The sequence below is a fragment of the Micromonospora sp. NPDC047762 genome (assembly GCF_043204655.1).
GTDB lineage: Bacteria > Actinomycetota > Actinomycetes > Mycobacteriales > Micromonosporaceae > Micromonospora.
Genome location: NZ_JBIDCQ010000004.1, coordinates 57,672 through 286,516, shown reverse-complemented (window position 1 = coordinate 286,516; position 228,845 = coordinate 57,672). Strand labels below are relative to the sequence as shown.

Below are 228,845 nucleotides of genomic sequence, written 5' to 3'. Positions count from 1 at the left end.
GCGCCGGCTTGATCGAGATGCCGCCGGTGTCGAAGGTGATGCCCTTACCGACCAGCGCGACCCGCTTGCCGTTGCCGCCGCCCTGCGGGGTGTAGGTCAGCTTCACCAGCCGCGGCGGGGCCTCCGAGCCCTGCCCGACCGCGACGATGCCGCCGTACCCGCCAGCGGCCAGCGCCGCCTCGTCGAGCACCTCGACGCCGAGGCCCGCCTCGCGCGCCGCGCTGGCGACCGCGTCGGCGAACGACGGCGGACGCAGCTCGTTCGGCGCGGTGTTCACCCAGTCCCGGCTGAGCCGGACCGCGCCCGCCACCGCCTGCGCCCGGACGACCTCCGCCTGGGCGCCCGCGTCGCCGGCGTCCGGCACCGCGATGAGCACCTCGGCCACCGGCTCACGCCGGGTCGGCTGGGGCCGGGTCTTGTAACCGGGGAACCGGTACCCACCCAGCAGCGCGCCCTCGGCGACCGCGCGCAGCTCGGCCGACGCGTCCGCGTCGTCCGGCAGCGGCAGCGCCAGCGCGACAGTGGGCGCGCCCGCCAGAGCCCGGATCGCCGCACCCGCGGCCCGGCGCAGCGTCTCCGGGGCCGGGGCGGCACCCGACGGCTCCGGGCCGAGCCCGACCGCGGTGACCAGCGGGGCGGTCACGGTGCCCAGCGTGGCCAGCTTGATCACCTCACCCGGCCCGCCGGTCGCGCCGAGCAGCGCGAGGGTCTCGGTCAGCTTGCCGTCGAACGCGGCAGCGATGCTCTCGGCGCCGCTGGCGAGCAGCAGGGTGCCGGCGAGGCCGCTGGTGGCGCCCTGCTCTCCGGTCTGGCTGTGCACGCCGATCACGATCGCGTCGACGGCGAGCTCCGCCGGGTCGGTGTCGACCAGGCTCAGGTTGGTGGTGCGGGGTGAAGTCACTGAAGCTACTCCGGGCGGGCCGGGCCGGTCGCGGCGTCGCGTACCAGCGGTGAAGGTCTCCGGCGGAACCTACCCGCCGGACGTCATGGCTGTCCCGCCGACAGCGCCAGCGGGCTCCCGCCGATGCTAACCAGCGACGTTGCCCCCGGTAAGTTGCCACCCATGACCGACGTGACCTCCGACGCTGCCGCGACCCGGCTGCGCCGTTCCCCGCTGCACGAGCGGCACACCGCCGCCGGAGCCAAGTTCGCCCCCTTCGGGGGCTGGGAAATGCCCCTGGAGTACGCCGGCGGCGGGGTGCTCAAGGAGCACACCGCGGTGCGTACGGCGGTCGGGGTCTTCGACGTGTCACACCTGGGCAAGGCCCGGGTGAGCGGCCCCGGCGCGGCCGACTTCGTCAACTCCTGCCTCAGCAACGACCTGGGCCGGATCGGCCCGGGCCGGGCGCAGTACACGCTCTGCTGTGACGACGCCACCGGCGGTGTGGTGGACGACATCATCGCCTACCTCTACGCCGACGACCACGTCTTCCTCATTCCGAACGCGGCGAACACCGCCGAGGTGGTGCGCCGGTTGCGTGCCGCCGCTCCCGCGCAGGTGACAGTCACCGACGAGCACGAGGCGTACGCGGTGCTGGCCGTGCAGGGTCCCCGCTCGGCCGAGTTGCTGGCCGCCCTGGACCTGCCCACCGAACACGGCTACATGAGCTTCTCCGCCGCGAGCCTCGCCGGGGTGGAGCTGACCGTCTGCCGCACCGGCTACACGGGTGAGCTGGGCTACGAGCTGGTGGTGCCGGCGGAGCACGCGGTCACCGTCTGGGATGCGCTCTTTACCGCCGGCGCGGCGTTCGAGCTGCGCGCCTGTGGGCTCGCCGCCCGGGACACGCTGCGGACCGAGATGGGTTACCCGCTGCACGGGCAGGACCTCTCCCTGGACATCAGCCCGGTGCAGGCCCGCTCCGGCTGGGCGGTCGGCTGGGACAAGCCGGCCTTCTGGGGCCGCGACGCGCTGCTCGCCGAGAAGGCCGCCGGCCCCCGGCGTACGCTGCGCGGCCTGGTGGCCGTCGACCGGGCGATCCCACGGCCCGGCATGACCCTGCACGTGGGCGACACCCAGGTGGGTGAGGTGACCAGCGGCACCTTCAGCCCGACGAGGAAGCAGGGCATCGCGCTGGCCCTGCTGGACACCGACGCCAACCTGACCGACGGCGACGAGGTCGAGATCGACATCCGAGGCCGCCGAGCCCCCCTGAAGCTGACCAAACCCCCCTTCGTAACCCCCTCAGTGAAGTAACCCCACCCCTAACCCCACCCCCAGACCTGGTTGATCATGAAGTTATTGCCACGACACGCCGACGGCGGTGGCAACAACTTCATGATCAACGCGGAGAGAGGGCCGGGCGGACCGGGAGTGGGCGGGGGAGCGGGGGGTTAGCGCGAGGGGGTTGGGGGTTCGCCGGAGTCCAGGACTGCCTGGGTCCAGCCGCCTTCGATGACGCCTGTGGCGTCCAGGACGGCCCAGTCGACCACGTCGGTCGTCTCTACGACCACGGGGGCGCCGATGCGGACGCTCTGGTCGGTGTTGGCGTCGCTGGCGCTCACGCCGACGATGCGTTCCGGGGTCTCCCACGACGTGACGCCTGCCCAGACGTACTCCGGGCCGTCGTCTCCGGGCAGGCCGTACTTCACCACCAGTTGTGACTCGGTGGGGAGAAGGCCTGCGACGAACCGGGCCCGAGCGTCGTCCAGCGCGGCCCGGGCGGTGGCGACGGCACGGCTCATCGCGTCGCCGGAGCGGGCGTAACGCACGTCCGGCTGGATGCCGGAGAACAGGGTCGCGCAGGCGGCGGCGTAGTAGCGCCCGTCCGGGCCGGGGTGCCCGGCCGGCGGGCGCAGGCTGAGGAACGAGTCGGCCTCCGGGTCGGTCGCCGGGTCCAGTTCGAGGCGCAGCAGCACCGGGGCGGTGGCGCCGTGCTGCTCCGGGTTGCCGTACGCCACAGCGATGTCGTGCCCGGTGACAGTGGCCAGCACCGGGAGCTGCACGAACGCCGGCACCTCCTCGCCGGTGAGCCCGTCGGTCCAGTCCCGCAGCAGTCGGCGGGCCGCCCCGGTCATCACCGCACCCCAGGCCCGGGTGAGGTGGTCGGGCACCCCCTGGGTCTGCAACTCCAGCAGACCGAAGCGGCGCAGCCCCTTGGTGGTGAACCACAGGCCCTCGGTGTCCGACGAGTACGGCACCAGCACCCAGTCGACAAGTCGGATGCGGCCCTGCTCGTCGGGGAGGGAGCGCAGCGCGGTCGCCGGGTCGAGGAACTGGAGGCCGAAGACGTCCACCACGTCGCTGTCGACGGATTCCGCCACGGCTGCCGCGACCGCCCGCGCGGCCCACTCGTGCGCGGGTGGCCAACCGGGCCGATACTCGGCCTGTACGACCACCAGGTGCGTCGCCGCCGCCAGCCGGTCCAGTTGCTCCTTGGTGGCACCGAACGCGGTGAGCAGGTCCGGTGGCAGCTCGGGGAACTCGGCGATCGGCCGGGTCTCGACGCTCATCAGCGGGCTGTCGAGCATCTGCCGGGCCAGCCCGTGCACCGGCTCGGCCAGTCGGCCGGTCAGGGCCGCCACCGCGGTCTTCGCACTGACCTTCGGTAGCCCCGCCATCGGCACCAGGTAGGTCGCGCTGAGCGACTCCGGCACCGGGACGGGCAGGAAGTCGTCCGTGATGAGCATTGTGGGTTCCCCCGGTGGCCGCGCCGGTGTTGTCGAGCCGAACGCTACCCGGCCCGCCGGGCCCGGTTCAGCCGGACAGCACCAGACCCAGGTAGACCAGCGTGGTGACCACCTCGACGGTCGCGCCGAGGACGTCACCGGTGATCCCGCCGAGGCGGCGTACCACGTGGTTGAGCAGCGGTAGCGCGACGGCGGTCGCGGCGACGACGGCCAGCGGCCCCTGCCATGGACGGCCCGGCACCGCGGGCACCGCCAGCAGCACGACGGCGACCGCGCCGGCGGCCACCGCCACCGGGCCGACAGTGCCGGCGACCAGCGCGCCCAGCCCGTCGGGCCGGGCCGCCGGCACGCCCCGCCGGCAGGCCACCGTGACACCGAGCCGCCCGGCCGCGGTCGCCGCGACCACCGCCGCGAGGCACGCCGGCCAGGACCGACCGGCGAGGTCGGCGAGCGCCGCCGCCTGCACCAGGAGTACGACCACCAGGGCGACCACCCCGAACGGGCCGACGTCCGGCTTCTTCATGATCTCCAGGGCCGCCGCGCCCCGGCGGTAGGAGCCGAGCGCGTCAACTGTGTCGGCCAGCCCGTCCAGGTGCAGCCCTCGGGTGAGCAGCGCGGCGACGCCGACGGTGACGCCGGCCGCCACCAGCGGCGGTGCGAGCGCCCCGGCCAGCAGCAGCACACCGGCCAGCAGGGCGCCGAGTAGCGCGCCGACCACCGGGGCGAGAGCCATCGCCGTGCCCGCGACGGGTCGGTCGATGCGCCCGGCCCGCACCGGCAGCGTGGTGAACGTGGTGACCGCCAGCCGGGCTCCCGCGAGCAGCCGTGGCTCAGCCGGCACGCCAGCCCGACGCCGGCTGCTCGTCCACCCCGGTGCTGGCCGGGCCCGGCCCGGCCGGCACCGGCTCGGCGAAGTCGGGCTCGGTCGAGTCGGGCTCGGTGAGATCCGGGTCCGCGTAGCTCGGGTCGGTGGACTCCGGCTCGTCGGCGGGCGGGTCGGTGTCGTCGGTGCCGCCCAGCGACGGGTGCACCGGCAGCGCGGCGGACAACGCCAGCACCGAGCGCAGCAGCGGCAGCGCGACCAGCGCGTTGGCGCCCTCGCCGAGATCCATCCGCAGGTCGAGCAGCGGGGTGAGGCCCAGCACGTCGGCGGCGAGCCGCACGGCCGGGTGCCCGCCGTGGTCGGCCAGCAGGCACCAGTGCCGGGCCTGCCCGGCCAGGTCACGGCTCACCATGGCGGCGGCCAACCCGACCGGACCGTCGAGCAGCACCGGCACCCGGCGGGCGGTGGCGCCGAGCAGCACGCCGGTGGCCACCGCCACGTCGCCGCCGCCCAGCTCGGCCAGGATGTCCTTCGCGCCGCGAGACGAGCGTCGGGTGCGGTGCAGCGCGTCGCGCACCGCCGCGCAGCGGATCATCCACGCCGCGTCGTCGATCTCGCCGGAGTCGGTGATCACCCGACCCAGCACGGCGGGCGGCTCCGCGCCCGCGGTCGCCGCGAGCACCGCCGCGGCCGCCGCCTCGGTGCCGGCGCCGCACGCGGCGAGCACCAGCAGGTGTACGCCGGCGTCGGCGGCCTGCTCGGCCAACCGCCAGCCGTAACGCAGCGCGGACTCCACCTGCTCCGGCGCGAGGGCCTGCTGGTCTTCGATCGGCGCGGAGGCCGGGGTGTCCACCACCTGGAGACTCGCGCCGCTCTCGGCGGCCAGCCGTGCCAACGCGCCCTGACCGGCGCGAGCCTGTGCGGCGCGGCGTGCCGACTCACCGGCGACGGTGCCGGCCGCCGCCCCGCCGGCGTGGTCGCCGTGCAGCAGCAGAACCCGCGCCGAGCTCCAGGCGGCGGGGGTCGAGGTGCCCTGGGTGGCGGCGGCGAAGCCCACCACCCGGTCCAACACGCCCAGCCCGGCACCCGGTACGTCCAGCGTGGCCAGTCGGTCGACCGCCTGCGGGCCGGCGTACTCGTCGGGCATCGGCAGCTCCATGCCGGGCTGGATGACCAGCCCGGTGGACACCATCGGCAGCGCCATTGTCGGCGCGGCCCACGGGTTGCCCGGTTCCGCGGTCGGGGCGGCCGGCGGCGTGGGGGTCAGCACGTCGGGGAGCTGCACCTCGGGGGTGGGCTCGGTGTCGGCCAGGCTCGCCACGGCCGGCGAGGTGGCGGCGGCCGGCGACGCGGTCACGGTGGCGGGAGCGGACGGTTCGGTGGCGGTGGCGGTGGCGGGCGACTTGAGCCAGACCGGCTGACCGGCGACGACCAGTACGACCGCGTCGCAGGCGTCGGCGACCGCACGGTTGGCCGCGCCCAACGCGTCGGTGAACGCCCGGCCCAGCGGGGTGGTCGGCACCAGCGACAGCCCCACCTCGGGGCTCACCAGCACCACCCGGGCGGCACTTTCGCGGATCGCCTCGGCCAGCTCGGCGATGGTCGCCACGTCGTCGGCGGGCTGGTGGTCCGGGTCGAGCAGCACCGTCACCCAGCCGCCCAGGTCGTCGACCAGCAACAACTCGTTGGGCTCGGCGGACCCGAGCACGTCGGCCAGCCGGCGTGGGTCCTCGGTGGTCTCCTCGGTGGTCCAGCTGCCCGGCCGTCGGGCGCGGTGCGCCGCCAGCCGGGTCGCCCACTCGGTGTCCTCCGGGTCGCCCTCGGGCGCGGTGGCGACGTACCGGACCACCGGCGCGTCGCTGACCAGGGACTCGGCGAACTCGGACTTGCCGGACCGGATACCGCCGAGCACCAGGACCGTGTTCCACCCGTCTACGGACATGCCCGTACCTTAGTTCTCATCCTTCGGGCCCGGGCACGTCGCCCCGACCCTGCCGAAGATCGAAAGTCCGTTCCGCCTCCATTGCGGGGAAGCGCCCAGTTCCCCCACCCGAATGCGGCGCGACCCCGGCCCGCTGCACTGCCGGCGCGGCGGTCAGTCGCAGTGTTCGAACCCGCTGCCGTAACTGACGCCGCCGGTGGTGCCGCCCCACTTGACGCACGTCCCGGCGGCGGTGGCCCGCACCGGCCCGGCGTAGTAGTCGAAGGACCCGCTGTCAGTGCTGCGGGCCCGACCCTGCACCTCCAGGTACGCCGACACGGCGGACTTCGCGCCGACCGCGGTGTCCTTGAGGGTGACCACGCAGTTGGTTCCGGTGCCCGCGTGGTACAGCAGGAAGACCCGGCCCTTGCGCTGCCCGTCCCCGCCGGTCAGCGTCGCCGAGTCGATCACCTGGTAGCCGCTGCCGCACGCCTGGGCGGCCGTGTACGGGTTGGGCCGGCTGGACGGGGTGCGGCTGGGTGTCGGTCGGCTGCTGGTCGTACCGGTCGGCGTACCCGGCGCCGCGGCGCCGGTGGGGTCGCCGCTGGTCGTCGCGTCGGCGGGAGACCCGGTCGGGTCGGCCGTCGCGGTGCGACCGACCCGTGGCGTTGCGCTGGGCCCGGGCCCGGTGGTGGTCGCGTCCCCGGGCGGCAGCGGTGCGTCGGTGACCGCCGCCGACTCGCCGGCCAGCGCGGGTGGCTGGTCCGCCGAACCCGACTTCGCTTCGGGTCGAAGCGCCACCACGGCCACCGCGACGACGAGCGCGACGAGGACGGCCGCACCTGCCCCGACCAGCAGCGGACGGCGTCGGCCCGGCGGCCCGCTCCCGAGCGCGTCCTCCCGGGTCGGCTTCGGCTCGGTCGTCGCTTCGACCGCGACGCCCGCCGGTGGGCGTAGAGCGGCGGGCCCTGCCGACACCGACCCGGCGGGCGGCGTCGCCGCGACCGACGGTGCGGAAGCCGGGCCGGCTGGCGGAACGGGAGTCGGGCCGGCCGGCGGTACGGAAGTCGGGACGGCGGGGGCCGCGACGCCCGGGGTGGGAGCGGCCAGCGCCCACGGTGGGCGGGCGGAGACCGGAATGCTCGCCACTGTCGCGTCGCGGGCATCGGCGGCGGCAGCGGCCAACTCAGCGGCGCTGCCGAACCGGTCCTCCGGACGCTTGGCCAGCGCGCGGGCCACCACTGCGGCAACCGCCGGTGGGGTGTCCGCCGGCAGCGCCGCCGGGTCCTCCTGGGCGTGCCGCAGCGCCACCGCGAGCGGGTTGTCACCGTGGAAGGGCGGCTGCCCGGAAAGGCAGAAGTAGGCCACCGCGCCGAGCGCGTAGATGTCGGTGGCGGCTGAGACCGGCTGCCCGGTGGCCTGCTCGGGGGACATGTACGAGGCGGTGCCGAGCACCATGTTCGCGGCGGTGAGCCCGGCCATGTCGCGGGACCGGGCGATGCCGAAGTCGACGAGCACCACGGTGCCGTCGCCCTTGACCAGCAGGTTGCCCGGCTTCACGTCCCGGTGCACGATGCCGGCAAGGTGTGCGGTGTGCAGCGCGTCGGCGGCCTGGGCCAGCACCGACATGGTGGTGGCCGGGTCCAGCCGCCCCACCGCGCGCACGCGGGCGGACAACGGCTCGCCCTCGACGTACTCCATCACCAGGTAGTCGACCTGGCTGCCGTCGTCGAGCACTGCCTGCCCGACGTCGTGCACCGGCACCACGCCGGGGTGCCGCAGCGCGGCCAGCATCCGCGCCTCGGCCCGGAACCGGGCGGTGAACTCCGGATCGGCGACCAGCGACGGCAGCAGCACCTTCACGGCGACCTCGCGTTCCAGCAGAACGTCGGTGCCGCGCCAGACCGCTCCCATCCCACCCGTCGCCACCCGCTCGCCCAGCCGGTACCGGCCGCCGAGCAGCACTCCCCGTGTCAGCACCGAGCCACCGTACCGGCCGGCTTCGATCGGATTGATCCACCCCGTCGGCCCCGCGGGGGCGAGCGAGCGGCCGTTGCGCGCCGGGCCGACTACGCTGGCGAGGGTTCGTCCCACGGGGACTTCAGCGGCGAGGGGAGACGCGGCATGGCGTGGAGCTGGCGGTACGAGGGCACGGACGGCCAGACGGTCGAGGGACCGGCGGAGTCGTTCGGCAGCCAGGCCGACGCCGAATCCTGGATCGGTCAGACCTGGCGGGAGCTCGCGGCGTCCGGCGTCACCTCGGTCGCGCTCGTGGAGGACGACCGGGTGGACTACCGGATGAGCCTGCTGCCCACGGCCGAGTGATGGCCTACGACCGCCCGGGCGGCGACGGGCTGGTCCTCGGCGTGCCCAAGGCGGCGTTCCGGCCCAGCCCGGTCTTCCTCGGTCTGGTCGCGCTGTTCGCGGTCAGCGGGGTGCTGACCTGGAACGGGTACGGCAACGTCCGGCTCAACGTGTTCCTCTTCGTGGTGTCCGGCTGGCTGGTGTCGCTCTGCCTGCACGAGTACGCCCACGCGGTGGTGGCCTACCGGGCCGGCGACCGGGACATCGCCCATCGCGGCTACCTGACGCTCAACCCGTTCAAGTACACCCACCCGTTGCTGTCGATCGTGCTGCCGGTGGTGGTGGTGCTGCTCGGCGGCATCGGCCTGCCGGGTGGCGCGGTCTGGGTGGACCGGCACGCCATCCCGGGTCGACTGCGGCACACCCTGGTCAGCCTCGCCGGCCCGGCGACGAACGTGCTGTTCACGCTGCTGTTGGTGGCGGCGGTGCAGGTCGGCACCCGGTCGGATGGTCCGGTGGAGTTCTGGGCCGGGGTGGCGCTGCTCGCCTTCCTCCAGCTCACCGCCAGTGTGCTGAACCTGCTGCCGGTGCCCGGGTTGGACGGCGGCAACATGATCCAGCCGTGGCTCACCCCGCAGTGGCGCAAGATGTACGACCTGTTCGCGCCGTACGGCTTCATCCTGCTCTTCGCGCTGCTGTGGAACCCGCGCATCGGCGGCTGGTTCTTCGACGCGGTTTTCGCTGTCGGTGACCTGCTCGGTCTGCCGTCGTGGCTCTACGCCACCGGCCTGGAGCTGATCCGCTTCTGGCAGAGCTGACCGGGCCCGGCGACCGGGCGAAGCTGACCGGGCCCGGCGACCGGGCGAAGCTGACCGGGCCCGGCGACCGGGCGAAGCTGACCGGACTGAGCTGACCCGGCCCGGTCGGCGCGAGGGATTCGCGCCGGCCGGGCCGGAACAACGTCAGGGACGCTGCGCGGGGGACTCGGTCTTCGCCGCGTCCCGCTCGACGATCGGCTCGACGATGTCGTCGATCGCCGTGAGCAGGTCGGCGTCGAGCTTCACCCCGGCGGCCTTCACGTTGTCGTGCACCTGCTCGGGGCGGGACGCGCCGATGATCGCCGACGAGACGTTCGGGTTCTGCAACACCCACGCCACGGCGAGCTGGGCCATGCTGAGCCCGGCCTGCTCGGCGAGGGGCTTGAGCTGCTGGACCCGGGTCAGCACGTCGTCGTTCATGAACCGGGAGATGAAGCCCGCGCCCGACTTCTCGTCGGTGGCCCGGGAACCGGCCGGCGGCGGCTGGCCCGGCAGGTACTTGCCGGAGAGCACTCCCTGCGCCATCGGCGACCAGACGATCTGCCCGATACCCAGCTCCTCGCTGGCCGGCACGACCTCGGTCTCGATGACCCGCCAGAGCAGCGAGTACTGCGGCTGGTTGGACACCAGCGGGACGTGCAGCTCCCGGGCGAGCGGGTGGGCGGCGCGCAGCTGGGCGGCGGTCCACTCGGAGACGCCGATGTAGTGCGCCTTGCCGGAGTGGACGACGTCGGCGAACGCCTCCATCGTCTCCTCCAGCGGGGTGCTGTAGTCGTACCGGTGGGCCTGGTAGAGGTCCACGTAGTCGGTGCGCAGTCGGCGCAGCGAGCCGTTGATCGACTCCATGATGTGCTTGCGGGACAGGCCACGGTCGTTGCGGCCGGGCCCGGTCGGCCAGTAGACCTTGGTGAAGATCTCCAGGCCCTCACGGCGCTCGTTCTGCAACGCCCGGCCGAGCACGTCCTCGGCCCGGGTGCCGGCGTACACGTCGGCGGTGTCGAAGGTGGTGATCCCCGCGTCGAGAGCGGCCCGGACGCAGGCGAACGCCGCGTCCTCCTCGACCTGCGAACCGTGGGTGATCCAGTTGCCGTACGAGATCTCGCTGACCATCAGGCCGGAACGGCCCAGGTGTCGGAATTCCATGTACCGACCCTAGCCCCAGTGGATCAACACCGGCGACCGGCGACTCAGAGCACCGGGTTGGCGTCGGTGAGGAGCCGGTCGATCTCCTCCAGCACCTCGGCGCGATCGCGGTGCACCGGATCGATGAGCGGCACGCCGCGCCGGTCCAGCGCGCCCCACCGCCCGTTGTCGCTCTCGACCAGGAACGCCACCGGGTGGATGACCAGCATCGGGTGCGCCGGCGGGACCAGCACCGTGCCGGTGCGGTCCACCACGCCCCGCCGACCCGCCACGTCGACCACGGCGAGCCCCTCGTCGGTGAAACCGTCGATCTTCTGGCCGTCGGCCAACTCGGTGACGAAGCCGTGGTAGCGGGTGGGCACGATGACCCGACCGGTCCGGTCGACCGCCCCCCAACCCTCGCGCCGCACCGCGGCCAGCCCACGCCGGAACGGTCGTACCTCGGCGAAGTTCGGCGCGACCTGCACCGCCCCGGTCGCGTCGATCGCCGTCCAACCACCCTCGCCGACCACCCACGCCAGGCCGTCGCTGAACGGCTGCGCGGCCCGGAAGGACGGCGGGATCACCGTCGTACCGAGCAGGTTGATCAGCGACCAGCGGTCGGTGTCCGGCCGGCGGACCCAGGCCAACCCGTCGTGGAAGGGCTGTGCTTCGGCGTACCGGGCGGGGACGACCACGTCGCCGTCCTGGCTGGTGTAACCCCACAGCGACCCGTCCCGGTCCGGCAACGGGGGCCGGTCCCGGTCGAGCACCTCGTCCCGACCCCGGGGGTACGCCCCGAAGCCATCCGCCTCGGCCCGCACGGTGACCGCGTCGAGGGCGACCCGGACCCGGTCCAGCAGTTCGGCGTCGCCCGCGCCGCGCAGGTCGAGCGCCTTCTCGAAGTGCTCGCACGCCTCCATGAGCCGCCCCTGGTCGTAACACGACCGCCCGGCGTGCTCGTGCAGCGCGGCCCGTAGCCGGTCGGGCAACTCGACCGAGTTGGCCTGGGCGAAGAGCTGGTCGGCCTCGGCGAAGTTGCCACGCCAGCGCAGCACGTGGGCCAGCCGGGCCTGGGCCAGCGCGGTCCGGCGCAACTCGCCGGTGGCCTCGGCGTAGGTGAGGGCGAGCCGACCGTCGGCCAGCGCGTCGTCCAGGTCGCCGAGGATCCGCGAGGCCACCGCCCGCAGGCTGAGCAGCCGGGCCCGGGCACGGTTGTCGACCGCCGAGCCCAACTTCTCGGTCAGCCGCCGACGGATGGCCCGCAGGTCGTCCGGCTCCGTCAGCTCCTCGCGCAGGGTGACCGGGTCCAACCGCCACCGGTACGCGGCCAGCACCTGCTCCGGGTCGCCCGGGTCGGCCAGCGACGGGCGGGTCACCACCGGCGGTGCTTCGTCGGGTGGCGCGGACGCCTGCTCGTGCTCTCCGTCCGAGCCGCTCCTCGGGCCGGGTACGGCCGGCGCTGGCGGTCCGGACGTCGGCGCCACCGACGCTGGCGGCGCGGACGTCGGCGCTATCGACGCCGGCGGTCCGGAGACGGGCGCTGCGGCGGGCGGTGGTGTCGAGGCCGGTGGCGCGGAGGCGGGCTCTGCGGCGGGTGCCGGCGGTGCGGAGACCGGTGCTCCGGAGTACGGCTGTGCCGGCGCGGGTGGCGCGGATACGGGCGCTACGGAGTACTGCTGCGTTGAGGCGGGTGGTGCGGACACCGGAGCTGCGGTCGGTGCCGGCGGTGCGGAGACGGGCGCGGAGGAGAGGGGCGGCACGGAGACGGGCGCCGCGGGTGGCGCCGATACGGGCGCTGCCGGAGGAACGGAGACCGGCGTGACCGAGGCGGGCGGTGCGGAGAACGGCGGTGCCGAGACGGGAGGTGCCGAGACGGGGGGGCTCGTGTCGTCCGCAGCCGTGACATGCGTCGCCGCGTCGCCCCGCCACTCGTCGACTCGCGAGCCGTCGGCCGGGCTCGCGCTCGGGTCGTCGATCGCGTCCGTCAGCTCGCCGGGTGGCGCGGGTTCGTCCGTCGGGTCGTGCTCGACCGGATCGGTGTCCGCGCTGGGTGATGCGGCGAAGGGGTGCTGGTCGGCGTCGAGGTCGGCTTCGGTCCGCTGGTGAGGCATCGCGACGACAGGTACGCCGGAGACGGGCTGGTCGCCATCCACAGTTTCCGTGTCGAAGCCGGGCTGCGGGTCGTCGTCCAGGTCGTCCGCCCAGAGCCGCGGGGCACCGGAGACCGGGTGGGCGGGCGGCGCGGAGACCGGGTCGAACGCGTCGTCTGGTGCCGACCCGCTGGCATGCTCGTCGGCCACACCGTGATGAGTGTCGGCTGCCGGCGTGGACATCTGCGCGTCCGGTGTCGCGGAGCGGTCGGGGTCGCCGGTCTCGTCGTCGACCGGGTCGACCGGCCGCTGGTCCGTCGCAGGCTCGGCCTGGTCGGATTCGGCGGGCTGAGCGGGGCTGAACCACGCCTCCGGTCCGCGGGCACCCGGGACGTCGTCCGGCTCGTGAACGGGCGCCACCGGCTCTTCCGCGGGCGGCGGGGGTACGTAGCGGCGCGGCGTACCGGGGGCCGGCGGGAGCACCGGCTCGACCTCCGCCGCCGGTGGCTGCGGGGCCGCCGGAGGCGGAGCCACCGGGCTCGTGTCGGCCGGGGTCGGGTCGGACCGGGTCGCCGGAGGCGGCTGCGCCTGCCAGGTGGGTGGCGGGGCCACCGACGGGCGGGCGTCCGCCGTCGGTGCCGGTCGCTCCGGTGGGTACGGGCGCTGCTGCGCGGCCGGTCGATCCGGCGCGGCCGGTCGATCGGCGGGGTGCGGCGGCTCCGCCGGGGGCGAGCGGTCCGGGGAGGTCGGGCGGCGGTCGGTCGGTGGGGCGCCGGCCAACGGGTCGTCGACCCGACGGCGGTCCGGGCCGGGCTCCTCGCCGCGCCGCTCGTCCGCCGGACGGTCCCGGCTGTCCGGGCCGGGGTAACGCGGCGGCGGAGCGGGATGCGGTCCGGATGCCGGTGGCGGTTCGGCCAGCGGCCGGCGTCCCGATGCCGGCGGGGCGTCCGAGCGCTCGTCGGCACCGGGCAGGTCCACCGGCGCGGGCAGGTACTCCAACCGCAGGCGCGCGGCGGGTGGCCCCGAGACTGGCCGGTCGGAGGCGGGTGAGACCGGGACGGCTGACACCGGTCGGTCCCAGCCGCGGCTGGTGGGGGAGTCGGGTGCTGGCGACACCGGCCGTTGCGGGGGAGCTGGGGCGGCTGACACCGGTCGGTCCCAGGCGGGGGAGACGGGTGCTGGCGACACGGGCCGCTCCGGGGAGACCGGCATGGCGCGGTCGGAGGCGGGCGGCGCCGTGGCGGCCGGGCGTACCTGTCGCTCGTCGTACCGCGCCGGAGTGGCCGCCGGGCGCTCGTCAGGCCGGGACGGCGTGGCCGCCGGCCGGTCGGGCCGGGCGGCCGGGCGCGGCGACATGCCCGGCTCGGTGCCGCGGTACGGGTCGGCGCCACGGTACGGGTCCGTGGTGCGGTACGGGTCCGTGGTGCGGTACGGGTCGGGGCTGCCGTGTGGGTCGGTGCGGTGCGGGTCCGTGGTGCGGTGGCCGGGCTCCCGGGTGCGGTCCTGGCGCACCGGACCCGGTGCTGGCCAGGGCAGACTGCCGTCCGACCGTTGGCCCGGCTGCGGCCGGGGCTCGCGGTACGCGTCCTCACGGGGTGCGTCCTCGCGGTACCCGTTGTCGCGGTACCCGTCCGGGCGGGCCTGCTCGCGGGGTCGCCGGTCCGGGTACGCCTCGGCGCGGGCCGCCGCCTCACGGGGCTGCCGCCGGTGCGGGTCGGTGTCGGGCCGCCGCCGGTCGTCGTCGAGGCGCGGTTGGTCGGGCAGGTCCGGCTCGGGGCGACGCCGTCGCCCACCGTTGGGTGAGGGCGCTGCGCCGATCCCCTCGTCCGCGCGGTAGCGCGGCTCCGGGCGGCGCAGGTCGTCTGCGGCCCGGTCCGGGTACCCGTCGGCGCGGTATCGCGTGCGGCCGTCCACTGATGCCCACGGGTCGACCCCGTCGGCGACGCGGCCGTCGTGGTCGCGGGTGGGTCGGACGCCGTACCCGTCGGCGGTGTGCCGTTCGTGACCAGCGGCGGGCCGTTCCGGCGTGCCGCGCCGACGTGGTGTGTCGTCCGGCTCCGGCACCCAGCCAGGTTCCGGTCGGGGCGCGGGGGAGACCGGCGGGGATCCCCGGTAACTCCGATCCCGCTCGGCGGGCTCCTGCCGGGGGCCGCGGCTGTCGTACCGCTCGGGGTTGGGCTGGTCCCGATGCCAGGCGGCTTCCCGAGCGGGACCTCGCTCGTCGGCGGGGCGTCGGTCGGACCAGGCGGTACGTCGGTCCGACTCGGGCGAGCGGCGGTCGTCGCGGCGGGGTGGCTCGGGCAGCGGACGACGGTACGGCTCGTGGTCGTAGTGGCGGGAGTCAGCGCTGTCGGGCCGGCCGTAGGCGGACGCGTCAGCCGCGAGCTCGTCGCTGCGGAGTCGGCTGTAGGCCGACGCCTCGCCCTGCTCGTCGTCGGCCCAGGAACGGCCGTGAGGTGCCTGTTCCGCCGGTGATTCGTCAGACCAGGACCGGCCGAGGTAGGTGCCGTCCGGGCGGGTAGGCGCCAGCGGCGGCACCTCGGCGCGACCGGACACCGTCGCGCGTCCGCGCGGTGGTGGCTGGTGCGGCATGCCGATGTCGCCGGCGTAACGCTGGCCGGGGAACTGGGGGTGCCACTCGGTGGTCGGCTCGACCACCCAGGACGGTTCGTTCGGGTCTGACCACCGGTCGGAGTAGCGGCCGTTCATCCGTCGAGCCCGTCGCCACACCCGGCCGCTCGGTCGATTCTCGCCGGGGGTGAGGTGTCCGCAGCCGCCGTCGGGTGACCGCTGGGCGTCCGGTCGCCGCCTGCCACGCCCCGGTGGCCGGCTCGCGTCCGCTCGCTCACGCGTTGTCACCTCGTTGCAAATTGTCGCGCTGGGGCCGCACGCGCCGGTCAGATCGCCGCTCCGGCAGGCCGTGGCTGCGGATGGAGGGTAACGGCGTGGGCTCGCTCACCGCCACTGTGCTGCCGCCCACCGGCGCAAACGTTATCCCATTGGTTTCGGACATTTGGTCCTATAAGCGAATCTGGACTCCGACCTTACCGCACTCAAGGATCACCTGGCTGCGGCGGGAACGCCCACGTCCCTCAGGGGTGCTCCATGACGAGGACGGCGAACGTACCGGGAGCGAGCGCCTCGTAACGGTGCGGGGCGTCGCCGGGGAACGTGGCGTAGTCGCCGGGTTCGAGTTCGACAGGTGCCGCCTCGGGCCCCACCCGCAGCCGGCCGGCGGCGACCACCACGTGCTCGATACTGCGCGGGGTGTGTCCGGGCCCGGCCCGCACCGCGCCGGGCTCAAGCCTGATCAGGTAGACGTCCCGGCGCAGGTGCGCCGCACCGGCGCTGAGCAGCGTTCCGCTGAAGTCGGCCTGCTCCGAGCGGACGTGCGGCCCGTCCCCGGCCCGGATGACCCGTACGCCGTCGTCGACGGGCTCCACCAGCCGGCTGAACGGCACACCGAGGGCGACGCCCAGCGCCCAGAGTGTCTCCACACTCGGGTTTCCGGTGCCCGACTCCAGTTGGGAGAGGGTGGACTTGGCCACCCCCGCTCGGCGGGCCAGCTCGGTCAGCGAGATGCCGACCCGTTCCCGCTCCCGGCGCAGGGCGGCGGCGATGGTGGCCAGGGGGGCAGCCGGTTCCGAAGGCATGCCTTCGCTCCATTGGTCACATGTTCGGTCTGTCGAACAACGACCCGTTCAGCATGAAGAACGCGCGACAAGATCCGCGCAGTTACGGCGAAACTGCTGCCTCGCAGATGTCTGAGGCAGCAGTTTCGCTGATGGTGCGCGGATCGTGGAGCTGTGGGACGGCCCGCCCGCGGGTCAGACCTTGTCGCCCAGCTTGACCTGGGGCGCCGGAGCGCGCATCCGGCGGAAGGTGATCGACCGCATGACCGCGTAGAGGAAGAGCGAGCCCATCCGCTGGTCGGTCTTCGGGAAGCGTTCCCGGACCAACTTGCTGATCTTGCGGCAGATCAGCACCGAGTCGACGACCACACCCAGCGCCAGCGCTCCCCAGAGCACGTTGGAGATCAGCCGGACCACCGGCGGCATGGCGGCGTTCGAGCCGACCAGCACGATCAGCGCGCCGCCGAAGAACCAGGTGCCGACGGTACGCCGGGAGTCGACCACGTTGCGGGCCAGCAGCCGTTCCGGGCCACGGTCGCGGGGGCCACCCTCGCGGCGGAACTCCGACGCCGCCTCGGCGCGCAGTTGCCGGCGGCGCTCCCGCTCCTCCTCCTTGGTGAGGGGACGGGTGGGGCCGGCCGGCCGACGGCCGACGGTCGGCCGCTTGGGCGTCTCCCGACCCTTGGCCGGGGTGTAACCCCGGGAACGCTCAGCGGTCTCCTCGGGGGTCACCGAGGTGACGGCCTCGTCGACGAGGTCGGTGGACTTGCGGCGAAAGAGCGACGGCACGCGGCAAGGGTAGCCAACGGTCCGCGCCCGGTGCACATCGCGGTACAGCGACCGACGGCTCCAGGTCGCAGCGCGACCTGGAGCCGTCGTGGCCGAACGATGGGTGAGCGACGTTACGGACGCTCGGCGTGCGCGCCCAGGTCGGCGAGCTTCGCCTCGAAGTCCTCGTAGCCCCGGTTGATCAGGTCCACCCCGTACACCCGGGAGGTGCCCTCGGCCGCGAGCGCCGCGATCAGGTGGCTGAACCCGGCCCGCAGGTCCGGGATGACCAGGTCGGCGGCGTGCAGCTTGCTCGGCCCGGCGATCACGGCGGAGTGCTTGAAGTTGCGCCGGCCGAAGCGGCACGGGGTGCCGCCGAGGCAGTCCCGGTAGACCTGGATGTTGGCGCCCATCGAGTTGAGCGCCTCGGTGTAGCCCAACCGCTGCTCGTAGACCGTCTCGTGGACGATCGACAGGCCACGGGCCTGGGTCAGCGCCACGACCAGCGGCTGCTGCCAGTCGGTCATGAAGCCGGGGTGCACGTCGGTCTCCAGCGCCACCGCGTTCAGCTCGCCACCCGGGTGCCAGAAGCGGATGCCGCCCTCCTGACCCGGGTCGCCCAGCTTCGGCGCGCGGGCGTCGGTGACCTCGTACTCGCCGCCGACCGAGCGGAAGATGTTCAGGAAGGTCATCATGTCGGCCTGCTGAGCGCCCAGCACCTCGACGTGACCACGGGTGGCCAGGGCGGCGGCCGCCCAGCTCGCCGCCTCGATCCGGTCCGGGATCGGCCGGTGGGTGTAGCCGTGCAGCTTGGGCACGCCCTGAATCTCGATCACCCGGTCGGTGTGGACCTTGATGATCGCGCCCATCTTCTGCAGGATGCAGATCAGGTCGATGATCTCCGGCTCCACCGCGGCGTTGCGCAGCTCGGTGACGCCCTCGGCCATCACGGCGGTCAGCAGCACCTGCTCGGTGGCACCGACGCTCGGGTACGGCAGGGCGAACTTGGTGCCGTGCAGCCCGTTCGGCGCGGACAGGTGCAACCCCTCGGGCCGCTTCTCGACAGTCGCGCCGAACTCGCGCAGCGCCTGGAGGTGGAAGTCGATCGGACGCGGGCCGATGTGGCAGCCGCCCAGATCCGGGATGAACGCGTGCCCGAGGCGGTGCAGCAGCGGGCCGCAGAACAGGATCGGGATCCGGCTGGAACCGGCGTGCACGTTGATCTGGTCGGTGCTGGCGCTCTCCACGTTCGCCGGGTCGAAGACGAGCTCGCCGTCCTCGGCGCCGTCGGTGACCTTGACGCCGTGCAGGCCGAGCAGACCCCGCACCACCTCGACGTCGCGGATCTTCGGCACGTCGAACAGTCGGCTCGGGCTGTCGCCGAGCAGTGCGGCGACCATCGCCTTCGAAACGAGGTTCTTCGCGCCGCGCACGCGGATCCGCCCTTCGAGCGGAGTACCTCCGTGCACAACCAGGACGTCGTCGGTCAACGCAACCTCCAGCGCGTCGGTGCTGCTGTGTTGATGGTGGGGTGCCTGAACGTCGTCGCTACCCCGGATGCGGCCACATCGAAACGGCTCGCGTGTGTCGTCGCTTGGGCAGCATAGCCCTCGGTGACGAAAAAGGACTCGGTCACATCGGCGTGTGTGGCATTAATCGGTGATCCGGCACTTTTGCGTACCAAGAGCGCTACGGATCGTGATCAGGACACCGTCGGCGGCGGGGTGTCCGCGCCGGGCAGTGCGAGCATCTGATCAAGCGCCACCCGGGCGTGGTGCGCGGTGTCGGCGTCCACCGTGATCTGGTTGACCACCCGGCCCGCGACCAGCTCCTCCAAGGCCCAGACCAGATGCGGCAGATCGATCCGGTTCATCGTCGAGCAGTAGCAGACGGCCTTGTCCAGGAACATGATCTGCTTGTCCGGGTGCGCCAGGGCGAGCCGGCGGACCAGGTTCAGCTCGGTGCCGAGCGCCCACGCCGAGCCGGCCGGAGCCGCCTCGATGGTCTTGATGATGTATTCGGTGGACCCGACGTAGTCGGAGGCCGTGACCACTTCGTGCCGGCACTCCGGGTGGACCAGGACGTTGACCCCGGGCACCCGCTCCCGTACGTCGTTGACGCTCTCCAGGGTGAACCGGCCGTGCACCGAGCAGTGCCCCCGCCACAGGATCATCTTGGCGTCGCGCAGCTGCTCCGGGGTGAGCCCACCACCGGGCTTGTGCGGGTCGTAGAGCACGCAGTCGTCCAGCGACAGGCCCATCTCCAGCACAGCGGTGTTACGGCCCAGGTGCTGATCCGGCAGGAAGAGCACCTTCGACCCCTGCTCGAAGGCCCAGTCCAGGGCGCGCTTGGCGTTGGACGAGGTGCAGACCACGCCGCCGTTGCGGCCCACGAAACCCTTGATGTCGGCCGAGGAGTTCATGTACGTCACCGGGACCGTGTCGCCAGCGATGCCCAGCTCGCTCAGCGTGTCCCACGCGGCCTCGACCTGGCCCAGCACGGCCATGTCGGCCATCGAGCAACCCGCCGCGAGGTCCGGCAGGATCACCCGCTGGGTGCTGGTGGTGAGGATGTCCGCGCTCTCGGCCATGAAGTGCACGCCGCAGAAGACGATGTACTCCGCGTCCGGGCGGGCCGCGGCCTCCCGGGCCAGCTTGAACGAGTCGCCCGTCACATCGGCGAACTGGATCACCTCGTCGCGCTGGTAGTGGTGCCCCAGCACGAAGACCTTGCTGCCCAGCTTCGCCTTCGCGGCGGTGGCACGGGCCACCAGATCCGGATCGCTGGGCGCCGGCAGGTCGCCCGGACACTCGACGCCGCGCTCGGTGTCGGGGTCACTGCCCCGGCCGAGCAGCAGCAGAGCCGTCGCCGTGTTGGAGGGTTCCACCCAGGTCGAAGTCACGTAGCCCATGGTCCCACAGCGCGAGCGCGACGCAGCCTCGCTCGGTGTGGGCTGCCACACTGCTCGGCATGCGCGTGCTGCTCTGCCCGGACAAGTTCGCCGGCACCCTGTCCGCACCGGAGGTGGCCGCCGCCGTCGCCGCCGGTTGGCGCACCGTCACCGACGGAGACGATCTGCTGATCCGACCGCTCGCCGACGGCGGACCGGGCTTCGTGGAGGTGCTCGCCGAGGCCCTCGGTGGCCGGCGGGTGCCGGTGTCGACGGTCGACCCGCTGGGCCGGCCGGCGGCCGGTGAGATCCTGCTCACCGCCGACGGCTCGACCGCCTACCTGGAGAGCGCGCAGGCGTGCGGCCTGCACCTGCTCTCCCCGGCCGAGCGCGACCCGAAGACCACCACCTCGTACGGGCTGGGTCTGTTGGTGGCCGCCGCGGTGGAGAGCGGTGCCCGCACCGTGGTGATCGGACTGGGTGGCTCCGGCACCAACGACGCCGGCGCCGGAATGCTCGCCGCGCTGGGCGTGACCCCCCTCGACCAGGGCGGTGCCGCTCTGCCGTACGGCGGGGCGGCGCTCGCCGCCGTCAACGCGCTGGACGGCGCGCCCCGGCTGCGTGGCGTCCGGCTGGTCGCGGCCACCGACGTGGACAACCCCCTGCTCGGCCTGCATGGCGCCAGCAACGTGTTCGGCCCGCAGAAGGGCGCCGACCGCGCCGACGTGTTACTGCTCGACGCGGCCCTGGAACGTTTCGCGGCGGTGCTGGAAGAGGACCTGGCCGGCTGCCCGGCGGGGCTCGGCGCGCTGCCCGGGGGCGGGGCCGCCGGCGGCATCGGCGCGGCGCTCCTCGCCCTGGGCGGCGACTGCGAGTCGGGGATCGGCCTGGTCACCCGGGCCACCCGTCTCGACGCCGCGCTGGACACCGCCGACCTGGTGATCACCGGCGAGGGGTCGTTCGACCACCAGTCGCTGCGTGGCAAGGTCGTCGCCGGGGTGGCCGGCGCCGCCCGCGACCGGGGAGTGCCCTGCGTGGTGGTGGCCGGGCAGGTGAGCACCGGCCGGCGGGAGGCCGCCTCCGCCGGGGTTACCGACGCGTACAGCCTGGTGGAGCACTTCGGCGGCGAGGAGACCGGCGGGCTCGACGCGGCGCTCAGCCGGCCTGCGGAGGGGCTGCGCGAGCTGGGGGCCCGGCTGGCCCGGCAGTGGAGCCGCTGAGCGTCCCGGCCGCCCGTGCGCCCGCCCCGACCGGGGTCGACCTGCGGCGGGGGTCACGCCACGCGGGTGGACCCGGCCAAGGCGGCGTACGATCGGTTGAGGACCACAACCGGGAATCACTGGACGACGCGCGACGTTGGCCAGTGCGTCCGGACCCAAACCGCGCAGGGAGACTTCCACGTGACCACGCCAGCGCAGACCGAGTCGACCGAGGCCAAGGCCCCTACTTCCGTCGTCCTCACCGACGTCGCAGCGCAGAAGGTCAAGGCCCTGATCGAGCAGGAGGGCCGCGACGACCTGCGGCTCCGCGTCGCCGTGCAGCCGGGCGGCTGCTCCGGCCTGCGGTACCAGCTCTTCTTCGACGAGCGTTCGCTCGACGGTGACGTCGTGACCGACTTCGGTGGTGTCGAGGTCGTCGTCGACCGGATGAGCGCCCCGTACCTTTCCGGCGCGACGATCGACTTCGCCGACCGGATCGACGCCCAGGGCTTCACCATCGACAACCCCAACGCGGGCAGCTCCTGCGCCTGCGGTGACTCGTTCAACTGAGTCACACCACACATCAGCGACGATGGGGCCGTTCTTCGGGACGGCCCCATCGCCGTACCGGTCGGCTGTCGCACCGGTCCCGGAGGGGCCGTGGCGGGCCGGTTGCCGGTGTCCGACCGAGCGGTGACCATCGCGTTGCCGTCCCGGTAGGCTGACCGCGCCCTGCTCCCGACCCTGAGGGTTGACATGAAGATCGCCGTCACCGGCTCGATCGCCACCGATCACCTGATGAGCTTCCCCGGTCGCTTCGCCGACCAGCTCATCGCCGATCAACTGCACAAGGTGTCCCTCTCCTTCCTGGTGGACGACCTGGTGCTCCGCCGCGGCGGCGTGGCGGCGAACATCTCCTTCGGGATGGGTCAGCTCGGGCTGCGCCCGGTGCTGCTCGGCGCGGTCGGCGCCGACTTCGCCGACTACCGCTCCTGGCTGGAGCGCCACGGTGTGGACTGCGACTCGGTGCACATCAGCGAGGTGGCGCACACCGCCCGCTTCGTCTGCACCACCGACACCGACATGTGCCAGATCGCGTCGTTCTACGCCGGTGCGATGAGCGAGGCCCGCAACATCGAGCTGGCCCCGGTCGCCGACCGGCTCGGCGGTCTGGACCTGGTGCTGGTCGGCGCGAACGACCCCGAGGCGATGCTGCGCCACTCGGCCGAGTGCCGCACCCGCGGGTACGCCTTCGCCGCCGACCCGTCCCAGCAGCTCGCCCGGATGCCCGGCGAGGACGTGGTGGCGCTGATCGAAGGCGCCGAGTACCTGATGACCAACGACTACGAGAAGTCGCTGCTGCAGAGCAAGGCGCAGCTCAGCGACGACCAACTGCTGGACCTGGTCAAGGTGCGGGTCACCACGCTGGGCAAGCACGGTGTGGAGATCGCCGGGCGCGGCATCGACCCGATCCACGTACCGATCGCGCGGGAGATCCGGGCGGTCGACCCGACCGGCGTCGGCGACGGCTTCCGGGCCGGCTTCTTCACGGCGCTCTCCTGGGGCCTGGGCCTGGAACGCGCCGCCCAGGTCGGCTCGCTGCTGGCCACGCTGGTCCTGGAGACCGTCGGCACCCAGGAGTACGACGTCCGCCGCGACCTGTTCGTCAAGCGCCTCGCCGAGTCCTACGGCGACGCCGCGGCAGAAGAGGTCCGCCCCCACCTCCTCCCGGCCTAGCCAAACCCCGCCCCCGCCCCTCGGCCCCCGCCCCCGGCTCTCGCCCCCGCGATCTTGCACTTTCTGTCGTCGTTTCGCGGCTTCTGCGCATGTTTGTCCCCGCAGAAACTGCAAGATCGCGCGGTGAGGTAGGGCGGGGGGTGGGGACGGCGCTCAGCCCACGCCGCCCCGCCTCTGCCCGCGTCGATCATGGAGTTGTGGTGGCTGGATAGGCGCCTTATGTGGCTTTTGTCCACCACCACAACTCCATGATCGGTGCGGTGGTGCGGTGGTGCGGTGGTGCGGTGGTGCGGTGGTGCGGTGGTGCGGTGGTGCGGTGGTGCGGTGGTGCGGTGGTGCGGTGGTGCGGGGGGAGCGGGGTAGGGGCGCGGGGGAGCGTGGGTTAGTGGGTTCGGCGGATGTCGTAGGCGGGGCCGTCCGGGCCCGTGACCGAGCCGAGGAACTCCTGTCCGCGCATCCGGCACCAGGCGGGGATGTCGACCGCCGCTGCCGGGTCGTCGGCCAGTACCCGGACCACAGTGCCGACCGGCACCTCGGGCATCCGTCGCGCCGCAGCGATCACCGGCAGCGGGCAGCGTTGCCCCCGGCAGTCGATCACCTCGTCGGGCGTCGTCACAGCCCCACCACCCCGGCCTCGGCGCGCAGCCCGGCGACGATCCCCGGCAGCTCGGTCAGGAACCGCTCCACGTCCGCCTCGGTCGTCTCCCGGTGCAGGCTGACCCGCACGTTGCCGTGCGAGAGCACCCCCATCGCCTCCAATACGTGCGACGGACGCAACGTGGACGAGGTGCAGGACGAACCGGACGACACGGCGAAGCCCCGCCGGTCCAGGGCGTGCAGCAACGCCTCCCCGTCCACGTACAGGCAGGAGAAGGTGACCAGGTGCGGGAGCCGGAGCACCGGGTCGCCGACCACCTCCACGTCGGGCACCTCCGTCGCGACCCGCTCCCGGACCCGTTCCACCAGGGCGGTCAACCGGGTCGCCTCGGCCGCCGCGTCGGCCGCCGCCGCCCGCAGGCTCGCCGCCGCCGCCACGACCGCCGGCAGATTCACCACCCCGGGGGTACGTCCGCTCTCCCGCTCGTCGGACGGCCAGGGTGACTCCCAGCGAGTGCCCTTCCGGACCGCCAGCACCCCCACGCCGGGTGGCCCACCCCACTTGTGGGCGCTCGCCGTGAGCACCGACCAGCCGGCCGGCAGGGGTACCCGGCCCACCGACTGTGCCGCGTCCACGTACAGCGGCACACCCACGTCGGCGCAGGCCGCCGCCGCCTCGGCGACCGGCTGCACCGTCCCCACCTCGTGACTGGCACTGATCAACGCGGCCAGCGCGACCCTCGGGGCCCGAACGGCGGTCGACCACGCGGTCAGGTCCAGCCGGCCCAACCGGTCGACCGGCACCGCGGCGGCCGTCCCGCCAGCGCCGACGTGCCGTTCCGCAGCGTGCAGCACCGCCGAGTGCTCGATCGCCGAGTGCACCAGCGTCGACCCGACCCGGCGTCGACCCGCCAGGCCGCCGAGGACGGCGCCGTGGGCCGCGGTCGTACCACTGGGGGTGAAGGAGACCTCATCGGCGCGGACGCCGAGCGTCACCGCGGTGGCCTCGCGGGCGGCGTCGAGCAGTTGCCGGGCCCGGCGGGCCTGCGTGTACAGCTTGCCCGGATCGGCCCAGCCGTCGTCGAGCGCGGCCAGCAGAGCCTGCCGCGCGACCGGATGCATCGGCGCGGCGGTCGCCGCGTCCAGGTAGACCGGGGATGCGCTCACCGACCCGCCTTCGTTCGCGACTGCGGGGCTCGCAACCCCGGCTCACTCCTCGCGCTCACCGACCCGCCTTCGTTCGCGACTGCGGGGCTCGCAACCCCGGCTCACTCCTCGCGCTCACCGACCCGCCTTCGTTCGCGACTGCGGGGCTCGCAACCCCGGCTCACTCCTCGCGCTCACAGACCAAGACGCTATCGCGGCGGTATGCCTAGGATCCCCCCGATGGGGGTCGGACAGTGACCCCACCACGGCCGAGTCCGTCATGGTCGAGTAATCTGCGACCGTCGGTGACGCCTTTGCCGCGGGTGCTGAGGAAAGACGCACCGCGGCGCGCTAGGGAGGCAGGACCAGGTGGTCGCAAGGAGTTCGGAGGTACGGCCGTCGGCCGTACGGCACAGCGCTTCCCCAGGGGTTGGTGGACGCCGGGGGCGTGGTGCTGGTCGCCTGGCCGGGCTCGGTCTCGGTGGCGTGGCGTTGCTGGTTCTGCTCACGGGCTGTGACGTCGGTCAGACGTTCCACGGCTTCGGCTGGCCGCAGGGCGGCATCTCGCCGGAGTCCAAGCGGATGTACGACCTGTGGATCGCCTCCTGCATCGCCGCGCTCGCGGTCGGCGTCTTCGTGTGGGGCCTGATCTTCTGGTGCGTCGTGCGCTACCGCAAGCGTGGCAACGCGCTGCCGGTGCAGACCCGCTACAACATGCCGATGGAGTTCCTCTACACCATCGCGCCGATCCTGATCGTCTCCGTGCTCTTCTACTACACGGCGATCGTGCAGACCGACGTCGACAAGTTGTCGAAGAACCCGGACGTCACGGTCGAGGTCGTCGCGTTCAAGTGGAACTGGCAGTTCAACTACCGGGACGGCCAGGGCACGGAAGCCCGCACCACCGCGTCGACGCTCGGCACCAGCGAGGTCATCCCGGTGCTGGTGCTGCCGACCAACCGGTCCATCCGGTTCGAGGAGACCAGCCGCGACGTCATCCACTCGTTCTGGGTGCCGGAGCTGCTCTTCAAGCGGGACGTCATGCCGGGCAAGATCCGCAACGTGTTCGAGGTCTCGAGCCTGGACGCCGAGGGCGCCTACGTCGGGCGCTGCGCCGAACTCTGCGGCAGCTACCACGCGTTCATGAACTTCGAGCTGCGGGTTGTCTCGCCCGAGAAGTACGACCAGTTCCTCGCGGCCAAGCAGAGCGGCAAGTCCACCCAGGATGCGCTGTCCGCGATCGGTGAGCAGCCGTACGCGACGACCACGCAGCCGTTCGACACGCGGCGGACGCAGGACAACTTCAACCCGGACGACGTTCCGGCCCGCACGGGAAGCTGAGGCAGCCGCATGAAGACCGAGTGGCGTATCTTCCTGATCATCGCCGGGTTCCTCTTCGGCGCCACCATCCTCTACGGTGCCTGGACGAACGGTGCGTCGGGCGGCATCGAGTGGGTCGGCACCGTCGCCCTGCTGCTGTCGTTCCTGCTCTGCTCGATGTGCGGTGGCTTCTTCTGGTTCGTCTCCCGCCGCATCGACCTGCGCCCGGAGGACCGCCCGGACGCCGAGATCGCCGACGGCGCCGGTGAGGTGGGCTTCTTCAGCCCGGGCAGCTACTGGCCGTTCGGTCTGGCGCTGGCCGCCGCGATCGCCGCGCTCGGCCTGGTGTTCTGGCAGTACTGGCTGATCGGTGCCGGCCTGCTGGCCGTCGTCTTCTCCGCCTGTGGGCTCCTGTTCGAGTACTACAGCGGCACCCGGCGTACCGCCGAGCACTGACCCACCCGGTCGCCGTCGCGACCGACCCGGCACGACGAAGGCCCGTTCCCCGAGTGGGGGAGCGGGCCTTCGGTCATGCGCCACCCCGCCCGGGGTGGGCCTGCGGTGCTGCGGTCGGGCGGTGCCTGTGGTCAGGCGGCGCGGCGGTGGGCGGGCTGGCGGCTGGCGGCCAACCGGGTGACCGGGACGGCGAACGCGCTGAGCACCACGGCGGCGCCGCAGCCGGTGCAGATCAGCTCGGGACAGTCGGTGCCGTGGCCGTCGACGCAGGGCGGCGGCTCGAACGGCGCCACGCCCTCACAGACGTCGCAGTAGAGATCGCGGTGCGACACGGGCGTCTCCTCTCACGTCAGGCGAACCGCCCCCGGATGCGACAGTGACACACCGACGGCAGCAGAAAACTACTCAGCTGTAGTTTCCCAGACGGGTCCGACAAATCTCCGCGCACCGTCGTCCGCTCGCCGGCATCCGCGCGTGATCCACACGACTTCGTTGAAGTCGGGGCATTGGAGCGGCCCTGACACCACGGATTCGAGGATCCCGAGTTGATCATGCCTAGGACTCCGCCTGCGGACGGCGCCGCCGGGTCCGATGGTGCTGAGGTCAGGCGGCGGCGTTGGCGGTGGCGATCCAGCGGTCCAGGGTGGCGGCGGCCGCGCCGGAGTCGATCGACTCGGCGGCACGGGCCAGGCCGGCGCGCAGCGCCTCGGTCAGGTCGCCGTCCAGCGGGCCCTGGGTGGCCAGCGCCGCCGCCGCGTTGACCAGCACCGCGTCCCGGACCGGGCCCTTCTCGCCGGCCAGCAGGCGACGGGCCACGCCCGCGTTGTACGCGGCGTCACCGCCGCGCAGGTCCGCCAGGGTGGACCGGGGTACCCCCAGGTCCGTCGCGTCCAGCACGACCTCGCGTACGGTGCCGCCCTGGGCCGCCCAGATCCGGGTGGGCGCGGCGGTGGTGAACTCGTCCAGCCCGTCCTCGCCGCGCATCACGATCGCCGAGTCGCCACGGGCCGCGAACACGCTGGCCATGACCGGGGCCATCCGCAGGTCGAAGCAGCCGACCGCGCCGGCCCGGGGGCGGGCCGGGTTGGTCAGCGGGCCGAGGAAGTTGAAGAAGGTGGGCACGCCCACCTCGCGGCGGACCGGGCCGGCGTGCCGCATCCCGGGGTGGAAGCGGGCCGCGAAGCAGAACCCGATGCCGGCCTCCTCGACACAGCGCGCAACCTGCTCCGGGCCGAGATCCAGCGGGATGCCGAGGAACTCCAGCAGGTCGGCGGTGCCGCACAGGGAGGAGGCAGCCCGGTTGCCGTGCTTCACGACACGGACGCCCGTGCCGGCGACCACCAGCGCCGTCATCGTGGAGATGTTCACCGTGTGGGCGAGGTCACCGCCGGTGCCGACCACGTCGAGCGCGGTGCGGCGCAGCTCCTCGGGGAGCGCCACCGGGACCGCGCGACCGAGCATGGCCTCCACCAGGCCGGCCAGCTCGGCGGGCGTCTCACCCTTGGCCCGCAGCGCCACGGCGAAGGCGGCGATCTGCGCCGCGCTCGCCGAGCCGGTCATGATCTCGTCCATCGCCCAGGCGGTGTCGGCGGTGGAGAGTTCGTCACCGCGCAGCAGCGCGTTGAGCAGGTGCGGCCAGGTCCGATCGCCCATGGCGGGCCTCCCGAGCATGCGAAGTGCGGGTGGGCTGGAACCGGCGCCGACGAGATCCGGCGCCGTGGGGGTGCCGGAGGAGCGGGGGACGTCAGGCGGGTGCGTGCGTCCGCAGCAGCTCGGCCACCGTGCCGCCGGTGGTCACCGGGTCGAGCGGGTGCACCAGCGTCGCGTCGACCTCGGCGTACGCGGCGAGCCATCGGTCCGCGGCGCGGGCGATCACGAGGCAGGTCGGGGGAGCGTCGTCCCGGTCGTCCTTGACCTGCCGGGCGATGCCGATGCCGCCGCCCGGGCTCGCCTCACCGTCGAGCAGCAGCAGGTCGATCTCGTAGTCGTCGACCAGCCGGATGGTCTCCGCGTAGGTCGACGCCTCGACGAACTCGATCTGCAGACCGGGAGCGGGCCGGGTGCCGACGGCCATCCGCATCCGATCACGGACCTGCGGGTCGTCGCTGTAGAGCAACACGGTGCAAAGACGATCGGTCATGCCAGGACTCCGCTTCCACCTCGTAGCTGCCCGCAGATCGTACCGGTCGGCGTGACGTAGCCGACATCCCGCCCGACGTCGCGCGCCGGGCGTGCCGTCCGGGCAGCTCAGGCGGGCGCGGCGTCGGCGGCGCGTTCGCGGGCCTCCTGGCGGTCCAGCTCGCGGTCCACCCGCCGGGCCTCCCGCTCGGACTGCTTGACCCACTGCACCACCAGCACCGCGAGCATGGTCACACTGACGAATTCGCCACCGGCCCAGAGGATGCCGCCGGCGACCACCTGGTCCTGCCACGGGTCGGACCAACCGAGGTTGAGCGACGGGTACCAGTCGCCGCCGAAGAGCGTGCTGCTCTGCATGATGGTGAGGCCGAGCACTGTGTGGAACGGCACGGAGAGCAGCATGAGCAGCGCACGCGCCGGGTACGGCCAGCGGCCGGGCAGCGGGTCGAGGCCGAGCAGCGGCCAGAAGAACACGCAGCCGGTCATGATGAAGTGCGCGTGCACCAGCTCGTGCGCCCAGGCGTGTTCGAGGGTGTAGCGGTACAGGTCACTGAAGTACAGCACGAACGGGTTGACCACGAAGATGGCGAACGCCACCAGCGGGAAGCTGTAGACCCGGGCGACACGGCTGTGCACGATCGCGAGCAGGCGCTTGCGCGGCCCGACCGGCAGGGTGCGCAGGGCCAGGGTCATCGGCGCGCCCAGGGCCAGGAAGATCGGCGCCACCATGGACAGCACCATGTGCTGGATCATGTGCACGGACAGCAGCGCGGTGTCGTACGCGTGCAGTCCGCTGACCGTGACGAGCGCGATGCCGCCCAGGCCGGGGCCGAGGAAGAACACGGTACGGGTGATCGGCCAGCGGTCGCCGCGTAGGCGCAGCCGGTACACCCCGTAGAGGTACAGGCCGGCGGCGAGCACCAGGCCGAGGGCCAGCCAGCTGTCCAGCCGGGTCTCGGTCAGCACCGCGCCGACGGTGAACGGCGGCGGGGCCGAGGTGGCGGCGAAGATCGGATCGACGTGCAGCACGCTTTTCAGGCTAGGCCAGGCGAACCGGACCCTGACGCTCGGGCCACGGAAGGCGCAGGTTTGCCACCCCGCTGATCGGCGGCCCCGGTCAGGGGCAATAATGACGGCGTGACTGCGGCCCCAGCCATTGACAAGAGCCGGATCCACTCTCTGACCCGACCAAACATGGTCAGCGTCGGGACGATCGTGTGGCTCTCCAGTGAACTCATGTTCTTCGCGGCGCTGTTCGCGATGTACTTCTCCATCCGCGCGGCTGCGCCGGAGCAGTGGGAGAAGCACACCGAGGCGCTGAACATCCCGTACGCGACCACCTTCACGGTGATCCTGGTGCTGTCCTCGGTGACGTGCCAGCTCGGCGTCTTCGCGGCGGAAAAGGGTGACGTGCACGCGCTGCGGCGCTGGTTCACCGTCACCTTCGTGATGGGCCTGATCTTCGTCCTCGGCCAGCTGAACGAGTACCGGCACCTGGTCGCCGACGGCATCAAGATCAACGGAGACGGGTACGGGTCGGTGTTCTACCTGACCACCGGCTTCCACGGCCTGCACGTGACCGGTGGTCTGATCGCCTTCATCATCTTCATGGTCCGTACGACCATGGGCCGGTTCACTCCGGCGCAGGCGACCTCGGCGATCGTCGTGTCGTACTACTGGCACTTCGTCGACGTCGTGTGGATCGGGCTGTACGCCATGATCTACTGGCTCCAGTGATCTTGCGCGTCACATTCCGCGCTGCTGCTCCGTCCCCTGAGACAGGTCCAACCGGTTAAGGACACCGCTCATGACTTCTGACAACGACCGCCGACGCGGTCTGCTCGCGCGGTTGCGTGAGCGGCCCGCCGCGCGCAGCAGGGGCCGCCGCCGGCTGGGCGCCGCGGTCCGGCTGATCGCCGCGTTGATGCTCGCCGGTGGCGCGTACACCGTCTTCGCCCCGGGCGCCCAGGCGCAGGACAACCCGCAGCTGACCGGCGCCGCCGCCGAGGGCAAGGCGCTGTTCGACGTGAGCTGCGTGACCTGCCACGGCCGCAACGCCCAGGGCGTCGAGGGCCGCGGGCCGAGCCTGATCGGCGTCGGCGCGGCATCGGTCGAGTTCCAGGTCAGCTCCGGGCGGATGCCGCTGGCCCGCCAGGAGGCCCAGGCGCACCGCAAGCCCCCGGTCTTCACCGACGAGCAGACCCGTCAGCTGGCCCAGTACATCCAGGAGCTTGGCGGCGGCCCGGTCGTGCCCGAGGGCGACGACCTCCGCGAGGACGGCAACATCGCCGCCGGCGGTGAGCTGTTCCGGATCAACTGCTCGCAGTGCCACGCCTTCGGTGGCGGCGGCGGTGCGCTCTCGTCGGGCAAGTTCGCCCCGAGCCTGCACCCCGCGACCGACCGCCAGATCTACGCGGCGATGTTGAGCGGCCCGCAGAACATGCCGGTGTTCGGCGACAACCAGCTCCGGCCGGAGCAGAAGGCCGACATCATCGCCTACATCCAGGAGACGCTGAAGCACGACCAGGACCCGGGTGGGTTCAACCTCGGACGGTACGGCCCGTCCACCGAGGGTTTGGCGATCTTCCTGGTCGGCATCGTCGCGCTCGTCTTCGCCAGCCTGTGGATCGCGGGTAAGTCGTGATCGAGCAGGCCATCCGATTCAGTGCTGTGGTGCCGCTCGGCGCCACCCGTAGCGAGGTGACGGCATGAGCACCCACCCCGAGCACCAGGCCTCACACGGCCCGGAGCCGCTCGACGTGAACGACCCCAGGCTCACCCGGTTCGACATCGTTCGTGAGGGCGCTCGTCGGGACGACATCGAGATCGTCCACTACGAGCCGCAGGTGCTGCCGGGCACCAAGGCGGAACGACGGCTGACCCGGGTGGTCGCCGGCTTCTTCCTGATCACCGGCCTGGCCGCGACCGCCTTCCTGGCCATCTACATCTGGTGGCCGTGGCAGTACGAGGCCGGCCGGGGCGGCGACAAGTTCTACACCCCGCTGCTCGGCTTCACCCTCGGCGTAGCCCTGCTCGCCGTCGGCTTCGGCATCCTGACCTGGGGCAAGAAGTTGCTGCCCAAGGAGGTCTCGATCCAGGACCGGCACGAGGGCCAGGTGGACTCCGAAGGCCGCACCATCACCGGCCAGACCATGCTCTACATGGCGGACGAGCTGGGCGTGAAGCGTCGCCCCCTGCTCGGCATCTCGCTGCTGGCCGGCCTCGCGCCGGTCGCCGCGGTCGCCGCGGCGCCGCTGGTCGGCGGCCTGATCTCGCAGCCGCACAAGAACAACCAGATGTTCACCACCGGGTTCGCCACGCCCGAGGGCGGCCAGCGGATCCGCCTGGTCCGCGAGGACGGCCGGCCGATCCGCCCGGCGGACATCAGCACCGGTGGGCAGCTGACCGTCTTCCCCGGCATCGACCACGGCGTGAGCAACAAGCACGCCGACTCGCCGACGCTGCTGATCCACCTCCGCGACTCGGACGCGCAGGAGTCGCGCCGGGCCAACGAGAAGGTTGGTCACGGTGACTACATGTGGGGCAACTACGCGGCGTTCTCCAAGATCTGCACGCACGCGGGATGCCCGGCCAGCCTGTACGAGCAGCAGACCAACCGGCTGCTCTGCCCGTGCCACCAGTCCCAGTTCCTGATCACCGACAACGCCCGGCCAGTCTTCGGCCCCGCCAGCCGGCGGCTGCCGCAGCTGCCGATCGAGGTGGACTCCGAGGGCTTCTTCGTGGCGAAGTCCGACTTCACCGAGACCGTCGGGCCTGATTTCTGGGAGCGGCCATGAAGCGTCGAAAGTTTGACCTTGCGGCGACGCCGGGCAAGGCAGCGGTGGGAGTGGACGACCGCTTCGCGGTGGCCACCCCGCTGCGCAAGCTGCTGAACAAGGTCTTCCCGGACCACTGGTCCTTCCTGCTCGGCGAGATCGCGCTGTTCTCGTTCGTCGTGCTGCTGCTGACCGGTGTGTTCCTCACCTTCTTCTTCGAGCCGGCGATGACCGAGGTGGTCTACGACGGCAGCTACGCGCCGTTGCAGGGCACCCCGATGTCCGCCGCGTACGCCTCCAGCCTGGACATCTCGTTCGATGTCCGGGGCGGTCTGGTGATGCGGCAGATGCACCACTGGTCGGCGCTGCTGTTCATGGCCGCGATCGTCGTGCACATGCTGCGGGTCTTCTTCACCGGCGCCTTCCGCAAGCCGCGTGAGACCAACTGGATCATCGGTTCGCTGCTGTTCTGGGTGGGCTTCCTGGCCGGCTTCAGCGGCTACTCGCTGCCGGACGACGGCCTGTCCGGCACCGGCCTGCGGATCGCCTCGGCGATCATGCTGTCCATCCCGGTCGTCGGCTCCTGGGTCACCTCGTCGATCTTCGGCGGCGAGTTCCCCGGCACGATCATCATCAGCCGGTTCTTCATCGCCCACGTGCTGCTCATCCCGGGTCTGCTGGTCGCGCTGATCAGCGTCCACCTGGGTCTGGTCTTCAAGCAGAAGCACACCCAGTGGCCCGGCCCCGGCCGGACCAACAACAACGTGGTCGGCGAGCGGATGTTCCCGCGGTACGCGCTGAAGCAGGGCGGCTTCTTCATGGTCGTCTTCGGCGTCATCGCGCTGATGGGCGGTCTGTTCCAGATCAACCCGATCTGGTTGTTCGGCCCGTACGAGGCGTGGGTGGTCTCGGCCGCCAGCCAGCCCGACTGGTACGTCATGTTCCTCGACGGGTCGACCCGACTCATGCCGGCCTGGGAAATCAACATCCCGCTTGGCGACGGGTACGTCATCCCGCCGCTGTTCTGGCCGACTGTCGTGCTGCCCGGCATCCTGGTGGGCCTGTCGACGATGTACCCGTTCCTGGAAGCCCGGCACCTCAAGGACCGCAAGAGCCACAACCTGCTCCAGCGGCCTCGGGACGCTCCGGCCCGGACCGCCGTCGGCGCCATGGCCGTCTCGTTCTACATCGTGCTGACGCTCTCCGGCGCCAACGACGTGATCGCTGACAAGTTCCAGATCAGCTTGAACGCGATGACCTGGGCGGGCCGCATCGGCCTGCTGGTGGTCCCGCCGTTGGCGTACTACGTCACCTACCGGCTCTGCCTGGGTCTGCAGCAGCACGACCGGGAGGTGCTCGCGCACGGCGTGGAGACCGGCATCATCCGGCGCCTGCCGGACGGCCGGTTCGTCGAGGTGCACCAGCCGCTCAGCGCGTCCAACGGGCACGCGGACGGTCACGGCCAGCTGGACTACGTCGGCTGGGTCGTACCGAAGAAGATGAACCGGCTGGGGGCCCTCGGCCCGGCCATCCGGGGCTTCTTCTACCCGATCGAGAAGCCGGTCGAGGCACCGGTCTCGCCGGGGCACCCGCCGGTCGAGGCCCGACCCGAGCGCGAGGAGATCGGCAGCGGCGAGAGCCGCCGCTGACCGCCCAGTCACATTGAGGGGCGCCCGCCGGATTCCGGCGGGCGCCCCTTCGTATCCACCCCTGGAGACCCATTCGGCCAGGAGTCGGACGCCTCTGACGGGACCGGTCGACGCCGCGCGACGGGCGATCGCAGGAATAACCCCGGTGAGCCGGGTATGCGTGCGGTCCAACGTCTCAAGGGGGGGAAGCATGTTGGGTATCAAACGCCTCGGCCTGTTGGCCGCGCTGGTACTTGTCGGTGTCGCGCCGGCTGCGGCCGCGCAGGCCGCGGCACAGCCGTCAACGCAGGACACCCAGTACCTGCAGGCGGTACACCAGGTCAACCTGTTCGAGATCACCGCTGGTGACCTGGCTCAGCAGAAGGGTCACGACCAGGGGGTCAAGGACCTGGGCGCGATGCTGAAGACCGACCACACCCAGCTCGACCAGACGGTGCAGCAGACCGCGTCGCAGCTCGGGGTGGAACTGCCGAACGAGCCCACCGCCGATCAGCAGGCGGTCATCGACAAGCTGAACAACGCCAGCGGCGCGGAGTTCGACCGGCTCTGGGTGACCAGTGAGCTGGCCGGTCACGTCCAGGCCATCCAGGCCACCCAGACGGAGATCTCGCAGGGCTCCGAGCAGTCGGTGGTCCAGTTGGCGCAGACGGCGCTTCCGACGCTGCAGACGCACTACGACGAGTTGGTGGCGCTCGCCAACAAGCTGGGCATCCCGGTTCCGCAGACCAGCGCCAGCGGCACGCCCAGCCCGGGCGGCACCGGCACCGAGTCGCCGGCTCCGGGTGGCACTGTCACCGAGTCGCCGGCTCCGGGCGGCACCGGCACCGAGTCGCCGGCTCCGGGCGGTGGCAGCACCGAGGTACCGGCTCCCAGCGAGAGCTGACGTAGCCACAAGCAGACGGCCGGCCCACCCTCGCGGTGGGCCGGCCGCCCCTGTGCGCGCCATGCGCCGCCCCGCGGGCGGCACCGGCCCCGAAACGGCGAGCGGGTCAGTCGGCGCTGGCCAGACCGATCGCGAACGTCTCCTCCAGGTCGTGCTGGGAGTACGCCCGGAAGGCGATGTGGGACTCGGTGTTGAGCACCCCCGGGACCTTGGAGATGCTGCCCGCGATGACCTGGGCGATCTGGTCGAACTCGCGGACCCGGACGATGGCGATGAGGTCGACGTGCCCGGCCACCGAGTAGACCTCGCTGACACCGGGAAGGTTGGCCAGGTTCTCCGCCACCTCAGGGATCGCGTCGGTGGCGCAGTCGATCAGCACGATCGCGGTGATCACGGGGTATTTCTCCGTTCGTCGGCGTCGTCGCCCATGCTAGATGTTCCGGTCCGGGACCGGAGGCGGGAGCATGTTCCGGTCCGGGACCGGAGGCGGGAGCAGTCGGTGCTCAGCCCTGGGCGGGGCAGGGCACGGTCAGGTCGCTGCCGGCCCGGATCACGTTTCGCAGCCGCTCGCCGGCCCGCACGGTCGCGCCCGGCCACACCACGGTGCGGGACACGTCACCGTCCACCCGCGCTCCCGCGCCGACGACCGACTCCACGCAGTGGCCGGTCACCGTCGCGGACTCCTCGACGAGAACGCCGCCGGCCGCGGCGTGCAGGTTGGCCGCCAGGTAGTCGGCCGGAGTGCCGGTGTCGAAGAAGGTGCCCGGGTAGGGCACCACGGTCAGGGAGCCCGCGGCCTCGGCCGGACGCCACACGGCGCGAACCAGGTCCGAGAAGACGACCGGCAGGTCCCGGACCAGCCGCCAGGGCAGCAGCGAGAAGCCGGTGAAGCAGTTCCCGGCGAAGGTGCCCGGCGCCGCCGGGTCCGCGGCGGGCTGGCCGAGCAGGCGTACGGAGTGCCCGTCCCAGCCGTCGAGCAGGGCGGCCACGTCCGGGCCCGGGGGAGCAGCCGGGTCGGCGAGGTACGCGTCGGCGTTGCCGACAAGCACCGGCCGCCCGTCGATCCAGTCCCGCAGGTTGGCCACCCCGCCGGCGGTGCCCAGCGGGTCGCCCGGCTCCACCGACAGGTGTGCGCGGTCGCCGACGTGTGCCACCACCTGGTCGCCGAGGTAGCAGGCATTCACAGCGACCCGGTCGGGACCGGTCAGGCCCAGACCGGCCAGCCGCGCCAACGCCCGATCCAGCAGGGGCACGTTGCCCACCGGGCAGAGCGCCTTGGGCAGCCGGTCGGTGAGCGGGCGCAGCCGCGTGCCCTCGCCGGCGGCCAGCACCACCGCGCACAGCTCGGCCGGCACACCGACCGCGCCGGTCACGGGGTCTCGTCGGGCACCGGCGGCGGGAACTGCCCGGCGAGTGGCCCGATGTCGTAGTAGGCGAGCAGCCGGGCCGTCGGCCAGGTCAGCTTGGGCAGGTCGTCCAGGGGGTGCCAGGCGGCCTCGAAGACCTCCCCGCCGTCGACGGTCAGCTGGGTGCTGGACGCCGGCACCTCGGCCTCGAAGACCATGTCCACCCAGCCCTTGGCGTGCACTATCGCGTTCGGCACCGCCGGGCGAAGCCGGGACGGTGGAAGCCGGACGCCGGACTCCTCGAACAGCTCACGGGCCGCGCCCACCACCGGGGCCTCACCCCGGTTGAGCAGGCCGGCGGGGAGTGACCAACCCTTGCCGGGAGGCTGGCGGAGCATGAGCAACCGACCCGCGCCCGTCGCCTCGGTGTCCCGGACCAGGGTCACCGCGCCGACGATGTACTTGGGCACCGCCAACCGGACCAGGCGCCGACGAACCGGCAGCGGCAGCCGGTAGAAGGCCTGGTAGAAGAGGGCCCGAGCGGTCGCGCGGGAGCGGGGGATCATGACTCCAGGCTAGTGGTCACGAATGTCCTTCGTACGCACTGGGGCCGGCCGGGTCACTGTCGATGATCGACCAGGTCGATGAGCTGGCGGACCACGGTGTCCGGTTCGATCACCCGGTCGAAGACCGCGACCAACAGGGTTTCCAGGTCGGGGTAGCCCAACTCCTCGGAGAGGCGCAGTAACGGCAGGTCACTGGCGAGGCCCCGGTTGTGCTGGCGCAGGGCGAGCCCGATGGTGGCCCGACCGAGGCGCACCTTGTCGCTGATCGTGATGCCCGGCTCGGTGTGCTCGGCGAACCATCTGTTGATCTGCATCTGCGCGTGCGGCGACTTGACGAAGGTCAGCCACTCCCGCCGGGGACCGCGCGGCGCCACACCGGCCTCGAAGCCGTTGTCGCCGTCGTTCTCGGTGAAGATCTCCACGACGTCGCCCTCGTCCAGCTCCGAACTGAGCGGGGCCAGCCGACCGTTGATGCGTGCGGCCAGGCAGTGGTCGCCCCGGTTGTTGCCCAGCTCGTAGGCGAGGTCGACAGGCGTGGCACCGGCCGGCAGCACGACCTGCCGCCCGTCGGCGAAGACCTGGATCTGCCCCTCGGCCAGGTCGCAGCGCAGCGACTCGTAGAACTGTGCCGGGTCGGCGGCGTCCGGCTCCCAGTCGAGCACCCGGCGCAGCCAGTCCAGCTGCTCGGCACGGGCCGCTGTGGTGCTGCTGCCGGAGCTGGGGAAACGGAAGTCGGCGGCGATGCCGTACTCGGCCGAGCGGTGCATCTCCTCGGTGCGGATCAGCACCTCCACGGTGCGGTCCTGGGGGCCGCAGACGCTGGTGTGCAGCGAACGGTAGAGGTTGTTCTTCGGCGAGGCGATGAAGTCCTTGAAGCGGCCGGGCACCGGTCGCCAGGTGCCGTGGATCGCGCCCAGCGCGGCGTAACAGTCGGTGGCCGGGCCGTCGACCACCACCACGATGCGGGGCAGGTCGTACGGGGCGGTGTGGCCGCCGGCGATGGTGTCCTTCCAGATCGAGTAGAGGTGCCGGGGACGGGGGCTCACCTCGGCGTCGACCCGGCTGCGGCGCAGCGCCACCCGGGTCCGGGTGACCACCGAGTCGAGGTACGAATCCCAACCCGGCCGATCGTGCACGTGCCGGGCCAGCCGGGCGTGCTCGTCGGGCTCGAGGTGCAGCAGCACCACGTCGTCCAGCTCGCGTTTGAGGGTCTGGATGCCCAGCCGGTCACAGAGCGGGACCAGCACCTCCTGGGTCTTGCGGGCGATCCGTTCCCGCGACGACGCGGAGCGCACCCCGAGCGTCCGCATGTTGTGCAGCCGGTCGGCCAGTTTGATGATCAGCACCCGGACGTCCTTGGCGGCCGCGACGATCATCTTGCGGACCGTCTCCGCCTCGGCGGCCTTGCCGTAGAACGCCTTGTCGAACTTGGTCACCCCGTCGACCAGGTGGGCCACCTCGCCGCCGAAGTCCTCGGAGAGCGCCTGGAGGGTGTAGCGGGTGTCCTCCACGGTGTCGTGCAGCAGCGCCGCGACCAGGGTGGTGGTGTCCATCCCCAGCTCGGCGCAGATCTGCGCCACCGCGAGGGGGTGGGTGATGTACGGTTCCCCGCTCTTGCGGAACTGCCCGCGGTGCATGTTTTCCGCGATCGTGTAGGCGCGGCGCAGCACCGCGGGGTCGGTGCCGGCGTGGATGCCCCGGTGGGTGCGGACCAGTTGGGTGACCGGGTCCGAGTCGGTGGTCGGCCAGCTGAGCAGCGACCGCAGCCGGCGGGCGAGCGGCAGCTCACCCGGCTGTGTCGGCAGGGCGCCCCCCAGGGCGGCGCCGTGTCCGGCGTCGACGTCCACGAGGGACACCTCCTCACCCCGGCTCCACACCGCCGGATCCCGGCGGGGGAGCAGGCCCACGAATCGGGCAGGACTGCACTTCTCTAACAGCCTAAGCGAGTCGACGTAGTCCGATCGGTCAGTTGGTCATGAGCGTTCGGTCGAGAGTTGGTGGGACGCGCCGCCCTCGGCCTTCGCCAGCAGGTCACGGAACCGGGCCGCGCCACTCGCCGGAGAGGACCAACCGGAGGACATCTCGACGAGTCGGGTCTCCGGTCGCTCCAACCAGGACAGGATGCGCTCGGACTCCTCGGCGGTCGCCGCCGGCACCGGACCATGCCCGCCGGACACCGTCTCGGCGGTGGCCCGGATCGTGGTCAACGTGGGACGCGGGTGCACGCCCGGCGGGGACACCCCCGCACCGGCCAGTCGGCCGTGCCGGACCAACGCCAACTCCCAGCCGCCCCGGGCGGCCGGTCGGGCCGCGGCCAACTCGACGATCCCGGTCAGCGCGGCCAGCCGCTGCATCCGCACCGTGGCGCGCAGCACCGCGGCCAGCCGGGACCGCACCACGGCGGCCTCCTCGTAGCGCTGGTCGGCCGAGAGCACGTCGATCCGCGCGAGCAGCGCGTCCACCACCGGCTGAGGGTCGCTGGCCGTCGCGGTGCGGAAGGGCGCGGCGGCGCTGTCGTCGTACTCCTCGGGGGTGATCTTGTGTTCGCAGGGCGCCGGGCACCGACCCAGCTCGGCCAGCACGCAGGCCGGCGTGACGGTGCGCAGCGAGAGCCGGTGCGTGCACTGGCGCAGTGGCACCGCGTCGTGGAAACCGGCGGCGGCCAGCTCGGCGGCCCGTCGGGAGGTGAACGGCCCGAGGTACGCGGTGTCGGTGGGGGAGAGGTCGCGGACGATCGACAACCGGGGGTACGGACCGTCGGTCAGCTTGAGCCAGACCATGCGTTCCGGGTATTTGGACCGGCGGTTGTACGGCGGGGCGTGCGCGGCGATCAACCGCAGCTCACGGACCTCCGCCTCCAACGAGTGGGCGCACTCCACCGCCTCGACCCGTTCGGCCGCGCCCAGCATCTCCGAGATCCGGGCGCGCTTCTCGCCGGCGGTGAAGTAGCTGCGCACCCGGGTGGCGATGTCGACAGAGGTGCCCACGTAGAGCGGTCGGTCGTCGGCGGCCCGGAAGATGTAGACGCCGGGGACCTTGGGCAACCCCTCGGCCAGGTGCCGCTTGCGGCGCTGGGTCGGGGTGACCGCGCGGGCGAACTCGATGGCGTCGCCGACCGTGTCCACCCGGTGCCCGCCGAGCCGACCGATCAGCCCGTGCAGCACGTCGACGGTGGCCTTCGCGTCGTCCAACGCCCGGTGGGTGGGCTGGGTGGCGGTGCGGAAGTAGGCGGCCAGGGTGCCCAGCTTGCGGTTGGGCACCTCGTCGCGGGTCAGCACCCGGCGGGCGAGCGCCGCCGTGTCCAGGACCCGGGGGTTGGGCCAGCGGTAGCCGTGCCTGGCGCAGGCGGCCTTGAGGAAGCCCACGTCGTACGGGGCGTTGTGGGCCACCAGCACCGCGTCGTCGATGAACTCCAGGAAGCTCGGCAGCACCTGCTCGATCGGTGGCGCCGGCACCAGCATGGCCTGGGTGATGCCGGTCAGCACCGTGATGAACGGCGGAATCGGCTGGCCCGGGTTGACCAGGGTCGCCAGCACCCCCAACTGTTCGCCACCGCGCACCTTGACCGCGCCGATCTCGGTGATGCCGCCGCCGTCCGGCGCGCCGCCGGTGGTCTCCAGGTCGACCACCACGAAGGTCGTCGCGTAGAGCGGCAGCGCCGGGTCCACCCCGCCCACCGCCGGGTCGAGACCGGCCAGTGACTCCTGGACGTACTCCGCCTGTGCCATCGGCGGCACGCTAGCGCCCCGGTCCGACACTCCCGTCGCAGCCGTCCCATCCGTCACCATGGGGCTAGGATGAGAGATCGGCTCACTCACCGGGCGGTGGGCCCGGTCGCGGTGGGAGACTTGCCACATGCCCCTCACCGAGCCGTATGACGACCACCTCCCGCAGGAGGATCCGGTCGCGCTCGACGGTGCCGTGGGCAACCCGGACGACAACGTAGTCAACGACGCATCAGGCGCATCTGACCCGACAACGGTTGACGGCCTCGCCGCCGAGCCGGAGCCGACCCTGCCCGAGCCGGTCCGGCAGCGGATCGTGACGCTGACTGCCGCGGTGCTGCCCACCCTCCCCACCGACGAGGTCCCGGTGCCGCTGCGCCGGGTGGCCAAGTTCGCCCCCAACCGACGCGCCCGGCTCGGCGCGCCGGTCATCGCCGCCCAGCTCACCGCCGACCCGCTGTTCCGGCAGCGGGTCACCGCGCGGGTCCTGGCCGACGCCGGTGACCTCGGTGCGGCGGTGGTCGAGGGCACCGCGCCGGCCGCCGCCGACCCGGTCGAGGTGGCCGCGCTGGCCTACCTGGCCCGGCCCCGTGGCTGGCGGGAGCTGATCGACGCCAGCGGCGCGGCAGTGCGCGCCGAGGCGGACAGCGCCGTCGTCGCCGAGTTGGTCCGCGAGGCCGAGCAGCGGGCAACCCGGGCCGAGCACGACCGTGCGGTGGCCCGGGTCGAGGCCGAGAAGCTGCGCGACGAGTTGGCCCGCGTCCGGGAGGAGCTGGGTCAGCTCCGCGAGGAGTCCCGACAGGTGGCCCGCACCCTGCGCGAGACCCAGGCCCGCGAGCGCAAGGCCACCGAGCTGTTGGCCACCGAGCGCGGCCGGGCGGCCCGCGCCAGCGCCGACGTGGACGCCGAACTCCGTCGCGCCCGGGCCCGGCTGGCCGAGGCCGAGGCCTCCGCCGGGGTGGCCCGCGCCAGCGCCAAGGAGGCGCGCTCGGTCGACGACGCCCGGCTCTGGCTGCTCCTGGAGACCATCGGCCAGGCCGCCGTCGGGCTGCGCCGGGAGCTGGCGCTCGACCCGGTGGACAAACTCCCGGCCGACTTCGTCGCCGACGCGTTCGCCGAGCAGCCGGGCACCGCCCCGGCCGGTCCCGCCGCCCGCGCCCGCGACACCGACGACCCGGCCCGGCTCGACCAGTTGCTCGCCCTGCCGCGGGCGCACCTCGTGGTGGACGGCTACAACGTCACCAAGCGTGGCTTCGGCGAGATGTCCCTGGAGCAGCAGCGCAAACGCCTGATCACCGGGCTGGGCGGGATCGCCGCGCAGACCGGCGACGAGGTCACGGTGGTCTTCGACGGCGCCGAGCGGATGCACGGGCTGCCGCCCGCGCCGCGCGGCGTACGGGTGCTCTTCTCTCGCAAGGGTGAGACCGCCGACGAGCTGATCCGGCGACTGGTCCGTGCCGAGCCGGCGGGCCGGCCGGTGGTCGTGGTCTCGTCGGACCGCGAGGTCGCCGACGGGGTACGCCGCCACGGCGCGTACCCGCTGGGCGCGGACTCGCTGCTGCGGCGGCTCGCCCGCTCCTGAGAGGACGCGTCCTGCTGATCCTGAACGAGGAGTGGCAGCACCTGCGCTTCGCCCTGCGTGACCTCGACGCGCAGAGCTGACACCCTGGCCCTCACTGCCGCTCGGGCCGCTGTCCGGTGGCCGGTAGTCGCCGGGTCAGCTCGCGACGCAGCGCGTCGGTGCCCGGCTCCATCCAGGTGAGCCGGACGACCAGCTCGTAGGGGCCGCGTCCGGGAGTCGACCACTGTCCGGCTCGCATGGGCGGACGAGTCTGCTGCGGGTCGCGGGTCACGACCACCAGCCGCGGATCCAGGCGTCCCCGCACCTGGGCGCTGGCCACGTTGACCCAGTCGATGCTGAGTGTGGTCCCCTTCGGTCCGCTCAGGTGCAGCGTTTCATCGGTCAACCGCAGCGGCAGGCGAGGCTGATGGCGCAGCTGCCAGTTGGTCGTCAGCCCGACGACGGCGCCGATCATGCCGAAGCGCAGCAGCACCTTCCACCACGCCTCGTCGAACACCACCGTGTAGAAGGTGAGGAGAGCCGCGCCGACCAGCACGGCGAGAGCCATGGCGAGGCGATGTCGGCGCGGGGAGTACCGGAATTCCACGACTGACGACGCATCGAGATCGGCCACGGTCGCCCAGTGCCCGGGTGGTCGGTCGGCCAAACGATGCCTCTCCTTCGCTCGGTCGGGCATGGGTTCGTCGGGTTCGTTGGTCGGGGGCTCCCGGTCGGGTGGGATACCCCGATATCGCTGATCTGGAGTGGATCTAGCCCTGAAACAGGCGGTCGGATCGGGTTGCTGTCGTACCCGGTGGTTAGTGTCGATGTCACCGACGGTGTCCGGTCGGCGACAACAGGAGTCGCCCGTGCGCCGCGAGCCGATCAGGAGGCGTGATGCTCATCGACTGCGACGGGTGCGCGAAGCGGGCCGACGGCTGTTCCGGCTGCCCGCTGACCGCCCTGTTCGACGAGACGTCCCCGGCGGCCGGGTTGGTCGCCGCCGAGGTCGAGGCCATCGAGGTGCTCGCCCGGGCCGGCTTCGACGTGGAGGTGCTGGCCGCGCCCGCGCGCCCGGAGGTCGCTCCTCGCCGCCCCGCCCGCCGGGTCGCCTGAGCCTTACACCGCGCCCGGAAGCAGGCTTCTCGCGGGCCATAGGATGAGCGGTCACGGCGGGAGGAGCGGCGCGATGAGCGAGGTACGGCGGGACGACGGCGGGCTCGTCGGCGGCGCTGCGTCCGGTGGCGTTGCGTCCGGTGGCGGCGATCCGGCCCACCGGGCGGTGACGCGGTGACCCCGCGGGGTTGGGCGCTGCTGACCCTGGCCGGGCTGGCCCTCGTGCTGGTCGTGCTGGCCGCGCTGCTCATCCCGTGGCACCGCCCGCCGGCACCCCGTGCCGACCAGCTCGCCGCGCTGGGCGACCTGCCGGCCGAGCAGGTGGCCAAGGGGCGGGAGTTCCGAGCCGCGCTGCGTCCCGGTGGCTACGCCGCGCTCGCCGTCGGGCTGCTGATCGCCCTCGCGCTCGGGTTGACCCCGCTGGGCAGTCGCCTGGTCGAGCTGGTCGGCCGGCCCTTCGGTGGGCACTGGGCAGCGCAGGCTGTGCTCGGCGGGCTGGCGGTGGTGCTCGTCGCCGACCTGGTGACGCTCCCGTTCGCCGCCTGGCGGCAGAGCGTGCTCACCCGCTACGGGTTGAGCACCAACGGCTGGAGCGGCTGGGCTGTCGACCTGCTCAAGTCGTACGCCGTCAGCGCGGTGATCGGCGCGGTGGCGCTGTTCGGCTTCTACGCGGTCATCCGGCTCGCGCCCCGCTGGTGGTGGGCGTTCGGTGCGGCCGGCGCCGCCGTGCTCGTGGTGCTGCTGTCGTTCGTGCTGCCGGTGCTGGTGGAGCCGGTGTTCAACCGGTTCACCCCGATGGAGCAGGGTCCGTTGCGCACCGAGCTGATGAGCATGGCCGCCCGCGACGGGGTGCCGGTGCGTGACGTGCTGGTCGCCGATGCCTCCCGGCGCACCAGGGCGGTCAACGCGTACGTCTCCGGTCTCGGGCCGACCCGACGGGTGGTCGTCTACGACACGCTGCTGCGCGAGGCGACCCCGGCCGAGGTGACCGCCGTCGTGGCGCATGAGTTGGGGCACGCGAAGGACTCCGACGTGGCGGCCGGCACGCTGACCGGGGCGCTGGGTGCCGCGGCCGCTGTGGTGGCGCTCTACCTGCTCGGCTCGTGGGGGCCACTGCTACGGCTGGCCGGTGTCGACTCGGTGGCCCAACCGCGCGCGTTCCCGCTGCTGGTCGCCCTGGTCACGGTGGCCGGGCTGGTTGCCGCCCCGGTGCAGGCGCTGATGTCCCGACGGGTGGAGGCGCGGGCCGACGCGCACGCGCTCGCGCTCACCGGCGACCCGGAGTCCTTCGAGTCGATGCAGCGCCGGCTGGGCTCGGTCAACCTCGGTGACCCCGACCCGCCCCGCTGGGAATACCTCTACTCGGCCTCACACCCGTCCACAGTGGAGCGGATGGCCGCCGCCCGCGCGTACGCCCGGGAGGCCGGCCGATGAACCGCACCCTGCTGATCACCAATGACTTTCCGCCCCGCCCGGGTGGGATCCAGTCGTTCGTGCACCACCTCGCGGTCCGTCAACCGGCCGGCTCGGTGGTCGTCTACGCGTCGAACTGGCGCGGGGCGGCGAAGTTCGACGCCGACCAGCCGTACGAGGTGATCCGGGAGCGCACCCGGGTGTTGCTGCCCACCCCGTTGATCGCCCGCAGGGCGGCCCGGCTGGCTCGCGCGTACGACTGCGACACCGTGTGGTTCGGCGCGGCGGCCCCGTTGGGCCTGCTCGCGGCCGGCCTGCGGCGGCGGGCCGGCATCCGTCGGGTGGTGGCGCAGACCCATGGCCACGAGGTCGGTTGGGCGGCCGTGCCGGCCGCCCGGCCGGCGCTGCGGCGCATCGGTCGGGGTGTGGACGTGACCACCTATCTGGGCGAGTACACCCGCAGCCGGTTGGCCCGGGTGCTGGACGGGGTGACCGAGCTGCGCCGCCTCGCGCCCGGGGTCGATGTGGACACCTACCACCCGAGCGTGGACGGTGAACAGGTCCGGGCCCGGCTCGGTTTGACCGACCGGCCGGTCGTCGTCTGTGTGTCCCGGCTGGTGCCGCGCAAGGGTCAGGACACCCTGATCCGGGCCCTGCCGGAGATCCGCCGCCGGGTGCCCGACGCGGCGCTGCTGATCGTCGGTGGTGGGCCGTACCGGGCGACCCTGGAGAAGCTGGCCCGCCAGGCCGGTGTGGAACGGGATGTGGTGTTCACCGGCACTGTGCCGTCGGTCGAGTTGCCGGCGCACTACGCGGCCGGTGACGTCTACGCGATGCCGTGCCGTACCCGCAACCGTGGCCTCGACGTCGAAGGGCTGGGCATCGTCTACCTGGAGGCATCGGCGACCGGCCTGCCAGTGGTGGCCGGTGACTCCGGGGGAGCGCCGGACGCTGTCCGGGAGGGGGAGACCGGCTACGTCGTGGGCGGCCGGGACATCGCCCAGCTCGCCGACCGGGTCGCCCGGCTGCTCGCCGACCGGGACCTGGCCCGTCAGCTGGGCGCGGCCGGCCGGGCCTGGGTGGAACGGGAGTGGCGCTGGGAGGCGCAGGCGGACCGCATGGCGGCACTGCTCGCCGGCTGATCGCCGCCCGCGTTCAGCTCTCCCGGGCGGGCGCGTAGTGCGGCACGTACTCCTGGCCGGTGAGCTGCTGGATCGCCGCCATCACCTCGTCGGTGACCGTCCGGATGTCTCGCGGCCCGTTGATCCGCTCGGCGACCGGGATCGGCGGGCCGAACCGCAGGGTGATCGGGTGGCGACGGGGCAGCCGCGCGTCGACCGGCAGCACCTCGGCGGTGCCGAGCACACCGACCGGGATGATCGGCACCCCGGCGTCGCGAGCCAGCCGGGTCATCCCGACCCGGCCCCGGTAGAGCCGCCCGTCCGGGGAGCGGGTGCCCTCCGGGTAGACGGCGACCAGGCCGCCGGAGCGGAGTACCGGGACGGCGGCGTCGAGGGCGCGCAGGGCGGCCCGGCCGTCGGAGCGGTCCACCGGGATGGCGCCCATGCCGGCGACGATCCGCCGGTTGAGCCAGCCGCCCGGACCCCGGCCGTTGAAGTACTCGACCTTCGCCCAGAAGGTGACGTGTCGGGGCGTCGAGGTGACGAGAAACAACTCGTCGGCGACGGACAGGTGGTTGCCGGCGAGGATCGCGCCGCCGTGTCGGGGCAGGTGCTCCAGCCCTTCCACACGGGGCTGCCAGCCAAACCGCAGCACGGTGCCGACGGTCAGCTTGGTGACGTCGTACAGCAGGGGCACGTGTCCTCCGGGTCGGTTTTCAGGCGGGCGTCGGGCCGAGGTGCGCGTCCAACGCGGCGTGCAGCAGGGCATCGTCGTCGGTGGTGCCGGTGGCCAGCGGCAGGCTGCCCCAGGCCCAGAGTTGGGCGATGCCGTGCAGGTTCGCCCAGAGCGCGCCGGCCAGCACCGCTGCGGGCGCGTCGGTGGGCCGGCGTGCCTGCGCCACCAGGTCGGCCAGCATGGCGAACAACGGCAGGCTCGTCTCGCGCAGCCGAAGTCGGCCGCTGTCCAGCAGGTCGTGGCGGAACATCAGCTCGAACATGCCGCGGTGGGCCGCCGCGAAGTCCAGGTACGTCCGGGCCAGCGCGGTCAATCGGGTACGGGGGTCCGGATCGACGTCGCGCAACGTTCGCTCGACCTGGGCGGTGAGGTCGGCGAAGCCCTCCCGGGCGATGGCGGAGAGCAGGTCGACGTGGGTGGGGAAGTAGCGGCGCGGTGCGCCGTGCGAGACCCCGGCGCGCCGGGCGATCTCCCGCAGCGACACCGCCGACTGGCCCTCGCGCAGCACAAGGTCCACCCCGACGGCCACCAACCGAGCCCGCAGCCCTGTCTCGTCCGCGTCCATAGACACTGTCTACCAGCCGCCGTAGACGGTGTCTACCTCTTGCCCTGCGGCGCGTGGTGCGGTGCCCAACCGCGACGTCGTCCACTTTGGCGGTGGGTTGGCTCACGCAGGCGAGTCTCGGCGGCCTGCCGTGCCTTGCCGGAATCAGCATGATGTCTGTGAGTCATCAAGATGACTCACAGACATCACACTCAACGCAGTGTCCGGGCCGTTCTGTCCGCTCGCGTCGTTCGCTCGACCCCTGGCCACGGCTGCTCCCCTGCGAGTTTCGTGAAGCGCCCACTGGTGAGCCCGGCGAGCTGCGGGTGATGGGTGCAGGGTGAGCCGCAGTGTGCGAAGTGGGCGGGAACGGGTGGAGCGTGGGCGGGCCCGAGGGTCAGCGGATGCGGGCCAGGATGCGATCGGCGGGGGCCGGGCGGCCGAAGTGCCAGCCCTGGGCCGCGTCGCAGCCGATCGCGCGTAGCCGTTCGGCCTGCCCGGCGGTCTCCACCCCCTCGGCGGTGACGGTCAGGTCCAGCGCGTGCGCCAGCGAGACCAGGGAGGCGAGGATCCGCTCGTCGGTGCGGCCGACGGAGGGTGACCGCAGGCCGGCCACGAACTCCCCGGCCACCTTCAGTTCGGTCACCGGCAGGTCCCGCAGGTAGGCCAGGTTGCTGTAGCCGGTGCCGAAGTCGTCGATGGCGATGCGTACCCCGAGGTCGGCAAGGACCCGCAGGGCGCGGACGGGCTCCTCGGCGGTGCTCATCATCGTGCTCTCGGTGATCTCCAGTTGGAGCCGCTCCGGTGGCAGGCCGGTCTGCCGCAGCAGCGCCCGGACCTCCTGCACCAACCCGGGCCGGTGCACCTGCCGTACCGCCAGGTTGACGCTGACGAAGGGCGCGGCGGCACCCCCGGCCGACCACGCCTCGGCCTCGCGGCACGCCTCGGCCAACACCCAACCACCCAGCTGGACGATCAGGCCGGTCTCCTCGGCCAACCCGATGAAGCTGTCCGGGCGCAGCACCCCCAACTCGGGGTGTCGCCAGCGGACCAGCGCCTCCACGCCGACCAGGCTGCCGTCGCGCAGTGAGGTCAGCGGCTGGTAGTCGAGGTAGAACTCGCCCCGCTCCAACGCCGCCGGGATCGCCGCGGAGAGCGCGTAGCGGGCCAGTTCACGTTGGTTGCGCTCGGCGTCGTAGAGCGCCCAGCGTGCCCCACCGGCGGACTTCGCCCAGTGCAGGGTGCTGCCGGCGGCCCGCATCAGGTCCGTGGGGTTGGCCCCGGCGACCTGGCGCTCGACGATGCCGATGCTCGCGGAGATCTGCAACTCGTGCCCGTCGACCAGGGCCGGTGTGCCTACCGCGGCGAGCGCGGTCTCGGCCACCGTCACCATGTTGTCGGTGCCTGCGGTGCCTTCCACCAGGATGACGAACTCGTCGCCGCCGAGCCGGGCCACCAGATGCTCACCCATGGCCTTGCGCAGCCGCTCGGCCACCGTGGCCAGCAGCAGGTCACCGATCTGGTGCCCCAGCGTGTCGTTGACCACCTTGAAGCGGTCCAGATCCAGGAAGCACACCCCGACCCGCTGCGCGCCCCGGCCCGGTTCGTTGAGCGCGGCGGCGAGCCGTTCGGTGAACAGCGTCCGGTTGGGCAGGGCGGTCAACGGGTCGTGGGTGGCCTGATGCCGGAAACGGGCCTCGCTGGCCCGCAGCGCCCGCTCGGCCTGGGTACGGGCACGCATGGCGGCGCGGCGGATCGACTCCTGCTCGTCGAGCGTCCGGTCGCGCAGCGCGCGGGCGTAGCCGGTTGCCACGGCCGCCAACAGCCGGGCCATCCGGTCCTCGACGTCCTCGGCCACCAGGCCCAGGTCGCGCACCAGGCGGAGCTGGATGACCTCGACGGTACGACCCAGCCCTTCGGCGGAAGCGATGTGCGCGGCGACCAACTCGGCGCCGACCCGGTGCCCGGCACGCAGGTCGAACGGCTCGGTGAGCAACGCCCCGGCCAGTTGCCCGGTGAGCCGGTCCAGCAGGGACTCCAACTGGGCCTGGGTCATCGGTAGGTAGCTGGTGCCGGAGACCGCCTTCGCCCAGGCCCGGGCGAAGGTCCCCGGGTGGGAGGCCGCCCCGGGCGACTCAGTCACCGAGGCGCCCGACGCCGCCCATGAAGACCGCGCGCTCGGCGTCCTCCGCGCTCTCCGGGGTGTCCGGTCGCCACTGGGGCACCCAGACCACGCCGGGGTCGAGCAGCTCGAAGCCGTCGAAGAGCGCGGTCAGCTCGGCGCGGCTGCGCACCGACAGCGGATTGTCGGTGCGCCGGTAGACCCGCTCCGCCTCGGCGCGTTCGTCCTCGCTGCGCCCGTCGTCGCTGGCCTGCGACAGCACCAGGTAGCTGCCGGGCGCCAACGCGTCGCGCAGCGTCCGCAGCAGCTCCGCCGGCCGGTCGTCGTCGGGGACGAAGTGCAGGACGGCCACGATCATCACGGCCACCGGTTGGCTCAGGTCGAGCAGCTTGTGGACGTCCGGATGGGCCAGGATCGCCTCCGGGTTGCGCAGGTCCTCCTGCACGACTGCGGCCTGCTCGTTGCCGGCGAGGATCTCGCGGCTGTGCGCCACCGCCACCGGGTCGACGTCCACATAGACCACTCGCGACCGCGGGTCGAGCTGCTGGGCGATCTCGTGCACGTTGCCGACCGTCGGGATGCCCGAACCGATGTCCAGGAACTGTCGGATGCCGGCGTCGGCGAGGTGGTGCACGGCGCGGCGCAGGAACGCCCGGTTGGCCTGGGCCATCAACGGTGCCTCGGGCACCGCGGCGACCATGGCCTGCGCCGCGGCCCGGTCGGCGGCGAAGTTGTGCGAGCCGCCGAGGTAGTAGTCGTACATCCGCGCGACGCTCGGGCGCTCGATGTCGATGGTGTCGGGTGCCCAGTCCGGCCGCTGCATGCGTTTCACCCCTCGAATCCGCGACGCGAGCATCATCGCCCGCGCGGGTATTGTGCACCCGCCACGCACGCCAGACCATAGCGCGCCGAAGGTTGCCCGCCGACGTCGGTCGATGCGCGACGGTCCGCGCCGGCAGAAGCTGGCGCGGACCGTCGGTCGCGTCGTCCCGCTCGACGAGCGGGAGGCAGGTCAGAACTTCGGCGCGTCCGGTGCCTCGAGCAGGCCCAGCCGCAGCGCGGTCATCAGGGCCTGCGCCCGGTTGGCCGCGCCGAGCTTCTCGTAGAGCTTCGAGATGTGCGTCTTCGCCGTGGACTCGCTGACGAACAGCTGCTTGGCGATGCCCGCCACGCTCATGCCGTCCGCGAGCAGCCGCAGCACCTGCCCCTCCCGGGGAGACAACTGCGGGCCGGACGGGGCGAGCCGGCGCTTCATCGCCTCGGCCAGGTCGGCCGCGGTGAACGCGCTGGGGGAGGAGGCGGCGTGCCGTGCGGCAGCCACCACCTCGTCGGCCGGGGCGGTCTTCGGCACGAAGGCGCTCGCGCCGGCCTCCAGGGCACCGAAGAGCTGGTCGTCGCCGGCGTACATGGTCAGGACCACGATGCCCATCGACGCGCTGGACTTACGCAGTGCGCGGGTGGCCTCCAGGCCGCTGCCGTCGGGCAGCCGCAGATCCATGATCACCACGTCCGGCTGCAAGGCGCCGGCCTGGCGTACTCCCTCCGCCGCCGTGGCCGCCTCACCGACGACCTCGAACTGGCGGTCGCGCTCGAAGGCGTGCCGCAAACCCTTGCGAATCAGGTCATGATCGTCGACAAGGAGGACCTTGGTACGGGTGGCCGGTATCGGACTTGTGGTCATCCTCGGGTTACTCCCCTTCTGGTGCTGCGCTGCCGCGCACGTTATCGCGCCGGGCCGAGGTGCCGAGAACCACCGCCACGGTCGTGCCGCTGGGTTGCCGCGGCCTGATCTCCAACCGGCCCCGGATACGTTCCGCCCTCTCGGCCATGATCGCAAGACCGTACCGTCCGTCCGGGCGCTGGTCAGCCATCCCCTGACCGTCATCCGACACTTCTATTTGCGCGTACGGGGGGTCGATCTCGCACGTGACCCACAAATTCGACGCCCCGGCGTGCTTGCGCGCGTTGGTCACCGCCTCCTGCGCGATGCGCAGCAACTCGGCTTCGGTGGCGGCCGGCAGCCGGGCGGTGGACTCGTCCAGCGAGAGGTGCACCCGCAGCCCGCCGGACGCGCCCACGGTGCGCGCGTACTCGGCGATCGCCGCGGCCAACCCACCCTGCCGGTCCACCTCGCTGCGCAGCTCGAAGAGGCTCAGCCGCAGCTCCTGGATCACCCGGGTGACCTCGCCGCGCAGCGTACGCAGGGCTTCGGCGGTCTCGTCGGCGTCGTCGAAGACGGTGGCCAGGGCGTTGTCGATGCCGTAGCCGACCATCACCAGTTCCTGGGCCACCCCGTCGTGGATCTCCCGGGCCAGCCGCTGCCGCTCCTCGTTGGTGGCCAGCGAGCGCACCTCGTCGAAGAGCAGCGCCGCCTCCAGCCGCAGCGCGGCCGGGCGGGTCAGCGCGGTCACCCGGGACACCACCGGCGGTGGGTACGCGTGCGTGGCGTCGGCCTCCAGCACCACGAGCCCCACCGTGCGCACCCCGGCGACCAGCGGAATGATCAGCGCGGACACGTCGCCGCCGCGGTGCGAGCGGGACTGCGACCGGGCGGCCGTGGTGGCCTGCTGGGTGGCCCAGGCGTCGGCGATCGCCGAGTCCGCGTCCAGCGTCGTCTCCCAGTCCACCCGGTCGACGCCGGCCTGGGCGAGCACCACGAGGCGACCGCCGCCGCTGGCCGACAACACCGCGCCCCGGTCCGCGCGGGCCACCGTCCGCAGCTCCTCCAGCAGGTGCTCGGAGATGCCGCCGGGGTCCAGGGTCGCTCCGGGCAGTTGCCGGGCTACCGTCCGCAGTTGGGTCAGCAGCCGGGTCGCCTCGGCGTACGGCTGGGGTTTGCCCTCACCGCGGACCGCCATCACCCGGTGCAGCGTGCCGGCGGCGTAGAGCCCCAACGCCGCCAGGATCAGCCACTGCGCGCAGACCGCGAGGTAACCCGGCTGGCCGAGCTGAAGACCACCGTCGACCCGGGTCAGCGCGCCGCTGAGCAGCAGGGTGGCGGCGGTGACCACGAGCAGCGCGGCACCCTCCGGGAAGCGGCGGCGCAGCGCGGTGACGGTCACCGGGACCGCCAGGTACGGCAGCACCGCCGAGGCGCCCAGGCCGTCGACGGTGCCACCGATGGACGCCACCGCGGCGACGTGGCTCGCGGCCAGCCCCAGCACCACCACCTCGGCCACCCGGCTCAGCGGGCCGACCAGCCGGTGCTGCGGTGCCAGCAGCGACGGCAGCCCGGCCACCGCCAGCAGCGCGATCCACCACAGCTGGGTGACGTCGCGGGTGGCGAACAGGGTCAGGATGGCGACCAGCGCCAGCATCACCACGCGGGCGGCCGCGGCGAGGGGATGCGGGTGCGGGGCGGTGGCTGTGGATGCGGGCACGTGACGGATGGTAGTCAGCCTCGGTAGATATCGGCGATCTCCGCCGCGTACGTCTTGTGGACAACCTGGCGCTTGACCTTGAGCGACGGGGTCAGCTCGCCGGTCGCCTCGGTGAAGTCGTGGGGCAGGACCCGGAACACCTTGATCGCCTCGGCCTTCGACACGGCCTGGTTCGCGGCGTCGACCGCGGTCTGGATCTCCTTGCGGAGGCCCTCGTGCTCGCGCAGTTGCTCGACGGTGGTGTCGAGGGGCAACCCGGCGTTCTCCAACCAGGCCGGCAGCGCCTCCTCGTCGACGGTGACCAGCGCCGCGATGAACGGCTTGGCGTCACCGACCACGACGCACTGGCTGATCAACGGGTGCGCGCGGACCAGGTCCTCGAGCACCGCCGGGGCGACGTTCTTGCCGCCGGCGGTGACGATCAGCTCCTTCTTGCGGCCGGTGATGCTCAGGTAGCCGTCGGAGTCGAGCTGGCCCAGGTCGCCGGTACGGAACCAGCCGTCGGTGCTGATCGTCTCGGTCGTCGCGGCCTCGTTGCGCCAGTAACCCTGGAAGATCAGCTCGCCGGAGATCAGGATTTCGCCGTCGTCCTCGATCCGCACCGTCACGCCGGGCAGCGGACGGCCGACGCTGCCCATCCGGGTGCCGCTGGGCAGGTTCGCGGCGGCGGCGGGCGACGTCTCGGTGAGGCCGTAGCCCTCCAGCACCGTCACGCCGATGCCCCGGAAGAAGTGGCCGAGCCGGGCGCCGAGTGGCGCGCCGCCGGAGATCGCGTCCCGGCACCGTCCGCCGAGCGCGGCGCGCAGCTTGCGGTAGACCAGCCGGTCGAAGACCACGTGCTGGGCGCGCAGCGCCAGGCCGGGCCCGCCCGGGGTCTCCAGCGCCTCGCTGTACGCGATGGCGACCTGCTCGGCGCGGGCGAAGATGCCGCCCTTGCCGTCCGCCTCGGCCTTCTGCTTGGCGGCGTTGTAGACCTTCTCGAAGACCCGGGGTACGGAGAGCACGAAGGTCGGCCGGAACGCCTGCAGCTCGGCGACCAGGTTCTTGGTGTCGGCGCAGTGCGCCATGGTGGCTCGCGCCTGCACGACGCCGATCTGGATGAGCCGGGCGAAGGCGTGCGCCAGCGGGAGGAAGAGCAGGGTGCTCGCGCCGGCGTTGAACAGGTTCGGCAGCACCGGCACGGCGTTGGCGATGTCGGCGTACATGTTGCGGTGGGTGAGCACGCAGCCCTTGGGCCGGCCGGTGGTGCCGCTGGTGTAGATGATCGTGGCCAGGTCGCCGGCTCGGACGGCCTTGCGCCGCCGTTCGACCTCGGCCAGCTCGACGGTGGCACCGGTGGTGACCAGCTCGTCGACCCCGCCGCTGTCGATCTGCCAGACCTGGCCCAGCTCGGGCAGCCGGTGCCGGACACCGGCGATCAGGGCGGCGTGCGCCCCGCTCTCCACCACGACGGCCACCGCGTTGGAGTCCTCGAGGATCCAGGCGGCCTGCTCGGCGCTGGACGTCTCGTAGATCGGCACTGTCGCCGCGCCGACGGCCCAGATGGCGTAGTCCAGCAGCGTCCACTCGTAGCGGGTGCGGCTCATCAGCCCGACCCGGGCACCGGGCTCGATGCCGGCGGCGATCAGCCCGCGGGCCACGGCGGCCACCTCATCGCGGAACTGGAGGCAGGTCACCTCGGTCCATTCGGTGACGGTGCCGTCGGCGCGCGGAGTGGGGCGGGCGAACTGGACGGTGTCAGGCGCGACTTCGGCGTTGTCCCAGACCGGATCGGTGAGGTTGGCCGCGTCGCCAACGGTGACGATCGGCGGGACGGAGAACTCGCGCACCTGCACTCCTTCGTGCTTGTACTGGTTGGGCCGGCCGCCGCCGTGGCGTCGGCATGTGTCGAAACCTACCCGGCGGGCGGTCGGGGTGAGACATCCAGGAGGCGGGTAGCCTCCCCCCATGGCGGACTCCTCCACCCAGTCGATCATCATCGGCGCCGCACCGGATCGGGTGACGGCGGTCATCTGCGACTTCGCGCGCTACCCGGAGTGGACCGACGCGGTGCGTCTCGCCGAGGTGATCGAGGAGTACGAGGACGGTTACCCCAGTCAGGTGCGTTTCACCATCGACGCCGGGGTGATGGCCGACGAGTACGTGCTCGCCTACGAGTACGCCGAGGACCTGTCCCGGATCGAGTGGCACCTGGTCGCCCCCTCAAAGATGCAGAAGGCCCAGCGTGGTTCGTACGACCTGGTGGGTAACCCGGACGGCGGCACGACGGTGACCTACACGCTGGAGGTCGACCTGTCGGTCGGCATGCTCGGGATGTTTCGGCGCAAGGCCGAGAAGATGATCATGGACACCGCGTTGAAGCAGCTCAAGCGCCGGGTAGAAGCAACCGGTGCGGCGCAGTGACGTGTCCGGTGGCACGGTAGAGGAGCCGACGGTGGGCGGAACGGATCCGGGTTCGGCCCGGGAAGAGGCGGAGCGGCTGGTCGCCACCCTGCTGGCAGGGGCGCGACTGGCCTCCGCCGGCTCGGCGGGCGGCGCGTTCGGCTCGTTGGGCGGGATGCTGTCCGGTGTCCTCGGTCACAGCGCGGGTCCGGACGCCCGCTCCGGCACCGGTGGTGCTTTCGCCACCGGTTCGGCCGAATGCTGCGTCTGCCCGGTCTGTCGGGGCATCGCCGCGTTGCGGGACCCGAGTCCGGAATTCGCCGAACGGCTCGCGACCGGTGCCGGTGACCTCGCCGCGGGTGTCGCCAGCCTGCTCCGCGCGTTTTCCCCGGCGGAACCGTCCGCGCCGGGGACCGCCGATCCGGCCGCCGATCCGGCCACCCCGTCTCCAAGGGCACCCGCCGCGAGCACCGACGACGTGCTCCCCGAGCCACCCCCGAGCGGCCCGCCCACCGCGACCGTCGACGAGCACGTGTGGCGCGATGCCACCCGTACCGGGCATGATTCTCAGCCGGCGCCGGAGCGGGATGTCTGGTCGGTCGCCACCCGGACGGCGGACCCACTCGCCCCGGCCGCCGTACCACCCGTCGACGAGGCCGGGACGGCGACCGTACCGGCGCCGACCACCCGTCCCGTGGTGCCCGCATCGCGGGTGCCCGACGACGCCGACGCGGAAGCATCGGGCGACGGCGCCTGAGCGCGGGACCTTCCGATCCGGACCGGCACTGGGCCGGGACCCGGGCCGGACAGCACAGCAGAGGGGGGCGGTAGCGGTGACGCTGACCATCGGAGTCGACGTCGGTGGCACGAAGGTGGCCGGCGGTGTCGTGGACGACACCGGCACGGTCCTCGTGCAGACCCGACGGGACACTCCCGCCGATGACGTGGCCAAGACCCGCGACGTCATCATCGAGTTGGTCGGCGAACTGGCTGCCGGGCGGACCATCGAGGCCGTCGGCATCGGCGCGGCCGGTTGGATCGACGCCAGTCGTTCGACTGTGCTCTTCGCGCCCAACCTGGCCTGGCGTGACGAACCGCTGCGCGAGTACGTCAGCGAGGCCATCGGGCTGCCCGTGATCGTGGAGAACGACGGGAATGTCGCCGCGTGGGCCGAGTTCCGCTACGGCGCGGCCCGCGACGCCGACGACTCGATGATCATGTTCACCATCGGCACCGGTGTGGGCGGCGGCGTCGTCCTCGGTGGCGACCTGATGCGCGGCGCGCACGGCATCGCCGCGGAACTGGGCCACATGCTGGCCGTGCCGGACGGGCACCAGTGTGGCTGCGGCCGGCTGGGCTGCATCGAGCAGTACGCCAGCGGCAGCGCCCTGGTCCGCTTCGCCCGGGCCGGCGCCCGGCAGGAGCCCAACCGGGCCACCGCACTGCTGAAGCTGGCCGGCGGTGAGGCCGAGGCGATCACCGGCCCGATGGTGACCGCCGCGGCGCAGGGCGGCGACCCGGTCTCCGCCGAGGCGTTCGCCCAGATCGGCCGGTGGCTGGGCACCAGCCTCGCCGACATGGCGCAGATCCTCGACCCGCAGACCCTGGTGGTCGGCGGCGGCGTGATCGACGCCGGTGACCTACTGCTCGGCCCCACCCGCCGCTCGTACCTCGACGCGCTCGCCCAGCGCGGTCGCCTGCCGGTGGCCGAGGTGCTCCCGGCGGAGCTGGGCAACAGCGCCGGGGTGATCGGCGCCGCCGACCTGGCCCGCCGGATCTGAGGCGGTCCACCGATGGGCGTGCCGCTACGCGTGGTGTCGTACAACGTCCACAGCCAGCGCGACGACACCGCCGCGCTGGCGGCCGTGGTCCGGGCCGTGACGCCGGACGTGGTGATCGTGCAGGAGGGGCCGCGCCGGTTCCGGTGGCGGCAGAAGTCCGCCACGTTGGCCGAGTCGTTCGGTCTGGTGGTGGCCGCCGGCGGGCTGCCCGCGCTGGGCAACCTGCTCCTGACCAGCCTGCGGGTCCAGGTGCTGGGCACCCGCTGCCAGCGCTTTCCGCTGACCCCGGGCCGGCACCTGCGTGGCGCCGCGTACGCCGACTGCCGCGTCGGTGACGCCCGGTTCACCGTCGCCGGCTCGCACCTGTCCACCGACCCGGCCGAACGGCCCTCGCAGGCTGCCGAGTTCAAGCGCGGTCTGGACGCGGCGACCAGCCCGGTGCTGGCCGGGGCGGACCTCAACGAGGGTCCGGACGGGCCGGCCTGGGCCACCGTGTCGCGCGGGTTGACCGACGCGGCGGTGGCGGCCGACCGGGCCGAGCGGCACACCTACCCCTGCGCCGACCCGCGCCGACGCATCGACGCGCTCTTCGTCGACCCGAGGATCACAGTGGTCGACTACGACGTGGTGGACACCCCGCAGACCCGCCGGGCCAGCGACCACTTCCCGGTCCTGGTCGACCTGCTGCTGCCCGCCACCGGCTGACCCCCGACGCCGGCTCGACCGTCGGCGCCTCCGGCTCAGGACTGGACATCCGGCCCGGTTGTGGAGAGGATTTCGCGGCGACCGGCACGCCTGCCGTACCAAAGGAGATGTCCCCGGTGTCCACCTCCACCGACCACGGCCGGCCCGACCCGGAGGCGACCTCGCCCACGGCGAACAGCGACGCACGCCCGGTCTCCGACCGGGGCGACACGGTCTGCGTCATCGGGGCCGGGGCCAGCGGGCTGACCGCCATCAAGAACCTACGTGAGCACGGGTTCGGCGTGGACTGCTACGAGCGGGAGACGGGCGTCGGCGGCGCCTGGAACTGGCGGCACGACCGCAGCCCCGTGTACGCCAGCACCCACCTGATCTCGTCGAAGCCGTTCACCCAGTTCCCCGACTTCCCGATGCCGGACTCCTGGCCGGACTACCCGCACCACGGTCAGCTGCTGTCCTACTTCGAGCGGTACGCCGACCACTTCGACCTGCGTTCGCACATCTGGTTCGGCACCGAGGTGATCCGGGTCGAGCCCGTCGAGGGGGACCGGTGGGACGTGACCACCCGCTCCACCGGCGGGTACGGCCCCGAGCGCACCGCCCGGTACGCCGCCGTGGTGATCGCCAACGGCCACAACTGGTCGCCGAAGCTGCCCCGCTACGAGGGCCTGGAGGAGTTCCGCGGCGAGATCATGCACGCCTCGTCCTACAAGGACCCGGCGCAGCTGCGCGGTAAGCGGGTGCTGGTGGTCGGTGCCGGCAACACCGGCTGCGACATCGCCGTCGAGGCCGCCCAGCAGGCGTCGCGCTGCTGGCACTCCACCCGCCGGGGTTATTGGTACGCGCCCAAGTACGTGCTCGGTCGCCCCGCCGACCAGGTGAACGACACCCTCCTGGCGCTGCGGGTGCCGCTGCGGGTGCGGCAGTGGCTCTACCACTGGACCCTGCGGCTGACCGTCGGTGACCTGACCCGCTTCGGCCTGCCCAAGCCCGACCACCGGGTGTACGAGACGCACCCGATCGCGAACAGCCAGCTCGTGTACTACGTGGGCCACGGCGGGATCGGCCCCGTGCCGGACGTGGCCCGGTTCCACCCGTACACGGTGGAGTTGGCCGACGGCCGCGAGATCGACCCCGAGGTGGTCGTCTTCGCCACCGGTTACCTGCCGCGCTTCGAGTTCCTCGACGCGTCGGTGTTCGGTGACAGCGCGGGCGCGGGCCGGCCCACGCTGTGGCTCAACGCGTTCACTCCGGGGCACCCGACCCTGGCCGTGGCCGGCCTGCTGCAACCGGACTCCGGGTTGTTCACCCTGTCGCACTGGCAGACGGTGCTCTTCGCCCGGCTGCTGCAGGCCCGCCGGGACCGGCCGGAACGGGCCACCGCGTTCGCGGCCCGGGTGCGGGACCGGGCGGGGGAGCGATACTCCGGGCCGGTCAAGGACAGCAGCCGGCACTGGTTCGAGGTCGGGCACGCCGACTATCTGCGCGCCATCCAACGCGCCCTGGTCGAGCTGGAGGGCAAGTGAGCGCGAGGAGTGAGCTTGCGAGCCCCGCAGTCGCGAACGAAAGGCTGGCACGGTGAGCGCGAGTAGCGAGCTGCGGATCATGCGGGGTCGGGAGTGGTCCCGGCCGGTCCGGCCGGCCCGGCGGGAGGTGCTCAGCGCGGTCCCCGAACTGGAGCAGGGGCGGCCGCCGCTGCTGTTCGTACCCGGGTTCGGGCACGGCGCGTGGGCGTTCGCCGAGCACTGGTTGGGTCACGTGGCGTCGCGGGGGTTCCCGGCGTACGCGGTGAGCCTGCGCGGGCACGGTGGCAGCGAGCCGGCGCCGGAGGCGACGCTGAGGGCGTACGCCCACGACGTGGTCCAGGTGGCCGCGAGCCTGCCGCGGCAGGCGGTGCTGGTGGGGCACGGCGCCGGGGCGCTGGTGGTGGCACACGCGTTGGCCCGCTACCCGGCGCGGGGCGCGGTGCTGGTGGCGCCGGTCTTCGGCGGCTGGGGAGTGCTGGGCGCGGCGTTGCGCCGCAACCCGGCGGGTACGTTGCCGGCGGTGTTCGGTGGGCCGTTGCGGCTCAACCGGGGGCAGTTGTTCAGCCGCGAGTTGCCCGACGAGGAGGCCCGGCGGTATGTGGGACGCCTCGGTCGGGCGGGTCGGCGGGCCCAGTGGGCGCTGCTGGGCGAGCCGGAGGCCGAGCCGGCCGTGGGCGCGCCCCCGGTGTTGGTGCTGGGCAGCCCGGACGACCGGGTGGTGCCGGCGTCGACGTTGACCCGGGTGGCTCGCCGCTACGGGTCGGCCCCGCTGCTCTTTCCCGGGATGGGCCACGACCTGATGCTGGACGCGCGGTGGGCGGAGCCGATCGACGCGATCCTGGACTGGCTGGAGAAGGAGCCGGCGGCGCACTGAGCAGCCGGGCTGCCCGGCGGTCAGCCGCCGGCCTGGTGGCCGGCCGGGCTGCCCGTCGGGGTGGCCGGTCGGGGCACCCGAGCGGCACCGTCGGTGTCGGTGTCGGTGCCGGTCAGGCGACTGATCAGGGCGCCGCCCTCGTCCAGGGCACGCAGGTAGGAGCGGGCCCAGGCCCGGATGTCGTGCTGGTGCAGGTGGGCGCGCATGGCCCGCATCCGCTGCATGGTGTCGGCCGGGTCGGCCCGCAGCGCCGCGCGCAGCCCCTGTTTGAGCCCTTCCAGGTCGTGCGGGTTGACCAGGTACGCCTGGGACAGCTCGGCGGCGGTGCCGGCGAACTCGCTGAGCAGCAGTGCGCCGGTGTCGTCGACCCGCGCGGCCACGTACTCCTTGGCGACCAGGTTCATCCCGTCGCGTAGCGGGGTCACCGCCATCACGTCGGCGACCCGGTAGAGCGCGGCCAGCTCGGCCCGGTCGAAGGGCTGGGTGAGGTAGTGGATCGCCGGCTCACCGACCCGGCCGAACTCGCCGTTGATCCGGCCGACTTCGCGTTCGATGCGTTCGCGCAGGATCTGGTACTGGCCGACGCGTTCCCGGCTCGGCATGGCGACCTGCACCAGCACCGTGTCGCGGACCTTGACGTCGCCGCTGGCGAGCAACTCGCTGTACGCCTTGAGGCGCTGCTCGATGCCCTTGGTGTAGTCCATCCGGTCCACGCTGAGGACGACCTGCCGGGGATCGCCGAGGTCCTGACGGAGCCGGTGGGCCCGGGCGGCAACGTCCGGGCGGTCGGCGAGCGCGGCCATCTCGGCGGTGTCGATGGAGACCGGGAAAGCTCCGATGCGGACGACCCGGTCGTCGATGCCGATCCGCCGGTCGGTGGCCGGCAGCTCCAGCACCCGGGTCACCAACTGGGCGAAGTTGTGCGCCGCCTGCCCCCGCTGGAAGCCGACCAGGTCGGCACCGAGCATGCCGCGCAGCAGTTCGGCCCGGCGGGGCAGTTGCATGAACAACTCCGGCGGCGGGAACGGGACGTGCAGGAAGAACCCGATGCGCAGGTCCGGGCGGAGCGCGCGCAGCAGACCGGGGACCAGTTGCAGGTGGTAGTCCTGCACCCAGACCACCCCGCCCGGCTCGGCCACCTCCGCGGTCGCCTCGGCGAAACGCTGGTTGACCCGCTGGTACGCCTCCCACCACCGGCGGTGGTGTTGCGGCTGCTCCACCGAGTCGTGGTAGAGCGGCCAGAGGGTGGCGTTGGCGAACCCCTCGTAGTGGTCGCGCAGGTCTTCCGGGGTGAGCGCGACGGTGTGCATCCGCACGCCGTCCACGTCCGGCAGGGCGGGGGCCGGCCCGGTGCCACCGGCCCAGCCGACCCAGGTGGCCGGGGTGTGTCGCAGGAGCGGAAGCAGCGCGCTGACCAACCCACCTGGGCTGCGCCGCCACTCGCAGGCCCCGTCGGGGGCCTGGTTGTCGTCGATGGGGAGGCGGTTGGCCACCACCACGAGAGAACTCTGTCGCATCTCGGGCATTCCGATCAGCAGAGGACTGACCGCCGCGAGCAAGGAAAAACCGGTCAGTCAGCGGGGGAAGTGACGTACAGCGGTATTCCTACTGACAGTAAGTTACACCACTGTTACGCCCCCGGCGGGGCGCTGCTGTCTCGGGATGCGGGCCGACCGTCAGACGACGGCGCCGTTGTCCGGGTCGTCCTCGTCCTCGTCGCCGGGGCGCAGCCGCCAGATCAGCGTGACGAAACCGGCCAGGATGCCGGTGAACCCGAACAGCGTGACCGCCGAGCGGTCGATCGGGAGCAGCCACGGGAAGAGGAACAGCACGAACCCGACGACCACCCCGAGTACGCCGATCACCGCGTACTTGCTGACCCGCGGCAGCGGCGGTGGTGGCGGCGGGTGGTAGCCCTCGTCGTCCTCGTCGTCGGGCAGGTCGGCGCCGAAGGTGTCCAACCCGTCCAGCAGCGACGGCTCGTCCGGTCGGGTGCCGCGCCCCACCGAGATTCCGGAGATGTCCGTGGCGGACGGCAGCCGACGAACGTCGGTGGCGGTCGGACCCGGTTCGTCGGTGCCGGAGCGGGTCAGCGACCCGGAGGTCGACTCGTCCCGGTTGTCCCGCTCGTCCACGTCCTCCGAGGCCGGCCACGGGTTGTCACCGGGCGTGGAGGTGGTGTGGAAGCCCGCCACGATGCGCGCCCACTCGGCGTCGATGTCCGGTTCGTCGCGAGCCGGTGGCTGCTCCGGAGTGGTCTCGTCGGCGAGCTGGGTCAGGTAGTCCCGGGCGGTGGTCAGGTGCGAGCGGTCGACGTAGAGCCGGTCGACCGGCCGGGCCGGCACAGTGGTGGTGCGGGTGACCGGATTGAGGTCGGCGGAGGGCTGGAGGTAGGCGGCGATCCCACCGGCGGCCAGCACGTCGAGCAGGTGCTCACCGACGCGCGGATCGACGTCGCCGACGACGGCGTACTCGTTCGCGTCGAGCCCGTTGTCCCGCCGTCCCCGGCGGGCCCCACCCGCTGACACCCGGACATCCCCCTTAACGCGCCTTCCGGCGCGGCCACCGCTGCCCTTCGGCGCCAGTCCGCACGCCGTGCTCTGAATCGTGACACGTCAGGGCATGGTTCCGGGAGTGCGTTGTGTCGCGTCTTCCAAAGTCACGGCTGCTCCCGCAGGTCGCGGCGGGGCTCCTTTGTCCGTTTTTGCTAATCCTTGCCAACGGGAGGTCTCCGGGGATGGCGCTTGTCGCCGACTCGCCGACCGCCCGCATGATCTCGCTGTGACCGCGGTGTCAGGTCAGGTCGGGAGCGGGACCGTCGGGGCCGGAGTGGGAGACGAAGCCGCCGTCGAATGGCCCAACCGACGCGGACCCCGACCCCGTGATGGCGGTTCATGGACCGCAGCGGGGCCGAGCCGTCTGAACGGCTCGGCCCCTTCGAGCAAGTGCCCAACTGCGGCAGCCCGCCTCCGACCCCCGCCAGTCGGCTCTGCCCGGCGCCCTGGTGCTTAACCGGTGTCATGGTCGTTCGACGCGGTACTGCTCCACGAGACCGTCGTGCAGGCCATCAGGGAGATCGGTATCCGTGAGCAGGTCGATGGACCACGGCACCGGACACGGGCCCGGGTGGACGTCATCAGGGCACAGCAGGGCCGCGATCTGGTCCACCAAGGCGCGGGCGTCTTCTGCGCTCGCATAGATGCCGACGCGAAGTTCCCAGATGGACGGTTGCCCGACCATGCCGCCTCCTTTGGGGGAGTTGCCGCCGAGGAGCCAGGCTACCGGGTCAGACCGGGTGACAGTGCCGCTTGTAGTGACCCGGCGGCACCTTGCGGTTGGCGTCCTTCTCGGCGTTCAGTTTGGCGCTGTTGTACGTCGTTCCGGTGCCAGTGCCGTAAATGACGTCCACGACGGTGGTGTCCTTGATGCGGACCACGTGGCAGCGGACGGTCACGGTGTATCGGGCCAGGGTTTCCGAGACCGCGGTCGTCGATGTTCCTGCACGGTCCGCATGGGCCGCCGTGATCGGTTCAGCGGCTGATGCTGGGCCGCCGGCGAACGCCATGGCGGCTGACGCCGCGATAGGAAGCAAGGCCGCAGCTAGCTTTGGCGTACGTTTCATGGAACGTCTCCTTCAACCTTCTGACGCCGGGGATGTGGGCTGAACGACTGCATTACGGTCGCCATTCGATGCTGCTGGCTCCACCGACGCCGAAGATGCAAGGACCGGCTTGAAGCCGTTGGGTCGGATTGCCGGCCTTCGGCGCCGCCCATCCGGAGTACTTGTCGGGCGCGCCGTTGCAGTCCGCCCGCAGTCGGACCTGTCCCCCGTAGACGCGGCACCAGGTGTAGGCGTACTGGCCGGTCGTGTGGATGCGCGGGCAGTCGACGTCAGGGCCGGCGGCCTGCGCCGCCGCCGAAGTCACGGACATGGTGACCGTCGCGGTTGGCGCATGTGCCGAGGCCAGTGCCGGTGCGGGTGCCAGTACGGCCAAGCCGAGCGTGAGTGTGGCGGCAGCGCCGAGAGTTCTTAGCTTCATTCCAGATCCAATCTGTGATCTCCGCCGATTACTGCGACAGCCTCCGCGGCGGGACGGCGGCTGTCGCAATCAGCTTTCGCAGGGACGGCGCAGTCGGACAAGCGAAAGCCTGTTCGGAACCATTCGGAACAAGTGATCGAACAGTTCCGTCCGGGCGTCCCACTCGGAAGAGCGCCCTACCTTGACCCGGGCTCGACCGCGAATATCTACGGCGGAGTGAAGGCGTGGCACATGGGCCTGCCACGCATTGAGTGGTCGAGACGAATCTGTCCCGGGCCTCAGCCCGCTGCCCTGCCGGCCCCGTCGCGCGGGTCCTCAAAGCCGCCTGCGGCATGCAAGGGGTAGGGGAGTCGAGTCGATACGTCCGCCACGAGCTTCGTCCGTTGTGGTGAGAGCGCTCGCTTCGTAGGCTCGTCGGCGACGACGGCTGGCGCTGTCGCGAGCACACCATGGGAAGGGACGCCGGTGCTCTACTGGCTGCTGAAGTACGTCATCCTCGGTCCGCTGCTCAAGCTGATCTTCCGCCCGCAGGTGGAGGGCCTGCGCAACGTCCCGGCGACCGGTCCGGTGATCCTGGCGAGCAACCACCTCTCCTTCTCCGACTCGATCTTCACGCCGTTGATCACCGCCCGGAAGGTCACCTTCGTCGCCAAGGCCGAGTACTTCACCGGCAAGGGAATCAAGGGCTGGCTGACCAAGATGTTCTTCGTGGGCACCGGCACGATTCCGGTGGACCGCTCCGGCGGCCGGGCCGCGCGTGCCGCCCTGGACACCCAGTTGCAGGTGCTGCGGGCCGGGGGAGTGGCCGGCATCTACCCCGAGGGCACCCGCTCCCCGGACGGACGCCTCTACCGGGGCAAGACCGGGGTGGCCCGGCTCGCCCTGGAGAGCGGCGCGGTGGTGGTGCCGGTGGCGATGCTCAACGCCGACGAGATCCAGCCCCCGGGCAAGCTCATCCCCAAGATCGATCGGGTGCGGATCCGGTTCGGGGCGCCGCTGGACTTCTCCCGCTACGCCGGGCTGGCCGGCGACCGGTTCGTCGAGCGCGCGGTCACCGACGAGATCATGTACGAGTTGATGGAACTCTCCGGCCGGGAGTACGTGGACGTCTACGCCCAGAAGCTCAAGCAGCCCGTCCCGACGCCGCTGGCCGCCTGAGCCACCGCCGCCGGCCCCGGCCGGCGGTCAGGGCAGGTGGAGCAGGGCGGGGGCGTGGTGGCGGTCGGCGAAGTCGTGCAGGCGGGCCCGGGTCGCCTCGGCAGCGGGTGGGTCCGTCTCGGAAAGCGGCCCGATGGCCAGCGCCAGCGTGATGATCTCGTCGGTCACGTCGCTCATCCGGGCGTAGCTCGCCGCCGCCGAGCGCAGCAGGTTCGCCGCCGTCGAGGGGTCCCCGGCGTGCCGGGCCAACGTGGCGTCGGCGACCTGACCGGCCGCGTGAGCCCACGGGGTCGTCCGGGGCGCCCGGTCGAGCAACTGTCGGACCAGCCGGGCGGCGTCCGCGCCGAGCACCCCGGCGACGTGCCCGACGGCCGGCACCCACTCCGCGAACGGAATCATCCGGGTCCGTTGCCAGTCCTCGTCCAGCTCCGTGAGCAGCGCCATCGCCTCGTCACGGCGGCCCTGCGCCGCCCGGCAGAGGGCGGCGTGCGCCAGGGTGGAACGCAGCACCCGGTGGAATCCGGTACGCCGCGCCGCGACCAGCGCCTGCTCGACCAGATCCCCACCCGGTGCGTCCGACCCCGCTGTGTCGTCAGGCCCGTCGGGTCCGACCAACTCGGCTCCGGCCAGACCGCGCATCCAACCCGAGACCGCCACGATGTGCAGATCCCACTCCGCTGTCGGCCGCCGGGTCGACTCCGCCGCCATCGCCAGCGCCGCCGTCCAGTCACCCGCGTAGTACGACCGCGCCCACTGGTCGGCGAAACTCGTGGCCAGGCTGTGCTCGCCGCCCAGGTCGAGGGTGAGCTGCTCGTCGACCAACCGGGCCGAGCCGGCCAGGTCGCCCTCCTCCTGCAACGCCCAGGCCAGGTTCTGCACCGCCCGGCGGCGACTGGTCAGCCGCTCCACCCGGCAGTGCTCGGTCACCTCCGCCAGCTCCGGGAACGCCTCGGCGGAGCCGGCCAGGTAGCGCGCCACGGCCAGGGTGATCCGCGCGTTGGCCTGGACCTCGCGCAGCTGGAGCCGCTGGGCGAGGGACGCCGCCGCCCGCGCCGCGGTGCACGCCGGCTCGGTCTCCGCGTTGAGCATGTGCACCCGGGCCAGCTCCAGCAGCGCGCCCGCCTTCTCCTGACTGTCCGGCAGGTCGCCGTAGATGCCGATCGCCTGGTCCAGGCAGTGCAGGGTCGCCGACCGGTCGGCCCGGCTCCAGGCGGCGGTGGCGAGCAGCGTCCAGGCGCGCGCCGCACCCGTCCGGTCGCCGCTCGTGGTGAGCCGCGCGGCCAGCCGGGAGAGGACGTCCGTGCCCCCCGCCACCAGGAAGGCGTCCCCGTCCCGATAGAACGCCAGCTCGGCGTCGAACAGCTCCAGCGCCGGGTCCGCCTCGACGTCCAGGGCCAGCGCCCGGCCGACCAGCGCGGCGGCGGTGTCCAGCGCGTGCAGCTCGTACGCGCGGCGGGCCGCCTGATGCAGCGCGGCCCGCGCCGACGGGGCGTAGGGGGCGGTGTCCAGCCCGACCGTACGGGCGATCTCGTGGGCCGCCCAGCGATGGTTGGCCAACACCTCGGCCAGGTCGTACTGCCGGCCGTCGGTGAGCTGTGCCATCCAGTCGGCGGTGCGTTGGTGGCGCAGCACCCGTTCGGCCCTGGGCAGTCGCTGGTAGCAGACGTCGCGTACCAGGATGTGCCGGAACCGGTACTCGGACTTTCCGGGCATCGTCGACGTGCTCTGCTCGTACACCAGGTCGCGACGTTGCAGGCGGTCCAGCGCGCGCTCCACCCACTCCACCGGCCGTCCCAACGCCATGGCGACCGGCCCGGCCCAGAACACCACGCCGACCACGGCGGCGGCCTGGAGCACCGCCCGGTCGGCCGGGTCCAGCAGGTCGAGCCGGTTGGCGATGACCGCCTGCACGGTGCGGGGCATCTCCGCGCCGCCGTCGAGGTCGGGGTGGGCGCTCGAACCGACCGCGTCGAGCAGGCCGCCGTCCAGCAGCATCCGGGCGTACTCCTGGGCGTAGAGCGGGTTGCCGTCGGCGAACTCGATCAGCGGGGTACGCGAGGTGGACGGCAGCGTCGCCTGCCCGAGGAGCAGTGAGTAGAGCGTGTCGATGTCCGTGTCGTGCATCGGCGGCACCGAGATGGACATCGCACCACTGATCGTGCCGGTCCAGGCCGGGTGCCGTTCCCGCAGCTCCGGCCGGGCGGTCGCCACGACCAGCAGCGGTACGCCGCGGGCTGACGCGCCCAACTGCTCGACGAAGGCGAGCATCTGCTGGTCCGCCCAGTGCATGTCCTCGAAGACCAGCACGGTCGGGCCGGTCGTCGCCAGGGTGATCAGGAACCGCCGCCAGGCGGCCTCGGTCTCACCGGGGGTGAGCCGTTCACCGGGTACGCCGATCAGCGGGCCGAGCGCCTCGGCCAGCCGGGTCGCGTGCGGGTCGGCGAGCTGTCCCAGCCGGGACCGTAGCCGTTCGCGCAGCGCGGTCGGGCCGTCGACCTCCGGCACGCCCACCCAGGTCTTCACGATGTCCGACAGGGCGGCCCAGGTGACGTTCTCGCCGAACGGCGGGCACTGCCCGACGAGCCAGGTGATCGGCGGGCCGGGCAGGCTGCCGGCGTGCCGGGCCAGCTCGCGCAACAGCCGACTCTTGCCCACCCCGGCCGGGCCGAACACCGTCACCAACTGGGACGTCCGTTCGGTCACCATCCGGTGCAGCGCGTTGACCAGCAGGCCGCGTTCGTGCTCCCGGTCCACCATCGGGGTCAGCTCGGCGCCGCGCGGGTCCCGGTGTGGTCGCACCTGGACGGCCAGCCAGATCCGGCTCACCGCGGACCGGCCGCGCAGGGTGACCGGTGCTTGGTCCGCGTACTCCATCTCGTGTCGGGTGGCCGACCAGGTGCTCTCGTCGACCACGACACCGCCCGGCGGGGCGAACCCCTGTAGGCGGGAGGCCGTGTTGACCACGTCTCCGGTCACGAAGGCCTGCCCACCGTCGCGGGTGGCGGAGAGGTCGACCAGGGCCTCGCCGGTCGCGATGCCGACCCGGAAGCTCAGCGGGGGCTGCGGACCGGCGGGCTGGCGGGCCAGGTTCCGTTGCAGCTCCAGGCCGGCGCGGACGCACCGCAACGCGTCGTTGTCGGTGGCCACCGGCGCGCCGAACAGCGCCATCGCCGCGTCGCCGATGTACTTCTCGACCACCCCGCCGTACTGGTGCACGATCCGGCGCACCGTGGCGAAGTAGGTCTGCTGCAGACTGCGGGCCTGCTCCGGGTCGGCCCGCTCCGCGTAGCTGGTGAAGTCCACGATGTCGACGAAGAGCACGCTGACCTGACGCCGGTCCTCCTGCACCGCGACGGCGTGGTCGCGCAGCGGTTGACCACAGCTGGTGCAGAAGTTGACCTCGGTGCTGTTGGCGTGCCCGCAGTGCGCACAGTTGACCCCCAGCGGCTGGCCGCACCCGCCGCAGAAGCGGTCGTCCGGCCCGGCCGCGCGTGCGCAGTGTCCACACTTGAGGTCGATGTTCAGCTCCGTGGGCGAAAGAGGTCAGTATCGCGGCCGGCCGGCCAGTCGGGTACCCGACGTGCGGACGGGCAACGGCATCGATCGGTCGGGGTTAGTGTTCCGTACCAGGAAGTTTCATGTCAGGGAGAGTTCCGTGCAGGTACGACTGTCCGCCTCGTGGACCGATCCGGGTGGCACGCTTTGGGCGCCGGGCGACACGATCGACGTCGATGCGGTCACTCTCGCCGAACTGGAGGAGCAGGGCATGGTGGAAGAGCCTGAGGGTCAGTCGGGCGGGTCGGGGGAGACCACGACCACCTCGTCGAGCACGTCCACGGCTGGTAAGCCGACCGATCCGAAGAAGATCGGGCCGGGGCCGGGTGCGCCGCCGGCCGACAGCACGGAGAACTGATCGCCCGGGCGCGGTCGGCGGGCCTTGAGTCCACCGGCCGCACCCGTCGGGCGGTCTCACCCGTTGGCCGCTGCGAACCTGCCCGGCGTCGGCAGGCGTAGCCCCAGGGCCCGGGTGAGCAGGGGAGCGATCAGCGCCAGGGTGGCCAGCACACCCAACCCCGAGATGACCAGCACCCATCGTGGCCCGACCATCGCCAACAGCGGTGCGCCGACGGCGTAGGCCAGTGCCTCCGCCGCGTACGGGAACATGTAGACGGTGCCGAACACCACGCCGAGCCGTTCGGCCGGCACGTTCTGCTGGATGAGGGTGTCGGCGGCGACGTTGTGCCAGCCCGCTCCGACGCCGGCCACCGCCTGACCGGCAATGGCGAGCGCGATCACCGGGCTGAGGCCGGTGACAAGCGTTCCGGCGCCGAGCGCGAGCAGCGCACCGTAGAGGACCAGGTCCATCCGGATGCGTACGCCGGTTCTCGCCAGGCACATCGGACCGAGCACCATGCCGACGCCGTAGGCGGTGCCCAGCAGACCGATCGTGATCTCGGTGGCGCCCAGTTCGGCGCGTCCGAGGGGGACGATGGCGAGGTTGTCCAGCGCGGCGAACATCACCATCACCAGGAACCCGACCGAGACCGCGCGGACGACGCTGTGCCCTCGGACCACCCGCAGCCCTTCGCGCAGCACCGTCCGCAGTGGCTCGGGCCGGCGGATCGCGCCGGTCGTCGAGAGCGCCCTGACTCCGCCGATCAGCAACGCGGAGAGAACGAATGTCGCCGCGTCCACGAGCAGCGTGGCGGTCAGCCCGACGGTCGCCAGCAGGAGGCCGCCGACGGCTGGCCCGGCAGCGAGCCCGATGTTGACGCCCGTCGCGAGTTGCGCGTTCGCCGCCGGTAGCTGCTCGCGTTCGACCAGGCGGGGGAGCAGGCTGCGCCCGGCGGGAGTGAACGCGGTGGCGGCCGTGGTAGCCGCGGTGATCAGCGCCAACAGGACGGGCAGGGGTGGCGCGAGCAGCGCGACGGCGACGTAGGTCAACGCCTGGGCGGTGTCGCAACCGATCATCAGCCGGCGTTGGTCGAACCGGTCGGCCAGGGCGCCGAGCAACGGTCCGAGCAGCCGGGGCACCGTCGAGGCCAGCAGCAGCAGGGCGACCGCGCCGCCGCCGTGCCGGTCGTAGACGGCAATCAGCAGCGCCGTCCGGGCCAGCTGGTCACCGGTGTACGACACCAGGCGCGCCGACCAGTACCGACGAAATGCGACATTGCCGCGGAGTAATGACATGACCGGTGGCTCCTCACTGCTGCGGGTATGTCGGCACGGGCCCTGGAACAGGGGCGGGCGCGGCAACCTTGTCAGCGCGGCGTGGGGGCCAACAACCGCTCTTCAGCCAGTGATTGATGTCGATTTGTCCTATTTTGTCCCACCGCTCCACGCCGTAGCGTCCTCGGCAAGACAAGCGCAACAAGCACCACACACCGACCAGGAGGACGACATGGCGACCACGACGACGACCACGACCACCACCGCGAGCGGATGGGCCGGACCGGGCATCTGGGCCGGACCGGGGTTCTGGGCCGGGCCGGGGTTCTGGGCGGGCCCCGGCTACCAGCCGGTCGCGACCAGCTGGATCGGCCCGACCCGCTGAACCCCACCCGCTGAACCGCGAGCACGGTGACGCCGGCTGCCACTGGCAGCCGGCGCAGCCGTGCGTACGGGTAGGAGAGCGGGCGGCGACGGGTGGGGCCCGTCCAGATCGGATGCCCGAGCGACGTGCCGGTCGGTCAGCGGTCGGCCATGCCGGCGCGGCGGCGCAGCGCGGCCACGTCGGTTACCACGATCCGGCGGCCCTCGGTGCGCAGCCAGCCACGGCTGGCGAACGAGCCGATCGCCTGGTTGACGCTCTGCCGGGAACCACCGGCCATCTCGGCCAGTTGGCTCTGGTTGAGCTCGATCGTGATCATCGGTGCCTGGCTCTCGCCCGCCAGCCGCACCAGCGTCTTCGCCACCCGACCGGGCAGGTCGAGGAAGACGTGGTCGGCGTTCTGCTCGGTGAGCCGGCGGATCAGCCCGCCCAGTGAGCGCATCACCGCGTCCAGGATGCGGGGGTTGGAGTGCACCAACTCCATGAACGCGCCCCGCGAGAGCGCGAGCGCCGCGCAGTCCTCGATGGCCTCCGCCGAGGCGGACCGGGTGGACGCGTCGAGCAGGGAGACCTCACCGAGCACGTCCGGTGGACGGATAACCGACAGCACGGCCCGCTCGCCGGTAGGTGCGGTGCGAAAGACCGCCACCGCGCCGCGGCGCAGCACGATCAGGGACTCGCCGGGATCGTTCTCCACGAAGAGCAGTTGGCCCTTGCGGTAGGTGCGCGGGACGGCGGCAGCGATGACGCGTTGCCGCACCTCGGGCTCCAGCCCAGCGAACATCTCGACACCCGTGAGCGCGTCACCCGGCTCCGGCAGGCGAACCTCCACGGCCCAACCCCTCCCCCGGTCATGGACCACAATTCGCTCACCGGGCGAACCTGATGGGCCCCGACAAGGTGAACTGACACCGATTCGGCGTCCGGTAGCGGTACACATCAGATCATGACGGTCCGGTCGCTTGCTGTACACCCCTCGAAGCACTTCCGTGACCGTCACGGGCTGCGACGCGCCGTACGCGAGGTGTCGCGGCGGTGTGCTCCACCGTCGGACGGGCCCCGCCGGACGCGGCCGGGCGGCGGTGGGCGAGGATGCCCGGAATGGTCTACCGCTACTTCTACGACTGCGAGTTCATCGAGGACGGCACGACCGTCGACCTCGTCTCGATCGGTGTCGTCGACGAGTACGGCCGCGAGTTCTACGCGGTCTCCACCGAGTTCGACGACTCCCGCGCCGTGCCCTGGGTTCGACGCAACGTGCTCGACAAGCTGCCCTCCCCGGCGGATCGGGCCTGGCGCTCGCGTGAGCGCATCCGCGACGACCTGTACGACTTCCTGATGGAGCCGATCCGGGACCGGCCGGGGGAGCAGCTGGAGCTGTGGGCCTGGTTCGCCGCGTACGACCACGTGGTGCTCGCCCAGCTTTGGGGCGCGATGCCGGCGCTGCCCCGGGAGATTCCCCGCTACACCAAGGAGCTGCGGCAGCTCTGGGACGACCGGGGTCGGCCGCCCCTGCCGGACGCGGACGCGGCCCGGCACGACGCTCTGGTCGATGCCCGGCACAATCTGGCCCGCTGGCGGGCGATGACCGCCCGTTGAGTGGTGGCCGCGCCGCCGTAGGTTTGACCGGTTCTGTCCCGGGCAACGGTTCGACCAGCCGAGCCGAGGGAGATTGCCATGAGCCACCAGCCGAGCAGCGCCGCGGAGGCACGCGCCCGTGTCACCGCCCTGGCCCGGGCCGCGCGGATCTGCATGCTCACCACGACTGCTCTGGACGGGCGTCAGGTGAGTCGCCCGATGGGGCTCCAGGAGGTCGAGTTCGACGGCGAGCTGTGGTTCTTCGCCTACGCCGACTCGGCCAAGGTCCGCCAGCTCCGGGTGAACCCGGAGGTCAACGTGGCCTTCTCCGACCAGAAGCACAACGCGTGGGTGTCGATCTCCGGCACCGCCACCGAGGGGTTCGACCGGGCCCGGGCCGAGCGGCTGTGGAACCCGCTGCTCAAGGCGTGGTTCCCCGACGGGCTGGACACCCCCGGTCTCACGCTGATCAAGGTGCACGCCAGCTCCGCCGAGTACTGGGACTCGCCGAACAGCACCGTGGTGAACCTGCTCGACTACGCCAGGGCCGCGGTCACCGGCCAGCCGCCGCAGGCCGGCGAGAACCATGAGGTGACCTACTGACCGGGGGCGGGTGCCCGGGGCGCGCTGTCGTCGTACCAGCGGGCCGACTACAGTTCGCAGTGACGGCCCGCCCCGGGCCGGCAACGGCGCCGATGGTCTGACCTGACACATACCCTGGGGCATATCGGGCTTTACCTGATGCTCCAGGAGGATGAGCGGATCATGCGTATCGGCGTGCTCACCGGCGGCGGCGACTGCCCCGGTCTCAACGCGGTCATCCGGGCGGTGGTCCGCAAGGGCGTCGCCACTTACGGTCACGAGTTCGTGGGCTTCCGGGACGGCTGGAAGGGCCCGCTCGAGGGTCTGTCCCGCCCCTTGGACATCGCCGACGTTCGCGGCATTCTGCCCCGCGGCGGCACCATCCTCGGCTCGTCCCGGACCAACCCGTTCAAGATCGAGAACGGCGTCGAGCGGATCAAGGACAACCTCGCCGCCCAGGGCGTGGACGCGCTGATCGCGATCGGCGGCGAGGACACCCTCGGCGTGGCCACCAAGCTCTACGAGCTGGGCGTGCACGTCGTCGGCGTGCCGAAGACGATCGACAACGACCTCGGTGCCACCGACTACACCTTCGGCTTCGACACCGCGGTCAACATCGCGATGGAGGCCATCGACCGGCTGCACACCACGGCGGAGAGCCACCACCGCACCCTGGTCGTCGAGGTGATGGGCCGGCACGCCGGCTGGATCGCCCTGCACGCCGGCCTGGCCGGTGGCGCCAACGTGATCCTGCTGCCCGAGCGTCAGTTCGACGTCGACCAGGTGGCCGGCTACGTCGAGAAGCGCTTCCAGCACCAGTACGCCCCGATCGTCGTGGTCGCCGAGGGCGCCCAGCCGCTCGACGGCCAGATGGTGCTCGCCAACCAGGAGCTCGACTCGTTCGGCCACGTCCGCCTCGGCGGCATCGGCCAGTGGCTCGCCGAGCAGCTGGAGGCCAAGACCGGCAAGGAGGCCCGCACCGTGGTGCTGGGCCACATCCAGCGCGGTGGCACCCCGACCGCCTTCGACCGGGTGCTCGCCACCCGCCTGGGCCTTCAGGCCATCGACGCCGTCAACGACGGCGACTGGGGCAAGATGGTCGCGATGCAGAGCACCGACATCGTCCGGGTGCCCCTCGCCGAGGCCACCCGCGAGCTGAAGACCGTGCCGCTGGAGCGGTACGCCGAGGCCGAGGTCTTCTTCGGCAGCTGATCGATCGTCGGCGGCGCGGCGGGCCTGCGGGTCCGCCGCGCCGCGACCCAATGCGAGGGGGTACGGGCCGACATGTCAGCCGGAGTGCACACGGTCGCGGTGATCGGCGCGGGCAAGATCGGTGAGCTGATGCTCTCCGGGCTGCTGCGCTCGGGATGGCCTGTGGACCGGCTGCTGGCCACCGCCCGCCGACCCGCTCGCGCGGAGGAGTTGACCGCCCGGTACGGCGTACGGGTGGTCGACAACCTGACCGCGGTGGACGAGGCCGCTGTGCTCGCGGTCTCGGTCAAGCCGCAGGACGCCGCCGCGCTCCTCGACGAGATCGGCCCCAAGGTGCCGGCCGACAAGCTCGTCATCTCGCTCTGCGCCGGTCTGCCCACCAGCTTCTTCAGCCGCCGGTTGCCCGAGGGCACCCCGGTGGTGCGGGTGATGACCAACACCCCGGCGCTGGTGGACCAGGCGATGACCGCGATCTCGGCCGGCGAGCACGCCACCGGGGCGCACCTCACGCTGGCCGAGGAGATGTTCAAACCGCTCGGCCAGACGATCCGGGTGCCCGAATCGCAGCAGGACGCTGTCACCGCGCTCTCCGGCTCCGGCCCGGCCTACTTCTACCTGCTGGTTGAAGCCATGATCGACGCGGGGATCCTGCTCGGGCTGCCCCGTCAGGTGGCGCACGAGTTGATCGTGCAGACCGCGATCGGGTCGGCGGTGATGCTGCGTGACTCCGGCGAGCACCCGGTCAAGCTGCGCGAGGCGGTCACCTCGCCGGCCGGCACCACCATCTCCGCGATTCGTGAGCTGGAGAAGCACGGCGTACGCGCGGCGCTGCTCGCCGCGCTGGAGGCCGCCCGGGACCGCGCCCGCGAGTTGGCGGCACAGGCCGACTGAGCGATCGGGGCGCGCCACGAGGCCGTGCGTGCCGCATACTGGCCCGGTGTTCACACTTGCCCAGGCCCGGCACCTGGTGGCCACCCTGCAGCCGCGCGTCGACGAGTTGATCCGGGTCCGGGCCGACCTGGCCGAGTTGCGCGCCGACCTGGGTGACCACGGCATGAGCGCGCTCGGCGGTCTGGCTGAGGTCAAGGCACTGGAAGCTCGGTTGCACGCCGTCGTCGACGAGCTGCACCAGCACGACATCCAGGTCAAGGGCATCGCCCCGGTGCTGCTCGACTTCCCCGGGGAGCGGGCCGGCCGCGCCGTGCTCTGGTGCTGGCTGGAGGGCGACTCCGACGTGCGCTGGTACCACCGGGCAGAGTGCGGCTTCGCCGGCCGCCGCCCCCTCTGACCCCTCGCGCCTCACCCGCTTGATCCACTCGGGTTCATGGAAATCGCGCTATTCGAGCGCGGCGGACGCCCCGACTTCCGTGAACCCGAGTGGATCAAGGCTGCGCGACTCAGCCTGCGGCGGACGTCGGCAGGACCGGGTCGGGGGCATCGGTCACCGCGAACACCACAACGTTGTCGACGTAGTGGCCCCGCCGCCGGTCGAAGTCGCCCCCACAGGTGACCAGGCGCAGCTCCGCCCCGGGCGTCGGGCCGTAGACCACCGCTGTCGGAAACTGGTCCTTGCGGGTACGCAGCGACCCGGTCACCCGGAACGGCAACCGCTGCCCGCCGCGCCACACCTCCACCAGGTCGCCGGGTCGTAGCTCGCCGAGCCGGGCGAAGACCGCCGGGCCGCGTCGGGAGTCCAGATGCCCGGCGAGGACGGCCGGACCGGTGTCGCCCGGGGCCGGGCCGCCGCCGTACCAGCCAGCGGTGTGGAAGTCGGTCGGCGGGATCAGCACGCCGGCGCGGTCCAGACCGAGCACTGTGAGCGGTGAGTCGACGTCGATGCGCGGTACGCGTACCCGCGTGGGTGGACCGTGTGGCGTGGGCGCGGCGGCCACCGACGGGCAGTCGTCGCCGCAGCCGGGGTGCCAGCTCGCCGCCGGTGGTGGCGGGCCGGTGGTGGCCAGCCCGACCCCGGTGCCGGCGGCCAGGCAGACCGCCGCGCCGGCCGCGACCAGCGCGGCCAGCGGTGTCCGGCGCTCACGGTGCCGCCGGATCGACGGGTCCGGCCCGGCGTTCACCAGGTGGTGCGCCGCCGCCGACGCCAGAGCAGCAGGGCCACCGCGCCGGCCGCCGCGGCCAGACCGCCGGCCACCAGGGGGTACGCGTCGAGCCCGGCCCCGGCGGTGCCACCGGCGCCGGTGTCCACCCCGCCGGCCGGGACGACGGTGCCGCCCTCGGCGTCGCGGCGCAGCTCGGCGGTGAGCCCGCCCTGTTTCGCGTCGAGCACCAGCAGCGAGTAGACGGCGCCGCCGGTGAGCCGAACCTCGGCGTCGGCGCTCGGCCCGCCGGCGCCCGTCAGCTTCAGCCGCCAACTGCCCGGCTCGACCTGCTGGTAGTCGGTCGTGGTGGCGAACTGCACCCCGTCGGCGATCGTCGGACCGTTGGCGGCGGCGACGTCGAGCACCGGGGTCCGCACCGAGGCCTGTACGACCCGCACCTTGGCGCGGCCGTCGGTGGGGGCGCTGAGATCGTCGTTGAGCACCCGCAGGCCGAGGTCGGCGTGCCGCCCGACACCGGCCACCGTGAACGCGTCCCCGCTGGTCACCGCGACCTCGGTGGTGAGCACCGGGGGGTCGCTGGCGGGCGCGCCGGCCTCGCGCATGGCCACCGCGTACCGGCCCGGCGCGAGTTCGAGATAGTCGGAGACCACGCCGTAACCGACCCCGGGGAAGACCTGCGGCTTCGCCGCGCCCGGTGCGGCAAGGTAGACGTCCACCGCCGGGGTGTCCGGGGACAGGTGCGCGAGCCGGACGTATCCGACGGTGTCCGCGCCGGTCGTGGCGTCCGCCGGAACCGGAATGGCGGCGGTGGCGAGGGCGGTGCCGAGCAGGAGCGCGCCGGAGCCGGCCAGCAGCCGGCGGGGCACGGTACGGAGCGTGTGCATGTCGCCTCCGGGGGCACGTTCGGTGAGCGGGCGGCAACCCAGAGAACAGGGTCCCGTGAACAGGACTGTGACGCAAGTTGCCACAGCGATGTTTTATCGCTGTCGCTCTCTACCGATCGCGGATGGCGAGGAGGCCGAACAGGTCGGGGACTCCGCCCGGTCCCGCCTCGACGACCCGGACCAGCCGAAGGCCGGCGTCCACTGTCGCGTTCACCAGGTCGGCGAGGGGGACGTGCCAGGCTCCCACCCGTACCCGCACGCCGGTGACGTTCCAACTGTCGAAGCTGTACGACCGGTCGGCGTACCGCGCGTCGACGACGACACGCGGATGCTGACTCCAGTCGGCGAACGCGCCCACGAAACACGGGTGCACACCCACGTGGACGAAGCGTCCGCCGGGACGCAGCACCCGGGCGACCTCGCGCAGCACGGCCGGATAGTCGGGCAGGTCGGTGCTGGCCAGCACGCACGTCGCGGCCGGCAGCGACGCGCCGGCGACCGGCAGGGCGCCCGCGTCACCCCTGATCACCGGCAGCCGCCCTCGCGCGTGCCGCAACTGCCCGCCCGACAGGTCCACGCCCACCGGCGTCCAACCCAGACCTGTCGGTACCGGAGCGTGCGCGCCGGTACCGCAGCAGATGTCGAGGCAGGGACCTTCGCCCGCGCCGAGCAGGTCCGCGACCGTCGCGTGCACCCGGCGCAGGTAGTCGCCGCCGCCGGAGATGAAGCTCTCGTACCAGTCCGCGTGGGCGTCGTACGCCGGTGTGCTCGTCGTCCCCATTCGCCGAGGCTACGAGTCGGCGCCCACCCGTGAAACCCGTTCTTCCGGAGGCAGAAGTGGGGCGTTTGCGTCTGCTCACGTGTGGCTACTGAGCAGCAGTGGTGACGAAAGTCGATGCAGGGGACACCTGGTTCCGACGATCCCGCTGGCGGGTGCTGGCCCGGGTGGCCTGCGCGGGACTGGTGGTCCTGCCGGCCTTCGCGTTGCTCAGCGTCGCGTTCGGCAACGCCTGGTACCACCCGCTTCCGCACGGGCCGATACTTCTGCTGGCGGCGATCCGCTACCCCGTGCAATTACGACGCCAGGGTGGGCTGCCACTTCGGCTGACCCGCGACTTCCTCGAACTGACAGTGCCTGCCGGCGGGACGGTGCAGGTCGACTGGGCCGACCTGCACCGAGCCGAGGTACGCGGCCGGATCAGCCCGACCCTGATCGTCGACATCGCTGATCGGGATCGGACCCGGCCGGTGCTGAACCGCTGGGACTGGGGTCGGGTGGGCGTGTGGAACCGAGCGCGCGGGCGAAACTCGCAGGAGGTTCACCTGTCGTTGGTTGCCGTCACGCCGAACCTCCACCGGCTGCGCACCGAACTGGCGCACCGGGCGGCCGGCGTTGCCGAAGAGCCGTCGCCCGACCCCACGACCTGACTCCGCGCAAGCCCCGCGCCGGCCGTTGCCGGGCCACCGGGACCACGCGACGACGAACTCGCCGCCGCCCTCCACACGCCGCCCAGGTAGGCGGTCGCGGGCAGGGCGGCGGCTGGCCCTGCTCAGCGGGTGGCGGCGGCCACGGCGGCGCGTACCTTCGCGGCGTCGCCCGGGGCCGGGTGATCCCAGTCGGTCGGGCTCGCCGAGTAGAGCGTGCCGTACGCCGGGGTGTCCGGCTGGTAGCGCCACCCCTCGGCCAGCGGGCCGACGTCCACCGCGTCGTAGCCGATCTGGTCCAGGAAGGCGGTCACTTCGGCCTTCGCGGCGGCGTCGTCACCGGCGATCGCGAGGGCGCTGCGGTCGGCCGCGTCGGTCGGCCGGGAGAGCGCGGCCAGGCCCTTGAAGTAGATGTTGTTGAAGACCTTGACCACTCGGGAGTCCGGCAGGTGCCGCTGGAGCAACTCGCTGCTGGTGGTCTCGCCGGAGTCCAGCTCGGGGAAGGTGCCATCGCGCTGCGGGTAGTAGTTGTTGGTGTCGATGACGACCTTGCCGGCCAGCGGTTCGACGGGCACCGCCCGGTACGCCTTCAGCGGGACGCTGACGACCACCAGGTCGCCCACCTGCGCGGCGTCCTGCGCGGTGCCGGCGCTGGCGTGCTCGCCCAGCGTCTCCACCAGGTCGGTGAGGGTCTCCGGGCCCCGCGAGTTGCTCAGCACCACGTCGTAGCCGGCGTCGACGGCCAGCCGTGCCACGGTGCCGCCGATGTTGCCACTGCCGATCAGTCCCACAGTTGTCATGCTCGTTCCCAACTCCGTCCACCCACGACGCATTCCCGACCAGACTGGTGGGTTATTCTGGTCACCCGCTGTCGGTAGCTGCGCAGACTGCTCGCGATCGTCGTCGGCCCGGCGGAAGCCTGGTCGCGCTGCGGGCCTGCCCGCCCAACGTACCGCTCACGCCGACCGCGCGAACCGGCTCTCCGAGGACCTGCCACTCTCCGGTGACGAGCGGCCCGGAGTCGGGAGGCCCGGCTCAGGGGGTGGGAAGGGTCTTCTCGATGGCTGCGCGCAGGTCGTCGGAGTCGGGCGCGACAGTGGGGGCGAAGCGGGCGGCGACCGAGCCGTCCGGGGCCACCAGGAACTTCTCGAAGTTCCAGCGCACATCGCCGGTGTGCCCGTCGGCGTCCGGGGTGTTCACGAGCGCGGCGTAGAGCGGGTGTCGGTCCGGGCCGTTGACGTCGACCTTCTCGGTCAGCGGGAACGTGACCCCGTAGTTGACCTGGCAGAAGTCGCTGATCTCGGCGGCGCTGCCCGGCTCCTGCCCGGCGAACTGGTTGCACGGCACGCCGAGTACCACGAGGCCCTGGTCGGCGTAGGAGTCGGCGAGCGTCTGGAGGCCGGCGTACTGCGGGGTGAGGCCGCAGCGGGAGGCCACGTTGACGACCAGCATCGCCTTGCCGCGGTGGCGGGCCAGGTCGGCGGGGCCGCCGTTGAGGGCGTCGATCGGGATGTCGAAGACGGTCATGGGCCGAGGTTACGCGTCGGCCGTGCGTTGACCCGGGGTGGGCGCAGCGTACGCACTCCGTGCACCAGGAGAAATCGAAACATGCGCATCTTGACGAACTGATGACGGCGTGAGTACCGTCTCACCATCTCTTTTGGAAAGTTTCCTAACAGTTCGGGAGACGCCGCATGAAAAGATCGCTCCGCCGGGCCCTCTGGGCCGGTGCCGTGGTCGCCGTGACCGTCGCAGCGGTGCCGGTGACCACCGCGTTCGGCGCCGGCACGGTCACCACCACCTTCACCAAGGCGCAGGACTGGGGGACCGGTCACGAGACGAGGGTGACAGTCACCAACGGCTCCAGCGCCACTGTCACCACCTGGCGCATCGAGTTCGACCTGCCGTCGGGCACCACCATCAGCAGCGCGTGGGACGCCGACGTCACCAGCAGCGGCAACCACTACGTCGCGGTCAAGAAGAGCTGGGCCGGCGGCATCGCCCCCGGCGCCTCGTTCAGCTGGGGCTACAACGGCAGCGGCGCCTACAAGGCACCGCTGAACTGCACCATCAACGGTGCCGCGTGCGGCGGCGGAACGACCCCGCCGACCACCACGCCCCCGACCACCACCCCGCCGACCACGACGCCCCCCACCACGCCTCCACCCACCACTCCGCCGCCGACCACTCCGCCGCCGAACACCGGCGGCAAGAAGGTCGTCGGCTACTTCGCCGAGTGGGGCGTCTACGGGCGCAACTACCACGTCAAGAACATCCAGACCAGCGGCTCCGCCGCCAAGCTGACCCACATCCTGTACGCCTTCGGCAACACCACCGGTGGTCGCTGCTCCATCGGCGACAGCTACGCCGACTACGAGAAGGCGTACACCGCGGCGGACAGCGTGGACGGCGTCGCCGACACGTGGGACCAGCCGCTGCGGGGCAGCTTCAACCAGCTGCGCAAGCTCAAGCGGTTGAACCCGCACCTCAAGGTGATCTGGTCGTTCGGTGGCTGGACCTGGTCCAGCGGCTTCACCCAGGCCGCGCAGAACCCGGCCGCGTTCGCCGAGAGCTGCTACAACCTGGTCGAGGACCCGCGCTGGGCGGACGTCTTCGACGGCATCGACGTCGACTGGGAGTACCCCAACGCCTGCGGTCTGACCTGTGACACCAGCGGCCCGAACGCGTTCAAGAACGTGATCGGCGCGTTGCGGTCGAAGTTCGGCTCCAGCGCCCTGGTCACCGCCGCCATCACGGCGGACGGCACCAACGGCGGCAAGATCGACGCCACCGACTACGCCGGCGCCATCGGCAACCTCAACTGGCTGATGCCGATGACGTACGACTACTTCGGCGCGTTCGCCGCCCAGGGTCCGACGGCACCGCACTCCCCGCTCACCTCGTACAGCGGCATCCCGACCGCCGGCTTCTACTCGGACGCGGCGATCCAGAAGCTCAAGAGCAAGGGCGTACCGGCCAACAAGCTGCTGCTCGGCATCGGCTTCTACGGCCGGGGCTGGACCGGCGTCACCCAGGCCGCCCCGGGCGGCAGCGCCACCGGTGCGGCAGCGGGCACCTACGAGGCGGGCAACGAGGACTACAAGGTCCTCAAGAACACCTGCCCGGCCACCGGCACGATCGCCGGCACCGCGTACGCCAAGTGCGGCAACAACTGGTGGAGCTACGACACCCCGTCGACCATCAACGGCAAGATGACGTACGCGAACAACCAGGGCCTCGGTGGCGCGTTCTTCTGGGAGCTCTCCGGTGACACGAGCAACGGCGAGCTCATCGGCGCCATCAAGGGCGGTCTCGGCTGAGCCGAGGGCCGACGCACCACCCACACGGCGGGAAGGGGCCCGCACCGTCCCTTCCCGCCCGTGACACAGCGGCCCGGCCGACGCCCAGCGCGTCGACCGGGCCGCCGCCGTTGGGCTCGTACAGCCGGATGTGGCAGACTCGCGGCTCGGCACGTCTCGATCTCACCGCCGACGGAGGTGATCATGCGACCGATACACAGCAGGCTGGCGGCGACCGCCGCCGGGCTGATGCTGCTGCCGGTTGCCCTGGTCGGCTGCGGGATCGGCGACAAGGACGAGGAGAAGTCGGCCCCCAAGCCGGCCCGGGCCCCCGCCGAGGAGGCCGCCACCCGCTCCCGTGAGCGCGTGCAGGCGTACCTCGACGCCATGACGGCCAAGGACGTCGCCGCCGGCCGCAGCCAGCTCTGCGCTCTGCTGCACGACGGCTTCGACCGTGGCGCCACCGGCCCCAACGGCGACTTCGCCGACCACTTCCAGGTTCCGGAGGCGGCCATCACGGACATCCGGTCCGGTCCGCTCGGGCAGGAGGTCCGCGTCTCGGTCTCGGTCGCGGTCGGCAAGCGCACAGTCGTCCGGCCGTTGGTCTTCACCGTGACCCGCGACGGCAGCGACTGGTGCATCGCCGGGGAGGCGCCGGACGCAACCGCGGTCGCCAGCCCGACGCCGACCGGTGTGGTCCCCTCGCCCGCGTCCTGACCAGCGCCCCGGCAGATTGATCTCCCATCTGCCGGAACCGTCCCCCTCGCCGCCCGGCCACCCCGACCGTCGCCGTACGCTTTCTGTCATGCGCCATGAGTGGCATCAGCTGAGCCATCCCGCGGTGGGCAGCCCGGGCCTGCAGACCAGCCGACCGACGATCGATTCCGCCGAGGACGCCGCGCTCGGTCTGGACCGATGGCGGGAACTGCCCCGCGAGCAGGTCCCGCCGTGGTCCGACCCGGCCGCCGTGGCAGCGGTCTGCAAGGTCCTCGACACAGTGCCGTCCGTCGTCGCGCCCTACGAGGTGGACCAGCTCCGGCAGAAGCTCGCCCTGGTCTGCGAGGGCAAGGCGTTCCTGCTGCAGGGTGGTGACTGCGCCGAGACGTTCGTGGACAACACCGAGAGCCACCTGCTGGCCAACGCCCGCACCCTGCTCCAGATGGCGATCGTGCTCACCTACGGCGCGTCGCTGCCGGTGGTCAAGGTCGCCCGGGTCGCCGGGCAGTACACGAAGCCCCGCTCGCTGCCGACCGACGCCCGCGGCCTGCCCGCCTACCGCGGCGACATGATCAACTCGCTGGAGGCCGACCCGGCCGCCCGGGTCGCCGACCCGCAGCGCATGATCCGCGCGTACGCGAACTCGGCGGCGGCGATGAACATGCTCCGGGCGTACCTCGCCGGCGGGCTCGCCGACCTGCACGCCGTGCACGACTGGAACAAGGGCTTCGTGAAGAACTCCCCGGCGGGGGAGCGTTACGAGGCGATCGCCCGGGAGATCGACCGGGCGCTGGCCTTCATCCGGGCCTGCGGCATGACCGACGACGAGGCGCTGCGCACCGTCACGCTCTACTGCTCCCACGAGGCCCTGGCCCTGGAGTACGACCGGGCGCTCACCCGGGTCTCCGACCGTCGGGCGTACGGGCTCTCCGGGCACTTCCTGTGGATCGGCGAGCGCACCCGGCAGATCAGCGGCGCGCACATCGATTTCATCTCCCGGATCGCCAACCCGATCGGGGTCAAGCTCGGCCCGACGACCTCCCCGGACGAGGCGATCGAGTTGTGCGAGAAGCTCAACCCGGACAACATCCCCGGTCGGCTCACCCTGATCAGTCGGATGGGCAACCACCGGGTACGCGACGCGCTGCCGCCGATCGTCGCCAAGGTCACCGCCGCCGGGGCCAAGGTGGTCTGGCAGTGCGACCCGATGCACGGCAACACGCACGAGTCGTCCAACGGCTACAAGACCCGGCACTTCGACCGCATCGTCGACGAGGTGCTCGGCTACTTCGAGGTGCACCGGGGGCTGGACACCCACCCCGGCGGCCTGCACGTCGAGTTGACCGGCGAGGACGTCACCGAGTGCCTCGGCGGCGCCCAGGGGATCGAGGATCTCGACCTGCCCGACCGGTACGAGACTGCCTGCGACCCCCGACTGAACACCCAGCAGTCGTTGGAGTTGGCCTTCCTCGTAGCGGAGATGCTGCGTGGCTGAGCTTGCGAGCCCGCAGTCGGCAGTCGGAGGATGACCATGGCTGACGCGAGGAGTGAGCTTGCGAGCCGGCAGTCGGCAGTTGAAAGGGATGACAGTGCCTGATCTTTTCGTGGACCTGCGGTCCGACACGGTGACCCGACCCACCGCCGGGATGCGGGAGGCGATGGCCGCCGCTGAGGTCGGTGACGACGTCTACGGCGAGGACCCGAGCGTCAACGCGCTGGAGGCCGAGGTCGCCGCGTTGTTCGGGCACGAGGCGGCGCTGTTCGCCCCGAGTGGCTCGATGGCGAACCAGATCGCCCTGCAACTGCTGGTCTCGCCCGGCGACGAGTTGCTCTGTGACGCCGACGCGCACGTGGTCACGTACGAGATCGGCGCCGCGGCCGCGTACGGCGGGATCTCCTCGCGGACCTGGCCCTCGGTGGGCGCGGACATCGACCCGGAGGTGGTGGCCGGGATGATCCGGCCGGACGGTTACTTCGCCGTCCCCACCCGCGCGATAGCCGTCGAACAGACCCACAATCGCGGCGGCGGCGGGGTGATTCCGCTGGCGACCCTGCGGGATCTGCGCGGGGTGGCTGACGAGGCGGGCGTCGCGCTGCACTGTGACGGCGCCCGGATCTGGCACGCGCACGTCGCCGACCGGGTGCCACTGATCGAGTACGGCCGGCTCTTCGACACGCTGTCGGTGTGCCTCTCGAAGGGCCTCGGCGCGCCGGTCGGTTCGCTGCTGGTGGGCAGCGCGGACAAGATCGAACGTGGCCGGCTGATCCGTAAGCGGATGGGCGGGGGCATGCGCCAGGCCGGCATCCTCGCCGCCGCCGGTCGCTACGCGCTCGCGCAGCACATCGACCGGTTGGCCGACGACCACGCGAAGGCGGCCCGGCTCGCCGAGGCGGTCGCGCCGTTCGGTGTGCTGGCCACCACTGTCCGTACCAACCTGGTCGCGCTGGACCTCACCAAGCACACCCTGGACGCCCGGGCCCTGGCCGCCGCGGCGCGGGCCGAGGGCGTGCTGATCTCCGTGCTCGGCCCCCGTACCGCCCGCCTGGTCACCCACCTGGGCGTCAGCGACGCGGACATCGACCGCGCCCTGGCAGCCCTACCCCGCATCCTCGCCGCAGCCTAAAACCCCACCCACCCACCCACCCACCCCGGCCCCCGTTCACCTCGGTGATCAAGAGGTTGGCGTCAGATTCCGACCGCGGGCTGACGCGAACCTCTTGATCAACAAGGGTGGGTCAGGGGTGGGACAGGCGGGTGAGGGTGGCGATGTCGGCGGCGTGGCCCACGTGCTTCTCGCTGGGGGTTTCCACGACAATCGGGACGCCAGCGGTCGCCGGGTGCGCCATCAGCTCGGCGAAGGCGGGCTCGCCGATGCTGCCCTTGCCGATGTTCTCGTGCCGATCCCGGGTGGAGCCGCACAGATCCTTCGAGTCGTTGGCGTGAATCAGCCGCAGCCGGTCCGCGCCGACAGTGGCCACCAGGGTGTCCAGGGTCGCCGTCATGCCGCCCTCGGCCGCCAGGTCGTGGCCGGCCGCCCAGGCGTGGCAGGTGTCGAAGCAGACCCCGAGCATGGGGTGCCCGTCCACCGCGTCCAGGTAGGGCCCGAGCTGCTCCACCCGGGAGGCCAGTGAGCGGCCACCGCCGGCGCTCGGCTCGACCAGCAACATCGGCCCGCCAGCGTCGGCAGCCCAGTCGAGCAGCGGCAGCAGCACCTCGCGGACCTGTCCCATCGCCGCCTCGGCGTGCCCCTCGTCCACCGAACTGCCCGCGTGGAACACCACCCCGCGCGCACCGATCGCCACGCCCCGACGAAGCGCGTGCGCCAGCGTCTGGCCCGACTTCTCGACAGTGGCCGGGGTGGGCGAGCCGAGGTTGACCAGCAGAGCGGCGTGGATGAACGCGGGAATGCCCCGCTCGGCGAAACCGTCGCGGAACAGCGCGTCCTGCACCGGGTCGCCGTCGGGCAGTGCCCAGCCTCGCGAGTTGGAGACGTAGACCTGCACCACCTGCGCGCCGGTCGCGTCGGCGTACGGCAGGGCAGCCTTCGCCAGCCCACCCGAGGTCGGAGTGTGCGTGCCCACCGGCCGCGCGGAGATCGTCGGCATCAGAAGCACGTCAGGGTGACCGGGGTGCCGGGCGCCACCTGCGAATTCTCGCCCGGAATCTGGATCCGGACCACGGCGTTCGGGTTGATCGCCATCGTCACCGGGAAGCCCTGGCCCTCCAACGCCTGCTTGGCCTGCTGGCACGGCAGGTCGATCACCCGCGGCATGGCGAGCAGCGGTGGCCCCTTGCTGACGTCCAGCTTGACCTCGGTGCCCTTCTCCACACCGGCGCCATCGGCCGGGCTCTGGCCGAGGATCTCGTCCCTCGGCTTGTCGGATTCCTTGTAGGTCTCCTTCAGCACCAGGTTGAGCTGGGCCAGGGTCGTTCGGGCGTCGGTCAGGCTCTTGCCGACCAGGTTCGGCACCGTCACCGGCGCCCTGCCCCGGCTCAGAATGAGGGTGACCTTCGCACCGGGTTTGACCTCGGTGCCGACCTTGGGGGAGCTGTCCACCACGACCCCGGCCGGCAGGCTGTCGTCGTAGCGGGGGGTGCCCTTGGCCACCACCAGCTTCACGTTGACCAGATCCGCCTCGGCGAGCTCGAACTCCTTGCCGATCACGTCCGGTACGGGGAAACGCTCCGGACCGAGGGAGAGGGTCAGGGTGATCGTGCCGCCCTTGAGGATCTCGGCGGCGGAGGCCGGGTTCTGCTCCAGCACGCTGTCCTTCGGGGCCTTCTCGTCGAAGCGCGGCTCAGCGTACTCGACGAGAAGCCCGGCGCGGTCGGCCCGCGCCTGCGCATCGGCCTTGCTCAGGCTCACCAACTGCGGAGCGTCCGTGTAGCGGCCGACGCCGAACCACCAACCCCCGAGCGCGGCCACCAGGCCCAGCGTCACGACCACGGCCGCGACGGCCAGCCGGCCACGAGGGCTGCTCAGCAGCGTGCTGCGCAGCGCGGCGAGCCGGGCGCCCAGGCCCTCCGCCGGCTCCGGGGCGGCCCGACGCCGCCCCGGCCCCTGGCTGCTGGCGCCCTCGGGCAGGCGTGCCCAAGACGGGCGGTTGGGCGGCTGGAGCGTCGCGACCATCATGGTCGGCTGGGAGAGCGACGGTGCGTCACTGATCGGGCTGAGTACCGCGGTGTGGCTGTTGGCGTCGCCCAGACGATCCCGGGCCACCTGCACCTCGGTCAACAACGCGCCGGCGTCCGCGGGCCGTGCTCCCGGGTCGCGGCGGGTGGCCCGCTGCACCAGGTCGTCGAGGACCGACGGCAGGCCCGGCACCAACGTCGAGGGCGCCGGCACGTCCCGGTCGACGTGCTGCCAGGCGACGTCCACCGGGCGGTCCCCGTCGTACGGCACCCGACCGGTGAGCATCTCGAAGAGCACGATGCCGGCCGAGTAGACGTCGGTGCGCGGATCGGCGCGGCCCTCGGTGACCAGCTCCGGGGCGACGTACGCCACGGTGGCCATCAGCTGGTTGCCCTGCTCCTCGTCGGCGCTCGCCTCGACCGCCCGGGCCAGCCCGAAGTCGGCCACCTTCACGACGCTGTCGACCAGGTTGGCGACGCCACCGGTAGGCGCCTCCGCGACCAGCACGTTCTCCGGCTTGACGTCGCGGTGCACGAGACCGGCCCGGTGCGCGGCGGCGATCGCGGCGAGCATCTGCTCGGCGATGGCCAGCGCCTCGTCCGGGTTGAGCCGGCGTCGCTCGGCCAGCACGTCCCGCAGCGTGCGGCCACGGACGTACTCCATCACCAGGTACGGGAGGCCGGCGTGCGTGCCCTGGTCGTAGACCGCCACCACGTTCGGGTGGGTCAGCCGGGCGATGGTCTTCGCCTCGTCGGTGAACCGGGCCACGAAGTTGGCGATCCGGGCCCGTGCCTCGCTCGCCTGGGTCGGGTGAATGATCTTGACAGCGACGGTGCGCTCTAGGCGTTCGTCGGTGGCGGTGTACACGGTCGCCATGCCACCACGGGCCACGCGACCGCGAATGCGGTAGCGCCCGTCGATCAGCGAGCCCAGCAACGTGTCGGCGACCTGAGTGTCCATCGGCAGGCAGTCTATGTGTCCAGAGGGTGAAGGATGAACAGGATGCTACAGCCGTACGCCGAACCGGTCCGTCCCGCCGCGTTCTCGGCCCCTTGTTCGCTGGTCAGCGGCGATCAGGAAAGAGGACGCGGAGGGGCCGCCCGGGGTGCCGGTGGCTCGTCGCGGCGGCGGCGTGGCAGGGTGGTCGGGTGACCGAACCCGTACCCGACCAGGCCGCGCCCGGCCTGGAGCTCGCCGGCCCCACCGACCCGGCCGACTGGTTGACCCTGCCCGACGTCGCCGAACGCCTCGACGTGTCGATCAGCAAGGTGCACCAGATGATCCGTGACCGGGAGCTGTTGGCGGTCCGCCGCGACGGCGTCCGCCGGATCCCAGCGGACCTGGTTGCCAACCAGACCGTGCTCAAGCACCTGCCCGGCGTGCTCAATCTGCTCGCCGACAACGGCTACAACGACGAGGCCGTCCTGCGTTGGCTCTACGAACCGGACGACACCCTCCCCGGCGCCACCCCGGCCGCCGCCCTCTCCGGCGACCAGGCCCGCGAGGTGAAGCGCCGAGCCCAAGCCCAAGGCTTCTAACCCCCCACCCGCCTTCGGTGTTTCCGCGCCTTCCGGCGTTGATCATGAGGTTGGCGGCGCGAGACGCCGAGGCGAAGGTAGCCAACCCCATGATCAACCCGGCGGGGCGGGGGCGGGGGCGAGGGCGGGGCAGCCCGGCGGGGCGGGGGGCGGGTGAGGTCAGTCGGCTCGGCGGGTTGCGGCTATGGCCAGGTCGACCAGGGCTTGGCGGGCCTCGGTGTCGAGGTCGACGGCGGTCAGGGCGGCCAGGGCGGCGTCGGTGAGTGTGGCGATCCGCTGTTCGGTACGGGCCAGCGCCCCGCTCCCCGAGATCACCTCGCGGAGCCGGGCCACCCCGTGCTCGTCCAGCTCCGGGTCGCCGAGGCGGCCGAGCAGCAGCTCGCGGCCCGCGTCGTCGGTGGCCTCCATCGACGCCGCCACCAGGTAGGTGCGCTTGCCCTCGCGCAGATCGTCCCCGGCCGGCTTGCCGGTAAGCGCCGGGTCGCCGAAGACCCCCAGCACGTCGTCGCGGAGCTGGAACGCCTCGCCCAGCGGCAGCCCGTACGCCGAGTAGGCCGTCCGCACGTCCTCCGGCGCGTCGGCCAGCGCGGCGCCGAGCAGCATCGGACGCTCGACGGTGTACTTCGCGGACTTGTACCGGGCGACCTTGCTGGCCCGCTCCACCGAGGTGTCCCCGGTGACCTGCGTCAGCACGTCGAGGTACTGCCCGACGGTGACCTCGGTGCGCATCTCGTCGAAGACCGGCCGGGCCCGGGCCAACGACCACAGGTCCAGGCCGGCGGAGTGCAGCAGTTCGTCGGACCAGACCAGACACAGGTCACCGAGCAGGATGGCCGCGGCGTCGCCGAAACCGTCCGGGTCACCGCCCCAGCCGGCCTCCCGGTGCCGGGTGGCGAACCGTCGGTGCACCGCGGGCTCGCCGCGTCGGGTGTCGGAACGGTCCATCAGGTCGTCGTGGATCAGGGCGCTGGCCTGGACGAACTCCAGCGCGGCCAGGGCGGTCAGCACCTGGTCGCCGTCCAGCCCGCCGGCCCCCCGGAACCCCCAGTAGGCGAATGCCGGACGCAGCCGCTTGCCGCCGCCGAGCACGAACGCCTCGATCGCCTCGGCCACCGGACCCAACGCGTCGTCCACGGCGGCGAGCCGGACCCGTTGGCCGGCCAGGAACTCGGTGAGAGCCTTGTCGACCCGCTGCCGCAGGCCGGCGCGGTCGACGGGGGACACGGGAGCAGCGTGGGTCACGCCCCGACGCTAGCTGGTCGTCCGTGCTCGTGCTCCACCGCCACGCGTAGTCCCGCCGCTGCGGCCGGGACCCGTCCGCCCGGCCGGACGCGCGCCGGCCGCGGCGGTGCGGCCCGGCCCGGTGGCCCGCGTCGAGCCGGCCCGACGGGTGGCCGCGGCGGCCTCCGCGAGCACCACCAGCGGCACGTCCAGGACGACGGCGAGCCAGCCGAGCCAGAACCCGCCCGGCACGCGCCGCTGTCGTTCCCACCGGGAAACCTCGTGCCGACTCAGCGTCGGCACCCCGGCGGCGGCACACAACTCGGCGGCGGCTCGCTGCTGGCTCCAGCCATGGGCCAGTCGGCACCGGGCCAGCAGCGGCCCGAGCTGCGCGGGACGCGGCGATGCGAGCGGGATCATGGGTCCTCCTGGCGGGCGTCGGTGCGGCGACGACCCACCCGTCTGACCGGACGGACCGGCGTCACCGCTCGGTTGCTGACCCCCGCGCGAGACCTGGCCACCCCCGCCGCCCCTCCCGCACCGTCCCTTTCTACCTCGGAGGTACGACGCCTTTCCGCCGTCAGGTCGGGGCGCGCGGTGCGACACCATCCGCCGGCTCACGGCGGACTCGGCGACACCGCTCACCGGCTCCCGGCAGACCGGACGACGCAGCTCCCCGGGCCGGACGACGCCGCTTACCGGGCCGGGCGACGCCGCTTACCGGGCCGGGCGACGCCGCCGCTGGGTGGGAAGGGCCTGGGTCCTGGTGCGATCGACCGCTAGAGTCGGGTCGTGGCGCTCGGTCTTCCCTCGACACTCCCCAATCCGCAGCCGGCGATCGGGGAGCTCATCCGTGAGCGCCAACCGACCTTCTCGTTCGAGTTCTTCCCGCCCAAGACCGAGGCGGGGGAGCAGCTGCTCTGGCAGGCCATCCGCGAACTGGAGTCGCTGCGCCCGTCGTTCGTGTCGATCACGTACGGTGCCGGCGGTTCGACCCGGGACACCACAGTGGCGGTGACCGAGCGGATCGCCACCGAAACGACACTGCTGCCGATGGCCCACCTGACCGCGGTCAACCACTCCGTCGCCGAGCTGCGGCACGTGGTCGGCCGGCTCGCCGGGGTGGGGGTGCGCAACGTGCTGGCCGTTCGTGGTGACCCCCCGGGCAACCCGGGCGGTGAGTGGATCCGCCACCCCGAGGGCGTGGACTACGCCGAGGACCTGGTCCGGCTGGTGCGCGACGCCGGCGACTTCAGCGTCGGCGTGGCGGCCTTCCCGTACAAGCACCCCCGCTCGCCCGACGTGGCCAGCGACACCGCCCAGTTCGTCCGCAAGTGTCGGGCCGGCGCGGAGTTCGCGGTCACCCAGATGTTCTTCGACGCCGACGACTACCTGCGGCTACGTGACCGGGTGGCCGCTGCTGGCTGTGACACGCCGATCCTGGCCGGTGTGATGCCGGTGACCCAGTTCAGCACCATCGAGCGGTCCGTGCAGCTGTCCGGTGCGCCGTTCCCGCCGGCGTTGGCGGCCCGCTTCGAACGCGTCGCCGACGACCCGGACGCCGTCCGTCGGCTCGGCATCGAGCAGGCCAGCGAGATGTGCCGCCGACTGCTGGACGAGGGCGTGCCGGGAATCCACTTCATCACCCTCAACCGGTCCACCGCGACCCGCGAGGTCTGGCAGAACCTGAAGGCCGGCGCCCGCGTGTGAACGCTGCGCTTGCGACACCTGTTGCCCGGCACGACGGTTGATCCGTGGTGGGCACACAGCTGAACTGGGATCAGTACGCCACGGCGTGGGCGCGGTTGCACGGCGGGTTCGACCCTCGGGTCGCCGCGCCGGTGGTGCGCGCCTGGCTGCGATTCGCGTACCACGTCGGATACGTGCTGGGTCGACTGCGGGTCAGCCCCACCGCGGTCACCGTGGCCGGGGTGCTGCTCTGCTTCTGCGTACCGTTGCTGGTGGGCCGGCCGGGGGACGGGCCGTTCCTCGGCGCGCTGTTCGTGCTGCTCGCCGCCGTGGCGGACAGCGTGGACGGTGCGGTGGCGGTCGCCACCGGCCGCACCACCCGGCTCGGCTACGTCTACGACTCGGTCGCCGACCGGCTCGGTGAGGTGGCGTGGCTGCTGGCCTTCTGGCTGGTGGGCGCGCCAGGTGGGCTGGTGGTCGCGGGCGGCGCGCTGTCCTGGTTGCACGAGTACGTCCGGGCGCGGGCGGTCGCCGCCGGCATGCGAGACATCGGCGCGGTGACGGTGGGCGAACGTCCCACCCGGGTCTCGGTGGCGCTGGCCGGGTTACTGGTCGCCGGGCTGGCCGGGCTGATCGAGCCGGACCTGGCCGCTGGCACCATCACCATGGCGACCGCGGTCTGGGTGCTGCTGGCCGGTTTCGGCCTGGGGCAACTGCTCTCCAGCATCCGTCGAGCCCTGCTCGACGCCGACTGAGCAGCCGGCCAGCCCTGCTCGACGCCGACTGAGCAGCCCTTACCAGGCGGGGCCGATCTCGTCGGCGACGATCTGCGCGGAGAGGGTCACCATCGGCAACCCACCGCCCGGGTGGGTGGAGCCGCCCACCAGCCACAGTCCGTCAACCGGGCCCCGGTTCGCCGGGCGCAGCAGCCCACCGGCGGTGCCGTAGATCGAGCCACCCGGTGCGCCGGTCGCCACGTCCAGGTCGGCCGGGGTGCGGATCTCGCGGAACAGCAGCCGGTCGCGCACGTCCACGCCGCGCCGCGCCAGCACGTCCAGGATCCGGTCGGCGTACGCGTCGGCCAGCCCCGGGCGTCGCCAGTCGACAGCGCCCGCCGCGGTGCCCTGTCGGGCGGCGTTGACCAGCACGAACCACGCCTCGTGTCCGGCTGGGCGGACCATCGGGTCGTCGGCGACTGTGACGAACACCGCCGGGTCGGCCGCCGGCCGGGCCCGTACCCCGCGCCCCGGGTCACCGAAGACCGCGTCGAACTCGGCGTCGTAGTCGTCTGGGAAGAAGACGTTGTGGTGGGCCAGCCCGGTGCTGCCGGAGACGCCGAGCAGCAGCACGAAGCCGGCGAGGCTGCGGTCGGTCAGCGTGGCCAGCCGACGCGGGTGCGGCAGCAGGTCACGGTAGACGGTGAGCGCGTCCACGTTGGCCACCACCACGTCGGCGGGTACCGGGGTGGTGACGCCGGCGAGGCGTACCCCGTGCACCCGGCCGCCGGTGGCGTCGATCCGGGTGACAGTGGCGTCGGTCTGCACGACCACGCCGAGGTCCAGGCAGCGGGTCAGCAGCGCGTCGGCGAGCGTGCCCAGACCACCGCGCAGGTACCAGCCGCCGAAGGTCAGCTCGGCGTAGGGGACCGCGACCAGCGCCGCCGGTGCCCGACGTGGGTCGGCTCCGGTGTAGGTGGCGTACCGGTCCAGCATCATCCGCAGCCGCGGATCGGACAGGTGCCGGCGGCCGAGGCCGCGCAGACTGCGGCCCGGAGCGATGGCGGCCAGGTCGCCGACGCGCCAGGCCAGCGACGCGAGGTCGCGGGGAGAGTCGACGGTACGGCGCAGGATGTCCCGTGAGGAGGCGTTCCACACCCGCGCCGCCCGGCGCCACAGCCGCTGCCAGTCGGCCGCCGCCCGGTCACCGAACGCGGCCCCGATCCGGGCGGTGAACTCCTCCGGGTCGGCGCACGAGTCCAGGGTCGGGCCACCATCGGGAAAGACGTGTCGGACGATCGTGTCCAGCGGAACCAGGTCCAGGTATTCGTCGAGCTTCGCCCCGGTCGCCTCGAACAGGTCGTGGAAGACCTCGGGCAGGGTGAGCAGGCTCGGCCCGGTGTCGAAGTGGAACGACCCGGCCGGGGTGTCGTGCGTGTAGCGGCCGAGCTTGCCGCCGACCGTGTCGGCCCGCTCGAAGACGGTCACCTGGTGCCCGGTGGCGGCCAGCCGGGCGGCGGTGGCGAGGCCACCCACCCCGGCGCCCACGACCACGATCCGCGCCATGCCGCGTCCTCCCTAGCTGACGGGGCGGCCCCGCCAGGTCAGGCGGCGTCGCTTTCGCAGATGGTACGACCGCAGGGTCAACCAACCGAGGACCACGACCGACACGGGGTGTGCGAGCGCGTCGGGCCACCACCGACCACCTGTCGCGCTGGCGGTGAGCACCCGTCCGGCCACCCCGAGCACGTACGCGGCCAGGCCCACGGCTGCCACCATCGGTGCGCCGGCCGCCGCACCCGTCAGCGCGATCAGTGGTGGGGCGGTGTAGAGCAGCAGCAGCGCCGCCACCACGGCTGCCGCCGCGCCCGGGTGCCCGAACGACGCCCAGAGCGACTTCGAGTACCCGTCGCGCAGTTGCGGCCAGTCGTCGTACATCCGGCAGGTGGCCAGCCGGGAGCCGTCGGCCAGGGCGATCCGTCCGCCGGCCCGCTTGACCGCCCGGGCCAGCTCGACGTCCTCCAGGATCTTGTCGGCGACCGCGGCGTGCCCGCCGGCGGCGGTGTAGCCGGCCCGGTCCACCACCAGGAACTGCCCGCCCGCCGCGGCCAGCGACGGCCGCGACGAGCGCTCCATCGCGCGCAGCGGTAGGAAGGTCAGCCAGAGCCACTGCAGCAGCGGCTGCACCAACCGGTCGCCGGCCGTCGCCACCACGATCCGGGGGTACGGCGACAGCAGCGTCGCCCGGGCGGCGCGCAACTCGGTGACGGCAGCGGCCACGGCGTGCGGGGCGAGCACCACGTCGGCGTCGACGAAGACCAGCGCGGTGGCGTCCGGGTCGGCCCGGGTGGCCAGCTGCCAACAGGCGTGCGGCTTGCCCAGCCAGCCCGGCGGTGGGGCGACCCCGGTGAGCAGCGTGACCCGCGGGTCGTCGCCGACCACCGCGCGGACCACGTCGGCGGTGCCGTCGGTGGACCCGTCGTCGAGGACCACGACGCGCAGCCCGGGTACGCCGCGCTGGGCCAGCAGGGCACGCAGGCAGGGCGTGACCCGGGTGGCCTCGTCGCGCAGCGGCAGCAGCACGGTGACCGGCTCGTCGACGTCGTCGGGCCGGTCGGTGGGTCGGCGCAGCCACCGGGTGGCGTTGAGCCAGGTGTGCCCGGTCAACGCGGCGACGGCGATGAGCAGGGCGAGCAGGACGGTCATCGGGTCGCGTCGACGCCGGGGCGGTGTGGCTGGTGGGCCTCCCGACCGGGGGCACCGCCCCGGCGGGCACGCAGGAGGGTCACCGCCAGGGGTACGGCGGTCACCGCCATGCCGGCGGCGCCCCAGAGCGCCGAGGCGGGCAGGTCGAGGAAGACGGCGTGGGCCAGGATGCTGGAGAAGTACGTCCACAGGTAGAGCGCGAGCATCGGGTGGTCCCGCCGATCGGTGTGTTCGGCGGCCGGCCCGGCCAGCGGGCGCAGCGCGCTCATCATCAGCACCGCGAAGAGCAGCCAGCCCAGGTAGTTGCTGACCGGGATGCCGGCCAGGCCGGGCAGGGCCGGGGTGGCGTCGCGCCAGACCCAGTAGCCCTCGGCCACCATCTGCGGGTCGAGGAAGAGGTCCCAGGCGGCCAGCCCCACGGTGGCCAGCGCGATCCGCCCCACCCATCGACCCACCGTCGGCCCGGTGCCGCCAGCTGTCGGCCCGCTGCCGCCGGCTGTCGGCCCGCTGCCGCCGGCTGTCGGCCCGCTGCCGCCGGCTGTCGGCCCGCTGCCGCCGGCAGTCACGATCCTGCCGCCGGTCAGTCGGACCGCTGCCAGCCAGGCCGGCCAGGCCATCCAGGTCCAGGCCAGCGGAATGATCAGCGGCACGCCGGCCAGCTTGGGACCCAGCTCTCCGGAGTAGTCGTAGCTGCCGAACGGCACGCCGGTGGCCACCCCGATCGCCTCGATCGCGAACCCGCCGCCGGTGGCCACCGCGACCAGCGCCGCCGCCACCCGTGGGCCCCGGCTGAGCAGCGCGTGGCCGACCGAGAGCAACCAACCGAGGACGACGGTAGCCACTGTGAGCCCGGCCCGGGTTGCACCGGTGGTGAGCGGGTAGCAGATCTGGGCGAGGACCAGGACGGCGAGCAGCGTCCAGGAGATCCGTCGGGTCATGACGCCGGTGGCTCGAGGGGCAGATCCCGACCGAGTACGCCGAACGGTCGCTCGTCGCCGGGGAAGTGGAAGTCGCGCAGCACGTCGACGAAGCCGAACCGTCGGTACAACCGCCAGGCCCGCGAGGTCTGCTCGTCGGCCTCCGGGGTGGACAGCAGCACGGTGTCGCCCTCCGCCATGCCGAGCAGCGCGCGCAGCTGACCGGTGCCCAGACCGTGCCCCTGCGCCGGTGGCCGGACGTGCAGCTCGACCACCTCGAAGCAGTGGGTGAGCCAGCGCGTGCGGGTCGGGGCGTTCAGCGCGCGGTGCACCTGGTCGTGCCACCACTGACCGGAGGCGCCCAGGTAGCCGTAGCCGAAGCCGGCGAGGTGACCCTCACTGGTCAGGCTGGCGACCGCCCGGAAACCCGGTCGGCGGACGTGGGTGGCGATGTAACCGCGCCGGGCCTCCAGCAGGTCGGTGCGGTATCCCATCGCCTCGCCGTAGACGGCCACCACGTCGTCCAGCCGCCGGACGAGATCGTCCGGCGTCCAGCGCACCAACCTCATGCCCGTCCACCCTTCACCGTTTCCGGGCCGCCGTCGACGACCCATCCGAGCACCGACCGGTCGCCGACCACGTCGCGCACCTCGAACCGGGCGAACAGTTCCTCGGCGTACCAGCCCGCGGTGGGGGTTCGCATGATCGCCGCCCGGTGCTCCGGGTGACGGTACGCGAACGCCACCAGGTCCGTCGGGTCGCGCCACACGCTCACCGTGCCCTGCCAACCCAACGGGGCCTCTCCGACCCCGAACCGGGCCAACAGCCCGGGCGCGTCGCGCAGAGCGGCGGCCACCGGCGGGATCGCCCGCCAGAAGGTGGCCGCCCGCCGGGCCCGCAGCCGGGCCCGGGTCAGTGCCAGCACCGGGCCGGTGACCCGGCCGCCCGACGGGTCGCCGAACGGCCGCTGGCCGGACCACTCGCCCCGGCTGGTCAACGGGCGTAGGTCGATTCGTGCCTGGGCGTGGGCGATGCGCGCCCAGGCCCGCCCGACCGGAGAGTCGTCGAAGCCGGCCGCCGCGGCGGGGGAGTCCCAGACGGTCAGCGCCGCCCACCGGGTCAGGTCGGCGTCCCGGGGCCCGAAGTCGGTGCCGGTTCCGGTGCCCAGCAGCTTCCCGAAACGAACGCCGGGGAGGGCCCGCAACCGGCGGGGGTCCACCGCCATCCGGGTCAGCGCCCGGGGCAGCGCGCCAGGGGAGGTCCGCCACACGTGCAGCGTGACCAGCTCCGGAACCGTGCTGACGTCGCCGCTGTGCCTGCTGGTTCGCTCGCTCACGCCACCTCGGCCGGGGTGCCGGCGGTGACCCGCAACAGCTCGGGGTAGGTGGTCGGGAAGACCGCCTGGGGTACGCCGCCCGCGGCCCAGATCTCCGGGTACGCCGCCAGCGCCGTGTCCACCAGGGTGCGCAGCGGGTGCGGGTGCCCGAGTGGGGCGACCCCGCCGATCGGCTGCCCGGTGTGGGTCCGGACGAACTCCGGGGTGGCCCGACGCAGTCGGGTGACGCCGATCGATGCCGCCAGGCCGGCGGTGTCGACCCGGTGTGCGCCGGAGGTGAGGACGAGCAACGGCGTGTCGTCCGCGTCGAAGATCAGTGAGTTGGCGATCTGGCCGACCTCGACGTCGAGCGCCTCGGCGGCCGCCGCGGCGGTGTGCACCGCGTCGGGCAGCAGACGGACCACGCTGGGCTCACCGGCGCCGTCGAGGGTGCCGGCGGCGGTGAGCGCGTCCTGCACCGCCCGTACGTTCGGGTGTGGCTGCATCCCGCCATTCTTCCCGGTCCGTTGGTGGCCGGTTCAGTCGGCCGGCACGCTCGGCGCGTCACACGTTGCATTTTCGTCGGAGGGGAGGTGTACTGTCAGCAGCAGTTAGAACGAGTGTTCGATTGCCTCGAACGCCCGTTCCAACCAGCCGGAGCGCGGCGTTTCGCGGCGCCACCTCCGGGCGGTGCGGCTCCGCGGGCCGCACCTGGGTTTCCGGGCAGTCGCGAGCCTGGTCCCAATTAGGCAGGAGCGTCGCTCGCCGCCCACGACCCCCGGGCGGCGGGCGACGCACCCGCCGGTCCGCCGGCCGGGTGTGGTGTGGGGAAGCATCCACACCCGGCCGGCCACACCCGGTGCGTCTTCCTCCGCACCACCCCGACCTCGGCGTCTCGTCGGTGGCATCAGCCACCGCAGTGACGTCTCGGCCACGTGGAGGAGAGACACCCATGCCGACCAACCCGGCTCAGGCACCGACGGTGCCGGCGCACGTGCTGCCGCACCGCACCCCCGCCCAACTCCTCACGTTGGCCCGCCGTGGGCTGGTCGAGGCTGGCCAGACCCGACCTGACGGCCTGCGCTACGCGGCTGCCCACCTGGCCGCCCTGCGCGCGGCGGCAGCTCTGCTCGCCGCCCGGGCCCGCCCCGCGCCGAGTCGACGCAACCGGATCACCAGTGTCTGGGTCCTCCTCTGCGCCGTCGCTCCGGAGCTCGACGAGTGGTCCCGGTTCTTCGCCGCGGGGGCCAGCAAGCGCGCCGCCGCCGAGGCCGGCATCCCCCGGGTGGTCAGCGCCCGGGAGGCCGACGATCTGCTCCGCGCTGCCGAACAGTTCGTCACGGTGGTGGAAACCGCGCTCGGCGTGGCCCACCAACCGGCCCTGGACGGCCTCGCCGCCTGATCCCGCCGTGCCACCGGCCGCCCCGCGAGGGGAGCCGGGCGGCCGGTGGCACGGCGTGCCGGTCCTGATCTGATCCACAGCAACGACGGGGGAGTTGGTCCAATGGCGGGCCGCATGGTGGCTGGTTCCGCCGCGCTGGCCGATCTGGTGCGCCCGGCGAGCGCGCCCGACCCGGTCGGTGGCCACCGGGTGCTGCCGGTGGTGCCCGAGCTGACCGGTCTGCTGCCCAACCGGGGCCTGCGCCGGGGCAGCACCATCGCGGTCGCCGCCGGCCAGCCCCGCCGCAGCGGTGGCACCTCGCTGATGCTGGCCCTGCTCGCCGAGGCGTCCCGGGCCGGCTCGTGGTGCGCCGTGGTCGGGGTGCCGACGTTCGGCGCGGGCGCGGCGGCTGAGCTGGGCATCGCCCTGGACCGGCTGGCCCTGGTGCCGAACCCCGGCCCCGAGTGGGCCACCGTGGTCGCCGCGCTGATCGACGGGGTGGACGTCGTGGTCACCACCGTGCCGGCCTCGGTCTCCGCCTCGGTCGCCACCCGGTTGGCCGCCCGGGCCCGGCAGCGCGGCAGCGTGCTCGTCCCGTACGGCCGGTGGGACGGCGCGGACGTGACGCTGCAGGTGGTCCGGGGAGTCTGGGAGGGTCTCGGGCTGGGCCGGGGGCGGTTGCGCCGCCGGGAGATCACCGTCTCGGCGCGCGGGCGCGGGGCGGCTGCCCGGCCCAAGGAGATCAAGGTCTGGCTCCCGGGTGACGAGCTGACCCGGGTGATCCCTCGTACGCTGCCGTCGCCCGTGGGGCGATCGGCCGCGCCACTCGCGCTGGTCGGTCAGGGGTGACCGGCGCGCCGGCACGCACGCTGCTGCTGTGGTGCCCGGACTGGCCGGTGCTCGCCGCCGAGATCGTCGACGGGGTGCCGGCGACCGGCCCGGTCGCCGTGCTGCACGCCAACCGGGTGGTCGCCTGCTCCGAGCGGGCCCGTGCCGAAGGGGTGCGTCGAGGGCTGCGCAAGCGGGAGGCACAGGGGCGCTGTCCGCAGCTCACCGTCGTGGAGTACGACCCCGGCCGGGACGCCCGGGCGTTCGAACCGGTGGTCGCCGCGGTGGAGGAGTTGGTCGCCGGCGTCGAGGTGGTCCGTCCGGGCGCCTGCGCGGTGGCCGCCCGGGGGCCGGGCCGTTACCTCGGCGGCGAGGAGGCGGCCGCTGAGCGGATCATCGAGCATGTGGCGCAGTCGTGCCTGGTGGAGAGCCAGGTCGGCATCGCCGACGGGGTGTTCGCGGCCGGGTTGGCCGCTCGCGCCGGCCGGGTGGTGGCACCGGGTGGGACACCGGAGTTCCTGGCCGGGTTGCCGGTCGAGGCGCTCGGGCGGTCGGCGCTCGCCGACCTGCTGCGCCGGCTGGGAGTACGCACCCTCGGCGACTTCGCCGCCCTGCCGGCCGGCGACGTGCTGGCCCGGTTCGGGTTCGACGGTGCGCTGGCTCACCGGCTGGCCGCCGGGCGGGACCACCGCCCACTCGCCGTCCGGCAGCCGCCGGCCGACCTGACGGTGACCGCGGAGCACGACGACCCGATCGACCGGGTCGACGCGGCGGCGTTCGTGGCCCGGGCGCTGGCCGAGCAGCTGCACGAACGGCTGGCCGGGCACGGCCTGGCCTGCACCCGGCTCGGCATCGAGGCGGTCACCGAGCACGGGCAGGAGCTGCACCGGGTGTGGCGGCATGATGGCCTGCTCACCGCCGCGGCCATCGCCGACCGGGTGCGCTGGCAGCTCGACGGGTGGCTCTCCGGCAGCAACGGCCGCGCCGGTGCCCGACCGGCCCGGCCGACGGCCGGCATCATCCGGCTGCGACTGATTCCAGACGGGGTGATCGCCCAGGCCGGTCTGCAGGCCGGCCTCTGGGGGGAGACCGGCGAGGAGCGGGAACGCGCGCACCGGGCGTTGAGCCGGGTGCAGGGCATCCTCGGCCCGGAGGCGGTGGTCACCGCGGTGCTCGGTGGTGGGCGCGCTCCGGCCGACCAGGTGCGACTGGTGCCGTGGGGCGACGAACGCGTCCCGGCCCGGCCCGAAGCTCCGCCGTGGCCGGGCCGGCTGCCGCCGCCCGCGCCCGCCGTGGTGCTGCCCAGTCCGCTCGCCGCGACCGTGCACGACGCCGCCGGTGAGCCGGTGGTGATCAGCGCGCGGTTGGCGGTGAGCGCCGCGCCCGCCCGACTGGTGGTCGGCACCGGTCAGCCGGCGGAGATCGTGGGTTGGGCCGGGCCGTGGCCGGTGGACGAGCGCTGGTGGGCGCCGGCCGAGGCCCGCCGCCGGGCCCGGTTCCAGGTCAGCCTGGCCGACGGTGCTGCCCTGCTGCTGGCCGTGGAGTCGGGGCAGTGGTTGGTGGAAGCGATCTATGACTAAGTCAGGTCGATCCCTGCCCGGCGTCGGCTGGCTCCGCGCTGGCCGGGGAGCAGATGTCCTGATGAGCGTGATGACTCACAGACATCACGATGCCTGTGAGTCATCACGCTCATCTCACCTCTCGCCGCCGTCGGGGCGACCGCCGTCGTGTTCGTCGTCGACCCGGTCGCCCAGCATCCCTCGGCCGGGCAGTACCGGGCCGAGCAACGCGGCCGGAGCGGCCGGAGCGGCCGGATGAGCTTCCACAACCCGGAGATGCCCTGGTCGGAGCTGGAGCGGGTGCTCTCCGGGCGGGCCAGCGGCGCCGGCCGGTCGGGTGGCGGGCGGTCGCGCGAGGAGCGGCACCTGCACGTGGTGGACCCGCTCGCCGTGGACGCCGATGGCGGCGACTCTCCGGCCTGGAGCCGCCGCCGCGAGCAGTACCAGCCACCGGAGCTGACCCGCCCCGACGGCGTGGTGCCCTACGCGGAGCTGCACGCGCACACCAACTTCAGCTTCCTCGACGGCGCCAGCCACCCGGAGGAGCTGGCCGAGGAGGCGGCCCGGCTGGGGCTCACCGCGCTCGCCGTCACCGACCATGACGGTTTCTACGGGGTGGTCCGCTTCGCCGAGGCGGCTCGTACGCTGGGCCTGCCGACCATCTTCGGCGCGGAGCTGTCCCTCGGCCTGCCCGGCCCGCAGAACGGCGAGCCCGACCCGCACGGCGCGCACCTGCTGGTGCTCGCGCACGGCCACGAGGGGTACGCCCGGCTGGCCACCACCATCGCTCGCGCCCAGCTGCGCGGCGGGGAGAAGGGCCGCCCGGATTACGGGGACCTGGAGGAGGTCGCCGCCGAGCTGCGTGACCATGTGCTGGTGCTGACCGGCTGCCGCAAGGGGCACGTGCCGGGGGCGCTGCTCACCGAGGGGGTGGACGCGGCGGCCCGCGAGTTGGACCGGCTGACCGCGCTCTTCGGCGCGGAGACGGTGGCCGTGGAGCTGACCGACCACGGTCATCCCGTCGACGCCGACCGTAACGACGCGCTCGCCGAGCTGGCCGCCGCGGCCGGGTTGCCGACGGTGGCCAGCAACAACGTGCACTACGCCAGCCCCGGCCGGCGTCGGCTGGCCACCACCGTCGCCGCGGTCCGGGCCCGACGCAGCCTGGACGAGATCGACGGCTGGTTGCCCGCGGCGGCCACCGCCCACCTGCGCAGCGGCGCGGAGATGGCGGCCCGGTTCGCCGCGTACCCGGGTGCGGTGGCGCGGGCCGCCGAGTTCGGCGCCGAGTTGGCCTTCGACCTCCAACTCGTCGCGCCGCAGCTGCCGGCGTACCCGGTGCCGCCGGGGCACACCGAGATGAGTTGGCTACGGAAGCTGACAGCTGACGGGGCGCACGAGCGCTACGGGCCGCCGCAGGCGCACCCGACGGCGTACGCGCAACTCGAGCACGAACTGAACATGATCGAGGAGCTGGGTTTCCCCGGCTATTTCCTGGTGGTCTATGACATCGTCACGTTCTGCCGTGACCAGGACATCTACTGCCAGGGTCGGGGTTCGGCGGCCAACTCGGCGGTCTGCTACGCGTTGCGGATCACCAATGTGGACGCGGTCCGGCACCAACTGCTCTTCGAGCGGTTCCTCGCCCCGGAACGGGATGGCCCACCCGACATCGACGTGGACATCGAGTCCGACCGCCGGGAGGAGGTGATCCAGCACGTCTACACCCGTTACGGCCGGGAGCACGCCGCCCAGGTCGCCAACGTCATCTCCTACCGGCCCCGGTCGGCCGTGCGGGACGTGGCCAAGGCGTTCGGCTACTCCCCGGGGCAGCAGGACGCCTGGAGCAAGCAGATCGACAGGTGGGGTTCGGTCGCCACCGTCGATGTCGAGAACATCCCCGAGCAGGTGGTGGAGTACGCCAACGAGTTGCAGACGTTCCCGCGACACCTGGGGATCCACTCCGGCGGCATGGTGATCTGCGACCGGCCGGTGATCGAGGTCTGCCCGGTGGAGTGGGGGCGGATGCCCGGGCGCAGCGTCCTGCAATGGGACAAGGACGACTGCGCCGCGGTGGGCCTGGTCAAGTTCGACCTCCTCGGCCTGGGCATGCTCTCCGCCCTGCACTACGGCTACGACATGATCGGGTCCCGGCTCGACCTGGGCGACATGACCCTGGACGACCCGGAGGTCTACGACATGCTCTGCCGGGCCGACTCGGTCGGGGTGTTCCAGGTGGAGAGCCGGGCCCAGATGGCCACCCTGCCCCGACTCAAGCCCCGCGAGTTCTACGACCTGGTGGTCGAGGTGGCGCTGATCCGCCCCGGCCCGATCCAGGGCGGTTCGGTGCACCCGTTCATCCGCCGCAAGAACGGCCAGGAGCCGGTGACCTTCGCGCACCCGCTGATGCGCAACGCCCTGGAGAAGACCCTGGGTGTGCCGTTGTTCCAGGAGCAGCTGATGCAGCTCGCCATCGACCTGGCCGGCTTCGACGCGGCCGAGGCCGACCAGTTGCGCCGGGCGATGGGCGCCAAACGGTCGGTCGAGCGGATGACCCGGATCGCCGACCGGCTCTACGCCGGGATGGCTGAGCGGGGCATCACCGGTGAGCTTGCTGACGACGTCTACCGCAAACTCACCGCGTTCGCCAGCTACGGCTTCCCGGAGAGCCACGCGATGAGCTTCGCCTACCTGGTCTACGCCAGCTCCTGGCTCAAGCGTTACCACCCCGCGCCGTTCCTGGCCGCGCTGCTCAACGCCCAGCCGATGGGTTTCTACTCGCCGCAGACCCTGGTCGACGACGCCCGCCGGCACGGGGTGGAGGTCCGTCGTCCGGACATCAACGCCAGCGGGGCCCTGGCGGTGCTGGAGTCCACCCCGGAGACCCGGTGGGGCAGCGGGCCAGGGGAGCCGCCGCACTCCTGGGGGCTGGGCGGCCCCGCCGTCCGGCTCGGCCTGTCCAGTGTGCGCACGCTCGGTGCCGACGTGGCCGAGCGGATCGAGGCCGAACGGGTCGCCGACGGGCCGTACCGGGACATGCCGGATGTGGCCCGGCGGCTCGGTCTCACCGCCGCGCAGTTGGAGGCGTTGGCCACCGCGGACGCCTTCGCCTGTTTCGGGCTGACCCGGCGGCAGGCGCTGTGGGCCGCCGGTGCGGCGGCCCAGGACCGACCGGGCCGGTTGCCCGGCACGGTGACCGGCGCGGCGGCGCCCACGCTGCCCGGGATGGAGGCGGTGGACCGGCTGGTCGCCGACGTGTGGGCCACCGGGTTGTCGCCGGAGAGCCACCCCGCCCGTTTCATCAGGGGTCAGCTCGACGTGCTCGGCGCGGTGCCGATCGCCCGGCTCGGCCGGGTGGAGCCGGGGCAACGGATCCGGGTCGGCGGCATCGTCACCCACCGGCAACGTCCGGCGACCGCGGGCGGGGTCACCTTCCTCAACCTGGAGGACGAGACGGGGATGCTCAACGTCACCTGTTCGCCGGGGCTGTGGCAGCGCTACCGGCGGGTGGCGCGGACCAGTGCCGCGCTGGTGGTCCGGGGGCGGTTGCAGCGGCACGAGGGGGTGACCAACCTGGTCGCCGACCGGCTGGACGCCATCGAGCCCCCGGTGCGTCCGGCCTCCCGTGACTTCCGCTGATTCAGTGATCCACATTACGGTTTCCCGAGCCGTCGAGCGGGAGACTCGTTCCGAGCGGGCAGAGCGGCCCGTGATCCGTGAGGGGGAACGACAGTGACGGGAAATCACGCGTACACCGGTGGAATCGCCAACGCCCGGCGGACCCGACTGGGCACCGGCTGGGTGCCGTCGCATCTCGCCGACCCCCGCGAGTACGAGGTGACGAACGGTCCGGTGGCCAACGAGCGCCGGTCCCGGGCGGAGGACGAGGCCGAGGGCACCGAGGCCTGACCGGCCGCCCGCGCCACGCACCGATCGGGCGTGTGGTCGGCGCCCCCGCCACACGCCCACACCACCACCGGGCCGAGTGACTAGGCTCGGCCGGGTGGAGCAGACCCGAGGCCGGTTCGCCGAGCCGCCGCTGACACCCCGCACCGCCGTGATCTGGTCGGTGCTCCGTGCCGAGCTGGACCGGCGCGGCGACGCCGAGCTCACAGTGCTGGACGTGGGCGGCGGCACCGGTGGTTTCGCCGTTCCGCTGGCCCGCGCCGGGCACCGGGTCACCGTCGTCGACGCCAGCCCCGACGCGCTCGCCGCGCTCACCCGCCGCGCCGCCGAAGCCGGGGTGGCCGACCGGATCGCCGCCGTGCAGGGCGACGGTGACGCCCTCGCCGGGCTGGTCGAGCCGGCCGGCGTCGACCTGGTGCTCTGCCACGCCGTCCTGGAGGTGGTCGACGACCCGACGCCGGTGGTGACCGCGCTGGCCACCGCGCTGCGCCCGGGTGGCGCGGCCAGCGTGCTGGTGGCCGGCCGGGCCGCCGCCGTGCTGGGCCGCGCGATGAACGGGCACCTGGACGTCGCGACCACAGTGGCCGCCGATCCGGCCGGCACCGCGGGCCCGCGCGACACGCTGCGCCGACGCTACGACGCCCCCGGCGCCGCCGCGCTGCTCGGCGCCGCCGGGCTGGTGGTCGAGGAGATCCACGGGGTACGCGTGCTGGCCGACCTGCTGCCGGCCGCTGTCGCCGACGGGCAGTCCGCGGCCGTGGTCGAGCTGGAACGTGCGCTGGCCGCCCAGCCGCCGTACCGGGACCTGGCCGCCCAACTGCACCTGTTCGCCCGCCGGCCGGCATGATCGCCGAGGCCGGTGGCCAGCCGGCACCGCTGGAGATCCTCGGGCCGGGCCACGGCGGCGGCCGCCTCGCCGACGTGCTGCCCAGCGCGCTGGCCGTGCTCGGGGTGCCCGGCTCGACCGACCCGCTCGGGCTCCGACCCGCGCTGGCCGGGGTACGCCGGATCGCGGTGCTGCTCGTCGACGGGCTCGGCTGGTACCAGCTGCCGACCGCGGCGCCGTACGCGCCGACTGTCGCCGGGCTCGCCGCGACGGTGGCCCGGCCGCTCATCGCCGGTTTCCCGTCCACCACCCCGACCAGCCTGGTGTCGCTGGGCACCGGTGTCGCGCCGGGCGCGCACGGCGTGCTCGGCTTCACCGTGCGGGTGCCCGGCACCGATCGGGTGCTCACCCACACCGACTGGGCCGCCGATCCGTCGCCGCTGTGCTGGCAGCCGGTGCCCACCCAGTTGGAGCGGGCCCGCGCCGCCGGCGTCACGACGAGCGTGGTGAGCCGGCCGGAGTTCGGCGGCAGCGGGTTGACAGTGGCCGCCAACCGGGGTGGCGACTTCCGGGGCGCCGCCGGCGCGGACGCGGTGGCCACCGCCATGCTGGCCGCGCTGGCCGCCGGGGCCGGGCCCACACTGGTCTCCGGCTACCACGCCGATCTGGACCGGCACGGCCACGTCAGCGGCGTCGACTCGGCACCCTGGCGGGTCGCCGCGACCGAGGTGGACGCCCTGGTCGCCCGACTGGTCGACGGGCTGCCGCCGGACGCGGCGCTGCTGGTGACCGCCGACCACGGCCAGCTCGACATCCCTGCCACGCACCGCTTCGACCTGGACACCGATCCGCGACTGCGCGCTGGCGTGCGGCTGGTGGCCGGCGAGGCCCGGGTCCGCTACCTGCACGTCGAGCCGGGCGCGGTGGACGACGTGCGGGCCGCCTGGTCGGAGGTGCTGGGCGCCGCGGCCCGGGTACGCACCCGCGACGAGATGGTGGCCACCGGCTGGTTCGGGCCGGTGGCCGAGGAACACCTGGGCCGGATCGGCGACGTGGTGGTGATCTGCAACGACACGTACGCGGTCATGGCCAGTCGCACCGAGCGGCCGATGGCGTCGAAGTTGGTGGCCTACCACGGGTCGGACACCGCCGCGGAGCTGACAGTGCCGCTGTTGGTCGTCCGGGGCTGACGCCCGAGGGCGGTTCGGCCCGCTGGCCGATGGTGGTGTCGTACCTCCGGGTTAACCTGCCGGGATGGGCCGCAGCCAGTCGTTGCCCCGGGGCGACGATCCGCGCTTCGGGCCGGACGCCGACGACTCCGCCAGCCCGATCCTGCACGTCGACATGGACGCCTTCTTCGCCGCCGTCGAGGTGCGCCGTCGCCCAGAGCTGCGCGGCCGGCCGGTGGTCGTCGGCGGTGTCGGCCCGCGCGGGGTGGTCAGCTCGGCCAGCTACGAGGCCCGCCGGTACGGCGTCCGCAGCGCGATGCCGACCAGTCAGGCCCGGGCCCGCTGCCCCCACGCGGTCTACCTGGCACCGGATTTCTCCGCCTACACGGCCGCCTCCCGGGCCGTCATGCAGATCTTCCGGGACGTCACGCCCCTGGTCGAGCCGCTCTCCCTCGACGAGGCGTTCCTCGACGTGACAGGTGCCCGTCGGCTCTTCGGCTCCCCGGCCACCATCGCTCGGCTGATCCGCCGCCGGGTCGCCGACGAGCAGGCGCTGACCTGCTCGGTCGGGGTGGCGCCGACCAAGTTCGTGGCCAAGCTGGGCTCCACCCGGGCCAAGCCGGACGGCATGCTGGTCGTGCCCCCGGGGCAGGTGCTCGATTTTCTGCACCCGCTGCCGGTGGACGCCCTGTGGGGGGTGGGGGAGCGCGCCGCCGAGGCGCTCCGACGGCTCGGCCTGACCACAGTCGGCGACCTCGCCGAGGCGCCGGTGGGCATGCTCCGCCGAGCCGTCGGTGCCGCCTCGGCGTCGCACCTGCACGAGTTGGCCTGGGGGCGCGACCCGCGCGGGGTCAGCCCCGAGCACGTCGACAAGTCGATCGGCGCCGAGGTGACCTTCGACGTCGACGTGGCCGACCCGTTGGAGATCCGTCGCGCGTTGCTGGCGCTCAGCGCGAAGGTCGGTGTCCGTTTGCGCGGCTCCGGGCAGGTCGGGCGTACCGTCTCACTCAAGGTCCGGCTGGCCGACTTCCGCACCGTCAGCCGGTCTCGCACCCTCGACGTTCCCACCGACACCGCCCGCGAGATGTTCGACACGGTCTGGGCGCTCTACACCGCATTGGACCCGGGCGAGCGGATCCGACTCGTCGGTGTCCGGGTGGAAGGGCTCGCCCCGGCGCAGGGCGCCCCCCGGCAACTCACCCTCGGCGCGCCCGAGCGCGGCTGGCGCGAAGCGGAAGCTGCCGCGGACGCCGCCGCTGCCCGTTTCGGGCGGTCCGTCATAGGTCCGGCCAGTCTGATGGGCGACCGTGATCCCCGTCGAAACGAAAATCCACCCCGCCCATAGGTCGTCCCGCTTTCCGACGCGCGACCCCCCTCGTAGACTTGCGGGTAAGCAGCCGGTTGGCTGCCACGGTCTGACGGCCCGAATGGGCCCGACCAACGTGACCGGGGAGGAGTGCCGTGCCGCTCTCGGAGCACGAGCAGCGGCTGTTCGAGCAGATCGAGCGGTCGCTTGCCGAGGACCCCAAATTCGCCTCGGCCGTGCGCGCCAGCGATCCGCGCTTCCATGCGCGGCGTCGCCTGCTCGTCGCCGCCGGCGTCATCATCGCTGGCTTGGCTCTACTGGTCTATGGCGCGGTGATCAAGACTCCACCACTGGCGGTGGCGGGCTTCGTCGTCATGCTGGCGTCGGCCGCGTTCGCGGTGCAGTCGCACCGGCGGGCGCAGTCACCCGACCTGCACGTGGTGGGCGGCACGACGAGTCGTCGTCGTCCCCGCGGTGGCCGATCCGGTCGCCGGTCGTCAATCCTGGACCGCATGGAGGACAGGTGGCGGCAGCGCCCGGAGGGGCACCGCTGAGCCGGTCCCGCCGCTGAGGCGGACCGTACGCCGCGACGAGCGGTCGCCGGGCACAGCCCCCGGCGACCTCCGTCGTATCCGCACGCCCTCTACCGCTGCCCGCCCCGCCGGCTCCCTGGCTGGGCCAGCCCCGCCGGCTCCCCGGCTCGCGCCGCGCTGGCCGCGCTGCCGCGCTGGCCGCGCTGCCGCGCTGGCCGCGCTGCCGCGCTGGCCGCGCTGCCGCGCTGGCCGCAAGATCATGTGATGAGAAGTAGGCGCGGGACGTCCCAGCGACCTACTTCTCATCACCTGATCTTGCTTCTCATCTCCTGATCTTGGAGACGCTGAGCCGGGCGCAGGGATGCCGGGCCGGGCTGGGACGGCGGCGGGTTGGCCGCCGTCCCCTGCCAGGGAACCGGTCCGGTCAGCGAGCTGCCCGGCCGGCCAGCAGCCGTCGAGGGTTCCACCGCAGCAGTCGGTACCGGGCCTGCCCGGTGAGCGCCACCATCCGGCTGGAACTGTCGGCCATCGTGGTGCGCCAACGCAGCAGCACCGAGGGCGGCAGCACGGCGGCGCGCAGGCGGGTCCGTCGGTCCGCCCGTGTCGCGAGCGCCGCACGGACCGCGCGCAGCGCCGGCAGCAACGGCTCACCGGTCAGCGGGTCCCGCGCGTAGCGGGCCCGCTCCTCCGCCCGGCCGAGCAGCCGCGCCGACCCGATCGCGTCGTCATCGTCGAGGGAGTCCCGGACCAGCCGGTCCGCGGTCGCCCTGGGCGTCTCGGTCGGATCGACCGGGACCCGGAAGTCCACAAGCGTGTCGAGCAGCTCCGCCCAGGCGGCGTGCGCGTCCGCGCGGGCCCGGTTGGCGTCCGCGCTGACCACCACCGGACGTGCCCCCGGCTCGCTGTCGCCGTCGACCCTGGCGGAGGCCATCGCCCCGCTCGCCGCGCGGCCACTGCGTCGGCGGCGCAGGGCCATCCGGCGCAGCGCGGGCACCGCGAGCAGCACCAGCAGCGCCACCAGTCCCGCTGCCCACCAGGGCCAGACCGGTGGCTGCTCGTTCGGCGTCGTCCCGCCGAGAGAGAGCCCGTCGTCGGTGTCCCGGTCGGCGTTGTCCGGGCCGGTCGACTCCGTCGAGGTGCCCGGGTCCGTCGGGGCGCTCGTGGCGCCGGAGCTCGGGCTGGTCGCCTCCGGCGCGTCAGTGTCCGGTGCCCAGGCCGACCGGGTGGAGCCGGGCACACCGTACGCCGGGGTGGCGTCGAACGGCACCCAACCGGCCCCGTCGAAGTAGACCTCGGTCCAGGCGTGCAGGTTGAGGTTCGTCAGCGTGAAGGTGTCACCGTCGCGCTTGCTGCCGTTGGTGAACCCGAACGCCACCCGGGCCGGAATGCCGGCCGAGCGGACCAGCCAGGCCATCGCGGCGGCGTACTGCTGGCAGTAGCCCACCTTGTTGGTCAGGAAGTTGACGATGTCCTGACCGCTGCTGCCGCTCTCGGTGCTCAACCGGTAGCTGAAACCGTTGTCCGCCGAGAAGTGCTGGTAGATCGACAGCACCCGGTCGTAGTCCGTGCGCTTGCCCTGGATCAGCCCCTTGACCAGCTCCTCCACCTCGGGCACCGGCCCGGGGGTGGCGGTCATCTGTCGGCGTACGGGGTGCTCGGTCGGCAGTGATCGCGCGGCCCGCAACGCCTCGGGCGTGAAGGTCGAGCGGACGTAGTCGAAGGAGTACTTCCGACCGCGGGAGTTCTCCCGGTTGGAGAAGACGACCTGCTGGTTGGCGTCGTAGAGCCAGTTGTCGCTGAGGTCGTCGGCGCGGGTCGGTTCGGCGTACACCGGCATCAGCGCCATGCTCAGGCTCTTGGTGACCTCGACGGTCGCCTGGTAGGTGGTCTGCTTCACGCCGGGACCGGCCCGGTCGGCCGGGTTCGGCAGGTCCCGGTTGACCGACCGGCCGCTGGGGTTGCGCGCCTGGAAACCAGCGGGTCGTAGCTCGTCGGCGACCGCGTAGCGCAGGTAGAACGGGTTCTGCTCGGACGTCTTGACCTTCACCAGGTCGGCTACCTGGGACTGGTTGAGCTGACCGGCGAGCGAGGCGAACAGGTCGATCCGACCCGACGTGCCGCCCGAGCCGGACCCGTTGCCGGTGCCGTTGCCCGGCCCTCGGCTGAGCGAGTCGAGCAGCCCGCCGGTCATTCCGGGCACCGCCAGCGGCAGCACCACCGCCAGGGCCACCCCGACCGCCGCGAGCCGGCGGCCGGCGGACGCCAGCGGAGAGGCCTCCCACACGTCGACGTCGCGGCCATCACCGGTGAACCGCCGCCCGAAGCGGCGCACCCGGTCGACGTTGTCGGTGACCAGCAGCCAGAGGTAACCGGCGGCGCCCACCACGAACGGCACCGCGGGGACGCTGTCCACGTAGACGGCGACCGGCACCGAGTAGATGGCGAGCATCGGCAGCCCCGCCAGTGCGGGCCGGCGCAGCCCCACGGCCAGCACGTCCACCAGCACGGCGACCCCGCCGACGCCGAGCACGGCGATGAACAGCAACGGGTCGGTGTCCGGGACCTCGACCCCGTACGAGCGCATGTCCTGCATGGAGCCGGCGAGCAGGTCGCCGAAGTACGCCAACGTGCCCGGCGTGGGCAGGATCGCGAACAGCTCCTGGCCGCTGGGGAACAGCCAGGTCAGGGCGAGCATCAGCCCGGCCAGCATGCCCAGCACCTGACCCCACAGCGGTGCCCGGGCGAGGCGGGTCAGCGCGGCCACCCCGGCCACCACGGCGACCGCGATGATGGATTCGATCAACCATGTCCAGCCCTGGAAGATGGCCGACAGCGGCGCGGCGGCCAGCAGCGTGGCAGCGGCCGCCACCATGCCGATGTTCCGACTGCTGATCATGAGGGGAGCCTTCCGTTCATCGCACACCGCCGGCGACCGTCTCGGCCAGCGCGGCCCGCAGGGCGAACCCCTGGGCGCCCCGACCGACCTGCGGCCACAGCGCCGGCAGCCGGCCGCCGTGGTCGACGCCGACCACCCGCCAGCCACTCTGCAACATGGCGAGGACGGCGGCGGCGTGGGCGTGCTCCGCCTCGTTCCGCGCCTTCTCCGGCAGGCTGAGCCAGGTGGAGCTGTTCAGGAGGAAGCCGACACAGGTGGCGCCGTTGCCCCGCAGCCCGGCCAGCACCTCCGCCTCGGCGACGCTCACCGTGCCGAACAGGCCGATGATCAGACCGCCGTCGGCGCGTTGGCGGACCCGCTGCACGAGGCCGGTGACCTCGGCACGCTGGTCCAGTCGGACCTCCGCGAGGTGATCGAGCAGCGTGCCGTCCCCGCCGGCCTCCGAGGCGTCCACATCTGCCCCCGAGCCGGTGACCAGGCGCAACTTGTAACCGGCCTGCCGCAGGTGGACGGCGATGCTCGCGGCGGCCGAGACCGACCACTCGAAACTGGCGGTCGGCCCCTCGCCCCGGTGGCCGTACGCCCGGGTGTCCAGGACGACGGTGGCCCGGCTCTCCCACGGTTGCTCCTCGCGGCGCACCATCAGCTCACCGGTGCGGGCGGTGGACTTCCAGTGCACCCGGCGCAGGTCGTCGCCGCGCCGGTACTCCCGGGTCGCCGCGTCGTCCTCGCCGTGCACCGCCACCGAGCGGGCCCGGCTGTCGCCGCTGCCCGCGTACTCCCCGGGAAGCCGGACCGACGGCAGCGGGGTGACCTGCGGGATGACCGTCAGGTGGTCGGTGCTGGGGAAGGAGCGGGTGAGTTCACAGAGGCCGAACGGGTCGGTCATCCGGACGACCAGCGGGCCCACGTCGTAGCGGCCCCGCACGTCGGCCCGCACCGTGTACGCCACCGAGCTGGCCTGGTGTGCGCCGAGCCGCTCCAACACCACCCGGGGCCGGCTGCCCAGCGCGTAGGGCAGCCGGTCCTCCAGGAGCAGGGTGCCGGTCGGCAGCCGGGAGAGGTTCTGTAGGCGCAGCACCACCCGGGAGTTGGCGCCGACCGGAACCCGGTGCGGGTCCAGCGAACGGTTGCAGGCCAGCTTGTAGCGGCTCCGCCCGACGTAGGCGGCGGCCAGCAACGGCAGGATGGCCAACAGCACAGCCACCCGGAGCAGGTCCTTCTCGCCGAGGATGCCGGCTGAGATCGCCGCCGCGACCGCAGCGGCAAGGAAGGACCGCCCGCGGGTGGTCAGCCCGCGTAGCCCGGCACGCACGTCATGGCCTCCGCGGCTCGTAGGGTGCGCGACCGTTGCCGGTGGCGGGGGGCCGGGTGTCGTACGGATTGCGCTGCCTGTCGTGTGGCAGCGGCAGGCGGTGCACCAGCTCGGAGACGATCGCGTCGGTGGTGCGCCGGGCGAGCTGCGCGTCGGCGGTCGGGATGATCCGGTGGGCCAGCACCGGCACCGCCAGGGCCTGCAGATCGTCGGGGAGAACGTAGTCGCGGCCCTCCAGGGCGGCGACCGCCCGGGCGGTGCGCAACAGTTGCAGGGTCGCCCGGGGGGACGCGCCGAGCCGGAGGTCGGGGGCCTCGCGGGTGGCGGTGACCAGGTCGATCGCGTACTGCTTGACCGCGTCCGCCACGTGCACCTGTCGGACGGTGGCGATCAGCTGTCGGACGATGGCCGCGTCGGAGACCGCGCGCAGCTCGTGCAGCGGGTCGGTGCCGCCGTGCCCGTCGAGCATGGCCAGCTCGGCGTTGGAGTCCGGGTAACCCATCGCGATGCGGGCGGTGAACCGGTCGCGCTGCGCCTCCGGCAGCGGATAGGTCCCCTCCATCTCGATCGGGTTCTGGGTGGCGATCACCATGAACGGGGTCTGGAGCTGGTACGTCACCCCGTCGACGGTGACCTGCCGCTCCTCCATGCACTCCAGCAACGCCGACTGGGTCTTCGGCGAGGCCCGGTTGATCTCGTCGCCGACCACCAGGTTGGCGAACACGGCACCGGGGCGGAACTCGAAGTCGTGCGTCTCCTGGTTGTAGACGCTGACCCCGGTGACGTCGCTGGGCAGGAGGTCGGGGGTGAACTGGATCCGTCGCACCGTGCAGTCGATGGACCGCGCGAGGGCCTTGGCAAGCTTGGTCTTGCCGACACCCGGGACGTCTTCGATCAGGAGGTGACCCTCGGCGAGCAGGACGGCAAGGGCGAGCCGCACTGTGGCGGTCTTACCCTCGATGACCTGCTCGATGTTGGCCACGATGGCCTCGCTGGCGGCTCGGAACTCGTCGTGCGGCAACAGGCCGCCCACCTCGTCCCAGGTCTGTTGTGTCACGGGCCTCCTCCTCGTCGCCGTCACGGCAGCTCTGTAGAGAGCACCTGGACCCGCCGTTGGGTTCGCGACGTCGAGCCTCGTTTGCCGCAGGAATCTCACTAGTCTCTCAGGCTAACCATGTTTGTCGTTATCGCCGACCCCCGCAGGTAGTCCGTCGGTTACGCACCGATATTCGCCAGCTCGGGGGAACGGGTTCGACACCGCCCGGGGGCCGGCAGGGCACACCGTGGAAGAGGTACACTGCGGGCATGGCCGGAGTCTTCCTGCTTCTTACCGGGCCGTGCTGATGCGCTGAACCCAGCGACAGCACGGCGGCCCCTCCTGCGCGAGGGGCTTTTTTGTGCCCTCCGCCGGCCCGGCCCGGTGGTGCCGAGACGAAGCGAAGCGAAGCGAGGAGAGACGATGAGTGAGGCAGCCGCACCGGCGGGCGACATCCCCCCGTTCCGGTACACCGCGGCCCTGGCCGACGAGATCGAGATACGTTGGCAGGACACCTGGGCGCGCGAGGGCACCTTCCACGCACCGAACCCGACCGGCCCGCTGGCCGACCCGACCCACCCACGTGCCGGCGCGGAGAAGCTGTACGTGCTGGACATGTTCCCGTACCCCTCCGGGGCGGGCCTGCACGTCGGCCACCCGTTGGGCTACATCGGCACCGACTGTTACGCCCGCTACCAGCGGATGGCCGGCCGCAACGTGCTGCACGCGATGGGCTTCGACGCGTTCGGCCTGCCCGCCGAGCAGTACGCGGTGCAGACCGGCACCCACCCCCGGACCACCACCGTCGCGAACATCGAGCGGTACAAGGCGCAGCTGCGCCGGCTGGGGCTGGCGCACGACGAGCGCCGCTCGGTGGCCACCATCGACACCGACTTCTACCGCTGGACCCAGTGGATCTTCCTGCAGATCTTCAACTCCTGGTACGACCGCGACGCTGGCCGGGCCCGTCCGATCGCCGAGCTGATCGCCGAGTTCGAGGGCGGTAACCGGCCCACCCCGGACGGCCGCGCCTGGGCCGAGCTGAGCGTCGCCGAGCGCCGCCAGGTCGTCGACGACCACCGCCTGGCGTACGTCTCGCAGGCGCCGGTGAACTGGTGCCCGGGGCTGGGCACCGTGCTGGCCAACGAGGAGGTCACCGCCGACGGCCGTTCCGAGCGGGGCAACTTCCCGGTCTTCAAGCGCAACCTGAAGCAGTGGATGATGCGGATCACCGCCTACGGTGACCGGCTGCTGGACGACCTGGACAGCCTGGACTGGCCCGAGCCGATCAAGCTGATGCAGCGCAACTGGATCGGCCGCTCCCAGGGCGCGCACGTCGACTTCCCGACCAGCGCGGCACCGGTGCGGGTGTTCACGACCCGTCCGGACACCGTCTTCGGGGCCACCTACATGGTGCTGGCGCCCGAGCACGAGCTGGTCGACACGCTGGCCCCGGCCAGCTGGCCGGACGGGACGAGGGACGCCTGGACCGGTGGGCACGCCAGCCCTCGGGAGGCCGTCGAGGCGTACCGCAAGGCGGCGGCCGCCAAGACCGACGTCGAGCGGCAGTCCGACACCAAGGAAAAGACTGGCGTCTTCATCGGCGCGTACGCCACCAACCCGGTCACCGGTGGGCAGATCCCGATCTTCATCGCCGACTACGTGCTGGCCGGCTACGGCACCGGCGCGATCATGGCGGTGCCGGCGCAGGACGAGCGGGACTGGGCGTTCGCCGAGGTCTTCGAGCTGCCCATCGTGCGTACCGTGCAGCCGGCGGAGGGCTTCGACGGCAAGGCGTACACCGGGGACGGCCCGGCGATCAACAGCGCCGCGCCCGAGCGCGGCCTGGACCTGAACGGCCTGGGGGTCGCCGACGCCAAGGCGGCGATCATCGCCTGGCTGGAGGCGAACGGGCACGGCACCGGCGCGGTGACCTACCGGCTGCGCGACTGGCTGTTCTCCCGGCAGCGTTACTGGGGCGAACCGTTCCCGATCGTCTACGACGAGACCGGCGCGGCCATCGCCCTGCCGGAGGAGATGCTGCCGGTCGAGCTGCCGGAGGTTGACGACTTCTCCCCGAAGACGTTCGACGCCGACGACGCCGGCAGCAACCCGGAGACCCCGCTGTCGCGGCGGCGCGACTGGGTCGAGGTCGAACTGGACCTGGGTGACGGGCCGAAGCGCTACACCCGGGAAACCAACGTGATGCCGCAGTGGGCCGGCTCCTGCTGGTACGAGCTGCGCTACCTGGACCCGACCAACAGCGAGCGGTTCGTCGACGCGGAGAACGAGCGGTACTGGATGGGCCCGCGCGGCGACGGCGACTGCGGCGGCACCGACCTGTACGTGGGTGGCGCCGAGCACGCCGTGCTGCACCTGCTGTACGCGCGGTTCTGGCACAAGGTGCTGTTCGACCTGGGGCACGTGTCGTCGTTCGAGCCGTTCCGCAAGCTGTTCAACCAGGGCATGATCCAGGCGTACGCGTACACCGACTCGCGCGGCAGCTACGTGCAGGCCGAGGACGTGGTCGAGCGCGACGGCGCGTACTACCTGGAAGACCTGGTGGTCAACCGCGAGTACGGCAAGATGGGCAAGTCCCTGAAGAACGTGGTGACCCCCGACGACATGTGCGCCGCGTACGGCGCGGACACCTTCCGGGTGTACGAGATGTCGATGGGCCCGCTGGAGGTCTCCCGCCCCTGGGAGACCCGGGCGGTGGTCGGGTCGTACCGGTTCCTGCAGCGGGTGTGGCGGGCCGTCGTCGACGAGCAGACCGGCGCGCTGCGGATCACCGAGGACCCGGCCGACGAGGCGACCCGCCGGCTGCTGCACACCGTGATCGACGGGGTCCGTGGTGACATGGACGGCATCCGGTTCAACACCGCGATCGCCAAGCTGATCCAGCTGACCAACGGGCTGACCGGCCTGTCGGCCACGCCCCGCGAGGTGGCCGAGCCGCTGGTGCTGATGGTCGCGCCGTTCGCCCCGCACCTGGCCGAGGAGCTGTGGCGCAAGCTGGGCCACGACACCTCGCTGACGTACGCGGACTTCCCGACCGCCGATCCGGCGCTGCTGGTGGCCGACACGGTTACCTACCCGGTGCAGGTCAACGGCAAGGTCCGCGGCCGCGTCGAGGTCCCCGCCGACGCCTCCGAGGAGAGCGTCCGCGCGGCGGCCCTGGACGCGGTGGCGACGACCCTGAACGGTAGGGAGCCGCGCAAGGTCATCGTGGTCAAGGGCCGGATGGTCTCGGTCGTCGCCTGACAACGGTGCCCCGTGTCGTGAGCGGCACGTACCGTGACGTCCGCCGAAGCGAACACTGGAACGAGCGTGATGACTCAGAGGCATCAATATGTCTCTGAGTCATCACGCTCCGACTCGTCCGCCGTCCGTCTGACGCCCGGCGCGAACCGGTGCCGCCCAGCCGGGGTGAGCGCGGCCCACCGCTCCCCGGGCGCCTGCGTCAGGCGACTGCCCCGAATCGCGTCCCGCCAGCTCGCTGGCATGGCGACAGGGCAGAAGTCGGGTCAGACCGGTGTGGTGCGACGGCGGCGGCGCTCGGCGCGCCACCACTGGTGGATGAGCACCAGGCTGGCGATCAGGCCGAGGCTGGCCGGGGCGGCGGCGTACCAGTTGACGTGGCCGGGGGAGCTGACCGCAGCGCCGATCGCCGCGTACCCGAAGGCGGTCGGCGCGGACGCGATCACGCTGCCGGCCAGGAACGGCAGCACTCGGGCGCCGGTCGTGCCGTAGCCGTAGCTGACCAGGCCGAAGCCGGCGATCGGCAGCAGCCGGACGGTCACCACACCGACAACGCTCTGCCGGGCGAACCAGCCGTCGAGGCGGGCCAGTCGACCGCGGACGCGTTCGGCCACGAACTCCCGACCGAGCAACCGGCCGACAGTGAACCCGATCGCCGCCGCCACCAGCGCGGCGCCCAGGGCGTACGCGGCGCCTTCCAGCGGACCGAAGATCGCACCCGCGGCGAGCGTGATGAAGGTCCGGGGCACCAGCGCGACGAGCAGCAGCGCACCACCGAGGATCGCCGCCACGGGGGCGAGGTCACCCAGCCGGTCGGCGACCAGCGGCAACTGCGCCGGATCCGGCCGGGGCACCAGCAGCAGCAGTAAACCGCACCCGCCGATCAGCAGCACGAGCAGGGCGAACCGGGCGGCCGACGGCTGCCGGAGCAGCCGTCGGACGGCACGGATCATGCCCGAGCGGCGGCCACCGCGGAGCGGCGCTCGTTGCGGAGCCGGTCCGACCAGGTGTCGTCCAACGGCGGGAGCTGGTGTGCCCCGGTGGCCCAGCGCAGCAGCAGGTCGGCCAGGGCCGGGTTGCGAGCCAACGCCGGCCCGTGCGAGTAGGTGCCCAGCAGCTTGCCGCGCCACGCGCCCTCGGTGGCGCTGTCGTTGCCTACTCCGGCGGTGACCCGGGCCAGCGGGGAGACCTCCGGACCGAGGTGGGTGCGGCCGCCGTGGTTCTCGAAACCGGTCAGCGGGGGCAGGCCCAGCCGGGGGTCGATCTCACCGGCCAGCTCGCCCACCGCCCGGCTCTCGCCCCGGTCGGAGTGCAGGTCGAGCAGCTCCAGCCCGCGGCACTGCACACCCTTGGCGAAGAACGAGGTGCCGAGCAGCTGGTAGCCGGCGCAGACGCCGAACACCACCGAGCCCTGCGCGACGGCGCGGTGCAGGCCGCCGTCGGCCAGCAGCCGCTGGGCGCCGAGCGCCTGCGGGCCGTCCTCGCCGCCACCGACCAGGTAGATGTCGGCGGTCGCGGGCAGCCGTTCGTCGGAGCGGACCTCCAGCACCTCGACCGGCATCCCACGCTGACGGGCCCGCCGGGCGAGGATCAGGGCGTTGCCCCGGTCTCCGTAGGTGGAGAGCAGGTCGGGGTAGATCCAGACGATGCGCAGACTCTCAGATGACACGGTCCAACTCCGCTCGGATGTCCTGGAACGCGGTGTAGTTCGCGATGACCTCCAGCCGCCCGGGCGGGACCGACCGGAGTGCGTCGTCGAACGTGCGGACGTGCTGGAACGGCACGTCGTTGACGTCCAGTCGAACCGCCAGGTCGTATGCCCGGTCGCCGGTGATCAACACCTGCCGGCCCCGGAGCGGGGCGAAGTCGACGTCGTAGAGCCAGGAGGTGTCCAGACCGTCGGGATCGCGCGCGTTGATGGAGAGCAGGGTCGGCGCGTTGTCGGCCATGTCGAACGCCTCCAGCCAACTGGCCGGGTTCTTGGCCAGCAGCAGCCGGATGTTGCGCCCGTCCTTGTCGACCTGCGCGTAACGGCCGGCCACCGAGGTGACGATGCCGAGGCGGGACACCGCGTCGACCGGGCGGACGCCGAACTCGGCGGCCACCGCCAGCGCTGTCGCCGCGTTGCCGAGGTTGACCTTGCCGGGCAGTTGGAGGGAGACCTTGTGCCAGGCGCCGGTGGGATCGAGCACGCCCTCGTCCTCGACGACCCAGTGCGGCTCCGGTCGGCGTAGCGGGCAGCCGGTGCACCACCACTGCTCGCCGGAGCGCTGGATGGTGGAGCCGCACTCCGGGCAGACCCAGGAGTCGTCGTGCCACCGTTGGCCGGCACTGAACCACGTCACGTGCGGCGGGTTGATGCCCCGGGCGGGGTCACCGGGTGGGGTGGCGGCCCACACGACCAGCGGGTCGTCGGCGTTGGCAACCACCCGTACGTTGGTGTGCCGGACCAGCGCCGCACGCCAGAGCTGCGCCATCATGGCGACCTCCTTGGCGCGGTCGAGCTGGTCGCGGGAGAGGTTCAGCAGCGCGACCACGTGCGGCTCGGTCGCCTCCAGCACCTGCGCGAGGTAGTGCTCGTCGACCTCCAGCACCGCGTACGGGGTGCTGCCGGCCTTGGCCAGCGCCGAGGTGTGCCCGCTGGGCATGTTGGCGCCGAACGAGTTGGTGGCGACCCGGCCGAGCACGCCGACCGCGGCGGAGGTCAACCGGGTGGTGGTGGTCTTGCCGTTGGTGCCGGAGACGAGCGCGATCGCGCGCCCGGCCGACAGGTGGGCGAGCAGGTCCGGGTCGATCTTGAGGCCGATCCACCCGCCGATCACTGAACCGTCGCCACGGCCGGCCGCCCGGGAGAGCGCCGCGGCGGTCCGTGACACGGAGCTGGCCACCTTGGCCCGTAGGGGCATTTTCGCGTCCGTCACGCGAGCGAGGTTACCGGACCGCCGGCCTCGCCAGATCGCCGCCGACGGTGAACCGTTCGGCCGTGGTGACCGCGCGGGCGGCCGGGTCGGCGTCCCCCGGACGGAGTCGATCAATGTCGGAAAGCGGACCACGCCGAGGGGTGGCTGAAGCCCTCCACTCCGCTCCACCCCCTGTGACGTGCGGTTTTGCCCTCGGGCCAGGCGCGCCACGCGGGCGAATTTGGTTGCGGGTGGAGGGAAGTGGAGTAGAGTGGGGACCAATGGTGAGGCCGGGAGGGCTCACCGGCCCGGGGGGTCAGCGGCGCCGCGAACGCCGCTCAAGGGCGAGGGGGTTGGGCCGATGTTTCTCGGCACCCACACTCCGCGCCTGGACGAAAAGGGCCGGTTGATCCTTCCGGCCAAGTTTCGGGATGAGCTGGCGGGGGGTGTCGTGGTCACCAAAGGGCAGGAGCGCTGCCTCTACGTCTTCCCGACCCCTGAGTTCCAGCGGATCGCGGAGCAGTTGCGCGCACAGCCGATGACCCACAAGGCGGCCCGGGCCTACAGCCGGGTCTTCTTCGCCAGCGCGCACGACGAGGTTCCGGACAAGCAGGGCCGGGTGACCATTCCGGCTCACCTGCGGGCCTATGCCGCGCTGGACCGCGAGCTGGTGGTGATCGGCGCGAGCACGCGGGTGGAGATCTGGGACAAGGTCGCCTGGGAGACCTACCTCGCCGAGAGCGAAGACGACTTCGCCGACATCGAGGAGGGGGTGCTGCCCGGCGGTCTGTAGGGCGGTAACGGCGCCCGACGTACTGCGAGATCTCCAGCCGCTTTCGAGTTCCTGGCATCACTTCCCCGGTGCCAGGCGCACGATCCAGACATTGGGCGACGGTCCGGTGTCAGGCGGGAGCGGATGGGGATCTGGCGGTACGACGGCAGCGCCGTCCGACGACAGGCGCACGAGAAGAACGGACGTTTCAACCAGTGGGGGTCATCATGGGGGAGTTGCGCGGCACGCACGTGCCGGTGCTGCTCGAGCGGTGTCTCGAGCTGCTGGCCCCCGCGCTGGGTCGAGGCGGCCGGACGGTCCACGTCGACGCGACGCTCGGTCTGGCCGGGCATGCGGAGGCGGTGCTCGAGGCGCATCCGGAGACGGTCCTGATCGGGCTCGACCGGGACACCGAGGCGCTCGCTCACGCGCGGGTCCGGCTGGCCCGGTTCGCCGACCGGGTGCACCTGGAGCACGCCGTCTACGACGAGTTGCCGGACGTACTGGACCGGCTGGGCTATCCGGCCATCGACGGGATCCTGTTCGACCTGGGTGTCTCGTCGTTGCAGTTGGACGCGCCCGACCGAGGGTTCGCCTACGCCCAGGACGCGCCGTTGGACATGCGGATGGACCAGACCCGGGGGGTGACTGCCGAAGAGGTGGTCAACACGTACGCGCATCCGGACCTGGCCCGGTTGCTGCGGGTCTACGGCGAGGAGAAGTTCGCCGGCCGGATCGCCTCGGCGATCATCCGGCAGCGGGAGCGGGAGCGGATCACCTCGTCCGCGCTGCTGGCGGAGCTGGTTCGGGATTCCATTCCGGCGCCAGCCCGACGAACGGGTGGGCACCCGGCAAAGAGAACGTTTCAGGCTTTACGGATCGAGGTAAACAGAGAGCTGGCAGCGCTGGAGACAGCGTTGCCATCTGCACTCGACGCACTGACCGTGGGCGGTCGCATGGTGGTCCTGTCCTACCACTCGCTGGAGGACAGGCTCACCAAGGCGGCCCTCACGGACCGGGTCCGCAGTAAGGGCCCGATTGACCTCCCGGTCGAGCTCCCCGGGTCCGGTCCGACGTTCCGGCTGCTCAGCCGGGGCGCCGAACTGCCGGGGGAGGCGGAGGTCGCCGCGAACCCGCGGGCCGCCTCGGTGCGGCTGCGGGCCGCGGAGCGACTCGATCCGAACGCGACAGAGCAGGGGCGGACCGACCGCGAACGGTCTCGCCGACGGGTGAAGGGAATGCACCAACCGGGCACGGGGTCCGCCTGATCCGTGGGGGGTCAGGGGCACCGGGACGGCTAGAGGGACGGACGTTGAGGGGGAGGGACATGAGCATTGACAAGCGCGACCGCCGGGACGTCACCGGCGGCGGGCAGCGCGCACCGCGGTCGGGGGGCCGGACCGCGGCGGAGCGGGCTCCGCGCCTCGGTAACGGTACGTCACGCATCGATCGAACGAATCGGCAGGGGGAGACTCGCGCCCGGGGGGCGCGCGAGTTCCCGACTCAGGGCACCGCCGCGCTGCGACCGGTCGAGAAGGCCGCCAGCGCCACCAGTGCCCGGCCGCCGCGGCTGCGGGTGGCGCCGCCGGCGCCGATCTCGGTGCCGCGTGCGCCGTTCGCGGCGCTGATCGTGGTGCTGGTGGTCGGCGGGGTGCTGGGCATCCTGGCGGTCAACACCAAGATCAATGAGAACGCGTTCCGACTGGAGCGGTTGCAGCAGCAGCAGGCTCAACTGGACCTGGAAAAGCAGCAGCTGGACAAGCAGATCGCCGACTTCGAGGCGCCGGGCAACCTGACCGCCGAGGCGCGGCGGCTGGGCTTGGTCGACGCCGGCGAGCCGGGCTACATCCGGCTGCCGGACGGCAAGACGATCGGTGTGCCGCAGCCGGCGAACGGCCAGCCGTCGGTGACGAGCCAGGGTTCGGGAGGCTGACCGGTGCCACCAAGGTCTGACGAGCCGCGCCGGGACCCTACGGGGTCCCGGCGCGGTTCTGCACGTGATGCCAGGCCCGCCGACGGTCAGCCGCGCACCGGCGAGCCGGGCATCGGGGGCATCTCCGGCGCCCGGGCGTACACCCCGAGGGGTCGCACGGTCCGCGAGGAGCGCGGCACCCCGGCGCGCGGCCAGGGCGCCGAGCAGCGGCGTACGCCGCGCAGCACCCGGTCCGGTGACCCGTTCCGGCCGGCGTTGCAGGTGCTCGACGGCGGTCGGGCCGCCGCCCGGGCCGGTCGGCGCGACGCTCCGGCCGCCGGGCGCGGTGGGGTGGTGCGCACCGTCGTACCGCGTACCCGCCGTGGCCCGGGTGGCGACGAGCCGCCGCCGCGTCGCCGGACCACGCCACGCGCGCCGCGGCGCACCGACCGACCGGCGGCCCGGCGGCCGGCGCGCAAGCCACGACGCCCGCCGAAGCTGGCCGACTCGCGGCTGCGGCTGCGGCTGGGCACAGTGCTCGCCCTGACGCTCTTCGCCACCATCGGGATCCGGCTGATCTTCCTCCAGACGGTCGACGCTCCGGCGTACGCCGGGGGCGGCATCAGCGACCGCCTCCGCACCGTCGAGCTGCCGGCGCCGCGGGGCGCGATCTACGACAGCACCGGCGCGCCGCTGGCCCGCAGTGTCGAGGCACGGTACGTGTACGCCGACCCGACCGAGGTGGAGGATTCGGCCGCCGTCGCCAAGGCGCTCTCCCCGCTGCTCGGCATCGCGGTGTCGAAGCTCGTCGAGCAGATGAAGCCCCGCAAGCTGGAGGACGGCAAGCCGTCCCGATTCGTGTACCTGGCGCGGGGAGTGGAGATCTCCACCGCCAAGCGGGTGCAGGCGCTGGAACTGTCCGGCATCGGGGTGCACCGCGACGAGCGCCGTGAGGTGCCCGGTGGTGACCTGGCGGCCAACCTGATCGGCTTCACCAGTCAGGACATGGTCGGGTTGGAAGGGCTGGAGGCCCGCTACGACGACGTGCTCGCCGGTCAGGACGGCAAACGGGTGTACGAGGCCGGCCTCGGCGACCTCGCCGCGCCGATTCCCGGTGGCTACAGCCGAACCACTCAGGCCAAGCCGGGCAGCTCGCTCGCTCTCACCCTCAACCGCGACCTGCAGTTCCGAACCCAGCAGATCCTCAGCGCGGGCATGGCCAAGGCGCCGGGCGGGACCGGCGCGGCAGTGGTCATGGAGATTCCCTCCGGCGCGGTCCTGGCCCAGGCAAGCAACCCGACGTACAACGCGGCGAAGCCGACGCCCAGCGACCCGGTCGCCCGGGAGGACGCCGCGACCAGCTTCGTGGTCGACCCCGGCTCGGTGCACAAGGCCATCACCTACGGCGCGGCGTTGCAGGAGGGTGTGATCACGCCGGACACCACGTTGCCGATCGCCAACAACATCAAGATGGGCGACACCTGGTTCTCCGACACCCATCCGGCGAACGGCAAGCGGATGAGCGTGCCGGGGATGCTCGCCTACTCGTCGAACGTCGGCACCATCACGATCGCGGAGAAGCTCGGCCGGGACCGGTTGATCGACTACCAGAAGCGGTTCGGGCTGGGCAAGCCCACCGGCGAGGGGATGCCCGGGGAGGCCAGCGGCCGACTGCTGCCGGCCGACGAGTGGAGCGGATCGTCGCGTGGGTCGGTGCCCATCGGGCACAGCGTCGACGCCACGCCGTTGCAGATGGCCGCCGCGTACGCCGCCATCGCCAACAACGGCACGTACGTGCAGCCGCACCTGGTCAAGGAGGTGATCGGCCCGGACGGCAAGCGCACCCCCGCGCCGGCCCCGGTCACCCGGTCGGTGCTCAGCCCGCAGAACGCGGCGGCCCTGCGCACCATGCTGGAGGCCGTCACCACCGTCGACGGCGCCACCGGAGTCACCGCAGCGGTGCCCGGCTACCGGGTCGCCGGCAAGACCGGCACCGGATCGCGGCTGGTCAACGGCAAGATCGAGCCCGACAAGGTGTCCTCCTTCATCGGCATGGCCCCCGCCGAGAACCCCCGCTACGTGATCGCGGTCTTCGTGTACGCGCCCAACGGCGGGGGTGCGGCGATCGCCAATCCAGCGTTCCGCGACATGATGCAGTTCACTCTGCGTCACTACCGCGTGCCACCCTCGACCGGCGGATCCGCGCCCAAGTTCGTGGTCTATCCGCGCTGAGCAGCGATGGCGGGACATCATCGGTGAGTGCCGACGAACCACCGGGGCGGCTGTGCGGCCGGAACCGGACGACCGGGTAGGGTCTGACGCCGTGCCCGGCAATCCACGTCCACGTACCGTGACCGGAGTCCGGCTCGGTGATCTCGCCGTCCGGCTCGCCGTCGACCTTCCGGCGGACGCCGCCGCGGTGGTCGTCTCCGGGGTCACCCACGCCAGCCAGGAGGTTCGCCCCGGCGACCTGTACGCGGCGCTCCCCGGTGCCCGTCGGCACGGGGCGGAGTTCGCCGCCGGTGCCGTCGAGGCGGGTGCCGTGGCGCTGCTGACCGACCCGGCCGGTGCGGAGTTGGCGGCGGGAACCGGCCTGCCCGCCCTGGTGGTGTCCGACCCGCGCGCCGTGCTCGGCGAGCTGGCCTCGGCCGTGTACGGCGACCCGACCGCCGACCTCACAGTGATCGGGGTGACCGGCACCGCGGGCAAGACGTCCACCGCGTACCTGATCGAGTCGGGGCTGCGGGCCGCCGGGCACACCACCGGGCTGGTCGGGACTGTGGAGACCCGCCTCGGTGATCTGGTGATCGACAGTGTGCGCACCACCCCCGAGGCGACCGACCTGCACGCCATGCTCGCCACCGCCCGCGAGCGTGGGGTCACCGCCGTGGTCATGGAGGTCTCCAGCCACGCGCTGGCCATGGGCCGGGTGGGCGGGGTCCGGTTCGCCGTCGGTGGTTACACCAACTTCGGCTCCGACCACCTGGACTTCCACGCCGACAGCGACGACTACTTCGCCGCGAAGGCCCAGCTCTTCGACGGGCGCTGCGCGGTCGAGGTGCTCAACCACGACGACCCGGCGTTGAAGCCGCTGCTCAAGCCGACCACCATCACCTACTCGGCGGGCGGTGACCAGGGCGCTACCTGGTGGGCCGATGGTGTGGGCGGCGAGGGCTACGCGCAGCGGTTCACCGCGCACGGCCCGGACGGCGTGGCAGTGTCCGCCGGCGTCGCGCTGCCCGGCCGGCACAATGTGGCCAACGCGCTGCTGGCCATCGCCGCACTCGTCGGTGCCGGGGTGGACCCGGTGACCGCCGCGACCGGTGTGGCTGCCTGCGGGGGCGTCCCGGGCCGGCTGGAGCTGGTCGACGTCGCCGCGCCGGTGCGCGGGGTGGTCGACTACGCCCACAAGTCGGACGCGATAGTGGCAGCGCTTGCCGCGCTGCGTGAGTTGAGCGCCGGCCGACTGATCTGTGTGATCGGCGCCGGTGGGGACCGGGACCGGGGCAAGCGGCCGGTGATGGGCGCCGCCGCGGCGGAGGGAGCCGACGTGGTGCTGGTGACCGACGACAACCCGCGCACCGAGGACCCGGGGGAGATTCGCGCCGAGGTGCTGGCCGGGGCGTACCGGGCCGGCACGGCCGCCCGGATCATCGAGGTGGCGGGCCGCCGCGCCGCGATCGACGAGGCGGTGCGACTGGCGGAGCCGGGCGACGTGATCGCGCTGCTCGGCAAGGGCCACGAGCGCGGCCAGGAGGTGGCGGGTCAGGTGCTTCCGTTCGACGACAGCATCGAGTTGGCCGAGGCGCTGCGGGCCCGCTTCGGGGACCTGGCGGGTCAGCGGTGATCACGCTGAGCCTGGCCGAGGTGGCCGCGGCGGTCGACGGGCGGCTGGTGGCCGCCGACCCGGCCGCCACAGTGACCGGTTCGGTGGAGTTCGACTCGCGCAAGGTGGGGCCCGGCTCGCTCTTCGTGGCCTTTCCGGGGGAGAAGGTCGACGGGCACGACTACGCGGCGACGGCGATCCAGGCCGGCGCGGTGGCGGTGCTCGGCAGCCGAGAGGTGCCCGGGGTGCCGATGGTGCTCGTCGACGACGCCCTGACCGCGATGGGCCGACTGGCCCGCGCGGCGGTGGACCGGCTGACCGGGCTGACCGTGATCGGCGTGACCGGCTCGTCCGGCAAGACCACCACGAAGGACCTGATCGGGCAGCTCACCTCCCGGCTCGGGGCCACTGTGGCGCCACCCGGCTCGTTCAACAACGAGCTGGGGCACCCGTACACCGCCCTGCGGGCCGACCCGGACACCCGTTACCTGGTGATGGAGAAGGGCGCGCGCGGGATCGGGCACGTCCGTTACCTGTGCGAGCTGGTGCCGCCCCGGATCTCCGTGGTGCTCAACGTCGGCACGTCGCACATCGGCGAGTTCGGCTCGCAGGACGCCATCGCCGTGGCCAAGGGTGAGCTGGTCGAGGCGCTGCCGCCGGACGGGCTGGCCGTGCTGAACGCCGACGACCCACTGGTGGACGCGATGGCGGGCCGCACGCAGGCCCGGGTGGTCCGCTACGGCGAGGCGCCCGACGCCGACGTGCGCGCCGAGGACGTCACGCTCGACGAGCGGGGACACCCGTCGTACACCCTGGTCACCCCGGAGGGACGCGCCTCGGTGCGGCTCCGACTGGCCGGCCGCCACCAGGTCTGGAACACGCTCGCGGCGGCGGCGGTCGCCCGGGAGCTGGGCATGCCGCTGGCCGAGCTGGCCACGGCCCTCGGCGAGCTGGGGCTGGTCTCGACCCGACGGATGGACGTCTTCGACCGCCCCGACGGGGTGACCGTGATCGACGACTCGTACAACGCGAACCCGGCCTCGATGGCGGTCGCGGTGCGGGCGCTGGCGAGCATGGGCCAGGGGCGGCGTACCGTCGCGGTGCTTGGTTACATGGCCGAGCTGGGCCCGTTCGAGTACGACGGCCACGCCGAGGTCGGCCAACTCGCGGCCGAGCTGGGTGTCGACCGGCTGCTCGTGGTGGGTGAGCCGGCCGCGCCGATCCACGAAGGCGCGACAGCGGTAGCAAACTGGGGAGGAGAGTCGGTGCTGCTCACCGATCAGGCGGCGGCCGTCGAGGTGCTGCGCAGCGAGCTACGACCGGGTGACGTCGTCCTGGTCAAGGGCTCCCGGTACCGGACCTGGGAGGTGGCCGACGCACTGCGCGCCGACGCCGGTGGGGAGCCGACCCGATGAGGGCGGTCATCGTCGCCATCGGGGTGGCCTTCCTCGTCTCGCTCTTCTGCACCCCGATCGCGATCAAGGTGTTCACCCGGCTCAAGGCCGGTCAGCCGATCCGGTCGGACGGCCCCGCCATGCACCAGGGCAAGAAGGGCACGCCCACGATGGGTGGCGTGGTCTTCATCCTGGCCACTGTGATCGCGTACGTGGCCGGGCACCTCGCCCTGACCACCCTGCCCGATCAGCAGATCGCCCAGGTGGAGCCGACCATCACCGCGCTGGTGCTGCTGGGGCTGATGGTCTTCTCCGGCGCTGTGGGTTTCCTCGACGACTTCCTCAAGGTGCGCAAGCGCAACAGCGCCGGGCTGAACAAGCGCGGCAAGTTGCTCGGGCAGATCCTGGTCGGTGCGGTCTTCGGGGTGATCGCGCTGTGGTTCCCGAGCACGATGACAAACGGTTCGGGCCTGGCGACAAACACCGAGACGGTGGGCAGCACCACGCTGAGCTTCATCCGGGACATCGACTTCCTGGAGGTCAGCAAGGTCGGCGCGGTGATCATCTTCATCTTCGTGGTGATGGCCGCGACGAACGGCGTCAACCTCACCGACGGCCTGGACGGCCTGGCCACCGGCGCGTCGGTGATGGTGCTCGCCGCGTACGCGCTGATCGCGTTCTGGCAGTACCGGCACTGGTGCGCCGACCCGAACTACACCCAGCCGTACTGCTACGAGGTGCGCGACCCGTTGGAGATCGCGTTGATCGCCGGGGCGGCGGCGGGAGCCTGTGTGGGCTTCCTCTGGTGGAACACCTCCCCGGCGCGGATCTTCATGGGCGACACCGGGGCGCTGGGGCTGGGCGGTCTGATCGCCGGCATGGCGATGTCCACCCGCACCATCCTGCTGCTGCCGATCATCGGCGGGCTCTTCGTGATCATCACGATGTCCGTAGTGATCCAGATCATCTCCTTCAAGACCACCGGTAAACGGGTGTTCCGAATGTCCCCGCTCCAGCACCACTTCGAGTTGGCCGGCTGGAGCGAGGTCAACATCGTGGTGCGCTTCTGGATCATCGCCGGCATCGGTGTGGCCATCGCCCTGGGCCTGTTCTACAGCGAGTTCCTCGCCAACATGACCTGACCCGCGGGCCGAAGCCCCGCGCCCCAACCCCCTCATCCCGTCGATCTTGCACTTTCGGCTGGCGGAACGTCCTCATATGGGTGTTTTGCCGCTGCACAAAGTGCAAGATCGACGCGGGCGGGCGGCGTGGGGACGGGTTCGACACGCCCGGTGAGGCGTTGTGGGGCGGTGGGGCGTGTTCAGCGGTGATGATGTCGGGGTGGGGGAGGAAATCGGCACCGAGGATGAGACTGTCGGACGACCGCGACGGTCGCCGAGCGCGGCGCGTACGCCGGTGGCTGCCGGGGCGCGCGGTCCGGAGCGCGGCGCGGCGGCCCGCGAACCCGGACCCGGGGCACGGGAGCCCGGGGCGGCGGGGCGCGGGCCGGAGGCCGTAGCGGCGACACTGCCGCGCGGGTTCGACGCGGCCGGCGGGCTCGCCGCGCTGCGCGGCCTGCTGGGCCGGCCGCTGACCTCCTACTACCTGCTGCTGTCCTGCGCCGGCCTGCTGCTGCTGATCGGGCTGACCATGGTCTTCTCGGCGACAAGCGTGAAGGACTACGCCGAGGACGGCAACGCCTCCGCCTCGGTGACCAAGCAGGCCATCTTCGCGGTGATCGGCATCGGCGCGTTCTGGGTCTGCCAGCGCCTGCCGGCCAGCACCTACCGCTCGCTGGGCAAGCCGCTGCTGTTCACCTCGATCGGGCTGTTGCTGCTGCTCAACCTGCTGCTCGCCTACGCGCGGCTGACCCACCAGAAATCAGGGCAGATTGGCCCGATCGAGGCGCGGCTGAACTGGCTGTTCATCGGCGGTATTCAGCTACAACCCTCCGAGTTGGCCAAGTTCGCGCTCGTGCTCTGGGGTGCGCACCTGATCGCCCGCAAGGGTGCCGCGCTGGGGTGGTGGCGGGAGCTTGCCACCCCGCTCTTCCCGGTGATGGGCCTGCTCTTCGTCCTGGTCGGCTACAACGACACGGGCACGATGCTCTGTCTGCTGGCCCTGGTGGTGGGCCTGCTCTGGGCCGCCGGGGTGCGGATGCGGGTCTTCGGGGCCCTGGCCACAGCCGGTCTTGTCGGGATCGGCCTGCTCGTCGCGGTGGCCTCACTGGGTGCCGGCTCCGGCGAGAGCGGCGCGGACAACTACCGCTTCGCCCGGCTGGCCATGTTCTTCAATCCACCGGACCCGGAAACCTGCAAGCTCGGCGACTGCCTCCAGTTCTACCAGGGACGGCTGGCCATCGAGCACGGTGGCTGGTTCGGTGTCGGCCTCGGCAAGGGCAGCCTGAAGTGGGACTGGCTCCCCGAGGCGCACAACGACTTCATCTTCGCGATCATCGCCGAGGAACTGGGCGTGATCGGGTGCGTCGTGGTGCTCAGCCTCTTCGCGGTCCTCGCGTACACCGGTTTCCGGATCGCCCGGCGGGTCGACGACCCGTTCCGCCGGCTCGCCGCCACCGCCGTGACCACCTGGCTGGTCAGCCAGGCCGTGATCAACATCGGTGGGGTGGTGGGGCTGCTGCCGATCACCGGTCTGCCGTTGCCGTTCATCTCCGACGGTGGAAGTGCCCTGGTGGTGACGTTGGCCGGCATCGGCATGCTGGCGTCCTTCGCCCGCGCCGAACCCGATGCGGCCAGAGCACTGCATGCCCGTCCGCCGGCCCGGTGGGTCCGACTACTCTGGGCCCCGTTGCCGCCGCTTCCCGGCCGGCGTCGCCGACCGGCGACGCCGCCCGCTGGCCGAGGGTCCGTACCCCGGTCCCGCGAGCGGCGCCATGACGATCAGGCCGCGCCGCGCGGGGTCCGACAGGACCGAAGCCGCAGTGGTACGGCGAGCGAGAGGAGACGCTGATGGGTCCGCTGCGTTCGGTGGTGCTCGCGGGAGGTGGCACCGGGGGGCACGTCTACCCGCTGCTCGCCTTCGCCGACTGCCTGCGCCGACACGACCCGGGCGTCCGGATCACCTGCCTCGGCACACCACGGGGCATGGAGAACGACCTGATCCCGCCACAGGGCTACGACCTGCGGCAGATCCCGGCGTACCAGCTGCCCCGGTCGGTCAACATGAACCTGGTCCGCACCCCGGGTCGGATGTGGACCGCGGCGCGCGCCGCGGGCAAGGTGATCGACGAGGTGCGCGCCGACGTGGTCGTCGGCTTCGGCGGGTACGTCTCGGTGCCGGCCTACCTGGCCGCGTGGCGCCGCGAGCTGCCCATGGTGATCCACGAGGTGAACGTGCCACCGGGCGTGGCCAACAAGCTGGGCATGAAGTTCACCAAGAACGTGGCCGTCGGTTTCCCGAACCAGCCGAGCCAGGCCGAGTCGCTGCGGGACGCCACAGTCGTCGGTGTGCCGCTGCGCCGCGCCATCGCCGGTCTGGACCGGTACGCGCTGCGTAACGCCGCCCGCGCCCACTTCGGGCTCCGCCCGGACCTGCCGGTGCTCTTCGTGTCCGGCGGCTCGTCCGGCGCCCGCTCCATCAACCTGGCGGTCTCCGGGGCGGCCAAGGAGCTGGCCCGCAACGGCGTGCAGGTGCTGCACGTGATGGGCGCCCGCAACGAGCCGGTGCCGATCCCCACCGACCTGCCGGTGCCGTACGTGACGCTGCCGTACCTGTCCGAGATGGAGCTGGGCTACGCCGCCGCCGATCTGATGCTGGCCCGGGGCGGGGCGATGACCGTCGCCGAGGTGGCCGCGATCGGGCTGCCCACGATCTACGTGCCGTACCCGCACAGCAACCAGGAGCAGCGGCGCAACGCGCTGCCCGTGGTGGAGGCCGGCGGTGGGCTGCTGGTCGACGACGCGGAGCTCACCCCGGACTGGCTGGAGCGCACCGTCATCCCCCTCATCCGTGATCCACAGCGGCTCTACAACATGGGTGCCGCCGCCGGGTCCTACGGCCGGCGCGACGGCGACGAGGCGCTGCGTTCCTTCGTGCTGGCGGCGGTGGCCCGATGACCGCGCAGTTCACCCCGGCCGGCACGCTCACCGCCGAGGACCTGGGCGCCGTCCACCTGATCGGAGTGGGTGGGGTGGGCATGCTCGGCGTGGCCCGGCTGCTGCTCACCCGCGGTATCCGGGTCTCCGGCAGCGACCTGCGGGAGTGGCCGTCGCTGGCCGGCCTGCGGGCGCTCGGCGGCACCATCCACCTCAGTCACGAGGTCAGCAACCTCGACGGCGTGGACACCGTCGTCTACTCGTCGGCCATTCCCCAGGACCACCTGGAGCTGGTCGAGGCGCGTCGGCGCGGCCTGCGGGTGCTGCACCGCTCGGAGGCGCTCGCCGCGGCGATGACCGGCCGTCGCGCGGTGGCCGTGGCCGGCACGCACGGCAAGACCACCACCACCTCGATGGTGACGATGGTGCTCCAGCAGGCCGGAGTGGACCCGTCCTTCGTGATCGGTGGGGAGATCTCCGAGGTCGGTTCGGGCGCTCACCACGGCACCGGCGAGCACTTCGTGGTCGAGGCGGACGAGAGCGACCGCTCGTTCCTCATCTACCGCCCGTACGTCTCGATCATCACGAACGTCGAGGCGGACCACCTGAACACCTACGGCGACTACGCGACGCTGGAGGCGGCGTTCGTGGAGTTCGCCCGCCTCACCGACCCGGACGGGTTCATCATCACCTGCGTCGACGACCCGGGCGGTCGGCGGTTGGCCGAGAGCCTGCGGTCCGAGGGACGACAGGTGTTCACGTACGGCGAGGCCGCCGACGCCGACCTGCGGTTGACCGAGATGGTCTCCTCCGCGCGTGGGGTGCGCTACCTGGCCGCGATCGACGGGCGGTCGCTGGGCGAGTTCCGGCTGCCGGTGCCGGGCCGTCACATGGGGCTGAACAGCGCCGCCGCGGTGCTGGCCGCGTACCTGCTGGAACTGCCGCTGGAGGCGGCGGAGGCCGCGCTGGCGGTCTTTCCCGGGGTCCGGCGGCGCTTCGAGCGCAAGGGTGTCGCGGACGGCGTGCTGGTCTACGACGAGTACGCCTACCACCCGACCTCGATGACGTTGGCGAACCAGACGTTGCGCGAGGTCGCCGGGGACGGCCGGCTGATCGTCGTCTTCCAGCCGTACCGGCTGTACCGCACCCGCGACAACCAGGCGGAGATCGCCGAGGCGCTGGCCATCGCCGACGAGGTGGTGCTCCTGGAGGTCTTCGGGCCGGGTGAGTTGCGTCAGCCCGGCGAGGGCTCGGCGGCACTGATCGCGGCGGTGGATCTGCCCGCCGACCGCAAGGTCTTCGTGGAGTCGTGGGAGCAGGCCCCGATCGAGGTGGCCCGTCGCGCCCGCTCCGGGGACGTGGTGGTCACCATGGGCGCTCCGCCGATCTCGCTGATGGGTGACGAACTGCTGGCCGCCCTGGGCGAGCGTGCGGCCGGCTCGGCACCGACAGCGAGCGTCGACCCGGTGGCCACCACCCCGGCGATCGGTGATCCGGTGCCGGGTGGGGCGACGTCCGGCGGCGACGGCGCGGCTCTCGGTGGCACTGCCGTGCCCGGCGGCTCGGCGCCCACGGCCGGATGAGTCCCGGCCCGGCCCGAGGGCGGACCAGCGCCGCCGACGGTGGCGCTCCGCGCCGCGGTCCGGCCCGGCGGTGGCAGTTGGTCCGGGCGGGCAGCGACGCGGTGCCGCCCTCGACCCGCCGGTTCATGGCCCGTGCCCGGCAGCGTCGCATGCGTGCGGCGCTGCCGTGGGCGGTGGCCGCCGGCGTGCTCGCCCTGGCCGGGCTGGTCGCCTGGACGGTGCTCGGCACCGGGCTGTTCGGTGTGCGGGAGGTGCGCGTGGAGGGTGCCGACCTGGTCACCCCGGTGCAGGTGCACGACGCGGCAGGGGTGCCGGACGGGGTGCCGCTGGCCCGGGTGGACCTGGCCGCCGTCGCCCGTCGGGTCGGTGCGCTGCCGGCGGTGGAGCGGGCCGTGGTCTCCCGGGACTGGCCCGGCGCGCTGGTGGTGCGGGTGACCGAGCGGACAGCGGTGGCGGTGGTGCCGCAGGGCGAGGTGTTCGCCCTGATCGACCGGAGCGGGGTGGCGTTCCGGACGGTGGAGCGACGCCCGGCGGACCTGCCACAGGTGACTGTGGTCCGGCCGGCCGCCGACGACCCGGGCACCCGGGCCGCGCTGGAGGTGCTCGTCGCGCTGACGCCGCAGCTGCGCGCGGAGCTGGTGGACGTGAACGTGGCGGGGCTGGCCCGGATCAGCCTGCGGTTGCGCGGCGACCGGACGGTGGTCTGGGGCGACGCGACCCGGGGTACGGACAAGGCTCGGGTGGCCACCGCGCTGCTCGACGAGGACGCCGACCGGATCGACGTGAGCGCGCCGGATGTGGTGACCTTTCGTTGACCTGGGAGCGTGCGCGGCGTGACCCGTGGCGCTCCGCGCGGCGACACGCCGCCCGGGTCCTTGGCTCATGGCGCGGTGGCGCTTACGTTGCCCCGAAGAGCTTCAGTGGTTGACATAACTGTAAGCCTCTAGTAGAGGGTTAGGGTTCACCCCTGATCCTCGTTGGAGACAGCTGTCGTCGGCCGCTGGTCTGGCCACGCCGTAACCGGTCGGCCGAAGCCAATCTCGAAGGAAAGGACCGGAGATGACACCTCCGCACAACTACCTGGCGGTCATCAAGGTCGTCGGCATCGGGGGTGGCGGCGTCAACGCCGTCAACCGGATGATCGAGGTTGGGCTCAAGGGCGTCGAGTTCATCGCGATCAACACCGATGCGCAGGCGCTGCTGATGAGCGACGCCGACGTCAAGCTCGACGTCGGTCGGGAGCTGACCCGCGGCCTGGGGGCCGGGGCCAACCCGGACGTCGGGAAGAACGCCGCCGAGGACCACCGCGACGAGATCGAAGAGGTGCTCAAGGGCGCCGACATGGTCTTCGTGACCTGCGGCGAGGGCGGCGGCACCGGCACCGGCGGCGCGCCCGTGGTGGCCAACATCGCCCGCAAGCTCGGCGCGCTGACCATCGGCGTGGTGACCCGGCCGTTCTCCTTCGAGGGCAAGCGCCGCCAGGTCCAGGCCGAGACGGGGATAGACGAGCTCCGCAACCAGTGCGACACGCTGATCGTCATCCCGAACGACCGGCTGCTGGCCCTGGGCGATCGCAACATCAGCATGATGGACGCGTTCCGTACGGCCGACCAGGTGCTGCTCTCGGGTGTGCAGGGCATCACCGACCTGATCACCACCCCGGGTCTGATCAACCTGGACTTCGCCGACGTCAAGAGCGTGATGAGCGGCGCCGGCAGCGCGTTGATGGGCATCGGCAGCGCCCGCGGCGAGAACCGCGCGGTCGAGGCGGCCGAGGCGGCCATCTCCAGCCCGCTGCTGGAGCAGAGCATGGACGGCGCGCGGGGCGTGCTGCTCTCCATCGCCGGCGGCTCCGACCTGGGCCTGTTCGAGATCAATGACGCCGCCCAGCTGGTCACCGACGCGGCTCACCCGGACGCCAACATCATCTTCGGCGCCGTCATCGACGACGCGCTCGGTGACGAGGTGCGGGTGACTGTCATCGCGGCGGGCTTCGACGGCGGCACGCCCGCGTACAAGGCGGCCGAACCGACCCGCAAGACCAACACCAACCAGCCGGCACCGCAGAGCACCCCGGCGCCTGCGCCGGCCACCAACCCGGCTCCGGCCCAGTCGCCGCGTCGCGTGCTCTTCGACGACGTGGACGTTCCCGACTTCCTCAAGAACGGGTCCTGAGCACCGCCGATGACCGACAGCTCAGCCACGGTGCGACCGGATCGGCACGCCGAACTCGCGGCCGGTCTGGCCCAGGTTCGGTCCCGGGTCGATGACGCCTGCGCGCAGGCCGGCCGGGACCGTGCCGAGGTGACCATGATCGCGGTGACGAAGACCTACCCGGCCAGTGATGTGTTGGCGCTGGCCGGGCTCGGGGTGACCGACATGGGGGAGAACCGCGACCAGGAGGCAGCCGGCAAGGCCGCCGAGGTGGCTGCCGCCGGGGTGCGTCCCCGTTGGCACTTCATCGGTCAGTTGCAGCGCAACAAGGCCCGCTCGGTGGTCCGCTACGCCGACGTGGTGCACTCCGTCGACAGTGTCCGGCTGGCCCGGGCGTTGACGACCGCGACCGCGGACCGGCAGGAGCCGCTCGACGCTCTGGTCCAGGTGAGCATCGACGGCGACGCGGCCCGGGGCGGCGCCCTGCCCGGCTCGGCGGATCCGACCGCCGGTCTGGAGCCGGTGGCCGAGGCGGTCGCCGACGCGCCGGGGTTGCGTCTGGTCGGCCTCATGGCTGTCGCTCCGCTGGGGTGGGAGCCGGAGCGGGCGTTCGCCCGGCTCGCGGAGGTCGCTGACGCATTTCGGGCTGTCCATCCGGGAGCCACCGCGCTGTCCGCCGGTATGAGCGGGGATTTCGACATAGCGATCCGTTACGGCGCGACACATGTCCGCGTCGGTAGCGCGTTGCTCGGAATGCGTCCCACGCTGCGGTAGCCTGACCGCGAGACAAGCAAATTACATCAGTGTTGTTTTAGGGGCGGGCGTCTCCCGGTCGGGGGTCGTGGCGCGCGACGCGAATCGCGCGCCGGGGGGATTGCTGTTCCGGTCCGATGGGCATGGTTGTCCACTCGCGACGGGCGACATGGCACGGGGGCGCGTGCCGCACGGCGGACGGAAGGGCGCGGGATGGGTGCACTGCGCAAGGCGGGGGTCTGGCTCGGTCTGGTCGAAGAAGACGACGAGCGGGCCTACGACGACGGTGGCTACGACAAGGGTGGCTACCGCGACTCGCGGTACCGGCAGAGCCGGTACGCCGAGGAGTTCGCCGACGACGACGAGGACGACGCCGAGGAGCCGCCGGCTCCCCGGCCGCGCGACAGCGGGCGGGGCCGACTCTCCGAGCGGTCGAGCGCGCGGTTGAGCGAGTCCGAGCGCGGCGACGGTGAGCGGCCGGAGCGGATCGAGCGGTCCAGCGTCCGGTCTATCACCCGGTCGTCGGCGGGCGAGACCTCCGGTGCGCTGACCTACCACACTCGGGACAACCTGGCCCTCGCGCCGCAGGTCACGTCGCGGGAGCGGGCCCTGCCCGAGGAGGAGCAGCGTTACCAGATCACCACGCTGCACCCCACCACCTACCGGGAGGCGCGCACCATCGGTGAGCACTTCCGCGACGGTGTCCCGGTGATCATCAATCTCACCGAGATGGATGAGGCGGATGCCCGCCGTCTGGTGGACTTCGCCGCCGGGCTGGCGTTCGGCCTGCGCGGTACGATCGAGCGCGTGACCAATCGGGTGTTCCTGCTCTCACCGGCTAACGTCCAGGTCACCGCAGAGGACAAAGCCAAGATCGCTGAGGGCGGCTTTTTCAGTCTGAGTTGATCCCGCCCGACCCGAGGGACGTCGCTGACCGTGTTGTCGATCTTACTGCAAGTGCTGTACCTGATCCTTTATGTCTTCCTGCTCCTTCTTCTGTCCCGGTTCGTGTTGAGCGCCGTCCTGCAGTACGGCCGTCGCTGGCAACCGGGGCGTGGAGCATCGGCAGGATTGGAATCCGTGTGGAGCGTCACTGATCCCCCTCTCAACGCGTTGAGGCGTGTGATCCCTCCGCTGCGAATTGGTACCGTGAGCATCGACCTGGCCTCCCTTGTGCTCCTGGTTATCCTGTTCGTGCTGATGGAGTTCGTGTTAGGGCCGTCGATCAGGGCATCTGCCTGATGACCGACGCGCTTTCGCGGCCGCAACTGACCCGAGGAGTTTCGATGCCGCTGACCCCGGCCGACGTCCACAACGTCGCCTTCAAAAAGCCGCCGATCGGCAAACGGGGGTATGACGAGGAGGAGGTCGACGCCTTCCTGGATGAGGTCGAGCGCGAGCTCGCCCGTCTCATCGAGGAGAACAACGAGCTGCGCGCCCAGGTGGAGCGCGGCGGCCGTGGCGGCGCCCCCGCCGGCCCCGGCGGCGACGCCCGACTGGCGGCGGAGCTCAACGATGTCAAGGCCCAACTGGACCGGGTGCAGCGCGACAAGTCGGCGGCCGAGCAGGCTGCCCGCGCGATGCAGGCCGAGCTGGAGCAGGTCCGCTCGACCGGCGGCCCGGCCGGCGGCGTTACCGGTGACGGTGAGCAGCAGGCCCTGCGCGTGCTGATGATGGCCCAGCGCACCGCCGACGACCACGTGTCCGACGCTCGCCGCGAGGCCGACCAGCTGTTGTCCGAGGCTCGCAGCAAGGCCGAGGAGGTGACCCGGGAGGCGCGCGCCAAGGCTGACGCCCTCGAGCGGGACGCCCGCCAGCGGCACCAGGAGGCCATGGGCGGCCTGGACGCCAAGCGCACGGCGCTGCAGAAGCACATCGAGGAGCTCAAGCAGTTCGAGCGCGAGTACCGCACCCGGCTCAAGGCGTACCTGGAGAGCCAGCTGCGTGACCTCGACGGTCGTGGCCAGGGCCTCGAGGCCGAGATGACCCGCTCCGAAGCCGGCCGGGTCGCTGGCGGCAACGGGCTGGCCGCAGCGGGTCTCGCTGGTTCGTACGGCGGCGGCGGGCGCTCCGGCGCCCTCGAAGCCGGACGCTGAGCACCGGCCGGCGATCGCTGTCCGCCAATGGTGACGGTCGCCGGCCAGGCCTGGACGGTTCGACGCGGCGGGGGTGAGCCGTGATAGTCGCAAGTCTCCTGCTCATCCTCGTCGCGGTGGTGCTACTGGTGCTCGGCCTGGCCGGTGGCTCCAGCTTCTTGTTGGTCATCTCCATCGCGGCCAGTCTGCTGGCCGCCGTGGCGTTGGTGGTGGGGGCCCGCCAGGCAGCCGCCAACCGCGCCATGGCGGATCCCGGCCGGACCGACCGGCGGAATCCCCACGCGCCCCGTACGGCCAGCCAGGCCACACCGGGTGTCGCGTACGGGCCGCCGCTGGTCGAGCCGGAGGTGCCGGTCCAGCACGTGCCCACGACGTTTGGTACCGGCGGCACCGGGTGGCGGCAACCACCCGAGCCGCCGGTCGACCATGCGCCGCCGATTGATGAGGTGACGCCGGTCGACCCGCCGCACGTCGAGGACGCGTCGGCGATGGTGAGTGCCGCGGACGAGGTGCCCGCGCGGGCCCGGCCGGTCAGCCCGGCGTCGCCCCTCGCGGCGTCGACCGGCGACGTGTTCGACCCGGCGGTCGCGGCGGTCGACGAGCCGGCCGCCCAGCAGATCACACCCGCCGAGGCGGCCCGGGTGGCCCGACTGCTCGACGCTGTCGAGGTCGTCGACGGCCGCCCCCGTTACCACCTGGACGGCTGCCCCCACCTGATTGGCTGGCAGCCCGAGACGTTGCCGGTCGCCGAGGCCGTGGACCTCGGTTTCACCCCGTGCGCGCACTGCGCGCCGGCGACCGCTCTCCTCGCCGACGCCCGTCCGATCTGAAGCGGCGCCGGTGCCCGCGCAGGACACGCTCACAGTGGCGGTACGGGTGAAGCCCGGCGCCTCCCGGGACCGGGTGGGTGGCCGCTTCGACGGCCCGCACGGGCCCGCCCTCGTGATCGCGGTCCACGACCCGGCCGTCGACGGGCGGGCCACCGAGGCCGCCCGGCGGGCGTTGGCCGGCGCGTTGGGCGTCCGGCCGGCCGCCGTGTCGCTGCGCGCCGGCGCGGCCAGCCGGGACAAGCTCTTCCTCGTCGATCGGCCCGGCCCGGACCTGCCCGAGGTGCTGCGCCGTCTGCGCGACGGATCCGCCGAGTGAGGACAGCCCAGGCAAGGCAGCCGTGACTCCCGGTTTGGACATCGCGCTGCTGCTCGGTGCGGCAGTGCTGCTGGTCGCTGTCGGCGCGGTGCGACTCTCCACCCGGCTCGGTGTGCCCAGCCTTCTGGTCTACCTGGCTCTGGGCGTGGCGATCGGCGAGAGCGGGCTGGGCATCCGTTTCGACGACGTCGAGCTGACCCGGACCCTCGGCTTCTGCGCGCTGATCGTGATCATCGCGGAGGGCGGGCTCACCGCCCGGTGGACCACGCTGCGCCCGGTGCTCGGGCTGGCCTCCGCACTCTCCACTGTCGGCGTGGTCGTCAGCATCGTGGTGGTCGGTGTGGCCGTGCACCTGCTGCTGGGGCTGGACTGGCGGTTGGCGCTGCTCTACGGCGCGGTGCTCTCGTCCACCGACGCGGCGGCCGTCTTCGCCACTCTGCGCCGACTGCGGTTGCCGCCCCGGCTGGTGGCGACCCTGGAGGCCGAGTCGGGGATGAACGACGCCCCGGTGGTGCTGCTGGTGGTGCTGCTGTCCCACCGGGGTTTCGCGCACCCGTGGTGGTACGAGGTCGCGCTGGTCTGTTACGAGCTGGGCGCCGGTGCGGCGGTGGGCGTTGCCGCTGGCGTCGCCGGCACCTGGGCGCTGCGCCGGGCCGCGCTGCCGTCGGCCGGGCTCTACCCGATCGCCGCGGTGGGCATCACGGTGCTGGCGTACGCCGCGGGGGCCGTTCTGCACGCCTCGGGCTTCCTCGCCGTCTACGTGGCCGGGGTGTTGCTGGGCAATGCGCGCCTGTCGCACAGGCAGGCGATTCTCGGTTTCGCGGACGGGTTGGCCTGGCTCGCCCAGATCGGGTTGTTCGTGCTGCTCGGGTTGCTGGCCTCGCCGGGCCGGCTGGACGCGGCGGTGCTGCCCGCGGTGGTCGCCGGGCTGGCTCTGGTGCTCCTGGCCCGACCGTTGTCGGTGGCCGTCTCGGCGTTGCCGTTCCGGGTCGGGCTTCGGGAACAGGCGTTCCTGTCCTGGGCCGGGCTGCGCGGGGCGGTGCCGATCGTGCTGGCCACCATTCCGCTCTCCGAGCGGGTGCCCGGCGCGGAGCGGCTCTTCGATGTGGTCTTCGTGCTGGTGGTGATCTTCACGCTGGTGCAGACCGGGACGTTGGGGCCGTTCGCCCGCCGGTTGCGGGTGACCGCGCCGGCCGAGGCCGCCGAGATCCACGTGGAGACCGCGCCGCTGGAGCGGATGCGGGCGGACCTGCTCCAGGTGGAGGTGCCACCGGGCTCACGACTGGCCGGGGTGCACGTCGACGAACTGCGCCTTCCGCTGGGCGCGTCGGTGACCCTGGTGCTGCGCGACGGCGTGGGCTTCGTGCCCGCACCCGACACCCGGTTGAAGACCGGCGACAGTCTGCTGATCGTGGCGACCGCAGGGGTGCGGGACGCGGCGGAACGGCGGTTGCGGGCGGTCAGTCGGCGGGGTCGTCTGGCCCGATGGTTTGGTGAGTACGGAGATGAGGTGCCCAATTGATCTGCTAGCGTTCCCTTTGCCCCAGTTAGGCAGGGCTAGGGGCTGTTAGACGGTGCGACGGTGCGGCACGTTGTCGGACGCCTGTACGTTCCGTATTCTTGCCAACCTCGGGAGTGCGCGGCCATCGTCGCCGTGCGCCCCTTTTCGTCCATAGGGGACGCCTTTGTCGGCGCCCCCTGACCAGGCGCCGCGGACCGCGCGGTTCCCCGGCCTAGGGAGCGACCCATGGCGAAGCCATCCGACACCAGGACCGCCGGGCGCAAGCCGGTGGCGAAGGCCACCCGCAGCACGGCGGAGACCGAGAAGATCCGGGCGGCGCTGGCGGCGCGGCGGGACGAGCTTCGTGCCGAGTACGATCAGACGCTGAGTGAGATCACCGAGCTGCAGCGCGATCGGCTGACCGACTCGGCCGGGGACGACCAGGCCGACACGGGCACCAAGACGCTCGAGCGGGAGCAGGAGATCTCTCTCGCCAACAGCATTCTGGAACGGATCACGCAGGTCGAGCGCGCTCTGGAGCGCCTCGACGAGGGTGGTTACGGCTGGTGCGAACGGTGCGGCAACCCGATCCCGGTCGAGCGCCTCGCCGCCTTCCCGTCGGCCACCCTGTGTGTGACGTGCAAGCAGCTGGAGGAGCGGCGCTGAGGTCCGTTCCCCGGCGGCGATGAGACGGTGAGCGATCACCGCCAAGACTGTCGATGGGGAGCGCATGACCGCAGTACCGTCCGCCGAACCCGGCCGCACCGATCCGGGGGGCGGCACCCGCCGGCCCCGGGCCGTCGCGATTCTCGCCGGGGTCGCCCTGGTGGCCCTGCTGGCCGACCTGGTCACCAAGCACCTCGCGCTGGCCGCGCTGACCGACCGGGAGCCGGTCCGGCTGCTCGGCGGGTTCGTCTACCTGAGCCTGACCCGCAACAGCGGTGCGGCCTGGAGCATCGGCGCGGACCACACCTGGGTCTTCCCACTGATCACCATCGGTGTGGTCGGCTGGATCGTCTGGATGGCCCTGCGGCTGCGCTCGCTGCCCTGGGCGGTCTCGCTCGGCCTGGTGCTCGGTGGCGCGTTGGGCAACCTCGTCGACCGGATCTTCCGCGCGCCGTCCCCGTTCCACGGGCACGTGGTCGACATGATCAGCCTCTTCGACCCGTACGGTCAGGTCTGGCCGGTGTTCAACCTGGCGGACAGCTCGCTGGTCTGCGGCGTGCTGCTGGCCGTCCTGTTGGAGCTGACCGGCCGCCAGCGTGACGGCCGGCGGGCGGGGCGCGACGGCGACCCGGCCACGACGGACGCCGCCGCGCCGGGCACCGAGCAGCGGGAGCGGGCATGACCTCGGCGTTCGCCGCTGGCGGCGACCACCGTTCCCTTCCGGTTCCGGACGGCCTCGACGGCATGCGCCTGGACCAGGCCGTGTCCCGCCTGTTCGGGCTCTCCCGCACCGCCGCCGCGGCCCTGGTCGACGCCGGGGACGCGCTGGTCGACGGCTCCGCCCGGCCCAACTCGCACAAGGTCAAGGCCGGCTCCTGGCTGGACGTCACGCTGCCCGCCCCGGTCGCACCGCCGACGGTGGTGCCGCAGGCGGTGCCCGGCCTGCGGGTCGTCTACGCCGACGACGACATCGTCGTGGTAGACAAGCCGGTCGGGGTGGCCGCCCACCCGAGCCCCGGGTGGACCGGGCCGACGGTGATCGGCGCGCTCGCCGCGATCGGGCACCGCATCTCCACCAGTGGCGCCGCCGAACGCCAGGGCGTGGTGCACCGGCTCGATGTGGGCACCACCGGGATCATGGTGGTGGCCAAGAGCGAGCAGGCGTACACGGCGTTGAAGCGGGCCTTCAAGTACCGCGAGGTCGACAAGGGCTACCACGCGGTGGTGCAGGGTCACCTGGACCCGCTGCGGGGCACCGTCGACGCGCCGATCGACCGGCACCCCACGCACGACTACCGCTGGGCTGTGGTGTCCGGCGGCAAGCCGAGCATCACCCACTACGACACCCTGGAGGCGTTCCCGGCGGCGAGTCTGGTCGACGTCCGGCTGGAGACCGGCCGGACCCACCAGATCCGGGTGCACTTCTCCACCCTGCGGCACCCCTGTGTGGGTGACCTCACCTACGGCGCCGATCCCACCCTCTCGGCCCGTCTCGGCCTGGCCCGACAGTGGCTGCACGCCCGCGAACTGAGCTTTGTGCACCCCCGAACGGGGGACGAGGTCCGGTTCGTCAGCGACTACCCTGACGACCTGGAACGTGCGCTTCAGATCCTGCGTGACTGAGCGGCGACCGCCCGACACCGTTTCACAGAGGGGATCCCGCCCGTGCGCGCCGGCAACCTGCTGCGGCAGCTGGACCAGCGGTTGCTGCCGCCGCTGACCCGGGCGGTGGCCCGGCTGGGCGACCGGTCGGCGCGCTCCGGCGTGCTCAGTTGGGCCGCGGTGCTCTCCGCGGCGGCGGTGTTGGGCACCGCCGTCTGGGCCGTCGACGACAGCCCGGTCGGCGACCGGACTGTCGGGGAGGTCACCCGGGTCGGCGTTGCCGACGGCGACTCCGTCCCCGGCTACCTGCGGTCCGCCGCGGCCGACCTGGCGGCGCTGCCCGCGTCCGCCCCGGCCGCCGAGGGCGGGACGTACGCGCTGGTCACGCTCGACGCGTACCTGCCTCCGCAGCGGCTGGCGACGGTGCTCGGCGACGTGGGGGTCTCCACCGTCTTCGGGCGGGTTCCGCTGCCCGGCCGGCAGACCGAGATCGTCAAGATCCCCGCGCTGCGGGTGCCCGACGACGTGGTCGCCGGCATGGAGCAGGTGGCGGCCCGCAAGGAGACCGAGGCCGCCGACTACCGGGCCAGGGCCGCCGCCGTCGACGGCGACGGGGTTGGCGAGCGGGAGTTGCGGGAGCAGTACGCCAGCGGCGCCGAGGTGTCCGCCGCCGAGGCGGCCGCGTACCGCACCGGCTGCGCCTGCGTCTACGCGGCGGTGGTTCGCGCGACGCCGGTGGCGCTGCGCGGTGTGGCGGCCCGGCCGGACGTACGGGCGGTCGACCCCGCCCCCGAGGTCTACCGGCTGGACCGGACGGTTTTCACGCCACCCCTGCCGGAGCAGCGTGACGTGGTGCGCCCGCCGGCCGACACGGGGCCGAGCCCCGTACCGACCCGGTCCGAACGGCCAGCGCCGATGATCAGCGCCCCGGCGCCGTCGGCCTCCGTGGGCGAATCGTCGGAACCCGCACCAGTCGTGACGATTCCGTCACCCGAACCGTCGACGCCGGAGCCCACCGAGCCGACGCCGCCGAGTGTCACCACCTCGCCGGACACCACCCTCGCCGAGCCGTTGACGCCATCGCCGTCGTCGTGATCTGCGCCGGCTGGTGTGCGCTCTGAGGTGTGGTCCGAATAGGGTTGGGTTCGTAGCCTGTCAGACAGAGATCGATGGCGCTGGGAGGGCGGGCCGTGGAGGGCAGTGAGACCGGCTGGGGCCGGCCGGCCGAACCAGCGCCGCGGTGGCGCGCGTTGTTGGACCGTGCCCGGCTGGGCGGTCGCGGCGCGGAGCAGACCGAGCCGGAGCGGCGTGGCGAGGAACCGCCGCCGGACCCGCTGCCACGGCGTGCGGCCCCCAACGGCTACGCCGGGCGGGCACCTGCCATCGGGCATCCGGCCGACCTGTCGTACGGCGCGGAGCCTGCTTACCGGGCCGAGGCGACCTACCGGGTCGACCCCGCGTACCGGGCCGAGCCGGACTACCGGGCCGAGCCCGCGTACCGGGCCGAGCCGGACTATCGAGCGGAGCCGGCGTACCGGACCGAGCCGGACTACCGCGCTGAGCCGGGTTATCGGGCCGAGCCGGGCTACCGCGCCGAGCCGGACTACCGCGCGACGCCCGGCTACCGGGCCGAGCCGGACTACCGGGTGGACCCGGCTTATCGGGCCGAGCCGGGTTATCGGGCCGAGCCGGACTACCGGGCCGAGCCGGCGTACCGGGCCGAGCCCGAGCCGCCGGCACGCGGCCCCGACCCGGTCCCGTCGCGCTACGCGTTGCTGGACAACGGCTACCGCCCGGGCGACCCGCCGGTGGAATCGCGGTACGCCCTGCTGGAGACCGGCTACCAGCCGGAGACCGGCTACCCGGCCGCCCCGCCACCGCCCCCGCCGGTCGCCCCGCCGCCCCCGCCCCCGCCGCCGGTCGCCGTGCCCGTCCCGCCACCACCCGCCCCGGCGGTCGGCTCGGCGGTCGCCGAACGTGCCTACCCGGCCCGGGTCGAATGGCGCCCACCGGCCGTCGACCAGGAGCAGGAGCGCGCCAACGCGGTGCTCCAACGGGACCTCGGCACGCCCCGGGTGTTCGCCTTCGCCAACCCCAAGGGTGGAGTGCACAAGACGACCGCCACCGTGCTCGCCGCGGCGACGGTCGGCAGTGTCCGCGGCAAGGGCGTGCTGGCCTGGGACGACAACGAGTTGCGCGGCACCCTCGGCCTGCGCGCCGGCAGCGCCCGGCACGCCCGCACGATCCGGCACCTGATCAGCGACCTGGCCCAGATCGAGATCCTGGAGGGCGCGACCCTGCTGGACCGGCTGGACGACTACCTGCGGCACGCCTCCGACGGCTCGTACGACGTGCTGGCCGGCGAGGAGAGCCCGCGCTTCGCCCAGCGACTGGACCAGTTCACCGTCCGACGGGTGCTGGAGCTGCTGCGGCGCACTCACGACGTGGTCTGCGTCGACACCGGCAACAACGTGGAGAGCCCCAACTGGCGCACTGTGATGCAGGCCGCCGACCAGCTGGTGGTGACCACAGTGCCCCGGGAGGACGCCGCGTTCAGCGCGGACTGGATGCTCGACCTGCTGCACGAGGAGGGCATGGGCGAGTTGGCGGACAACGCGATCACCCTCATCTCCTGCCCGACCCCGGGTCGCTCGACGCTCCAGGACGACCTGGAGCGGCACTTCGCCACCCGTACCAGGGGCGTGGCCGTCGTACCGTACGACCCGGCTCTGGAGACCGGGTCGTCGATCGAGTACCACCAGCTCCAGCCGGAGACCCGGCAGGCGTGGCTGCGGGCCGCCGCGATGATGGTGGAGCCGTTCGCCCGGTGAGCTGGTCTGCCGCCACCGGAGCCCCGGCCGGGCACCGGGCCTGAGAGGATCATCGGGTGAGCCCGGACAACCCCGACCGTGAGCGGCCCGTCGACGAGCCCGACCAACCCCCGTCACCCCGTACGCCGGACGCGACACCGCCGGAGGTCGACCCGTCGGCCGGGACAGCGCCGGGCGAGTTCGGTCCGGGTCACCTGCCGCCCTCGGCGGCGTACGGGAGCTCGCTGGAGCTGCGGTTCGACGAACCGCGTCGTCCGCTGCGTGCCCTGGCGACGGTGCTGGGCGCCGTGCTCGCGCTCGCCGCGCTGGGTGTTCCGCTCGGGCTGCTCTGGGCCGCTCTCGCGCCGGACACCCCGGTGCTCAAGACCGCCGAGGGGGCGATCTACGCCGAGCCGCAACCGGAGCAGCCGATCGCCGCCGACGGCTGGTTCAGCCTGCTCGGGCTCGCCTTCGGGCTGCTCGTGGCACTCGCCCTGTGGTTCGTGCTGCGACGGCGGCGCGGCCCGGTCGGGTTGCTCGCCGCGGTGCTCGGCACCCTGGTCGCCGCGCCGGTGGCCTGGCAGGTGGGACGGCGGATCGGTCTGGCCACGTTCGAACGGCTGCTGGCGACCGCCCCGGCCGGGCAGGCCTTCAGCAAACCCGCCGACCTGCGTGCCGGTGGCGTGGACTGGCTGCTCGGCGTGCTGCCGGTGCCGCACGGCAACCTGCTGCTGCCGGCGTTCGGGGCCGCGGTCATGTATACACTGCTGGCCGGCTGGTCGCGGTGGCCGGGTCTACGCCCCGAGCCCGAGCCGGGGAAGTTCAGTTGGGTGTCGGCGGGGACGCCAGCTCCGACAGCGGCACCGGAACCGCCCGCACCTGACGCAGCAGAGCCGCCTCGCGGTTGAGCAACCGCAGCTCGGCGCGGAGCCGGGACGCGGTGTCGTCGATCGCCAGCAGCCGTTGCCGGTCGTCGACGGTGAGCGCCGCGGTCGCCGCCACCAGGTGCGAGAGCACAGTCGGGTCCTCCGGCAACTGCTCGGAGATCTCCTCCGGGTCGGACCGGATCAGGCCGAGGTACTGCCGGAACACCGCGATCACCCGGGCGGCCAGCAGATCGGCCACCTCGTCCGGGCCGCCCGGGTCGGGCAGCCACTCGACGTCGGCGGTCAGGTAGGGCTCGGCGCTGTCGTCGACCTCGGCGATCCGGAAACGACGCCGACCGACGGTGACGATGTCGAAGCCACCGTCGGTCAATTCGGTCACCTGACGCAGCTCGGCGGTGCAGCCCACCTCGTGCAGCGTCACCTCGCCGACGCCCGACGTGGCCGGGGCACCGGCGGGACCGGCGGGCGCGACCTCCCAGCCGGCCTGGATGGCCACCACGCCGAACTCGCGCGGGGCACCGTCGGGCAGGCCGACCAGGTGTCGGACCAGCGCCCGGTAGCGCTCCTCGAAGATGTGCAGCGGCAGCACCAACCCGGGAAAGAGCACCGTTGCGAGCGGGAACACCGGCAGCCGTGCGGTCACATGGTCGAGCCTAACCAATCTCGCCCGCGGTGGCGTGGCCCGGCTCACCGTCCCGGCGTACGGGCGGCTCGGGTGGGCGTCGGGCCGGCCGCCTAGACTCGCAAGGGTGCTGAATCGGATCGACCTGCGCGACGGTCTCGGTGACCCGCGCCGCCTGCTGCCCCGTGCCCAGCTCGACGTGTCCGTCGCCGTCGAGCGCATCCGTCCTCTGGTGGAGGCGGTCCGTGAGCATGGGTACCCGGCGATCCGGGAAGCGAGCGAACGATTCGACGGCATCTCCCCGGAGGTGCTGCGGGTGCCGGTCGAGGCGATCACCGAGGCCGAGGGGGTGCTCGACCCGGCGGTGCGTGCCGCGCTGCTGGAGTCCATCGCCCGGGCCCGCCGGGTGCACGCCGACCAGCGGCGCACCGATCACGTCACCCAGGTGGTGCCCGGCGGCACTGTCACCGAGAGGTGGCTGCCGGTCGACCGCGTCGGCCTCTACGTGCCCGGTGGCCTGGCGATGTACCCGTCGACGGTGGTGATGAACGTGGTGCCCGCCCAGGCGGCCGGGGTGCGCTCGCTGGTGGTGGTCAGCCCGCCGCAGAAGGACAACGGCGGCCTGCCCGATCCCCGGGTGCTCGCCGCGTGCGCGCTGCTCGGCGTCGACGAGGTGTACGCCGTGGGCGGGGCCCAGGCGGTGGCGATGCTGGCGTACGGCGCGGCGGTGGACCCGGCCGGTGAGCTGCGGTGCGACCCCGTCGACCTGATCACCGGCCCCGGCAACATCTGGGTGACCGCCGCCAAGCGGCTGCTGCGCGGCGTGGTCGGCATCGACGCCGAGGCCGGGCCGACCGAGATCGCTATCCTGGCCGACGACACCGCCGACCCGGCGCACGTGGCCGCCGACCTGATCAGTCAGGCCGAGCACGACCCGCTCGCCGCGAGCGTGCTGGTCACCCCGTCGGTGGCGCTGGTCGAGGCGGTCGAGGCGGAGCTGGCCCGGCAGGTGCCGGCGACCAAGCACACCGAGCGGGTCACCACGGCGCTGACCGGTGAGCAGAGCGGCGTGGTCCTGGTCGACGACCTTGAGGCTGGGCTGCGGGTGGTCGACGCGTACGCGGCCGAGCACCTGGAGATCCAGACGGTCGACGCCCGGGAGTGGGCGCTGCGGGTCCGCAACGCCGGGGCGATCTTCGTGGGCGCCTGGTCGCCGGTGTCGCTCGGCGACTACTGCGCCGGCTCCAACCACGTGCTGCCCACCGGCGGCTGCGCCCGGCACTCTTCCGGTCTGTCCGTGCAGTCCTTCCTGCGCGGTGTGCACCTGATCGAGTACACCGAGGCCGCGCTGCGCGACGTGGCCCCGCACGTGGTCACCCTGGCCAACGTGGAGGACCTGCCCGCGCACGGCCAGGCGGTCCAGGCCCGTTTCCCGGGAGGGTCGGCGTGACCAGTCTGAGCGATCTTCCGATCCGCGACGACCTGCGGGGGCTGTCGCCGTACGGGGCGCCTCAGTTGGACGTGCCGGTGCGGCTCAACACCAACGAGAATTCCCACCCGGTTCCGGAGCCGGTGGTCGAGGCGATCGGCAAGGCGCTCGCGGCCGAGCTGCGCGAGCTGAACCGCTACCCGGATCGGGACGCGGTGGCGCTCCGCGCCGACCTGGCCGACTATCTCGGGCACGGGCTCACCGTCGAGCAGGTGTGGGCGGCGAACGGCTCCAACGAGATCCAGCAGCAGCTGCTCCAGGCGTTCGGGGGGCCGGGGCGCACCGCGCTCGGCTTCGTTCCGGCGTACTCGATGCACCCGCTGCTGGCCCTCGGCACCGGCACCCGGTGGGTGCCCGCCGCGCGCGGCGTCGACTTCGGGTTGACCGCCGAGGAGGCGGTCGCCCAGGTCCGGGAGCACCAGCCGGACGTGGTCTTCCTCTGCTCGCCGAACAACCCCACCGGCACCGCACTGGACCCGGCGGTGATCGCCGCGGTGCTCGACGTCGCGCCCGGCATGGTGGTCGTGGACGAGGCGTACGCCGAGTTCGCCCGGCCCGGGACGGTCAGCGCCCTCGCGGTGCTGCCCGGCCACCCGCGGCTGGTGGTCACCCGGACGATGAGCAAGGCGTTCGGCTTCGCCGGTGGCCGGCTGGGCTACCTGGCCGCCGACCCGGCGGTGGTGCGGGCGGTGCAGCTCGTCCGTCTGCCGTACCATCTCTCCGCGCTCACCCAGGCCGCCGCACGCGCGGCGGTGGCGCACCGCGGCGCCCTGCTCGGTACGGTGAGCGCGATCATGGCGCAGCGGGACCGTATCGTGGCGACGCTGCGCGAGCGGGGGTTGCGGGTCGCCGACAGCGACGCCAACTTCGTGCTCTTCGAGGTGGGCGGCGACCAGACCGTCGTCTGGAACGCCCTGCTGGCACAGGGGGTGCTGGTCCGTGACGTCGGCCTGCCCGGCTGGCTGCGGGTGACCGCCGGCACCGCCGCCGAGACCGACGCCTTCCTTTCTGCAATGGAGACTTCGCAATGAGTCGGACCGCCCGGGTGGAACGGATCACCAAGGAGACCAAGGTCCTCGTCGAGATCGATCTCGACGGCACCGGTGCCGCCGAGATCAGCACCGGCGTCGGCTTCTACGACCACATGCTGCACCAGATCGCCCGGCACGGCGGCTTCGACCTGACCGTGCGCACGGTGGGTGACCTGGAGATCGACGCGCACCACACGATCGAGGACACCGCGCTGGCGCTGGGTGCGGCGTTCGACCAGGCGCTGGGCGACAAGGCCGGCATCCGGCGGTACGGCTCGGCCACGGTGCCGATGGACGAGGTGCTGGTCCGGGCCGCCGTGGACCTCTCCGGTCGTCCGTACGTGGTGCACGACGAGCCGGTGCTCGCCCCGTACATCGGGCCGGTGTACGCGACCAGCATGACCCGGCACATCTGGGAGTCCTTCGGTCAGGCGGCCCGGGTCACGCTGCACGTCGACGTGCTGCGGGCGGCCCGTCCGGGTGGTCACCCGGACGCGCACCACGTGGTGGAGGCGCAGTTCAAGGCGGTCTCCCGCGCGTTGCGCGAGGCCACCTCGATCGACCCGCGTTCCGCCGGAGCGATTCCGAGCACGAAGGGCGCGCTCTGATGAGCGCGAGGAGTGCAGCGCAGCGGAGCCCCGCAGTCGCGAATGGAAGGTGGCTCTGATGGGTGCCGCGTTGCCGACGTTGCTGCTGATCCTGGCCGGGGTGCTGGTGGGCGGCACCTGGTCGCTCTACCGGCAGGGCGCGCCGAAGGCCGCCGTGTTGATCACCGCGGCGCTCGCGGTGCTCGCCACTGTCGCCGGGGTGCTGCGGCTGCTGCCGGAGAACGGGTGATCGGGGTGACGACATGAGTGACGTGGTGGTGCTCGACTACGGCTCGGGCAACCTGCGCTCGGCGGAGCGGGCGCTGGCCGCCGCCGGAGCGGACGTCCGGGTGACCGACGACCTGTCCGCGGCGGCTGCCGCCGACGGTCTGGTGGTGCCGGGGGTGGGCGCGTACGCGGCGTGCATGGCGGGGATCGAGGCGCTGGGCGCCGGTCCGGTGATCGCCGAACGGGTGGCTGCCGGCCGGCCGGTGCTGGGCATCTGCGTGGGCATGCAGGTGCTCTTCGAGCACGGTGACGAGCATGGCGTGGTGACCAAGGGGCTGGGGCTGCTGCCCGGCGGGGTGACCCGGTTGGCCGCCGCCCGGTTGCCGCACATGGGCTGGAACACGGTCCGGGCTCCGCGGGAGTCGGTGCTGTTCGCCGGCTTGACGGAGCAGAGCCGGTTCTACTTCGTCCACTCGTACGCGATGGGCGACCCGGCGGCGTTGGCCGCTGCCGGTGCCACTGTGACCACCGCCCACCACGACACGGATTTCGTCGCCGCGGTGGAGCGTGGCTCGTTGTCGGCGGCCCAGTTCCACCCGGAGAAGTCCGCCGACACCGGTGCCGCGCTGCTGCGCAACTGGCTCGCCACGTTGCCCAGCGGTGACTGAGCGCCGTCGCGCGGTGCCCGAGCAACGGGCGTCGCGGTGAGCCGGGAGCGCGCCCGCCGACGGGCGGAGCGGGAGGCGGAGCAGGCCCGGGAACGGGCGGTCCGGCAGCGTCAGGTCGCCCGCCGGCAGCGCCGTCGCGCGGTGGTCCGCAGTTTGACGCCGCGGCTGCGGCGGGGTCGCTCCGGCCGGCTGGCCCGGCACACTAGGGGTGAGCGGGCCGCGATCGTGCTGCTCACCGGCGCGGCGTTGCTCCTGATCTGGACGTTTGTCGACAACCTGGCGCTGCGTATCGCGCTGATCGCGCTCTTGCTGCTCGTACTGCCGGCGATCGTGGTGATCGCCCTGGACCGTCGTACCTGATCGAGGAGAAGACCTTGAGCCTCACCCTGTTACCCGCCGTGGATGTCGCTGACGGCCGGGCCGTCCGGCTCGTGCAGGGCGCCGTCGGAAGCGAGAGCATCTACGGCGACCCGTTGGACGCGGCGTTGGCCTGGCAGCAGGACGGCGCGGAGTGGATCCACCTGGTCGACCTGGACGCGGCGTTCGGTCGGGGCACCAACGCGCACCTGCTCGCGGAGGTGGTGCGCCAGTTGGATGTGAAGGTGGAGCTCTCCGGGGGCATCCGTGATGACGAGTCGCTGCGTGCGGCGCTGGGCACCGGAGCGGCCCGGGTGAATATCGGGACCGCCGCCCTGGAGGACCCGGTCTGGTGTGACCGGGTGGTCGCGGAGTACGGCGACCGGGTGGCCATCGGGCTGGATGTGCGGGGCAACACCCTGTCGGCGCGGGGTTGGACCCGCGACGGTGGTGACCTGTACGAGGTGCTGGAGCGGTTGGACAAGGCGGGCGCCAGTCGTTACGTGGTCACCGACATCACCAAGGACGGGACGATGCGCGGGCCGAACCTGGATCTGCTGCGCGAGGTGTGTGCCCGTACGGACCGGCCGGTGATCGCCTCGGGTGGGGTGTCCACCCTGGACGACCTGCGGGCGTTGGCGACCCTGGAGTCGGCCGGGGTGGAGGGCGTGATCGCGGGCAAGGCGCTCTACGCGGGTGCCTTCACTGTGGCCGAGGCGCTGCGGACGCTGGCCGAGGCGTGACGACGATCAGGCTGGGGTCGGGCGGCCCGTGGGAGCAGCGCTACGGGTACTCCCGGGTGGTCCGGGCCGGTGAGCGGGCCTGGACGGCGGGTTGCACGGCGACAGTGGACGGCCGGGTGGTGCACGTCGGTGACGCGGCCGCGCAGACCGCGCAGGCGCTGCGGATCGGGTTGGCCGCGCTCGCCGAGGTGGGTGCGGAGCCGGGCGATGTGGTCCGGACCCGGATGTACGTGACGGACCGGCTGCACGCCGACGAGGTGGGCCGGGCGCACAACGCTGTCTTCGGCGCGGTCCGGCCGGCCGCCACCCTGGTGGTGGTGGCCGGTCTGCTGGACCCGGAGCACCTGGTCGAGGTGGAGTTGGAGGCGTACCTCGGCGATCGCTGAGGTGACCGTCCTCGCGGCCCGCCGGGTGATCCCGCGGCCCAATAAGTTGTGCACAACTTAATTGTGCGCTACGGTTCAGTGGTGACGGATGACCTGGTGCTGCGCCGGCAGGTGTGCTTCGCGCTCTACGCCGCGTCGCGCGCACTGACCGACGTCTACCGGCCGATCCTCGACGAGGTCGGGTTGACCTACCCGCAGTACCTGGTGCTGCTGGTGCTCTGGGAGCGTCCCGACGACGCCCCGACGGTGTCCGAGTTGGGCGCCGAGCTGCGGCTGGACTCCGGCACGCTCTCCCCGCTGCTCAAGCGGCTGGAGGGGGCGGGCCTGGTGGTGCGGCGGCGGTCGGCCCGCGACGAGCGGCGGGTCGAGGTGGGCCTCACCGAGCAGGGCCGGGCGCTGCGCGAGCGGGTCTGCGATGTCCCGCTGCGGATCGCGCAGGCCACCGGGCTGGGCCTCGGCGAGCTCGTCGCGCTGCGCGACACCCTCACCCGGGTCACCGACACCATCCACCGACAGAAGGAGCAGTGACCACCATGCAGGTTGTCTACACCGCGTCCGCGACCGCCACCGGCGACGGCCGGGACGGCCACGTCGAGACCTCCGACGGCACGTTCGCACTCGACCTGGCAGTGCCGAAGGAGATGGGCGGCGCGGGTGGCGCGGCCAACCCCGAGCAGCTCTTCGCCGCCGGTTACGCGGCCTGCTTCCACAGCGCGCTGCGGCTGGTGGCCCGCCGGGCCAAGGCCGACGTGACCGGTTCCGTGGTCGGCGCCGAGGTGGGCATCGGCCCGAACGGCAGCGGCGGCTTCGGGCTCACCGTGCAGCTCGTCGTCGACCTGCCCGCCGCGCCCCGCGAGGTCGCCGAGCAGATCGTCGAGCAGGCCCACCAGGTCTGCCCGTACTCCAACGCCACCCGTGGCAACGTCGACGTCACCCTCACCGTCCGCGAGACCCTGTCCGCGTGACCTCGCGGCCCCAGGCCCCCATCCGCGGACGAGAGGACGACCACCCCGTGACCAGCAACCGCGAGATCCACCTGGCCGGCCGCCCCCAGGGCTGGCCCACCGAAGACACCTTCCGGCTCGTCGAGACCGAGGTGCCGACGCCCGGACCGGGCCAGATCGTGGTCCGCAACCAGTACATGTCCGTCGACCCGTACATGCGCGGACGGATGAACGACGTCAAGTCGTACGTGCCGCCGTTCGCGCTCGACGCGCCACTCGACGGTGCCGCGATCGGTGAGGTGGTGGCCAGCGAGGCGGCGGACGTCGCCGTCGGAACCACAGTCCTGCACGGGCTGGGCTGGCGGGAGTACGCGCTGCTCGACGCCGCCGCGGCCCGCCCCGTCGACCCGAGCATCGCCCCGGTGAGCGCGTACCTGAGCGTGCTCGGCATGACCGGGTTGACCGCGTACGCCGGCCTGCTGGAGGTGGCCGCGATGAAGCCCGGCGAGACTGTCTTCGTCTCCGCCGCGGCCGGCGCGGTGGGCAGCCTGGTCGGCCAGATCGCCAGGCTCAAGGGCGCCGGCCGGGTGATCGGCAGTGCCGGCTCGCCAGCCAAGGTCGAACGGCTGCGGGCACTGGGCTTCGACGCCGCCTTCGACTACCACGACGGGGTCCGCGAGTCGCTGCGGGAGGCCGCCCCGGACGGCGTCGACGTCTACTTCGACAACGTCGGCGGTGACCACCTGGAGGCCGCGATCTCGGCCATGAACCTGCACGGTCGGGCCGCCATCTGCGGCATGATCGGGCAGTACAACGCCACCGAGCCGCCGGCCGCACCGCGCAACCTGGCGCTGGTCATCGGCAAGCGGCTCACCCTGCGCGGCTTCCTGGTCAACGACCACAACGACGTGCGGGCGGCGTTCGTGCGCGACGTCTCGGGTTGGCTGCACGACGGCACGCTGTCCTACGACGAGACGATCGTGGACGGCATCGAGAACGCCCCGGCGGCGTTCCTCGGCCTGCTGCGCGGCGACAACCTCGGCAAGATGCTCGTCCGCGTGTGACGCAGACCTCTCCCACGGCGGTCGACCCGATCGGGTCGACCGCCGTGGCGCGTGCGGAGGATAGGCTCGCGGCATGACGGTGGCGGTACGGGTGATCCCCTGTCTCGACGTGGACGCCGGGCGGGTGGTCAAGGGGGTCAACTTCCTGGACCTGCGTGACGCCGGCGACCCGGTGGAGCTGGCCGCCGCGTACGACCGGGCCGGCGCGGACGAGTTGACCTTCCTCGACGTCACGGCGTCCTCCAGCGACCGGGGCACCATGCTCGACGTGGTGCGCCGCACCGCCGAGTCGGTGTTCATCCCGCTGACCGTCGGCGGCGGGGTCCGGCAGGTCGCCGACGTGGACACGCTGCTGCGCGCCGGTGCGGACAAGGTCGGCGTGAACACCGCCGCCATCGCCCGTCCGGAGCTGATCGCCGAGATCGCCGACCGGTTCGGCCGGCAGGTGCTCGTGCTCTCCCTCGACGTGCGGCGGTCGCCGAACGGCGGCACGCCCAGCGGCTTCGAGGTCACCACCCACGGGGGTCGGCGTGGCACCGGCATCGACGCCGTGTGGTGGGCGCACCGGGGCGCCGAGTTGGGCGCGGGGGAGATCCTGCTCAACTCGATGGACGCCGACGGCACCAAGGCGGGCTTCGATCTGGAGCTGATCGCCGCGGTGCGCGCGGTGGTGGACGTGCCGGTGGTGGCCAGTGGGGGCGCCGGTGAGGTGGCCCACTTTCCGCCGGCGATCGGCGCCGGCGCGGACGCGGTGCTCGCCGCCAGCGTCTTCCACTTCGGAGAGCTGACCGTCGCCGAGGTCAAGGACGCGCTGCGCCTCGGCGGCCACCCGGTGCGCTGAGCAGCTCAGCGCTCGCCGGAGTGCCCCTCCGGTGACCGACGCGGGGTGGGAATCGAACGGACCGCGTACTCCTGGACGGCGGCCGCGTGGTCGGCCTCGTCCAGGATCCAGTCCGCGCTGCCGGGCGCGTGCCGGCGGGTCAACACACCCTGCACGGTGTCCACTGTGGTCGCCACACCCGCACGCGGGCGGGTACGCCACAGCTGCTCACCCTCGGCGGTGATCCGGAACCAGCCGTCGGCCACGCTGACCAGCCCGGCGCCGACCAGCCGCTGGACCGCGGCCTCCACCTCGTGTCGCTGCGGAATCGCATGGTTGAGGTGGTCGGCTGTGGAGAGCACGTCGGTCAGGCGGACGCCCTCCGGCCGCCGGCTTGTCGCCGACCGACGGTGCCGTCCGGCGCCGCTCGCGATGACGAGCGACACGAAGATCCAGGCGTCGTTCCAGCGCCAACCGTTCTCCCCCATGCACAGATGATGACGGCGCGCGTCGCGGAAGGGAACACCCACCCGGGAACCGGTGCGCGGTACCACCGCCACGTACCGGTTCGCGGACGGTCGGTGAGGGTTCAGCCGGCCGGGGCGGCCGGCGCGGAGTTGCCCGGCGCGGAGTTGCCCGGCGCGGAGTTGCCCGGCGGGGGCGCGGCAGTGACCGGTGCGGCGGCCTCCGGCACGGCGAACAGCGGAATGAAGAACTGGGCCAACGGACCGATGGCCAGTGCGTACGCGACGGTCCCCGGACCGACGGTGCCGCCGAGCAGCCAGCCCAGCGCCAGCACGGTGACCTCGATGACGGTGCGCACCAGTCGGATCGACAGGCCGGGTCGGCGGGCCACGTACCCGGTCATCAGACCGTCGCGGGGGCCGGGCCCCAACCGGGCGCCGAGGTAGAGAGCGGTGGCGGCGCCGTTGGCGACGATTCCGCTGACCAGCATCGCGATCCGGACGCCGAGCGGCCCGCCCGCGGGCAGCAGGATCAGTGTGGCGTCCACGACCAGGCCGATCACCACGACGTTGCTGACCGTGCCGAGGCCGGGGCGCTGCCGCAGCGGGATCCAGAGCAGCAGGACCAGCGCACCGACGGCGATGGTGACAGTGCCGAAGGAGAGCCCGGTCCGCTTGGAGAGCCCCTGGTGGAACACGTCCCACGGGTCGAGGCCCAGGCCGGAGCGGATCATCAGGGCCATGCTGACGCCGTAGACAGTGAGCCCGAGGTAGAGCTGGACCAACCGTCGAACCGGCCGGTGCCGCAGATTGCCAAGCAGTGCCATGCGTGCCACCCTAGGTGCCAATCCTCGTCGAGGAAGATGCCAATATTCGAGGAGTGGCTATGAGCGGGCAGGTGCGCGGCGTCCAATTGGCCCGTCTGCTCGGTCAGTGGCATGCCCTGCCGGGCCGCCGCCGCAGCCCCGACTACGCCGCGCTGGCCGGCTCGGTGCGCGGGCTCCTCGCCGACGGCCGGCTGCCGCTGGGCGTCCGCCTCCCGGCCGAACGGGAGCTGGCCGAGGCGCTGCGGATCAGCCGGACCACGGTGACCGCCGCCTACCGGCAGCTACGCGAGACCGGGCACCTGGCCAGCCGACGGGGCGCCGGCAGTTGGACGATGCTGCCCGGCAACCACCGGGTGGCCAGCACCGGCCTGTGGACCCCGCTGGACGACCGGGAGATGCTCGACCTCGGTGTCGCCGCGCTGGCCGCACCGCCGCAACTGCTCTCGGCCGCGCGGGCCGCCGCCGAGGACCTGCCCCGCTACCTGAGCGGGGCCGGTTACCACCCGACCGGCGTCATCGAGCTGCGCGAGGCGGTGGCCGACGCGTACACCGCCCGGGGTCTGCCCACCTCGCCCGACCAGATCATGGTCACCAGCGGCACCCAGCACGCACTGGATCTGGTGCTGCGGCTCGCCCTGACCCCGGGCGGCACCGTGCTGGTCGAGTCTCCGACCTACCCCAACGCCCTCGCCGCCCTGGCCGGCCGTCGAGCCCGGATCAGCACCCACGGGCTGGCCGCCGACGCCGGTTGGGAGCCTGACCTGCTGCTGGGCAGTCTCCGACAGACCCGGCCCAAGCTCGCCTACCTGATTCCCGAGTTCCAGAACCCGACTGGTCACCTGATGCCCGCCTCGCTGCGCGAGCGCGTGGTGGCCGCCGCGCACGCGGTCGGCACCGATCTGATCATCGACGAGTCCTTCGTGGACCTGTCGATGGACGGCACCGAGGTGCCACCCCCGGTCGCCACCTACGACCGGCACAGCCGGGTGATCAGCATCGGCGGGATGAGCAAGCCCTACTGGGGCGGCCTGCGGATCGGCTGGGTGCGCGCGTCCGCGCCGCAGGTGCAGCGGCTGGCCGCCGTGCGGGTCGGGGTCGACATGGCCAGCCCGGTGTTGGACCAACTGGTCGCGGTGCACCTGCTCGCCCACGCCGAGGCCATCGTCGCCGACCGCCGCGTCCAGTTGGCCGTCCAGCGGGACGCCCTGCTCGGCGCGCTGGCGCACCAACTGCCGGAGTGGCGGGTCACCGTGCCGCGGGGTGGCGTGACGCTGTGGGCCGAGTTGGACGGCCCGGTCTCGAGCGCGCTGGCCCGGGCCGCGGAGGAGGTCGGCGTACGGCTGGCCCCCGGCCCCCGGTTCGGCCTGGACGGCACCCTGGAGCGCTTCCTGCGGCTGCCCTTCACCCTGCCCGCCGCGGACCTCGTGGAGGCCGTCGGGCGTCTCGCGGCGATCCGCTACGACCTGGACCGGGCCGGCCGCCAGCGGTGGCGGGAGCCCGCCGTCATCGCCTGAGCCAGCGCCGAACCACCAGCGGCATCCGCCGGCACCATTATGCCGGGAATGCGTCATCCGCCCCAGCTCGGCTGCCAGACTCCCCTGGTGGGCCAGGACAGCGGGACACGCAGGGTCCGCCGCAGTGCGCCGGGCTCGCGGGCGACCCCGCTGGAACTCTTCTACGACCTGGTCTTCGTCTTCGCGTTCCTGCATGTCACCACGGCCACCGCCGGCAATCCGACCGCTCAAGGCCTGGTCCAGTGCCTGGTGCTGCTGGCCCTGCTCTGGTGGTGCTGGTCCGCGTTCGCCCTGCTGGGCAACCTGATCCGTACCGACCAGGGGATCGTCCCGGCGGTCGGCTTCGTCACCATCGCCGCCGCCTTCGTGCTGGCGCTGAGTCTGCCGAAGGCCTTCGTCGACCGTCCCGGTGGGCTGTTCGGTCCGCTGGTCTTCGCGACCTGCTACTTCCTCGTCCGGGTGAGCGAGAGCGCGATCTTCCTGTGGATCGGCCGCCGGAACCGCGACGTGCGTCGACGCTGGCAGCTGCTCGCCCTGCCGGCGGTCGTGGCCACGGCCCTCATCGTGGTCGCCGGGCTGCTGCCGCAGCGGCTCTTCGACGGAACAGCCGAGTCGGTGGCCCGCCTGCTGTGCTGGCTCGCGGCCCTCGGCGTGGAGTACGGGGCCGGCCTCGCGCTGCGGGGCACCGGGTGGACAGTGCTCTCCGCCGGGCACTGGGCGGAGCGGCACGGTCAGATCGTCCTGATCGCCCTCGGCGAGGCCATCATCGCACTCGGGTTCAGTCCCAGCGAAACCGCTGGTCTACCGCTGACCTGGCCGGTGCTGATCGCCGCGGTGCTCGGCATCGCGGTGGCCGCCGCGATGTGGTGGGCGTACTTCGACACCCTGGCGCTCGGCATGGAACAGACCCTGCACCGCACCCGCGACCCGGACGCGCGCGCCATCCTGGCCCGGAACGCCTACAGCTACCTGCACCTGCCGGTCATCGCCGGCGTCATCCTGTTCGCGCTCGGGCTCAAGGGGCTGATCCACGAAGGCGCCGATCCCACCACACCGAGCTGGGGCGTTCCGCTGCCGAGCTTCGACCTGCTGGCGCTCTACGGTGGGGTCGCGCTCTACCTGCTCGCGCTCATCGTGCTCGGCCGGCGGATGCTCGGCGCCCCCCGCTGGCCCACGATCGGCGGGATCCTGCTGCTGATTGCGCTGGTGCCGGCTGCCGGGTCGCTACCCGAGCTGACCGCCCTGGCCATGTTGGCCCTCGCCACGGCGGTGGCGGTGGCGGCGCAGACGGTTGTCGACTCCCGGCGCCGGGCCGGGGTCCGGCAGATGGCGTTCGAGGAGCAGCTCGCCGCGGAGGAGGAGCACACGAGGTGGCGGGGTCACCACCTGTGAGGATCCCGTGCCGGCTTCCTCGCCGGCACGGGACCCTCGGTCGGCTCAGAGTTCGGCGAGGGTGCCGGCGTACATCTTGTCGATCTCGGTGGCGAAGTTGCTCTCCACCCCACGCCGCTTGATCTTCAACGACGGGGTGATCTCGCCGTCCTCGATCGTCAGGTCGCGCGGGAGGATGGCCACCTTCTTGATGGTCTCCCAGCGGTTGAGCTTGGAGTTGAGCTGGGCGACGTACTCCTCGACCATCGTCTGGGCCTCAGCCGACGCGACGATCTCGGTGTAGCTGCGCCCCTCCAGCGGGCCGCCGGCGACCCAGCCCCGGATGGCGTCCGGGTCCAGGGTGACGAGCATCGTGCAGAAGTTGCGGGCCTGACCCACGACGACTGCCTGCGAGGTGTACGGGCAGATGGCCTTGAACATGCCCTCGATGTGCGACGGTGCGATGTACTTGCCGCCCGAGGTCTTGACCAGGTCCTTCTTGCGGTCGGTGATGCGGAGGTAGCCCTGCTCGTCCAGCGTCCCGATGTCACCGGTACGGAAGAAGCCGTCCTCGGTGAACGAGGCGGCGGTCTCCTCCGGCAGGTTGTGGTAGCCGCGCATCACCGGCCGACCCCGCACCAGGATCTCCCCGTCGGTGTCGATCTTGCACTCCAGGTCGCCCATGGCCCGGCCCACGGTGCCGATCCGCAGCCCGGCCGGCGGGTTGACGAAGTTGCCCGCGCTGGTCTCGGTCAGGCCGTAGCCCTCGGAGATCGGCAGGTTCGCGGCGGCGAAGAAGGTGGCGATCTCCGGGCTGAGCGGCGCGGCACCGGACACCAGCACCCGCATCCGGCCGCCCAGACGGGCCTGGAGCTTGCTGAACACCAGCTTCTCGGCCAGCCCGTAGCGCACCTTCAACCCGGCCGGCACCGGCTTGCCGGCCTGCTCCAGGGCGATCTTCTCCTTGCCGACGCCGACGGCCCAGCCGAAGATCTTCGCCTTCGCGCCGCCGGCGCCCTGCGCGGTGGTCACCGCCTTGTTGTAGACCTTCTCGAACACCCGGGGAGCGCCGCACATCAGCGTCGGGCGGATGACCGAGAGAAGCTCGACCAGTTTGTCCACCCGCCCGTCGACGTAGGTGGGGAGGCCGACGTGGATGGCGCCGCAGAGCAGGGTCTTGCCGAACGAGTGGGCCAGCGGCAGCCACAGGTACTGCAGGTCGTCGTCGCGCAGCAGCCCGACCTCCGCCTGCGCCACCGCCTCCCAGCACCAGCCGCCGTGCAGCAGCTCGACGCCCTTGGGCTGGCCGGTGGTGCCGGAGGTGTAGATCAAGGTGGCCAGGTGGTCCGGGCCGATGCCGGCCACCAGCATGTCGATCAGCTCCGGCTCGGCGGCCAGCGCCTGGGTGCCGCGCTCCTCCAAATCGGCGAGCGTCAACTGCGCGACAGCGGCGTCCGGGTCGACGGCACCGTCGAGAAGCACCACGTGGGTGAGCGCGGGCAGGGTCGCCCCGGCGATCTTCGCCGCCTGGGCCGGGTTCTCCGCGAACAGCACCTTCGACCCGGAGTCGGCGATGATGTACGTCGCGTCGGCCGGCTCGGTGGTCGGGTAGACGGTGGTGGTCGCGCCGCCGGCACACATGATGCCGAGGTCGGCGATCACCCACTCCAGCCGGGTGTTGGCGAGGATCGCGACCGGGTCCTCCTGGCCGACGCCCAGGCCGTGCAGGCCGGCGGCGACCGCCTTGGCGCGCTGGCCGACCTGAGCCCAGGTCAGCCAGGCAGGCCCCGAGTCGTCGGGGTTCGGGGACGCGAACGCGTGCCGGTCGGGGGTGGCCGCCACGCGCTTGAGGAACATGTCCGGGATGGAGCGGTACGGTACATCGAGAGCCATCGCTGTAGCCGCCTTCGGGGTGGTGGCGTGACGGTCGTCACGTCATGATGGTTACCGAACAGTATTGCCTGTCACCGTGCATCGGCTAGCCCTGGTGAACGTCCGGCCGGCCCATCTCACCAACCGGTACGGCCGATCAGGCGTACCGGGCAGCCACCACTGACCAGTCGTAGGTGGCCCGGACCCAGTTGCGCCGAGCGGCCAGGGCGTCGCGGATCCCGTCCTCGTCGGTGGTCCGCAGCGCCTCCTCCGCGTCCAGGTACGTCGCCAAACCCTGGTTGAACCGGTGTGCCGCACTTCGGAGCGCCGTCACCTCGTCCGCGTCGCTGTCCTGGGCGAGCACCGTGACGAGGTTGTGCGCGTCCGGGCCGGCCTGGCTCTCCTTGCCGTAGGAGAAGAGGTCGTTGCACCAGCAGACCAGGTCCACCGCCAGCAGGTCCAGGGCAACCAGCCCCGGGTTGGCGCGCTGGGTCGGCCCGGTGGGGCGCGTCGACGCCAGGTCGGTCAGGGTGAGGCAGGGATGCACGCCCCCGATGTGCCGGCGTAGCTGCACGTACTCCGCCACCTCGGGTACCCGCCGACGCTCCCGGTTGCCAGCCTCCCAGAGCAGCGCCAACAGGTACTCGCGCATCTGGCTGACGAAGCGCAGCAGCAGCCCAGCGTGATCGTGCAGTCGGGTTCGACGGCAGAGGTCGTGCAGCGCGTCACCCAGTGGCCCGACGGCGGGCGGTGCGACGTACGGGTCACCGCACCGGTCCAGCACGTCGAGCAGTGTGCTGATCGCCGGGCCCAGTCGGACCGGGTCGGCACCGAGGCCGTCCTCGTCGCAGGCGTCGTCCATGACGAAGAGCCAGCTGATCAGGTCAGTCAGCAGCCGCAGGCCCTCCACCGAGCCGTCCAGGCAGGCACGGCCGGCCAGTCCGGCGGCGTCGGCCCGTTCCAGGCGGTGCGCCCGTTGGCTGGAATCGACCAGCCCGAACGTCCGCGCCCAGTCGATGCTCTCGCCCGCTACCTGGTCGGTGGCCTCGTGGCGTCCCGTCGGAAACGGGGGTTCCCGCAGCGCCGAGATCGCGAAGTCCCGCACAGTGAGCCCCCACTCCGTGCCGCCCGGCGCGGAGCGGCGCGGTGAAGCGTACGGGAGGAAGTATCTGCATGTTTCGCTGGGTGTGGGAAACTCCACAGTCGCTTGGTGACCGTTTACGTACAGATAGTCACATTCCCAGGTCGGCGGACCGCAGTCGCCGAGCCACCTCCGCCGAGCCGTTCAGCTGGACCCGGGCCACCCGTTGCCGGCCGGAGAAGAACAGCACCAGCTCGGCCGGGGCCCCGACCAGGCGCAGTGGCTCCCCACCGCGACCGAGGGAGACCTCGCCGTGGCCGGGCGCCTGCACGTAGAGGTCCGCCGGAAAGCGCCGTAGTGCCAGCCGGGCCATCGGGGCCGCGCGTTTCCAGAGAGCGCCCTGCAGGCCGGTGGACAGATCGCGGGGCTGCCACCCGGAGCCGGCCCGCCGGACGTCCTCGTGATGGATGAAGAACTCCATCGTGTTGGCCACCTCGTCGGTCAGCGGGTTGCTGACCGGGCTCCACAGCGGCGGTCGGCGCACCTGTGCCACCAACTCGGCGTAGGGCCGTGCGGCGAGTCGTCGACGGACCCGCTCGGAATAGCCGCGCAGCGGCGGCAGCACGATCCCACCCGCCGCGTCCGGACGGCGCTCCCGCAGCACCAGATGCGCGGCGAGGTCGCGGGTCACCCAGCCCTCGTTGACAGTAGGGGCGTCCGGCCCGAGGGCCAGGAGAAGATCGGCCAGCGCTTCGCGCTCGGCTCGGGCGTACCGCGGCATGGCCCGATCGTAGGCCCGGTGGTCCGTCCGCGCGCGGCGGCGGACGCCGGTCGGCACCTGCGGCACGCCGCCGTCCGGTACGTGATGGTCGACATATGCAGTCAGGGTCGGCGGCACTGGCCCCGAGCGGTAAGGATGAGGGAGATAATTGCGGCTTACGGCGGGGGAGAGCGTGGCGAGCAAGACAAGTCGGGACGTTCTCAGTCGAGGGCTGGGCGTCCTGCGGCAGGCGATCCGTGAGCAGCCGCGGATCTTTTCGGTGGCGGTCGTCGGCAGCGTGCTCTTCGGCGGGATGATCATTGTCAGCGCCCGGGTCGTCGGGTCGGTCATCGGTGAGGTGGCGCTGCCGGCCATCGAACGCGGCGAGGTGGGCGCCGGCACCCTGGCGCTTGCCGCGGCCGCGTTGTTCGGGATCAGCGTGCTGCGGGTGGCGGGCATCTTCGGCCGCCGGCTCGGCGCCGGCTACATGCAGTACCGCCTCCAGGCCTCCTACCGCCGCAGGGTGACCCGTCGGTACCTGGAGCTGCCGCTGTCCTGGCACCACCGCAACTCCACCGGCACCCTGCTGTCCAACGCCAACTCCGACGTGGAGGCGGCCTGGTATCCGATCGCGCCGCTGCCGTTCGCCGTCGGCACGTTGGTGATGCTGGTCGGCGCGATCGTGTCGCTCTTCGCCACCGACTGGGCGCTCGCCCTGGTCGGGCTCGCGGTCTTCCCCGCCCTGTTCGCGCTCAACGTCGTCTACTCCCGCCGGATGGCCCCGCGGCAGGCCCGGGCGCAGCGCCTGCGCGCCGAGGTCAGCGGCATCGCCCACGAGAGCTTCGACGGTGCCCTGGTGGTCAAGACGATGGGCCGCGAGGCCCAGGAGACCGCCCGGTTCGCGGGCCGCGCCGGCGAGCTGCGTGACTCGCTGATCGCGGTCGGCCGGCTGCGCGGCATCTTCGACCCGCTGCTGGAGACGCTGCCCAGCCTCGGCACCCTGGCCGTACTGGTGGTCGGGGCGTTCCGGTTGCGCCAGGGCGCGATCAGCGTGACCGAGCTGGTCAGCGTGGCCTTCCTCTTCACCGTGCTGGCCTTTCCGGTGCGGGCCATCGGTTGGGTGCTGGCCGAGCTGCCGCGCAGCGTCGCCGGCTGGGACCGGGTGCGCCGGGTGCTCGACGCGACCGGCGAGATGCCGTACGGGCAGCGGGTGCTCGACCCGGACGGCGCCGGCCCGGCCACCCTCACCTTCACCGACGTGCACTACTCCTACCCGCCGGCCGAAGCGCACCCGCCCGGCGCGCAGGTCCTCGGCGAGGTCGGCTTCACGGTGCCGTCCGGTCGCACGGTGGCCCTGGTGGGGCCCACCGGCGCCGGCAAGTCCACCATCGCCTCGCTGGCGGTGCGTCTCGTCGACCCGGACTCCGGCACCGTCAGCCTGGACGGCGTGGACGTGCGCGAGCTGACCTCCGCGTCGTTGGCCGGCACTGTGGCACTGGTCGCCCAGGTGCCCTTCATCTTCGACGACACCGTCCGCGCCAACATCGCCCTCGACCGTGCCGGTGTCGACGACGAGGTGGTCTGGGCGGCGCTGCGGCTGGCCGAGGCGGACGGTTTCGTCGCCGCGCTGCCCGACGGTCTGGACACCATGGTCGGCGAGCGGGGCACCTCGCTCTCCGGCGGTCAGCGGCAGCGGCTCACCCTGGCCCGCGCGCTGGCCGGTCGACCGCGCCTGCTGGTGCTCGACGACGCGACGAGCGCTGTCGACCCTCGAGTGGAGGCGGCGATCCTGGCGGGGCTGCGGTCCTCGACCACGCAGCCGGGGGTTCCCGCCGCGTCGATCCTGGTGGTGGCGTACCGCCGGGCCACCATCGCGCTCGCCGACGAGGTCATCTACGTGGAACAGGGACGGGTGGTCGCCCGGGGCACCCACAGCGAGTTGTTGGCCACCGTGCCCGGCTACGTCGACCTGGTCACCGCCTACGAGCAGGCCGAGGTGGAGCGGACACAGGAAAGTTCCTACGGCGACGACGTGGCGCCGCTGCCGTCGGGCCTGGAGATCGAGGTGGACCGGTGAGCGCGAGGAGTGCGGCGAAGCGGAGCCCCGCAGTCGCGAACGAAAGGCGTGCCCGGTGAGCGCGAGGAGTGCAGCGAAGCGGAGCCCCGCAGTCGCGAACGAAAGGCGTGCCCGGTGACGTCAACGGTGAACAAGGATGAGCCGGAGGCCCGGCAGGAGACGACCTGGCAGACGCTGCGTCGGGGCCTGGCTCTCTCCCCGGAGCTACGGATCGGTCTGGCCGGCACGTTGGCCCTGGCGTTGGTCTACATGGTGGGTCGTGTCGCCGTGCCGGTCGCCGTGCAGCAGGGCATCGACCGGGGCCTGGTCGGTGGTCTGAACCTGAACGTGGTGTGGACGGTGGTGGCCGTCACCGCGGCGATCCTGACGGTCACCACGATCTGCGGCTACCTGATGATGCGCCGGCTGTTCACTGTCAGCGAGACGGCGCTGGCCAACGTCCGGACGCGCGCGTTCCGCCACGTGCACGACCTGTCGATGCTGCACCAGCAGTCGGAGCGACGCGGTTCGCTGGTCTCGCGGGTCACCAGCGACGTGGACCAGATCACCCAGTTCCTCCAGTGGGGCGGGGTGATCCTGCTGGTCAACCTCGGTCAGCTGGTGGTCACCACAGCCGTCATGCTGGCGTACTCCTGGCAGTTGACACTTGTGGTGCTGGCCGCGTTCCTGCCGGCGGTGTTCGTCATCCGGCAGTTGCAACGTCGCCTCGGCGGCGCGTACGCGACGGTGCGTCAACGCACCGGGACGTTGCTCGGCGCGATCGGCGAGAGCGTGGTGGGCGCGCCGGTGATCCGGGCGTACGGGATCGCCGGGCGCACCGAGCGGCGGCTGGACGAGGCGATCGACAGCCAGCGGCTGGCCCAGCAGCGGGCGATCCGGATCAGCATCGTGGGCAGCTCGGTCGGGGAGTTGGCGGCAGGGTTGGCGTTGGCCGGCGTGGTGGTGCTCGGCGTGCTGTTGGGGGTGGACGGCACGCTGTCGATCGGCCAGCTGACGGCGTTCCTCTTCCTGGTGACGCTCTTCATCCAGCCGGTGCAGATCGCCACCGAGGTGCTCAACGAGGCGCAGAACGCGATCGCCGGGTGGCGTCGGGTGCTGGACGTGCTGGACGTCGCGCCGGACGTGGCCGACCCGGGGGAGCAGGGGCGGGAGCTGCCGGGCGGGCCGTTGGACATCCGGTTCGCCGGTGTGCGGTTCGCCTATCCGGGTGGTCCGCCGGTGCTGCACGACATCGATCTGGAGATCCCGGCGAAGAGTCGGGTGGCGGTGGTCGGTGAGACCGGCAGCGGCAAGACCACGTTCGCCAAGTTGCTGACCCGGCTGATGGACCCGTCGGCCGGGGCGGTGCTGCTGTCCGGGGTGCCGCTGACCGACGTCCGGTTCGGCTCGTTGCGCTCCCGCGTGGTGATGGTGCCGCAGGACGGGTTCCTCTTCGACGCGACGGTGGGGGACAACGTCCGGTTCGCCCGTCCGGAGTTGACCGACGAACAGTTGAGCGCCGCCTTCACCGAGCTGGGCCTGTCGGACTGGCTGGAGGGTCTGCCGGCGGGCCTGGACACCCCGGTCGGGGAGCGCGGTGAGGCGCTCAGCGTCGGGGAGCGGCAGCTTGTCGCGTTGGCCCGCGCGTACGTGGCCGACCCGGACCTGCTGGTGCTCGACGAGGCGACCAGCGCGGTGGACCCGGCGACCGAGGTGCGGTTGCAACGGACGCTGGACGCGGTGACCCGGGGTCGGACCACTCTGGCCATCGCGCACCGGCTCTCCACGGCGCAGGCCGCCGACGAGGTGATCGTGGTGGACCGGGGTCGGGTGGTGCAGCGCGGCCCGCACGACGAGCTGGTTCGCGACGCCGACTCGGTGTACGGCCTGCTCTACGCCTCCTGGCTGGAGCAGACCCGGTGAGGTGCGGCGGTGTGGTGGACGCGGGCGGGCGGGTGCTCTAGGCTCCGGGTTAGGTAAGCCTAACCTTGGAAGGAGGTCGCGCCCATGCGGCCCAACTCCGCCGAGATCGTCCGTACCCTCGTCGCCGGCCGCCTGCCCGGCCTCGTGCACCTGGCCCACCGGCCGGGCCCGCACCACGCCCGGCACGTCACCGACTCGGACGGGCGGGTGCTGCTGCTGGTGCCGGTGGCCAGCCACCTGGCCGCCGCCCTGCAACCGGCCGCCGGGGGCAGCGACGTCGCTGTCGTGCTCGACGTGCTCGACCTGCCGCCCGCCGCCGGTGCGCCCGGCCTGGGTCGTGCCTGGGTGTCCGGCTGGGCGGCCGAGCTGCGCGGCGACGAGGCCCGCCACGCGGCGATCGAGTTCGCCGCGGTCGAGCCGACCGGCGACCTGCTCGACCTGGGCACCCGGTTCCGGCTGTTCCGCTTCGAGGTGGTCGAGGTCCGCTGGGAGCGGGCCGCCGTCGTGCACCGGATCGACCCGGTGGAGTACGCCGAGGCCGAGCCGGACCCGGTGCACCCGGTCGAGGCCCGGCTGCTCGCCGACCTCGCCGAGTGCCACGGCGCCCAGGTGACGGAGTACCTGCGCCAGCAGCTCGGGTTGACCGAGCAGACCCCGGACGGGCCGCCCCGGGTGGTGCGCATCGACCGCTACGGGCTGGTGGTGGCCCTCGGCCGACCCGGCGCCCGGCGTCGGGTCCGGCTGGCCTTCCCGGGCCCGGTGACCGACCCGGCCGACCTGCCACAGCTACTCCCACCCCTGCGACTCACCGCCGACGCCCGCCCCCCGCACTAAAAACCGCCCCGCGCCCCACCCGCCCCCCGCGCCCCCCGCGCCCCGCCCCACCCGCGTCGATCTTGCAGTTTTGGTTGTCGTTACGCGTGATGCGTCCCTTTTGTTGGGACAGAAAGTGCAAGATCGCGCGGGGCGTCCGAGGTTGAGCGGGGCGTTGTCCGGGTCAGGTTGGCAGCGGGCCGGTGAGGTAGCGCTGGATCGTCGGGCCGATCGCGGCCACCAGGGTTTCCGGGTCCGCCGAGGCGACCGGCTCAAGGCGCACCACGTGCCGCATCATGGCCAGGCCGATCATCTGGGTGGCCACCAGGGAGCCCCGCAGCGGTAGCTCGACCGGGTCGACGTCGAGGTTCTCCAGCACCCGGCGCAGCACCTGGGTGGTGACGAACTCGCGCAGCAGTCGAGCGGTCCACTCATTGCTCACCGCGGAGCGCAGCAGCGCCTGTGCGGCGCTGCCGGCCGGGGAGTCCCAGACGCCGAGGAAGATGCGCACCATCCGCTCACCCACGCCGTCCCGGTCGCCGGCGAGCACCCTCGGCACCAGTTGACCGGGGTCGACCGGAAAGTTCATCGCGGCAAGGAAGAGCTGGTCCTTGCTGCCGAAGTAGTGGTGCACGAGCGCCGGGTCGACCTGCGCCGTGCCGGCGATGCCCCGGATCGAGGCGGCGTCGTAACCACGTTCGGCGAACGCCGTCCGCGCCGCGTCGAGAATCGCCTCCCGGGTGCCCGGGTTGCCGGGTCGCCGGCCGGTCCGCCGCGTCATCGCCGCCCTTCGTTCGTCCGCCTCGGCCCGTCGTCCCGGCCCGGCCACGCCGGGGTCGGCTGCCGCGCCGCCCCCCGGCGCTGGCGGTCAGCCGCTGCGTCGGCGCAGGGTGGCCGCCGCGAGCACCAGCGCCAGCACCACCGCGCCGAGAACCACGGCGACGTCGCGCCACATTCGGCCGGTCGGTTCGGCGTGGGCGCCGACCTCCTGCAACGCCTCGATGGCGTACGACAGGGGGAAGGCGTCGCTGAGCGCCTGGAGCCAGCCGGCCATCTGGTCACGGGCCACGAACAGCCCGCAGAGCAGCAGTTGGGGGACCACCACGACTGGCAGGAACTGTACTGCTTGGAATTCGGTGCGCGCGAAGGCACTGCACAGCAGCCCGAGGGCGACGCCGAGCACGGCGTCGAGCACGGCGATCCCGATCACCAGCCCGATGCTGCCGGCGGTCTCCAGATCGAAGATCCAGTACGCCACCGCGGCGGCGACGGCGGCCTGCACGGCGGCGGCCAGCCCGAACGCGATGCCGTACCCGAAGAGCAGATCGAGCTTGCCCAGCGGCGTGGTGAGCAGCCGCTCCAGCGTGCCCGAGGTGCGTTCCCGCAACATGGCGATGCTGGTCACCAGAAACATGATCACGAAGGGGAAGATGCCGAGCATCACCAGCGCGATCCGGTCGAAGGTGGTGGGTTGGCCGGGCGGGGTCGGTTGGTCGGCGTACATGAAGTAGACCAGGGTGAGCAGGACGGCCGGCACCACCACGAGCAGCGCGATGGTCCGCCGGTCGTGCCGGAGCTGACGGAGGATGCGCCCGGTGGTGGCGGCGAGAATTCGCGCGTTCATGCTGTCTCCCGTGCGGCTGTCGCGTCGGTGCTGGTGGAGGCGGCCTCGCCGGCCCGGATGAGCCGCAGGAACGCCTCGTCGAGGTCGTCCACACCGGCGGCGGCGCGGATCGCGGCGGGGCTGTCGTCGGCGATCAACCGCCCCTGGCGGATCAGCAGCAGTTGGTCGCAGCGTGCCGCCTCGTCCATCACGTGGCTGGACACCAGCAGGGTGGTGCCGGCGGCGGCCATCGCGTGGAACCGGGCCCACAGATCGGCCCGCAGCACCGGGTCCTGGCCGACGGTCGGCTCGTCGAGGATGACCAGCTCCGGCTCCCCGACCAGGGCACACGCCAGCGATGCTCGGCTGCGTTGACCACCGGAGAGGGTGCCGACCAGTTGACCGGCGGCCTCGGCCAGCCCGACGTCGCTGATCGCCCGGTCGGCCTCGGCGCGTCCCCGCCCGTACAGGGCCGCGAAGTAGCGGGCGTTCTCCCGGACGGTCAGGTCGGCGTAGACGCTGGGCGCCTGGGTCAGGTAGCCCACCCGGTGCCGCAGCGCGGGGGTGCCCGCCGGTTGACCGAGCACGGTGACCGTCCCGCCACCGACCAGCTGCACCCCGACCACCGCGCGCATGAACGTGGTCTTGCCACTGCCACTGGGGCCGAGCAGCCCGGTGACCGCGCCGCGCGGGACCCGGCAGCTGATGCCGTCCAGCACCCGCCGCCCACCCCGGTCCACGACCAGGTCTCGGACGGCTATCGCATCGTCCATCACGCACCTCCAGAGAAACTCATCACCTGTTGAACTCAACGCTAGATGAAATCCCGCGCCGGGCGCAACGCCCGCGCCGACGTCCGGCCCAACCGTCCGCGCGGAGCGCGAGAACGGGCAGTAGGCTCCGGACCGGACAGGAAGTCCGCCAACGGGCATTGCGCGCTGATCGGACGTACGGCACGATGGCGCGGTGGGTCACGCTCCGTTACCGGATAGCGGTTTTCTTGAGGATTGGGCCGTGCGGTTGCGGCAGGCCGCCGAGCGGCCGGTGGTCGGCATCCTGTTGCGCGGCAGCCACGCCCGCCGCGCCGCCACCGCGCACAGCGACGTCGACCTCGACGTGTTGGTCGGCGGCGCCCCGTACGCGGCCCGCCGGGCCTACCTGGACGAGTCCGCAGGCCAGGTCACTCACGTCTCGGTGGCCGCCCGGGACATCCGGTCCTGGGTGCACCGTCTGGGCGAACCGGCGGACTGGGCGTTCGGGCTGCCGGTCACCGCGCCGGCGCGGCTGCTCTGGGCCGACCCGCACTGGCGGCCCCGGATCGACCTGCCGGTGCTCTGCCAGCCCGCCGAGCCGCCCCGACTGGAAGAGATGATCGCCACGCTGGGTAAGGCCGCCGCCGCCCGCGCGGCCAGCGACCGTCTCGGGGTCCGGCTCGCCGTCGCCGACCTGGCGCGGCTCTGCCCCTCGGTGCTGCGGCCGGCCAACCCGTCCGTGCGGGTCCACTCCCGAAGGGCGGCCTTCGCGGCGGCCCTGGAACTGCCGGTGGCGCCACCCGGCTACCGGACCGACATGGTGCTCTGCCTCGGGCTGCGCCCGGGCGCGACCGGGCAGCTCTGGGCCGCCGCCGTGCGGCTGGTCGCCGGCACGCTGCCGTTGATCAGGCCGTACGCCGAGGAGATCGCCGACACGGCCGGCGCGGACCTGGCCGCCGCCCTGGTCGACGGCCGGCTGGACCGCTACGTCGCCCAGCTGGCCCGGCCAGCCGGGCCCTCGTCGCAGTCCGGACCCCTGTCGCAGTCCGGACCCCTGTCGCAGTCCGGGCCCTCGTCGCAGCCTCGGCCCTCGTCGCAGCCCTGGCTCTCGGGGCCCCCGCCGCAGCCGGGGCGGGAGCGGTCGGCGGTGCCCGCGCCGCGTGCGGGAGAATTCGTGACTGTGCCCGTACCTGATCCGCCGGTGACCGGCGTTCCCAGCGATCCGAACGAGCTGGCCGCGCCCGCGACGGCGCGCCCGTCCCGGCTCGACCCGGCCATCGCCGCCCAGTTGCGCCGCACCGCCGACGGTCTGGTCGCCGCCGTGGTGCGCGCGCACGACTCCGGTGAGGTGCTGATGGTCGCCTGGATGGACGACGAGGCGTTGCACCGCACCCTCACCACCGGCCGGGCCACCTACTGGTCGCGCAGCCGCCGCGAATACTGGGTCAAGGGCGCCACCTCAGGGCACCACCAGTACGTGCGGTCGGTCGCCCTGGACTGCGACGGGGACGCGCTGCTGGTGAGCGTGGACCAGGTCGGCGCGGCCTGCCACACCGGCCACCGGACCTGCTTCTTCACCGAGCTGCCCGTCTCTACTCCGGAGGCACTGCCATGACCGACGGCACCGTCAGCCCCGACCTGGCCACCTTCACCGAGCTGGCCGCCGACTGGCGGGTGGTGCCGGTCACCCGGCGGCTGCTGGCCGACGCGGAGACCCCGGTCGGGGTCTACCGGAAGTTGGCCGGTGGACCGGGCACGTTCCTGTTGGAATCGGCCGAGCAGGGAGTCGGCTCGGCCGGCATGGCCTGGTCGCGCTACTCGTTCATCGGCGTACGCAGCAGCGCGACCCTGATCGCGCGCGACGGCGTGGCGACCTGGCTCGGCCAGCCGCCGGCCGGGCTGAGCACCGAGGGTGACCCGGTGCGGATGCTGCGGGAGACTGTGGCGGCGCTGGCCGGCCCGGTCGGGGACCCGTCCGACGGTCTGCCGCCGCTGACCGGGGGCATGGTCGGCTACCTCGGCTACGACCTGATCCGGCGCTTCGAGCGGTTGCCTGAGCTGACCGAGGACGACCTGGGCGTCCCGGAGCTGGGCATGATGCTCGCCACCGACCTGGTGGTGCTCGACCACTACGACGGCTCCGCGATCCTGGTCGCCAACGCGGTGCTGCCGCCGTTGGACGCCCCGGACCGCGCCCCGCAGGTCGCCGCCGCCTACCACCACGCGGTGGGCCGGTTGGACGCGATGACCACGGCGCTGTCCCGGCCCATCCCGCCGATGATCTCCACGGTCGAGCGTCCGCCGGCCGGCGATGTGCTCTGCCGTACGCCCGACGGCGGCTACCCGAAGGCGGTGGACGCGGCCAAGGAGGCGATCAGGGCCGGTGAGTGCTTCCAGATCGTGCTCTCCCAGCGCTTCGAGCGGACGACCCACGCCGACCCGCTGGACGTCTACCGGGTGCTGCGCACCAGCAACCCCAGCCCGTACATGTACCTGCTGCGCTTCGACGGGTTCGACATCGTCGGCTCGTCCCCGGAGGCGCACCTGAAGGTCACCGGGGCCGCGGACGGGCAACGCCGGGCGTTGTTGCACCCGATCGCCGGCACCCGGCCGCGGGGCGGCACCCCCGCCGCCGACGCCGCCCTCGCCGCCGAGCTGCTCGCCGACCCGAAGGAACGAGCCGAGCACGTGATGCTGGTCGACCTCGGCCGCAACGACCTGGGTCGGGTCTGTCGGCCCGGCAGCGTGGAGGTGCCCGAGTTCGCCACCATCGAGCGCTACAGCCACGTGATGCACATCGTCTCCACCGTCACGGGCACGCTGCGTGACGACCAGAGCGCCTTCGACGCGTTGGCCGCGACCTTCCCGGCCGGCACGCTCTCCGGGGCGCCCAAGGTGCGCGCCATGGAGATCATCGAGGAGTTGGAGCCGGTCCGTCGCGGCCTCTACGGCGGCACCGTCGGCTACTTCGGCTTCGGCGGCGACCTGGACATGGCGATCGCCATCCGGACCGCGCTCATCCGCGACGGCCGCGCCTACGTCCAGGCCGGGGCGGGGGTGGTCGCCGACTCCGACCCGGCCGCCGAGGACCAGGAGACGCGCAACAAGGCGGCGGCCGTGCTGGCCGCGATCGCAGCCGCCGAGACCCTCCGGCCAGCACGGTGAGCGCGAGGAGTTCGGCGCAGCGTTGCCCCGCAGTCGCTGACGATGGGATGAGTTCGTGAGCGGCGGGGAGCGGTCCGTCGTGGGCCGGCGCGCGTTGACGTACGCCGTGCTGCTCTGCCTGGCCGGCGCGGGCCTGGCGCTGTGGGCCGCGACGCGCGGTTGGTCGGTCGAACTGACGGTACGTCCGGCGCCGCTGCCGCCGGTGCGTGACACCCGCAGCGGTGCGAGCCTGCTGCCCTGGCTGCCGGCGTTGGCCCTGGTGACCCTGGCCGGGGGTGGCGCGGTGCTGGCCACCCGGGGCCGCCTGCGTCGGGTGCTCGGGGCGCTGCTCGGCGTACTCGGTCTGGCCGTGGCGGCCGGCGGCGGGTACGGGCTGGTGGCCGACGTGAGCGGCGTTGTGAGCCGGCAGTGGCCGGCGCTGTGCCTGCTCGGCGGCCTGTTGGCCGCCGGCGGAGGCTGGTGGACGGCGGCGCGTGGCGGTGACTGGCCGGCGATGGGCGCCCGGTACGAGCGTCCGGCGCGGAGCGCGCCGCAGGACGCGCCGACGCAGAGCGACCCGGCCGGGCCGCCGACGCCGTTGGCGGGGCGTCGGACCACCGAGGCGTGGGACGCGCTGGACCGGGGCGAGGACCCGACGGCCGACTGACGCGGTGGCCGGCTGATCGCGGTGGCCCGCTGCTCGACTGGCCCGGTCGCCGCGACGGGCGGCTGACGCGCAGGTTGCTACGGGCGGCTGACGCGCAGGCCGGAGGGCGTCAGCCGACCGGCTGGCGCTCCCACTGGGTGCGGCTACTGGCGGCGCGGGCGGCGGTCAGCTCTTCGACCAGGCGGTTGAGTTCGGCACGCTGGTCGGCGCGGGCCCGGTCGGCGCAGACCGCCTCCCAGGCGTTGCCCCGTGCTGTCCGCATCCGTCCCTCGCCCACCACGGCCCGTTCCACGGTGCGCACCACGCCGACGGCGAGCGATGCCATCGTCCGCGAGATCGTGGTCAGTCCGATGGTCGGGTGCGGCTCGGAAATGCTCATGATCACCTCGCGCGAGGAGTTGCGACGGTCGGGGCAGGCGCGCCATCGAGTCTGCCTGAGGACGATGCTCGCCCGTCGACGTTTCGCCGCGGTGACCGCCCGGTCAACTGTCTCGCCTCGGCCGTGACCAGGACTGTCCGGCCGACCTTGAGCTTGCTCACAGCATCGACGGGCGTCGTTGCTGTCGCGCGCCGCGCGGTAACTGGTGGCATGATCGATGGATCGGCCCGGTCTGACCGCGGCCGCCGGGCTCCATACCGCGTGACGGTGATCGATACCGGAGGTGGCGCTGCGTGACAACCCCTTCACGGCAAGTCGGCCATTATGCCGCAGCCCTTTTCGTGAGCAGCGCCATACCCCCGGCATTCGGCGTCGGTCGGCTGCCCCTAGCATCGGCCCATGACGCCCGGAGAGGGGAGTCCGTTCGTGACTGCTGAGCATGCGCACGCGGAGGGGGACGAGGCCGGCCAGGCAGCGTCCGTAAGCGTGCTCGACGAGATTCTGGCCGGCGTGCGTGAAGACGTCGCCCGACGCCAGGAGCAGGTTCCGCTGGAGCGGATCCGTGAACTGGCAGCGGCGGCGCCGCCGCCCATGGACGCGTACGCGGCGCTGCGCAAGCCCGGCGTGGCCGTGATCGCCGAGGTTAAGCGTTCGTCGCCGTCCAAGGGCCGGCTGGCCGAGATCGCCGATCCGGCCGACCTCGCCGTCGACTACGCGGCCGGTGGGGCGCGGGCGATCAGCGTGCTGACCGAGGGGCGCTGGTTCGGCGGTTCGCTGGACGACCTGGCGGCCGTCCGTGCGGCGGTCACCGTGCCGGTGCTGCGTAAGGACTTCGTGGTCTCCAGCTATCAGATCCACGAGGCCCGCGCGCACGGCGCCGACCTGGTTCTGCTGATCGTCGCCGCACTCGAGCAGAACGTCCTGATGGGCCTGCTGGAGCGGATCGAGTCGCTGGGCATGACCGCTCTGGTCGAGGTGCACGACGAGGAAGAGGCCGACCGCGCGTTGGAGGCCGGCGCGCAGGTGATCGGGGTCAACGCCCGTGACCTGCGTACCCTGGAGGTCGACCGGTCGGTGTTCGAGCGGATCGCGCCCGGTCTGCCCAGCAGCGTCGTCAAGATCGCCGAATCCGGCGTTCGTGGCCCGCACGACCTGATCCGGTACGCCTCCGCGGGCGCCGACGCGGTCCTCGTGGGCGAGGGCCTGGTCACCCAGAAGAGCCCCCGCGAGGCGGTCGCCGAGTTGGTCAACGCCGGCAACCACCCGGCAACGCCCCGGCCGGTGCGCTGACCCCGCGCCGGGCTGACGTCCCACCGAGAGGATTCCCGATGAGCGCCGACGCGCTGGCCCCGGTGGCCGGCCCGCAGCCCGACTCCGCCGGCCACTTCGGCCGCTTCGGCGGTCGGTTCGTTCCCGAGGCCCTGGTGGCCGCGTTGGACGAGCTCGACGGGGCGTGGCGTACGGCGATGGAGGACGAGTCCTTCCGAGCGGAGTTCGGCGCGCTGTTGCGCGACTACGCCGGCACGCCTTCGCTGCTCTACGAGGCCCGGCGGTTCTCCGCGAAGGTCGGCGCGCGGGTGCTGCTCAAGCGCGAGGACCTCAACCACACGGGTGCGCACAAGGTGCGCAACGTGCTCGGCCAGGCGCTGCTCACCAAGCGGATGGGCAAGACCCGGGTGATCGCGGAGACCGGCGCCGGCCAGCACGGTGTCGCCACCGCGACCGCCGCCGCCCTGTTCGACCTCGAGTGTGTGGTCTACATGGGCGAGGTCGACACCGAGCGGCAGGCGCTCAACGTGGCCCGGATGCGGATGCTCGGCGCGACAGTCGTCCCGGTCACCAACGGCTCGCGCACCCTCAAGGACGCGATGAACGAGGCGATGCGCGACTGGGTGGCGAACGTCGACGAGACGCACTACCTGATCGGCACCGCCGCGGGCCCGCACCCGTTCCCGGCGATGGTGCGCGACTTCGTCCGGGGCATCGGAGACGAGGCCCGTCAGCAGTGCCTGGACCTCACCGGCGGGTTGCCGGACGCCGTCACCGCCTGCGTCGGCGGCGGCTCCAACGCGCTGGGCATCTTCCACGCGTTCGTGGGCGACGAGGCCGTTCGGCTGTACGGCTTCGAAGCGGGTGGCGACGGGGTGGCCACCGGCCGGCATGCGGCGAGCATCACCGGCGGGTCGGCCGGGGTGCTGCACGGCACCCGCACCTTCGTGCTCCAGGACGCCGACGGGCAGACCCTGGAGTCGCACTCGATCTCCGCCGGCCTGGACTACCCGGGCGTCGGACCCGAGCACGCGTGGCTGCACGACACCGGCCGGGCGAACTACCTGCCGGTCACCGACGACGAGGCGATGGCCGCGTTCGAGCTGCTCTGCCGTACCGAGGGCATCATCCCGGCGATCGAGAGCGCGCACGCGCTCGCCGGCACCGTTGTGCTGGCTCCGAAGCTCGCCGCTGAGCTGGGCCGGGAGCCCACCATCGTGGTCAACCTCTCCGGGCGGGGCGACAAGGACGTGCACACCGCCGGCGACTACTTCGGCATCCTCGACAAGGAGCGGTGAGATGAGCCGGATCGGGGTGGCCTTCGACAAGGCCCGCGCCGACGGACGGGCACTGCTGGTCGGCTGCATGCCGGCCGGTTTCCCCACCGTCGAGGGCAGCATCGCCGCGATGACCGCCATGGTCGAGGCCGGCGTCGACGTGATCGAGGTGGAGATCCCCTACTCGGACCCGGTGATGGACGGGCCGGTGATCCAGCGGGCCAGCGACATCGCGCTGGCCGGTGGCGTACGCACCGCGGACACGATGCGCATCATCGAGGCGGTGGCGGCCACCGGCGCCCCAGTGGTCACCATGACCTACTGGAACCCGGTCGAGCGGTACGGCGTGGACGTCTTCGCCCGTGACCTGGCCTCCGCCGGCGGCACCGGCCTGATCACCCCGGACCTCATCCCTGACGAGGCCGAAGAGTGGCTGGCCGCCTCGGACGCGCACGGGCTGGACCGCACGTTCCTGGTCTCGCCGTCGTCCACCGACGCTCGGCTGGCGATGACGGTGCAGCACTGCCGGGGCTTCGTCTACGCGACCGCCGTGATGGGGGTGACCGGCGCCCGGGCGCGTACCTCCGACGCCGCCCCGACGCTGGTCTCCCGGGCCCGCGCGGTCACCGACCTGCCGATCGGCGTCGGCCTGGGTGTGGGTACCGGCGCGCAGGCCGGCACCGTCGCCGGTTACGCCGATGGGGTGATCGTGGGCAGCGCGCTGGTTCGGTGTGTGCTTGACGCGCCCACCGAGGCCGACGGGCTGGCCGCCCTTCGCACGCTCAGCGCCGAACTCGCCGAGGGCGTCCGTAACCCCACCCGCTGAGCCCGCGTCGCCCAGCCCGGCTCAACCCGGCCCGGCGTGCCGCGCGTTCTGGTCGGCCGTCGGCCGCCCGTCCTCGGCTGGGCGGGCCGCCGGCAACGACGCGACGGCGACGGTGCCGGGCGCACAGTCGATGTCGCGGAGTACGCCGAAGCGGCCGTCGGTCGCGTCGGTGACGGCGGCTCGGGTGAGCGGGGTGACCACCTCGGGCAGCGCGTCGGGGGAGTGCCAGGACAGTCGGCAGCCCGGCGGTGGGTCGGTGGCGGGTCGGACCCCGGCGGCGCGGGCCCGGAACACGTGCACGAGGACGTCCGGCAGCGGGCCGGCGCGTCCGGCGGCGGCCTCCCCCGAAGGGCGGCTCACCTGGTAGATGCCGACCAGGCCGGTCAGCTCGATGTCCCAGCCGGTCTCCGCGCGAATGTCCCGTAGCGCCGCCCGCACCGGGCTCTCGGCCGGACGCAGCCGCCCACCGGGCAACGCGTGGCGGCGGTCCCCCCGACCCTGCTGGCAGAGCAGCACCCGACCGGTGTCGTCGGTGACGACCGCGGCGACCGCCCAGGTGAGCGCGCTCATGGACAAAGAGCCTACGGCGGCGCAAACCAGAAGTCACCGGGATGCGCCCTCCAGCGGCCCGGGGTGCCGCTGCGGGGGTGTGCAGCGGTAGCGTGTGCACCCGTGACCCTCGCCTCGCTCTCCCCCCAGGCGGCCCTGCCCAGCCCCAGCACCGCGGTCTGGCAGCTCGGGCCGGTGCCGATCCGGGCCTACGCGCTCTGCATCATCGCCGGCATCGTGCTGGCCTGCTGGGTGACGGAGCGCCGGCTGCGGCAGCGCGGCGTCGCGCCCGGCGCGGTGCTCGACATCGCTGTCTGGGCGGTGCCCGCCGGCATCATCGGCGCCCGGATCTACCACGTGATCACCTCACCCGAGAAATATTTCGGGGCCGGTGGTGACCCGATGAAGGCGTTCGCCATCTGGGAGGGCGGTCTCGGCATCTGGGGCGCGGTCGCCGGTGGCGCGGTCGGTGCCTGGATCGCGGCCCGACAGCTCGGCATTCCGTTCGGCGTGGTGGCTGACGCGCTGGCCCCCGGGCTGCCGCTGGCCCAGGCCGTCGGCCGGCTCGGCAACTGGTTCAACAACGAGCTCTTCGGTGGCCGGACGACCCTGCCGTGGGGTCTGGAGATCCACCGGATGGACCCGGACAACCCCGGGCACGCCCTCCGCGACGACGCCGGGCAGCCGATCCTCGAACCAGGCCTCTACCAGCCCACTTTTCTCTACGAGTTGCTGTGGAACCTCGGCGTCGCAGCTCTGGTCCTCGTCCTCGACCGTCGGTTCAAGCTGGGCCGGGGCCGGGCGTTCGCGCTCTACGTGATGGGTTACACCGTCGGTCGGTTCTGGATCGAGCTGATGCGCACCGACGAGGCCAACCAGATCTTCGGCGTCCGGCTCAACGTCTGGACCGCCGCACTGGTCTTCCTCGGCGCCCTGATCTACTTCGTACGGGTGCGTGGCCCTCGGGACTACCTGATCCCACTCGGCCCGGCGGGGACGACGACCCCGCCCCCCACGTCCGACCTGTCCCAGGTCGACCTCTCCGAGCGGGAGACCCCCACGCGGGCCGCCGCGCCGGAGGGCTACCGGGTGGTGAGCGAGGAGCAGTACGCGGCCTGGCAGGACACCGGCGTCGTACCGTCGGCGGACGACGACGACTCCGGACCGGATGACGGCGAGCCGTCCGGCGACACGGCCGTCGACGACCTCGCGCCGAGCGACGACGAGCCGGCGGACGCTCCGTCCGCCGTTCGCACCGACCGGGCCGACGCCACTGGCGCGCGTCCCGCCGACCGGGACAGCTGAGCGGCACCGATGCGAAGCGCGGTGGTGGTCGGCGCAGGGGTCGGTGGCCTCGCGGTGGCCGGCGCGCTGGCCCGTTCCGGCTGGCAGGTCACCCTGTTGGAACGCGCCGAACGGGTCCGCCCCGAGCCCACCGCTGTGGTGCTCTGGCCCAACGGTGTTCGCGCGCTCCAGGCCCTCGGCCTCGGTGCCGGCCTGGCCGCCATCGCCACCCCGTTGCCCGACGGCGGGGTCCGTCGCCCGGATGGGCACTGGCTCGTGCAGCCCCGGCCCGTTCCGGCCGACCGGATGCCGGTGGTGGTGCACCGGGAGGATCTGCACGACGCGCTGATCGCCGGCCTCGGCGAGCGGGTCGAGTTGCGGACCGGTGTGACGGTGCGCCACGTCCGCGTCGAGCCGGGCGAGCGGCCGGGCGTCAGCGACGGGCGGCACACCATCGAGGCCGATCTGGTGGTGGCCGCCGACGGCACCGACAGCGGCATCCGCCGCCAACTCGCGCCCGAGTCCCGGGTGGTCAGCTCCGGATGCGCCGCCTGGCGGGCCGTCATCCCCTGGTACCAGGCACCTCGGCTCCCCGACGATCAGCCGTTGGCCGGCGAGATCCTCGGCGCGGGTTACCGGTTCGTGGCCGCGTCGCTGGGCGAGCGCGGCTCCTCGGGCGGGTCCACCCGGGGCGGCATCTACTGGGTGGCCACCGCCGCCGGCGCGCCCCGCCCGGAACCACCGGAGACCCAGCTCGCCCTGCTGCGTCGCTGGTACGCGGGCTGGCCCGCGCCGGTCGGCGCGCTGCTCGACGCCACCAACCCGGCCGACCTGGTCCAACAGGAGGTTCGCGAGCTGCGCCCGCTGCCCCGGGCGTACGGCTTTCCGGTCGGGCCCGGTGGGGTGGTGCTGCTCGGCGACGCGGCGCACGCCATGCCGCCGCACCTCGGGCAGGGCGCCTGCCTGGCGTTCGAGGACGCCGCGACGCTCGCGTCGCTGCTGCGGGAGGCTCGGCTGCCCGACGCCGTCCAGACGTACGACCGGGTGCGCCGTCCCCGGGCCGCGACAGTGGTCCGGCAGACCCGGCGGATGTCGGCGGTGCTCCAGACCCGGGGCCGGTTGGCGCTGCGCGCCCGGGACGCCGCACTGGGCACGATCAACTCCCGACTGCTCTCCAGCGCCGCCGCCTCCGCCGCCCAGTGGCGCCCACCGACCTGACCTCGGCCGCGACGCAGGTCGGTGGAGCGGGGCAGCTCAGGGGATGAGGGCGGCGGGTTCGGCGATGCAGGCGGTGCCGATTCGGCGGAAGCCGACCCGCAGGTAGACCCGCGCGATCTCCTCGCTGCCCGCGGAGAGAAAGACCAGCTCGGTGCCGGCGGCGAGGAGTTCCCGGGCCAGGGTGGCGGTGAGCGCGGCGCCCAGCCCGCGTCGTCGGGCGGACGGCAGGGTGGCCACACCGGCGACCTCCGCGACGTCGTCCACCCGCATCGCCATGCCGCTGGCCAGTGCGCCCTCGGTCGGCGTGCCGGCCAGCGCGGAGATCCGTCGCCCGTCGGCGATCCGGACGCGCTCCTCGTCGAGCGCGGCCAGTTCGAGTTCGGTGACGGCGGCGTCGCGTTCGGCCGGACCCGCCTCGCCGGGCGCGGTGCCGGCGGCGGCGAACGCCACCGCTGCCACGGCACGCCGTGCGGCGACATCGGCGGCGAAACCGGGGGAGTCAGCGGCCAGCACCCGCACCGCCGCGTCGGAGAGCGTCGCCGGGTCGGGCAGCGCGCTCGGGTCGAGCACCATCAGCGGCGCCTCCAGCACGCTGAGCCCCGCCGAGCGGGCCACCGCCAGCAGCTCCGGGGTCGTCTCGTGCACCCACTCGAAGGCCTCCGGCAGGCCCAGCTTCCGCTGGCGCTCGCGGACCGAGACCACGTCGGCCAGCGACGGCGGCTCGGTGGCGTCGATCCGGGGGCGGGCATAGAACGGCCAGCCGGCGCCTTCGCGGACGAACAGCACCAACGCGCCATGCTCCTCCGCAGCGGCGACGTCGCGGGGCACCGCGTCGTAGAAGCGTTCCAACCGGTCGAAGACGTGCCTGTGCAGCGGATCCACCGCGCGAGACTACACGTCCCAGCCTGTGGACGGTGTGATCAATCTCGGGTGGCCGTGCGACCCCGGCCCTAACGTAGACTCAATAGACCCACGGGCCGACGTCGTCCCCACCATGATCCAACCTGAGTGACGACAGGAGGCCCGGTGGCTCAGCCGTACGCGGACACAGAACAGCCGCACCCGCACAGCCCGCAGGCGTCCCCGACGCCCCACCCCCGTCCGTCCGCCCAGGGCCTCTACGACCCAGCGCAGGAGCACGACGCCTGCGGCGTGGCCTTCGTGGCGGACCTGCACGGCCGGCGTTCACACTCGGTCGTCGCCAACGGGCTCGGCGCGCTCTGTCGGCTGGACCACCGGGGCGCCCGGGGCGCGGAGCCGAACACCGGCGACGGCGCCGGCATCATGATCCAGGTGCCCGACGCGTTCCTGCGCGCGGTGGCCGACGTCGCGCTTCCCCCAGCGGGCGAGTACGCCACCGGGCTGGTCTTCCTTCCCGACGACGATGCCGCCGAGGCGCGTGCCCGCCGGGTCGTCGAGAAGTACGCACTGGTCGAGGGCGCCGAACTGCTCGGTTGGCGGGACGTGCCGATCGACCCGAGTGACCTGGGCGAGACCGCCCTGGCGGCGATGCCCCGGGTCCGGCAGCTCTTCCTGGCGGCGCACCGCCTCACCGACACACCCGACGGGCCGGCCGGCTCCCCGCTGCGCGGCCTTGAGCTGGACCGGGTGGCGTTCTGTCTGCGTAAGCAGGCCGAGCGGGAGACCGCCGAGCGTGGCGTTCCGGCGTACTTCCCGTCGTTGTCCAGCCGCACCATGGTCTACAAGGGCATGCTCACGCCCGACCAGTTGCCGGCGTTCTACCCGGACCTGCGCGACGAGCGGGTGGACAGCGCCATCGCGCTGGTGCACTCCCGCTTCTCCACGAACACCTTCCCGTCCTGGCCGCTGGCGCACCCGTACCGGTTCATCGCCCACAACGGCGAGATCAACACGATCCGGGGCAACCGCAACTGGATGCAGGCCCGCGAGGCGCTCCTGCGCTCGCCGAACGTGCCCGGCAACATCCGACGGGTCTTCCCGGTCTGCACCCCCGCGGCGTCCGACTCGGCGAACTTCGACGAGGTCCTGGAGTTGCTGCACCTGGCCGGGCGGAGCCTGCCGCACGCGGTGCTGATGATGATCCCCGAGGCGTGGGAGAACGACCCGGGGATGGACCCGGCCAAGCGCGCCTTCTACCGCTTCCACGCCAGCCTCATGGAGCCGTGGGACGGCCCGGCGTCGGTGGCCTTCACCGACGGCGAGATCGTCGGCGCGGTGCTGGACCGCAACGGGCTGCGCCCGGGGCGCTGGTGGCAGACCGACGACGGGCTCGTGGTGCTCGGCTCCGAGGCGGGCGTGCTCGACCTCGACCCGGCCCACGTGGTCGCCAAGGGGCGGCTCCAGCCGGGCCGGATGTTCCTGGTCGACACGGTGGCCGGGCGGATCGTGCACGACGAGGAGATCAAGTCCGAGTTGGCCGCCGCCCAGCCGTACGGCGAGTGGCTGCACGCCGGGCTGATCGAGCTGAACGACCTGCCGGCGCGCGAGCACACCGTCTACACGCACGACTCGGTGCGCCGCCGGCAGCAGACCTTCGGCTACACGCAGGAGGAGCTGAAGATCCTGCTGGGGCCGATGGCCCGCACCGGCGCCGAGCCGCTCGGTTCGATGGGTACGGACACCCCGATCGCGCCGCTGTCCACCCGGCCGCGGCTGCTCTACGACTACTTCCACCAGCTCTTCGCCCAGGTCACCAACCCGCCGTTGGACGCCATCCGCGAGGAGTTGGTGACCAGCCTGGCGTCGACGATCGGGCCGGAGGGCAACCTGCTCGACCCGGGTGCCGCGAGCTGCCGTCAGATCGTGCTCCCGCACCCGATCCTCGACAACGACGAGCTGGCGAAGATCCTCTCCATCGACGAGGACGGCGACCTGCCCGGCTTCAAGGCGGTCCGGGTCTCCGGGCTGTACCGGATCCGGGAGGGCGCCGCCGGGATCAAGGCGCGGCTGACCGAGATCTGCCGGCACGTCTCCGAGGCGATCGAGGACGGGGTGCGCATCCTGGTGCTCTCCGACCGGGACTCCAACGCCGACCTGGCGCCGATCCCGTCGCTGCTGCTCACCGCCGCCGTGCACCAGCACCTCGTCCGCGAGCAGACCCGTACGCGGGCGGCGCTGATCGTCGAGTCCGGGGACTGCCGGGAGGTGCACCATGCGGCGGTGCTGATCGGCTACGGCGCGGCGGCGGTCAACCCGTACCTGGCGTTCGAGTCGGTCGAGGACATGATCGCTTACGGCCATAATTCGGCCTCCGCGCCGTTGGACGGCGCTCCGGACCGAATGACGGCCGCCGGCACGTTGGTCGGGGTGGAGCCCGCCGCCGCGGTGCGTAACTACGCGAAGGCGCTCGGCAAGGGCGTCCTGAAGATCATGTCCAAGATGGGCATCTCGACGGTCTCCTCGTACTGCGGTGCGCAGGTCTTCGAGGCGGTCGGCCTGGACAGCCGGCTGGTCGAGCGCTACTTCCGGGGCACCCCCAGCCGCATCGGCGGGGTGGGTCTCGCGGGCGTGCACACCGAGGTGGCCGCCCGGCACGCGCTGGCCTGGCCGCCGGCCGGCACCGCCACCTCCGACCGGTTGGAGGTCGGTGGCGAGTACCAGTGGCGCCGCGAGGGTGAGTTGCACCTGTTCAACCCGGAGACGGTGTTCCTGCTGCAACACGCCACCCGCAGCCGGCAGTACGACGTCTTCCGGCAGTACACCGCCAAGGTCGACGCGCTCGCCGCGCAGGCCGGCTCGCTGCGCGGGTTGTTCACTCTGCGCACCGGCGTCCGTCCGGCGGTGCCGATCGAGGAGGTCGAGCCGGCCACCGAGATCGTCAAGCGGTTCGCCACCGGCGCCATGTCGTACGGGTCGATCTCGGCGGAGGCGCACGAGACGCTCGCCATCGCCATGAACCGGCTCGGCGGCAAGTCCAACACCGGTGAGGGCGGCGAGGACGTCGAGCGGCTGCACGACCCGGCCCGCCGTTCGGCGGTCAAGCAGATCGCCAGCGGCCGCTTCGGCGTGACCAGCGAGTACCTGGTCAACGCGGACGACCTCCAGATCAAGATGGCCCAGGGCGCCAAGCCGGGCGAGGGCGGTCAGCTGCCCGGTAACAAGGTCTGGCCGTGGATTGCCCGGACCCGGCACGCCACCCCCGGCGTGGGTCTGATCTCCCCGCCGCCGCACCACGACATCTACTCCATCGAGGACCTCGCCCAGTTGGTGCACGACCTGAAGTGCGTCAACCCGGCGGCCCGGGTGCACGTCAAGCTGGTCAGCGAGGTCGGCGTCGGCACCGTCGCCGCCGGGGTGGCGAAGCTCAAGGCGGACGTCATCCTGATCTCCGGCCACGATGGCGGCACGGGCGCCTCCCCGATGAACTCGCTCAAGCACGCCGGCACCCCGTGGGAGCTGGGGCTGGCCGAGGCGCAGCAGACGCTGTTGCTCAACAAGCTGCGCGACCGGGTCACGGTGCAGGTCGACGGCCAGCTCAAGACCGGCCGGGACGTCCTGGTCGCGGCGTTGCTCGGCGCGGAGGAGTTCGGCTTCGCGACCGCGCCGCTGATCGTCGAGGGTTGCGTGATGATGCGGGTCTGCCACCTGGACACCTGCCCGGTCGGCATCGCCACGCAGAATCCGGTGCTGCGGGAGCGTTTCACCGGCAAGCCGGAGTTCGTGGAGAACTTCTTCCTCTTCCTCGCCGAGGAGGTCCGGGGGTACCTGGCCGAGCTGGGTTTCCGGTCGATCGAGGAAGCGATCGGGCAGTCCGAGCTGCTCGACGTGGCCCCGGCTCTGACGCACTGGAAGGCGCACGGGTTGGACCTGGCGCCCGTCCTGCACCTGCCGGAGCTGCCCGCCGACGCGGCCCGACGCGGGGTTCGCGCGCAGGATCACGGCCTGGAGCAGGCCCTCGACAACGAGCTGATCGCGTTGGCGCGTCCGGCTCTGACGGACGGTGCGCCGGTGCGGGTCGAGGTGGCGGTGCGCAACGAGCACCGCAGCGTCGGCGCGATGCTCGGCGGTGAGGTGACCCGTCGCTTCGGTGGCGCCGGCCTTCCCGAGGACACCGTCGAGTTCGTGCTGCACGGCACTGCTGGGCAGTCGTTCGGCGCGTTCCTGCCGCGCGGCGTGACCCTGCGCCTGCACGGCGACGCCAACGACTACGTGGGCAAGGGCCTCTCCGGGGGTCGGCTCATCGTCCGTCCGGACGCCGCCGCGCCGTTCCTCGACCCGGACGCCGAGCCGGGGCAACGGGCCGAGGATCAGATCATCGCCGGCAACACCATCCTGTACGGGGCCACGGCGGGCGAGGTCTTCCTGCGCGGCCGGGTGGGGGAGCGGTTCGCGGTACGCAACTCCGGCGCGGTCGCCGTGGTCGAGGGTGTTGGTGACCACGGCTGCGAGTACATGACCGGCGGCACCGTGGTGGTGCTGGGCGCGACCGGCCGGAACTTCGCGGCGGGCATGTCCGGCGGCACGGCGTTCGTGCACCGCCTGGATCGGGCCCGGGTCAACGCGGAGCTGGTCGACCTGCTGCCGGTGGGTGAGCAGGAGCAGTCGCTCCTGCACGAGCTGGTCCAACGGCATGTGGCCGAGACCGGGTCGGCGGTCGCCGAGGAGCTGCTCAAGCGGTGGCCGGAGGCGGTGGCCGAGTTCACCGCTGTGGTACCCCGCGACTACCGCCGGGTGCTGGAGATCATGCGGGCCGCCGAAGCAGCCGGCCGCGACGTCGACGACGCGGTGATGGGCGCGCTGAGCGCGCCGGCCGCGCCGGTGCCGCCCGCCCCGCGGGTGGCTGCCCAGGAGGTGGCACGTGCCTGACCCGAACGGTTTCCTGCGCTACGACCGGCGGCTGCCGGCCCGCCGCCCGGTGCCGGTGCGGATCAGCGACTGGCGGGAGGTGTACCCGCCGGCCGGCGAGGAGTTGGTCCGTGAGCAGGCCACCCGATGCATGGACTGCGGCATCCCGTTCTGCCACGACGGCTGCCCGCTGGGCAATCGCATCCCGGACTGGAACGACCTCGTGCGTACCGGCAACTGGGACGCCGCGGTGGAGTCGCTGCACGCCACCAACAACTTCCCGGAATTCACCGGCCGGCTCTGCCCCGCGCCCTGCGAGGCGGCCTGCGTGCTCGGCATCTCCGGCGGTCAACCGGTGACCATCAAGCAGGTCGAGGTGGAGATCGCCGACGCCGCCGCGGCGCGCGGGTTCACCCCCCGCCCGGTGCCGGCGCCGTCGGGCCGGTCGGTCGCCGTCGTCGGCTCCGGGCCCGCCGGGCTCGCCGCCGCCCAGCAGCTGGCCCGCGCCGGTCACGCGGTGACGGTGTACGAACGCGACGACGCGATCGGTGGCCTGCTCCGGTACGGCATTCCCGACTTCAAGTTGGAGAAGCGGCACATCGATGCCCGGTTGGCCCAGCTCACCGCCGAGGGGGTGCGTTTCCGCACCGGCGTGAACGTCGGCGTCGACGTCACCGCCGAGCAGTTGCGCGCCGAGCACGACGCAGTGCTGCTGGCCTGTGGGGCGTTGCAGGGCCGGGACACCCCGGAGACCCCGGGGCGGGCGCTTCGGGGCGTACACCAGGCGATGGCGCACCTGGTCGCGGCGAATCGCGCGGTCGCCACGGCGGCCACCGACCAGGCCGGCGTGGTGGCCACCGCCGAGCGTCGGCTGGCGCCCGCGGTGTTGCCCGACGGCACGCCGATCGACGCGGCCGGCAAGCACGTGGTGATCATCGGCGGTGGTGACACGGCGGCCGACTGTCTCGGCGTCGCGCACCGCCAGGGCGCCGCGGGCGTGCACCAGCTCGACCTGTACCCGCAGCCGCCGCAGGAGCGCGACGAGGCACGGGATCCGTGGCCGACCTGGCCGTGGGTGCTGCGTAGCTACCCGGCGCACGAGGAGGGTGGCGAGCGGGTCTTCGCCGTGGCGGTGCAGGAGTTCGTGGACGACGGCACCGGCCAGGTGCGGGCGGTGCGGATCGCCGAGGTGACAGTGGAGAAGCGCGACGGCCGGCGGGTCGTCACTGTGGTGCCGGGCTCCGAGCGGGAGTTGCCGGCCGATCTGGTGCTGTTGGCGATCGGTTTCGAGGGCACCGAGCAGCAGCCGCTGCTGGCCCAGTTCGGCGTCGCCCGCAACCCGCGGGGCGCCATCGACGCCCGCGACGACTGGCAGACCGACGCCGACGGGGTGTTTGTGGCTGGTGACATGCACCGGGGCGCTTCGCTGATCGTCTGGGCCATCGCCGAGGGGCGGGCGGTCGCCGCGGCCATCCACGGCTATCTGGGTGGTGTCGGTGCGTTGCCGGCCCCGGTGGGCCCGGCCGCGCAGGCTCTCGCCGCTCGCTGAGGTGCGGGTGTCCGGTCGGTGCGGCAGGTCCGCCGCCGCATCGGCCGGGCGTTCCCGCTGGTGAAGCCGCTCACAAATGTGGGCAAAGAGGTTTAAGCCGGCAAGACTTGTCGGCTGCCGAACCGCGCCGCGATCGGTGTGAATGATCATGCTGCCGATCGCTGGAGGTTCGTCGTGGCCAGAGGTGCCACCTTCGCCGCGTTGCGCCACCGCAACTACCGGATCTGGGCGCTCGCCGGCTTCGTCTCCGTCATCGGCACCTGGATGCAGGTCCTCGGGGTCAACTGGTACGTCCTGAAGGAGACCGGCTCCGCGACGTCCATGGGCTTCGCCGTGCTGCTCCAGGCGGCGCCCACGCTGCTGCTCAGCGTCTGGGGTGGTGTGCTGGCCGACCGGCTGCCCGCCCGCCCGTTGCTGATCGCCGCCCAGTGCGCCCACGCGGTGCTCGCCGCCGGACTGGCGGCGGTCGCCCTGACCGGGGTCGGCGGCCTGCCGCTGATCTTCGCGATCTCGCTGGCCACCGGTGCCGTCTCGGCGATCGAAGGCCCGGTGATGGGGCGCTGGGCCGCCAGCCTCGTCGACCGGGAGACGCTGGGCAACGCGCTGGCGCTCGGCTCGCTCAGCAACTCCGCCGGCCGCATCCTCGGCATGAGCCTCGGCGCCGTGGTGGTGGCCGCCGTCGGTCCCGCCCTGCTGTTCGGCATCAACGCGGTCAGCTTCGCCGCCGTGGTGGTGGCGCTGTTCGCCGTACGCCCGGCGGGCGTGCCCGGCCTCCCGGTCCCGGACGCCGGCCGGAGGCGGGGCGGTGTCCGCGCCGGGTTCGCCTACCTGCGCGGGCAGCCGGTGCTGCTCCTCGCGCTCGCCCTGTCGTTCGTGCTCGGCAGCCTGGGCCGCAACTACCAGGTGACCATGGCCGCGATGAGCGACGGGCCGCTGGACGCCGGTGCCTCCGGGTACGGCCTGCTGTCGACGGTGTTCGCGGTCGGCACTGTGGTGGGCGCGCTCGTCGCGGCCCGGCGGCGTTCCCTGGGTTACCGGACGCTCGTCGTCGCGGGCCTTTTCGCCAGCGGGTTGCAGATCGTCGCCGGCCTCGCGCCCGGCACCTGGAGCTTCGCCGCGGTGATCCTGCCGATCGCCGCCGCCGCGGTGGTCATCGACACCACCGTCGGCACCCGCGCCCAGCTCGACACCGACGGCGCGATGCGGGGCCGGGTGCTCGCCGCCCTGGCGGTCACCGGCTCGGTCTCCGCAGCGGTCGGCGCCCCGCTGCTCGGCTGGCTCGCCGAACACGCCGGGCCCCGGCAGACGCTCGTCCTCGCCGGAGCCGCAGCGGCGATCGCCACGACGGCGGCCGGCGTCGCCCTCGATCGGCAGCGCGGCCGCGCGGCGACCCTCGCGCTCGTCGTTCCGCGACCCCGCCATCCGGTACGACGAGCGGCGTTCCGGGCCGCCCGCGTCGTGCGGCCCACCGGTGCGGTCTGCGTCATCGTGCCCGCCGAGGCCGGTGCGGTGCGGTCGGGCGGGGTCCGGCTCCGGGAGTTGGCCACCGCCGGGCCGGTGGCGAACCGCTGAGACAGCGGTCACCCTCGGTGGCCCGCTTCCGGGACAGGGCAGACTGAAGATCATCGTTACGCTGCGATCATGGACAATGAGGAGCGGCTACGGCGCACCCGCCGATGGCTGTGGGTCGTGCTGATCGGGCTCTTCCTGAGTGGTGTCACCGCGTTTCCGCTGGAGATCGAGGTGCGCTGGCTGCTGCGCGTGCTGGATCCGCTCGCCGGCCAACTGCCCGCGCTGGTCGCCTGGATCGAGCGGGTGCACACCGGGCTCGTGACGGCCGGCGAGGACTACCCGTTCCTGCTCTACGGCACCGACTGGCTGGCCTTCGCCCACCTGGTGCTGGCAGTGGCCTTCTGGGGGCCGCTGCGCGACCCGGTGCGCAACGTCTGGGTGGTGCAGGTCGGCATGATCGCCTGCGCCGGCATCGTTCCGCTGGCGCTGATCTGCGGCCCGATCCGGGACATCCCCTGGTTCTGGACGCTCGTCGACCTGTCCTTCGCGGTCGGGGCGTTCCCGCCGCTCTGGTTCGCGTACCGGCACATCCGCGCCGTAGAAGCCTCAACCCGGTAACCCCGGGCCGTGCGACCCCCGCCGGTCGATCATGGAGTTGTGGTGGGCGGAAGATACGCCCTTGCCTGATATGTGAGGCACCACAACTCCATGATCGACCGGCGGGGTGGGGTGGGGGTGGGGTGGGGTTAGTGGGACATCAGCTCGTGGGACTCGCGGATCTTGGCCCAGGATGTGGGCTCGGTCGGTGGGGCGGCCTTGCGGGCGGCGCTGGCCACCTCGGGTCGGCCGGCGGTGAACAGCCAGGTGGTGAACAGGTCGTCCAGGTCCAGTCCGGAGACCCGCTCGGCCAGGGCCTGGAACTGCTCGATGGTGCCGTTGCCGTACCGGCGCTCGGCGGTCCAGGTCGGCAGGATCTCGAAGAACGCGTCGTCACCGACGGCCAGCCGCAGCTGGTGCAGGGCCATCGCACCCCGGTCGTAGACGGCGTTGTCGAAGACCCGGGCAGCGCCCGGGTCGCCGGGCAGCACCTGCCAGAACCCGTCGTCAGCCGGGTAACTGGCGTAGGTGAAGTCGAAGACCTCCTGGGCGGTGCCCTCGCCCTGCTCCTCCGACCAGAGCCACTCGGCGTACGAGGCGAAGCCCTCGTTGAGCCAGATGTTGCGCCAGTCGGCCACCGAGACCGAGTCGCCGAACCACTGGTGGGCCAGCTCGTGCGTCACCACGTAGGTGTTGGCGCCGCGTCGCCAGAAGCCCGGCCCGTACACCGGGCGGGTCTGCGTCTCCAGGGCGAAGCTGATGCCGTCGATCGGCCCGGCCACACCGCCCTGCGCCTCGAACGGGTACGGGCCGAAGATCCCGCTCTCCCAGTCGACGATCTCGGCGGTCCGCTCGATGCTGGCCCGCGCGGCCGGCCCGAGTGCTCCCAGCGACGTGCTGTACGCGTTGATCACCGGCTGGCCGCCCGGGGTGGTGTCGGTGACGATGTCGTACTGGCCGATGGCCATGAAGGCCAGGTAGGTGGCGGTGGGGGAGGTGGTCCGCCAGATCCACCGGGTGCGGTTGCCGGCCTCGGCCAGTGGCGGCCTCGGCTGCACCCCGTTGCTGATCACCTCGACGCCGGTGGGCACCGAGACCGAGATGTCGTAGGTGGCCTTGTCCAGAGGGTGGTCGTTGCTCGGGAACCACCACCACGCCGACTCGGGCTCGTTCACGGCGAGGGCGCCGTCGTCGGTACGCGTCCAGCCGGTGTAGCCGTTGACCAGGGCCTCCGACGGGACACCGGAGTACCGCACGACGATGGTGAGCTGTTGGCCCCGGGTCACCGTGCGGGCCGGGGTGACCACCAACTCGTGCGCCCCGGCGGTGGTGCTGCTCGCCGCCCAACCGTTGACCCGGACCGACTCGACGTCGAGCAGGAAGTCCAGATTGAACGTCGAGAGGTCCTCAGTGGCGGTGGCGAGGATGGTGGTGGTGCCGGTGAGCAGGTCGGTGGCCGGTTCGTAGCGCAGCCGAACGTCGTAGTGCTCGACGTCGTAGCCGCCGTTGCCGTAGTCGGGGAAGTAACTGTCGCCCAGTCCGGGCGCGCCGGGTTGCGGCGCTGCGGAGACGACCGGACGGCCCCAGCCCGTCGGGGCGGCCTGGGCGGGGGTGCCGGCGAGCATGGTGCCGGCGGTGGTGAGGGTCAGGGCGGTGGTGGCCGCCGTGAGGACTCGTCGCACGGGGTGGACTCCCTCCATCGGGTGTTCGCCAGGCCAACCTAATCGACAACTGTGAACGTCGCTGGCCGCCACACCCATCGTCGGTCGTCGTCCTCTGGCGTGCGTTGCACCGCAAGGTCACACTGTGTTGATCGGAGGTGACACGTGCGGCGCTCGGAGTTGCCCAGGCGGGAGTTGACCGGCCAACGACAGTCGACCGCTGGTCGGGAACGCCTGCCGGCCGGCGGTCTGGAGTTGTTCACGCTGCTCGCCCGGCTGTTGCGGCGACCCCGCCGCGGCGACCGCCGGCTGCCCCTGCTGTGGCTGGTCCGCTCCGACACCGCGGATCTGATGGTGCCGCTGCGCCGGTTCCTCGGCCAGGGCCCCCGGCGGCGGGTGCCGCACGCCGTGCTGGACGCCGACGCGCCGCCCGGCGCCGGGGACGTGCCGGCGCTGCTGCGCGAGCTGCACCGGCAGCTCTCCCTGGAGGCCTTCGGTGCCGCCCGGCTGCGCTTCCGGCACTATCCGCTCGCCGACTGGCTGATGCAGCAGAGCCTCAACCTGGGCATCGACGCCGACGACAGCCGCGCGGCCCTGGTCCGCCGGCTGCGCGACCGCAGGGGCCCGCGCACGCCGGAGGCGGTGCCCTCCGGCGGCGACGCGGTCAGCATCGTCTCGCAGGTGCTGCTCTGGCTGGTCCGTCGCGCCGTGCCGGGGGTGGTCTTCCGGGCTGCCGTCTCCGGTCGGGTGCCGGTGCTCGGGCGGCACTACAACTGGTTCATGCGCCAGCAGTATCTGGCGCCCCGGCAATCGGTCACCTTCCTCGGCTTCGCCGAGCGTCTCACCGCCGGCTGGCGCGACGGGGAGCAACCCGATCAGGTCAACAAGCTGTTGCTGCACGCGTTCCTGGAGGACCTGCGGCAGGCGTACCGGCGTCGGCCGTGGCGCCTCTCGGACTGGCGGCGCACCGCGTACCCGGCTCTGCTGATCGATCACGTCGCCCCCGGCAACGTCGGCGGGGAACTGGTCCGCCTGATCGGCGACGTTCGTACCGAGACCGGCCGCAACGACCCGCTGCTGATCGTCGCGTCCGGTGGGCAACCCCCACCGGACCTGCCCGAACCGCACCCGTTGACCGAGGCCGACGAGGCGTACGACGAGTGGGCCGGTGCGCTGCCGGAGATGCGACGGCTGCGCCGCCCGGCCACCTGGCTGGTGGCGCTGCGCCCCGACGAGACCGACACCGGCCCACCGTCGCGTGGCGGGCTGCGGCCCTTCTCCGCGCCCGACCCGCCGTGGTGGTCGCGGCGCTTCCTGCCGACGGCGCTCTGCCTGGTGCTGGTGGCGGTGCTCGGCCTGTGGGTGGCCAGCCGGTGGGGGCCGGGCTGTCACCCCTCGCTCACCGGCCAGGTCTCGGTCGAGGTGGCCGGCAGCGGCGAGTGTGTCGGCTACAGCGACAGCGCGGCCCAGGTGTTCAACAACGACCCCGGCCAGGACCGGCTGCGCACAGTTCAGGAGCGCATCTTCGCGCAGAACCGCGCCGCCGAGGAGGTCTGGCAGCGCAGCGACCGGCGGCGGCCCTTCCTCACCCTGGTCTACCTCGGCACCCTCACCGGCAACCGGACCCGCGCGGACGAGGAGTCGTACGTCTCCGAGCGCGAGGAGCTGGAAGGGATGGCCACCGCCCAGTACGCACTGCTGAAGGAGTCAGCCGGTGCCGACGGCGCCGCGCTGCTGCGGATCGTGGTCGCCAACGCCGGCCGCCAGATGATCTACGCCGACCGGGCGGTGGCGATGCTGGCCGAACTGGCCCGCGACGACCCCACGGTGCTCGGGGTGGTCGGGCTGGTGGAGAGCCGCACCAGCACCGCCCGCGCGCTGCGCGAGCTGAACCAGGTCGGGCTGCCGGTGCTGGCGCCCACCCTCTCCGCCGACAGGATGGACGCCAACTCCCGCCTCTACCTCCAGATCTCCGCACCGAACAAGGACCAGGTGAAGCTGGTCGACGCGTACGCCAAGCAGGTGCTGAAGGTCGCCGAGGCGCACGTCTTCTACACCACCCTGGAGGGCAGCACGCTCACCGAGGACCTCTACGTCGGCACCCTCGTCGACGGGCTCCGACAGCAGTTCGGCCCCCGGATCACCCGCCTCGACGAGTGGCGCACCGGGCAGCGGCTGACCGACGAGTGCGGCTACCCCGGGCTGCTCTTCTACGCGGGCCGATGGTCGGAGTTCGACGGTTTCCTGCGGGCGCTGCGCGAGTGCGGCGGCAACCCGCCCCGACACCTCGTCGCCGACGACTCGGCCAACCGGTACATGGCCAACCCGGGGCTGCGCGCCGCCGCCCCCGGCAACCTGCCCGTCACGTACGTCTCCAAGGCGGCCCTGGCCACCTGCGCGGCGCTGCGGTCCGCCCAGGACCGGCGCGACGACGCCCGGGCGAGCTTCCTGTCCTGGATCCAGGCCGACGACCTGCTCGACCCGCCGCGCTGCCGACCCGACTCCGAAGAACAGGTCGGTGAGCGGGTCAGTCTCGCCTACGACGCGTCGATGATGCTCATCCGGGCCGTGGAGAGCCTCGCCGCCCGGCTGCACCACGCCGACCCGCGGCAACGCTGGGAGCCGGACTCGGTCAACCCGGTGGCCGTGCACGCGGAGGTGCTCCGGCAGAACGCCGGGCAGGGCTACCCGGGGGTGGCCGGGCTGATCCGGTTCACGCCCGACTCGGGGGAGCCGGTCGACAAGCGACTGGCCCTGATGCGGGTCGAGCAGGTGCCGGACGTGGCGAAGGCGCCGGTGGAGGTGTTCCGCTGCGGGGCGGCCGACGGGTCCGGCCCGGCGGCGTGCGGCCCCGCCTGACCGGTCCGGCGTGACACGTCCTCGCAGGACTGTCCGGGTGCCACCGGTGTCCGTTAGGGTTCCTGGGACCAGGCGGCCGTGGCGTTGGGGGCAGAGGGTGGGCAGGCTCGCGTCGGCGTACGGGCAGGCGGTCAACTCCCACCGGGCGGCTCGCGCGCATCTGGACACCGCCCGCGACGCCCTGGGGGCGGCGCCGACCGCCGTCGCGCCGGCCGGCGCCGACGACCTGGTGACCCGCCTCGCCCGCCTCGGCGGTGCCCTGGCAACCCCCGCCCCGGGCGTCACCCCGCTGACCGACGAGCCGGCCGCGGTGCGGATCGGCGAGGCGTCCACAGCGGACGGCGGCTTTCCGGTGCTGGTCCCGCTCGGCGGCGGCCACCACCTCGCCCTGGACACCGACGCCCGGGACCCGCAGGTCGCCGGGCTGCTGCGGGCGCTGGTGCTGCGGTTGGTCGCCACCGCGCCGCCCGGCCAGGTCCGCGTCGCCGGCATCGACACCGCCGCGCTCGGCGCCACCTTCGGCCCGCTGCGACCACTGCTCGACGCCGGGGTGCTCGACCCGCCGGCCACCGGCGAGGCCGAGGTGGCCGCACTGCTGGACGCCGCCGAGCAGCACGCCCGCGCCGCGCAGCACGGTCAGCCTGCCGCCCGTCGCCTGTTGGTGGTGGTCGCCACCGCCGCGCCGCCGCCCCGCGAGCTGGCCCGGCTCGCCGCGCTCACCCACGCCGGCCCGGCCGCCGCTGTGTGCGTGCTGCTCGCCGGACACCCGTCCCGGCTGCCCGGCGAGACCGCGCCCCCGCTGGGCGGCACCACAGCGGTGCGGCTCAACCAGGGATACGCGCACGTCGGCGACCCACCCGGCACCCCGTTCAGCGTCGACGGCAGCGGGCTCGCCGCACCCGTCCTGCTTGACGGCGACCCGCCGCCGGCCTCGGTCCGCGCGCTCGCCGAGCACCTCGGCACCGCCACCCGTCGCGCCGACGCGTTGCCCTTCACCGACCTGCTGCCCGAACGGCGCTGGGCCGAGTCCGCCGGCAACGGCCTGCGTACGGTGGTCGGCCGGGTCGGCGGCGCTGCCGCCTTCGACACCGCGCTGACGCTCGCCTTCGACGACGCCACCCCGCACTGGCTGGTCGGCGGGCGCACCGGCGCCGGTAAGACCGTCTTCCTCCTCGACGTCCTCTACGGGTTGGCCGCCCGCTACTCGCCGGCCGAGTTGCAGCTCTACCTGCTCGACTTCAAGGAGGGCGTGAGCTTCACCGAGTTCGTGCCCACCGACCGGGACCCGTCCTGGTTGCCGCACGCCCGTGCCGTCGGCATCGAGTCCGACCGCGAGTACGGTCTCGCCGTGCTGCGCGAGCTGCGCCGGGAGGCGCAGCGCCGGGCCACCGCGCTCAAGCGGCACGGCGTCACCAAGCTCGCCGACCTGCCCCGCGACAATCCGCTGCCGCGCATCGTGGCGGTCGTCGACGAGTTCCACGTGCTGCTCGCCGGCAACGACGCGCTGGCCCGGGAGGCCGTCGACCTGCTGGAGGACCTGGCCCGCAAGGGCCGCTCGTACGGCATCCACCTGGTGCTCGCCAGCCAGAGCATGACCGGCATCGAAGCCCTCTACGGGCGGGCCGAGGCGATCTTCGGGCAGTTCGCGTTGCGGGTGGCGCTGCCCGGCGGGGGTGGGGTGCTCGACCAGCTCAACGACTCCGCCGCGGCCCTGCCGGTCGGCTCCGCCGTGGTCAACACCGCCGCCGGAGCGGTCGGCGCCGACACCGTCCTGCGCTTCCCCGACGCGCACGCCGCCACGGCGGACCTCGCCGCGTTACGCCACGACCTGTGGCAGGCCCGCCCGCCGGGCTCGCGGGCCCCAGCGGTCTTCAAGGGGTACGAGGCCGCGCGGATCGAGGACGACAGCACGTTCGCCGGGTTGCGCCCCGGTGGTCGACGTCCGATGGCACTGGTCGGCCGGACCGTCGACGTGCACGGCACCACAGCACTGTTCCTGATGGACACCACCCCCGGCCGGCACCTCGCCGTGGTGGGCACCGCGCCGACCGGCGCGGACGTGCTGCGGGCCGCGACGCTCAGCCTGGCCCGCCAGCACACCCCCGGCGACGCCCGGTTCGAGCTGGCCTGCCTGGTCGGTGCCGCCGACGCGGTCGCCGACGACACCGAAGCCGTCCTGCGGGCCGCCGGCCACCCGGTCGGACGCCTCGACGCGGCCGGGCTGCGCGACCGGATCGCCGCGCTGGCCGCCGAACCCACCGGCCGCGAGTACCTGGTGGTGTTCGGCATGGACGCCGCCGCGCCCGTCCTCGGGGCCACCGACCCCGGCACGTTCCGTTCCGGCCTGGACGACCTGCGCACCGTCCTGCGTCAGGGCCCCGGGCAGGGGGTGCACCTGCTCGGTTGGTGGAGAGGGCTGCGCCGGCTCGGCGACGACCTCGGCGGCACCCAGAACCGCGACGACGTCGCCTGCCTGGTCGCGCTCAACGTGCCCGGCGCCGAACTGGCCCTGCACCTCGGCGCGCACGACCTGACCTACACGCCCCGCCCCGACCGGGCACTGCTGATCGACAGGCACGACCAGCGCACCCGGCTGATCGTCCCGTTCGTCGGCGACGGGCACGACCCGGACGGGGAGCGCTGACAGTGTCCTTCGAGGAGTACGCGGCCCTGGCCCGGCAACTCTCCGCCCAGCACCGCGCCGGGGAACAGCACGCCGCCGCCGAGTCCGCGCGCCGCCGCGACCTGCACGCCGCCGTCGACTACCTCCAGCAGCGGCTCACCGCTCAGGGGCAGCGCCTCGACCAGCTCGGCCGAGCCATCGGCGTCGACCAACCACCCGCCGCCCCCGCTGCTCCCCCCGGCCCGAGCGCGGGTCAGGGGATGGGGACGCCCGGCGAGACCGCCGCCTGGCCCGCCCCGCCGTCCGGCGCCGGGTCGCCCTCCGCTGCCACCGCGCCCGGAACCGGGGACGGGGAACCCGCCGGCGCAGCCGGCGCGCCGGGGCGGGCGGGGGTCGGGGCGTACCCCCAACTGCCGGCGGGGGAGGCGCGGCTGGCGCTGCCGACGGCGGTGAGCCCGGCGGGCGGCGGGGTGCCCGCGCAGCGCGCGGCCGCGGCCGACCCGGCGATGGAGCTGGAGCTGGCCCGGCGGATGGCCGACGAGGCCGACCGGCACGGGCAGCAGGCGGAGTTGCTGGCCCAGCGGCCGGCGCTACTGCCGACGTGGTCGCCGCTGGCGAGGGCGGTCGCCGTCTACGCCGGGTGCGGCGCGGCGGCCGGGGTGCTCGTGCTGATGCTGGTGCTCGCCTCCGGGGTCGGCCTGGTGGACGGGTTCACCCTCGGCGCGTGGATCTGCGCGGGGTTGCCGGCGGTGGCGTTCTTCGGCGGCTACCTGGTGCTGGGCCGCTGGGGGCGGCCGGCCATGGTCGCCGGCACCCCGCCGCGATATCTGCCGCTCGGGTTCCTGATCTGTTTCCTGGTGGTGCCGATGGCCTACTGCGCGTATCTGCTGCTGGTCCGCGGTCTGCGCTGATGACCGACCTGGAGTGGTGACTGGTCGTCACCGCACAGGGGCGCCGACTGTTGGGCACGGATCAGTCCAGGTGGTAGATGACGCCGCCTTCGTCGCTGAATTCCTGCTCGGTGCCGCTGGTCGAAGGGCTGAAGACGCGGCAGGAGCAGTCATCGGCGGGAGGCCCCGCCGACGCCTCGGCGTAGTACCAGACCTGACCCACCTCGGCCCTGAACGTGCGACTGCTGGCCCGTCCCACCTCGATCGCCCGGTGCGGTTCACACTGAGCGTCGAAGATCCACAGCACGTACGGCTCACTGGTCGTCGAGGCAGTGCCCCGCAGCGGTTCTCCCCACCGGCCCTCGGGGATCTCCCGTCGGAAGTAGACCAACGCGTCATCGCCATGGATCTTGGCGATGCAGGACCGGTAGAGCGCTGCCCGAGACGCCGGGCTCGGACTGGGCGCGGCTGTTGCCGACGACGACTGAAGGCTGCTGAGGATGCTCTGCCCGTCACCGGTCGCGACGGCGACGGCCAGCAGGAGGGCGAGAAGCCCGAGGAGAGCGCCGGACAGGCCGATGACGCGAGCCCGGCGACCACGACGAGCCGATGTTGTGTCTGTCCTCTGAACCGTCAAACCCCGTCACTCCCTCGGCAAGCTGTCACCGAGTCTAGGAGGCATCGCACTCGGGCGTGGTCCCCGAGCTCGGGATCGCCGCTTGCCGACGGCATCCGCGCTCAAATCAAGTCCGGCGAACTTGCGCCGGGAGACAAGCTGCCCTCGACCCTCTGAGCTGTGCCGTCAGCACGAGGTTTCGGTCATCGTCGTTCGCCAGGCCATCAACGGACAGTTTCCGTTGTGAGCTGACGGAAACTGTCCAAGGTCTGGTCGCGTTCCGTCGCGCTGGGTGCGCGAATCTCGTACGCTCCCATGTGGTCTCTGCCGGTGCGGTGGTGGAGGCGATGGTCGACCACGGGGAGGTGCGCGTGAGCGCAGCACAGATCATCGCGAGGTTGGCGGCGGCGTCGCAGAAGCTGGACGAGGCGAAGGCCAAGACCGCAGCAGCAGCACAGGACGCCGCCGAGGCGCGAGCACTCGTCGCCGGCGCGCTGGAGGGTGTGGCCGCCGGTCCGCTGGTCGGCATGATCGATTCGTACCGTCAGGCGCTCGCGCAGGCGTCGCAGGGTGGCGACCCGGCCAAGCAGCACGTGCAGGAGACGATCGCCAAGGTGCGAGCGCTGGGAAACTGATCCCGTCACCGCTGCCGGGTTCGGCTGTTCGCTCCGGCGGCAGTGATCAGGTGATGAGAAGTAGGTGTCGGAAGTGGTTCTGACCTACTTCTCATCACTTGATCATTGGGTTCCCCCGGCGGCGTCCTGCGGCGATGGTTTGGCCGCGCTTCAACGGGTGATGCGGAACGTCTGCTCGAAGTTCGGGTAGTCGCAGACGTCCTGGTTGCACAACTCGAATCCGCCGCTGATCAGCGCGACACCCTTGTGGAGGACCAGCCCGTCGGGCTGCACCCACGCTCTCCCGGTCACGGCTTGCGGCTCGCCGGTGCAGCTGTTGAGGGGCGCCCAGCCACCCGCGTAGGCGACCCTGTCGCCAGACCGCTGCCGGACGATCAGCTCGGTCGCGCCGGACAGGCCGGCTGGGCAGGTCACGGTGAGGGTGATGTCCACAGCGACGCCGCGGGCGACCAGGGTCGCGGACGTGACGTCGACGCTGCTTGCCGCGCTTGCCGGCGTCGGCGCCAGCACGATGGAAAGTGACAGCCCGAGTAGTGCGATGGCGGTGATGATGCGGCGCACGACGGTCCTCCTCGCCGGAGTGGGGTGGTTACCTTCCGTCACCCTAGCGTGCCGCAGCACTCACCGTCATCGATCGGCGGTGCGTTCGATGACGACGACAGGGATCTCTCGGTCGGTCTCCTTCGCGTAGCGGGCGTACGTGGGGAAGACCTTCGTCATCACCGGCCACAGCCGGACGCGCTCCTCGCCGGTGGCGGTCCGGGCCCGACCGGTGATCCGCTCCGCGCCGACCTGGATCTCCACCGACGGGTCGACGCTGAGGTTCAGGTGCCAGGCGGGGTGCTTTGCCGCGCCGCACGTAGCGCCGGATGTGGCTGGCGACCCAGCCGACGGGGCTGTCCTCGACCGTCTCGTTCTGCTCTGCCGCGGTCACGAGCCCACCTCCTCGCTGGAGCCTAACGACGCTGAATGCCGCAGTGGGGCCCGGCCCACATTCTGGCGGCGCAAGCAGTCGTCACGAGGCCAGCAGGTCGAACAGGCCACCGATGACGAAGAGGACTGCCGCCACCCACCGGAGGATGTGCAGCGGCCGCGTCTGGTCGAGCAGTTTGCCGTAGCCGTACAGCAGAGCCCCCCAGACGCGGTAGGGCGCCGCTGCCGCCAGGAGACGTAGTGCCGGGAAGGAGATGATCGCGGCAACCACGGTGAGCACGAGGCCGGGATAGGTCCAGGACGGCCCCTTGTTCGTGAAGCCGGCAGCAAAGACGAAGAGGCCGCCGACCGCGCCAGCCGCGCCGAGGACGATGAGGCAGCCATTGTCGGAGCGCTCGATGTCCTGGACCAGGTCCCGTTCGTCTGCCGGTAACTGGCTGGCGATCAGTCTGTTGATTCGGCTCCGTGCGTACTCCTGCTGTTGCGGACACACATCAACCTCGTGCCTCGTCCCGCAGGTGTGCGCATCGGGAATCGCGGTCATGACCTGACTGTGGAAGTCGCGGTAGGTGGGAAGTGCCACGTTGAGGCCCACGGGAACGGCATCCGGAGGTTTGTTGACAAGGCGCACGTAAGCGAGTGCCTGGCCGGGCGAGACGATCGTGGTTGTCCATACGACGTCTTCGAGAACGACGGCCTGAAGCTTCAGTAGCCGACGAACTTCGCGCTTGCGACGCGTCCTGGCCAACGGCACGTCAGCGCGCTCAATCGTCCGACGCCCCCACTGTTGTAGCTTTTTCGGGTCTGGCAGGTCCAGAACGACGGTGAGCCCGGCCAGATAGAGCATCGACTTGCCCAGGCGACCCCAGAAGATCATGTCCTGACCGAAAAGCTCCAGGTTCTCCGTGGGCCTACCCGCGAACCACGCGGCCAAGACGTCGCCCAAGCCCCACATCTAAGACTCCGACCGATAGCGACAGCTACGAACGGGTCGATGGTGGCAGGTGGGGTAAAGCGAGGGAACGGTCAGGCGCGTGAGCGCGGCAGGCAGCACTTCTTGTACTTGGCCCCGGAGCCGCACCAGCAGGTGTCGTTTCGGCCGGGTGGCCAGGCGGTCACGCCGGCCTCGTCGAGGCTGTCGGCGTACTCGTCGAGGGTTTCCTCGTCGGTGGGGTCGCTGCCGGTGCGTTCGGCGAAGGCCGCCAGGCCGTCGACGGTGCCGACGACTACGCCCAGGTCGGCGCCGCCCATCCCGGACGCGTCGACGAGGGCGCGTTCGAGTTGGGCGCGGTGCTCGTCCCAGGTGGGCGGGTGGCTGTCGGCCAGCGCCGGCCAGCGCAGCAGCAGGGCGTCGAATTCCGCCTGCGGCCAGAAGAGCAGCGTCGCCGGGCCGCCGTCGACGGCGTCGAGCGCGTGGGTGCTCGCGGCGCGCAGCCGGTCGGCGAGGTTGTCGTACTCGTCGTGGGGTAAGCCTGCCTCTTCGCGGAGGTCGTGCCGCCGCTGGGCCAGGCCGTAGATCATGGCCGCGGCCTCGTCCTGGGCGTCCTCGGACGCGTGCTGCTGGGTGCGGGTCCGTTCCAGGATCGCGTCGAGCGCCCCGGTGAGCCACTCCAACGCCGTGTCGGTGTGGCCGGACTCGGCCAGCTCGTCGATCAGGTACGTGGCTGCGGGGTCGGTTTCCAGCAGCGGACGCAGGGCGGTCAGTTCGGCCATGCCCTCGTCCGAGCGGTCGAGGCGCAGCAGCAGACCGCCGCGCACCGCTCGGGCGTACGCGTTGTCGTCCGGCTGCTCGGCGATGGCGCGGGTGGCCAGGGCGAGCGCGTCGGCCAGGTCGCCGGCCTGTTCCAGGATGTCCGCGGCGACCAGCAGGGCGTACCCGGTGTCGTCGGGGTCCGCTACCCGCCCCTCGTCGACGGCGCCCACCAGTTCGGCGACGAACGCGGCCGGGTCGGGGCTCTTGAGGCCCAGGGCGCCGATCTCGTTGATGCGGTCGGCGGTCAGCAACTCGGGCATGGGCGCTTCCTGAGCAACGGCGGACGGGGAGCGGTCAGCGTACTCCGGAATGCGTCGCGGCCCGGGCGGCGAACCGCCCGGGCCGCGACGCGTTCCGTCAGCGGGTAGCCGGCATGGTGGCGAACTCGCCGGCTAGCTCGGACTCGACGATCGTCGCGGCGGACGGCCGGCGACCGGCCGACGCCCGCCGGGCGGACGGGACGGCGAGGGCCGCGAGCGCGGCGGCCAGGGCGATCGCCGTGAGGACGAGAAACCCCGTCGTGAAGCCGGCCTCCCGGGGCAGACCGTTGGCCTGGGGGTGCGCGGTGATCACGCCGCTGACCACTGCCGCGCCGATCGCGCCGCCGATGGTGCGGATGTTGGCGTTCATGCCGGTCGCCACGCCGGTCTGGCTGGCGGGCACGCTGGCGACGATCAGGTTGGCCATCGAGGCGAAGGCCAGGCCGATGCCGAGGCCGACCAGGCCACCGGCGATGGCGACCTCCCAGCGGGTGGCGTGCGCGGTGGCGAGCATCGCGGAGGCGGCCACGTTGAAGGTGGCACCGGTGGCGAGCTGCGCCTTGGCGCTGAAGACGGCCTGGAGTCGACCGGCGAGGACGCCGGCGACGAACATCGCGCTGACCATCGGGAGCATGAGCAGACCGGCCTGGCTGATACTCGCCCCGAAGCCGTAACCGGCAGCGGTCGGGGTCTGCAGGAACTGCGGGAGGAACGCGTACATGGAGAACATCGACGCGCCGTAGAGCAGGGCGACCAGGTTGGTGGTCCAGACACCGGGAAGGCGCATCATCCGCATGTCGATCAGCGGGTTCTTCGACCGCAGTTCGGTGACCAGCCAGCCGACCAGCAGCACCACGGCGAGGGCGAGCAGGCCGAGCACCCGGGTGGAGGTCCAGCCCCAGGCGGCGCCCTGGCTGATCGGCAGCAGCAGCGCGACAAGCCAGCCGGAGAGCAGCAGTGTGGCGCGCCAGTCGATGCGACCGGGGGTGCGGACCGGCGACTCGGGCACGAACAGGTGCGCGGCCACGGCGGTCAGTCCGACCACGATCATCGGGATCCAGAACAGCCAGCGGTAGTCCAGGGTGCTGACGATCGGGCCGGCCAGCACGATGCCCAGGCCACCGCCGACGGCGACGATGGCCGAGATGGCGGCCACCGCTGTGGAGACCCGGGCGGCCGGGAACTCGTCGCGGATGATGCCGAAGGACAGCGGGAAGACCGCCCCGCCGATGCCCTGCACGACCCGGGCGAGGATGAGGATGCCGATGTTCGGCGCGATGGCGGCCAGCAGGCAGCCGAGGGCGAGGGCGGCGAGCGAGACGACAAGCATCCGCTCCTTGCCGACCATGTCGCCGACGCGTCCGAGGATCGGCGTGAAGATCGACGCGCTGAGCAGGTAGGCGGTCAGGACCCAGGTCACTGTGTTCTGGGTGGTGTGCAGGTCCTGCTGGATGGTCGGCAGCACCGGGGTGATCAGCGACTGGAGCATCGCGAAGAACCCGGCGCCGGCCGCGAGCACGGTGAAGGTGAGCCGACGCGAGCTGCGCCGGGAGGTCACTGCCACGAGAGAAAACTCCCTGATTACGTACGGGAATGAAGGCTTGTCGCCCGTCGTCCGTGACGGGTGGTCTGTCGGGGTCCGGGCGATCGGGGTGGCCAGGCGGCGATCGGGCGGGTCCCGAGGTAGAGTAACCGGAGGCAGGCCTCCGGGATTCCGGAGGGGTGCCTCCGCTAAGCTAGCGGAGGGCGTCCTCCGGATGCAAGCAGAGTGAGGTGACGCACGTCATGACCAGCCCGGGGCAGGCGCCCGAGGTCTTCGCCCAGCGGCCCAAGCGGGCCGACGCGCGGCGTAACTACGACGCCCTGATCGCGGCTGCGCGCGAGGCGTTCGCCGAGAACGGCGCCGCCGCCTCCCTGGAGGACGTGGCCCGCCGGGCCGGCGTGGGCATCGGCACGCTCTACCGCAACTTCCCGACCCGCCGGCACCTGTTCGAGGCCGTCTACGTCGAGGAGGTCCGGGCGCTGTGCCACTCCGCCGAGGGTCTGTCCGAGCTGCCACCCTGGGACGCGCTCGTCGCCTGGCTGCACCGCTTCGTCGCGTACGTCGCCACCAAGCGGGCGCTCGCCGAGCAACTGCTGCACGACTCCGAGATCTTCACCAGCTGCCGGGCGGAGATCTTCTCCGCCGGTGAGCCGCTGATGCGTCGCGCGCAGGTCGCCGGTGTGGTGCGTGACGACATCGGCTTCGACGACGTGGTGCGGCTGATCAGTGGCCTGACCATGGCCCAGTTCCCGTCACCCGAGCAACGTGACCGGGTCCTCGGCGTGGCCCTGGACGGCCTGCGCCCGCCGCGCTGACGACCCCGCCGGCCGCGCCGCGCTGAGAGCCCACCGGCCGGTCAGCGGTCGACCAGCAGCAGCCACTCGTCGTCGAGGCGCTCCACTGTCGTGCCCTCCGGCCAGCGGTGACCACTGTCTGCCATCGCCCGGGCCTGCTCGACCTGCGGTGGCCGGCTGAACTCGGTGTCACGGAAGCTGACCATGCTGTGGAACCGGGCGCGGCCGAAGTTCGCGGCGTCGACGAAGCGGGCCCTGTCGAACAGCGCCTCCGCGCCGAACACCGTCCAACGGAACAGCGCCATGTTCGTGAAGCGGACGGCGTGGAAGCTGGCCGACCGGCCGAACTCGGTGTGCTCCATCGACAGGGCGCCCTCGAAGACGGCCTCCCGGAACGAGGTGACCTCCTCGAAGCGGGTCAGGTCGAAGCTGGTCGGCTGGCCGAAGGTCACCCGGCGAAACGAGGTCGGGCCGGTGAAGCCGGCTCGCCGGCAGGACAGACCGCCGGAGAAGGCGGCGCCGTCGACGTTGGCCGCGCCGCCGACGCGGACGCCGTCGAGGACGACCTCGCCGTCGGCCACGAGCCCGTCGAAGACCACGTCACCGAAGGTTGCCGCACCGAACAGCAGCCGCCCCCGCGCCGTCGCGCCCGCGAAGGTGGTCGTGCCGGTGAACACCGCATCGGTGAAGGTCGCGTCGACGAGCGTGCAACCGGCGGCGTCGAAGTCGACGAGCGCGGCGCCGGCCAGGTCGAGCCTCAGCTCCGGCCAGTGCGCCGCGTCGCCCGCGCGCAGGTGCCGGGTCAGCACGCGCTGCGCGCTGCGCCGGACCTCCGTCTCGCGCGGCTCGCCGTCAGGTGCCGGCATCCGCAGGTACGCGCAGAGCACCGCCGCGATGGTCGGGCGCTGCCCCGGGTTGTCCTGGCCGAGGCGTTCCAGCGCGTGCAGGCCGCCGAGGCGTACCGCCGCGCTGTCGTTGCCGAGCAGTTCGACCGCCCGGGTGTAGAGCTCTGTCAGTCGACGCTCCGCCGCGTCGTGCTCGGCGGCCCCGGACTGCCGATCCTGGTGGCGCTGCGCGGCCTCGGCCACCGTTTCGGCGTGCGCCTGCACCCGGTCCCGGTGCACCTGGTCGCGTGCGGCGACGCTCTCCTGATGCCGTTGCGCGCGTTCGGCGATCCACTGGCGTCGGGCGGCGAGCAGCAGCGCGAGCCCTCCGCCGGTGCCGGCGACGACGGTCAGGCCGGTGCGGATCGCGTCGATGCGCAACGTGGCGCGGGTGTCCGGTTGGGTGGCCCGGTCGGCCTCGCTGAGCAGCAGGTCCAGCACCAGCCAGCCCAGGGCGATGGCGACCAGCAGGCCGACCAGGACCAGCCACCACGGCATCACCCGCAGCTCGCGCTCGGTGGGTTCGTCGACAGCCACGGCCACAGCATGCCAGCGACCGGCGGTGTCCGATATGGAGCGGAGCGGTATGACCGTTTACGCCCCCGCCGGAACAACGGGTTACCGGCGCGTAACAAGTCATTGACGTTTCTAAATTATTGCGGGCATGATCGTCGCACGGTCGACCGGACACCCCCACCCACCTGCCCGGTTCGCCGGGTGCCTCCCCCCGGAGGTGCAGCCATGCTGCTCCGAAAGACCGCCCTCGTGCTGGCCCTCGCCACCGCCGCGCTTCTCGCGTCCACCGCCACGGCGACCGCCGCCCCCGCCTCCACCACCGCCGCCAGCACGACACCCTTCGCCGCCGCGGCGGCAAACCCCGTGATCGTGGTCGGCGGGCTCAGCGGCGTCGCCGTCGCGTACGAGCCGATCGCCGCCCGGCTGCGCGCCGACGGCTACCGCACCTTCATCTACCAACTACCCGGGCTGGGGCTCGGTGACATCCCCACCTCGGCGCGCGCGTTCGCCAGCTACGTCGACCAGGTACGCGCCAGCACAGGCGCGGCGAGCGTGGACGTCGTCGCCCACTCCGAAGGGGGCCTGGTCAGCAGGTACTACCTCAAGCGGCTCGGCGGCACCGCCACCGTCGGTCGCTACGTCAGCCTGGGCACACCCCAGTACGGCACGTACGTCGCCAACATCGTGGCGTTCCTGGGCCTGGGCAGCTGCGCCGGCGTCGTGGCCTGCCAACAGATGACAATCGGCTCGGCGTTCCTCGCCGACCTCAACGCCGGCGACGACACCCCGGGCGCGGTGCGCTACACCACCATCCGCACCCTCCAGGACGAGTTGGTCCGTCCGACCGGAAACGCCGCCGTCAACGACGGCGCGACGAACGTGCTGATCCAGTCGTACTGCCCGCTGCGGGTGGTGGGGCACCTCGGCCTGGTGCTCGACGGCACCGCGTACACCATCGTGCGAAGCGCCCTGGTCGACGGCTCGGTGCGGCCCAACTGCCTCGCGCTCTGACCCGCTCCGGTGCGGCGGTCCCGAAGGGGACCGCCGCACCGCACCAGTGACGCGGAGTGTCGGGTGCGCGACGATCCCCGGAAACGGTGTGGCAGACATCAGATGCCCTCGATAGCCTGCTCCGGCTGTCCATTCCCGACAGTGGACGACGCCCGCCGAGAAGGAGCAGCGCTCATGACCGAGCCGCCCACCGTGCCGCCGGAGAACACCCCGCCGACCGTGCCGCAGCTCGACGTCCGGGCCGCCCAACCGCCGTCGGCCGACACCCCGCCACCCACCGGCGGGTTCGCCGACCGCCCACCGGGCTACCCGAGCGCGCTGGTCTGGCTGCGTGCCGGGATCCTGCGGGACTGGCGCGGCGTGCTCGGCGCGTTCCTCGCCACCTGGTTCTACCTGCCGGTCGCGCTGCTCCTGGCGTTCTGGGGCGGTCTCACGTTCGGCGTCGTCGGGCTTTTCGCCGTCGGGACCGGCGCCGACGACCAGGTGCCCCAGGTGCTGCGCGACGTCCCGCTCATCGGCCCCCTGGTCGAGGCGTTCCTGACCCGCTCCGGCGGGATGCTCGGCGGCGTCGCCGGCTTCGCCATCGGCTTCCTGGTCGGCTTCCTCGCCGTGCTGGCCCTGCCCTGGATGGGCGTTGCCGACGAGCCCTTCGCGCTGCTCACCGGCCTGATCGGCACTGTCGTCGCGGCGGCGCTGATCGGGGTCCTCTACACGCTCTACCGGGTGCTGCTCGAACCCCGCCTGCTGGTCGTCTCTGGTGCGCGCCAGCCCAGCCGCCGCGAGTACGCGCGGCTTCGCCCCGTGCTCGACGACTGCGCCCGACGGCTCGGCCTGCCCAGCGTGCCCCGGCTGCTCATGGAGGACGACCCGGTCCTGAGCAACGCCCGCACGTACGCCCGGCACGTGGTGGTCACCACCGCCGTGCTGGCCGAACCGGACGACGAGGTGGCCGCGCTGCTCAGCCACGAGCTGGTGCACTGGCGCACCGGGGACGAGATCACCAGCGCCTTCGTCCGCGGTGTCGGCCTGCCACTGACCCTCGCGCACGCCCTGCCGACCTGGCTGATGCGGACGTTCCCACATCCGGGCACCAACTTCGTGGTCTTCGTTCTCTTCTGGCCGGTGCTGCTCACCATGCGGTACGTGGTGCTGCCGCTGCACGCCCGCGACGTGCGCGCGGCCGAGTACCGGGCTGACCTCGGCGCCGTGCTCACCGGGCACGCCGACGGGCTGCGGCGCATCCTGGAACGGCGGCTGTCCTTCGAGACCGGCCGCAGCGGCTGGGACGAGGCGGTCTGCGCCACCCACCCGCCGCACGAGCTGCGGCTCGACGCGTTGGAGCGGGCCTCGGTGGCCGGTACGCCCGCCGGCGCGACCGAGCCCGTCACCGTCGACCGGCTGTTCAACGACTCCGGCCCGGTCGGCACCCGACGCACGTTGCTGCTGGTCGGTGCCGTCACCCTGGTCGCCTGCCTCGGCACCAGCGGCCTCGGCGTGGTGCAGTGGGCGTTCTTCCGCCCCCAGGCGGCGATCGACGGCTACTTCTCCGCGCTCGCCGACCGGGACAGCGAGGCTGCCCTCGGTTACCTGACGGACCAGGGCAACGGCACCGACCGTGACCTTCTCGCCAAACTGCTGCGCGGCAAGGGCTACCAACCACCGACCGACGTCGAGATCAGCTCGTTGGAGCGCGACGGCGACACCGCCACCGCCACCGTGGCGTACCGGCTGGGTGACGTGCGCCAGAGCAGCACCCTCACCCTGCGCCGCGAGGACGAGACCACCGCCGGCCTCTTCCACGGCTGGCGGTTGAGCGGTGGGCCCACCCCGCTCAACGCCGCGATCGCCGACCCCGGGGTGCGGCTCAACGGGGTGGAGCTGCCGGTCGCCACCGAGGGCGCTCCGCTGGTGCTGCTGCCCGGCGGCTACACCGCGACCGGCCCGGCCAGCGCGCTCAGCGAGACGCCGGGCGCGACAGTGCTGGTGGGCCCGGGGGAGACCGCCGCCACCCTGCAACTGGCGCCGGTGCTCAAGCCGGCCGCGATCGACGCGGTCGAGGCCCGGGTACGCGCCTGGTTGGACGAGTGCGCGAAGCAGACCGTGGCCGCCCCACCCGGCTGCCCGTTCCGCTACTACGGCGGCACCACGCAGAAGGTCACCTGGAAGATCCTGGAGTACCCGAAAATCGCCGTCGAGTTGACCGGCCCGAGCACCGCCCGGGTGTCCACCCCGGTCGAGACCCAGGGCAGGGTGCAGGTCAGCGGCACCACCACCTACTTCGGCAGCAGCTCACCGTTCACCGACGACGACGCGCTGACCGTCACGGGCGTCGCCACCGCCGACGGGGACGACGTCACCTTCCGACCCTCCTCCAACTGACCGGGAGACAGACCGTGACCGACAGCGACGCCGCAGCCCGGCTGCCCATCCGGCTGACCATCAACCCCCGGCAGCGGCAGTCTCCCTCGGTCGATCTACTGACCTGGATCCACCGCCGCCCCGAGTACCGGCCGGTGGTGCGTACGGCCGGCGGCGGCGGCCGGCCGGGCTTCAGCGACGCGGTGATCATCGCGGTGCTGGCCCAGGGGCTGCTTCCGGGGCTGTTCAACCTGTTGCAGTCCTGGGTCGACCAGCAGCGCACCGAGGCCAGCATCCGGATCCAGGCCGGGGACACCGAAGTGGAATTGCAGGTGAGCGGGCGCACCGACTCGGCGCGGCTGCTGGCCCAGGCGACGGAGGCGCTTCGCGCCGCCCGGGAGCCCGGGTCGGAGCCCGGCTCGGACGCCGTCGGCTGAACCCGACGGCGTCCCGCCGCCCGGACGCCGCCGGCTGACCCGGCGGCGTCCCTCGGGTCCGGACGCCGCCGGCTGACCCGGCGGCGTCCGGACCGTTGGTCAGCTCGCCTTGGCGAGCGCCTCGAACTCGTCGTCGGTGAGCCGCACGTCGGCCGCGGCCACGTTCTCCTCCAGGTGCGCCACCGAGGACGTGCCGGGGATCGGCAGCATCACCGGCGAACGGCGCAGCAGCCAGGCCAGCGCGAGCTGCGCGGGCGACGCGCCGTGCGCGTTGGAAATGGCGTCCAGTGGGCCGCCCGGGCGGGCCAGCTCACCGGTCGCGATCGGGAACCACGGGATGAACGCGAGGTCGTTGCGCTCGCAGAACTCCAGCACGTCCTCGGCGCTGCGGTTGGCGAGGTTGTACAGGTTCTGCACCGACGCGATCGTGGTGATCGCCTGGGACTCCTCGATCTGCGCGACGCTGACCTCGGACAGCCCGATGTGCTGGATCTTGCCTTCCTCCCGCAGCAGCGCCAGCTCACCGAGCTGATCGGCGAGCGGCACCTTCGGGTCGATCCGGTGCAGCTGGTACAGCGGGATGCTGTCCAGGCCGAGGTGACGCAGGCTCAGCTCGCACTGCTGGCGCAGGTACTCCGGGCGGCCCAGCGCACGCCAGTCGCCGGGGCCGGAGCGGCTCAGCCCGGCCTTGGTCGCGATCACCAGGTCATCGGCGTACGGGTGCAGCGCCTCCCGGATCAACATCTCCGAGACGAACGGCCCGTACGAGTCGGCAGTGTCGATGAACGTCACGCCCAGCTCGACCGCACGGCGCAGCACGCGAACCGCCTCGGCCGGGTCCTTCGGGTCACCCCAGACACCCGGGCCGGTGATCTGCATGGCCCCGTAGCCGAGCCGGTTGACTGTGACATCGCCACCGATCCGGTACGTGCCGGACGCCTTCGCGGGCTGCTCACTGATATTTGTCGCCATTGCCCGATCCCCAATCGTCTCGTCGTGGCGGGCGTGGACAGCGCGGACGTGAAGAGCCCACCCGCCACCGATGGATCATCCCCCGGAACCCTTCCGCCATGCCGCCGGTCGGCCGAGTGTGGGCGCGGACACTCCGTCAGCGCGCCGAAGCGAGTTGCCGGGAAGCGCCCGGTACGACCGGGGTGTCCGTGCGACGCTGGCCGGAGCCGGTGCGTTCCGGCGCGACGGCGGAGGGAGCACCCATGGGAGTGCCGCAGGTCAACTTCGCGCTCGACACGTACGAGTGCATCGTGATCTATCCCGGCGCGGCCGGGCGGGCCCTGCCCGCGGAGACCGTGCAACGGTTGCAGGCCGAGCACGCCGAACACATGCAGGCGTTGCAGCGACGCGGCATCGTCCTGGTCGCCGGCTCGGTGGACGGGCCGGCGCGCGAGCCGGATCCGCCGATCGGCTTCGGTCTGGCCCGTACCGGCAGCGTCGAGGATGTCCGCAGCGTGCTGGAGGCTGACCCGGCGGTGCAGGCCGGGCTCTACCGGGTGGAGGTGCTGACCTTCCTCTGCCCGGCCGGTTCCCTGGAGTTCCCGCTGGTCAAGGCGGACAGCTGAGCCGCCGGTCCATCGGTGGCTGTCGTGATGGCGACGGCGCTCGACCGCCTGCCGGTGCTACGGTCGCGCCCAGCGCGGGCCGCCGCCGGGGCGTACCTGGTGTCGTGGGTCGGCCCCGGTCGAGGAGTCGCCATGGTCTCCGCCGCCACCCCCGATGTCGCGTCGGCCGCCGCCCGACTGCGTGCCCTGCTCGGCGACCGGCTGCACGAGCCGGGCGATCCCGGTTACGCCGTCACCACCCGGCTCTGGAACGGCGCTGTGGCCCGCACGCCCGCGCTGGTCGCCGCAATTCAGGACTCCGACGAGGTGGCCGAGGCGGTCCGCATCGCCACCCGGTGCCACCTGCCCCTCTCGGTCCGCTCCGGAGGGCACGACTGGGCCGGCCGGGCGCTGCGCGACGGCGCTCTGGCGCTCGATCTGACCGGGCTGCGCGCCGTCCGGGTCGACCCGGACGCGGCCACTGTGACCATCGGCGGCGGCGCCACGGCCGCCGAGCTGCTCGCCGCCGCCCGCGAGTACGACCTGGTGGTCCCCACCGGCGTGGTCGGTGCCGTGGGGATGGCCGGGCTCACCCTCGCCGGCGGGTACGGCCCGCTGTGCGGCCGGTTCGGTCTGGCCCTGGACAACCTGCTCGGCGCGGAGGTGGTTCTCGCCGACGGCCGCCGGGTCACCGCCGACTCCCGGCACGACGCCGAGCTCTACTGGGCGTTGCGTGGCGGCGGTGGCAACCTCGGCATCGTCACCGAGCTGCGCTTCCGCGCGCACCGGCTGCCCGGCGTACTGGCCGGGATGATCATGTTCGCGCTCTCCGAGGCGCCGGCCGTGCTGCGCGGCTACGGCGCGCTGGTCGCCGAGGCTCCGGACGAGCTGACCGTGATGGCCGGCTTCCTGCCCGGCCCGGCCGGCGAGCCGGTGATCTTCGTCTGCCCGTTCTACAGCGGCTCAGACCTGGACGCCGGGGCGCCGTGGATGGACCGGCTGCGCGCGCTGGGCACCCCACTGGTCGACCAGATCGGCCCGATGCCGTACGCGGACGCGCTGCGGATGTTCGACGGTGGGATGGTCGACGGCAACCACTACCTGCTGCGGACCCGGTGGTTGCCCGCGCTCACCGACGGCGCTGTGGACACGCTCGTCGACGCGGCCCGGCAGGTCACCTCGCTGTTCTCCGCGCTGGCCGTGCACCACTTCCACGGCGCGGCCACCCGGGTCCGCTCCGCCGACACGGCGTTCGGGCTGCGCACCGATCACCTGATGGCCGAGATCATCGCCGTGTGGGCGCCCGGCGATGCCGCCGGTCCGCACCGCGAGTGGGCCGAGCGGACCTCCGCGGCGCTCGCCCCGCACGCCCTGCCCGGCGGTTACCCCAACCTGCTCGCCCCGGAGGAGACCGACCGGGTCCGGCTCGCGTACGGCGCGAACTGGGCACGGCTGCGCCGGGCCAAGCGCCGCTACGACCCCCGCCACCTGCTGCACGCGGTGCCCACCCTGCCACCCCCGGAGCACCCCGAATGAGCAACCGCCAGCGGTATCCCGAGGCACCCGGACCGAGCCGCCGCCTGCCGCCCCCGGGGCACCCGGAATGAGCCGCCGCCGGGAGCACCCCGACAGCGCACGCCGACGGAGGCGTACGATTCCCGGCGCGCGGTCGCTGATGCCCGTCGCCACAACGTTCCCGGTGCGGTTCCGCCCGCCGGCCCGACGCGCGCCGCGCGTCGTTGGACAACTGTTCCGCTGCCTGCAAGGGGTCGGCCCCGAGTCCGACCTGAAGGAGAGACTAGCCTGATGGGCGTGACACGCCGCGTAAAGATCGTCTGCACTCTGGGTCCCGCCACCTCGTCCCCGGAGCGCATCCGGGGTCTTGTCGAGGCCGGCATGAACGTGGCGAGGCTCAACTTCAGCCACGGCAGTCACGCCGACCACGAGGCGGTCTACCGACTCGTCCGGGAAGCGTCGGAGGCAACGGGTAAGCCGGTCGCCGTCCTCGCCGACCTGCAAGGCCCCAAGATCCGGCTCGGTCGGTTCGCCGACGGCCCCCACGAGTGGCGCACCGGTGACACCGTCGTCATCACCGGCGACGACGTCCTCGGCACCAAGGAGCGGGTCTCCTGCACCTACCGCAAGCTGCCGCAGGAGGTGAAGCCCGGTGACCGCCTGCTGATCGACGACGGTCGGGTCGCCGTCGAGGTCACCGACGTCACCGGCAACGACATCCGTTGCCTCGTCACCGAGGGCGGCCCGGTCTCCAACAACAAGGGCGTGTCGCTGCCCAACGTGGCGGTCAGCGTGCCCGCCATGTCGGACAAGGACGCCGAGGACCTGCGCTTCTCCCTCGGTCTCGGTGTCGACCTGGTGGCGCTCTCCTTCGTCCGCTCGGCCGAGGACATCAAGCTCGTGCACGGGATCATGGCCGAGGAAGGCGTGTTCCGGCCGGTGCTCGCCAAGGTCGAGAAGCCGGAGGCGGTCGAGCACCTGGAGGCCATCGTGCTGGCCTTCGACGGCGTCATGGTCGCCCGCGGTGACCTCGGTGTCGAGATGCCGCTGGACGAGGTCCCGCTGGTGCAGAAGCGCGCCGTGCAGCTGTGCCGGGAGAACGCCAAGCCCGTCATCGTGGCCACCCAGATGCTCGACTCCATGATCGAGAACTCCCGCCCCACCCGCGCGGAGGCCTCCGACGTCGCCAACGCGGTGCTCGACGGCGCGGACGCGGTCATGCTCTCCGGCGAGACCAGCGTCGGCAAGTATCCGGTGCTCACCGTCAGCACCATGGCCAAGATCGTGACGACCACCGAAGCCGGTTCCATCGGGGTGCCGCGCCTGCAGCACGACCCGCGTACCCACGGTGGCGCCCTCACGGTGGCCGCCTCGTCGATCGCCCGGGCCATCAACGCCAAGGCGCTCGTCGCGTTCTCGCAGACCGGCGACACCGTGCGACGGCTGTCCCGCCTGCACTGCGACCTGCCGCTGCTGGCCTTCACGCCGGTCCCCGAGGTGCGCGACCAGCTCGCCCTCACCTGGGGCGTGGAGACCTTCCTGATGCCGTTCGTGCAGCACACCGACGACATGTTCCGCCAGGTCGACCAGGCGCTGCTCGGCCTCGACCGGGCCAACCCCGGTGACTACGTGGTCATCGTGGCGGGTAGCCCGCCCGGCACCCCCGGTTCGACCAACACGCTGCGCGTACACCAGCTCGGCTCGCTGGTCGACGCCGCGTCGGCGCGGGCCCTGCAGTGAGCGACGGTCGGGTCGCGGTCGGCCAGGCGGCGGTTGACCAGCTGCTGGAGGTGCTGGACCTCGACCCGACCGGCGAGATGACCTTCCGGGGGATGAGCCCCCAGGTCGGCCCACAACGGGTGTACGGCGGCCAGGTCGCCGGTCAGGCACTGGTCGCCGCCGGCCGCACCGTCGATCCGGAGCGGTTCGTGCACTCGCTGCACGGTTACTTCGTCCGCCCCGGCGACCCGGTCGAACCGATCGCGTACGAGGTGGAGAACATCCGCGACGGCCGGTCCTTCTCGGTCCGCCGCGCGGTGGCCCTCCAGCACGGCAAGCCGATCTTCTTCATGTCGGCGTCGTTCCAGCGGGCCGAGGAGGGCTTGGACCACCAGGTCCCGGTCCCGCTGGACGTACCCCCGCCGCAGGACGTGCCGACGATGGCCGACCGGCTCTCCCGCTACCCGGAGCGGCTGGGCATCTGGGGCCAGATCCCACGACCGATCGACGTGCGCTACGTGGGTGAGCCCGGTTGGGTCCGCCCCGGCGACCGGCCCGCCGACCCGCACCAGCGCGTCTGGATGCGCATCGACGGCAAACTGCCTGACGACCCCCTGCTGCACGCCTGCGCGCTCACCTACGCCTCGGACCTCACCCTGCTGGACTCGGTGCTCTCCGCGCACGGCGAGGTGTGGGGGCCGGGCGGGTTGGTCGGTGCGAGCCTGGACCACGCGCTGTGGTTCCACCGGCCGTTCCGGGCCGACGAGTGGTTCCTCTACGACTGCCTGAGCCCGTCGGCGTCCGGGGCGCGCGGGCTGGCCACCGGCCGGATGTTCACCACGGACGGCCGGCAGATCGGCAGCGCCGTCCAGGAGGGTCTGCTGCGCCGCGTCGGCGCCTGACGCTGTCGCTGGGCCTCGTCCGGCAGCGTGTCGCTCGGCCCGCCCGGGAGCGTGTCGCTCGTCCCCGCCAGGCAACTGGCGGGGATGACGTGGTTCAGGCCTGGTAGATGGCCTCGCCGGCGATCTCGATCTGCACCGTCTTGCCGACCAGCACCCCGCCGCTCTCCAGGACGACATTCCAGAGCAGACCGTAGTGCTCACGGTTCATCTCGGCCGTCGCGCTGAAACCGAAGATGTTCTGCCCGTACGGATCCTGACGGGCACCACCAAAATTCACCACCAGGTCGACGGGCCGGGTGATTCCCTTCACTGTCAACTCACCGGTGAGGACGAATCGTCCGGGAACGCCGTCGGACTGCGGCGGAACAATGTGACTTCGGCCTCGCCCGCCCAACCGATGGTTGCGCAGACGCGCCCACTGGAATATAGGGTCCTCGTTGCCCTGCCACTTAATGCCGGTGCTTCGATATTCGAGGGTGGGAAAACGCTCCACGTCGAGGAAGTCGGCACTCTTCAGATGCGTGTCCCGGTCGACACTTCCGGTGGTGATGCTGGCCGCCATGATGGTGGCCGTCACCGAGGAGAGCAGCGGGTCCTCCGCCACGAAGATCTCCGCCGTGGCCTCGGCGAACTCGCCGCGCACCGGGCTGACCATCATGTGCCGGGACAGAAAACCGATCCGCTTGTGCGCCTGATCGAGAAGATAGGTGCCGGCCACCGGGATGGTCATGCCGTCCCAGGTGCGTGTGGCGATATCGGTCATCGTGTTGCCTTCCCCCCGAGCGCGCCCGGGTGTTTATCAATATGTTGCTGGCGGCCGGGTAAACGGCCAGACATTCGTACTCACGCCCAGCATAGGGACGCTCCGGAACGGCATTTCCGCCGCCACCACACGGTGGATCATGACGTACTTCACCAGTCCCGACGGGCGGCCGTCCAACGGTCCCGGCCGGGTGCCAGCGGCGCTACTTCCCATCGATGCGTGGCCGATCGGCCGAGGGTCGCCCGCCCGCCCGGTTGACCAGCGACTAACCTTGCCGACATGCGCCTCTCCGCTCGGGTCGACTACGCCCTCCGCGCGGCCGCCGAACTCGCCGCGACGGCCAGCGGCCCCGGGCGCGGCCGGCCGGTGACGGCCGACCAGATCGCCCGCGCCCAGGAGATCCCGCCGAAGTTCCTGGAGAGCATCCTTCTCCAACTGCGCCGGGGCGGCATCGTGCACGCCCAGCGTGGCCCGGAGGGCGGCTACTGGCTGGCCCGCCCCGCTGAGGAGATCTCCCTCGCCGAGGTCATCCGGGTGATCGACGGGCCCCTCGCCCACGTACGCGGGCAACGCCCCGAGCAGCTCGGCTACCACGGCCCGGCACAGGCCCTCCAGGAAGTCTGGATCGCGCTACGGGCAAGCGAGCGGGAGATCCTGGAACTGGTCAGCGTCGCTGACGTCGCCGCCGGCAACCTGCCCGCGCGGGTCACCGAGCTGGCCGCCGACCCGCGCGCCTGGATCTGAGCGCCGGCTCACCTCCCGGCCACACGTCCGCGTCCCATCCACCGATCGGGGGCTTGACCCCGGCCGCCCCTTCCCGCATTGTCGACCAAGTCGATAGGAGATGCCGAAAAGTCTGGGGGTGCTCGTGCGCAAGCTGTTGGTCCTCGCTCTGGTCGGGCTCGTCGCGCAACTGATCGATGGTTCGCTCGGCATGGCCTACGGCTTGACCTCGTCCACTCTGCTGCTGGTCGCCGGGGTCGCCCCGGCCGCCGCCTCGGCCTCGGTGCACCTGGCCGAGATCGGCACCACGCTCGCCGCAGGGGTGGCGCACTGGCGGTTCGGCAACGTCGACTGGCGGGTGGTGACCCGCATCGCCCTACCCGGTGCCATCGGCGCCTTCGCCGGAGCCACCCTGCTCAGCTCCATCTCCACCGAAGCCGCCGCACCGTGGATGGCCGGCATCCTCTTCACGCTCGGCGCGTACCTCCTGATCCGCTTCGCCCGGCCACTGCGCACCGACCGGGTCGGCGGACGGCTCCGCGGTCGTTTCCTCGGCCCCCTGGGCCTGGTCGCCGGCTTCGTCGACGCGACCGGCGGCGGCGGATGGGGCCCGGTGGCCACCCCCGCGCTGCTGGTCTCCGGCCGGATGGAACCCCGCAAGGTGATCGGCTCCGTGGACACCGCCGAGTTCGTCGTGGCCGGCGCTGCCAGCATCGGCTTCCTGATCGGGCTGGGCTCGGAGGGATTCCTGCTCCCCACCGTCGCCGCACTGCTCATCGGCGGCCTCATCGCCGCCCCACTGGCCGCCTGGCTGGTGCGAATCGTGCCCGCCCAACTGCTCGGCGCGGCAGTCGGCGGCGTGATCGTGCTGACCAACGCCCGCACCCTGATCCGCTCCGCCGAACTGGACGGTCCGGCCCGCCCCGCCCTGTACGCCCTGCTGGCCGCCGGCTGGCTGGCCGCCCTGGTGTTGGCCGTCCGCGCCCTACGCCGTACCCGTCGCGCCCGCGCCGAAGCCGCCGCCGCCGCTCCCGCCGCCGCCGCTCCCGCCGCCGCTCCCGCCATCGCTGTCGGTGTTCCCGCCGAGGCTACCGACGCCGCATCCGTCGGCGAGGTCCCTGCCGATCTGGCCGCAACGGGTACGCCCACCCCACGCTGAACCGCGCGGTGCGCCCATCCACCCGCCGATGCCGGCTCGAACGTCGTCATCGGCGCGGCTGACTCACCAAGATCGCGCAACATCCTGGATGTAGTGGCATCCCGGCTCGTCGTGGCCACTACATCCAGGATCGAGCGTGACCTTGACGGCGGTGGCGCCCTAAATCCCGGCCCCGGTGGGTCGGGCACGGTGTTCGTCCCCAAGATCTGCACAACATCGGCGAAGTTGCGCGGACCTTGGCGCGGGCGCGGGCGCGGGGGAGCGGGCGGGGGAGCGCGTGGGGCGATGGCGGGTCAGGGGGTGAGCAGGGTGGTGGCCGTCTCGGAGAGCAGGGTCCAGGCTTCGTCGGTGTGCGCTTCGGTGGTCTGGGGCGAGCCGACCGCCAGCCGCAGCGTGTAGCGGCCGGCGACCCGGGTGTGCGTGAGGTGCACGCGTCCGCTGGCGTTCACCGAGGCCAGCAACGCCGCGTTGGTGTCGTCGTCGGCCAGCAGTCGGAAGCAGACCAGTGAGAACGGGTGCGCCGCGACCACCTCGAACCGGTCGTCGGCGCGGACCCGCTCGGCGAACCGTTCGGCCAGCGCCACCCCGGAGCGGATGTGCGCCCGCAGGCCTTCGGCGCCGTACCAGCGCAGCACGAACCACAGCTTGAGGGACCGGAACCGCCGGCCGAGCGGCACCTGCCAGTCCCGGTAGTCGATCACCGCGCCGGATTCGGAGGCCGCGTTGCGCAGGAACTCCGGCAGTACGGTCAGCGCCTCGATCAGTTCGGCCCGGTCGGCCACCCAGAACGCGTCGCAGTCGAAGCCGGTGAGCAGCCACTTGTGCGGATCGAAGCAGTAGGAGTCGGCGTACGCCAGGCCGGCGTGCGTCCACCGCAGTTCGGGGCAGACGGCGGCGGCGCCCGCGTACGCGGCGTCCACGTGCAGCCAGATCCCGTACTCGGCGCAGATGGCTCCGATTTCCGGCAGCGGGTCGATGGCGGTGGTGGAGGTGGTGCCGATGGTCGCCACCACGATGGCCGGCACGTCACCGGCGGCCAGGTCGGCTTCGATGGCGGCCCGCAGCACGCCTGGCAGCATCGCCTGGGTGTTCGGGTCCACCTCGACCGACCGGGTTCCGTCGCTGCCCAGCCCGGCGATCCGCACCGCCTTCTCGATGGACGAGTGCCCGTGGATGGAGGTGTAGGCGCGGTAGCGCCGGTCGATGCCGGAGTGCCGCCAGCGTCCGCCGCTGGCCCGGTGCAGTGCGGCCAGGGTGGCGACCAGCGTCGCCGAGGACGCCGAGTCCTGGATGACCCCACCGCCGGCGCCGGCGCCGGCGCCGGCGGAGCGGAACCGCTGTGGCAGGTCCATCAGGTGGGCCAGCCAGTCCATCATCACCGTTTCCAGCTCGGTGCAGGCCGGGCTGGAGGCCCAGAGCATGCCCTGTACGCCAAGCCCGGAACTGACCAGGTCGCCGAGCACGCTCGGGCCGGAGGTGTTGCCGGGAAAGTAGCCGAAGAAGCCCGGGTGCTGCCAGTGGGTCAGCCCTGGTACGACGATCGAGTCAAGGTCGGCGAGGATCGCCTCGACCGGTTCGCCTCCGGTGGTGGGGGGCTCGCTGGGCAGGGCGGCGGCCACTGTGCCCGGGGGGTCGGCCGGGGCGACCGGTCGTTGCTCCACTGTCGCCCAGTAGTCGGCGATCCAGTCGACGACGGCGTGGCCGGCGCGACGGAACTCGTCGGGATCCATGTGCGGCGCCATCTGATCAGTTGATCATGCTGGCGTGCTCGAAACAAGGGGTCTGCCGGATCGATGCTCATAACACATCGCATCCGCCATCGCCACTCCCCTGTAACGCCGACATCGATATGGCCGGGCGGTTGACCTTGCAGAAAGTTCACGCTAGGTTCGATGTCCAAGAAGGTTTGTTTCATGGAAGGAAGGCAATAGCTAATGGCGAAAAATCGGGGGATTGCTCGGCTGGTGACGGCGGGGTTCTTGACGACTGCGGCGGTGGCTGCTGCGTCACTTTTCGGCGCTGGCCCGGCACTGGCCGGCAACTGTTCAATCGCGGGCTGTGGCGTCGTGCGCAATGATTCGGCACACCCGGTGTCTATCGCGGACTGGTGCGATGGGACTGGCTCCTGCGGCAAGACTTACCTGCTGAAGCCGGGTGAAGTGTCCACCAAGTACAAGAAGGACACCGACACGTTCGCTTTGCAGTGCACCGGCAACTACTACCGTTACACCGGTGACTTGCTGCAGACGTCGGCCGCCTACAAATGGATCCGGATCTCTGATGGCAACTCCGCGCGCATCGTCAACCAGAACTGCTGACTACGCGATTTAGAAGATGCCCGGCTCGACGGATGAAGTGTCCGCGGGTCGGGCTTTGCGTGTGCTCTGATCGGATATGCTGATGTGGCGGTCGACAATTCTGGTCGATTTCCTGGCACTGTAGTCGACTCTCTGTGCGGTGGGCTTGGTTCCCTGCTCCTCCGTGCCGGCTCCTCAGGAAGCCCCTCGTCCCGCCAACGGCAGTCGGCACGTGCAACGATGTGACAGGCATCGATGTTGCGTCTCGGAAAGCGCTTGCCATACGATGCGCGATGAGTCGGATCCGTGAGTTCCAGGGCGTTCCACCCCGATCAGATCGCCGTCCGCCGTCGTCGCGGTTGGTTGGTCCACTGTGCTTCCCGGGCAGGGCCGGTGGGTCGTGGCGATCATCACCGGATCCCCGGAGGCAGCGCATGCACCCGTCCAGACATCGCCTGATCCTGCTCGCCGCCACGACGGCGGCCACCGTCGTGGCCGGCACTCTCGGCGCGGTCGTCGCCTCGGCCGCCGCCGTCGGCTGCCGGGTCGACTATCAGATCACCAACCAGTGGCAGGGCGGCTTCGGCGCCAACGTCACAGTCACCAACCTCGGCGACCCCGTCAACGGGTGGGCCGTCACCTGGTCGTACGCCGCGGGCCAGCAGGTCACCCAGGCGTGGAACGCCGCCGTCACCCAGTCCGGCGCCCAGGTGACCGCGCGCAATGTCGACCACAACACCGCCATCGCCACGAACGGCAGCGCGTCGTTCGGCTTCAACGGATCCTGGACCGGCAGTAACCCGGTGCCGGGCAGCTTCGCGCTCAACGGCGCCACCTGCACCGGAGCCCCACCCACCGACGAGCCGACCACCCCGCCACCCACCACCCCACCCCCGACCACGCCTCCGCCCACCACCCCACCCCCGACCACGCCTCCGCCCACCACCCCACCCCCGACCACGCCTCCGCCATCGGCCGGGGTGGTGCAGATGGAGAAGCTGGACCGAGGGCTGGTCAGCGTCCGCTCCGGCAGCGGCAACCTGGTCTCCTGGCGGCTGCTCGGCACCGAGACCACCGGGGTGGAGTTCAACCTCTACCGGGGGGCCACCAAGGTCAACACCACCCCGATCACCGGTGCCACCAACTACCTCGACAGCGGCGCGGCGGCCGGCTCGGCGTACACGGTGCGGGCTGTGGTGGGCGGCGTCGAGCAGGCGGCGTCGGCACCGGCGTTGCAGTTCGGCGCGGGCTACCTGGACGTGCCGTTGCAGGTCCCGGCCGGGGGCACCACCCCGAGCGGGGAGAACTACTCGTACAGCGCCAACGACGCCTCGGTGGGTGACCTCAACGGCGACGGCAGCTACGAGATCGTGCTCAAGTGGGACCCGTCGAACGCCAAGGACAACTCCCAGTCCGGCTACACCGGCAACGTCTACGTCGACGCGTACACGCTCACCGGCACCCGGTTGTGGCGCATCGACCTGGGCCGCAACATCCGGGCCGGCGCCCACTACACCCAGTTCCAGGTGTACGACTACGACGGCGACGGCCGTGCCGAGGTGGCCATGAAGACCGCCGACGGCACCCGCTCCGGCACCGGTCAGCTCATCGGTTCGTCGTCGGCCGACCACCGCAACTCCAGCGGCTACGTGCTCAGTGGCCCGGAGTACCTGACCATGTTCAACGGGCAGACCGGCGCGATCGCCTCCACCGTCAGCTACGACCCGCCGCGCGGCACCGTGTCGTCCTGGGGCGACTCGTACGGCAACCGGGTGGACCGGTTCCTCGCCGGCACGGCGTACCTGGACGGGCAGCGCCCCTCGCTGATCATGGCCCGCGGTTACTACACGCGCGCGGTGATCGCCGCCTGGGACTTCCGCAACGGCACGCTGACCAGGCGCTGGACGTTCGACTCGAACTCCTCCGGCAACGGCGCCGCCGCCGGTCAGGGCAACCACCAGCTCTCCGTTGCCGACGTCGACGCCGACGGTCGCCAGGAGATCGTGTACGGGGCCGCCACCATCGACGACAACGGCCGGCTGCTCCACTCGACCGGCAACGGTCACGGCGACGCCATGCACGTGGGGGACCTGGACCCGGGCCGCGCCGGCCTGGAGGTGTTCAAGGTCGACGAGGACGCCAGCAAGCCCAGCTCGTACTTCGCCGACGCCCGAACCGGTCAGGTCCTCTGGTCCACACCCGCGTCCGGCGACAACGGCCGGGGCGTCTCCGCGGACATCTGGGCCGGCAGCCCCGGCGCGGAGTCGTGGTCGTCAGCGGTCGCCGGACTGGCCAACACCAGGGGGCAGAACGTCGGGCGCAAGCCGTCCTCGGCCAACTTCCTCGCCTGGTGGGACGGCGACCCGGTGCGGGAACTGCTCGACGGCACGAAGATCGACAAGTACGGCACCGGCGGCGAGACCCGCCTGCTCGACGGCAGCGGGGTGGCTTCCAACAACGGCACCAAGTCCACGCCGGCGCTCTCCGGCGACATCCTGGGCGACTGGCGCGAGGAGGTGATCTGGCGGACCACCGACAGTCGGGCGCTGCGCATCTACAGCACACCCACCCCGACCAGCACCCGGATCTACACCCTGATGCACGACCCGCAGTATCGGGTGGCGATCGCGTGGCAGAACACCGCCTACAACCAACCGCCGCACCCGGGGTTCTTCATCGGCAACGGAATGAACACGCCACCCACGCCGGACATTCACCTACGTTGATGAAAACCCTGGCGGTCCCGAGCGGGGTCGCCTAGGGTGGCAGGCACCGGGCCGCAGCCGCGGAATCCGCTCAGCTCCGGCCCGGTGCGCCACACCGCGGCATTCCCAACCCGTCCCGACCGGGAATGCCGTACCACCACCGGCACCAACATTAGGCACCGTCCGGGTCGGCGGGGTGACGCTGACGTGAAGATCGTGTTTCACGCGCCCTGACGAAGACCGCCCGCCACCTGCTCGGCGATCAACTCGTACGACCGCACCCGGTCCTGCACGTCGTACACCAGCGTGGTCAGCATCAGCTCGTCCGCGCCGGTGCGCTCCACCAGCTCGGTCAGCTGCCGACGCACCGTCTCCGGCGAGCCCATCGCCTGGCCGTCACGGCGCGACACGACGAACTCCCGCTCGATCTCCGAGTACGGGTAGGCCGCCGCCTCGTCGGGCGTGGACAGCGGCTCCGGCCGCCCGGAGCGCAACTTCAGGAACGACAGCGCGCTCGGCCCGGCCAACCACTCGGCCCGCTCGTCGGTCTCCGCGCACACCGCGTTGACCGCCACCATCGCGTACGGCTTGTCCAGCCACTGCGACGGCCGGAAGTTCTGCCGGTACAGGGCCAACGCCGGCAGGGTGTTCTGGGAGCTGAAGTGGTGCGCGAAGGAGAACGGCAGACCGAGCAGGCCGGCGAGCTGGGCGCTGAAACCGCTGGAACCCAAGAGCCACACGGCCGGCTGCTCACCGCGACCCGGCGTGGCGATGATCTGCCCCGGCTTCTCCCCGCTGAAGTAGTTCATCAGGTCCGTCAGCTCGCGCGGGAAACCCTCCGCCGACAGGCCCTCCATGGTGCGCCGCAACGCCAGCGCGGTCACCTGGTCGGTGCCTGGCGCCCGCCCGATGCCCAGGTCGATCCGACCTGGGTGCAGCGCCTCCAGGGTGCCGAACTGCTCGGCCACCACCAGCGGCGCGTGGTTGGGCAGCATCACCCCACCCGAGCCCAGCCGGATCGTCGAGGTGTTCGCCGCCAGGTGCGCCAGCAGCACCGCGGGGGCGGAACTGGCGATCGCCGGCATGTTGTGGTGCTCGGCCACCCAGAACCGGTGGTAGCCCAGCTCCTCGGTGCGGCGGGCCAACTCGGTGGTGGCCTGCAGCGCCGCGCCAGCGGTGGTGCCCTTGGCGACCGGGGCAAGATCAAGAACAGACAACGGTACGGTGATCACACGGTCAGCCAACCCGCCACCGACCGGCTTTGTTCCACCATGCGGGTTTTCGTCGGCCACCTCACCCACCGCTCAGCCCATCCCGCGCGCCTGCTCGAAGATCAGACTGGTCTGCGTGTGCTGCACCACCGGGTCCACCGCCAGGTGGTCCAGCACGAAGTCCCGCAACGCGTCACCGGACGCCGCCCGTACATGCAGCACGTAGTCCTCCGCGCCGGCCACGTGGAACACCGACACCACCCCCGGCAGCCGCACCGACCGGGCCCGGAACCCGTCCACCGCCGCCCGCTCGTGCGCTGTCAACCGCACCGACACCAACGCCTGCAACGGCAGACCGAGCGCCGCCGGATCCACCTCGGCGTGAAAACCACGGATCGCGCCGCGCTCACGCAGCGCCCGGGTACGCGTCAGGCACGTCGACGGCGCCACACCCACCCGCTCGGCGAGGGCATTGTTCGGCAGTCGGCCGTCCGCCGCCAACTCGGTCAGGATCGCGCGGTCCACCTCGTCCACTGCCGAATACGGCCGCAGATCATTCGGTTCAAGGGGCATGGCGCCATCCTCGCCCGAACCCAACGCGGAAACCAACCCGATTCACAGAATGATCTGCCAATCTATTGCTTGTCAGGCGGCAGATATTCGACGCTACCGACCATGACACCGATGGACACCCGGGCCGTACACGCCGGCCGCGACGATCTGCGCACCCTCGGCGTGCACGTACCACCCATCGACCTGTCGACCACCAACCCGCTGCCCTCCGTCGACGACGGCGGCACCGCGTACGAACAACTCGCCACCGGCGGCACCCTCCCCGCCGACGGAAGCGCCGTCTACCAACGGCTCTGGAACCCCACCGTCGCCCGCTTCGAAACCGCCCTCGCCGAGCTGGAAGGCACCACCCAGGCCGTCGCCTTCGCCAGCGGAATGGCCGCCCTCACCGCCACCCTGCTCGCCGCCACGCGCGACGACCGCCGCCACGTCGTCGCCGTCCGACCCCTCTACGGCGGCACCGACCACGTCCTCGCCACCGGCCTGCTCGGCACCACCGTCACCTGGACCCGCCCCGACGAGGTCGCCACCGCCATCCGCCCCGACACCGCACTGGTCATCGTCGAGACCCCCGCCAACCCCACCCTCGACCTGGTCGACATCGCCGCCCTCGCCGCCGCGGCCGGCGACATCCCACTGCTTGTCGACAACACCGTCGCCACCCCCGTCCTGCAACAACCCGCCCGACACGGCGCCACCCTCGTCCTGCACAGCGCCACCAAGAGCATCGGCGGACACGGCGACGTCCTCGCCGGCGTCGTCGCCTGCGACGACACCTGGGCCGTGCGCCTACGCCAGGTCCGCGCGGTCACCGGCGCGATCCTGCACCCCCTCGGCGGCTACCTGCTGCACCGCGGCCTGCAAACCCTGCCGCTGCGGGTCCGCGCCCAACAGGCGACCGCCGAGAAACTCGCCGGCTGGCTCGCCGACCACCCCGCCGTACACCGGGTGCACCACCCCTCGGTGGACGACCCGGCGGCGCTGGTCGGTCGGCAGATGTCCGGACCCGGCAGCCTGCTCGCCTTCGAGGTACGCGGCGGCGCGCCCGCCGCCGCCGCCGTCGCCGGTGCCTGCCGGCTCATCACCCACGCGGTGTCCCTCGGCGGCGTCGACACCCTCATCCAGCACCCCGCCTCCCTCACCCACCGGCCGGTCGAAGGCGACGCCAAACCCGCCGCCGCGCTGCTGCGCCTCTCCGTCGGCCTCGAAGACCCCGAAGACCTGCGCGCCGACCTGGCCCAGGCCCTCGACACGATCGCCTGACCGTCAGCGCAGCTCGCGGTTGCCCAACACCCGCACCGGCGAACCCTGCCGAGCCACCCGCAACATCGCCCGACCGATCCCGTCGGTAGTGGTGACCTGGTTCGGCAGCAACCGACGCAGCACCGGAAACAGCGGGCGGGTGACCGCATACCCGAACCGGTACCACCGCGTCTTCGACACCGCCCCGTACGTCGGCTGGATGAACCCCGGCCGTGCCGCGTAACCGTTGGGCAGCAGATCCATGATCGCGTTCTCGGCACGCCCCTTGACCCGCGCCCACATCACCCGACCCTGACCTGACGAATCGGCCCCCTGACCCGAGACGTAGACGAAGGTGACCTGCGGGCTCACCTGCGCGAACAACCGTGCCGCAGCGAGGGGGTAGTCGTAGCTGACCCGGGTGTACGCGGCCTCGTCCAGACCCAGTGAGGACACTCCGAGGCAGTAGAAACACGCGTCGACACCTGTCAACTCGGCCCGCACCGCGTCCAACTCGCCCACGTCCGCGACCGTCAGCTCCCGCAGCTTCGGGTCCCGCGTACCGGTCGGCCGCCGACCGACAGTCAGCACCTCGCGCACGTCATCGGCGAGCAGGCACTCGCGCAACACACCCTGACCGACCATCCCGGTCGCACCGAACACAACCACCCGCATCAGATCGCACCCCTGTCGCCGCCACCGCCACCGGCCGTCCGGCGGCGCGTCAGCCAGGCTGCCACGGTCGGCATGATGTGCGCGGTGCCGGTCAGGACTTGGGACCGACGTGCCGGTCCAACGTGGCGACGGCGTCGCGCCGCGCCACCGACAGCGAGTTGCGCCGGTTCATCCGCCAGGTGACGCCGAGCAGGTCGAGGCTCCACTGGCAGAGCCGCATGATGTCGGCCGACTCGTTGACGAACATGTAGCGCGGGTAGATGTAGTGCCGGCCTCTCGTCGTGACCCGGTTGGCGACGCGGCAGCCATCGGAGTGGAACAGCCCTCGCAGGAAGTCGCCGGGGTGTTGTTCGATGATCGGTCGTTGCCAGTCGGCGAGGACGATCGGTCGCTTGTGCTTCTTGCCGGGACCGTGCTGCGGCAGCAGGCAGGGCCAGTGCACCCCACTGCTTTCGACTGAGACGCAGCCCTGCTTGGTGATCCTCTGAACGCGCGCGGCAAGCACCGCGAGCATGGCGGCCCCGCACGCGTCAATGAGATCCGGATACGTGGCCGTACAAGCAATCCGCAGCACCGGGACCTTCGGTGAGACGGCCAGATGACCGTCGCCCAGGTAGAGACCGAGCAGGTAGGCGTAGGCGGCGGGGTCGGTCGGATTCTCGACATCCGACCGGCACCGGAAGCACCGAAGCTCCGTTCCGCGCTTCACCGGTTCCGGTCGATCGACACACCAGTGCCAGACGGTCGCGTACGGCAGGGAGAGCGTGCGAGCTACTGCGTGGATGTTGTGTCCGCGAGCGCGGAGGGCGCGGGCCTGTGCCCGCATCTGCGGTGGATGCACGCCCACATCGTCGAACACGTGTATGACAAAGTGCCGGGAGCGGGATTCGAACCCGCAAGCCCTTTCGGGCAG

The 228,845-nt window shown here is 72.4% G+C and carries 204 protein-coding genes, 1 tRNA gene and 3 pseudogenes (2 of these 208 cut by a window edge); 121 read left to right on the top strand and 87 right to left on the bottom strand.

The genetic code is table 11. The features are described 5' to 3' along the window. Positions 1–901 carry the 5' portion of a leucyl aminopeptidase gene (locus tag ACGF3C_RS15285; RefSeq protein WP_357232545.1) on the bottom strand. It extends 674 nt beyond the left edge of the window, so 901 of the gene's 1,575 nt are visible here — the first part of the coding sequence; the start codon lies at positions 899–901; its stop codon lies off the left edge, out of view. 162 nt (positions 902–1,063) lie between these two features. On the opposite strand from ACGF3C_RS15285, the gene gcvT reads away from it, so the two are divergent. Continuing rightward, on the top strand, positions 1,064–2,194 hold the full coding sequence (gene gcvT / locus ACGF3C_RS15280; protein WP_357232548.1) for a glycine cleavage system aminomethyltransferase GcvT: 1,131 nt from the start codon (positions 1,064–1,066) through the stop codon (positions 2,192–2,194). Positions 2,195–2,331: 137 nt separating this feature from the next. Here gcvT and ACGF3C_RS15275 read toward each other — a convergent pair whose 3' ends face one another. The 4 genes and pseudogenes from ACGF3C_RS15275 to ACGF3C_RS15260 all read right to left on the bottom strand — a co-directional run. After that, entirely contained in the window at positions 2,332–3,627 is a 1,296-nt protein-coding gene (locus ACGF3C_RS15275) for a DUF2314 domain-containing protein (protein WP_393222273.1), read from the bottom strand. 67 nt (positions 3,628–3,694) lie between these two features. Then, a complete protein-coding gene (locus ACGF3C_RS15270) occupies positions 3,695–4,468 on the bottom strand; it encodes an adenosylcobinamide-GDP ribazoletransferase (RefSeq protein ID WP_357206173.1) in 774 nt (257 codons plus the stop codon). Then, on the bottom strand, positions 4,458–6,392 hold the full coding sequence (locus ACGF3C_RS15265) for a bifunctional adenosylcobinamide kinase/adenosylcobinamide-phosphate guanylyltransferase (RefSeq protein WP_393222269.1): 1,935 nt from the start codon (positions 6,390–6,392) through the stop codon (positions 4,458–4,460). Before ACGF3C_RS15265 ends, ACGF3C_RS15270 begins: the two co-directional genes overlap by 11 nt. Positions 6,393–6,872: 480 nt before the next feature. Beyond that, positions 6,873–8,351 (bottom strand): annotated as a pseudogene (locus ACGF3C_RS15260) (protein kinase); the annotation flags it as partial. A gap of 144 nt (positions 8,352–8,495) precedes the next feature. Between ACGF3C_RS15260 and ACGF3C_RS15255 the strand changes: the two are divergent. Beyond that, entirely contained in the window at positions 8,496–8,696 is a 201-nt protein-coding gene (locus tag ACGF3C_RS15255) for a hypothetical protein (protein WP_007463228.1), read from the top strand. Continuing rightward, positions 8,696–9,493 (top strand): site-2 protease family protein, encoded by a 798-nt coding sequence (locus ACGF3C_RS15250; RefSeq protein ID WP_357226934.1) that lies wholly within the window; start codon positions 8,696–8,698, stop codon positions 9,491–9,493. The genes ACGF3C_RS15255 and ACGF3C_RS15250 overlap by 1 nt, the downstream gene beginning before the upstream one ends. 144 nt (positions 9,494–9,637) lie before the next feature. Here ACGF3C_RS15250 and ACGF3C_RS15245 read toward each other — a convergent pair whose 3' ends face one another. From ACGF3C_RS15245 to nadA, 6 genes are all read right to left on the bottom strand, one after another. Continuing rightward, a complete protein-coding gene (locus ACGF3C_RS15245) occupies positions 9,638–10,636 on the bottom strand; it encodes an aldo/keto reductase family protein (RefSeq protein ID WP_355007754.1) in 999 nt (332 codons plus the stop codon). 44 nt (positions 10,637–10,680) lie between these two features. Continuing rightward, a complete protein-coding gene (locus ACGF3C_RS15240) occupies positions 10,681–15,417 on the bottom strand; it encodes a WG repeat-containing protein (protein WP_393222264.1) in 4,737 nt (1,578 codons plus the stop codon). A gap of 383 nt (positions 15,418–15,800) precedes the next feature. Further along, a complete protein-coding gene (locus ACGF3C_RS15235; protein ID WP_357202862.1) occupies positions 15,801–16,361 on the bottom strand; it encodes an XRE family transcriptional regulator in 561 nt (186 codons plus the stop codon). 174 nt (positions 16,362–16,535) lie between these two features. Further along, positions 16,536–17,129, bottom strand: a complete 594-nt coding sequence (locus ACGF3C_RS15230; RefSeq protein WP_355007751.1) for a DUF3043 domain-containing protein — start codon at positions 17,127–17,129, stop codon at positions 16,536–16,538. Between the two features lie 113 nt (positions 17,130–17,242). Beyond that, entirely contained in the window at positions 17,243–18,610 is a 1,368-nt protein-coding gene (gene murA, locus ACGF3C_RS15225) for a UDP-N-acetylglucosamine 1-carboxyvinyltransferase (RefSeq protein WP_231396584.1), read from the bottom strand. A gap of 200 nt (positions 18,611–18,810) precedes the next feature. Next, complete coding sequence (nadA, locus tag ACGF3C_RS15220) at positions 18,811–20,010, bottom strand: quinolinate synthase NadA (protein WP_393222259.1); 1,200 nt, start codon at positions 20,008–20,010, stop codon at positions 18,811–18,813. Positions 20,011–20,078: 68 nt separating this feature from the next. Here nadA and ACGF3C_RS15215 point away from each other — a divergent pair, with 68 nt between their 5' ends. From ACGF3C_RS15215 to ACGF3C_RS15205, 3 genes are all read left to right on the top strand, one after another. After that, positions 20,079–21,218 (top strand): glycerate kinase, encoded by a 1,140-nt coding sequence (locus ACGF3C_RS15215; RefSeq protein ID WP_393222850.1) that lies wholly within the window; start codon positions 20,079–20,081, stop codon positions 21,216–21,218. 180 nt (positions 21,219–21,398) lie between these two features. Continuing rightward, positions 21,399–21,767: an iron-sulfur cluster insertion protein ErpA gene (gene erpA / locus ACGF3C_RS15210; RefSeq protein ID WP_091407494.1), complete on the top strand. Its 369-nt coding sequence runs from the start codon at positions 21,399–21,401 to the stop codon at positions 21,765–21,767. A 186-nt stretch (positions 21,768–21,953) separates the two neighbouring features. Beyond that, complete coding sequence (locus ACGF3C_RS15205; RefSeq protein WP_355007749.1) at positions 21,954–22,934, top strand: carbohydrate kinase family protein; 981 nt, start codon at positions 21,954–21,956, stop codon at positions 22,932–22,934. 382 nt (positions 22,935–23,316) lie between these two features. On the opposite strand, the gene ACGF3C_RS15200 is transcribed toward ACGF3C_RS15205, so the two are convergent. Next, positions 23,317–23,550, bottom strand: coding sequence for a sulfurtransferase TusA family protein (locus ACGF3C_RS15200; RefSeq protein WP_357229932.1), 234 nt, complete (start codon positions 23,548–23,550; stop codon positions 23,317–23,319). Beyond that, positions 23,547–24,698 (bottom strand): cysteine desulfurase family protein, encoded by a 1,152-nt coding sequence (locus ACGF3C_RS15195; protein WP_393222254.1) that lies wholly within the window; start codon positions 24,696–24,698, stop codon positions 23,547–23,549. The genes ACGF3C_RS15200 and ACGF3C_RS15195 overlap by 4 nt, the downstream gene beginning before the upstream one ends. A gap of 348 nt (positions 24,699–25,046) precedes the next feature. Between ACGF3C_RS15195 and coxB the strand changes: the two genes are divergently transcribed. Together coxB and ACGF3C_RS15185 are read left to right on the top strand one after the other, a co-directional pair. Beyond that, a complete protein-coding gene (gene coxB / locus ACGF3C_RS15190; RefSeq protein WP_266304854.1) occupies positions 25,047–26,018 on the top strand; it encodes a cytochrome c oxidase subunit II in 972 nt (323 codons plus the stop codon). Between the two features lie 9 nt (positions 26,019–26,027). Beyond that, positions 26,028–26,453, top strand: a complete 426-nt coding sequence (locus ACGF3C_RS15185) for a cytochrome c oxidase subunit 4 (protein ID WP_355007746.1) — start codon at positions 26,028–26,030, stop codon at positions 26,451–26,453. Between the two features lie 131 nt (positions 26,454–26,584). Here ACGF3C_RS15185 and ACGF3C_RS15180 read toward each other — a convergent pair whose 3' ends face one another. The 4 genes from ACGF3C_RS15180 to ACGF3C_RS15165 all read right to left on the bottom strand — a co-directional run bounded on the left by ACGF3C_RS15180 (position 26,585) and on the right by ACGF3C_RS15165 (position 29,621). After that, positions 26,585–26,785: a hypothetical protein gene (locus tag ACGF3C_RS15180; RefSeq protein ID WP_393222250.1), complete on the bottom strand. Its 201-nt coding sequence runs from the start codon at positions 26,783–26,785 to the stop codon at positions 26,585–26,587. A 271-nt stretch (positions 26,786–27,056) separates the two neighbouring features. Beyond that, positions 27,057–28,106, bottom strand: coding sequence for an anthranilate phosphoribosyltransferase (gene trpD / locus ACGF3C_RS15175; RefSeq protein ID WP_357202841.1), 1,050 nt, complete (start codon positions 28,104–28,106; stop codon positions 27,057–27,059). A gap of 91 nt (positions 28,107–28,197) precedes the next feature. Then, positions 28,198–28,593, bottom strand: coding sequence for a hypothetical protein (locus ACGF3C_RS15170; RefSeq protein ID WP_091407513.1), 396 nt, complete (start codon positions 28,591–28,593; stop codon positions 28,198–28,200). A 107-nt stretch (positions 28,594–28,700) separates the two neighbouring features. Continuing rightward, positions 28,701–29,621: a cytochrome c oxidase assembly protein gene (locus ACGF3C_RS15165; protein ID WP_387354387.1), complete on the bottom strand. Its 921-nt coding sequence runs from the start codon at positions 29,619–29,621 to the stop codon at positions 28,701–28,703. A gap of 108 nt (positions 29,622–29,729) precedes the next feature. Between ACGF3C_RS15165 and ACGF3C_RS15160 the strand changes: the two genes are divergently transcribed. From ACGF3C_RS15160 to ACGF3C_RS15140, 5 genes are all read left to right on the top strand, one after another. Continuing rightward, a complete protein-coding gene (locus ACGF3C_RS15160; RefSeq protein ID WP_091408043.1) occupies positions 29,730–30,329 on the top strand; it encodes a heme-copper oxidase subunit III in 600 nt (199 codons plus the stop codon). A gap of 70 nt (positions 30,330–30,399) precedes the next feature. Beyond that, positions 30,400–31,236 carry a cytochrome c gene (locus ACGF3C_RS15155; RefSeq protein ID WP_091407516.1) on the top strand — a complete coding sequence of 279 codons (837 nt, stop codon included), beginning with the start codon at positions 30,400–30,402 and terminating at the stop codon, positions 31,234–31,236. A 64-nt stretch (positions 31,237–31,300) separates the two neighbouring features. Continuing rightward, positions 31,301–32,389, top strand: a complete 1,089-nt coding sequence (locus tag ACGF3C_RS15150) for a Rieske 2Fe-2S domain-containing protein (protein ID WP_357228482.1) — start codon at positions 31,301–31,303, stop codon at positions 32,387–32,389. After that, positions 32,386–34,017, top strand: a complete 1,632-nt coding sequence (locus tag ACGF3C_RS15145; protein WP_357228479.1) for a cytochrome b N-terminal domain-containing protein — start codon at positions 32,386–32,388, stop codon at positions 34,015–34,017. Before ACGF3C_RS15150 ends, ACGF3C_RS15145 begins: the two co-directional genes overlap by 4 nt. 190 nt (positions 34,018–34,207) lie before the next feature. After that, a complete protein-coding gene (locus ACGF3C_RS15140; protein ID WP_393222243.1) occupies positions 34,208–34,900 on the top strand; it encodes a DUF4142 domain-containing protein in 693 nt (230 codons plus the stop codon). Positions 34,901–35,006: 106 nt separating this feature from the next. Here ACGF3C_RS15140 and ACGF3C_RS15135 read toward each other — a convergent pair whose 3' ends face one another. From ACGF3C_RS15135 to ACGF3C_RS15115, 5 genes are all read right to left on the bottom strand, one after another. Continuing rightward, positions 35,007–35,294, bottom strand: a complete 288-nt coding sequence (locus ACGF3C_RS15135; RefSeq protein WP_124772802.1) for an Lrp/AsnC family transcriptional regulator — start codon at positions 35,292–35,294, stop codon at positions 35,007–35,009. Positions 35,295–35,403: 109 nt separating this feature from the next. Continuing rightward, a complete protein-coding gene (locus tag ACGF3C_RS15130; RefSeq protein ID WP_393222239.1) occupies positions 35,404–36,273 on the bottom strand; it encodes an NDP-sugar synthase in 870 nt (289 codons plus the stop codon). Then, the gene (locus ACGF3C_RS15125) at positions 36,270–36,812 is read right to left on the bottom strand and encodes an NUDIX domain-containing protein (RefSeq protein ID WP_355007737.1); all 543 of its coding nucleotides are present in this window, start codon (positions 36,810–36,812) and stop codon (positions 36,270–36,272) included. The genes ACGF3C_RS15130 and ACGF3C_RS15125 overlap by 4 nt, the downstream gene beginning before the upstream one ends. A gap of 53 nt (positions 36,813–36,865) precedes the next feature. Continuing rightward, positions 36,866–38,659 carry an HD domain-containing protein gene (locus tag ACGF3C_RS15120; protein WP_357230638.1) on the bottom strand — a complete coding sequence of 598 codons (1,794 nt, stop codon included), beginning with the start codon at positions 38,657–38,659 and terminating at the stop codon, positions 36,866–36,868. 126 nt (positions 38,660–38,785) lie between these two features. Continuing rightward, positions 38,786–40,540: a DEDD exonuclease domain-containing protein gene (locus ACGF3C_RS15115; protein ID WP_357230629.1), complete on the bottom strand. Its 1,755-nt coding sequence runs from the start codon at positions 40,538–40,540 to the stop codon at positions 38,786–38,788. Between the two features lie 127 nt (positions 40,541–40,667). Here ACGF3C_RS15115 and ACGF3C_RS15110 point away from each other — a divergent pair, with 127 nt between their 5' ends. Next, the gene (locus ACGF3C_RS15110; RefSeq protein ID WP_357230626.1) at positions 40,668–42,119 is read left to right on the top strand and encodes an NYN domain-containing protein; all 1,452 of its coding nucleotides are present in this window, start codon (positions 40,668–40,670) and stop codon (positions 42,117–42,119) included. Positions 42,120–42,210: 91 nt separating this feature from the next. Here ACGF3C_RS15110 and ACGF3C_RS15105 read toward each other — a convergent pair whose 3' ends face one another. Then, positions 42,211–42,666 (bottom strand): hypothetical protein, encoded by a 456-nt coding sequence (locus tag ACGF3C_RS15105; RefSeq protein ID WP_393222235.1) that lies wholly within the window; start codon positions 42,664–42,666, stop codon positions 42,211–42,213. A 329-nt stretch (positions 42,667–42,995) separates the two neighbouring features. Between ACGF3C_RS15105 and ACGF3C_RS15100 the strand changes: the two genes are divergently transcribed. The 3 genes from ACGF3C_RS15100 to ACGF3C_RS15090 all read left to right on the top strand — a co-directional run bounded on the left by ACGF3C_RS15100 (position 42,996) and on the right by ACGF3C_RS15090 (position 45,769). Next, positions 42,996–43,214 carry a hypothetical protein gene (locus tag ACGF3C_RS15100; RefSeq protein ID WP_357234041.1) on the top strand — a complete coding sequence of 73 codons (219 nt, stop codon included), beginning with the start codon at positions 42,996–42,998 and terminating at the stop codon, positions 43,212–43,214. A 174-nt stretch (positions 43,215–43,388) separates the two neighbouring features. Next, entirely contained in the window at positions 43,389–44,648 is a 1,260-nt protein-coding gene (locus ACGF3C_RS15095; RefSeq protein ID WP_357234038.1) for a M48 family metalloprotease, read from the top strand. Next, positions 44,645–45,769, top strand: a complete 1,125-nt coding sequence (locus ACGF3C_RS15090; RefSeq protein WP_357234035.1) for a glycosyltransferase family 4 protein — start codon at positions 44,645–44,647, stop codon at positions 45,767–45,769. Before ACGF3C_RS15095 ends, ACGF3C_RS15090 begins: the two co-directional genes overlap by 4 nt. Before the next feature lie 13 nt (positions 45,770–45,782). Here the strand turns inward: ACGF3C_RS15090 and ACGF3C_RS15085 are convergent, their stop codons facing one another. The 7 genes from ACGF3C_RS15085 to ACGF3C_RS15055 all read right to left on the bottom strand — a co-directional run bounded on the left by ACGF3C_RS15085 (position 45,783) and on the right by ACGF3C_RS15055 (position 54,359). Continuing rightward, positions 45,783–46,445 (bottom strand): lysophospholipid acyltransferase family protein, encoded by a 663-nt coding sequence (locus tag ACGF3C_RS15085; RefSeq protein ID WP_357234032.1) that lies wholly within the window; start codon positions 46,443–46,445, stop codon positions 45,783–45,785. Between the two features lie 19 nt (positions 46,446–46,464). Beyond that, positions 46,465–47,049, bottom strand: a complete 585-nt coding sequence (locus ACGF3C_RS15080) for a TetR/AcrR family transcriptional regulator (protein WP_357229562.1) — start codon at positions 47,047–47,049, stop codon at positions 46,465–46,467. A 376-nt stretch (positions 47,050–47,425) separates the two neighbouring features. After that, positions 47,426–49,084, bottom strand: a complete 1,659-nt coding sequence (locus ACGF3C_RS15075; RefSeq protein WP_357229572.1) for a bifunctional diguanylate cyclase/phosphodiesterase — start codon at positions 49,082–49,084, stop codon at positions 47,426–47,428. 79 nt (positions 49,085–49,163) lie between these two features. Next, positions 49,164–49,973 (bottom strand): SAM-dependent methyltransferase, encoded by an 810-nt coding sequence (locus tag ACGF3C_RS15070; RefSeq protein WP_357229564.1) that lies wholly within the window; start codon positions 49,971–49,973, stop codon positions 49,164–49,166. A gap of 189 nt (positions 49,974–50,162) precedes the next feature. Continuing rightward, a complete protein-coding gene (locus ACGF3C_RS15065; RefSeq protein WP_030337723.1) occupies positions 50,163–50,831 on the bottom strand; it encodes a response regulator transcription factor in 669 nt (222 codons plus the stop codon). Between the two features lie 7 nt (positions 50,832–50,838). Further along, a complete protein-coding gene (locus tag ACGF3C_RS15060) occupies positions 50,839–52,530 on the bottom strand; it encodes a GAF domain-containing sensor histidine kinase (protein ID WP_393222228.1) in 1,692 nt (563 codons plus the stop codon). A 14-nt stretch (positions 52,531–52,544) separates the two neighbouring features. Beyond that, positions 52,545–54,359 carry an AMP-dependent synthetase/ligase gene (locus ACGF3C_RS15055; RefSeq protein ID WP_393222225.1) on the bottom strand — a complete coding sequence of 605 codons (1,815 nt, stop codon included), beginning with the start codon at positions 54,357–54,359 and terminating at the stop codon, positions 52,545–52,547. 118 nt (positions 54,360–54,477) lie between these two features. On the opposite strand from ACGF3C_RS15055, the gene ACGF3C_RS15050 reads away from it, so the two are divergent. The 6 genes from ACGF3C_RS15050 to ACGF3C_RS15025 all read left to right on the top strand — a co-directional run bounded on the left by ACGF3C_RS15050 (position 54,478) and on the right by ACGF3C_RS15025 (position 59,795). Continuing rightward, positions 54,478–54,933 (top strand): SRPBCC family protein, encoded by a 456-nt coding sequence (locus ACGF3C_RS15050; protein WP_393222222.1) that lies wholly within the window; start codon positions 54,478–54,480, stop codon positions 54,931–54,933. 31 nt (positions 54,934–54,964) lie between these two features. Further along, positions 54,965–55,669 (top strand): hypothetical protein, encoded by a 705-nt coding sequence (locus ACGF3C_RS15045; protein ID WP_357226709.1) that lies wholly within the window; start codon positions 54,965–54,967, stop codon positions 55,667–55,669. A gap of 76 nt (positions 55,670–55,745) precedes the next feature. Continuing rightward, the gene (locus ACGF3C_RS15040) at positions 55,746–56,693 is read left to right on the top strand and encodes an ROK family glucokinase (protein WP_355007723.1); all 948 of its coding nucleotides are present in this window, start codon (positions 55,746–55,748) and stop codon (positions 56,691–56,693) included. 12 nt (positions 56,694–56,705) lie between these two features. Continuing rightward, positions 56,706–57,398 (top strand): endonuclease/exonuclease/phosphatase family protein, encoded by a 693-nt coding sequence (locus ACGF3C_RS15035; RefSeq protein WP_393222219.1) that lies wholly within the window; start codon positions 56,706–56,708, stop codon positions 57,396–57,398. A gap of 116 nt (positions 57,399–57,514) precedes the next feature. Beyond that, a complete protein-coding gene (locus ACGF3C_RS15030; RefSeq protein ID WP_393222216.1) occupies positions 57,515–58,921 on the top strand; it encodes a flavin-containing monooxygenase in 1,407 nt (468 codons plus the stop codon). A 79-nt stretch (positions 58,922–59,000) separates the two neighbouring features. Beyond that, on the top strand, positions 59,001–59,795 hold the full coding sequence (locus ACGF3C_RS15025) for an alpha/beta fold hydrolase (protein WP_357199736.1): 795 nt from the start codon (positions 59,001–59,003) through the stop codon (positions 59,793–59,795). Between the two features lie 20 nt (positions 59,796–59,815). Here the strand turns inward: ACGF3C_RS15025 and ACGF3C_RS15020 are convergent, their stop codons facing one another. The 5 genes from ACGF3C_RS15020 to ACGF3C_RS15000 all read right to left on the bottom strand — a co-directional run bounded on the left by ACGF3C_RS15020 (position 59,816) and on the right by ACGF3C_RS15000 (position 63,835). Next, positions 59,816–61,312, bottom strand: a complete 1,497-nt coding sequence (locus ACGF3C_RS15020) for a trehalose-6-phosphate synthase (protein WP_393222213.1) — start codon at positions 61,310–61,312, stop codon at positions 59,816–59,818. 159 nt (positions 61,313–61,471) lie between these two features. Continuing rightward, positions 61,472–62,323: a DUF308 domain-containing protein gene (locus ACGF3C_RS15015; RefSeq protein WP_393222210.1), complete on the bottom strand. Its 852-nt coding sequence runs from the start codon at positions 62,321–62,323 to the stop codon at positions 61,472–61,474. Positions 62,324–62,813: 490 nt separating this feature from the next. Beyond that, positions 62,814–63,035: a hypothetical protein gene (locus ACGF3C_RS15010; RefSeq protein ID WP_357226726.1), complete on the bottom strand. Its 222-nt coding sequence runs from the start codon at positions 63,033–63,035 to the stop codon at positions 62,814–62,816. A 46-nt stretch (positions 63,036–63,081) separates the two neighbouring features. Further along, positions 63,082–63,417 carry a hypothetical protein gene (locus tag ACGF3C_RS15005; RefSeq protein WP_393222207.1) on the bottom strand — a complete coding sequence of 112 codons (336 nt, stop codon included), beginning with the start codon at positions 63,415–63,417 and terminating at the stop codon, positions 63,082–63,084. Between the two features lie 52 nt (positions 63,418–63,469). After that, positions 63,470–63,835: a hypothetical protein gene (locus ACGF3C_RS15000; protein ID WP_357226735.1), complete on the bottom strand. Its 366-nt coding sequence runs from the start codon at positions 63,833–63,835 to the stop codon at positions 63,470–63,472. Between the two features lie 465 nt (positions 63,836–64,300). Between ACGF3C_RS15000 and ACGF3C_RS14995 the strand changes: the two genes are divergently transcribed. Continuing rightward, positions 64,301–64,993: a lysophospholipid acyltransferase family protein gene (locus ACGF3C_RS14995; RefSeq protein WP_355007715.1), complete on the top strand. Its 693-nt coding sequence runs from the start codon at positions 64,301–64,303 to the stop codon at positions 64,991–64,993. A 27-nt stretch (positions 64,994–65,020) separates the two neighbouring features. On the opposite strand, the gene ACGF3C_RS14990 is transcribed toward ACGF3C_RS14995, so the two are convergent. Next, positions 65,021–68,512, bottom strand: a complete 3,492-nt coding sequence (locus ACGF3C_RS14990) for an adenylate/guanylate cyclase domain-containing protein (protein ID WP_393222845.1) — start codon at positions 68,510–68,512, stop codon at positions 65,021–65,023. On the opposite strand from ACGF3C_RS14990, the gene ACGF3C_RS14985 reads away from it, so the two are divergent. Further along, positions 68,511–68,906: a hypothetical protein gene (locus ACGF3C_RS14985; protein ID WP_393222204.1), complete on the top strand. Its 396-nt coding sequence runs from the start codon at positions 68,511–68,513 to the stop codon at positions 68,904–68,906. The two genes, ACGF3C_RS14990 and ACGF3C_RS14985, sit on opposite strands and share 2 nt — an antisense overlap. A gap of 56 nt (positions 68,907–68,962) precedes the next feature. Here the strand turns inward: ACGF3C_RS14985 and ACGF3C_RS14980 are convergent, their stop codons facing one another. Next, positions 68,963–70,183 (bottom strand): MFS transporter, encoded by a 1,221-nt coding sequence (locus ACGF3C_RS14980; protein ID WP_393222201.1) that lies wholly within the window; start codon positions 70,181–70,183, stop codon positions 68,963–68,965. A 211-nt stretch (positions 70,184–70,394) separates the two neighbouring features. On the opposite strand from ACGF3C_RS14980, the gene ACGF3C_RS14975 reads away from it, so the two are divergent. Then, positions 70,395–70,547 (top strand): hypothetical protein, encoded by a 153-nt coding sequence (locus tag ACGF3C_RS14975; protein WP_357199700.1) that lies wholly within the window; start codon positions 70,395–70,397, stop codon positions 70,545–70,547. A 136-nt stretch (positions 70,548–70,683) separates the two neighbouring features. Here ACGF3C_RS14975 and ACGF3C_RS14970 read toward each other — a convergent pair whose 3' ends face one another. Further along, positions 70,684–71,376 carry a Crp/Fnr family transcriptional regulator gene (locus ACGF3C_RS14970; RefSeq protein WP_091407574.1) on the bottom strand — a complete coding sequence of 231 codons (693 nt, stop codon included), beginning with the start codon at positions 71,374–71,376 and terminating at the stop codon, positions 70,684–70,686. 269 nt (positions 71,377–71,645) lie between these two features. On the opposite strand from ACGF3C_RS14970, the gene ACGF3C_RS14965 reads away from it, so the two are divergent. From ACGF3C_RS14965 to ACGF3C_RS14945, 5 genes are all read left to right on the top strand, one after another. Next, positions 71,646–72,143, top strand: a complete 498-nt coding sequence (locus ACGF3C_RS14965; protein WP_091407578.1) for a polyadenylate-specific 3'-exoribonuclease AS — start codon at positions 71,646–71,648, stop codon at positions 72,141–72,143. Between the two features lie 78 nt (positions 72,144–72,221). Beyond that, the gene (locus tag ACGF3C_RS14960) at positions 72,222–72,725 is read left to right on the top strand and encodes a pyridoxamine 5'-phosphate oxidase family protein (RefSeq protein ID WP_393222197.1); all 504 of its coding nucleotides are present in this window, start codon (positions 72,222–72,224) and stop codon (positions 72,723–72,725) included. Positions 72,726–72,887: 162 nt separating this feature from the next. Further along, positions 72,888–73,916, top strand: coding sequence for a 6-phosphofructokinase (locus ACGF3C_RS14955; protein WP_091408060.1), 1,029 nt, complete (start codon positions 72,888–72,890; stop codon positions 73,914–73,916). A 72-nt stretch (positions 73,917–73,988) separates the two neighbouring features. Further along, positions 73,989–74,807 carry a pyrroline-5-carboxylate reductase gene (proC, locus tag ACGF3C_RS14950; RefSeq protein WP_357234769.1) on the top strand — a complete coding sequence of 273 codons (819 nt, stop codon included), beginning with the start codon at positions 73,989–73,991 and terminating at the stop codon, positions 74,805–74,807. 46 nt (positions 74,808–74,853) lie between these two features. Continuing rightward, entirely contained in the window at positions 74,854–75,204 is a 351-nt protein-coding gene (locus ACGF3C_RS14945) for a DUF2203 domain-containing protein (protein ID WP_357199709.1), read from the top strand. Positions 75,205–75,313: 109 nt separating this feature from the next. On the opposite strand, the gene ACGF3C_RS14940 is transcribed toward ACGF3C_RS14945, so the two are convergent. The 3 genes from ACGF3C_RS14940 to ACGF3C_RS14930 form a co-directional block, all read right to left on the bottom strand. Then, positions 75,314–75,991 (bottom strand): class F sortase, encoded by a 678-nt coding sequence (locus ACGF3C_RS14940; protein WP_393222193.1) that lies wholly within the window; start codon positions 75,989–75,991, stop codon positions 75,314–75,316. After that, positions 75,988–76,857, bottom strand: a complete 870-nt coding sequence (locus ACGF3C_RS14935; protein ID WP_357230764.1) for a DUF4397 domain-containing protein — start codon at positions 76,855–76,857, stop codon at positions 75,988–75,990. Before ACGF3C_RS14935 ends, ACGF3C_RS14940 begins: the two co-directional genes overlap by 4 nt. 109 nt (positions 76,858–76,966) lie before the next feature. Beyond that, complete coding sequence (locus tag ACGF3C_RS14930) at positions 76,967–77,638, bottom strand: methyltransferase domain-containing protein (protein WP_357230761.1); 672 nt, start codon at positions 77,636–77,638, stop codon at positions 76,967–76,969. Between the two features lie 101 nt (positions 77,639–77,739). Between ACGF3C_RS14930 and ACGF3C_RS14925 the strand changes: the two genes are divergently transcribed. Then, positions 77,740–78,285 carry a hypothetical protein gene (locus tag ACGF3C_RS14925; protein WP_393222189.1) on the top strand — a complete coding sequence of 182 codons (546 nt, stop codon included), beginning with the start codon at positions 77,740–77,742 and terminating at the stop codon, positions 78,283–78,285. Between the two features lie 122 nt (positions 78,286–78,407). On the opposite strand, the gene ACGF3C_RS14920 is transcribed toward ACGF3C_RS14925, so the two are convergent. Together ACGF3C_RS14920 and ACGF3C_RS14915 are read right to left on the bottom strand one after the other, a co-directional pair. After that, positions 78,408–79,082 carry an NADPH-dependent F420 reductase gene (locus ACGF3C_RS14920; protein ID WP_393222186.1) on the bottom strand — a complete coding sequence of 225 codons (675 nt, stop codon included), beginning with the start codon at positions 79,080–79,082 and terminating at the stop codon, positions 78,408–78,410. A gap of 235 nt (positions 79,083–79,317) precedes the next feature. Continuing rightward, positions 79,318–79,809, bottom strand: coding sequence for a glutathione peroxidase (locus ACGF3C_RS14915; RefSeq protein WP_357230752.1), 492 nt, complete (start codon positions 79,807–79,809; stop codon positions 79,318–79,320). Between the two features lie 167 nt (positions 79,810–79,976). Here ACGF3C_RS14915 and ACGF3C_RS14910 point away from each other — a divergent pair, with 167 nt between their 5' ends. From ACGF3C_RS14910 to ACGF3C_RS14895, 4 genes are all read left to right on the top strand, one after another. After that, a complete protein-coding gene (locus ACGF3C_RS14910; RefSeq protein ID WP_357230749.1) occupies positions 79,977–81,602 on the top strand; it encodes a glycosyl hydrolase family 18 protein in 1,626 nt (541 codons plus the stop codon). Positions 81,603–81,785: 183 nt separating this feature from the next. Beyond that, a complete protein-coding gene (locus tag ACGF3C_RS14905) occupies positions 81,786–82,298 on the top strand; it encodes a hypothetical protein (protein ID WP_357233309.1) in 513 nt (170 codons plus the stop codon). An 88-nt stretch (positions 82,299–82,386) separates the two neighbouring features. After that, on the top strand, positions 82,387–83,793 hold the full coding sequence (locus ACGF3C_RS14900; RefSeq protein ID WP_091407607.1) for a class II 3-deoxy-7-phosphoheptulonate synthase: 1,407 nt from the start codon (positions 82,387–82,389) through the stop codon (positions 83,791–83,793). 88 nt (positions 83,794–83,881) lie between these two features. Further along, positions 83,882–84,922 (top strand): threonine aldolase family protein, encoded by a 1,041-nt coding sequence (locus ACGF3C_RS14895; RefSeq protein WP_393222182.1) that lies wholly within the window; start codon positions 83,882–83,884, stop codon positions 84,920–84,922. A 112-nt stretch (positions 84,923–85,034) separates the two neighbouring features. On the opposite strand, the gene ACGF3C_RS14890 is transcribed toward ACGF3C_RS14895, so the two are convergent. Further along, complete coding sequence (locus tag ACGF3C_RS14890; protein WP_357233314.1) at positions 85,035–85,904, bottom strand: deoxyribonuclease IV; 870 nt, start codon at positions 85,902–85,904, stop codon at positions 85,035–85,037. After that, a complete protein-coding gene (gene pknB / locus ACGF3C_RS14885) occupies positions 85,904–87,892 on the bottom strand; it encodes a Stk1 family PASTA domain-containing Ser/Thr kinase (RefSeq protein WP_393222179.1) in 1,989 nt (662 codons plus the stop codon). The genes ACGF3C_RS14890 and pknB overlap by 1 nt, the downstream gene beginning before the upstream one ends. Before the next feature lie 188 nt (positions 87,893–88,080). Between pknB and ACGF3C_RS14880 the strand changes: the two genes are divergently transcribed. Next, positions 88,081–88,470, top strand: coding sequence for an Rv2175c family DNA-binding protein (locus ACGF3C_RS14880; RefSeq protein WP_393222176.1), 390 nt, complete (start codon positions 88,081–88,083; stop codon positions 88,468–88,470). A gap of 159 nt (positions 88,471–88,629) precedes the next feature. On the opposite strand, the gene ACGF3C_RS14875 is transcribed toward ACGF3C_RS14880, so the two are convergent. Together ACGF3C_RS14875 and ACGF3C_RS14870 are read right to left on the bottom strand one after the other, a co-directional pair. Then, positions 88,630–89,712 carry a polyprenyl synthetase family protein gene (locus tag ACGF3C_RS14875; protein WP_393222174.1) on the bottom strand — a complete coding sequence of 361 codons (1,083 nt, stop codon included), beginning with the start codon at positions 89,710–89,712 and terminating at the stop codon, positions 88,630–88,632. Positions 89,713–89,721: 9 nt separating this feature from the next. After that, positions 89,722–90,111 carry a helix-turn-helix domain-containing protein gene (locus ACGF3C_RS14870; protein ID WP_357230101.1) on the bottom strand — a complete coding sequence of 130 codons (390 nt, stop codon included), beginning with the start codon at positions 90,109–90,111 and terminating at the stop codon, positions 89,722–89,724. A 372-nt stretch (positions 90,112–90,483) separates the two neighbouring features. On the opposite strand from ACGF3C_RS14870, the gene metF reads away from it, so the two are divergent. Both metF and ACGF3C_RS14860 read left to right on the top strand, forming a co-directional pair. Further along, the gene (metF, locus tag ACGF3C_RS14865; RefSeq protein ID WP_091407621.1) at positions 90,484–91,401 is read left to right on the top strand and encodes a methylenetetrahydrofolate reductase [NAD(P)H]; all 918 of its coding nucleotides are present in this window, start codon (positions 90,484–90,486) and stop codon (positions 91,399–91,401) included. Between the two features lie 44 nt (positions 91,402–91,445). After that, positions 91,446–92,135 (top strand): CDP-alcohol phosphatidyltransferase family protein, encoded by a 690-nt coding sequence (locus tag ACGF3C_RS14860; protein WP_357230103.1) that lies wholly within the window; start codon positions 91,446–91,448, stop codon positions 92,133–92,135. Between the two features lie 39 nt (positions 92,136–92,174). Here ACGF3C_RS14860 and ACGF3C_RS14855 read toward each other — a convergent pair whose 3' ends face one another. From ACGF3C_RS14855 to ACGF3C_RS14830, 6 genes are read right to left on the bottom strand one after another with little or no spacing between them, the layout of a single operon-like run. Continuing rightward, a complete protein-coding gene (locus ACGF3C_RS14855; RefSeq protein WP_357205670.1) occupies positions 92,175–93,662 on the bottom strand; it encodes a phytoene desaturase family protein in 1,488 nt (495 codons plus the stop codon). 12 nt (positions 93,663–93,674) lie between these two features. Beyond that, a complete protein-coding gene (locus tag ACGF3C_RS14850; RefSeq protein WP_393222169.1) occupies positions 93,675–94,802 on the bottom strand; it encodes a glycosyltransferase in 1,128 nt (375 codons plus the stop codon). Then, complete coding sequence (locus ACGF3C_RS14845; RefSeq protein WP_393222166.1) at positions 94,799–95,740, bottom strand: carotenoid biosynthesis protein; 942 nt, start codon at positions 95,738–95,740, stop codon at positions 94,799–94,801. Before ACGF3C_RS14845 ends, ACGF3C_RS14850 begins: the two co-directional genes overlap by 4 nt. Continuing rightward, on the bottom strand, positions 95,737–96,288 hold the full coding sequence (locus ACGF3C_RS14840; protein WP_355007690.1) for a GNAT family N-acetyltransferase: 552 nt from the start codon (positions 96,286–96,288) through the stop codon (positions 95,737–95,739). The genes ACGF3C_RS14845 and ACGF3C_RS14840 overlap by 4 nt, the downstream gene beginning before the upstream one ends. After that, a complete protein-coding gene (locus ACGF3C_RS14835) occupies positions 96,285–97,055 on the bottom strand; it encodes a monooxygenase (RefSeq protein WP_357230109.1) in 771 nt (256 codons plus the stop codon). Before ACGF3C_RS14835 ends, ACGF3C_RS14840 begins: the two co-directional genes overlap by 4 nt. Beyond that, positions 97,052–97,540, bottom strand: a complete 489-nt coding sequence (locus ACGF3C_RS14830; RefSeq protein WP_357230111.1) for a YbaK/EbsC family protein — start codon at positions 97,538–97,540, stop codon at positions 97,052–97,054. The genes ACGF3C_RS14835 and ACGF3C_RS14830 overlap by 4 nt, the downstream gene beginning before the upstream one ends. A 446-nt stretch (positions 97,541–97,986) precedes the next feature. On the opposite strand from ACGF3C_RS14830, the gene ACGF3C_RS14825 reads away from it, so the two are divergent. From ACGF3C_RS14825 to ACGF3C_RS14785, 9 genes are all read left to right on the top strand, one after another. Then, the gene (locus tag ACGF3C_RS14825) at positions 97,987–98,436 is read left to right on the top strand and encodes an SAV_6107 family HEPN domain-containing protein (RefSeq protein ID WP_007463070.1); all 450 of its coding nucleotides are present in this window, start codon (positions 97,987–97,989) and stop codon (positions 98,434–98,436) included. Between the two features lie 102 nt (positions 98,437–98,538). Then, positions 98,539–99,264, top strand: coding sequence for a hypothetical protein (locus ACGF3C_RS14820; RefSeq protein ID WP_355007688.1), 726 nt, complete (start codon positions 98,539–98,541; stop codon positions 99,262–99,264). Beyond that, positions 99,261–100,823, top strand: a complete 1,563-nt coding sequence (locus ACGF3C_RS14815; RefSeq protein ID WP_393222161.1) for a DNA polymerase Y family protein — start codon at positions 99,261–99,263, stop codon at positions 100,821–100,823. Before ACGF3C_RS14820 ends, ACGF3C_RS14815 begins: the two co-directional genes overlap by 4 nt. A 234-nt stretch (positions 100,824–101,057) precedes the next feature. After that, a complete protein-coding gene (locus ACGF3C_RS14810) occupies positions 101,058–104,441 on the top strand; it encodes an error-prone DNA polymerase (protein ID WP_393222840.1) in 3,384 nt (1,127 codons plus the stop codon). Positions 104,442–104,534: 93 nt separating this feature from the next. Continuing rightward, complete coding sequence (locus ACGF3C_RS14805; protein ID WP_167492956.1) at positions 104,535–104,711, top strand: hypothetical protein; 177 nt, start codon at positions 104,535–104,537, stop codon at positions 104,709–104,711. A gap of 76 nt (positions 104,712–104,787) precedes the next feature. Then, entirely contained in the window at positions 104,788–105,555 is a 768-nt protein-coding gene (locus ACGF3C_RS14800) for a methyltransferase domain-containing protein (protein WP_357232505.1), read from the top strand. After that, positions 105,552–106,724, top strand: a complete 1,173-nt coding sequence (locus tag ACGF3C_RS14795; protein WP_393222157.1) for an alkaline phosphatase family protein — start codon at positions 105,552–105,554, stop codon at positions 106,722–106,724. The genes ACGF3C_RS14800 and ACGF3C_RS14795 overlap by 4 nt, the downstream gene beginning before the upstream one ends. Before the next feature lie 64 nt (positions 106,725–106,788). Further along, positions 106,789–108,048 carry a DNA polymerase IV gene (locus ACGF3C_RS14790; RefSeq protein WP_357234869.1) on the top strand — a complete coding sequence of 420 codons (1,260 nt, stop codon included), beginning with the start codon at positions 106,789–106,791 and terminating at the stop codon, positions 108,046–108,048. A gap of 116 nt (positions 108,049–108,164) precedes the next feature. Beyond that, complete coding sequence (locus tag ACGF3C_RS14785) at positions 108,165–108,563, top strand: DUF3040 domain-containing protein (RefSeq protein WP_030334542.1); 399 nt, start codon at positions 108,165–108,167, stop codon at positions 108,561–108,563. A 403-nt stretch (positions 108,564–108,966) separates the two neighbouring features. Here ACGF3C_RS14785 and ACGF3C_RS14780 read toward each other — a convergent pair whose 3' ends face one another. From ACGF3C_RS14780 to ACGF3C_RS14770, 3 genes are read right to left on the bottom strand one after another with little or no spacing between them, the layout of a single operon-like run. Next, entirely contained in the window at positions 108,967–111,438 is a 2,472-nt protein-coding gene (locus ACGF3C_RS14780; RefSeq protein ID WP_393222153.1) for a DUF3488 and DUF4129 domain-containing transglutaminase family protein, read from the bottom strand. A gap of 16 nt (positions 111,439–111,454) precedes the next feature. Beyond that, positions 111,455–112,753, bottom strand: coding sequence for a DUF58 domain-containing protein (locus tag ACGF3C_RS14775; protein WP_357206159.1), 1,299 nt, complete (start codon positions 112,751–112,753; stop codon positions 111,455–111,457). A gap of 1 nt (position 112,754) precedes the next feature. After that, positions 112,755–113,810, bottom strand: coding sequence for a MoxR family ATPase (locus tag ACGF3C_RS14770; RefSeq protein ID WP_355007681.1), 1,056 nt, complete (start codon positions 113,808–113,810; stop codon positions 112,755–112,757). Between the two features lie 402 nt (positions 113,811–114,212). On the opposite strand from ACGF3C_RS14770, the gene leuS reads away from it, so the two are divergent. Next, on the top strand, positions 114,213–117,053 hold the full coding sequence (leuS, locus tag ACGF3C_RS14765; RefSeq protein WP_357230259.1) for a leucine--tRNA ligase: 2,841 nt from the start codon (positions 114,213–114,215) through the stop codon (positions 117,051–117,053). 263 nt (positions 117,054–117,316) lie between these two features. On the opposite strand, the gene ACGF3C_RS14760 is transcribed toward leuS, so the two are convergent. The 3 genes from ACGF3C_RS14760 to ACGF3C_RS14750 are packed head-to-tail and all read right to left on the bottom strand — an operon-like array spanning position 117,317 to position 119,956. Continuing rightward, entirely contained in the window at positions 117,317–118,003 is a 687-nt protein-coding gene (locus tag ACGF3C_RS14760) for a TVP38/TMEM64 family protein (RefSeq protein ID WP_393222149.1), read from the bottom strand. Then, entirely contained in the window at positions 118,000–118,719 is a 720-nt protein-coding gene (locus tag ACGF3C_RS14755) for a glutamine amidotransferase (protein WP_355007678.1), read from the bottom strand. The genes ACGF3C_RS14760 and ACGF3C_RS14755 overlap by 4 nt, the downstream gene beginning before the upstream one ends. Then, the gene (locus ACGF3C_RS14750) at positions 118,709–119,956 is read right to left on the bottom strand and encodes a MurT ligase domain-containing protein (protein WP_355007801.1); all 1,248 of its coding nucleotides are present in this window, start codon (positions 119,954–119,956) and stop codon (positions 118,709–118,711) included. Before ACGF3C_RS14750 ends, ACGF3C_RS14755 begins: the two co-directional genes overlap by 11 nt. A 355-nt stretch (positions 119,957–120,311) precedes the next feature. Between ACGF3C_RS14750 and mraZ the strand changes: the two genes are divergently transcribed. The 25 genes and pseudogenes from mraZ to ACGF3C_RS14625 all read left to right on the top strand — a co-directional run bounded on the left by mraZ (position 120,312) and on the right by ACGF3C_RS14625 (position 147,128). Continuing rightward, on the top strand, positions 120,312–120,743 hold the full coding sequence (gene mraZ / locus ACGF3C_RS14745; protein ID WP_030488958.1) for a division/cell wall cluster transcriptional repressor MraZ: 432 nt from the start codon (positions 120,312–120,314) through the stop codon (positions 120,741–120,743). 206 nt (positions 120,744–120,949) lie between these two features. Then, a pseudogene (gene rsmH, locus ACGF3C_RS14740) lies at positions 120,950–122,060 on the top strand (16S rRNA (cytosine(1402)-N(4))-methyltransferase RsmH). Further along, positions 122,050–122,655, top strand: coding sequence for a hypothetical protein (locus tag ACGF3C_RS14735; RefSeq protein ID WP_393222145.1), 606 nt, complete (start codon positions 122,050–122,052; stop codon positions 122,653–122,655). The pseudogene rsmH and the gene ACGF3C_RS14735 overlap by 11 nt, the downstream one beginning before the upstream one ends. Before the next feature lie 3 nt (positions 122,656–122,658). Then, the gene (locus tag ACGF3C_RS14730; protein ID WP_393222142.1) at positions 122,659–124,866 is read left to right on the top strand and encodes a peptidoglycan D,D-transpeptidase FtsI family protein; all 2,208 of its coding nucleotides are present in this window, start codon (positions 122,659–122,661) and stop codon (positions 124,864–124,866) included. A 52-nt stretch (positions 124,867–124,918) separates the two neighbouring features. Continuing rightward, positions 124,919–126,481: a UDP-N-acetylmuramoyl-L-alanyl-D-glutamate--2,6-diaminopimelate ligase gene (locus ACGF3C_RS14725; RefSeq protein WP_357233271.1), complete on the top strand. Its 1,563-nt coding sequence runs from the start codon at positions 124,919–124,921 to the stop codon at positions 126,479–126,481. Next, on the top strand, positions 126,478–127,875 hold the full coding sequence (gene murF, locus ACGF3C_RS14720) for a UDP-N-acetylmuramoyl-tripeptide--D-alanyl-D-alanine ligase (protein ID WP_357233269.1): 1,398 nt from the start codon (positions 126,478–126,480) through the stop codon (positions 127,873–127,875). Before ACGF3C_RS14725 ends, murF begins: the two co-directional genes overlap by 4 nt. Then, positions 127,872–128,996, top strand: coding sequence for a phospho-N-acetylmuramoyl-pentapeptide-transferase (mraY, locus tag ACGF3C_RS14715; protein WP_030334519.1), 1,125 nt, complete (start codon positions 127,872–127,874; stop codon positions 128,994–128,996). The genes murF and mraY overlap by 4 nt, the downstream gene beginning before the upstream one ends. A 385-nt stretch (positions 128,997–129,381) precedes the next feature. Continuing rightward, the gene (locus ACGF3C_RS14710; RefSeq protein WP_357225555.1) at positions 129,382–130,824 is read left to right on the top strand and encodes a putative peptidoglycan glycosyltransferase FtsW; all 1,443 of its coding nucleotides are present in this window, start codon (positions 129,382–129,384) and stop codon (positions 130,822–130,824) included. Continuing rightward, entirely contained in the window at positions 130,824–131,930 is a 1,107-nt protein-coding gene (gene murG, locus ACGF3C_RS14705; protein ID WP_355007673.1) for an undecaprenyldiphospho-muramoylpentapeptide beta-N-acetylglucosaminyltransferase, read from the top strand. Before ACGF3C_RS14710 ends, murG begins: the two co-directional genes overlap by 1 nt. Further along, positions 131,927–133,492 carry a UDP-N-acetylmuramate--L-alanine ligase gene (gene murC / locus ACGF3C_RS14700; protein WP_357225547.1) on the top strand — a complete coding sequence of 522 codons (1,566 nt, stop codon included), beginning with the start codon at positions 131,927–131,929 and terminating at the stop codon, positions 133,490–133,492. Before murG ends, murC begins: the two co-directional genes overlap by 4 nt. Then, positions 133,489–134,307 carry an FtsQ-type POTRA domain-containing protein gene (locus ACGF3C_RS14695; protein ID WP_357225544.1) on the top strand — a complete coding sequence of 273 codons (819 nt, stop codon included), beginning with the start codon at positions 133,489–133,491 and terminating at the stop codon, positions 134,305–134,307. The genes murC and ACGF3C_RS14695 overlap by 4 nt, the downstream gene beginning before the upstream one ends. Before the next feature lie 244 nt (positions 134,308–134,551). Then, entirely contained in the window at positions 134,552–135,667 is a 1,116-nt protein-coding gene (ftsZ, locus tag ACGF3C_RS14690) for a cell division protein FtsZ (protein ID WP_091407710.1), read from the top strand. A gap of 9 nt (positions 135,668–135,676) precedes the next feature. Then, positions 135,677–136,420 (top strand): YggS family pyridoxal phosphate-dependent enzyme, encoded by a 744-nt coding sequence (locus ACGF3C_RS14685; protein WP_357225541.1) that lies wholly within the window; start codon positions 135,677–135,679, stop codon positions 136,418–136,420. Between the two features lie 192 nt (positions 136,421–136,612). After that, positions 136,613–137,305: a cell division protein SepF gene (locus ACGF3C_RS14680; protein ID WP_355007669.1), complete on the top strand. Its 693-nt coding sequence runs from the start codon at positions 136,613–136,615 to the stop codon at positions 137,303–137,305. A 30-nt stretch (positions 137,306–137,335) separates the two neighbouring features. Next, complete coding sequence (locus ACGF3C_RS14675; RefSeq protein ID WP_030334503.1) at positions 137,336–137,641, top strand: YggT family protein; 306 nt, start codon at positions 137,336–137,338, stop codon at positions 137,639–137,641. Positions 137,642–137,685: 44 nt separating this feature from the next. Beyond that, positions 137,686–138,495: a DivIVA domain-containing protein gene (locus ACGF3C_RS14670; protein ID WP_357225551.1), complete on the top strand. Its 810-nt coding sequence runs from the start codon at positions 137,686–137,688 to the stop codon at positions 138,493–138,495. A gap of 80 nt (positions 138,496–138,575) precedes the next feature. After that, complete coding sequence (locus ACGF3C_RS14665; RefSeq protein WP_393222133.1) at positions 138,576–139,325, top strand: hypothetical protein; 750 nt, start codon at positions 138,576–138,578, stop codon at positions 139,323–139,325. Between the two features lie 10 nt (positions 139,326–139,335). Beyond that, positions 139,336–139,641, top strand: coding sequence for a DUF167 domain-containing protein (locus ACGF3C_RS14660; protein WP_357225533.1), 306 nt, complete (start codon positions 139,336–139,338; stop codon positions 139,639–139,641). Positions 139,642–139,663: 22 nt separating this feature from the next. Beyond that, positions 139,664–141,163, top strand: coding sequence for a potassium/proton antiporter (locus ACGF3C_RS14655; RefSeq protein WP_357225528.1), 1,500 nt, complete (start codon positions 139,664–139,666; stop codon positions 141,161–141,163). A 225-nt stretch (positions 141,164–141,388) separates the two neighbouring features. After that, positions 141,389–141,808: a TraR/DksA C4-type zinc finger protein gene (locus tag ACGF3C_RS14650; RefSeq protein ID WP_091407724.1), complete on the top strand. Its 420-nt coding sequence runs from the start codon at positions 141,389–141,391 to the stop codon at positions 141,806–141,808. 64 nt (positions 141,809–141,872) lie between these two features. Beyond that, the gene (gene lspA, locus ACGF3C_RS14645; RefSeq protein ID WP_357202549.1) at positions 141,873–142,490 is read left to right on the top strand and encodes a signal peptidase II; all 618 of its coding nucleotides are present in this window, start codon (positions 141,873–141,875) and stop codon (positions 142,488–142,490) included. Further along, positions 142,487–143,431, top strand: a complete 945-nt coding sequence (locus ACGF3C_RS14640; protein ID WP_357202546.1) for an RluA family pseudouridine synthase — start codon at positions 142,487–142,489, stop codon at positions 143,429–143,431. The genes lspA and ACGF3C_RS14640 overlap by 4 nt, the downstream gene beginning before the upstream one ends. A gap of 42 nt (positions 143,432–143,473) precedes the next feature. Further along, positions 143,474–144,505 carry a hypothetical protein gene (locus ACGF3C_RS14635; RefSeq protein ID WP_357225523.1) on the top strand — a complete coding sequence of 344 codons (1,032 nt, stop codon included), beginning with the start codon at positions 143,474–143,476 and terminating at the stop codon, positions 144,503–144,505. 74 nt (positions 144,506–144,579) lie between these two features. Next, a complete protein-coding gene (locus ACGF3C_RS14630; protein ID WP_393222126.1) occupies positions 144,580–146,241 on the top strand; it encodes an AAA family ATPase in 1,662 nt (553 codons plus the stop codon). 56 nt (positions 146,242–146,297) lie between these two features. Continuing rightward, positions 146,298–147,128 carry a DUF2567 domain-containing protein gene (locus tag ACGF3C_RS14625; RefSeq protein ID WP_393222123.1) on the top strand — a complete coding sequence of 277 codons (831 nt, stop codon included), beginning with the start codon at positions 146,298–146,300 and terminating at the stop codon, positions 147,126–147,128. Here the strand turns inward: ACGF3C_RS14625 and ACGF3C_RS14620 are convergent. After that, a complete protein-coding gene (locus ACGF3C_RS14620; RefSeq protein WP_357202537.1) occupies positions 147,043–147,750 on the bottom strand; it encodes an LON peptidase substrate-binding domain-containing protein in 708 nt (235 codons plus the stop codon). The two genes, ACGF3C_RS14625 and ACGF3C_RS14620, sit on opposite strands and share 86 nt — an antisense overlap. Positions 147,751–147,856: 106 nt before the next feature. Here ACGF3C_RS14620 and hisD point away from each other — a divergent pair, with 106 nt between their 5' ends. The 12 genes from hisD (at position 147,857) to hisF (ending at position 156,067) form a co-directional block, all read left to right on the top strand. Next, positions 147,857–149,179: a histidinol dehydrogenase gene (gene hisD, locus ACGF3C_RS14615; protein ID WP_357259618.1), complete on the top strand. Its 1,323-nt coding sequence runs from the start codon at positions 147,857–147,859 to the stop codon at positions 149,177–149,179. Beyond that, positions 149,176–150,249 (top strand): histidinol-phosphate transaminase, encoded by a 1,074-nt coding sequence (locus ACGF3C_RS14610; protein ID WP_357231709.1) that lies wholly within the window; start codon positions 149,176–149,178, stop codon positions 150,247–150,249. Before hisD ends, ACGF3C_RS14610 begins: the two co-directional genes overlap by 4 nt. Beyond that, positions 150,246–150,857, top strand: a complete 612-nt coding sequence (gene hisB, locus ACGF3C_RS14605; RefSeq protein ID WP_030334475.1) for an imidazoleglycerol-phosphate dehydratase HisB — start codon at positions 150,246–150,248, stop codon at positions 150,855–150,857. Before ACGF3C_RS14610 ends, hisB begins: the two co-directional genes overlap by 4 nt. Positions 150,858–150,915: 58 nt before the next feature. Further along, positions 150,916–151,086, top strand: a complete 171-nt coding sequence (locus ACGF3C_RS14600) for a hypothetical protein (RefSeq protein WP_167362522.1) — start codon at positions 150,916–150,918, stop codon at positions 151,084–151,086. A gap of 13 nt (positions 151,087–151,099) precedes the next feature. Beyond that, a complete protein-coding gene (gene hisH / locus ACGF3C_RS14595; RefSeq protein WP_357231706.1) occupies positions 151,100–151,732 on the top strand; it encodes an imidazole glycerol phosphate synthase subunit HisH in 633 nt (210 codons plus the stop codon). A 36-nt stretch (positions 151,733–151,768) separates the two neighbouring features. Then, the gene (locus ACGF3C_RS14590; RefSeq protein ID WP_355007656.1) at positions 151,769–152,092 is read left to right on the top strand and encodes a hypothetical protein; all 324 of its coding nucleotides are present in this window, start codon (positions 151,769–151,771) and stop codon (positions 152,090–152,092) included. A 14-nt stretch (positions 152,093–152,106) separates the two neighbouring features. Beyond that, entirely contained in the window at positions 152,107–152,832 is a 726-nt protein-coding gene (gene priA / locus ACGF3C_RS14585; RefSeq protein ID WP_357202526.1) for a bifunctional 1-(5-phosphoribosyl)-5-((5-phosphoribosylamino)methylideneamino)imidazole-4-carboxamide isomerase/phosphoribosylanthranilate isomerase PriA, read from the top strand. Then, positions 152,829–153,218 (top strand): RidA family protein, encoded by a 390-nt coding sequence (locus tag ACGF3C_RS14580; protein ID WP_357231703.1) that lies wholly within the window; start codon positions 152,829–152,831, stop codon positions 153,216–153,218. The genes priA and ACGF3C_RS14580 overlap by 4 nt, the downstream gene beginning before the upstream one ends. Positions 153,219–153,299: 81 nt before the next feature. Further along, positions 153,300–153,746, top strand: coding sequence for a MarR family winged helix-turn-helix transcriptional regulator (locus tag ACGF3C_RS14575; protein ID WP_357231700.1), 447 nt, complete (start codon positions 153,300–153,302; stop codon positions 153,744–153,746). Between the two features lie 5 nt (positions 153,747–153,751). After that, entirely contained in the window at positions 153,752–154,183 is a 432-nt protein-coding gene (locus ACGF3C_RS14570) for an organic hydroperoxide resistance protein (protein WP_112668570.1), read from the top strand. A 47-nt stretch (positions 154,184–154,230) separates the two neighbouring features. After that, positions 154,231–155,226 (top strand): NADP-dependent oxidoreductase, encoded by a 996-nt coding sequence (locus tag ACGF3C_RS14565; RefSeq protein WP_393222113.1) that lies wholly within the window; start codon positions 154,231–154,233, stop codon positions 155,224–155,226. Positions 155,227–155,299: 73 nt separating this feature from the next. After that, positions 155,300–156,067, top strand: a complete 768-nt coding sequence (gene hisF / locus ACGF3C_RS14560) for an imidazole glycerol phosphate synthase subunit HisF (RefSeq protein ID WP_112582731.1) — start codon at positions 155,300–155,302, stop codon at positions 156,065–156,067. Between the two features lie 5 nt (positions 156,068–156,072). Here the strand turns inward: hisF and ACGF3C_RS14555 are convergent, their stop codons facing one another. Together ACGF3C_RS14555 and ACGF3C_RS14550 are read right to left on the bottom strand one after the other, a co-directional pair. Further along, entirely contained in the window at positions 156,073–156,534 is a 462-nt protein-coding gene (locus tag ACGF3C_RS14555) for a hypothetical protein (RefSeq protein ID WP_357196937.1), read from the bottom strand. A 101-nt stretch (positions 156,535–156,635) separates the two neighbouring features. Continuing rightward, positions 156,636–157,337 (bottom strand): YitT family protein, encoded by a 702-nt coding sequence (locus ACGF3C_RS14550; protein WP_393222110.1) that lies wholly within the window; start codon positions 157,335–157,337, stop codon positions 156,636–156,638. Between the two features lie 59 nt (positions 157,338–157,396). Between ACGF3C_RS14550 and ACGF3C_RS14545 the strand changes: the two genes are divergently transcribed. Next, entirely contained in the window at positions 157,397–158,851 is a 1,455-nt protein-coding gene (locus ACGF3C_RS14545; protein ID WP_393222107.1) for a PLP-dependent aminotransferase family protein, read from the top strand. A 48-nt stretch (positions 158,852–158,899) separates the two neighbouring features. Next, positions 158,900–160,243, top strand: a complete 1,344-nt coding sequence (locus ACGF3C_RS14540; protein WP_357222557.1) for a low temperature requirement protein A — start codon at positions 158,900–158,902, stop codon at positions 160,241–160,243. 45 nt (positions 160,244–160,288) lie between these two features. On the opposite strand, the gene ACGF3C_RS14535 is transcribed toward ACGF3C_RS14540, so the two are convergent. The 3 genes from ACGF3C_RS14535 to ACGF3C_RS14525 form a co-directional block, all read right to left on the bottom strand. Next, positions 160,289–162,115: a long-chain fatty acid--CoA ligase gene (locus ACGF3C_RS14535; protein WP_357222559.1), complete on the bottom strand. Its 1,827-nt coding sequence runs from the start codon at positions 162,113–162,115 to the stop codon at positions 160,289–160,291. 136 nt (positions 162,116–162,251) lie between these two features. Next, positions 162,252–163,199 (bottom strand): terpene synthase, encoded by a 948-nt coding sequence (locus ACGF3C_RS14530; RefSeq protein ID WP_393222104.1) that lies wholly within the window; start codon positions 163,197–163,199, stop codon positions 162,252–162,254. A gap of 127 nt (positions 163,200–163,326) precedes the next feature. Continuing rightward, on the bottom strand, positions 163,327–163,956 hold the full coding sequence (locus ACGF3C_RS14525; RefSeq protein ID WP_393222101.1) for a TIGR03085 family metal-binding protein: 630 nt from the start codon (positions 163,954–163,956) through the stop codon (positions 163,327–163,329). 172 nt (positions 163,957–164,128) lie between these two features. On the opposite strand from ACGF3C_RS14525, the gene ACGF3C_RS14520 reads away from it, so the two are divergent. From ACGF3C_RS14520 to ACGF3C_RS14510, 3 genes are all read left to right on the top strand, one after another. After that, the gene (locus ACGF3C_RS14520) at positions 164,129–166,012 is read left to right on the top strand and encodes an ABC transporter ATP-binding protein (protein WP_393222098.1); all 1,884 of its coding nucleotides are present in this window, start codon (positions 164,129–164,131) and stop codon (positions 166,010–166,012) included. 114 nt (positions 166,013–166,126) lie between these two features. Continuing rightward, complete coding sequence (locus tag ACGF3C_RS14515; protein ID WP_357196961.1) at positions 166,127–167,914, top strand: ABC transporter ATP-binding protein; 1,788 nt, start codon at positions 166,127–166,129, stop codon at positions 167,912–167,914. An 84-nt stretch (positions 167,915–167,998) separates the two neighbouring features. Continuing rightward, positions 167,999–168,748, top strand: coding sequence for a DUF2470 domain-containing protein (locus ACGF3C_RS14510; protein WP_357222567.1), 750 nt, complete (start codon positions 167,999–168,001; stop codon positions 168,746–168,748). 163 nt (positions 168,749–168,911) lie between these two features. Here the strand turns inward: ACGF3C_RS14510 and ACGF3C_RS14505 are convergent, their stop codons facing one another. From ACGF3C_RS14505 to ACGF3C_RS14495, 3 genes are all read right to left on the bottom strand, one after another. Beyond that, positions 168,912–169,508 carry a TetR family transcriptional regulator gene (locus ACGF3C_RS14505; protein WP_355007642.1) on the bottom strand — a complete coding sequence of 199 codons (597 nt, stop codon included), beginning with the start codon at positions 169,506–169,508 and terminating at the stop codon, positions 168,912–168,914. Positions 169,509–169,595: 87 nt separating this feature from the next. Further along, positions 169,596–170,351, bottom strand: a complete 756-nt coding sequence (locus tag ACGF3C_RS14500) for an ABC transporter permease (RefSeq protein ID WP_355007641.1) — start codon at positions 170,349–170,351, stop codon at positions 169,596–169,598. Further along, positions 170,348–171,103, bottom strand: a complete 756-nt coding sequence (locus ACGF3C_RS14495) for an ABC transporter ATP-binding protein (protein WP_357222570.1) — start codon at positions 171,101–171,103, stop codon at positions 170,348–170,350. The genes ACGF3C_RS14500 and ACGF3C_RS14495 overlap by 4 nt, the downstream gene beginning before the upstream one ends. Positions 171,104–171,698: 595 nt before the next feature. On the opposite strand from ACGF3C_RS14495, the pseudogene ACGF3C_RS14490 reads away from it, so the two are divergent. The 4 genes and pseudogenes from ACGF3C_RS14490 to ACGF3C_RS14475 all read left to right on the top strand — a co-directional run. Further along, positions 171,699–171,935, top strand: a pseudogene (locus ACGF3C_RS14490) (phosphoribosyl-AMP cyclohydrolase); the annotation flags it as partial. 327 nt (positions 171,936–172,262) lie between these two features. After that, on the top strand, positions 172,263–172,697 hold the full coding sequence (gene hisI / locus ACGF3C_RS14485; RefSeq protein ID WP_393222836.1) for a phosphoribosyl-AMP cyclohydrolase: 435 nt from the start codon (positions 172,263–172,265) through the stop codon (positions 172,695–172,697). Next, the gene (locus tag ACGF3C_RS14480; protein WP_393222091.1) at positions 172,694–174,247 is read left to right on the top strand and encodes an anthranilate synthase component I; all 1,554 of its coding nucleotides are present in this window, start codon (positions 172,694–172,696) and stop codon (positions 174,245–174,247) included. The genes hisI and ACGF3C_RS14480 overlap by 4 nt, the downstream gene beginning before the upstream one ends. Positions 174,248–174,302: 55 nt before the next feature. Continuing rightward, positions 174,303–174,893, top strand: a complete 591-nt coding sequence (locus ACGF3C_RS14475; protein ID WP_393222088.1) for a Trp biosynthesis-associated membrane protein — start codon at positions 174,303–174,305, stop codon at positions 174,891–174,893. 109 nt (positions 174,894–175,002) lie between these two features. On the opposite strand, the gene ACGF3C_RS14470 is transcribed toward ACGF3C_RS14475, so the two are convergent. Next, entirely contained in the window at positions 175,003–175,272 is a 270-nt protein-coding gene (locus ACGF3C_RS14470) for a hypothetical protein (protein ID WP_357222576.1), read from the bottom strand. A gap of 486 nt (positions 175,273–175,758) precedes the next feature. Here ACGF3C_RS14470 and trpC point away from each other — a divergent pair, with 486 nt between their 5' ends. From trpC to trpA, 3 genes are read left to right on the top strand one after another with little or no spacing between them, the layout of a single operon-like run. Beyond that, on the top strand, positions 175,759–176,562 hold the full coding sequence (trpC, locus tag ACGF3C_RS14465) for an indole-3-glycerol phosphate synthase TrpC (RefSeq protein ID WP_030334428.1): 804 nt from the start codon (positions 175,759–175,761) through the stop codon (positions 176,560–176,562). Between the two features lie 38 nt (positions 176,563–176,600). Then, the gene (gene trpB / locus ACGF3C_RS14460; protein ID WP_393222085.1) at positions 176,601–177,839 is read left to right on the top strand and encodes a tryptophan synthase subunit beta; all 1,239 of its coding nucleotides are present in this window, start codon (positions 176,601–176,603) and stop codon (positions 177,837–177,839) included. A gap of 1 nt (position 177,840) precedes the next feature. Further along, on the top strand, positions 177,841–178,644 hold the full coding sequence (gene trpA, locus ACGF3C_RS14455) for a tryptophan synthase subunit alpha (protein ID WP_357222580.1): 804 nt from the start codon (positions 177,841–177,843) through the stop codon (positions 178,642–178,644). Between the two features lie 21 nt (positions 178,645–178,665). Here trpA and ACGF3C_RS14450 read toward each other — a convergent pair whose 3' ends face one another. Further along, positions 178,666–179,214 (bottom strand): NUDIX hydrolase, encoded by a 549-nt coding sequence (locus ACGF3C_RS14450; RefSeq protein ID WP_393222081.1) that lies wholly within the window; start codon positions 179,212–179,214, stop codon positions 178,666–178,668. A 102-nt stretch (positions 179,215–179,316) separates the two neighbouring features. On the opposite strand from ACGF3C_RS14450, the gene lgt reads away from it, so the two are divergent. Both lgt and ACGF3C_RS14440 read left to right on the top strand, forming a co-directional pair. Then, entirely contained in the window at positions 179,317–180,498 is a 1,182-nt protein-coding gene (lgt, locus tag ACGF3C_RS14445) for a prolipoprotein diacylglyceryl transferase (RefSeq protein WP_393222078.1), read from the top strand. Between the two features lie 9 nt (positions 180,499–180,507). Then, positions 180,508–181,695: an NAD(P)/FAD-dependent oxidoreductase gene (locus tag ACGF3C_RS14440; RefSeq protein WP_357222586.1), complete on the top strand. Its 1,188-nt coding sequence runs from the start codon at positions 180,508–180,510 to the stop codon at positions 181,693–181,695. 36 nt (positions 181,696–181,731) lie between these two features. Here ACGF3C_RS14440 and ACGF3C_RS14435 read toward each other — a convergent pair whose 3' ends face one another. Then, complete coding sequence (locus ACGF3C_RS14435; protein ID WP_393222832.1) at positions 181,732–182,568, bottom strand: GNAT family N-acetyltransferase; 837 nt, start codon at positions 182,566–182,568, stop codon at positions 181,732–181,734. Between the two features lie 153 nt (positions 182,569–182,721). On the opposite strand from ACGF3C_RS14435, the gene gltB reads away from it, so the two are divergent. The 4 genes from gltB to ACGF3C_RS14415 all read left to right on the top strand — a co-directional run bounded on the left by gltB (position 182,722) and on the right by ACGF3C_RS14415 (position 191,140). Next, entirely contained in the window at positions 182,722–187,482 is a 4,761-nt protein-coding gene (gltB, locus tag ACGF3C_RS14430) for a glutamate synthase large subunit (RefSeq protein WP_393222074.1), read from the top strand. Next, positions 187,475–189,010, top strand: a complete 1,536-nt coding sequence (locus ACGF3C_RS14425) for a glutamate synthase subunit beta (RefSeq protein WP_355007629.1) — start codon at positions 187,475–187,477, stop codon at positions 189,008–189,010. Before gltB ends, ACGF3C_RS14425 begins: the two co-directional genes overlap by 8 nt. Before the next feature lie 174 nt (positions 189,011–189,184). Next, entirely contained in the window at positions 189,185–190,582 is a 1,398-nt protein-coding gene (locus ACGF3C_RS14420; protein ID WP_393222071.1) for an MFS transporter, read from the top strand. A 69-nt stretch (positions 190,583–190,651) separates the two neighbouring features. After that, positions 190,652–191,140 (top strand): hypothetical protein, encoded by a 489-nt coding sequence (locus ACGF3C_RS14415; protein ID WP_393222068.1) that lies wholly within the window; start codon positions 190,652–190,654, stop codon positions 191,138–191,140. A gap of 128 nt (positions 191,141–191,268) precedes the next feature. Here the strand turns inward: ACGF3C_RS14415 and ACGF3C_RS14410 are convergent, their stop codons facing one another. Continuing rightward, positions 191,269–192,801, bottom strand: a complete 1,533-nt coding sequence (locus tag ACGF3C_RS14410) for a M1 family metallopeptidase (RefSeq protein WP_357226992.1) — start codon at positions 192,799–192,801, stop codon at positions 191,269–191,271. 144 nt (positions 192,802–192,945) lie between these two features. Here ACGF3C_RS14410 and ACGF3C_RS14405 point away from each other — a divergent pair, with 144 nt between their 5' ends. From ACGF3C_RS14405 to ACGF3C_RS14395, 3 genes are all read left to right on the top strand, one after another. Beyond that, on the top strand, positions 192,946–195,639 hold the full coding sequence (locus ACGF3C_RS14405) for a hypothetical protein (RefSeq protein ID WP_393222063.1): 2,694 nt from the start codon (positions 192,946–192,948) through the stop codon (positions 195,637–195,639). A 97-nt stretch (positions 195,640–195,736) separates the two neighbouring features. Then, positions 195,737–198,283, top strand: coding sequence for an FtsK/SpoIIIE domain-containing protein (locus ACGF3C_RS14400; RefSeq protein ID WP_393222060.1), 2,547 nt, complete (start codon positions 195,737–195,739; stop codon positions 198,281–198,283). Between the two features lie 2 nt (positions 198,284–198,285). Then, positions 198,286–199,173 (top strand): hypothetical protein, encoded by an 888-nt coding sequence (locus ACGF3C_RS14395; protein ID WP_393222057.1) that lies wholly within the window; start codon positions 198,286–198,288, stop codon positions 199,171–199,173. A gap of 61 nt (positions 199,174–199,234) precedes the next feature. Here ACGF3C_RS14395 and ACGF3C_RS14390 read toward each other — a convergent pair whose 3' ends face one another. Continuing rightward, complete coding sequence (locus ACGF3C_RS14390) at positions 199,235–199,789, bottom strand: hypothetical protein (RefSeq protein WP_393222054.1); 555 nt, start codon at positions 199,787–199,789, stop codon at positions 199,235–199,237. 350 nt (positions 199,790–200,139) lie between these two features. On the opposite strand from ACGF3C_RS14390, the gene ACGF3C_RS14385 reads away from it, so the two are divergent. Continuing rightward, on the top strand, positions 200,140–200,403 hold the full coding sequence (locus tag ACGF3C_RS14385; protein ID WP_030489032.1) for a DUF6244 family protein: 264 nt from the start codon (positions 200,140–200,142) through the stop codon (positions 200,401–200,403). 150 nt (positions 200,404–200,553) lie between these two features. Here ACGF3C_RS14385 and ACGF3C_RS14380 read toward each other — a convergent pair whose 3' ends face one another. From ACGF3C_RS14380 to ACGF3C_RS14360, 5 genes are all read right to left on the bottom strand, one after another. Then, positions 200,554–200,964 (bottom strand): hypothetical protein, encoded by a 411-nt coding sequence (locus ACGF3C_RS14380; RefSeq protein ID WP_357234491.1) that lies wholly within the window; start codon positions 200,962–200,964, stop codon positions 200,554–200,556. A 66-nt stretch (positions 200,965–201,030) separates the two neighbouring features. Further along, a complete protein-coding gene (locus tag ACGF3C_RS14375) occupies positions 201,031–201,207 on the bottom strand; it encodes a nitroreductase/quinone reductase family protein (RefSeq protein WP_393222050.1) in 177 nt (58 codons plus the stop codon). A 211-nt stretch (positions 201,208–201,418) separates the two neighbouring features. Continuing rightward, the gene (locus tag ACGF3C_RS14370; protein ID WP_393222047.1) at positions 201,419–202,282 is read right to left on the bottom strand and encodes a hypothetical protein; all 864 of its coding nucleotides are present in this window, start codon (positions 202,280–202,282) and stop codon (positions 201,419–201,421) included. A gap of 80 nt (positions 202,283–202,362) precedes the next feature. After that, on the bottom strand, positions 202,363–203,349 hold the full coding sequence (locus tag ACGF3C_RS14365) for an SEC-C metal-binding domain-containing protein (RefSeq protein WP_393222044.1): 987 nt from the start codon (positions 203,347–203,349) through the stop codon (positions 202,363–202,365). Between the two features lie 97 nt (positions 203,350–203,446). Next, positions 203,447–204,913: an MFS transporter gene (locus ACGF3C_RS14360; protein ID WP_357231870.1), complete on the bottom strand. Its 1,467-nt coding sequence runs from the start codon at positions 204,911–204,913 to the stop codon at positions 203,447–203,449. A gap of 221 nt (positions 204,914–205,134) precedes the next feature. On the opposite strand from ACGF3C_RS14360, the gene ACGF3C_RS14355 reads away from it, so the two are divergent. Next, the gene (locus ACGF3C_RS14355) at positions 205,135–205,707 is read left to right on the top strand and encodes a helix-turn-helix domain-containing protein (RefSeq protein WP_357231877.1); all 573 of its coding nucleotides are present in this window, start codon (positions 205,135–205,137) and stop codon (positions 205,705–205,707) included. A 41-nt stretch (positions 205,708–205,748) separates the two neighbouring features. Here the strand turns inward: ACGF3C_RS14355 and ACGF3C_RS14350 are convergent, their stop codons facing one another. Then, positions 205,749–207,107 carry a pentapeptide repeat-containing protein gene (locus tag ACGF3C_RS14350; protein WP_357231867.1) on the bottom strand — a complete coding sequence of 453 codons (1,359 nt, stop codon included), beginning with the start codon at positions 207,105–207,107 and terminating at the stop codon, positions 205,749–205,751. Between the two features lie 204 nt (positions 207,108–207,311). On the opposite strand from ACGF3C_RS14350, the gene ACGF3C_RS14345 reads away from it, so the two are divergent. From ACGF3C_RS14345 to ACGF3C_RS14335, 3 genes are all read left to right on the top strand, one after another. Further along, the gene (locus ACGF3C_RS14345) at positions 207,312–208,097 is read left to right on the top strand and encodes an esterase/lipase family protein (RefSeq protein ID WP_393222040.1); all 786 of its coding nucleotides are present in this window, start codon (positions 207,312–207,314) and stop codon (positions 208,095–208,097) included. 174 nt (positions 208,098–208,271) lie between these two features. Further along, a complete protein-coding gene (locus ACGF3C_RS14340) occupies positions 208,272–210,476 on the top strand; it encodes a M48 family metalloprotease (protein ID WP_393222037.1) in 2,205 nt (734 codons plus the stop codon). A gap of 14 nt (positions 210,477–210,490) precedes the next feature. Continuing rightward, the gene (locus ACGF3C_RS14335) at positions 210,491–210,892 is read left to right on the top strand and encodes a hypothetical protein (RefSeq protein WP_393222034.1); all 402 of its coding nucleotides are present in this window, start codon (positions 210,491–210,493) and stop codon (positions 210,890–210,892) included. 99 nt (positions 210,893–210,991) lie between these two features. On the opposite strand, the gene ACGF3C_RS14330 is transcribed toward ACGF3C_RS14335, so the two are convergent. Continuing rightward, on the bottom strand, positions 210,992–211,864 hold the full coding sequence (locus tag ACGF3C_RS14330; RefSeq protein ID WP_357208511.1) for an aldo/keto reductase: 873 nt from the start codon (positions 211,862–211,864) through the stop codon (positions 210,992–210,994). A gap of 242 nt (positions 211,865–212,106) precedes the next feature. On the opposite strand from ACGF3C_RS14330, the gene ACGF3C_RS14325 reads away from it, so the two are divergent. The 4 genes from ACGF3C_RS14325 (at position 212,107) to ACGF3C_RS14310 (ending at position 216,584) form a co-directional block, all read left to right on the top strand. After that, on the top strand, positions 212,107–212,469 hold the full coding sequence (locus tag ACGF3C_RS14325) for a YciI family protein (protein WP_357235410.1): 363 nt from the start codon (positions 212,107–212,109) through the stop codon (positions 212,467–212,469). Between the two features lie 15 nt (positions 212,470–212,484). Next, a complete protein-coding gene (locus ACGF3C_RS14320; RefSeq protein ID WP_393222030.1) occupies positions 212,485–213,984 on the top strand; it encodes an FAD-binding oxidoreductase in 1,500 nt (499 codons plus the stop codon). Between the two features lie 270 nt (positions 213,985–214,254). After that, positions 214,255–215,703 (top strand): pyruvate kinase, encoded by a 1,449-nt coding sequence (pyk, locus tag ACGF3C_RS14315; RefSeq protein ID WP_357199496.1) that lies wholly within the window; start codon positions 214,255–214,257, stop codon positions 215,701–215,703. Continuing rightward, the gene (locus tag ACGF3C_RS14310; protein ID WP_357234102.1) at positions 215,700–216,584 is read left to right on the top strand and encodes an acyl-CoA thioesterase II; all 885 of its coding nucleotides are present in this window, start codon (positions 215,700–215,702) and stop codon (positions 216,582–216,584) included. The genes pyk and ACGF3C_RS14310 overlap by 4 nt, the downstream gene beginning before the upstream one ends. Before the next feature lie 94 nt (positions 216,585–216,678). On the opposite strand, the gene ACGF3C_RS14305 is transcribed toward ACGF3C_RS14310, so the two are convergent. Beyond that, positions 216,679–217,347: a YceI family protein gene (locus tag ACGF3C_RS14305; protein ID WP_393222027.1), complete on the bottom strand. Its 669-nt coding sequence runs from the start codon at positions 217,345–217,347 to the stop codon at positions 216,679–216,681. A gap of 279 nt (positions 217,348–217,626) precedes the next feature. Here ACGF3C_RS14305 and ACGF3C_RS14300 point away from each other — a divergent pair, with 279 nt between their 5' ends. Beyond that, positions 217,627–218,091 (top strand): Rrf2 family transcriptional regulator, encoded by a 465-nt coding sequence (locus tag ACGF3C_RS14300; RefSeq protein WP_355007608.1) that lies wholly within the window; start codon positions 217,627–217,629, stop codon positions 218,089–218,091. A gap of 124 nt (positions 218,092–218,215) precedes the next feature. After that, positions 218,216–219,229: a sulfite exporter TauE/SafE family protein gene (locus tag ACGF3C_RS14295; protein WP_393222829.1), complete on the top strand. Its 1,014-nt coding sequence runs from the start codon at positions 218,216–218,218 to the stop codon at positions 219,227–219,229. Between the two features lie 293 nt (positions 219,230–219,522). On the opposite strand, the gene ACGF3C_RS14290 is transcribed toward ACGF3C_RS14295, so the two are convergent. After that, on the bottom strand, positions 219,523–220,971 hold the full coding sequence (locus tag ACGF3C_RS14290) for a pyridoxal-dependent decarboxylase (protein WP_393222022.1): 1,449 nt from the start codon (positions 220,969–220,971) through the stop codon (positions 219,523–219,525). Between the two features lie 192 nt (positions 220,972–221,163). Here ACGF3C_RS14290 and ACGF3C_RS14285 point away from each other — a divergent pair, with 192 nt between their 5' ends. Next, positions 221,164–221,547 (top strand): hypothetical protein, encoded by a 384-nt coding sequence (locus ACGF3C_RS14285; protein WP_357199486.1) that lies wholly within the window; start codon positions 221,164–221,166, stop codon positions 221,545–221,547. A gap of 413 nt (positions 221,548–221,960) precedes the next feature. After that, on the top strand, positions 221,961–224,252 hold the full coding sequence (locus tag ACGF3C_RS14280; protein ID WP_393222019.1) for a cellulose binding domain-containing protein: 2,292 nt from the start codon (positions 221,961–221,963) through the stop codon (positions 224,250–224,252). A gap of 200 nt (positions 224,253–224,452) precedes the next feature. On the opposite strand, the gene ACGF3C_RS14275 is transcribed toward ACGF3C_RS14280, so the two are convergent. Next, positions 224,453–225,463, bottom strand: a complete 1,011-nt coding sequence (locus ACGF3C_RS14275; RefSeq protein WP_357231539.1) for an LLM class flavin-dependent oxidoreductase — start codon at positions 225,461–225,463, stop codon at positions 224,453–224,455. Positions 225,464–225,535: 72 nt separating this feature from the next. Then, positions 225,536–226,015 carry an Lrp/AsnC family transcriptional regulator gene (locus ACGF3C_RS14270; RefSeq protein WP_357199477.1) on the bottom strand — a complete coding sequence of 160 codons (480 nt, stop codon included), beginning with the start codon at positions 226,013–226,015 and terminating at the stop codon, positions 225,536–225,538. Positions 226,016–226,126: 111 nt separating this feature from the next. Here ACGF3C_RS14270 and ACGF3C_RS14265 point away from each other — a divergent pair, with 111 nt between their 5' ends. Continuing rightward, complete coding sequence (locus tag ACGF3C_RS14265) at positions 226,127–227,278, top strand: trans-sulfuration enzyme family protein (RefSeq protein WP_393222826.1); 1,152 nt, start codon at positions 226,127–226,129, stop codon at positions 227,276–227,278. Positions 227,279–227,281: 3 nt separating this feature from the next. Here the strand turns inward: ACGF3C_RS14265 and ACGF3C_RS14260 are convergent, their stop codons facing one another. The 3 genes from ACGF3C_RS14260 to ACGF3C_RS14250 all read right to left on the bottom strand — a co-directional run. Beyond that, a complete protein-coding gene (locus ACGF3C_RS14260) occupies positions 227,282–227,932 on the bottom strand; it encodes an NAD-dependent epimerase/dehydratase family protein (RefSeq protein ID WP_393222015.1) in 651 nt (216 codons plus the stop codon). A 91-nt stretch (positions 227,933–228,023) separates the two neighbouring features. Further along, positions 228,024–228,773: a transcriptional regulator gene (locus ACGF3C_RS14255; protein WP_357231533.1), complete on the bottom strand. Its 750-nt coding sequence runs from the start codon at positions 228,771–228,773 to the stop codon at positions 228,024–228,026. A gap of 31 nt (positions 228,774–228,804) precedes the next feature. After that, positions 228,805–228,845, bottom strand: a tRNA-Leu gene (locus tag ACGF3C_RS14250) (it continues 42 nt past the right edge of the window).

What these genes read in the sequence shown, in the direction of transcription:
- gcvT (WP_357232548.1), top strand. Translation starts at nt 1,064, where the DNA reads ATGACCGACGTGACCTCCGACGCTGCCGCGACCCGGCTGCGCCGTTCC.
- ACGF3C_RS15275 (WP_393222273.1), bottom strand. Translation starts at nt 3,627, where the DNA reads ATGCTCATCACGGACGACTTCCTGCCCGTCCCGGTGCCGGAGTCGCTC.
- ACGF3C_RS15265 (WP_393222269.1), bottom strand. Translation starts at nt 6,392, where the DNA reads ATGTCCGTAGACGGGTGGAACACGGTCCTGGTGCTCGGCGGTATCCGG.
- ACGF3C_RS15255 (WP_007463228.1), top strand. Translation starts at nt 8,496, where the DNA reads ATGGCGTGGAGCTGGCGGTACGAGGGCACGGACGGCCAGACGGTCGAG.
- ACGF3C_RS15250 (WP_357226934.1), top strand. Translation starts at nt 8,696, where the DNA reads ATGGCCTACGACCGCCCGGGCGGCGACGGGCTGGTCCTCGGCGTGCCC.
- ACGF3C_RS15245 (WP_355007754.1), bottom strand. Translation starts at nt 10,636, where the DNA reads ATGGAATTCCGACACCTGGGCCGTTCCGGCCTGATGGTCAGCGAGATC.
- ACGF3C_RS15240 (WP_393222264.1), bottom strand. Translation starts at nt 15,417, where the DNA reads ATGAACGGCCGCTACTCCGACCGGTGGTCAGACCCGAACGAACCGTCC.
- ACGF3C_RS15235 (WP_357202862.1), bottom strand. Translation starts at nt 16,361, where the DNA reads ATGCCTTCGGAACCGGCTGCCCCCCTGGCCACCATCGCCGCCGCCCTG.
- ACGF3C_RS15215 (WP_393222850.1), top strand. Translation starts at nt 20,079, where the DNA reads ATGCGCGTGCTGCTCTGCCCGGACAAGTTCGCCGGCACCCTGTCCGCA.
- ACGF3C_RS15205 (WP_355007749.1), top strand. Translation starts at nt 21,954, where the DNA reads ATGAAGATCGCCGTCACCGGCTCGATCGCCACCGATCACCTGATGAGC.
- ACGF3C_RS15185 (WP_355007746.1), top strand. Translation starts at nt 26,028, where the DNA reads ATGAAGACCGAGTGGCGTATCTTCCTGATCATCGCCGGGTTCCTCTTC.
- trpD (WP_357202841.1), bottom strand. Translation starts at nt 28,106, where the DNA reads ATGGGCGATCGGACCTGGCCGCACCTGCTCAACGCGCTGCTGCGCGGT.
- ACGF3C_RS15170 (WP_091407513.1), bottom strand. Translation starts at nt 28,593, where the DNA reads ATGACCGATCGTCTTTGCACCGTGTTGCTCTACAGCGACGACCCGCAG.
- ACGF3C_RS15155 (WP_091407516.1), top strand. Translation starts at nt 30,400, where the DNA reads ATGACTTCTGACAACGACCGCCGACGCGGTCTGCTCGCGCGGTTGCGT.
- ACGF3C_RS15150 (WP_357228482.1), top strand. Translation starts at nt 31,301, where the DNA reads ATGAGCACCCACCCCGAGCACCAGGCCTCACACGGCCCGGAGCCGCTC.
- ACGF3C_RS15145 (WP_357228479.1), top strand. Translation starts at nt 32,386, where the DNA reads ATGAAGCGTCGAAAGTTTGACCTTGCGGCGACGCCGGGCAAGGCAGCG.
- ACGF3C_RS15140 (WP_393222243.1), top strand. Translation starts at nt 34,208, where the DNA reads ATGTTGGGTATCAAACGCCTCGGCCTGTTGGCCGCGCTGGTACTTGTC.
- ACGF3C_RS15125 (WP_355007737.1), bottom strand. Translation starts at nt 36,812, where the DNA reads ATGATCCCCCGCTCCCGCGCGACCGCTCGGGCCCTCTTCTACCAGGCC.
- ACGF3C_RS15115 (WP_357230629.1), bottom strand. Translation starts at nt 40,540, where the DNA reads ATGGCACAGGCGGAGTACGTCCAGGAGTCACTGGCCGGTCTCGACCCG.
- ACGF3C_RS15110 (WP_357230626.1), top strand. Translation starts at nt 40,668, where the DNA reads ATGCCCCTCACCGAGCCGTATGACGACCACCTCCCGCAGGAGGATCCG.
- ACGF3C_RS15105 (WP_393222235.1), bottom strand. Translation starts at nt 42,666, where the DNA reads ATGGCTCTCGCCGTGCTGGTCGGCGCGGCTCTCCTCACCTTCTACACG.
- ACGF3C_RS15100 (WP_357234041.1), top strand. Translation starts at nt 42,996, where the DNA reads ATGCTCATCGACTGCGACGGGTGCGCGAAGCGGGCCGACGGCTGTTCC.
- ACGF3C_RS15090 (WP_357234035.1), top strand. Translation starts at nt 44,645, where the DNA reads ATGAACCGCACCCTGCTGATCACCAATGACTTTCCGCCCCGCCCGGGT.
- ACGF3C_RS15080 (WP_357229562.1), bottom strand. Translation starts at nt 47,049, where the DNA reads ATGGACGCGGACGAGACAGGGCTGCGGGCTCGGTTGGTGGCCGTCGGG.
- ACGF3C_RS15075 (WP_357229572.1), bottom strand. Translation starts at nt 49,084, where the DNA reads ATGACCCAGGCCCAGTTGGAGTCCCTGCTGGACCGGCTCACCGGGCAA.
- ACGF3C_RS15070 (WP_357229564.1), bottom strand. Translation starts at nt 49,973, where the DNA reads ATGCAGCGGCCGGACTGGGCACCCGACACCATCGACATCGAGCGCCCG.
- ACGF3C_RS15065 (WP_030337723.1), bottom strand. Translation starts at nt 50,831, where the DNA reads ATGACCACAAGTCCGATACCGGCCACCCGTACCAAGGTCCTCCTTGTC.
- ACGF3C_RS15050 (WP_393222222.1), top strand. Translation starts at nt 54,478, where the DNA reads ATGGCGGACTCCTCCACCCAGTCGATCATCATCGGCGCCGCACCGGAT.
- ACGF3C_RS15035 (WP_393222219.1), top strand. Translation starts at nt 56,706, where the DNA reads ATGGGCGTGCCGCTACGCGTGGTGTCGTACAACGTCCACAGCCAGCGC.
- ACGF3C_RS15025 (WP_357199736.1), top strand. Translation starts at nt 59,001, where the DNA reads ATGCGGGGTCGGGAGTGGTCCCGGCCGGTCCGGCCGGCCCGGCGGGAG.
- ACGF3C_RS15020 (WP_393222213.1), bottom strand. Translation starts at nt 61,312, where the DNA reads ATGCGACAGAGTTCTCTCGTGGTGGTGGCCAACCGCCTCCCCATCGAC.
- ACGF3C_RS15010 (WP_357226726.1), bottom strand. Translation starts at nt 63,035, where the DNA reads ATGGTCGGGCAACCGTCCATCTGGGAACTTCGCGTCGGCATCTATGCG.
- ACGF3C_RS15005 (WP_393222207.1), bottom strand. Translation starts at nt 63,417, where the DNA reads ATGAAACGTACGCCAAAGCTAGCTGCGGCCTTGCTTCCTATCGCGGCG.
- ACGF3C_RS15000 (WP_357226735.1), bottom strand. Translation starts at nt 63,835, where the DNA reads ATGAAGCTAAGAACTCTCGGCGCTGCCGCCACACTCACGCTCGGCTTG.
- ACGF3C_RS14985 (WP_393222204.1), top strand. Translation starts at nt 68,511, where the DNA reads ATGTTCAGCTCCGTGGGCGAAAGAGGTCAGTATCGCGGCCGGCCGGCC.
- ACGF3C_RS14980 (WP_393222201.1), bottom strand. Translation starts at nt 70,183, where the DNA reads ATGTCATTACTCCGCGGCAATGTCGCATTTCGTCGGTACTGGTCGGCG.
- ACGF3C_RS14975 (WP_357199700.1), top strand. Translation starts at nt 70,395, where the DNA reads ATGGCGACCACGACGACGACCACGACCACCACCGCGAGCGGATGGGCC.
- ACGF3C_RS14965 (WP_091407578.1), top strand. Translation starts at nt 71,646, where the DNA reads ATGGTCTACCGCTACTTCTACGACTGCGAGTTCATCGAGGACGGCACG.
- ACGF3C_RS14960 (WP_393222197.1), top strand. Translation starts at nt 72,222, where the DNA reads ATGAGCCACCAGCCGAGCAGCGCCGCGGAGGCACGCGCCCGTGTCACC.
- ACGF3C_RS14955 (WP_091408060.1), top strand. Translation starts at nt 72,888, where the DNA reads ATGCGTATCGGCGTGCTCACCGGCGGCGGCGACTGCCCCGGTCTCAAC.
- proC (WP_357234769.1), top strand. Translation starts at nt 73,989, where the DNA reads ATGTCAGCCGGAGTGCACACGGTCGCGGTGATCGGCGCGGGCAAGATC.
- ACGF3C_RS14935 (WP_357230764.1), bottom strand. Translation starts at nt 76,857, where the DNA reads ATGCACACGCTCCGTACCGTGCCCCGCCGGCTGCTGGCCGGCTCCGGC.
- ACGF3C_RS14930 (WP_357230761.1), bottom strand. Translation starts at nt 77,638, where the DNA reads ATGGGGACGACGAGCACACCGGCGTACGACGCCCACGCGGACTGGTAC.
- ACGF3C_RS14920 (WP_393222186.1), bottom strand. Translation starts at nt 79,082, where the DNA reads ATGACAACTGTGGGACTGATCGGCAGTGGCAACATCGGCGGCACCGTG.
- ACGF3C_RS14915 (WP_357230752.1), bottom strand. Translation starts at nt 79,809, where the DNA reads ATGACCGTCTTCGACATCCCGATCGACGCCCTCAACGGCGGCCCCGCC.
- ACGF3C_RS14910 (WP_357230749.1), top strand. Translation starts at nt 79,977, where the DNA reads ATGAAAAGATCGCTCCGCCGGGCCCTCTGGGCCGGTGCCGTGGTCGCC.
- ACGF3C_RS14905 (WP_357233309.1), top strand. Translation starts at nt 81,786, where the DNA reads ATGCGACCGATACACAGCAGGCTGGCGGCGACCGCCGCCGGGCTGATG.
- ACGF3C_RS14900 (WP_091407607.1), top strand. Translation starts at nt 82,387, where the DNA reads ATGCGCCATGAGTGGCATCAGCTGAGCCATCCCGCGGTGGGCAGCCCG.
- ACGF3C_RS14895 (WP_393222182.1), top strand. Translation starts at nt 83,882, where the DNA reads ATGACAGTGCCTGATCTTTTCGTGGACCTGCGGTCCGACACGGTGACC.
- ACGF3C_RS14890 (WP_357233314.1), bottom strand. Translation starts at nt 85,904, where the DNA reads ATGCCGACGATCTCCGCGCGGCCGGTGGGCACGCACACTCCGACCTCG.
- pknB (WP_393222179.1), bottom strand. Translation starts at nt 87,892, where the DNA reads ATGGACACTCAGGTCGCCGACACGTTGCTGGGCTCGCTGATCGACGGG.
- ACGF3C_RS14870 (WP_357230101.1), bottom strand. Translation starts at nt 90,111, where the DNA reads ATGATCCCGCTCGCATCGCCGCGTCCCGCGCAGCTCGGGCCGCTGCTG.
- ACGF3C_RS14855 (WP_357205670.1), bottom strand. Translation starts at nt 93,662, where the DNA reads ATGGCGCGGATCGTGGTCGTGGGCGCCGGGGTGGGTGGCCTCGCCACC.
- ACGF3C_RS14850 (WP_393222169.1), bottom strand. Translation starts at nt 94,802, where the DNA reads ATGACCGTCCTGCTCGCCCTGCTCATCGCCGTCGCCGCGTTGACCGGG.
- ACGF3C_RS14845 (WP_393222166.1), bottom strand. Translation starts at nt 95,740, where the DNA reads ATGACCCGACGGATCTCCTGGACGCTGCTCGCCGTCCTGGTCCTCGCC.
- ACGF3C_RS14840 (WP_355007690.1), bottom strand. Translation starts at nt 96,288, where the DNA reads ATGAGGTTGGTGCGCTGGACGCCGGACGATCTCGTCCGGCGGCTGGAC.
- ACGF3C_RS14830 (WP_357230111.1), bottom strand. Translation starts at nt 97,540, where the DNA reads ATGCAGCCACACCCGAACGTACGGGCGGTGCAGGACGCGCTCACCGCC.
- ACGF3C_RS14825 (WP_007463070.1), top strand. Translation starts at nt 97,987, where the DNA reads ATGCCGACCAACCCGGCTCAGGCACCGACGGTGCCGGCGCACGTGCTG.
- ACGF3C_RS14820 (WP_355007688.1), top strand. Translation starts at nt 98,539, where the DNA reads ATGGCGGGCCGCATGGTGGCTGGTTCCGCCGCGCTGGCCGATCTGGTG.
- ACGF3C_RS14810 (WP_393222840.1), top strand. Translation starts at nt 101,058, where the DNA reads ATGAGCTTCCACAACCCGGAGATGCCCTGGTCGGAGCTGGAGCGGGTG.
- ACGF3C_RS14795 (WP_393222157.1), top strand. Translation starts at nt 105,552, where the DNA reads ATGATCGCCGAGGCCGGTGGCCAGCCGGCACCGCTGGAGATCCTCGGG.
- ACGF3C_RS14790 (WP_357234869.1), top strand. Translation starts at nt 106,789, where the DNA reads ATGGGCCGCAGCCAGTCGTTGCCCCGGGGCGACGATCCGCGCTTCGGG.
- ACGF3C_RS14780 (WP_393222153.1), bottom strand. Translation starts at nt 111,438, where the DNA reads ATGATCAGCAGTCGGAACATCGGCATGGTGGCGGCCGCTGCCACGCTG.
- leuS (WP_357230259.1), top strand. Translation starts at nt 114,213, where the DNA reads ATGAGTGAGGCAGCCGCACCGGCGGGCGACATCCCCCCGTTCCGGTAC.
- ACGF3C_RS14760 (WP_393222149.1), bottom strand. Translation starts at nt 118,003, where the DNA reads ATGATCCGTGCCGTCCGACGGCTGCTCCGGCAGCCGTCGGCCGCCCGG.
- ACGF3C_RS14750 (WP_355007801.1), bottom strand. Translation starts at nt 119,956, where the DNA reads ATGCCCCTACGGGCCAAGGTGGCCAGCTCCGTGTCACGGACCGCCGCG.
- mraZ (WP_030488958.1), top strand. Translation starts at nt 120,312, where the DNA reads ATGTTTCTCGGCACCCACACTCCGCGCCTGGACGAAAAGGGCCGGTTG.
- ACGF3C_RS14735 (WP_393222145.1), top strand. Translation starts at nt 122,050, where the DNA reads ATGAGCATTGACAAGCGCGACCGCCGGGACGTCACCGGCGGCGGGCAG.
- mraY (WP_030334519.1), top strand. Translation starts at nt 127,872, where the DNA reads ATGAGGGCGGTCATCGTCGCCATCGGGGTGGCCTTCCTCGTCTCGCTC.
- murG (WP_355007673.1), top strand. Translation starts at nt 130,824, where the DNA reads ATGGGTCCGCTGCGTTCGGTGGTGCTCGCGGGAGGTGGCACCGGGGGG.
- murC (WP_357225547.1), top strand. Translation starts at nt 131,927, where the DNA reads ATGACCGCGCAGTTCACCCCGGCCGGCACGCTCACCGCCGAGGACCTG.
- ACGF3C_RS14695 (WP_357225544.1), top strand. Translation starts at nt 133,489, where the DNA reads ATGAGTCCCGGCCCGGCCCGAGGGCGGACCAGCGCCGCCGACGGTGGC.
- ftsZ (WP_091407710.1), top strand. Translation starts at nt 134,552, where the DNA reads ATGACACCTCCGCACAACTACCTGGCGGTCATCAAGGTCGTCGGCATC.
- ACGF3C_RS14685 (WP_357225541.1), top strand. Translation starts at nt 135,677, where the DNA reads ATGACCGACAGCTCAGCCACGGTGCGACCGGATCGGCACGCCGAACTC.
- ACGF3C_RS14680 (WP_355007669.1), top strand. Translation starts at nt 136,613, where the DNA reads ATGGGTGCACTGCGCAAGGCGGGGGTCTGGCTCGGTCTGGTCGAAGAA.
- ACGF3C_RS14670 (WP_357225551.1), top strand. Translation starts at nt 137,686, where the DNA reads ATGCCGCTGACCCCGGCCGACGTCCACAACGTCGCCTTCAAAAAGCCG.
- ACGF3C_RS14650 (WP_091407724.1), top strand. Translation starts at nt 141,389, where the DNA reads ATGGCGAAGCCATCCGACACCAGGACCGCCGGGCGCAAGCCGGTGGCG.
- lspA (WP_357202549.1), top strand. Translation starts at nt 141,873, where the DNA reads ATGACCGCAGTACCGTCCGCCGAACCCGGCCGCACCGATCCGGGGGGC.
- ACGF3C_RS14640 (WP_357202546.1), top strand. Translation starts at nt 142,487, where the DNA reads ATGACCTCGGCGTTCGCCGCTGGCGGCGACCACCGTTCCCTTCCGGTT.
- ACGF3C_RS14630 (WP_393222126.1), top strand. Translation starts at nt 144,580, where the DNA reads ATGGCGCTGGGAGGGCGGGCCGTGGAGGGCAGTGAGACCGGCTGGGGC.
- hisB (WP_030334475.1), top strand. Translation starts at nt 150,246, where the DNA reads ATGAGTCGGACCGCCCGGGTGGAACGGATCACCAAGGAGACCAAGGTC.
- ACGF3C_RS14600 (WP_167362522.1), top strand. Translation starts at nt 150,916, where the DNA reads ATGGGTGCCGCGTTGCCGACGTTGCTGCTGATCCTGGCCGGGGTGCTG.
- hisH (WP_357231706.1), top strand. Translation starts at nt 151,100, where the DNA reads ATGAGTGACGTGGTGGTGCTCGACTACGGCTCGGGCAACCTGCGCTCG.
- ACGF3C_RS14570 (WP_112668570.1), top strand. Translation starts at nt 153,752, where the DNA reads ATGCAGGTTGTCTACACCGCGTCCGCGACCGCCACCGGCGACGGCCGG.
- hisF (WP_112582731.1), top strand. Translation starts at nt 155,300, where the DNA reads ATGACGGTGGCGGTACGGGTGATCCCCTGTCTCGACGTGGACGCCGGG.
- ACGF3C_RS14555 (WP_357196937.1), bottom strand. Translation starts at nt 156,534, where the DNA reads ATGGGGGAGAACGGTTGGCGCTGGAACGACGCCTGGATCTTCGTGTCG.
- ACGF3C_RS14550 (WP_393222110.1), bottom strand. Translation starts at nt 157,337, where the DNA reads ATGGCACTGCTTGGCAATCTGCGGCACCGGCCGGTTCGACGGTTGGTC.
- ACGF3C_RS14545 (WP_393222107.1), top strand. Translation starts at nt 157,397, where the DNA reads ATGAGCGGGCAGGTGCGCGGCGTCCAATTGGCCCGTCTGCTCGGTCAG.
- ACGF3C_RS14540 (WP_357222557.1), top strand. Translation starts at nt 158,900, where the DNA reads ATGCGTCATCCGCCCCAGCTCGGCTGCCAGACTCCCCTGGTGGGCCAG.
- ACGF3C_RS14535 (WP_357222559.1), bottom strand. Translation starts at nt 162,115, where the DNA reads ATGGCTCTCGATGTACCGTACCGCTCCATCCCGGACATGTTCCTCAAG.
- ACGF3C_RS14525 (WP_393222101.1), bottom strand. Translation starts at nt 163,956, where the DNA reads ATGCCGCGGTACGCCCGAGCCGAGCGCGAAGCGCTGGCCGATCTTCTC.
- ACGF3C_RS14510 (WP_357222567.1), top strand. Translation starts at nt 167,999, where the DNA reads ATGCGGCCCAACTCCGCCGAGATCGTCCGTACCCTCGTCGCCGGCCGC.
- ACGF3C_RS14505 (WP_355007642.1), bottom strand. Translation starts at nt 169,508, where the DNA reads ATGACGCGGCGGACCGGCCGGCGACCCGGCAACCCGGGCACCCGGGAG.
- ACGF3C_RS14500 (WP_355007641.1), bottom strand. Translation starts at nt 170,351, where the DNA reads ATGAACGCGCGAATTCTCGCCGCCACCACCGGGCGCATCCTCCGTCAG.
- ACGF3C_RS14495 (WP_357222570.1), bottom strand. Translation starts at nt 171,103, where the DNA reads ATGGACGATGCGATAGCCGTCCGAGACCTGGTCGTGGACCGGGGTGGG.
- ACGF3C_RS14480 (WP_393222091.1), top strand. Translation starts at nt 172,694, where the DNA reads ATGACCGACGGCACCGTCAGCCCCGACCTGGCCACCTTCACCGAGCTG.
- ACGF3C_RS14470 (WP_357222576.1), bottom strand. Translation starts at nt 175,272, where the DNA reads ATGAGCATTTCCGAGCCGCACCCGACCATCGGACTGACCACGATCTCG.
- trpB (WP_393222085.1), top strand. Translation starts at nt 176,601, where the DNA reads ATGAGCGCCGACGCGCTGGCCCCGGTGGCCGGCCCGCAGCCCGACTCC.
- trpA (WP_357222580.1), top strand. Translation starts at nt 177,841, where the DNA reads ATGAGCCGGATCGGGGTGGCCTTCGACAAGGCCCGCGCCGACGGACGG.
- ACGF3C_RS14450 (WP_393222081.1), bottom strand. Translation starts at nt 179,214, where the DNA reads ATGAGCGCGCTCACCTGGGCGGTCGCCGCGGTCGTCACCGACGACACC.
- ACGF3C_RS14440 (WP_357222586.1), top strand. Translation starts at nt 180,508, where the DNA reads ATGCGAAGCGCGGTGGTGGTCGGCGCAGGGGTCGGTGGCCTCGCGGTG.
- ACGF3C_RS14415 (WP_393222068.1), top strand. Translation starts at nt 190,652, where the DNA reads ATGGACAATGAGGAGCGGCTACGGCGCACCCGCCGATGGCTGTGGGTC.
- ACGF3C_RS14365 (WP_393222044.1), bottom strand. Translation starts at nt 203,349, where the DNA reads ATGCCCGAGTTGCTGACCGCCGACCGCATCAACGAGATCGGCGCCCTG.
- ACGF3C_RS14355 (WP_357231877.1), top strand. Translation starts at nt 205,135, where the DNA reads ATGACCAGCCCGGGGCAGGCGCCCGAGGTCTTCGCCCAGCGGCCCAAG.
- ACGF3C_RS14345 (WP_393222040.1), top strand. Translation starts at nt 207,312, where the DNA reads ATGCTGCTCCGAAAGACCGCCCTCGTGCTGGCCCTCGCCACCGCCGCG.
- ACGF3C_RS14340 (WP_393222037.1), top strand. Translation starts at nt 208,272, where the DNA reads ATGACCGAGCCGCCCACCGTGCCGCCGGAGAACACCCCGCCGACCGTG.
- ACGF3C_RS14330 (WP_357208511.1), bottom strand. Translation starts at nt 211,864, where the DNA reads ATGGCGACAAATATCAGTGAGCAGCCCGCGAAGGCGTCCGGCACGTAC.
- ACGF3C_RS14325 (WP_357235410.1), top strand. Translation starts at nt 212,107, where the DNA reads ATGGGAGTGCCGCAGGTCAACTTCGCGCTCGACACGTACGAGTGCATC.
- pyk (WP_357199496.1), top strand. Translation starts at nt 214,255, where the DNA reads ATGGGCGTGACACGCCGCGTAAAGATCGTCTGCACTCTGGGTCCCGCC.
- ACGF3C_RS14305 (WP_393222027.1), bottom strand. Translation starts at nt 217,347, where the DNA reads ATGACCGATATCGCCACACGCACCTGGGACGGCATGACCATCCCGGTG.
- ACGF3C_RS14300 (WP_355007608.1), top strand. Translation starts at nt 217,627, where the DNA reads ATGCGCCTCTCCGCTCGGGTCGACTACGCCCTCCGCGCGGCCGCCGAA.
- ACGF3C_RS14290 (WP_393222022.1), bottom strand. Translation starts at nt 220,971, where the DNA reads ATGGCGCCGCACATGGATCCCGACGAGTTCCGTCGCGCCGGCCACGCC.
- ACGF3C_RS14285 (WP_357199486.1), top strand. Translation starts at nt 221,164, where the DNA reads ATGGCGAAAAATCGGGGGATTGCTCGGCTGGTGACGGCGGGGTTCTTG.
- ACGF3C_RS14280 (WP_393222019.1), top strand. Translation starts at nt 221,961, where the DNA reads ATGCACCCGTCCAGACATCGCCTGATCCTGCTCGCCGCCACGACGGCG.
- ACGF3C_RS14270 (WP_357199477.1), bottom strand. Translation starts at nt 226,015, where the DNA reads ATGCCCCTTGAACCGAATGATCTGCGGCCGTATTCGGCAGTGGACGAG.
- ACGF3C_RS14265 (WP_393222826.1), top strand. Translation starts at nt 226,127, where the DNA reads ATGGACACCCGGGCCGTACACGCCGGCCGCGACGATCTGCGCACCCTC.
- ACGF3C_RS14260 (WP_393222015.1), bottom strand. Translation starts at nt 227,932, where the DNA reads ATGCGGGTGGTTGTGTTCGGTGCGACCGGGATGGTCGGTCAGGGTGTG.